192 protein-coding genes, 4 tRNA genes, 3 rRNA genes, 1 riboswitch and 1 other annotated feature (2 of these 201 running past the window's edge) are annotated in these 230,686 nt (G+C 54.0%); of the genes, 85 read left to right on the top strand and 114 right to left on the bottom strand.

Annotated elements, in window-relative coordinates; translation table 11 throughout:
- The 3 genes in view from srlR to P9J57_RS16400 are tightly spaced (at most 46 nt apart) and all read left to right on the top strand, a layout consistent with a single transcriptional unit that may run on beyond the window.
- On the top strand, positions 1-250 hold the 3' end of the coding sequence (gene srlR / locus P9J57_RS16390) for a glucitol operon DNA-binding transcriptional repressor SrlR (RefSeq protein WP_014606536.1). 527 nt of this gene lie to the left of the window's left edge; 250 of the gene's 777 nt are visible here — the last part of the coding sequence; the start codon falls outside the window, past its left edge; it ends in the stop codon at positions 248-250.
- Entirely contained in the window at positions 240-1,199 is a 960-nt protein-coding gene (locus P9J57_RS16395) for a KpsF/GutQ family sugar-phosphate isomerase (RefSeq protein WP_423461164.1), read from the top strand. The genes srlR and P9J57_RS16395 overlap by 11 nt, the downstream gene beginning before the upstream one ends.
- A gap of 46 nt (positions 1,200-1,245) precedes the next feature.
- Entirely contained in the window at positions 1,246-1,914 is a 669-nt protein-coding gene (locus tag P9J57_RS16400) for a transaldolase family protein (protein WP_013024723.1), read from the top strand.
- Between the two features lie 153 nt (positions 1,915-2,067).
- On the opposite strand, the gene P9J57_RS16405 is transcribed toward P9J57_RS16400, so the two are convergent.
- Both P9J57_RS16405 and dnaQ read right to left on the bottom strand, forming a co-directional pair.
- Positions 2,068-2,144 (bottom strand) — tRNA-Asp (locus tag P9J57_RS16405).
- A gap of 134 nt (positions 2,145-2,278) precedes the next feature.
- A complete protein-coding gene (gene dnaQ / locus P9J57_RS16410; protein ID WP_110286391.1) occupies positions 2,279-3,010 on the bottom strand; it encodes a DNA polymerase III subunit epsilon in 732 nt (243 codons plus the stop codon).
- Between the two features lie 53 nt (positions 3,011-3,063).
- Here dnaQ and rnhA point away from each other — a divergent pair, with 53 nt between their 5' ends.
- Positions 3,064-3,531 (top strand): ribonuclease HI, encoded by a 468-nt coding sequence (gene rnhA / locus P9J57_RS16415; protein WP_014592981.1) that lies wholly within the window; start codon positions 3,064-3,066, stop codon positions 3,529-3,531.
- Here rnhA and P9J57_RS16420 read toward each other — a convergent pair.
- Positions 3,516-4,250 (bottom strand): class I SAM-dependent methyltransferase, encoded by a 735-nt coding sequence (locus P9J57_RS16420; RefSeq protein ID WP_013024720.1) that lies wholly within the window; start codon positions 4,248-4,250, stop codon positions 3,516-3,518. The genes rnhA and P9J57_RS16420 overlap by 16 nt on opposite strands.
- 42 nt (positions 4,251-4,292) lie before the next feature.
- Here P9J57_RS16420 and gloB point away from each other — a divergent pair, with 42 nt between their 5' ends.
- Both gloB and mltD read left to right on the top strand, forming a co-directional pair.
- On the top strand, positions 4,293-5,048 hold the full coding sequence (gene gloB / locus P9J57_RS16425; RefSeq protein ID WP_014606541.1) for a hydroxyacylglutathione hydrolase: 756 nt from the start codon (positions 4,293-4,295) through the stop codon (positions 5,046-5,048).
- Between the two features lie 71 nt (positions 5,049-5,119).
- Complete coding sequence (mltD, locus tag P9J57_RS16430) at positions 5,120-6,496, top strand: murein transglycosylase D (protein ID WP_013024718.1); 1,377 nt, start codon at positions 5,120-5,122, stop codon at positions 6,494-6,496.
- 117 nt (positions 6,497-6,613) lie between these two features.
- Here the strand turns inward: mltD and P9J57_RS16435 are convergent, their stop codons facing one another.
- Positions 6,614-7,405, bottom strand: a complete 792-nt coding sequence (locus P9J57_RS16435) for an endonuclease/exonuclease/phosphatase family protein (protein ID WP_014606543.1) — start codon at positions 7,403-7,405, stop codon at positions 6,614-6,616.
- 284 nt (positions 7,406-7,689) lie between these two features.
- On the opposite strand from P9J57_RS16435, the gene yafC reads away from it, so the two are divergent.
- Complete coding sequence (gene yafC / locus P9J57_RS16440) at positions 7,690-8,628, top strand: DNA-binding transcriptional regulator YafC (protein WP_014592977.1); 939 nt, start codon at positions 7,690-7,692, stop codon at positions 8,626-8,628.
- A gap of 114 nt (positions 8,629-8,742) precedes the next feature.
- Here the strand turns inward: yafC and P9J57_RS16445 are convergent.
- The 7 genes from P9J57_RS16445 to gmhB all read right to left on the bottom strand — a co-directional run bounded on the left by P9J57_RS16445 (position 8,743) and on the right by gmhB (position 15,399).
- Positions 8,743-8,819: transfer RNA gene (locus P9J57_RS16445), tRNA-Asp, on the bottom strand.
- A gap of 235 nt (positions 8,820-9,054) precedes the next feature.
- Positions 9,055-9,170 (bottom strand): 5S ribosomal RNA (gene rrf, locus P9J57_RS16450).
- A 229-nt stretch (positions 9,171-9,399) separates the two neighbouring features.
- Positions 9,400-12,305, bottom strand: a 23S ribosomal RNA gene (locus P9J57_RS16455).
- Between the two features lie 205 nt (positions 12,306-12,510).
- Positions 12,511-12,586 (bottom strand) — tRNA-Ala (locus tag P9J57_RS16460).
- A 148-nt stretch (positions 12,587-12,734) separates the two neighbouring features.
- Positions 12,735-12,811: transfer RNA gene (locus P9J57_RS16465), tRNA-Ile, on the bottom strand.
- 74 nt (positions 12,812-12,885) lie between these two features.
- Positions 12,886-14,427: ribosomal RNA gene (locus tag P9J57_RS16470) — 16S ribosomal RNA — on the bottom strand.
- The 16S, 23S and 5S rRNA genes sit together here with 3 tRNA genes alongside, the layout of an rRNA operon.
- A gap of 411 nt (positions 14,428-14,838) precedes the next feature.
- Positions 14,839-15,399, bottom strand: a complete 561-nt coding sequence (gene gmhB / locus P9J57_RS16475) for a D-glycero-beta-D-manno-heptose 1,7-bisphosphate 7-phosphatase (RefSeq protein ID WP_483279298.1) — start codon at positions 15,397-15,399, stop codon at positions 14,839-14,841.
- Positions 15,400-15,587: 188 nt separating this feature from the next.
- On the opposite strand from gmhB, the gene metN reads away from it, so the two are divergent.
- The 6 genes from metN (at position 15,588) to proS (ending at position 21,143) form a co-directional block, all read left to right on the top strand.
- A complete protein-coding gene (gene metN / locus P9J57_RS16480; protein ID WP_020693764.1) occupies positions 15,588-16,619 on the top strand; it encodes a methionine ABC transporter ATP-binding protein MetN in 1,032 nt (343 codons plus the stop codon).
- Positions 16,612-17,265, top strand: coding sequence for a methionine ABC transporter permease MetI (locus P9J57_RS16485; protein ID WP_013024713.1), 654 nt, complete (start codon positions 16,612-16,614; stop codon positions 17,263-17,265). Before metN ends, P9J57_RS16485 begins: the two co-directional genes overlap by 8 nt.
- Before the next feature lie 29 nt (positions 17,266-17,294).
- Positions 17,295-18,110: a MetQ/NlpA family lipoprotein gene (locus P9J57_RS16490; RefSeq protein WP_014592975.1), complete on the top strand. Its 816-nt coding sequence runs from the start codon at positions 17,295-17,297 to the stop codon at positions 18,108-18,110.
- 126 nt (positions 18,111-18,236) lie between these two features.
- Complete coding sequence (gene rcsF / locus P9J57_RS16495) at positions 18,237-18,635, top strand: Rcs stress response system protein RcsF (protein ID WP_015700918.1); 399 nt, start codon at positions 18,237-18,239, stop codon at positions 18,633-18,635.
- On the top strand, positions 18,632-19,336 hold the full coding sequence (gene tsaA, locus P9J57_RS16500; RefSeq protein WP_483279299.1) for a tRNA (N6-threonylcarbamoyladenosine(37)-N6)-methyltransferase TrmO: 705 nt from the start codon (positions 18,632-18,634) through the stop codon (positions 19,334-19,336). The genes rcsF and tsaA overlap by 4 nt, the downstream gene beginning before the upstream one ends.
- Positions 19,337-19,424: 88 nt before the next feature.
- The gene (proS, locus tag P9J57_RS16505) at positions 19,425-21,143 is read left to right on the top strand and encodes a proline--tRNA ligase (RefSeq protein WP_013024709.1); all 1,719 of its coding nucleotides are present in this window, start codon (positions 19,425-19,427) and stop codon (positions 21,141-21,143) included.
- A gap of 116 nt (positions 21,144-21,259) precedes the next feature.
- Here proS and arfB read toward each other — a convergent pair whose 3' ends face one another.
- On the bottom strand, positions 21,260-21,670 hold the full coding sequence (gene arfB / locus P9J57_RS16510; RefSeq protein WP_013024708.1) for an alternative ribosome rescue aminoacyl-tRNA hydrolase ArfB: 411 nt from the start codon (positions 21,668-21,670) through the stop codon (positions 21,260-21,262).
- A gap of 217 nt (positions 21,671-21,887) precedes the next feature.
- On the opposite strand from arfB, the gene P9J57_RS16515 reads away from it, so the two are divergent.
- Both P9J57_RS16515 and rof read left to right on the top strand, forming a co-directional pair.
- On the top strand, positions 21,888-22,088 hold the full coding sequence (locus tag P9J57_RS16515) for a YaeP family protein (RefSeq protein ID WP_014606545.1): 201 nt from the start codon (positions 21,888-21,890) through the stop codon (positions 22,086-22,088).
- A complete protein-coding gene (gene rof / locus P9J57_RS16520) occupies positions 22,075-22,335 on the top strand; it encodes a Rho-binding antiterminator (protein WP_013024706.1) in 261 nt (86 codons plus the stop codon). Before P9J57_RS16515 ends, rof begins: the two co-directional genes overlap by 14 nt.
- A 37-nt stretch (positions 22,336-22,372) precedes the next feature.
- Here the strand turns inward: rof and P9J57_RS16525 are convergent, their stop codons facing one another.
- From P9J57_RS16525 to rpsB, 21 genes are all read right to left on the bottom strand, one after another.
- Positions 22,373-22,681 carry a c-type cytochrome gene (locus P9J57_RS16525; RefSeq protein ID WP_041930708.1) on the bottom strand — a complete coding sequence of 103 codons (309 nt, stop codon included), beginning with the start codon at positions 22,679-22,681 and terminating at the stop codon, positions 22,373-22,375.
- On the bottom strand, positions 22,681-23,988 hold the full coding sequence (gene tilS, locus P9J57_RS16530) for a tRNA lysidine(34) synthetase TilS (protein ID WP_072138577.1): 1,308 nt from the start codon (positions 23,986-23,988) through the stop codon (positions 22,681-22,683). Before tilS ends, P9J57_RS16525 begins: the two co-directional genes overlap by 1 nt.
- A gap of 47 nt (positions 23,989-24,035) precedes the next feature.
- The gene (locus P9J57_RS16535) at positions 24,036-24,425 is read right to left on the bottom strand and encodes a VOC family protein (RefSeq protein ID WP_013024703.1); all 390 of its coding nucleotides are present in this window, start codon (positions 24,423-24,425) and stop codon (positions 24,036-24,038) included.
- Positions 24,426-24,454: 29 nt separating this feature from the next.
- On the bottom strand, positions 24,455-26,602 hold the full coding sequence (locus P9J57_RS16540; RefSeq protein WP_089517580.1) for a lysine decarboxylase LdcC: 2,148 nt from the start codon (positions 26,600-26,602) through the stop codon (positions 24,455-24,457).
- 121 nt (positions 26,603-26,723) lie between these two features.
- Positions 26,724-27,680, bottom strand: a complete 957-nt coding sequence (gene accA / locus P9J57_RS16545; RefSeq protein ID WP_013024701.1) for an acetyl-CoA carboxylase carboxyl transferase subunit alpha — start codon at positions 27,678-27,680, stop codon at positions 26,724-26,726.
- Between the two features lie 12 nt (positions 27,681-27,692).
- Positions 27,693-31,175, bottom strand: a complete 3,483-nt coding sequence (gene dnaE, locus P9J57_RS16550) for a DNA polymerase III subunit alpha (protein ID WP_014592968.1) — start codon at positions 31,173-31,175, stop codon at positions 27,693-27,695.
- Between the two features lie 28 nt (positions 31,176-31,203).
- On the bottom strand, positions 31,204-31,830 hold the full coding sequence (gene rnhB / locus P9J57_RS16555; protein WP_014606548.1) for a ribonuclease HII: 627 nt from the start codon (positions 31,828-31,830) through the stop codon (positions 31,204-31,206).
- Positions 31,823-32,971, bottom strand: coding sequence for a lipid-A-disaccharide synthase (gene lpxB, locus P9J57_RS16560; RefSeq protein WP_013024698.1), 1,149 nt, complete (start codon positions 32,969-32,971; stop codon positions 31,823-31,825). The genes rnhB and lpxB overlap by 8 nt, the downstream gene beginning before the upstream one ends.
- A gap of 3 nt (positions 32,972-32,974) precedes the next feature.
- Positions 32,975-33,763, bottom strand: coding sequence for an acyl-ACP--UDP-N-acetylglucosamine O-acyltransferase (gene lpxA / locus P9J57_RS16565; RefSeq protein ID WP_013024697.1), 789 nt, complete (start codon positions 33,761-33,763; stop codon positions 32,975-32,977).
- A gap of 3 nt (positions 33,764-33,766) precedes the next feature.
- Positions 33,767-34,222, bottom strand: coding sequence for a 3-hydroxyacyl-ACP dehydratase FabZ (gene fabZ, locus P9J57_RS16570; protein WP_006117769.1), 456 nt, complete (start codon positions 34,220-34,222; stop codon positions 33,767-33,769).
- A gap of 152 nt (positions 34,223-34,374) precedes the next feature.
- Positions 34,375-35,400 carry a UDP-3-O-(3-hydroxymyristoyl)glucosamine N-acyltransferase gene (lpxD, locus tag P9J57_RS16575; protein WP_013024695.1) on the bottom strand — a complete coding sequence of 342 codons (1,026 nt, stop codon included), beginning with the start codon at positions 35,398-35,400 and terminating at the stop codon, positions 34,375-34,377.
- Positions 35,401-35,403: 3 nt separating this feature from the next.
- The gene (locus tag P9J57_RS16580) at positions 35,404-35,904 is read right to left on the bottom strand and encodes an OmpH family outer membrane protein (RefSeq protein ID WP_014606549.1); all 501 of its coding nucleotides are present in this window, start codon (positions 35,902-35,904) and stop codon (positions 35,404-35,406) included.
- 96 nt (positions 35,905-36,000) lie between these two features.
- Positions 36,001-38,412, bottom strand: a complete 2,412-nt coding sequence (bamA, locus tag P9J57_RS16585; protein ID WP_014592965.1) for an outer membrane protein assembly factor BamA — start codon at positions 38,410-38,412, stop codon at positions 36,001-36,003.
- A 51-nt stretch (positions 38,413-38,463) separates the two neighbouring features.
- Positions 38,464-39,813: a sigma E protease regulator RseP gene (gene rseP, locus P9J57_RS16590; protein WP_022622239.1), complete on the bottom strand. Its 1,350-nt coding sequence runs from the start codon at positions 39,811-39,813 to the stop codon at positions 38,464-38,466.
- 12 nt (positions 39,814-39,825) lie between these two features.
- Positions 39,826-40,683, bottom strand: coding sequence for a phosphatidate cytidylyltransferase (gene cdsA / locus P9J57_RS16595; RefSeq protein WP_013024691.1), 858 nt, complete (start codon positions 40,681-40,683; stop codon positions 39,826-39,828).
- An 18-nt stretch (positions 40,684-40,701) separates the two neighbouring features.
- Complete coding sequence (ispU, locus tag P9J57_RS16600) at positions 40,702-41,454, bottom strand: (2E,6E)-farnesyl-diphosphate-specific ditrans,polycis-undecaprenyl-diphosphate synthase (protein WP_013024690.1); 753 nt, start codon at positions 41,452-41,454, stop codon at positions 40,702-40,704.
- A gap of 177 nt (positions 41,455-41,631) precedes the next feature.
- The gene (gene ispC, locus P9J57_RS16605; RefSeq protein ID WP_024472048.1) at positions 41,632-42,828 is read right to left on the bottom strand and encodes a 1-deoxy-D-xylulose-5-phosphate reductoisomerase; all 1,197 of its coding nucleotides are present in this window, start codon (positions 42,826-42,828) and stop codon (positions 41,632-41,634) included.
- A 110-nt stretch (positions 42,829-42,938) separates the two neighbouring features.
- Positions 42,939-43,496, bottom strand: coding sequence for a ribosome recycling factor (gene frr / locus P9J57_RS16610; protein WP_013024688.1), 558 nt, complete (start codon positions 43,494-43,496; stop codon positions 42,939-42,941).
- Between the two features lie 143 nt (positions 43,497-43,639).
- On the bottom strand, positions 43,640-44,365 hold the full coding sequence (gene pyrH, locus P9J57_RS16615; RefSeq protein ID WP_006117760.1) for a UMP kinase: 726 nt from the start codon (positions 44,363-44,365) through the stop codon (positions 43,640-43,642).
- A gap of 154 nt (positions 44,366-44,519) precedes the next feature.
- Positions 44,520-45,371 carry a translation elongation factor Ts gene (gene tsf, locus P9J57_RS16620; RefSeq protein WP_013024686.1) on the bottom strand — a complete coding sequence of 284 codons (852 nt, stop codon included), beginning with the start codon at positions 45,369-45,371 and terminating at the stop codon, positions 44,520-44,522.
- Between the two features lie 183 nt (positions 45,372-45,554).
- Complete coding sequence (gene rpsB, locus P9J57_RS16625) at positions 45,555-46,280, bottom strand: 30S ribosomal protein S2 (protein ID WP_014592960.1); 726 nt, start codon at positions 46,278-46,280, stop codon at positions 45,555-45,557.
- Positions 46,281-46,598: 318 nt separating this feature from the next.
- On the opposite strand from rpsB, the gene map reads away from it, so the two are divergent.
- From map to P9J57_RS16645, 4 genes are all read left to right on the top strand, one after another.
- On the top strand, positions 46,599-47,393 hold the full coding sequence (gene map, locus P9J57_RS16630; RefSeq protein ID WP_013024684.1) for a type I methionyl aminopeptidase: 795 nt from the start codon (positions 46,599-46,601) through the stop codon (positions 47,391-47,393).
- 64 nt (positions 47,394-47,457) lie between these two features.
- The gene (gene glnD / locus P9J57_RS16635) at positions 47,458-50,106 is read left to right on the top strand and encodes a bifunctional uridylyltransferase/uridylyl-removing protein GlnD (RefSeq protein ID WP_013024683.1); all 2,649 of its coding nucleotides are present in this window, start codon (positions 47,458-47,460) and stop codon (positions 50,104-50,106) included.
- An 80-nt stretch (positions 50,107-50,186) separates the two neighbouring features.
- Positions 50,187-51,011, top strand: coding sequence for a 2,3,4,5-tetrahydropyridine-2,6-dicarboxylate N-succinyltransferase (dapD, locus tag P9J57_RS16640; protein ID WP_013024682.1), 825 nt, complete (start codon positions 50,187-50,189; stop codon positions 51,009-51,011).
- A gap of 216 nt (positions 51,012-51,227) precedes the next feature.
- On the top strand, positions 51,228-51,620 hold the full coding sequence (locus tag P9J57_RS16645) for a DUF3461 family protein (protein WP_006117754.1): 393 nt from the start codon (positions 51,228-51,230) through the stop codon (positions 51,618-51,620).
- 83 nt (positions 51,621-51,703) lie between these two features.
- On the opposite strand, the gene P9J57_RS16650 is transcribed toward P9J57_RS16645, so the two are convergent.
- From P9J57_RS16650 to dgt, 4 genes are all read right to left on the bottom strand, one after another.
- The gene (locus P9J57_RS16650) at positions 51,704-52,915 is read right to left on the bottom strand and encodes an alginate lyase family protein (RefSeq protein ID WP_014592956.1); all 1,212 of its coding nucleotides are present in this window, start codon (positions 52,913-52,915) and stop codon (positions 51,704-51,706) included.
- Positions 52,916-52,947: 32 nt separating this feature from the next.
- A complete protein-coding gene (locus P9J57_RS16655) occupies positions 52,948-54,105 on the bottom strand; it encodes a CdaR family transcriptional regulator (protein WP_014606551.1) in 1,158 nt (385 codons plus the stop codon).
- Between the two features lie 176 nt (positions 54,106-54,281).
- On the bottom strand, positions 54,282-55,736 hold the full coding sequence (gene degP, locus P9J57_RS16660) for a serine endoprotease DegP (protein ID WP_483279300.1): 1,455 nt from the start codon (positions 55,734-55,736) through the stop codon (positions 54,282-54,284).
- 133 nt (positions 55,737-55,869) lie between these two features.
- Complete coding sequence (dgt, locus tag P9J57_RS16665) at positions 55,870-57,360, bottom strand: dGTPase (protein WP_019106443.1); 1,491 nt, start codon at positions 57,358-57,360, stop codon at positions 55,870-55,872.
- A 92-nt stretch (positions 57,361-57,452) separates the two neighbouring features.
- Between dgt and mtnN the strand changes: the two genes are divergently transcribed.
- From mtnN to P9J57_RS16680, 3 genes are all read left to right on the top strand, one after another.
- Entirely contained in the window at positions 57,453-58,151 is a 699-nt protein-coding gene (gene mtnN, locus P9J57_RS16670) for a 5'-methylthioadenosine/S-adenosylhomocysteine nucleosidase (protein WP_483279301.1), read from the top strand.
- Positions 58,144-58,938: a vitamin B12 ABC transporter substrate-binding protein BtuF gene (gene btuF, locus P9J57_RS16675; protein WP_483279302.1), complete on the top strand. Its 795-nt coding sequence runs from the start codon at positions 58,144-58,146 to the stop codon at positions 58,936-58,938. Before mtnN ends, btuF begins: the two co-directional genes overlap by 8 nt.
- 141 nt (positions 58,939-59,079) lie before the next feature.
- Positions 59,080-59,331: a hypothetical protein gene (locus P9J57_RS16680; protein WP_041930705.1), complete on the top strand. Its 252-nt coding sequence runs from the start codon at positions 59,080-59,082 to the stop codon at positions 59,329-59,331.
- Between the two features lie 30 nt (positions 59,332-59,361).
- Here the strand turns inward: P9J57_RS16680 and erpA are convergent, their stop codons facing one another.
- On the bottom strand, positions 59,362-59,709 hold the full coding sequence (gene erpA / locus P9J57_RS16685) for an iron-sulfur cluster insertion protein ErpA (RefSeq protein ID WP_013024674.1): 348 nt from the start codon (positions 59,707-59,709) through the stop codon (positions 59,362-59,364).
- A 189-nt stretch (positions 59,710-59,898) separates the two neighbouring features.
- On the opposite strand from erpA, the gene hemL reads away from it, so the two are divergent.
- Positions 59,899-61,179: a glutamate-1-semialdehyde 2,1-aminomutase gene (gene hemL / locus P9J57_RS16690; RefSeq protein WP_014592952.1), complete on the top strand. Its 1,281-nt coding sequence runs from the start codon at positions 59,899-59,901 to the stop codon at positions 61,177-61,179.
- A gap of 32 nt (positions 61,180-61,211) precedes the next feature.
- On the opposite strand, the gene fhuB is transcribed toward hemL, so the two are convergent.
- The 6 genes from fhuB to hrpB all read right to left on the bottom strand — a co-directional run bounded on the left by fhuB (position 61,212) and on the right by hrpB (position 72,426).
- Positions 61,212-63,191 carry a Fe(3+)-hydroxamate ABC transporter permease FhuB gene (gene fhuB / locus P9J57_RS16695; protein ID WP_483279303.1) on the bottom strand — a complete coding sequence of 660 codons (1,980 nt, stop codon included), beginning with the start codon at positions 63,189-63,191 and terminating at the stop codon, positions 61,212-61,214.
- Positions 63,191-64,069, bottom strand: coding sequence for a Fe(3+)-hydroxamate ABC transporter substrate-binding protein FhuD (gene fhuD, locus P9J57_RS16700; protein ID WP_029571028.1), 879 nt, complete (start codon positions 64,067-64,069; stop codon positions 63,191-63,193). Before fhuD ends, fhuB begins: the two co-directional genes overlap by 1 nt.
- A 10-nt stretch (positions 64,070-64,079) precedes the next feature.
- Positions 64,080-64,874: a Fe3+-hydroxamate ABC transporter ATP-binding protein FhuC gene (gene fhuC, locus P9J57_RS16705; protein ID WP_014606558.1), complete on the bottom strand. Its 795-nt coding sequence runs from the start codon at positions 64,872-64,874 to the stop codon at positions 64,080-64,082.
- Positions 64,875-64,913: 39 nt separating this feature from the next.
- On the bottom strand, positions 64,914-67,121 hold the full coding sequence (gene fhuA, locus P9J57_RS16710; protein ID WP_483279304.1) for a ferrichrome porin FhuA: 2,208 nt from the start codon (positions 67,119-67,121) through the stop codon (positions 64,914-64,916).
- Between the two features lie 197 nt (positions 67,122-67,318).
- The gene (gene mrcB / locus P9J57_RS16715) at positions 67,319-69,847 is read right to left on the bottom strand and encodes a bifunctional glycosyl transferase/transpeptidase (protein WP_426144121.1); all 2,529 of its coding nucleotides are present in this window, start codon (positions 69,845-69,847) and stop codon (positions 67,319-67,321) included.
- A gap of 83 nt (positions 69,848-69,930) precedes the next feature.
- Positions 69,931-72,426 (bottom strand): ATP-dependent helicase HrpB, encoded by a 2,496-nt coding sequence (hrpB, locus tag P9J57_RS16720; protein WP_028714827.1) that lies wholly within the window; start codon positions 72,424-72,426, stop codon positions 69,931-69,933.
- Between the two features lie 36 nt (positions 72,427-72,462).
- Between hrpB and thpR the strand changes: the two genes are divergently transcribed.
- The 9 genes from thpR to panD all read left to right on the top strand — a co-directional run bounded on the left by thpR (position 72,463) and on the right by panD (position 79,523).
- Complete coding sequence (thpR, locus tag P9J57_RS16725) at positions 72,463-72,990, top strand: RNA 2',3'-cyclic phosphodiesterase (protein ID WP_028714826.1); 528 nt, start codon at positions 72,463-72,465, stop codon at positions 72,988-72,990.
- A gap of 11 nt (positions 72,991-73,001) precedes the next feature.
- Positions 73,002-73,706, top strand: coding sequence for a DNA/RNA nuclease SfsA (sfsA, locus tag P9J57_RS16730; protein WP_014592945.1), 705 nt, complete (start codon positions 73,002-73,004; stop codon positions 73,704-73,706).
- Positions 73,707-73,955: 249 nt separating this feature from the next.
- Complete coding sequence (gene dksA / locus P9J57_RS16735; RefSeq protein WP_006117731.1) at positions 73,956-74,411, top strand: RNA polymerase-binding protein DksA; 456 nt, start codon at positions 73,956-73,958, stop codon at positions 74,409-74,411.
- 70 nt (positions 74,412-74,481) lie between these two features.
- A complete protein-coding gene (gluQRS, locus tag P9J57_RS16740; RefSeq protein WP_022622248.1) occupies positions 74,482-75,363 on the top strand; it encodes a tRNA glutamyl-Q(34) synthetase GluQRS in 882 nt (293 codons plus the stop codon).
- 86 nt (positions 75,364-75,449) lie between these two features.
- Positions 75,450-76,868, top strand: coding sequence for a polynucleotide adenylyltransferase PcnB (gene pcnB, locus P9J57_RS16745; RefSeq protein WP_206099803.1), 1,419 nt, complete (start codon positions 75,450-75,452; stop codon positions 76,866-76,868).
- Positions 76,865-77,350, top strand: coding sequence for a 2-amino-4-hydroxy-6-hydroxymethyldihydropteridine diphosphokinase (folK, locus tag P9J57_RS16750; protein ID WP_013024661.1), 486 nt, complete (start codon positions 76,865-76,867; stop codon positions 77,348-77,350). Before pcnB ends, folK begins: the two co-directional genes overlap by 4 nt.
- A gap of 83 nt (positions 77,351-77,433) precedes the next feature.
- Positions 77,434-78,228 (top strand): 3-methyl-2-oxobutanoate hydroxymethyltransferase, encoded by a 795-nt coding sequence (panB, locus tag P9J57_RS16755; protein WP_019106435.1) that lies wholly within the window; start codon positions 77,434-77,436, stop codon positions 78,226-78,228.
- A gap of 15 nt (positions 78,229-78,243) precedes the next feature.
- Positions 78,244-79,098: a pantoate--beta-alanine ligase gene (panC, locus tag P9J57_RS16760; RefSeq protein ID WP_013024659.1), complete on the top strand. Its 855-nt coding sequence runs from the start codon at positions 78,244-78,246 to the stop codon at positions 79,096-79,098.
- Between the two features lie 44 nt (positions 79,099-79,142).
- The gene (gene panD, locus P9J57_RS16765) at positions 79,143-79,523 is read left to right on the top strand and encodes an aspartate 1-decarboxylase (protein WP_013024658.1); all 381 of its coding nucleotides are present in this window, start codon (positions 79,143-79,145) and stop codon (positions 79,521-79,523) included.
- A gap of 55 nt (positions 79,524-79,578) precedes the next feature.
- Here panD and P9J57_RS16770 read toward each other — a convergent pair whose 3' ends face one another.
- Together P9J57_RS16770 and P9J57_RS16775 are read right to left on the bottom strand one after the other, a co-directional pair.
- Positions 79,579-80,349 carry an ABC transporter permease gene (locus tag P9J57_RS16770; RefSeq protein WP_013024657.1) on the bottom strand — a complete coding sequence of 257 codons (771 nt, stop codon included), beginning with the start codon at positions 80,347-80,349 and terminating at the stop codon, positions 79,579-79,581.
- Positions 80,346-81,272, bottom strand: a complete 927-nt coding sequence (locus P9J57_RS16775; protein WP_483279305.1) for an ABC transporter ATP-binding protein — start codon at positions 81,270-81,272, stop codon at positions 80,346-80,348. Before P9J57_RS16775 ends, P9J57_RS16770 begins: the two co-directional genes overlap by 4 nt.
- 106 nt (positions 81,273-81,378) lie before the next feature.
- Here P9J57_RS16775 and can point away from each other — a divergent pair, with 106 nt between their 5' ends.
- The gene (gene can / locus P9J57_RS16780; RefSeq protein WP_014606563.1) at positions 81,379-82,044 is read left to right on the top strand and encodes a carbonate dehydratase; all 666 of its coding nucleotides are present in this window, start codon (positions 81,379-81,381) and stop codon (positions 82,042-82,044) included.
- A 69-nt stretch (positions 82,045-82,113) separates the two neighbouring features.
- Here can and hpt read toward each other — a convergent pair whose 3' ends face one another.
- Positions 82,114-82,650: a hypoxanthine phosphoribosyltransferase gene (gene hpt / locus P9J57_RS16785; RefSeq protein ID WP_013024654.1), complete on the bottom strand. Its 537-nt coding sequence runs from the start codon at positions 82,648-82,650 to the stop codon at positions 82,114-82,116.
- Between the two features lie 234 nt (positions 82,651-82,884).
- On the opposite strand from hpt, the gene P9J57_RS16790 reads away from it, so the two are divergent.
- Positions 82,885-84,168: a cystathionine gamma-synthase family protein gene (locus P9J57_RS16790; protein ID WP_483279306.1), complete on the top strand. Its 1,284-nt coding sequence runs from the start codon at positions 82,885-82,887 to the stop codon at positions 84,166-84,168.
- On the opposite strand, the gene cueO is transcribed toward P9J57_RS16790, so the two are convergent.
- Entirely contained in the window at positions 84,169-85,770 is a 1,602-nt protein-coding gene (gene cueO / locus P9J57_RS16795; RefSeq protein WP_014606564.1) for a multicopper oxidase CueO, read from the bottom strand.
- 158 nt (positions 85,771-85,928) lie between these two features.
- Between cueO and P9J57_RS16800 the strand changes: the two genes are divergently transcribed.
- The 5 genes from P9J57_RS16800 to P9J57_RS16820 all read left to right on the top strand — a co-directional run bounded on the left by P9J57_RS16800 (position 85,929) and on the right by P9J57_RS16820 (position 90,759).
- On the top strand, positions 85,929-86,276 hold the full coding sequence (locus P9J57_RS16800; RefSeq protein ID WP_014606565.1) for a YacC family pilotin-like protein: 348 nt from the start codon (positions 85,929-85,931) through the stop codon (positions 86,274-86,276).
- 108 nt (positions 86,277-86,384) lie between these two features.
- Complete coding sequence (speE, locus tag P9J57_RS16805) at positions 86,385-87,248, top strand: polyamine aminopropyltransferase (protein ID WP_014606566.1); 864 nt, start codon at positions 86,385-86,387, stop codon at positions 87,246-87,248.
- Positions 87,249-87,276: 28 nt separating this feature from the next.
- A complete protein-coding gene (gene speD / locus P9J57_RS16810) occupies positions 87,277-88,086 on the top strand; it encodes an adenosylmethionine decarboxylase (RefSeq protein WP_013024649.1) in 810 nt (269 codons plus the stop codon).
- 731 nt (positions 88,087-88,817) lie between these two features.
- Positions 88,818-89,585: an alpha/beta fold hydrolase gene (locus tag P9J57_RS16815; RefSeq protein ID WP_227008665.1), complete on the top strand. Its 768-nt coding sequence runs from the start codon at positions 88,818-88,820 to the stop codon at positions 89,583-89,585.
- Between the two features lies 1 nt (position 89,586).
- A complete protein-coding gene (locus P9J57_RS16820; protein WP_089517587.1) occupies positions 89,587-90,759 on the top strand; it encodes a nucleotide disphospho-sugar-binding domain-containing protein in 1,173 nt (390 codons plus the stop codon).
- A gap of 52 nt (positions 90,760-90,811) precedes the next feature.
- Here the strand turns inward: P9J57_RS16820 and P9J57_RS16825 are convergent, their stop codons facing one another.
- From P9J57_RS16825 to P9J57_RS16850, 6 genes are all read right to left on the bottom strand, one after another.
- On the bottom strand, positions 90,812-92,359 hold the full coding sequence (locus tag P9J57_RS16825; protein ID WP_013024646.1) for a methyl-accepting chemotaxis protein: 1,548 nt from the start codon (positions 92,357-92,359) through the stop codon (positions 90,812-90,814).
- 609 nt (positions 92,360-92,968) lie between these two features.
- Positions 92,969-94,237: a D-threonate kinase gene (gene dtnK, locus P9J57_RS16830; RefSeq protein ID WP_026021065.1), complete on the bottom strand. Its 1,269-nt coding sequence runs from the start codon at positions 94,235-94,237 to the stop codon at positions 92,969-92,971.
- On the bottom strand, positions 94,237-95,193 hold the full coding sequence (locus P9J57_RS16835) for a 2-keto-3-deoxygluconate permease (RefSeq protein ID WP_015700944.1): 957 nt from the start codon (positions 95,191-95,193) through the stop codon (positions 94,237-94,239). The genes dtnK and P9J57_RS16835 overlap by 1 nt, the downstream gene beginning before the upstream one ends.
- A gap of 151 nt (positions 95,194-95,344) precedes the next feature.
- Positions 95,345-95,707, bottom strand: coding sequence for a protein YacL (gene yacL, locus P9J57_RS16840; protein ID WP_013024643.1), 363 nt, complete (start codon positions 95,705-95,707; stop codon positions 95,345-95,347).
- A 157-nt stretch (positions 95,708-95,864) separates the two neighbouring features.
- Entirely contained in the window at positions 95,865-98,462 is a 2,598-nt protein-coding gene (gene acnB, locus P9J57_RS16845) for a bifunctional aconitate hydratase 2/2-methylisocitrate dehydratase (RefSeq protein WP_085980279.1), read from the bottom strand.
- A 245-nt stretch (positions 98,463-98,707) separates the two neighbouring features.
- Entirely contained in the window at positions 98,708-99,706 is a 999-nt protein-coding gene (locus P9J57_RS16850) for an aldo/keto reductase (RefSeq protein ID WP_013024641.1), read from the bottom strand.
- 97 nt (positions 99,707-99,803) lie between these two features.
- Between P9J57_RS16850 and P9J57_RS16855 the strand changes: the two genes are divergently transcribed.
- Positions 99,804-100,724 carry a LysR family transcriptional regulator gene (locus P9J57_RS16855; RefSeq protein ID WP_013024640.1) on the top strand — a complete coding sequence of 307 codons (921 nt, stop codon included), beginning with the start codon at positions 99,804-99,806 and terminating at the stop codon, positions 100,722-100,724.
- 620 nt (positions 100,725-101,344) lie between these two features.
- Here P9J57_RS16855 and lpdA read toward each other — a convergent pair.
- The 4 genes from lpdA to pdhR all read right to left on the bottom strand — a co-directional run bounded on the left by lpdA (position 101,345) and on the right by pdhR (position 108,505).
- On the bottom strand, positions 101,345-102,769 hold the full coding sequence (lpdA, locus tag P9J57_RS16860; RefSeq protein ID WP_014606575.1) for a dihydrolipoyl dehydrogenase: 1,425 nt from the start codon (positions 102,767-102,769) through the stop codon (positions 101,345-101,347).
- Between the two features lie 283 nt (positions 102,770-103,052).
- Entirely contained in the window at positions 103,053-104,957 is a 1,905-nt protein-coding gene (gene aceF, locus P9J57_RS16865; RefSeq protein WP_014606576.1) for a pyruvate dehydrogenase complex dihydrolipoyllysine-residue acetyltransferase, read from the bottom strand.
- A gap of 14 nt (positions 104,958-104,971) precedes the next feature.
- Complete coding sequence (gene aceE / locus P9J57_RS16870; RefSeq protein ID WP_014592928.1) at positions 104,972-107,638, bottom strand: pyruvate dehydrogenase (acetyl-transferring), homodimeric type; 2,667 nt, start codon at positions 107,636-107,638, stop codon at positions 104,972-104,974.
- 102 nt (positions 107,639-107,740) lie between these two features.
- A complete protein-coding gene (pdhR, locus tag P9J57_RS16875; RefSeq protein WP_013024636.1) occupies positions 107,741-108,505 on the bottom strand; it encodes a pyruvate dehydrogenase complex transcriptional repressor PdhR in 765 nt (254 codons plus the stop codon).
- 511 nt (positions 108,506-109,016) lie between these two features.
- Between pdhR and aroP the strand changes: the two genes are divergently transcribed.
- The 3 genes from aroP (at position 109,017) to P9J57_RS16890 (ending at position 112,908) form a co-directional block, all read left to right on the top strand.
- On the top strand, positions 109,017-110,372 hold the full coding sequence (gene aroP / locus P9J57_RS16880) for an aromatic amino acid transporter AroP (RefSeq protein ID WP_014592927.1): 1,356 nt from the start codon (positions 109,017-109,019) through the stop codon (positions 110,370-110,372).
- A 176-nt stretch (positions 110,373-110,548) separates the two neighbouring features.
- Positions 110,549-111,952, top strand: coding sequence for a glycoside-pentoside-hexuronide (GPH):cation symporter (locus tag P9J57_RS16885; protein WP_014606577.1), 1,404 nt, complete (start codon positions 110,549-110,551; stop codon positions 111,950-111,952).
- Positions 111,949-112,908: a glycoside hydrolase family 43 protein gene (locus P9J57_RS16890; RefSeq protein ID WP_014606578.1), complete on the top strand. Its 960-nt coding sequence runs from the start codon at positions 111,949-111,951 to the stop codon at positions 112,906-112,908. Before P9J57_RS16885 ends, P9J57_RS16890 begins: the two co-directional genes overlap by 4 nt.
- Here P9J57_RS16890 and ampE read toward each other — a convergent pair.
- Positions 112,890-113,744 (bottom strand): beta-lactamase regulator AmpE, encoded by an 855-nt coding sequence (gene ampE / locus P9J57_RS16895; RefSeq protein ID WP_013024632.1) that lies wholly within the window; start codon positions 113,742-113,744, stop codon positions 112,890-112,892. The genes P9J57_RS16890 and ampE overlap by 19 nt on opposite strands.
- Positions 113,745-113,760: 16 nt before the next feature.
- Positions 113,761-114,312 (bottom strand): 1,6-anhydro-N-acetylmuramyl-L-alanine amidase AmpD, encoded by a 552-nt coding sequence (gene ampD / locus P9J57_RS16900; protein WP_014592923.1) that lies wholly within the window; start codon positions 114,310-114,312, stop codon positions 113,761-113,763.
- Between the two features lie 197 nt (positions 114,313-114,509).
- Between ampD and nadC the strand changes: the two genes are divergently transcribed.
- From nadC to hofC, 4 genes are all read left to right on the top strand, one after another.
- Positions 114,510-115,406 (top strand): carboxylating nicotinate-nucleotide diphosphorylase, encoded by an 897-nt coding sequence (nadC, locus tag P9J57_RS16905; protein ID WP_022622253.1) that lies wholly within the window; start codon positions 114,510-114,512, stop codon positions 115,404-115,406.
- Positions 115,407-115,582: 176 nt separating this feature from the next.
- Positions 115,583-116,038 carry a prepilin peptidase-dependent pilin gene (gene ppdD, locus P9J57_RS16910; RefSeq protein WP_013024629.1) on the top strand — a complete coding sequence of 152 codons (456 nt, stop codon included), beginning with the start codon at positions 115,583-115,585 and terminating at the stop codon, positions 116,036-116,038.
- The gene (gspE, locus tag P9J57_RS16915; protein WP_026021064.1) at positions 116,025-117,410 is read left to right on the top strand and encodes a type II secretion system protein GspE; all 1,386 of its coding nucleotides are present in this window, start codon (positions 116,025-116,027) and stop codon (positions 117,408-117,410) included. The genes ppdD and gspE overlap by 14 nt, the downstream gene beginning before the upstream one ends.
- Positions 117,403-118,602, top strand: coding sequence for a protein transport protein HofC (gene hofC, locus P9J57_RS16920; RefSeq protein WP_019106425.1), 1,200 nt, complete (start codon positions 117,403-117,405; stop codon positions 118,600-118,602). Before gspE ends, hofC begins: the two co-directional genes overlap by 8 nt.
- 40 nt (positions 118,603-118,642) lie before the next feature.
- Here the strand turns inward: hofC and P9J57_RS16925 are convergent, their stop codons facing one another.
- Positions 118,643-119,683, bottom strand: coding sequence for a GMP reductase (locus tag P9J57_RS16925; protein WP_013024626.1), 1,041 nt, complete (start codon positions 119,681-119,683; stop codon positions 118,643-118,645).
- Between the two features lie 225 nt (positions 119,684-119,908).
- On the opposite strand from P9J57_RS16925, the gene coaE reads away from it, so the two are divergent.
- The 3 genes from coaE to yacG are packed head-to-tail and all read left to right on the top strand — an operon-like array spanning position 119,909 to position 121,479.
- Entirely contained in the window at positions 119,909-120,526 is a 618-nt protein-coding gene (coaE, locus tag P9J57_RS16930; protein WP_014606583.1) for a dephospho-CoA kinase, read from the top strand.
- A gap of 3 nt (positions 120,527-120,529) precedes the next feature.
- On the top strand, positions 120,530-121,273 hold the full coding sequence (gene zapD, locus P9J57_RS16935; RefSeq protein WP_013024624.1) for a cell division protein ZapD: 744 nt from the start codon (positions 120,530-120,532) through the stop codon (positions 121,271-121,273).
- A gap of 8 nt (positions 121,274-121,281) precedes the next feature.
- Positions 121,282-121,479 (top strand): DNA gyrase inhibitor YacG, encoded by a 198-nt coding sequence (yacG, locus tag P9J57_RS16940; protein ID WP_014606584.1) that lies wholly within the window; start codon positions 121,282-121,284, stop codon positions 121,477-121,479.
- Positions 121,480-121,510: 31 nt separating this feature from the next.
- Here the strand turns inward: yacG and mutT are convergent, their stop codons facing one another.
- The 22 genes from mutT to ilvI all read right to left on the bottom strand — a co-directional run bounded on the left by mutT (position 121,511) and on the right by ilvI (position 147,331).
- Positions 121,511-121,906 carry an 8-oxo-dGTP diphosphatase MutT gene (mutT, locus tag P9J57_RS16945; RefSeq protein ID WP_013024622.1) on the bottom strand — a complete coding sequence of 132 codons (396 nt, stop codon included), beginning with the start codon at positions 121,904-121,906 and terminating at the stop codon, positions 121,511-121,513.
- A gap of 137 nt (positions 121,907-122,043) precedes the next feature.
- Positions 122,044-124,749 carry a preprotein translocase subunit SecA gene (gene secA, locus P9J57_RS16950; protein ID WP_028714819.1) on the bottom strand — a complete coding sequence of 902 codons (2,706 nt, stop codon included), beginning with the start codon at positions 124,747-124,749 and terminating at the stop codon, positions 122,044-122,046.
- A gap of 71 nt (positions 124,750-124,820) precedes the next feature.
- On the bottom strand, positions 124,821-125,327 hold the full coding sequence (gene secM, locus P9J57_RS16955) for a secA translation cis-regulator SecM (RefSeq protein ID WP_014606586.1): 507 nt from the start codon (positions 125,325-125,327) through the stop codon (positions 124,821-124,823).
- 290 nt (positions 125,328-125,617) lie between these two features.
- Positions 125,618-126,535 carry a UDP-3-O-acyl-N-acetylglucosamine deacetylase gene (gene lpxC / locus P9J57_RS16960; RefSeq protein WP_013024619.1) on the bottom strand — a complete coding sequence of 306 codons (918 nt, stop codon included), beginning with the start codon at positions 126,533-126,535 and terminating at the stop codon, positions 125,618-125,620.
- Positions 126,536-126,636: 101 nt separating this feature from the next.
- Positions 126,637-127,791, bottom strand: a complete 1,155-nt coding sequence (gene ftsZ, locus P9J57_RS16965) for a cell division protein FtsZ (RefSeq protein ID WP_013024618.1) — start codon at positions 127,789-127,791, stop codon at positions 126,637-126,639.
- Between the two features lie 71 nt (positions 127,792-127,862).
- The gene (gene ftsA, locus P9J57_RS16970; protein ID WP_006117681.1) at positions 127,863-129,119 is read right to left on the bottom strand and encodes a cell division protein FtsA; all 1,257 of its coding nucleotides are present in this window, start codon (positions 129,117-129,119) and stop codon (positions 127,863-127,865) included.
- Positions 129,116-129,955, bottom strand: coding sequence for a cell division protein FtsQ (gene ftsQ / locus P9J57_RS16975; RefSeq protein WP_013024616.1), 840 nt, complete (start codon positions 129,953-129,955; stop codon positions 129,116-129,118). The genes ftsA and ftsQ overlap by 4 nt, the downstream gene beginning before the upstream one ends.
- A 1-nt stretch (position 129,956) precedes the next feature.
- Positions 129,957-130,874: a D-alanine--D-alanine ligase gene (locus tag P9J57_RS16980; RefSeq protein WP_013024615.1), complete on the bottom strand. Its 918-nt coding sequence runs from the start codon at positions 130,872-130,874 to the stop codon at positions 129,957-129,959.
- A complete protein-coding gene (murC, locus tag P9J57_RS16985) occupies positions 130,867-132,342 on the bottom strand; it encodes a UDP-N-acetylmuramate--L-alanine ligase (RefSeq protein ID WP_013024614.1) in 1,476 nt (491 codons plus the stop codon). Before murC ends, P9J57_RS16980 begins: the two co-directional genes overlap by 8 nt.
- Positions 132,343-132,416: 74 nt before the next feature.
- Complete coding sequence (gene murG / locus P9J57_RS16990) at positions 132,417-133,475, bottom strand: undecaprenyldiphospho-muramoylpentapeptide beta-N-acetylglucosaminyltransferase (protein ID WP_013024613.1); 1,059 nt, start codon at positions 133,473-133,475, stop codon at positions 132,417-132,419.
- Positions 133,472-134,686 (bottom strand): cell division protein FtsW, encoded by a 1,215-nt coding sequence (ftsW, locus tag P9J57_RS16995; RefSeq protein ID WP_013024612.1) that lies wholly within the window; start codon positions 134,684-134,686, stop codon positions 133,472-133,474. Before ftsW ends, murG begins: the two co-directional genes overlap by 4 nt.
- Positions 134,686-136,002 (bottom strand): UDP-N-acetylmuramoyl-L-alanine--D-glutamate ligase, encoded by a 1,317-nt coding sequence (gene murD / locus P9J57_RS17000; RefSeq protein ID WP_029571008.1) that lies wholly within the window; start codon positions 136,000-136,002, stop codon positions 134,686-134,688. Before murD ends, ftsW begins: the two co-directional genes overlap by 1 nt.
- Before the next feature lie 2 nt (positions 136,003-136,004).
- Positions 136,005-137,087, bottom strand: a complete 1,083-nt coding sequence (mraY, locus tag P9J57_RS17005) for a phospho-N-acetylmuramoyl-pentapeptide-transferase (RefSeq protein ID WP_013024610.1) — start codon at positions 137,085-137,087, stop codon at positions 136,005-136,007.
- Complete coding sequence (gene murF, locus P9J57_RS17010) at positions 137,081-138,439, bottom strand: UDP-N-acetylmuramoyl-tripeptide--D-alanyl-D-alanine ligase (RefSeq protein ID WP_058705565.1); 1,359 nt, start codon at positions 138,437-138,439, stop codon at positions 137,081-137,083. Before murF ends, mraY begins: the two co-directional genes overlap by 7 nt.
- Complete coding sequence (murE, locus tag P9J57_RS17015; protein ID WP_019106421.1) at positions 138,436-139,923, bottom strand: UDP-N-acetylmuramoyl-L-alanyl-D-glutamate--2,6-diaminopimelate ligase; 1,488 nt, start codon at positions 139,921-139,923, stop codon at positions 138,436-138,438. The genes murF and murE overlap by 4 nt, the downstream gene beginning before the upstream one ends.
- Entirely contained in the window at positions 139,910-141,676 is a 1,767-nt protein-coding gene (locus tag P9J57_RS17020) for a peptidoglycan glycosyltransferase FtsI (protein ID WP_013024607.1), read from the bottom strand. Before P9J57_RS17020 ends, murE begins: the two co-directional genes overlap by 14 nt.
- 16 nt (positions 141,677-141,692) lie before the next feature.
- Positions 141,693-142,013: a cell division protein FtsL gene (ftsL, locus tag P9J57_RS17025; RefSeq protein ID WP_013024606.1), complete on the bottom strand. Its 321-nt coding sequence runs from the start codon at positions 142,011-142,013 to the stop codon at positions 141,693-141,695.
- Complete coding sequence (rsmH, locus tag P9J57_RS17030) at positions 142,010-142,951, bottom strand: 16S rRNA (cytosine(1402)-N(4))-methyltransferase RsmH (protein ID WP_014606590.1); 942 nt, start codon at positions 142,949-142,951, stop codon at positions 142,010-142,012. Before rsmH ends, ftsL begins: the two co-directional genes overlap by 4 nt.
- 2 nt (positions 142,952-142,953) lie before the next feature.
- Positions 142,954-143,412 (bottom strand): division/cell wall cluster transcriptional repressor MraZ, encoded by a 459-nt coding sequence (gene mraZ / locus P9J57_RS17035; protein ID WP_014592911.1) that lies wholly within the window; start codon positions 143,410-143,412, stop codon positions 142,954-142,956.
- A 493-nt stretch (positions 143,413-143,905) separates the two neighbouring features.
- Positions 143,906-144,916 carry a catabolite repressor/activator gene (gene cra, locus P9J57_RS17040; RefSeq protein WP_013024603.1) on the bottom strand — a complete coding sequence of 337 codons (1,011 nt, stop codon included), beginning with the start codon at positions 144,914-144,916 and terminating at the stop codon, positions 143,906-143,908.
- Positions 144,917-145,112: 196 nt separating this feature from the next.
- Entirely contained in the window at positions 145,113-145,604 is a 492-nt protein-coding gene (gene ilvN, locus P9J57_RS17045; RefSeq protein ID WP_014592909.1) for an acetolactate synthase small subunit, read from the bottom strand.
- Positions 145,605-145,606: 2 nt separating this feature from the next.
- Positions 145,607-147,331: an acetolactate synthase 3 large subunit gene (gene ilvI / locus P9J57_RS17050; RefSeq protein ID WP_014606592.1), complete on the bottom strand. Its 1,725-nt coding sequence runs from the start codon at positions 147,329-147,331 to the stop codon at positions 145,607-145,609.
- A gap of 734 nt (positions 147,332-148,065) precedes the next feature.
- Here ilvI and leuL point away from each other — a divergent pair.
- The 9 genes from leuL to aroD all read left to right on the top strand — a co-directional run bounded on the left by leuL (position 148,066) and on the right by aroD (position 158,218).
- Complete coding sequence (gene leuL / locus P9J57_RS17055; RefSeq protein ID WP_109707008.1) at positions 148,066-148,149, top strand: leu operon leader peptide; 84 nt, start codon at positions 148,066-148,068, stop codon at positions 148,147-148,149.
- Positions 148,150-148,237: 88 nt separating this feature from the next.
- Positions 148,238-149,800 carry a 2-isopropylmalate synthase gene (gene leuA / locus P9J57_RS17060; RefSeq protein WP_014606593.1) on the top strand — a complete coding sequence of 521 codons (1,563 nt, stop codon included), beginning with the start codon at positions 148,238-148,240 and terminating at the stop codon, positions 149,798-149,800.
- A gap of 2 nt (positions 149,801-149,802) precedes the next feature.
- Positions 149,803-150,894 carry a 3-isopropylmalate dehydrogenase gene (gene leuB, locus P9J57_RS17065; protein WP_022622256.1) on the top strand — a complete coding sequence of 364 codons (1,092 nt, stop codon included), beginning with the start codon at positions 149,803-149,805 and terminating at the stop codon, positions 150,892-150,894.
- Positions 150,895-150,898: 4 nt separating this feature from the next.
- The gene (gene leuC / locus P9J57_RS17070; protein ID WP_014606594.1) at positions 150,899-152,296 is read left to right on the top strand and encodes a 3-isopropylmalate dehydratase large subunit; all 1,398 of its coding nucleotides are present in this window, start codon (positions 150,899-150,901) and stop codon (positions 152,294-152,296) included.
- A 10-nt stretch (positions 152,297-152,306) separates the two neighbouring features.
- Entirely contained in the window at positions 152,307-152,912 is a 606-nt protein-coding gene (leuD, locus tag P9J57_RS17075; protein ID WP_013024597.1) for a 3-isopropylmalate dehydratase small subunit, read from the top strand.
- A gap of 395 nt (positions 152,913-153,307) precedes the next feature.
- Positions 153,308-155,341, top strand: coding sequence for an oxidoreductase (locus tag P9J57_RS17080; protein WP_483279307.1), 2,034 nt, complete (start codon positions 153,308-153,310; stop codon positions 155,339-155,341).
- Between the two features lie 10 nt (positions 155,342-155,351).
- Positions 155,352-156,215, top strand: a complete 864-nt coding sequence (locus P9J57_RS17085; protein ID WP_014606596.1) for a shikimate dehydrogenase — start codon at positions 155,352-155,354, stop codon at positions 156,213-156,215.
- Positions 156,216-156,226: 11 nt separating this feature from the next.
- On the top strand, positions 156,227-157,441 hold the full coding sequence (locus P9J57_RS17090) for an MFS transporter (RefSeq protein ID WP_022622257.1): 1,215 nt from the start codon (positions 156,227-156,229) through the stop codon (positions 157,439-157,441).
- 21 nt (positions 157,442-157,462) lie between these two features.
- A complete protein-coding gene (gene aroD / locus P9J57_RS17095; protein WP_028714816.1) occupies positions 157,463-158,218 on the top strand; it encodes a type I 3-dehydroquinate dehydratase in 756 nt (251 codons plus the stop codon).
- Here aroD and P9J57_RS17100 read toward each other — a convergent pair.
- On the bottom strand, positions 158,181-159,149 hold the full coding sequence (locus P9J57_RS17100; protein ID WP_014606599.1) for a LysR family transcriptional regulator: 969 nt from the start codon (positions 159,147-159,149) through the stop codon (positions 158,181-158,183). The two genes, aroD and P9J57_RS17100, sit on opposite strands and share 38 nt — an antisense overlap.
- 192 nt (positions 159,150-159,341) lie before the next feature.
- Here P9J57_RS17100 and P9J57_RS17105 point away from each other — a divergent pair, with 192 nt between their 5' ends.
- A complete protein-coding gene (locus P9J57_RS17105; RefSeq protein WP_105083198.1) occupies positions 159,342-160,649 on the top strand; it encodes an MFS transporter in 1,308 nt (435 codons plus the stop codon).
- A gap of 43 nt (positions 160,650-160,692) precedes the next feature.
- Here the strand turns inward: P9J57_RS17105 and P9J57_RS17110 are convergent, their stop codons facing one another.
- Positions 160,693-161,871 carry an MFS transporter gene (locus P9J57_RS17110; RefSeq protein ID WP_013024590.1) on the bottom strand — a complete coding sequence of 393 codons (1,179 nt, stop codon included), beginning with the start codon at positions 161,869-161,871 and terminating at the stop codon, positions 160,693-160,695.
- A 255-nt stretch (positions 161,872-162,126) separates the two neighbouring features.
- Here P9J57_RS17110 and sgrR point away from each other — a divergent pair, with 255 nt between their 5' ends.
- The 4 genes from sgrR (at position 162,127) to thiQ (ending at position 167,229) form a co-directional block, all read left to right on the top strand.
- Complete coding sequence (sgrR, locus tag P9J57_RS17115; RefSeq protein ID WP_483279308.1) at positions 162,127-163,788, top strand: HTH-type transcriptional regulator SgrR; 1,662 nt, start codon at positions 162,127-162,129, stop codon at positions 163,786-163,788.
- A 35-nt stretch (positions 163,789-163,823) separates the two neighbouring features.
- A riboswitch (TPP riboswitch) is annotated at positions 163,824-163,928 on the top strand.
- A 43-nt stretch (positions 163,929-163,971) separates the two neighbouring features.
- Positions 163,972-164,958, top strand: a complete 987-nt coding sequence (thiB, locus tag P9J57_RS17120) for a thiamine ABC transporter substrate binding subunit (protein ID WP_483279309.1) — start codon at positions 163,972-163,974, stop codon at positions 164,956-164,958.
- Entirely contained in the window at positions 164,934-166,544 is a 1,611-nt protein-coding gene (gene thiP / locus P9J57_RS17125) for a thiamine/thiamine pyrophosphate ABC transporter permease ThiP (protein ID WP_019106412.1), read from the top strand. Before thiB ends, thiP begins: the two co-directional genes overlap by 25 nt.
- Positions 166,528-167,229 carry a thiamine ABC transporter ATP-binding protein ThiQ gene (gene thiQ / locus P9J57_RS17130; protein ID WP_013024586.1) on the top strand — a complete coding sequence of 234 codons (702 nt, stop codon included), beginning with the start codon at positions 166,528-166,530 and terminating at the stop codon, positions 167,227-167,229. Before thiP ends, thiQ begins: the two co-directional genes overlap by 17 nt.
- Here thiQ and P9J57_RS17135 read toward each other — a convergent pair.
- Positions 167,226-167,990 (bottom strand): DedA family protein, encoded by a 765-nt coding sequence (locus tag P9J57_RS17135; protein ID WP_013024585.1) that lies wholly within the window; start codon positions 167,988-167,990, stop codon positions 167,226-167,228. The two genes, thiQ and P9J57_RS17135, sit on opposite strands and share 4 nt — an antisense overlap.
- A gap of 167 nt (positions 167,991-168,157) precedes the next feature.
- Here P9J57_RS17135 and polB point away from each other — a divergent pair, with 167 nt between their 5' ends.
- From polB to rluA, 3 genes are all read left to right on the top strand, one after another.
- On the top strand, positions 168,158-170,518 hold the full coding sequence (polB, locus tag P9J57_RS17140) for a DNA polymerase II (protein WP_028714812.1): 2,361 nt from the start codon (positions 168,158-168,160) through the stop codon (positions 170,516-170,518).
- Positions 170,519-170,673: 155 nt separating this feature from the next.
- Positions 170,674-173,580, top strand: coding sequence for an RNA polymerase-associated protein RapA (gene rapA / locus P9J57_RS17145; protein WP_028714811.1), 2,907 nt, complete (start codon positions 170,674-170,676; stop codon positions 173,578-173,580).
- A gap of 37 nt (positions 173,581-173,617) precedes the next feature.
- Positions 173,618-174,271, top strand: coding sequence for a bifunctional tRNA pseudouridine(32) synthase/23S rRNA pseudouridine(746) synthase RluA (rluA, locus tag P9J57_RS17150; RefSeq protein WP_028714810.1), 654 nt, complete (start codon positions 173,618-173,620; stop codon positions 174,269-174,271).
- Between the two features lie 57 nt (positions 174,272-174,328).
- Here the strand turns inward: rluA and djlA are convergent, their stop codons facing one another.
- Positions 174,329-175,144, bottom strand: a complete 816-nt coding sequence (gene djlA / locus P9J57_RS17155; protein WP_013024581.1) for a co-chaperone DjlA — start codon at positions 175,142-175,144, stop codon at positions 174,329-174,331.
- A gap of 182 nt (positions 175,145-175,326) precedes the next feature.
- Between djlA and lptD the strand changes: the two genes are divergently transcribed.
- From lptD to apaH, 6 genes are read left to right on the top strand one after another with little or no spacing between them, the layout of a single operon-like run.
- On the top strand, positions 175,327-177,708 hold the full coding sequence (lptD, locus tag P9J57_RS17160) for an LPS assembly protein LptD (protein ID WP_050442516.1): 2,382 nt from the start codon (positions 175,327-175,329) through the stop codon (positions 177,706-177,708).
- A 54-nt stretch (positions 177,709-177,762) separates the two neighbouring features.
- Complete coding sequence (gene surA / locus P9J57_RS17165; protein ID WP_013024579.1) at positions 177,763-179,058, top strand: peptidylprolyl isomerase SurA; 1,296 nt, start codon at positions 177,763-177,765, stop codon at positions 179,056-179,058.
- Complete coding sequence (gene pdxA / locus P9J57_RS17170) at positions 179,048-180,040, top strand: 4-hydroxythreonine-4-phosphate dehydrogenase PdxA (protein ID WP_013024578.1); 993 nt, start codon at positions 179,048-179,050, stop codon at positions 180,038-180,040. Before surA ends, pdxA begins: the two co-directional genes overlap by 11 nt.
- Positions 180,033-180,854, top strand: coding sequence for a 16S rRNA (adenine(1518)-N(6)/adenine(1519)-N(6))-dimethyltransferase RsmA (rsmA, locus tag P9J57_RS17175; RefSeq protein ID WP_013024577.1), 822 nt, complete (start codon positions 180,033-180,035; stop codon positions 180,852-180,854). The genes pdxA and rsmA overlap by 8 nt, the downstream gene beginning before the upstream one ends.
- A gap of 3 nt (positions 180,855-180,857) precedes the next feature.
- Positions 180,858-181,235, top strand: coding sequence for a Co2+/Mg2+ efflux protein ApaG (gene apaG, locus P9J57_RS17180; RefSeq protein ID WP_013024576.1), 378 nt, complete (start codon positions 180,858-180,860; stop codon positions 181,233-181,235).
- Between the two features lie 54 nt (positions 181,236-181,289).
- Positions 181,290-182,147: a bis(5'-nucleosyl)-tetraphosphatase (symmetrical) ApaH gene (gene apaH, locus P9J57_RS17185; protein ID WP_013024575.1), complete on the top strand. Its 858-nt coding sequence runs from the start codon at positions 181,290-181,292 to the stop codon at positions 182,145-182,147.
- 56 nt (positions 182,148-182,203) lie between these two features.
- On the opposite strand, the gene folA is transcribed toward apaH, so the two are convergent.
- The 3 genes from folA to P9J57_RS17200 form a co-directional block, all read right to left on the bottom strand.
- Positions 182,204-182,686, bottom strand: a complete 483-nt coding sequence (gene folA, locus P9J57_RS17190) for a type 3 dihydrofolate reductase (protein WP_024472273.1) — start codon at positions 182,684-182,686, stop codon at positions 182,204-182,206.
- A 232-nt stretch (positions 182,687-182,918) separates the two neighbouring features.
- Complete coding sequence (locus tag P9J57_RS17195; RefSeq protein WP_014592892.1) at positions 182,919-184,058, bottom strand: porin; 1,140 nt, start codon at positions 184,056-184,058, stop codon at positions 182,919-182,921.
- A 262-nt stretch (positions 184,059-184,320) separates the two neighbouring features.
- Complete coding sequence (locus tag P9J57_RS17200; protein WP_013024572.1) at positions 184,321-185,208, bottom strand: LysR family transcriptional regulator; 888 nt, start codon at positions 185,206-185,208, stop codon at positions 184,321-184,323.
- A 95-nt stretch (positions 185,209-185,303) separates the two neighbouring features.
- Between P9J57_RS17200 and P9J57_RS17205 the strand changes: the two genes are divergently transcribed.
- Entirely contained in the window at positions 185,304-186,362 is a 1,059-nt protein-coding gene (locus tag P9J57_RS17205; RefSeq protein ID WP_013024571.1) for an SDR family oxidoreductase, read from the top strand.
- Positions 186,363-186,543: 181 nt separating this feature from the next.
- Here P9J57_RS17205 and P9J57_RS17210 read toward each other — a convergent pair whose 3' ends face one another.
- From P9J57_RS17210 to ribF, 9 genes are all read right to left on the bottom strand, one after another.
- On the bottom strand, positions 186,544-187,443 hold the full coding sequence (locus tag P9J57_RS17210) for a GNAT family protein (RefSeq protein WP_029570998.1): 900 nt from the start codon (positions 187,441-187,443) through the stop codon (positions 186,544-186,546).
- A gap of 679 nt (positions 187,444-188,122) precedes the next feature.
- Entirely contained in the window at positions 188,123-191,353 is a 3,231-nt protein-coding gene (gene carB, locus P9J57_RS17215; RefSeq protein WP_014592889.1) for a carbamoyl-phosphate synthase large subunit, read from the bottom strand.
- Between the two features lie 13 nt (positions 191,354-191,366).
- Positions 191,367-192,515 (bottom strand): glutamine-hydrolyzing carbamoyl-phosphate synthase small subunit, encoded by a 1,149-nt coding sequence (gene carA, locus P9J57_RS17220; RefSeq protein WP_014606611.1) that lies wholly within the window; start codon positions 192,513-192,515, stop codon positions 191,367-191,369.
- 469 nt (positions 192,516-192,984) lie between these two features.
- Positions 192,985-193,800, bottom strand: coding sequence for a 4-hydroxy-tetrahydrodipicolinate reductase (gene dapB / locus P9J57_RS17225; protein ID WP_014592887.1), 816 nt, complete (start codon positions 193,798-193,800; stop codon positions 192,985-192,987).
- A 210-nt stretch (positions 193,801-194,010) separates the two neighbouring features.
- A complete protein-coding gene (gene ispH, locus P9J57_RS17230) occupies positions 194,011-194,961 on the bottom strand; it encodes a 4-hydroxy-3-methylbut-2-enyl diphosphate reductase (protein WP_014592886.1) in 951 nt (316 codons plus the stop codon).
- Positions 194,942-195,412: an FKBP-type peptidyl-prolyl cis-trans isomerase gene (gene fkpB, locus P9J57_RS17235; protein ID WP_014592885.1), complete on the bottom strand. Its 471-nt coding sequence runs from the start codon at positions 195,410-195,412 to the stop codon at positions 194,942-194,944. Before fkpB ends, ispH begins: the two co-directional genes overlap by 20 nt.
- Before the next feature lie 3 nt (positions 195,413-195,415).
- On the bottom strand, positions 195,416-195,919 hold the full coding sequence (gene lspA, locus P9J57_RS17240) for a signal peptidase II (protein ID WP_014606613.1): 504 nt from the start codon (positions 195,917-195,919) through the stop codon (positions 195,416-195,418).
- The gene (gene ileS, locus P9J57_RS17245) at positions 195,919-198,738 is read right to left on the bottom strand and encodes an isoleucine--tRNA ligase (protein WP_013024563.1); all 2,820 of its coding nucleotides are present in this window, start codon (positions 198,736-198,738) and stop codon (positions 195,919-195,921) included. Before ileS ends, lspA begins: the two co-directional genes overlap by 1 nt.
- 29 nt (positions 198,739-198,767) lie before the next feature.
- Complete coding sequence (ribF, locus tag P9J57_RS17250) at positions 198,768-199,694, bottom strand: bifunctional riboflavin kinase/FAD synthetase (RefSeq protein WP_013024562.1); 927 nt, start codon at positions 199,692-199,694, stop codon at positions 198,768-198,770.
- A gap of 317 nt (positions 199,695-200,011) precedes the next feature.
- Between ribF and rpsT the strand changes: the two genes are divergently transcribed.
- Positions 200,012-200,275 (top strand): 30S ribosomal protein S20, encoded by a 264-nt coding sequence (gene rpsT / locus P9J57_RS17255; RefSeq protein ID WP_006117633.1) that lies wholly within the window; start codon positions 200,012-200,014, stop codon positions 200,273-200,275.
- A gap of 498 nt (positions 200,276-200,773) precedes the next feature.
- Here rpsT and nhaA read toward each other — a convergent pair whose 3' ends face one another.
- From nhaA to dnaK, 3 genes are all read right to left on the bottom strand, one after another.
- Complete coding sequence (gene nhaA, locus P9J57_RS17260; protein WP_105077117.1) at positions 200,774-201,952, bottom strand: Na+/H+ antiporter NhaA; 1,179 nt, start codon at positions 201,950-201,952, stop codon at positions 200,774-200,776.
- A gap of 255 nt (positions 201,953-202,207) precedes the next feature.
- Positions 202,208-203,353 (bottom strand): molecular chaperone DnaJ, encoded by a 1,146-nt coding sequence (gene dnaJ / locus P9J57_RS17265; RefSeq protein ID WP_013024559.1) that lies wholly within the window; start codon positions 203,351-203,353, stop codon positions 202,208-202,210.
- Positions 203,354-203,455: 102 nt separating this feature from the next.
- Complete coding sequence (gene dnaK / locus P9J57_RS17270; protein ID WP_013024558.1) at positions 203,456-205,366, bottom strand: molecular chaperone DnaK; 1,911 nt, start codon at positions 205,364-205,366, stop codon at positions 203,456-203,458.
- Positions 205,367-205,662: 296 nt separating this feature from the next.
- Here dnaK and P9J57_RS17275 point away from each other — a divergent pair, with 296 nt between their 5' ends.
- A complete protein-coding gene (locus P9J57_RS17275) occupies positions 205,663-206,223 on the top strand; it encodes an acetate uptake transporter (protein WP_014592880.1) in 561 nt (186 codons plus the stop codon).
- 45 nt (positions 206,224-206,268) lie between these two features.
- Here P9J57_RS17275 and P9J57_RS17280 read toward each other — a convergent pair whose 3' ends face one another.
- The 3 genes from P9J57_RS17280 to tal form a co-directional block, all read right to left on the bottom strand.
- Positions 206,269-207,576, bottom strand: coding sequence for an MFS transporter (locus P9J57_RS17280; RefSeq protein WP_013024556.1), 1,308 nt, complete (start codon positions 207,574-207,576; stop codon positions 206,269-206,271).
- A 104-nt stretch (positions 207,577-207,680) separates the two neighbouring features.
- On the bottom strand, positions 207,681-208,268 hold the full coding sequence (gene mog / locus P9J57_RS17285; RefSeq protein WP_013024555.1) for a molybdopterin adenylyltransferase: 588 nt from the start codon (positions 208,266-208,268) through the stop codon (positions 207,681-207,683).
- Positions 208,269-208,385: 117 nt separating this feature from the next.
- Positions 208,386-209,339, bottom strand: coding sequence for a transaldolase (gene tal, locus P9J57_RS17290; protein WP_013024554.1), 954 nt, complete (start codon positions 209,337-209,339; stop codon positions 208,386-208,388).
- Between the two features lie 207 nt (positions 209,340-209,546).
- On the opposite strand from tal, the gene yaaA reads away from it, so the two are divergent.
- A complete protein-coding gene (yaaA, locus tag P9J57_RS17295) occupies positions 209,547-210,320 on the top strand; it encodes a peroxide stress protein YaaA (RefSeq protein ID WP_014592877.1) in 774 nt (257 codons plus the stop codon).
- Between the two features lie 71 nt (positions 210,321-210,391).
- On the opposite strand, the gene thrC is transcribed toward yaaA, so the two are convergent.
- From thrC to P9J57_RS17320, 5 genes are all read right to left on the bottom strand, one after another.
- Complete coding sequence (thrC, locus tag P9J57_RS17300) at positions 210,392-211,675, bottom strand: threonine synthase (RefSeq protein ID WP_013024552.1); 1,284 nt, start codon at positions 211,673-211,675, stop codon at positions 210,392-210,394.
- A 3-nt stretch (positions 211,676-211,678) separates the two neighbouring features.
- Positions 211,679-212,608 (bottom strand): homoserine kinase, encoded by a 930-nt coding sequence (gene thrB, locus P9J57_RS17305; RefSeq protein ID WP_024472265.1) that lies wholly within the window; start codon positions 212,606-212,608, stop codon positions 211,679-211,681.
- Positions 212,609-212,610: 2 nt separating this feature from the next.
- Positions 212,611-215,073: a bifunctional aspartate kinase/homoserine dehydrogenase I gene (gene thrA / locus P9J57_RS17310; protein ID WP_013024550.1), complete on the bottom strand. Its 2,463-nt coding sequence runs from the start codon at positions 215,071-215,073 to the stop codon at positions 212,611-212,613.
- 25 nt (positions 215,074-215,098) lie between these two features.
- Positions 215,099-215,223, bottom strand: a sequence feature (Thr leader region).
- Positions 215,156-215,230: a thr operon leader peptide gene (gene thrL / locus P9J57_RS17315; RefSeq protein WP_109707012.1), complete on the bottom strand. Its 75-nt coding sequence runs from the start codon at positions 215,228-215,230 to the stop codon at positions 215,156-215,158. It overlaps the preceding feature by 68 nt.
- Positions 215,231-215,424: 194 nt before the next feature.
- Positions 215,425-216,123 carry a tRNA/rRNA methyltransferase gene (locus P9J57_RS17320; RefSeq protein ID WP_014606619.1) on the bottom strand — a complete coding sequence of 233 codons (699 nt, stop codon included), beginning with the start codon at positions 216,121-216,123 and terminating at the stop codon, positions 215,425-215,427.
- Between the two features lie 604 nt (positions 216,124-216,727).
- On the opposite strand from P9J57_RS17320, the gene arcA reads away from it, so the two are divergent.
- Complete coding sequence (gene arcA, locus P9J57_RS17325; RefSeq protein ID WP_013024548.1) at positions 216,728-217,444, top strand: two-component system response regulator ArcA; 717 nt, start codon at positions 216,728-216,730, stop codon at positions 217,442-217,444.
- A gap of 43 nt (positions 217,445-217,487) precedes the next feature.
- Here the strand turns inward: arcA and creA are convergent, their stop codons facing one another.
- On the bottom strand, positions 217,488-217,961 hold the full coding sequence (gene creA / locus P9J57_RS17330) for a protein CreA (RefSeq protein WP_019106396.1): 474 nt from the start codon (positions 217,959-217,961) through the stop codon (positions 217,488-217,490).
- 195 nt (positions 217,962-218,156) lie between these two features.
- Here creA and robA point away from each other — a divergent pair, with 195 nt between their 5' ends.
- On the top strand, positions 218,157-219,023 hold the full coding sequence (robA, locus tag P9J57_RS17335; protein ID WP_013024546.1) for an MDR efflux pump AcrAB transcriptional activator RobA: 867 nt from the start codon (positions 218,157-218,159) through the stop codon (positions 219,021-219,023).
- A gap of 38 nt (positions 219,024-219,061) precedes the next feature.
- Here robA and gpmB read toward each other — a convergent pair whose 3' ends face one another.
- Entirely contained in the window at positions 219,062-219,709 is a 648-nt protein-coding gene (gene gpmB, locus P9J57_RS17340) for a 2,3-diphosphoglycerate-dependent phosphoglycerate mutase GpmB (RefSeq protein ID WP_014606621.1), read from the bottom strand.
- 60 nt (positions 219,710-219,769) lie between these two features.
- Here gpmB and yjjX point away from each other — a divergent pair, with 60 nt between their 5' ends.
- Positions 219,770-220,288 (top strand): inosine/xanthosine triphosphatase, encoded by a 519-nt coding sequence (gene yjjX, locus P9J57_RS17345; RefSeq protein WP_013024544.1) that lies wholly within the window; start codon positions 219,770-219,772, stop codon positions 220,286-220,288.
- Here the strand turns inward: yjjX and trpR are convergent, their stop codons facing one another.
- Complete coding sequence (gene trpR / locus P9J57_RS17350) at positions 220,289-220,609, bottom strand: trp operon repressor (RefSeq protein ID WP_013024543.1); 321 nt, start codon at positions 220,607-220,609, stop codon at positions 220,289-220,291. It abuts the gene before it with no gap.
- Positions 220,610-220,653: 44 nt separating this feature from the next.
- Entirely contained in the window at positions 220,654-222,573 is a 1,920-nt protein-coding gene (gene sltY / locus P9J57_RS17355) for a murein transglycosylase (protein ID WP_028714803.1), read from the bottom strand.
- Positions 222,574-222,843: 270 nt separating this feature from the next.
- On the opposite strand from sltY, the gene atzF reads away from it, so the two are divergent.
- The 5 genes from atzF to urtB form a co-directional block, all read left to right on the top strand.
- Positions 222,844-224,637: an allophanate hydrolase gene (gene atzF, locus P9J57_RS17360; RefSeq protein WP_457196455.1), complete on the top strand. Its 1,794-nt coding sequence runs from the start codon at positions 222,844-222,846 to the stop codon at positions 224,635-224,637.
- A gap of 6 nt (positions 224,638-224,643) precedes the next feature.
- Positions 224,644-228,261, top strand: a complete 3,618-nt coding sequence (gene uca, locus P9J57_RS17365) for an urea carboxylase (RefSeq protein ID WP_483279310.1) — start codon at positions 224,644-224,646, stop codon at positions 228,259-228,261.
- Between the two features lie 9 nt (positions 228,262-228,270).
- Positions 228,271-228,972, top strand: coding sequence for a GntR family transcriptional regulator (locus tag P9J57_RS17370; protein ID WP_483279311.1), 702 nt, complete (start codon positions 228,271-228,273; stop codon positions 228,970-228,972).
- 30 nt (positions 228,973-229,002) lie between these two features.
- Complete coding sequence (gene urtA, locus P9J57_RS17375; RefSeq protein ID WP_483279312.1) at positions 229,003-230,271, top strand: urea ABC transporter substrate-binding protein; 1,269 nt, start codon at positions 229,003-229,005, stop codon at positions 230,269-230,271.
- Positions 230,272-230,348: 77 nt separating this feature from the next.
- On the top strand, positions 230,349-230,686 hold the 5' portion of the coding sequence (urtB, locus tag P9J57_RS17380; RefSeq protein ID WP_013024538.1) for an urea ABC transporter permease subunit UrtB. 1,228 nt of this gene lie beyond the right edge of the window; the window shows 338 of its 1,566 coding nt (coding positions 1-338); it begins with the start codon at positions 230,349-230,351; its stop codon lies off the right edge, out of view.

The following is a 230,686-nucleotide window of genomic DNA, read 5'->3' on the forward strand; positions in this document are numbered from 1 at the left end:
TGATTTGGATATGGGGATCACCACCTTTAACGAAGTTCATGCCGTCAGCACGTCGATGTGCGCGGCGGCTGACAGGATTATTGTTCTTGCTGATTCATCCAAGTTTGGTCGTAAAAGCCCAAATGTTGTGTGTAGTCTGGATAAGGTGGATACCATTATCACGGATGCCGGTATTACGCCTCATTACCTTCAGCGACTCGTGGACAAAAAAATCAACGTCATTGTCGCAGGAGGGGAGGATGAAGAATAAAGAGGTGCTGCTCGAGTATGCCAGAGAGGCCCTGTCGCTTGAAATTGCCGAGGCTCAGAATCTGTTTAACAGCTTAGATGACGCGTTTATCAATGCGTGTGAATTAATTCTGCAATGTCAGGGCAAAACGATTGTTTCTGGCATCGGTAAATCTGGCCATATTGGAAAAAAAATCGCCGCTTCGCTGGCCAGTACCGGCACTCCCGCTTTTTTTGTGCATCCTGCTGAGGCCTTGCATGGCGATCTGGGCATGATCACTTCGCAGGACGTGTTTATTTTTATCTCGAATTCCGGCAGCGCGGCTGAATTACAGATTATTGTTCCTGCCCTTAAGGCGCTCAACGTTCCCATTATTGCGATCACTAATGTCGCCCACTCCTTTCTGGCCCAGCAGGCCAACCACGTACTGCATCTTGCTGTTAATCGGGAAGCCTGCCCGATGGGGCTTGCGCCCACGTCGAGCGCCGTGAATACCCTGTTATTGGGTGACGCTTTGGCAATGGCGCTGATGCGTTCACGTAATTTTAATGAGGAGCAATTTGCCCGCTCCCATCCCGGAGGCAGCCTGGGCGCTGGCCTGCTTAATTCGGTTGCGCAATGTATGCGAAAAGGCGAACGCATTCCTCGCGTAAATAAAAACGCCTCCGTGTTAGATGCCATGGAAGAACTGACCCGTACCGGTATGGGGATTGTGATTGCCTGTGATGACGACAACGATATCGAGGGTATTTTTACTGACGGCGATCTGCGCCGCGCGCTGTTAGCTGGTAAAAAGCTGGACGATCGGCTTGATCCTCTCCTGACGCGCCCCGGCTACAAACTGGCCGAACACCTTAGCGTTGCGGCCGCTACGCATAAATTATATGACCGACGCATTAGCGCGGCGCCAGTCGTCAATCAACAGGGTCACTTAGTTGGAGCCATCAATCTCTATGATTTGCATAAATAACATTTATTTAGCCCGTTTTTAATCTATCAGCCACCTGGGAGGGAATATGGAATTGTATATCGATAGTGCAGATACGTTAGCTATTCACGATCTGGTCAACGTTTTACCCGTTAATGGCGTGACCACCAACCCTTCGCTCGTCGCCAAATCTGGCGTCGAACTGACGAAGTTAATCAGCGAGCTACGCACGATTTTAGGGAACGAGAAGCTTATCTTTGCTCAGGTTCTGGCAAAGGATACACCAACGATTATTCGCGAGGCGCAGTACCTCCATGAGCTGTGCGCCAATATGGTCGTGAAAATCCCCGTCGACCGGGCCGGACTCGCCGCGATTACCCAGTTGAAACAACGTAACATTCCTACTTTAGGCACGGCGATTTACTCTACCTCACAGGCGATGTTGGCGGCCTTTGCTGGCGCTGATTATATTGCGCCCTATTTCAACCGTATGGAAAATAATAATATCAATGCAAAGCAGGCCGTTTCAGATATGCAGCAATTTATTCAACTGCATAAGATGGAGTGCAAGATATTAGCAGCCAGCTTTAAAAACACGACGCAGGTAGCGGACTGCCTGCTCTCTGGCGCGGCGGCTGTCACCTTACCTGTCGATGTGATGTGCGAAATGTTTAACTCCCCTCTGGCAAAACATGCCATTGATGATTTCAGTCATGACTGGAATCGGGCGTTCAACCGTTTGCAGTTAATGATTTAGTGGTGCGAAGGTGTTAATCGTGCTGGCGTGAGACAACGTTTTTCTTTGGCAGCATTAATACTTTGGTTGCCTGAATGAAAGGAAATTGTTTCGGAGTTTTCGACGCTAGAAAAGCAAAAACGCCATGCTGATAACCAGCATGGCGTCGAAATTTGGCGGAACGGACGGGGCTCGAACCCGCGACCCCCTGCGTGACAGGCAGGTATTCTAACCAACTGAACTACCGCTCCGCGCTTTGTTCCCCGTCGGGAACGAGGCGCATATTAATCACAACATGAGTACGCGTCAACGCTTTTCCCCGTGCAACATTCTGTTTGCTGCTATTTTCGCCCCAATGTTGATTTTACACACAAATCTTTGCGACTCAGGCGCGCCACAGACAGCTGCCGCCCTTCTTCATAATGAGATCTAACCGGGACTCATGCTGGTTAACTTCCTCATCGCTGGCGGTAACCACACGCAATCCCGAGTTGGGGCGAGCAATACGCTGAATACCTTCGCTCTGCTGCTGACGTGCTCGTTCCTCTTCCGATGAGAATGACAGCGAAGTTTGCCCGCCGGTCATCGTTAAGAAAACTTCGGCCAGTATCTCGGCATCCAGCAGTGCGCCGTGCAACGTACGCTTGCTGTTATCTATTTCGTAACGTGAGCACAGCGCATCAAGGCTGTTGCGCTTGCCGGGAAACATGCGGCGCGCCATTGCCAGGCTGTCGGTAATCTTGCAGAAGGTTTCGGTTTTCTCAATACCGCGCTGCAGTTTACCGAATTCGTAATCCATAAAGCCGATATCAAACGACGCGTTATGAATCACCAACTCCGCACCGCGGATGTAATCGAGAAACTCATCGGCAATATCGCTGAAGGTCGGCTTATCCAGCAGGAATTCATCGGCGATACCGTGAACGCCAAACGCTTCAGGATCCACCAGCCTGTCGGGCTTGAGATACATATGGAAGTTATTGCCCGTCAGGCGGCGGTTAATGACTTCGACGGCACCAATCTCAATGATGCGGTGACCTTCATAATGTACCCCGATCATATTCATACCGGTGGTTTCAGTATCGAGAACAATTTGACGGTTATTTGCAGTGCTCATAGGCCTCGTTTTATGTCAGACTTGGCGTTTTGTCAGAAGGAAGTCTACCAGAGATGCGTAAACAGGTAGAGATTTTCACCGATGGATCTTGTCTCGGCAACCCGGGCCCCGGTGGTTATGGCGCAATTTTGCGTTACGGGCAGCATGAAAAAACCTTCAGTGCGGGTTATCGCCTGACGACCAATAATCGCATGGAGTTAATGGCGGCCATCGTGTCACTGGAAGCCCTGACGCAACCCTGCGATGTGGTGTTAAGTACCGACAGTCAGTATGTGCGCCAGGGTATTACACAATGGATACACAACTGGAAAAAGCGTGGCTGGAAAACGGCTGAGAAGAAGCCGGTTAAGAACGTCGATTTGTGGCAACGGCTGGATATCGCGCTCAGCACACACCAGATTCAGTGGGAATGGGTTAAAGGTCATGCCGGCCATCCCGAAAACGAACGTTGTGATGAACTGGCGCGCAGCGCAGCGAACAACCCGGCCTTTGATGATATTGGCTATCAGCCAGAATCCTGATCTTTGACGTGTCGGAACTGGCGCGTCGCGTTGACCGTCTGGGGCAATTGTCTTTTGCTCAGGCTCATCCGCGCCTTGGTGGGCGTAAGGGGAAAACTTCGTTTACGCGCCACAACAATGTTCAGGCAACCTAACGCGGGAAGATGGGCGCTGATCATTTTCCCCCCCTGCCGATGCCAGGGCAGCACCTGGAAACGCGTGCGGTAAACCACTTCGTAATTCAGTAAGCCCAGCCAGTCCAGTAATCGCATCTGACTAAACATCCGGCTGCTCCAGGGCGCTTTACGCTGGATGCCCGGCACCATCTTACTGATGCCCAGCAGACTGAACGGATTAAAGCCACTGATGATCATCCAGCCGTCATCGATCAGAACGCGATCAACCTCGCGCAATATCCGGTGCGGATCCTGACTCCAGGATAACGTGTGGGCCAGTAAACAGGCATCAACAGACTTCGATTCAAACGGCAGCTGTGCCGGATTTGCCAGCACCTGTAGCTGTTCCCCTTCAGTGCCTACACTGACCTGATGTGAGATAGCACAATTTTCTGTATTGATTTCTGCGCTGAGGTTGCCAAGCTTAAGCATATGAAAGCCGTACAGCTTTCCCAGGTAAGGCTGAAGCTGCTGTGTAAGCGCATCGCGGAAATAGACGCCCCAGGGCATATCGTGCCATGAGCGTGGCGCGTTCAGGATTTGGCGTGTTTTAGCGGGCTTCATGCTTTACCATTTTCCTTTTTATACGGCCAGCGAGAGGTATCTATGAATCTTACCAGTATTCCTGCATTACAAGATAACTACATCTGGACGTTAACAGATGACAACGGAAAATGCCTGATTGTCGATCCCGGTGAAGCTCAGCCGGTACTGGAGAAGATCAAAGCTAACGGCTGGCAGCCTGAAGCGATTTTGTTAACCCATCATCATAATGACCACACAGGCGGTGTTAAAACCCTATGCGAACATTTTCCTGACATTGCCGTTTATGGTCCGCAAGAAACAGCGGACAAAGGTGCAACCATTCGGGTCAGCGAAGGGGATAAATTCAACGTTCTGGGTCTGTCTTTCGAGGTTATCGCTACGCCAGGACACACTTTAGGACATATCTCATATTACAGTTCGCCTTATCTTTTCTGCGGTGACACTCTGTTTTCGGGCGGCTGCGGTAGATTATTTGAAGGTACGCCAGAGCAAATGTTTGAATCTTTTCAGAAGCTTAACCAACTCCCAGAGGATACCCTGGTGTGCTGTGCACATGAATACACTTTATCCAATCTGAAGTTTGCTGCTGCAATTTTACCCCACGATCCGCAAATAACGGCTGAATACCATAAAATTAAGGACTTACGGGCCGAAAATCGCATTACTTTACCTACAAAACTGGCTCACGAGCGTGTGATAAATTTATTTCTCAGAACGCAAGATCCTGATTTACAACATGCTTTGAGCGTTGATTCAGAGGTAGAGCCTGTATGGAAGACATTTGCCGTTCTACGCGAGAAGAAAGACCGTTTTTGATTTTTCAGGTTGTGTTGTGAAGGACCGTCACGTATAGTTGCTCGTCTTTTAAGCGAACTATTGACACACACATGAAGGCTAAAGCGATATTACTCGCCTCGGTCTTGCTGGTAGGATGTCAGGCATCACGGAATGACGCCAATATCCCCGAACAGCATGCACAGAGTCTGTCTTCAGCTGGTCAAAGTGAAAATGGAAAGTACGGTGATCGACTTTTATCGCCGCGATGGCAGGAAGATGGAACTGGCCTCGCAGAAGATAGTGATCTCTGGAGTTTCATTAGTGACGAGTTGAAGATGGGGATTCCGGAAAACCCCCGGATCCGCGAACAGAAATTAAAGTTTTTAAAAAATAAGAGCTATCTCCACGATGTAACATTACGGGCAGAGCCGTACATGTACTGGATAGTCGAGCAGATTAAGAAACGTAAGATGCCGATGGAACTAGTACTGCTACCCATAGTGGAGAGCGCTTTTGATCCTCACGCAACGTCATCTGCAAATGCCGCTGGCATCTGGCAGATTGTTGGCAGTACGGGTCGAAACTATGGTTTAAAACAAAACCGTTACTACGATGGTCGTCGCGATGTTGTCGCTTCAACCAAAGTAGCGCTGGATATGATGCAGCGTCTAAATACCATGTTCGGTGGTGACTGGCTTCTGACAGTTGCGGCCTACAACAGTGGCGAAGGACGTGTGCTCAAAGCGATCAAGCAGAACAAGGCACGCGGTAAGCCTACCGACTTCTGGCATCTTTCGCTTCCACGTGAAACGACGGTTTATGTTCCAAAAATGTTGGCCTTGAGCGAGTTGCTTAAGAACAACAAGCGTTACGGCATCAAACTGCCGACACCTAACGAAAACCGCGCACTGGCACGTGTTGAAGTGGGTCAGCAGATAAAACTGACGCAAGCCGCTGAAATGGCCGGTATGTCGCTCACTAAGTTGAAGAGCTTCAATACCGGGTATAAAGGCGGTGCGACAGCACCTAACGGGCCACACTACATTATGGTGCCGAAAGCTAACGTCGCACAGTTGCGGGATTCACTGGCTTCCGGTGATATCTCTGCAGTGCAGCCCACCCAACTGGCGAAGGCCAGTAATGATGGTGGCTACAAAGTGCGAAGCGGCGATACCCTGTCGGGCATTGCCAATAAGTTAGGCGTCAGCGTTGCAACACTGAAGCAGCAAAATAACCTGCGCAGTGCCAGCATTCGTCCGGGTCAGATACTGACTGTCGGATCGAGCGGCACGAGCCTGGCGGATAATGGCAACAGCATCACCTATCGTGTTCGTAAGGGTGATTCTCTTGACAGTATCGCCCGTCGTCACGGCGTGAATATTAAAGACGTGATGCGCTGGAACAGTGTTGTGAGTAATGCAAAAGATATTCAGCCTGGCGATGAGCTAACGTTGTTTGTTAAGAATAACGCAACGCCAGATACCTGATACGTTGAAAAGGCTGACAAATGTCAGCCTTTTTTCTTATTCGATTCTTCTGCACTTTGCATGATCTCCCGGCGTTTCGCCCTCTCCTCCTGACAGAACGCCTCTCCGCGATTCTCCTCACCGACTGGCGTTAAATTCGACCAGTAAGGGATTATGATCGGATGCGCGCGTCACCAGCACTGACGCCTCACTAACGTGCATATCGCGATAGAAGACGAAATCTAACGGCCGGCCAAAGGCTTTACGTCGATGATCCGCGGTGAACATCACTTCTTCCAGCTGCATCTGATGAGCAAACCGGTAAAGCGCGTTAATCCGTTGACGACTCCACGCATTGAAATCGCCAGCCATGATAACCGGACCACGGTGGTGAACGATCTGTTCGCCAATAGGCCCAAGTTGTTTACTGTAGACATCCACGCCCAGACTAAAGTTTACGGCATGAATGTTGACTACCATAAGCGTTTCACCCGTGGGTAACGGATAGGCCGTGACTAAAGCCGATTTAGAGAGCCTCAGAAGCGGCTCTCGCTCGCGCAAAGGGCAACAGTAGACTGGGTGAGCGGAAGCCAGTGTCATCACGCCAGAGGGATGCTGAGGCAACACGAATGCCGGAACCTGATCGGCCGCCAGATAGTTGCTGGTCGCAAACCGGATAAGCTCTGGCGTGGTTTGCGCTTCCTGGAGCAGAACCAGATGCGCATCTTTACCAAAGCCTTCCAATACGGACATCCAGTCGGCACGCTGCTGTTTAAAGATATTCCATACCAGCACTTTAAGATTGGGGTGAGCGGGGAGCGGCGCGCCGGGAGGCAGCGCCTGGCCGAGATGAAACATTGCACCCGGGGGAAAGATCCTCTCCGCTGGCTGTCCGGCTACATATCTCATCGCGTAGGTTTTTTTGCGCACTTTCCCGCCTGGCTAATCGTTCAAAAAGTCGTATGACTTATCTGTTATAGGGATTTTAGTACGCGGTTTCAATGGATGCTGCCGATTGTTCCAAACCCACTCTGTTTATTTTAATCATAACGGGCTGTATTGATACGCTGTCTTGTGGGCCGGTCTGCTCAAGCGCGGCATAATTTATCATCTGTCTTATCAGGAAAAAGCCTTTCGCGCCAAGGGGCCAGGTCAGTGCTGTGCTTTAATAACAGTTCTATCGGCCTACAGGCTATTTGGCGTGAAGAGACACCATGAAGGCATCGTCTGAAGAACTGAAAGTATTTGTGAGCGTGGTTGAAAGTGGAAGCTTCAGCCGGGCTGCCGAGACGTTAGAGATGGCCAACTCTGCCGTAAGCCGCACGATTAAGAAGCTGGAAACTAAGCTGGGGCTGGCCTTACTTACGCGAACGACCCGCAATCTTGCATTAACGCAGGAAGGGGAACGTTATTTTCAGCAGGTCCAACATTTTCTTCAGGTGATGACCGCGGCGGAAAACGAGTTGATGGAAAGCCGTGATGTGCCCAAAGGGCTGTTGCGGATAGACGCAGCTACGCCAGTCATATTGCATCTCATCATGCCGATGATAAAGTCCTTTCGGGAACGCTATCCGGACATCGCGCTTTCGCTGATTTCTTCTGAAAACTTTATCAACCTGATTGAGCGAAAAGTCGATGTGGCAATTCGGGCAGGCAGCCTGACGGATTCTGGCCTCAGAGCGCGACTGCTTTTTATTAGCTATCGCCGTCTCATTGCCTCTCCCGACTATTTGAAAAAACACGGTATACCTTTGCGGGCGGCCGATCTGGATAATCATCAGTGTCTTGGTTTTATTGATGCACCGCGCCTTAATCGTTGGCCTGTGGCCTGTGAAGGCGGCGAACTTTATGGCATTCGTTCTGAGCTCGATTCAAATAGCGGAGAGACCATCAAGCAGCTTTGCCTGGAAGGGAATGGTATCGCCTGTCTGTCAGATTACATGGTGCATAAAGAAATTGAAGAAGGCAGCCTGGTGGAGATCATGGCCGATCAGCGTTTGCCGGTTGAGATGCCCTTTAACGCCGTGTATTACAGCGATCTCGGCGTAACCCAGCGCGTGCGTGCCTTTATTGATTTTCTCAGTGAGTGGGTGGTCAGACAGCCCTGGCATGTGCAAAACGATTTGCAGCAACACCTCTCTATAAAGCCCTGAAGGGCTGTGCTCGCTACAGCCTGTGAGACGTTGCCGTGTGGAGGAGTAATGGCAATTATTTTGGCTCAGAAATGGAAAAAGCCCTGACCGTTAAGTCAGGGCTTTCCAATTAAGTGGCGGAACGGACGGGGCTCGAACCCGCGACCCCCTGCGTGACAGGCAGGTATTCTAACCAACTGAACTACCGCTCCACCGATTCTGTACTGACGTCAGAAAAACGTTCTGATATCAGGTATATCGCCCTTCCGCGTCACCGGTAAGGTCACGACCAGCGTGCTGGTCTTAATTTGATGCCTGGCAGTTTATGAATCACGCTGTGATTCACCCTTCGGGCCGCTGCTTCGCAGCGTTCAAAAGCGTTCGCTTTTGTCCTACTCTACTGAGTAGTGAACTGCCCGAGGTTACGTGCAGGTCCTTCAATTTGATGCCTGGCAGTTCCCTACTCTCGCATGGGGAGACCCCACACTACCATCGGCGCTACGGCGTTTCACTTCTGAGTTCGGCATGGGGTCAGGTGGGACCACCGCGCTAAGGCCGCCAGGCAAATTCTTTGTGCTCCGTCCTGCGTCTTTCACGCTGCTGCCGCGTTGGCTTCCCTCGCGCCGCTCAGTCACATACCTCAGTATGCTCCTTCACCCCGTCTCGGTTGCCGCCTTGCACTCAGCGCAAAATCCTTCGGACTCGCGTCCGCAGAACAGAACTAAATTCTTTATCCGGTAAACAATGCTGAAAATTCAAGTCGTCTCTCAACCAAAACGCCTCTGGCGTTGTAAGGTTAAGCCTCACGGGTCATTAGTACCGGTAAGCTCAACGCATCGCTGCGCTTACACACCCGGCCTATCAACGTCGTCGTCTTCAACGTCCCTTCAGGAGCCTTAAAGGCTCAGGGAGAACTCATCTCGGGGCAAGTTTCGTGCTTAGATGCTTTCAGCACTTATCTTTTCCGCACTTAGCTACCGGGCAGTGCCACTGGCGTGACAACCCGGACACCAGCGGTGCGTTCACTCCGGTCCTCTCGTACTAGGAGCAACCCCCCTCAATTCTCCAGCGCCCACGGCAGATAGGGACCGAACTGTCTCACGACGTTCTAAACCCAGCTCGCGTACCACTTTAAACGGCGAACAGCCGTACCCTTGGGACCTACTTCAGCCCCAGGATGTGATGAGCCGACATCGAGGTGCCAAACACCGCCGTCGATATGAACTCTTGGGCGGTATCAGCCTGTTATCCCCGGAGTACCTTTTATCCGTTGAGCGATGGCCCTTCCATTCAGAACCACCGGATCACTATGACCTGCTTTCGCACCTGCTCGAGCCGTCACTCTCGCAGTCAAGCTGGCTTATGCCATTGCACTAACCTCCTGATGTCCGACCAGGATTAGCCAACCTTCGTGCTCCTCCGTTACGCTTTGGGAGGAGACCGCCCCAGTCAAACTACCCACCAGACACTGTCCGCAGCCCGGATTACGGGCCTACGTTAGAACACCAAACATTAAAGGGTGGTATTTCAAGGCCGGCTCCACGCAGACTGGCGTCCACGCTTCAAAGCCTCCCACCTATCCTACACATCAAGGCTCAGTGTTCAGTGTCAAGCTGTAGTAAAGGTTCACGGGGTCTTTCCGTCTTGCCGCGGGTACACTGCATCTTCACAGCGATTTCAATTTCACTGAGTCTCGGGTGGAGACAGCCTGGCCATCATTACGCCATTCGTGCAGGTCGGAACTTACCCGACAAGGAATTTCGCTACCTTAGGACCGTTATAGTTACGGCCGCCGTTTACCGGGGCTTCGATCAAGAGCTTCTCCTTGCGGATAACCCCATCAATTAACCTTCCGGCACCGGGCAGGCGTCACACCGTATACGTCCACTTTCGTGTTTGCACAGTGCTGTGTTTTTAATAAACAGTTGCAGCCAGCTGGTATCTTCGACTGGCTTCGGCTCCGGGAGCAAGTCCCTTCACCTACGCGCCAGCGTGCCTTCTCCCGAAGTTACGGCACCATTTTGCCTAGTTCCTTCACCCGAGTTCTCTCAAGCGCCTTGGTATTCTCTACCTGACCACCTGTGTCGGTTTGGGGTACGATTTTGTGTTACCTGATGCTTAGAGGCTTTTCCTGGAAGCAGGGCATTTATCACTTCAGCACCGTAGTGCCTCGTCGTCACGCCTCAGTGTAAAGTGAACCGGATTTGCCTGGAACACACACCTACACGCTTAAACCGGGACAACCGTCGCCCGGCCGATATAGCCTTCTCCGTCCCCCCTTCGCAGTAACACCAAGTACAGGAATATTAACCTGTTTCCCATCGACTACGCCTTTCGGCCTCGCCTTAGGGGTCGACTCACCCTGCTCCGATTAACGTTGAACAGGAACCCTTGGTCTTCCGGCGACAAGGTTTTTCACCTTGTTTATCGTTACTTATGTCAGCATTCGCACTTCTGATACCTCCAGCATGCCTCACAGCACACCTTCGACGGCTTACAGAACGCTCCCCTACCCAACAACGCATAAGCGTCGCTGCCGCAGCTTCGGTGCATGGTTTAGCCCCGTTACATCTTCCGCGCAGGCCGACTCGACCAGTGAGCTATTACGCTTTCTTTAAATGATGGCTGCTTCTAAGCCAACATCCTGGCTGTCTGGGCCTTCCCACATCGTTTCCCACTTAACCATGACTTTGGGACCTTAGCTGGCGGTCTGGGTTGTTTCCCTCTTCACGACGGACGTTAGCACCCGCCGTGTGTCTCCCGTGATAACATTCTCCGGTATTCGCAGTTTGCATCGGGTTGGTAAGCCGGGATGGCCCCCTAGCCGAAACAGTGCTCTACCCCCGGAGATGAGTTCACGAGGCGCTACCTAAATAGCTTTCGGGGAGAACCAGCTATCTCCCGGTTTGATTGGCCTTTCACCCCCAGCCACAGGTCATCCGCTAATTTTTCAACATTAGTCGGTTCGGTCCTCCAGTTAGTGTTACCCAACCTTCAACCTGCCCATGGCTAGATCACCGGGTTTCGGGTCTATACCCTGCAACTTAACGCCCAGTTAAGACTCGGTTTCCCTGCGGCTCCCCTATACGGTTAACCTTGCTACAGAATATAAGTCGCTGACCCATTATACAAAAGGTACGCAGTCACCCCATAAAGAGGCTCCCACTGCTTGTACGTACACGGTTTCAGGTTCTGTTTCACTCCCCTCGCCGGGGTTCTTTTCGCCTTTCCCTCACGGTACTGGTTCACTATCGGTCAGTCAGGAGTATTTAGCCTTGGAGGATGGTCCCCCCATATTCAGACAGGATACCACGTGTCCCGCCTTACTCATCGAACTCACAGCCTGTGCACCTTTGTGTACGGGAGTATCACCCTGTACCCTGCGACTTTCCAGACGCTTCCACTGATGCACAAGCTGATGATGGTTCTGGGCTCCTCCCCGTTCGCTCGCCGCTACTGGGGGAATCTCGGTTGATTTCTTTTCCTCGGGGTACTTAGATGTTTCAGTTCCCCCGGTTCGCCTCATGCAGCTATGTATTCACTGCATGATAGTGTGACGAGTCACACTGGGTTTCCCCATTCGGGTATCGCCGGTTGTAGCGGTTCATATCACCTTACCGGCGCTTATCGCAGATTAGCACGCCCTTCATCGCCTCTGACTGCCAGGGCATCCACCGTGTACGCTTAGTCGCTTAACCTCACAACCCACAGGCGTTTTACGCTGCGTGTCGTGAGCTTTTGAGAGACTCGAACGCGTTGTGCTGTGTTCCTTATTACGGAGGAACACGACAATGCGTCGTTTCAAATTTTCAGCTTGTTCCGGATTGTTAAAGAGCAGAATACTTCGCAGCACACCGTTGCCGGTACGCTCTGAAGTATTTTCAGAAAAAACAGTAGTGAGTATGGTGGAGCTAAGCGGGATCGAACCGCTGACCTCCTGCGTGCAAGGCAGGCGCTCTCCCAGCTGAGCTATAGCCCCATACAGTTACTGCAGAGACCACTACTACCACTCAACCGAGTAAACATTCTTCATCAAGAAGGATGCCATTTCGTCTCAGGCAAGGCATGCGGAAGGGACGTTTACGTCTGTAAACGACCGCGCGCATAACGCAGCATGAGAAGAAATTTGGTAGGCCTGAGTGGACTTGAACCACCGACCTCACCCTTATCAGGGGTGCGCTCTAACCACCTGAGCTACAAGCCTGTAGAGGTTTTTTTCTGCTCGTGACTTTCTATCAGACAATCTGTGTGAGCACTTCGCGGGAAGGTATCTTCAGGTAAGGAGGTGATCCAACCGCAGGTTCCCCTACGGTTACCTTGTTACGACTTCACCCCAGTCATGAATCACAAAGTGGTAAGCGCCCTCCCGAAGGTTAAGCTACCTACTTCTTTTGCAACCCACTCCCATGGTGTGACGGGCGGTGTGTACAAGGCCCGGGAACGTATTCACCGTGGCATTCTGATCCACGATTACTAGCGATTCCGACTTCACGGAGTCGAGTTGCAGACTCCGATCCGGACTACGACGCACTTTATGAGGTCCGCTTGCTCTCGCGAGGTCGCTTCTCTTTGTATGCGCCATTGTAGCACGTGTGTAGCCCTACTCGTAAGGGCCATGATGACTTGACGTCATCCCCACCTTCCTCCGGTTTATCACCGGCAGTCTCCTTTGAGTTCCCGACCGAATCGCTGGCAACAAAGGATAAGGGTTGCGCTCGTTGCGGGACTTAACCCAACATTTCACAACACGAGCTGACGACAGCCATGCAGCACCTGTCTCACGGTTCCCGAAGGCACTAAGGCATCTCTGCCAAATTCCGTGGATGTCAAGAGTAGGTAAGGTTCTTCGCGTTGCATCGAATTAAACCACATGCTCCACCGCTTGTGCGGGCCCCCGTCAATTCATTTGAGTTTTAACCTTGCGGCCGTACTCCCCAGGCGGTCGACTTAACGCGTTAGCTCCGGAAGCCACTCCTCAAGGGAACAACCTCCAAGTCGACATCGTTTACGGCGTGGACTACCAGGGTATCTAATCCTGTTTGCTCCCCACGCTTTCGCACCTGAGCGTCAGTCTTCGTCCAGGGGGCCGCCTTCGCCACCGGTATTCCTCCAGATCTCTACGCATTTCACCGCTACACCTGGAATTCTACCCCCCTCTACGAGACTCAAGCCTGCCAGTTTCAAATGCAGTTCCCAGGTTAAGCCCGGGGATTTCACATCTGACTTAACAGACCGCCTGCGTGCGCTTTACGCCCAGTAATTCCGATTAACGCTTGCACCCTCCGTATTACCGCGGCTGCTGGCACGGAGTTAGCCGGTGCTTCTTCTGCGGGTAACGTCAATCAATGCGGTTATTAACCACATCGCCTTCCTCCCCGCTGAAAGTACTTTACAACCCGAAGGCCTTCTTCATACACGCGGCATGGCTGCATCAGGCTTGCGCCCATTGTGCAATATTCCCCACTGCTGCCTCCCGTAGGAGTCTGGACCGTGTCTCAGTTCCAGTGTGGCTGGTCATCCTCTCAGACCAGCTAGGGATCGTCGCCTAGGTGGGCCGTTACCCCGCCTACTAGCTAATCCCATCTGGGTTCATCCGATAGTGAGAGGCCCGAAGGTCCCCCTCTTTGGTCTTGCGACGTTATGCGGTATTAGCCACCGTTTCCAGTGGTTATCCCCCTCTATCGGGCAGATCCCCAGACATTACTCACCCGTCCGCCACTCGTCACCCGAGGAGCAAGCTCCTCTGTGCTACCGTCCGACTTGCATGTGTTAGGCCTGCCGCCAGCGTTCAATCTGAGCCATGATCAAACTCTTCAATTTAAAGTTTGATTTGCTTAAACAAGTTAAGCGGTGCTCATCTGTAAAACGTCATAATGAATTTCATTATGTGTTCACTCGTGAGGCTTTGATATTTTTTACGTCCGGAGACGCTGATATCAATCCTGCGAGTGCCCACACAGATTGTCTGATAAATTGTTAAAGAGCAGTGCGAACAGCGAGTTAACCGCCTGTCGCGAGGTGGCGTATATTACGCTTTCCTCCTTCAGAGTCAACCTCTTTTTCAGAAGTTTTTCTCCGGCGGAAACTCCTGGGAGCCTCCTGCTGAACACCGCGTTACGTAAGCCGTTGTGCCGTGTCAGTGGAGGCGCATTATAGGGAAGCTTTCACAGAGCGCAAGTGCAAATTTGAACTTTTTTGCTGTTCGTCTGAAATTTGCACAAAGGGGCTGTTTTACGCGCTTTTAATACGGGCAGGTAACTCGGCAAGACTCTTTATTACCCAGTCAGCCAGCGCTTCACCTTCAACCGTGACCGGCTTACCGCTACGCACGAGGACTTTCTTACCTACGCCGGCGGCCTCGGCGGCCTGCATATCTTCCAGTTTGTCACCCACCATATATGAGGCCGCCATATCGATGTGCAACTCTTGTTGCGCGGACAGTAACATTCCGGGCTGAGGCTTACGGCAGTCACACTGCTGGCGATATTCTTCAACCGTCGCGTCGGGAAGGTGCGGGCAGAAATAGATCCCATCAAGGTCGATATCCCGATCGGCCAGCGACCAGTCCATCCACTCGGTAAGCCGCATAAACTGATCTTCGCTAAACATACCGCGAGCAATACCAGACTGGTTAGTCACGACAACCAACGCAAAGCCCATCTTCTTTAATTGTTGCAATGCTTCAATGACGCCATCAATAAACTGGAAATTATCGATTCCGTGGACGTAGCCGTGATCAACATTGAGGGTGCCATCGCGATCGAGAAAAATGGCCGGGACTTTATTCGTCACGTAAAAACTCCTGCTATAAAAATTGCCGATCAGTATCGCACGATTGCGATTAAAGGGAGAATGTCTGATTGAATCACTTCCATTGATTTAGACGTCTGGATGCCTTACCATCCATCCAGCTTATGCATGCTTTCAGTGATGAGAGCACACCAGACCACGGACAATGCAAGACGATAATAAATAACGTAATGATTAAATTAGAAAATATTACCAAAGTGTTCCAGCAAGGTTCGCGATCGATACAGGCATTATCAAATGTCAGCCTGCACGTACCTGCCGGGCAAATCTATGGCGTCATCGGTGCATCCGGTGCCGGTAAAAGCACGCTCATTCGTTGCGTGAATCTGCTTGAACGCCCGACTTCCGGCCGCGTGCTGGTTGACGGTGCAGACTTAACGGCGCTGGGCGAACGGCAACTGACTCAAGCACGCCGTCAGATCGGCATGATTTTCCAGCACTTTAACCTGATGAACTCACGCACGGTTGCGGGCAACGTTGCGCTGCCGTTAGAGCTGGGTCAGCTCTCTCGTGAGGAAATTAAAAAGCGTGTGACCGAGCTGCTGGATCTGGTTGGCCTGGCTGATAAACACGACGCCTGGCCAGCCAATCTTTCCGGTGGTCAGAAACAGCGCGTCGCTATCGCGCGTGCGCTGGCAAGCAATCCCAAAGTCCTTCTGTGTGATGAAGCCACCAGCGCGCTCGATCCGGCAACAACCCGTTCGATTCTTGAATTGCTCAAAGATATTAACCGTCGTCTTGGCCTGACCATTCTGCTGATTACGCATGAGATGGATGTCGTAAAACGCATCTGCGATCAGGTCGCAGTGATAAGCCAGGGCGAGTTAATTGAAAAGGACAGCGTGAGCGAAGTCTTCTCGCATCCTAAAACGCCGCTGGCACAACAGTTTATCCAGTCAACGCTGCACCTGGATATTCCGGACGATTATCAACAGCGCCTGTCACCTGAAGCAGGCCCAGAGAGCATGCCCTTACTGCGTATGGAATTCACCGGGCAGTCTGTCGATGCACCTTTACTGTCTGAAGCCGCGCGTCGTTTCAATATCAACAACAACATTATTAGTGCGCAGATGGATTATGCCGGCGGTGTGAAGTTCGGCATCATGCTGGCGGAAATTCACGGCAGCGAAAGCGATACACAGGCCGCGATTCAGTGGCTGCAGGAACATCACGTAAAAGTAGAGGTACTAGGTTATGTCTGAAGCGATGATTGCGTTGCTGGGGCGCGGCGTGTGGGAAACGTTGATGATGACCTTTGTCTCTGGCTTTTTCGGTTTCGTACTGGGATTACCGGTAGGCGTCCTGCTCTATGTGACCCGTCCGGGTCAGATTCTGGAAAACAAAGGTTTGTATCGGGTGCTGTCGGCGCTGGTCAACATCTTCCGCTCTATTCCCTTTATTATCCTGCTGGTCTGGATGATTCCGTTTACCCGCATCATTGTTGGCACCTCTATTGGCTTGCAAGCCGCCATTGTGCCACTGACCGTGGGTGCGGCGCCCTTTATTGCCCGTATGGTTGAGAACGCCCTGCTGGAACTGCCAACCGGACTGATCGAAGCGTCACGCGCCATGGGTGCCACACCGATGCAAATCGTGCGAAAAGTGCTGCTGCCCGAAGCCCTGCCCGGCCTTGTCAATGCGGCCACCATCACGTTGATTACGCTGGTCGGCTACTCTGCAATGGGCGGAGCCGTGGGCGCGGGCGGTCTGGGACAGATTGGCTACCAATACGGTTATATCGGATATAACGCGACAGTGATGAATACGGTATTAGTGTTATTAGTCGTTTTGGTGTATCTCATACAATTCTGTGGCGACCGCATCGTGCGTGCTGTGTCCCATAAATAAGCAAGCAATATCACTATTAAGGAAAGGATATGTCTTTCAAATTTAAAAAAATTGCCGCTGTGGGTGCATTAATTGGCGCGATTGCGCTGGCAGGATGCGATCAAAAAGCCAAAGATCCAAACCACATTAAAGTGGGCGTGATTGTCGGCGCAGAACAGCAGGTTGCGGAAGCGGCGGCTAAAGTCGCTAAAGACAAGTATGGCCTGGATGTTGAGCTGGTCACCTTTAACGACTACGTGCTGCCTAACGAAGCACTGAGCAAAGGTGATATTGATGTGAATGCCTTCCAGCATAAACCGTATCTGGATCAACAAATCAAAGATCGTGGTTACAAGCTGGTATCCGTTGGTAACTCTTTCGTTTATCCGATTGCGGGCTACTCGAAAAAGATCAAATCACTCGACCAACTGCAGGACGGCGCGCAGGTTGCCATTCCTAATGACCCAACTAACCTTGGTCGTTCGCTGCTGCTGCTGCAGAAAGTGGGCCTGATTAAGCTGAAAGACGGTGTGGGCCTGCTGCCAACCTCACTGGATATCGTTGAGAATCCAAAACACCTGAAGATTGTTGAGCTGGAAGCGCCACAGCTGCCACGTTCGCTGGACGATCAGCAAATCGCACTGGCGGTCATCAACACGACTTACGCCAGCCAGATCGGCCTGACACCGGCGAAAGATGGCATCTTTGTTGAAGATAAAGACTCACCGTACGTGAACCTGATTGTTGCGCGTGAGGACAATAAAGACGCAGAAAACGTGAAAAAATTCGTGCAGGCTTATCAGTCTGACGAGGTCGCGGATGCGGCGAATAAAGTCTTTAACGGTGGTGCGGTTAAAGGCTGGTAATTTAGCCTTACATCTCTCCTCAGGGCGGCTTATAGCCGCCCTTTCTGATATTGCGCTTTGCTGACTTGTTATTTATCCGTGTCCTTGTTTCAATAACGCCACTTTTTGAAACTTGAGGATGTTGCCATGCGTTTTTTACCGCTCTGCTTGTTAGCATTGATGCTGACAGGGTGTGTTCGAGAGTACCACCCAATAAGCAGCGCACCTTCTCATCCGCAGCAATCCAGCGAACCGACACGTAAGCCAACGTATCGTCCCGCGCCTGTTAAGGTTTACACCGATGCGGCCGATCTGGTGAGCAAACCCTTCCGCGATTTAGGCGAAGTGTCCGCTGAAGATTGCCAGGTGAGCAATCAGAACTCCCCCCCAAATATCGCTACCGCACGTAAACGTATGCAGATTAAAGCGTCACAGATGAAAGCCAATGCTGTGCTGCTGCATAAATGTGAAATCGTCAGCAGCACGCCGGGCTGCTACCGTCAGGCTGTTTGTCAGGGATCGGCGTTGAAAGTCACCAGTCAATGAGTGAATTCGCCTTTGCGCAAATCGGCGTGATCCGTTCTCCCTGGAAAGAGAAGTTCGCCGTGCCGCGTCAGCCTGGGCTGGTACAGGACGGCGGCGGCGAACTGCATCTTTTGCCGCCTTATAACCAGGCGGATGCCGTGCGCGGCCTGGAAGACTTCAGCCACCTCTGGATTCTGTTTGTTTTTCATCAGACCATGGAAGGGGGCTGGCGCCCTACCGTACGGCCTCCACGGCTGGGCGGTAACGCGCGCATGGGCGTTTTTGCCACCCGCTCCACCTTTCGCCCCAATCCCGTCGGCATGTCGCTGGTTGAGCTCAAAGGCATTCGCTGCGAGAAGCAGCAGGTCATTCTGCAACTGGACAGCCTGGATTTAGTGGACGGTACGCCGGTTGTCGATATTAAACCTTACCTGCCTTTTGCCGAGGCCCTGCCCGAAGCGCGCGCCGGTTTCGCGCAGGCCGCGCCGGAAAGCACTATGCCGGTCCGGTTTTCAGCGCTTGCCCAACAGCAGTTGCAACAGCACGCCCGCTATCCGCATCTGGCACGCTTTATCAGCGACGTTCTCGCTCAGGATCCGCGGCCCGCTTACCGTAAAGGTGAAATCCAGGACAGGGAATATGCCGCCTGGCTAATGGAGTTTAACGTGCGCTGGCGCATTGATGACGCAGGGACGGAAGTCGTGGCTATCGATCCGCGTTAAAACCCGCTTTTTAGCCAGTGATCTCACTGGTACACTAGCCGCCAGCAAATTTTGTCTGTGAATTTCCGATCAACTGGAATCGTAATCAATGCGTACTACTCAATATCTGCTCTCTACTCAGAAAGAGACACCTTCTGACGCGGAAGTGATCAGCCACCAGCTGATGCTGCGTGCCGGGATGATCCGTAAACTGGCTTCAGGCTTATATACCTGGCTGCCAACCGGACTGCGCGTATTAAAAAAGGTCGAAAACATCGTCCGTGAAGAAATGAACAATGCCGGTGCCATTGAGATTTCAATGCCTGTGGTGCAACCCGCCGATCTGTGGCAGGAGAGCGGTCGCTGGGAACAGTACGGTCCAGAGCTATTGCGTGTTGCCGATCGCCATGAGCGCCCGTTTGTGCTCGGTCCGACGCACGAAGAAGTGATCACCGATCTGATTCGTAATGAGCTGAGCTCCTACAAACAGCTGCCGCTGAATCTGTATCAAATCCAGACTAAATTCCGTGATGAAGTGCGCCCGCGCTTTGGCGTAATGCGTTCGCGTGAATTCATTATGAAGGATGCTTACTCCTTCCATACTTCTCAGGAATCGCTGCAGGAAACCTATGACGCGATGTATCGCGCCTACAGCCAGATTTTCAATCGTATGGGGCTGGATTTCCGTGCAGTGCAGGCTGATACCGGCTCAATTGGTGGTAGCGCATCTCACGAATTCCAGGTGCTGGCGCAGAGCGGTGAGGATGACGTGATTTTCTCAACGGCGTCTGACTTCGCCGCCAACATTGAATTTGCTGAAGCCGTCGCGCCCGCGGGCGATCGTCCTGCGCCTGCAGAAGAGATGCGTGAGGTGGATACGCCGAATACCAAAACCATCGCAGAACTGGTGAGCCAGTTCCAGCAGCCGATTGAGAAAACCGTGAAAACCCTGATGGTGAAGGGCGCAGAAGAAAGCGGTCACGCGTTGGTGGCGTTGCTGGTTCGCGGCGATCACGAACTGAACGAAATCAAGGCAGAGAAATCGCCTCTGGTTGCTTCTCCGCTGACCTTTGCCACCGAAGAAGAGATCCGCGCAGCGGTTGGTGCGGGTCCTGGTTCGCTCGGCCCAGTGGGGCTGAATATGCCAGTTATCGCAGACCGTACCGTGGCGAAGATGAGCGATTTTAGTGCCGGTGCCAACATTGAGGGTAAACACTATTTCGGCATCAACTGGGAACGCGATCTGCCAATGGCGCAGGTAGCCGATCTGCGTAACGTCGTGGAAGGTGACCTGAGCCCGGATGGCAAAGGTACGTTGCAGATTAAACGTGGTATCGAAGTCGGCCACATTTTCCAGCTGGGCACCAAATACTCTGAAGCGATGAAAGCCTCCGTACAGGGCGAAGACGGTCGTAACCAGATCATGACCATGGGCTGCTACGGCATCGGCATCACCCGCGTGGTTGCGGCGGCCATCGAGCAGAACCATGACGACCGCGGCATCATCTGGCCTGCTGCGCTGGCGCCGTTCGAAGTGGCGATTCTGCCGATGAACATGCAGAAATCGTTCCGCGTGAAAGAGTTAGCGGAAGAGCTTTACAACACGCTGCGCGCCAAAGGCGTAGAGGTGATTCTGGACGATCGTAAAGAGCGTCCGGGCGTGATGTTTGCGGATATGGAGCTGATTGGCGTACCGCACACCATCGTGATTGGCGATCGCAATCTTGATAATCAGGAGATTGAGTATAAAGCCCGTCGTGCCGGTGAGAAGCAGATGATCAAGCAGGATGAAATTGTCGAATTTCTGCTTAACGCGCTTAACAAGTAACCGCACTATAACGCCCCTTAAGGGGCGTTTTTTTTGCTGAATAACGCGCGGCTATCAGGCTTGTTCCCGCATTCTGTTCCTGTCTGACTTGTCATAACGCCCCATGTACATGCCCCTTATTGCACCTTACCGCGCAGCGCTTTGGTATTGCTGCGCCGTGACTTGCCTTCCAGCCTGCGCTCTTTCGAGGCGCGCGTAGGTCGTGTTGAGCGCCGGACTTTCTCTACCGTAGTAAGTTCGCGGATCAGGTTGACCAGCCGCTGCAGTGCCGCCTCCCTGTTCATCTCCTGACTTCGGTACTCCTGCGCCTTGATGATCACGGTTCCGTCACCGGTAATTAAGTGGTGGCTGGCATTTAGCAGTCGCTCTTTATAGAACGGTGGCAAGGACGAGGCGGCAATGTCGAAACGTAGATGAATGGCGGTGCTGGTTTTATTCACATGCTGACCGCCAGAACCCTGCGCCCGAATAGCCGTCAGTTCAATTTCACTGTCCGGCAGCTCAACGTTGCGTGACAGCATAATCATCTGTCACCTGCCTGCGTGCAGTACGCGTTTTTTTGTATCGGGCTATCCATTCACTGAACCTTTCGTGCTTTATCCTGAGTCGTCTTAGACGGCGTAGCCAGCTACTTTAGCAGTGATTTGCGCGCGGTTCCTGTTTTTGCCTGGCTGATTTTCTGGAAATGCCTGTGATATAGTCGCTAATCAACCAGAGTGTTTCTGCTCTGCTGAGGAGGTGCCTGTGCAAAAATATTGTGAGTTAGTTCGCCAAAAATATGCCGAAATCGGCAGCGGAGATCTGGGATATGTACCCGATGCCATTGGCTGCGCCTTAAAAGCGCTGGATGATATTGCCGCGAATGTTGCGCTAAACGCTTCTCTCAGGGAACAGGCGGCCTATGCCGCCGCAAACTTATTGGTGAGCGACTATGTTGATGAATGAAGCTTATAAACCCATCAATTGCGATGACTACGATAATCTGGAACTCGCCTGCCAAAAAAACTGGATGCTGTCGCTGGAGTTAAAAGACGGTGAACAGCTTAAGGCCAAAGCCAAAGATATTCTTTCACGTAAAAACGTTGAATATCTGGCGATTGACCTTTCCGGTGAAACGCGCGAGTTACGCCTCGATCACATTGCCAGCTTCAGCCATCCTGAACTCGGCACCGTTGTTGTCAGCGAAGAGTAATTCACTTCCCGTCGGGCGGGATGCACTCCCGCCCACCTCATTCAGGTTTCAACGAACTGTAATAGGCGGCTAAATTCGCCATATCCTCATCATTTAAGCCTGCCACAAATGCCTTCATGACTTCAGCCTGTCCCCCGCTTCGTTCCCCTTTCTTATAGGCCTGTAATGCCTGGTTAAGATAGGCCGCATTTTGGCCAGCCAGATTGGGATAGAGAGGCGTGGTTGCTTTACCCTGTGCCCCGTGGCAGGCCATACAGGCGGCCGCGCGTTGCTCACCCGCTTTCACATCGCCTGCGGCGTGGACCGGTAAAACAGTTATCAGCAGCAAGGCTGCTATGCGTTGCATTATTCCGGCTCTCCCGTCGTTTTCTGCCAGTTGACTTGCCAGCCAGCGGCATCCTCGCTGGCACCTTCGCGGGTAACAAACAGCCCGGGCGCGCAAATCAACGTCTGATTAAAATAAATTAATGGAATGCGCGCGCGTTGCCAGGGCGGGATATTCAGCCTCTGCCAGATTTTTTTTATGTCTCGTCCGCCTGGGCGATTCACGATATGCACATAGCCTGTTGCGTGAAACCGCACGAATACCTGCTCCTGCGGTTGTGGGCAGCGAAGCGTACTCGTGCTTTTTTCGGCCGTCAGTACGCCCAGGTTTTGTGGCAAATGCAGAGGTTGTTCGACGTCATTCCAGGCGATTTCACAGTCAGCTAAAGAGGCGCTGAGCGGCAAGTGGTAAAGCTGCTGCCGGTAGCGACGGATCTCGTGGTTGCCCAGCTTCAGGCGCGGCTGCGCATCTTCACGGCACAACATGATCTCCTGACGGATTCGGCGTAATGCTTCGCGCGACGGCATTTTCTCGCCCTGAGCGGCCAGCCAGCGGCGCAGCAGGGCGTTGCCTTTTACCTCACTCATGGTCAGCAAAGGTGTGAAGCACAGGCTACCGTCGGGTTGAATAAGCTCGCTAAGCGGCTCAGCCAGTAACTCATCCAGCAGTTGCTCCTGCTCGCCACACAAGGCGGCACTGCGCGCCGACGCCTCGGCAAAATGCGGCCAGCGGCGCAGAACCGTCGGCAACAGCTGCTGACGCAGAAAGTTTCGGTCATAGCGCTGATCCTGATTGCTTTCATCTTCAACCCAGACCAGTTGATGCGCCTCGGCATACTGCTCCAGGCTCAGGCGGGAATGGTTTAACAAGGGTCTGAGTAAGGCATGTCCGGCAAACGTCGTCGCCGCCGGCATGGCCGCCAGGCCTGCCGGTCCACTGCCGCGCTTCAGCGCCAGGAGCAGCGTTTCACACTGATCGTCCAGATGTTGCGCGGTTAGCAGCTTTTCATCCGCGCACAGCGCCTGCCCAAGAGCCTGATAGCGTACCTGCCGCGCTGCCGCTTCAATGCCTTGTCCCTGATCCGTTACCTGCACACGCAGGACTTCACAAGGAATCTGCCACCGTTCGCACAGGCACAGGCAGTGCGCTGCCCAGCTATCGGCATTCGGGCTGAGGCCATGATGCACATGCAGCGCACGCAGCCGTGACCGCGGGCGCGCTTGCTGCCAGGCCCGCAGTTGATGAAGTAGAACGGTAGAATCCAGACCACCGCTGAACGCCACGACCAGCGCGTCATTTTCCTTTAACAGTGCGTCAAAATCAGACATGTTCTCAATCCATACCGCGGCCAGTGGAGTCGCCCAAAGCCGCCATTTTACGCCTGATAGAGTTCCAGCGGCAAACCATCCGGATCGGCAAAGAACGTGCAGGGCTTTCCGGTGAGCTCATCGATGCGGATCGCTTCACATATCACGCCCTGCGTTGCCAGATAGCGCATCGCCGCTTCAACGTCCGGCACGCTGAAGGCCAGATGACGCAGGCCACAGGCTTCCGGTTGACTGACGCGTGCGGGCGGTTTGGGAAACGAAAACAGCTCAATCGTATACTGACCGTTCAGTGCCAGATCCCCTTTCCACGAATCACGCGCTTCACGATAGTGTTCGCTTTGCAGTTCAAACCCCAGAATGTCGCAGTAAAACGCTTTGCTGCGCGAATAGTCTGATGCAATGATCGCGATATGATGGATGTGCGTTAGCTGTAGCATCGTTGCTTCCTGTTAAACATGACGTCCTGTTAGCCGGCCTGTTTCAGCACACGTACCCGATATTCCCCCTCTTCGGTGAGGATCGCGCCGTGAATATCCGTCTCAAAGCCAGGATAGTGGCGTCCAATGCTACACAGCATTAACAGGAAGTCGAGTACGGCGCGGCTTTGTTCTGTGATCATTTCACCTGGCATCACCAGAGGAACGCCCGGAGGATAAGGCAGGATCATGTTGGCAGAGATGCGGCCCACCAGCTCATTGATGTTCACGGTTTCAATATTGCCCTTCACCTGTTGCTGAAAAGCCTGGTGCGGCGTCATTTTCATCTCGGGCAACACGTCAAACGCCTTCAACATGAGCCGCGGTAAATCATGTTGCTGGATAAGACAGTGGATCCCCTGCGCCAGCGTCTGAATACGCATGTTGCGATAAAAATCAGGATCCTCCGCATAGAGATCCGGCAACATATTTTTGACCCGGAGATTGAGATCGTAGGCGCGCTTAAATTCCGTTAACCCTCGCAGCACGCTCATCGCTTTGGTTTTATCAATGCCGATACTAAACAGGAATAACAGATTGTAAGGGCCGGTTTTTTCAACCACGATGCCGCGCTCATCCAGGAACTTCGCCACCAGCGCCGCCGGAATGCCCTCTTCCGCCATCACGCCCAGCTCGCTCATGCCGGGTGTCAGGATCGTTACCTTGATCGGATCAAGATACATGTGGTCGCGATCGGCCTGGGTGAATCCGTGCCAGTCCTCTTCCCCCGGCTGTATCGGCCAGCACTGGGCTTCATCAACGTGTTCAGGCTGCCAGATATCAAAAAACCAGCTGTCGCACTCTTCTCGCAACCGCTGTATTTCACGACGGAAATGCAGGGCGCGTTCCACTGACCGGTTAATGAGCCTTTTGCCCGGATTTCCCCGCAGCATCGCCGCCGCTGTCTCAATGGATGAGACGATGGCATAGTTCGGTGAGGTGGTAGTGTGCATCATGTAGGCTTCATTAAACGTCTGCTCGTCATAGTCGCCTTTAATATGAATCAGCGAAGCCTGGGAAAAAGCCGCCAGCAGTTTATGGGTGGACTGCGTTTCATAGAAGACTTTACCCGGCACCCGCTCACCGCTCATGCCGCTTTTCCCCTCATAGATGGGATGAAAGTTGGTATAGGGAACCCAGGCAGAATCAAAGTGGATCGACGGCACCTCAAGGGTTTGCTTGATGTACTGAGTGTTGTAGAGCAAACCGTCGTAGGTCGAATTGGTGATCACCGCATGTACCGGCCAACTGGCGCGCGGCGTGACCGCCACTTTTTGCTCGATGCTGGCACGGGTGAACTCTTTTTGCGGAATACCGCCCAAAATACCCAATGCGTTGCGTGTTGGCTTGAGCCAGATGGGGATCAAATCGCTCATCATCAACAGATGCGTGAGCGACTTATGGCAGTTGCGGTCCACCAGAATCGTGCTGCCTGCCGGGGCAGCATACATTCCGACGATTTTATTCGAGGTCGAGGTGCCGTTGGTCACCATGTAGCTCTGTTCCGCACCAAAAGTGCGGGCGATATACTCTTCGGCTTCCAGATGCGGCCCTGTGTGGTCCAGCAGCGATCCCAGTTCCGTTACCGAAATCGAGATATCCGACTTCAGCGTATTGGCACCAAAAAAGTCATAGAACAAGCAGCCGACCGGGCTTTTCTGGAAGGCCGTACCGGCCATATGGCCAGGGGTACAGAAGGTGTATTTCCCCTCTTTCACATAGGTAAACAACGCTTTGGTCAACGGCGGCGTGATGTTGTCGAGGTAGTCATCTGTGTACTGTCGGATGTGAAGAGCAATATCGTCGGCGGCATTCAGCGCATATTCAAAGAAATGCAGCGGCATACGCATTTCATTAATACTGATATCCATCTGGGAATGGGTATTGATAAAGGCATACAGCGGCAGGTATTCATTAAGCTGATTGATTTCACCACACAGCTCCGGGCTGTTGTGTTCATCCCAGTCAAAAATGACGCCGCTGATACGGGGATTGTGTTCAATGAGTTTTAGCAGATCGTCATTGTTTTTCGGCCGGATGAGTTGAAAACCTTGCTGACTCAGCGCGACTTCCAGTTCGCGCAAGGGTTCATCTTTGTAAAACACGCCATGCGCGCCCATGATCGCCAGAATATTCAATGCACATCTCCCTGATTGTTGAGGCATTAAGTAAGCATAGCGAATGATGCCACTCAACTGCAGTCAGATTAATGGCATAAAAAAAGCGGACCGAAGTCCGCTTTATCGTCATGAAGCACAATCAGGCGTAGCCGTAGCTCATCAGACGTTGATAACGGCGATCGAGCAGTTCTTCGGTGCTGAGCCCTTCCAGATCGGCCAGATCGGCCAGCAGTTGCTGTTTCAGCGACTGCGCCATTTCGACAGGATGACGATGCGCCCCGCCCAGTGGCTCAGGGATAACCGAGTCAATCAGCTTCAGCTCTTTCAGACGCGGCGCGGTAATACCCATCGCTTCGGCTGCCAGAGGCGCTTTATCGGCGCTTTTCCACAGAATAGAGGCACAGCCTTCCGGAGAGATAACAGAGTAAGTGCTGTACTGCAGCATGTTAACTTTATCACCCACACCAATGGCCAGCGCACCACCGGAACCGCCTTCACCGATGACCGTACAGATCACAGGCACCTTCAGACCGGACATTTCCCGCAGATTACGGGCAATAGCCTCAGACTGACCACGCTCTTCCGCACCAACGCCAGGATAAGCGCCAGGCGTGTCGATAAAGGTCAGGATTGGCATCTTGAAACGCTCAGCCATTTCCATCAGGCGCAGCGCTTTGCGATAGCCTTCTGGTGCTGGCATGCCAAAATTACGGCGAATCTTCTCTTTGGTTTCACGTCCTTTCTGGTGACCAATGATCATGACCGGGCGACCATCAAGGCGCGCAATCCCACCCACAATGGCTTTGTCATCCGCATAAGCACGGTCACCCGCCAGCTCATCGAAATCGTCAAAGGCATTGCGCACGTAATCAAAGGTATAAGGACGTAGCGGATGGCGTGCCAGTTGTGCAATTTGCCATGCGCCCAAATCGGCGAAGATTTTACGGGTCAGCTCAACGCTTTTCTCGCGCAGTCGCTTCACTTCTTCGTCGAGATTGACGTGTTTATCGTCCTGACGACCAATCGAGGTTAGCGAATCAATCTTCGCTTCCAGTTCTGCAATTGGCTGTTCAAAATCCAGGTAATTAAGACTCATAATGTTCCTGTTTTAGTCAAACTCCAGTTCCACCTGCTCCGATCCAATTAACGACCGCAAATCGTTGAGTAAACGATCGCTGGGCGAAATTCGCCACGCTGCACCAAAGCGTAGCTTCGCTCGCGCGTCGGCTCTCTGATAGTAGAGATGCACTGGAATTGTCCCTGAACGATGAGGTTCCAGGGACTGACGGAGTCGGTTTAATAGCTGGTCATCAATTTGCCTGTCCGTCAGCGAGATAGCAAGTCCACGGGCGTATTTTTCGCGCGCTTCGTCGATGTCCATGACTTCCCGGGCGGTCATTTTAAGCCCACCACTGAAGTCATCAAAGCTGACCTGTCCGCTGACGATCAGGATACGGTCTTTCTCCAGCAGTTGCTGGTATTTATCTAACGCATCGGTAAATAACATGACTTCGAGACGGCCGGAACGATCGTCAAGTGTACAAATACCAATTCGGTTGCCGCGTTTGGTCACCATTACACGCGCAGCAATCACCAGACCTGCCGCAACGGTAATCTTACCACGATCGGTAGGATGCATATCTTTCAAACGCATCCCGCCAACGTAACGCTCAATTTCTTTTAAATACTGATTAATAGGATGGCCGGTAAGATACAACCCAAGGGTTTCGCGTTCACCATCCAACTGCACCTGTTCCGGCCAGGGCGTCACGCTGGCATAGGACTGTTCTACCTGTTCAGGCTCGTCGGCCAGTACGCCAAACATGTCCGCCTGGCCGATCGCTTCGGCTTTCGCATGCTGATCCGCCGCCTTCAGCGCATCGTTAAGGGCGCTCATTAAGGCAGCGCGGTGTGGGCCGAGACGATCAAAGGCACCTGACATGATCAGTTTTTCCATGACCCGACGGTTGATCTTTTTGGTATCGGTGCGCGCGCAGAGATCGAACAGCTCCCGGAAATAACCGCCCTCGTTACGCGCATCGATGATCGCTTCGATCGGCCCTTCACCGACGCCTTTAATGGCGCCGATGCCGTAAACGATCTCGCCCTCATCATTGACGTGGAACTGATACAGGCCCGAGTTAATATCCGGCGGCAGGACCTTTAGCCCCATGCGCCAGCACTCATCCACCAGGCCAACCACTTTTTCCGTGTTATCCATATCCGCCGTCATGACCGCAGCCATAAATTCGGCCGGATAATGCGCTTTCAGCCACAGCGTTTGATAGGACACCAGCGCATAAGCCGCAGAGTGCGATTTGTTAAAACCGTATCCGGCAAATTTCTCTACCAGATCGAAGATTTTCATCGACAGTTCGCCGTCGATGCCCATGCTTTCAGCGCCGTCTTTAAAAACGGAGCGCTGCTTGGCCATCTCTTCGGGTTTCTTTTTACCCATGGCGCGACGCAGCATATCCGCCCCGCCGAGCGTATAGCCAGACAGGACCTGGGCGATCTGCATTACCTGTTCCTGATACAGGATAATGCCGTAGGTCGGCTCGAGAACCGGCTTCAGGCTTTCATGCTGCCACTGGATATCAGGATAGGAGATGGCTTCCCGACCGTGCTTACGGTCGATAAAGTTATCCACCATGCCCGACTGCAACGGGCCAGGGCGGAACAGCGCCACAAGGGCGATCATGTCTTCAAAGCAGTCAGGTTTCAGACGCTTGATCAGATCTTTCATGCCGCGCGATTCAAGCTGGAAAACCGCCGTGGTTTCCGCGCGCTGCAGCATATCAAAGCTTTTCTTGTCTTCAAGCGGAATGGTGGCGATATCGATCGGCGGCAACCCCTGCTTTTCACGGCGCGGGTTAATCATCTTCAGTGCCCAGTCGATAATGGTCAGCGTACGCAGCCCCAGGAAGTCAAACTTCACCAGGCCGGCATATTCCACATCATTTTTATCAAACTGCGTCACCGGATACTGGCCGTTTTCGTCACAGTACAGTGGCGCAAAATCGGTAATTTTGGTGGGCGCGATCACTACTCCACCCGCGTGCTTACCAGCGTTTCGCGTAACACCTTCCAGCTTGCGCGCCATATCGATTAGCGCTTTGACTTCCTCATCGGCCTCATAAATTTCCGGCAGTTGCGGTTCTGCAGCAAAGGCTTTTTCCAGCGTCATGCCCGGATCGGGCGGCACCAGCTTTGAAATACGATCGACAAAACCATAGGGATGGCCCAGAACGCGTCCCACGTCACGAATGACCGCCTTAGCCGCCATCGTACCGAAAGTAATAATCTGAGACACCGCTTCGCGGCCGTACATGTCGGCCACGTGTTCAATCACCTGGTCACGTTTCTCCATGCAGAAATCGACGTCGAAGTCGGGCATGGAAACACGTTCTGGGTTCAGGAAACGTTCGAACAGCAGGTCGAACTCGAGCGGATCAAGGTCAGTGATCTTGAGCGCATAGGCGACTAAGGATCCCGCACCAGAACCACGGCCCGGCCCAACCGGCACGCCGTTATCTTTCGACCACTGGATAAACTCCATCACGATCAGGAAGTAGCCAGGGAACCCCATCTGGTTAATAACGTTGAGTTCCACTTCCAGACGTTCATCGTATTCCGGCCGCTTTTCGGCCCGTACGGCTTCGTCCGGAAACAGCATCGCGAGGCGCTCTTCCAGCCCCTCGCGGGATTTCATCACCAAAAAGTCTTCGGTGGTCATATCCCCTGTCGGGAACTGGGGCAGAAAGTACTCACCCAGCCGGACCGTGACGTTACAACGCTTAGCAATCTCTACGCTGTTTTCCAGCGCTTCCGGGATGTCCGCGAACAGCTCGCACATCTCCTCTTCGCTGCGCATGTATTGCTGAGGACTGTAATGGCGAGGACGTTTCGGATCGTCGAGCGTGTAACCATCATGAATGGCAACGCGGATCTCGTGGGCGTCGAAATCTTCTTCATTGATGAAGCAGACTTCATTCGTGGCAACAACGGGGATCCCTTCTGCAATCGCCAGCTCAACCGCCGCATGCAGATAGCTCTCCTCATCAGGACGACCGGTACGGACCAGCTCCAGGAAGTAGCGATCGGCAAAATGCTGTTGATAGAAAGCCAGGCAGTCAGACACCAGCGCGCTGTTACCTCGTAGCAGGCTGCGGCCAACATCCCCTCGACGGCCCCCGGACAGCAGAATCAGTCCTTCCTGCAGTTCGGCCAGCCAGTCGCGATCGATAATCGGGCCAGCAATACCGTAACCCCGTTGGTAAGCACGGGAAATCAGCAGTGTCAGATTCTGATAGCCGGTATTATTTGCCGCCAGCACGGTAATCTGGGTCAGTTCATCGCCCATCAACTCGCTGGCAACGTTAAAATCTGCCCCGATAATCGGTTTAACCCCTGCCCCGTGCGCACCGCCGTAAAATTTCACCAGCCCGCAAAGGTTGGTGAAGTCGGTAATCGCGATGGCTGGCATACCCAGCGCAGCCGCTTTCTTGATCAACGGGCCGGTTTTCGCCAGGCCGTCGACCATGGAATAGTCGCTGTGTACGCGCAGATGTATAAAACGGGGTTCGGCCATATCAGTTTCCGGTTAAAACAGGTTCGGATTAGCGCAGCGTGGTCAGGCTGCTCGCCAGTACATCGGCATCAATCAGCGCATTACGCACCGGCGCAAAGCTGCGGCGGTGATGAGGGGTTGCACCGTACTGCGTCAATTTTTCCATGTGTAACGCCGTAGGATAACCTTTATGCTGCGCAAAACCATACTGCGGAAACAACAAATCCAGCTCTGCCATTTCACGATCGCGCGTGACCTTGGCGATGATGGAGGCGGCACTGATTTCGGCGACCAGGCTGTCGCCCTTCACCACCGCCAGAGAAGGCATCGGCAACGCCGGACAGCGATTGCCGTCAATCAGCACAAAGTCTGGCGTGATGGACAGGCCAGCGACCGCGCGCTGCATCGCCAGCATCGTGGCGTGCAGGATATTAAGATTGTCGATCTCGTCCGGTTCTGCGCGCCCCAGGCTCCAGGCGAGCGCTTTCTCTTTGATTTGATCAAACAGCGCGAGACGGCGTTTTTCTGACAGTTTTTTGGAGTCTGCCAGGCCGGGAACAGGATTCGCGGGATCGAGGATCACGGCGGCGGTCACAACGGCCCCGACTAATGGCCCGCGCCCGACTTCGTCCACCCCGGCAATACAACCGGCGGCAGGATAGATAAAATCAGCCATTGGCAAGCTCCAGCACCGCATCTGCGGCTTGTTCGTCAGCGTTCCAGCGGATCTGCTGGTGCAGTTCATAAAAGGTGTTCAGCAGCGTTTCACGTTCACGACTGGCATGCAGCAACGGATCCAGCGCCGCGGCCAGCGCCTCAGGCTGACATTCATCCTGCAACAGCTCTTTGACCAGTTCGCGCCCGGCCAGCAGATTCGGCAAAGAGACGTAATCCGTTTTGACCAGTCGTTTAGCCAGCCAGAAGGTAAACGGCTTCATGCGGTAGCCAACCACCATCGGGCATTTTGCCAGCATGCACTCCAGCGCCGCCGTTCCCGAAGCCAGTAGCGCAGCATCACTTGCCACCATGGCTTCCCTGCCCTGACCATCCAGCAGGTGCATCGGCAGCTCAGGCGCGACCTCCGCTTTAATTTTTTCAAACTGTTCGCGGCGCTTAGCGTTAACCAGGGGCACGACAATTTCCAGCGCCGGATAGTGCGTACGCAGACGCTGTGCGGTTTTAAGGAAATCCGCACTCAGCATTTCGACTTCGGCACCCCGGCTGCCGGGAAGCAGTGCCAGACAGAGCGCGTGCTCGTCTATGCCAAGATGGCGGCGAGCGGCGGCCTTATCGGGCTGTAACGGCATGGCATCCGCCATGGTATGACCAATAAAGCGACAGGGAACGTTGAAACGGTCGTAGAAGGCTTTTTCAAACGGCAGAAACGCCAATACCAGATCGGTATTGCGGCCGATTTTAAAGACGCGCTTTTGTCGCCAGGCCCAGACAGAGGGGCTGACGTAATGAATGGTGCGAATGCCTGCGCGTTTGAGATGGCCTTCCAGCGTGATGTTGAAATCCGGCGCATCAATACCGACAAAGACGTCAGGCTGAAGCGCGGTAAAGCGCTGCGTAAGATCGCGACGAATACTTAATAAACGCCGTAACCGCCCCAGCACCTCCACAATGCCCATCACCGCCAGCTCTTCCATCTCGTACCAGGCTTCGCAACCTTCGGCCTGCATTAGCGGACCCGCGACGCCAACAAAACGGGCATCAGGATGACGCGCTTTTAATGCCCGAATCAGGCCTGCGCCAAGGATATCGCCAGAGGTTTCTCCGGCGACCAGGGCAATCGTAAGGGGACGCGCTGACATGAATTAGCGAATTAATCCACGAGTTGAACGAGCAAAGAAATCAAAGAAAGGCTGCACTTCGCTGTGCTGCTGAGCAATCGCCTCGATTTCCGGTTTGACTTCATCCAGCGTTCTGCCGCTGCGATAAAGTAACTTGTAGGCGTTGCGGATAGCGTGCAGTGCTTCTTTGCTGAAGCCACGGCGCTTCAGGCCTTCAATGTTGATACCGAATGGCGTGGCATGGTTGCCTTGCGCAATGACATAGGGCGGCACATCCTGAGCCACGCCTGAACAACCACCAACCATCACATGTGCGCCAATGGTGCACCACTGGTGCACGGCCGTCATGCCGCCAATAATGGCGAAATCGTCGACAGTGACATGGCCGCCTAGTGTCGCATTGTTGGCCATAATGCAGCGGTTGCCAATGACACAGTCATGCGCGATATGGACGTTAACCATCAACAGATTGTCACTGCCGACAACCGTGACATTTGTGCCCTGAGTCGTGCCACGATGAATGGTCACGCTTTCACGAATACGGTTACGATCGCCAATGTCAACACGGGTGGGTTCACCCGCGTATTTCAGATCCTGATTCACTTCACCGATAGAAGCAAACTGATAGATCTGGTTGTCTTTACCGATACGCGTATGGCCGTTTACCACCACGTGTGACTTAAGGACGGTTCCCTCACCAATCTCGACATTCGCCCCGACAAAACAGAAAGGACCAATATGAACGCCGGGGCCGATAACAGCCCCGTCTTCGATGACTGAACTGGGATGGATGTTGGCGGTTGGATCAATCACGAGTTATGCCTCCCGGCTACGGGCACACATCATGGTCGCTTCACAGACGATTTTACCGTCGACAGTCGCTACGCCATTGAAGCGAGTCAGACCACGGCGGGTTTTCTCGAAGGTCACTTCCATAATCATTTGATCGCCCGGTACGACCGGACGCTTGAAACGGGCATTATCAATGCCAGCAAAATAATAAAGCTCGCCTGGCTCCAGTTTACCCACGCTTTTAAATGCCAGAATGCCGGTGGCCTGTGCCATCGCTTCCAGAATCAGAACGCCGGGAAAAATCGGTTTACCAGGGAAATGCCCCTGGAAAAACGGCTCGTTAAAGGAGACATTCTTTACGGCGCGCAGATATTTGTTTTCTTCAAAATCCAGCACGCGATCTACCAGCAGAAACGGATAACGGTGCGGCAGCAGCTCTAAAATCTCTTCAATTTGCAGAGTATGAGTTTCAGTAGTCAAAATACTCTTCCTGTCCTAAAAATCTGATGACATCAATAACACGGCCTGCACCGATCATCATGATCGTTGGCAGGCCGCAAATAGGTTCCGTGGCGCCTGGCTTCCCTGCTTAACACTGTTATTATGAAAGCCGGTCTGTCATGGGATGGCGTCTAGTCGTCTTTGCCGACTTTCCGCTCGATTGCTTTTAAGCGTTTGCTTAGTTCATCGATATTCATCACCAACGCTGCAGTTTTGCGCCAGGTTTTGTTGGGCTGTAATGGAATGCCTGAGGAGTATACACCAGGTTCTGTTATCGGACGCATAACCATGCCCATGCCGGTTACGGTTACTTTGTCACAGATTTCCATATGGCCATTAATGACGCTGGCACCGCCAATCATACAATAACGACCAATTTTCAAACTACCCGCCATGATCACACCGCCAGCAACCGCAGTATTGTCGCCAATAACCACGTTGTGAGCAATCTGACATTGGTTATCTATGATAACACCATTGCCGATCAGAGTGTTATCCAGCGCACCACGATCGATGGTGGTACAGGCACCGATTTCGACCCGATCGCCAATGATGACCGAACCCAACTGCGGGATTTTCACCCAGTTGCCACGATCGTTAGCATAACCGAACCCATCTGAACCTATCACTGTGCCGGACTGAATCAGACAATCCTGACCAATCTGCACCTCATGGTAAACCGAGACGTTAGCCCATAAACGCGAGCCGTTGCCGATACGGGTTTTTTTGCCCACAAAACAGCCTGGGCCGATGACCACGTTGTCACCGAGTACCACGTCGGACTCAATAACGGCATTGGCGCCGATGGACACATTCTCACCCAGTCTGGCGCTGGAATCGATCACGGCGCTCGGCGCAATGTGCTGCGCAGGCTGCGGCGTCGTATCCAGTAACTGCGCCATTCGCGCATAGGTAAGATAGGGGTTTTTAACAACCAGCGCGGCGGTTTTACACCACTCCAGATCCGCTTCCGTCAGCACCACGGCTGAAGCCTGGATCAGGGCGAGCTGCTCGCGGTAACGGCTGTTGGCAAGAAACGTGATTTGACCAGTGGTGGCGGATTGCATAGAAGCAATGCCGGAGATGACGATATCGCCATCTCCGTGCAATTCTGCATCCAACTGCTGGGCTAAATCAGCCAGTCGAATTGATGACATCGATTATTTAACCTGCTTCGCAACTTCATCGGTGATGTCTTTAACATCAGAACCCGAATACAGCACAGCCTGAGAATTCAGCACCAGGTCATAGCCGCCGCTCTTGGCAACCGACTGAACAGCAGTCTGGATTTTTTCCAGCAGCTTGTTACGCTCCTGAACCTGGCGGGTCTGGTTGTCTTTCTCAAACGCGTCGGCTTTTGCCTGGAAAGCATTACGCTCAGAGTCAATCTGCTTCTCTTTCTTGCTGCGCTCGCTCGCCTTCATGGTTGGCGCATTACGCTGCAGATCCTGCATTTCCTGCTGGATTTTGTCGTGCTGAGAACGGAGTTCTGCCGCGCGTCCCTGGAATTCACTCTCGAGCTGCTTGGTGATAGTCGCGCGCTGAGGTGATTTCTGGAAAACCTGGCTCAGATCCACAGTTGCGACTTTATCCGCCGCCTGTGCGCCAGCAGAAGCAGCCAATGCAACACCCAGAGTAACTGCACATAACAACTTTTTCACTATAAACTCCTTACCCTCAACATGTATGTTTGCAGCGTGGAGCATAGCAATGCCCCACGTGTGCAAGCTAATTTTTTAACATCCCTGTACAGAACATTACCAGGTTTTACCAATGTTAAACTGGAACTGCTCTGACTTATCTCCCTCAACTTTCTTAACCGGCTGGGCATAGGAGAAGACTAACGGCCCCAGCGGTGACATCCACTGTAAAGACACACCGGTCGAAACGCGAATGTTGTTCGGATCGCTGTAGTCAGGAATACCGGCCGCGCGCGTCTCCGCCGTGTTCTGCCATTTAGTATCCCAGACCGTACCCGCATCCACAAACAGCGAAGTGCGGACGGAATTCGAATATTTCTCACTCAGGAACGGTGTTGGCGTGATCAGCTCAAGGCTGGCAATCGCCATCGCGTTACCCCCGATTGCATCGCTCGACTTACAGATACCGTTCGGATCGCTCAGGTTACAGTATGACGAACCATTGTTCAGGTAAGCGGCTTTCGGACCGATGGTATTGGACTGGAACCCGCGCACGGTACTCGAACCGCCGGCGTAGAAGTTCTCATAGAACGGCATCTCTTTACCGCTAATGCCGTCACCGTAGCCCACACGACCGCGACCTAACACAACCCAGGTATGATCTTTATTGATCGGAACATACTGCTGGCTGTCCAGGGTCATTTTGTAGAACTGGTTATCTGAACCTGGAATCGTGACTTTGCCGTTCAGGTTAGTACGGTTACCTGAGGTGGCAAAGAAACCACGATCGAGCGTGTTATAGGTCCAGCCATAGTTAAAGGTGAAGTCGTCAGCAGAGAAGTCGCCGTTGCTGTTCAACTGCTGTGGCTTACCGACCGAGTCAAGATAACGCCACATCGCAACCTGTGGACGCATGTCAGACAGGTCGTTATGGACATAGCCCAGACCGACGCGCAGCGAGTTGTTCTCGTTGATTGGGAAGCCCAATGTACCGTCTGTACCGTAACTTCTGTTGGTATAGCCGGAGAGATCGGCGTTGCTGGCCTTAAAGTTGTTGTAGAACACCCGGCCGCCCAGACTCACACCGTCAACGGTAAAGTAGGGATCGGTCAGGGAGAATTCTGCATAGGTCTGGTAATCGTTTTTAGTGCCGCTAATCCCCACGGTATTACCGGTGCCGAGCCAGTTATCCTGGGTAACACCGACCTGGAAACTCACGCCACTTTCTGTACCGTAGCCGACGCCAAAGTTAAAGGTACCGGTATTGCGTTCTTTAACTTTATAGACCACGTCAACCTGGTCAGGTGAGCCGGGAACGCGCTGCGTATCCACGTCAACGGTTTCAAAATAGCCCGTACGATTCAGACGCTCTTTGCCCTGATCGACCAGGTCGCTGCCCAGCCAGGCGCCTTCCATCTGACGCATTTCACGACGCAGTACGGCATCTTTTGATGTATCGTTTCCTTCGAAGCGCACTTTACGCACGTAGTAGCGGTTACCCGCATCGACGTTGATGTGCAGCTTAACGGTTTTATCCGCATCGTTAATTTCAGGCTGTGTCACAACACGTGGATAGGCATAGCCGTAGCGACCCAGCAGTTTCTTAATGTCATCTTCCATCGACGTGACTTTCGTGCCGTTATACAGCTCGCCCGCCGGAATTTTGGTCAGATGTTCGATTTCGGCCGAATGACCCGCCATGCTGCCGTTAACGATTACGCCAGCAATCTTGTACTGATCGCCTTCGGTAATGTTCACGGTGATGTAGATGCCTTTCTTATCCGGCGTCAGGCTGACCTGGGTCGAATCAATGTTGAAACGCGCATAACCCCGATCCAGATAGAAGCTGCGCAGGGTTTCAAGGTCGCCCGCCAGTTTCTGCTTCTGGTATTTACGGTCGCCCACCACGTTCCACCACGGCACTTCGTCACGCAACTGGAAGCGGGAAATGAGCTCGTCGGAGCTAAAAGCTTTGTTACCGACGATATTGATCTGCTGAATTTTGGCAGAAACACCTTCGGTAAACACCAGTTTCAAATCGACGCGGTTACGCGGCAGCGGTGTGACTACGGCTTTAACGCTGGCGGTGTATTTGCCCACGCTGTAGTAGAAGTCTTCCAGGCCCTTCTCAATCGAAGAGATGGTGGTGCGGTCCAGCGCTTCGCCGACGCGCACGCCTGAGGCTTCGAGGTTTTGTTTGAGCTGATCGTCTTTAACCGCTTTGTTACCGCTGAAGGTAATGCTGGCGATGGTGGGACGTTCTTTGACCTGAACAATCAGCGTATTACCATCTCGCAGGACCTGAACATCCTCAAAGTTGCCAGTTGCGAACAGGGAGCGAATGGTATTTCTGACGTCATCGTCATTCACCGTATCGCCAACCCGAACTGGCATGCTCAGCAGAGCCGCGCCGACGGCGACTCGCTGCAGCCCTTCGAAATGAATGTCCTTCACCACGAAATCGTCTGCACCGTAAACGGTGGCGCTGCTAAACAGCAGCGACGCTATGAGCAACTTTTTCATCGCCATCGTTATTATGCGTTTTCCTAACACATCCCACGTAAGCTCGCGTTCCAGCGGTTACAAACGTGAGAAATCATTGAAAAGTGCAAGCCCCATTAACATCACCAGCAGTATTGAACCGATGCGGTAACTAAAGTCTTGAACTCGCTCGGACACCGGTCCCCCTTTGATCTTTTCAATCGCAAGGAAGAGCAAGTGCCCACCATCTAAAACCGGTAGCGGGAACAGGTTGATGATCCCTAAGTTGACGCTAATCAACGCCAGGAACATCAGGTAGTAAATCATTCCATACTCGGCTGACAAACCTGCACCTTGCGCAATCGAAATCGGGCCGCTCAGGTTGTTCAGCTTCACATCGCCGGTTATTAACTTGCCCAACATAGAGACGGTCAGCTTCATTAACTGCCAGGTTTTTACACTGGCTTCACCAATGGCTGAAAACGCACCATATTGTCTTACCGTTTTATACTCGTCTGGCAGCGGTACGACTCGGGGAATCACCCCCGCAAACCCTTGTGCTTTGTTCCCAGGTTTCGCTTCGGGCGTCAGGGTTAACTGCACCGCCTCACCGTTGCGATCGACCTCAAGAGCAATACTTTTTCCTGGGTTATCCCGAACCTGGGTAGCAAAAGGCTGCCACTGCGATAATAACTGACCATCGACTTTAACGATCCTGTCGCCAGCTTGCAAACCGGCTGCACTGGCAGGCGAATTCTTTTGCACTTCAGCCAGGGTCGTTTCAATCTGCGGGCCCCGGGGACGAATTCCCAGCGCGACGACAGGGTCCTGCTTATCAGGTTCGAACTGCCAGTTGCGCAAATCGACCTGTTTTTGCTGCGTCCCCTGTTCGCCAAAACGACCCACTGTTAACGTTGTGCTGGCATCACCGATTTTACCGATCAATGCCATGCGCACAGCTTCCCAGTCAGGCGTTTCGATACCGTCAACGGCCTTAAGTTCCGTCCCGGGTGTAATTTGCGCTTCTGCGGCGACCGAACCGTTCAGAATTTCACCAACTACCGGTTTAATACCCGGCACGCCGTGGATGAACACGACCCAGTAGGCAAAGATAGCAAACAGGAAATTGGCAATCGGGCCGGCAGCAATAATAGACGCGCGCTGCCAAATCGCTTTATTGTTAAACGCCTGGTGCCGAAGCTCGGCGGGAACGCTTTCTACCCGCTCGTCCAGCATTTTGACATAACCGCCAAGGGGAATGAGCGCAATCACAAATTCGGTGCCGTGACGATCGCGGCGTTGCCATAACGCCTTGCCAAAGCCGATAGAAAAGCGCTCTACTCTCACACCGCAACGCCGCGCCACCCAAAAATGGCCAAACTCATGCACGGTGATTAACACGCCCAGTGCAATGATAAATGCGGCAAAACTCCAGATTACGCTTAACATCGTCGCTTGCCCTTAAAGTGTCTGAAACACCAACAGCAATAAACAGGCAAATACCGGCACTGCTGCTGTCAGGCTGTCGATGCGGTCAAGAATACCGCCATGTCCGGGAATCAGGCTCCCGCTGTCTTTGATACCGGCCTCGCGTTTAAACATGCTTTCCGTCAGATCGCCCAGTACCGAAGCAAGGGTGGAAATCACGGCGCAGATCACCAGCGTGCCGGTGGGAACGGAAAGCGGCGCAAAACTGGCGAACAGGACGGCAATCAGCGCAGAAGAGATCAGTCCGCCCAGAAAACCTTCCCATGTTTTACCGGGCGACACTTTTGGCGCCAGCTTATGTTTGCCAAACAGTTTGCCGAACATGTAGGCACCGGAATCGGCGCCCCATACCAGAAACATAACAAACAGCAGCCACCAGGCACCGGCAAAGTGATCGGCTTCGTAATGATACTGGCGGAGCGCCATCATGCCCCAGAAGAAAGGAATGACCGTTAACGCACCAAACAGCAGACGCAAGGGTCGGGAAGTCCGCCATAACGCAGCAGAGGCAGGATAGAACAGAACCAGTAACAGCGCAGCAATCCACCAGGCCAGTGAGGCCCACAGCCAGCCCGCCACCTGCGGCAGGTGCGCGTTATGTTCGTAGGGAGGAAGCGTAAACAGCATCAGCGTCAGAGCCAGACCGCATATCAGCGCGAGCCAGATCCGTTGCTGACGCGATGCCATACCAGACAGCTGCCCCCATTCCCAGGCGGCCAGCATGCAGATAATAATCGTAATAATTGCAAAGCCAACAGGCGGTAACCAGAACAATGCAGCGATCACCAGCGGGATGAGAATCAGCGCGGTGATCAGACGAGACTTCAGCAAAGGTTACCCCCAGATTGCTCAGGCGCCGCCTGGTGCAGCGCCGCCAAAGCGTCGCTCCCGCAGAGAGAATGCATTCAGTGCACCTTCAAAAACGTGTTCATCAAAATCCGGCCAGAGCACATCAGTAAAATAGAATTCCGCATAGGCAATTTGCCACAACAGGAAGTTGCTAATCCGATGCTCTCCCCCGGTCCTTATCACTAAATCCACTGGCGCCAACTGGTTCATGCACAGTTGCGACGTCAGGCTCTCTTCGGTTATCTGATCAGGGCGTAACAAGCCTTCCTGAACCTGTTCAGCCAACTTTTTAACGCCTTCGATAATATCCCATCGCCCGCCGTAGTTCGCAGCAATGTTTAGCGTGAGTCGATCGTTATTCTCCGTCAGCGCTTCTGCCCGACGGACACGTTCCTGAATGCGGGGGCTGAAGCGGCTGATATCGCCAATGATGCGTAAGCGAACATTATGCTTGTGCAGGCTTTTCACTTCACTGTCCAGCGCCCAGACAAACAGCTCCATCAAGGCAGTGACTTCCTGCGCAGGACGGCTCCAGTTTTCGCTACTAAAGGCGTAAAGCGTTAACGCTTCAAGATTATTACTGACGGCAAAGCTAACGGCGCGACGTACTGATTTCACGCCCGCTTTGTGACCGGAGATACGCAGTTTTCCCTGGTTCTTAGCCCAACGGCCATTGCCATCCATAATGATAGCAACGTGGCGTGGACCGGTTCCCTGTTGGTCATCGGTGTTGTTGTGATTTTCAGACGACATAACGCGTAATCAATTCCTTTCATCAGAAATGCTGTGGTTTCTGAATACATTGCGCCCGGTACAAATCCCGGCACTGTCTGCCAGGCCACACCGAATTTGGTGACAGACCGTTAAACGCGAGCCAGCGACTATAACATTTTCACCTGAAGCGAACAAATAGCCTCAACGCAATCGTTGTTATGCCGTGAAGCGTGGCAACATTTCGGTCGCAGCGGCGCGTGCCATACGATCGATTTCGATGACAGCGTCCACTGAATCCGGTTCCTGGCCGTGCTGCGATGACAGCACTGCGCTGTTTAACGCTGCGATATCGGTAAAACGAATTCGCTGATTCAGGAACGCCGCCACGGCGATCTCATTGGCAGCATTAAGCGTGGTGGTGGCCGCCTGCCCGGCCTCGCAGGCATCAATTGCCAGTTTAAGACAGGGGTAACGGCCAAAATCAGGTTCTGAGAACGTCAGCGCCGACATGCGGGTAAAGTCCAGCGGTGTGACCCCAGCGTGAATACGCGCTGGCCAGGCCATACTGTGGGCGATAGGGGTTCGCATGTCAGGTGAACCTAACTGTGCCAGCACGCTGCCATCGCAGTAACGCACCATGGAGTGGATCACCGATTGGGGGTGCAAAATCACTTCCATCTGCGCGGCACTGGCGTTGAACAGCCAACGAGCTTCAATGTATTCAAGACCTTTATTCATCATGGTGGCCGAATCAACCGAGATTTTACGCCCCATTGACCAGTTCGGATGTGCACAAGCCTGATCTGGCGACATATTGCGCAGATCCGCTAAATTTGTGTCACGAAAAGGGCCACCCGATCCCGTAAGAATAATCGACTCAATGCCGTTATTCTGCAGGTCAGCGTAACCTAACTGATGCTGGATGGTAGCGGGCAAACTCTGAAAAATCGCATTGTGCTCGCTGTCTACCGGCAACAGCTGCGCCTTATGCTGGCGCACCGCCTCCATAAATAAACGGCCGCACGTCACCAGGGATTCTTTATTCGCCAGCAGGACGGTTTTACCCGCGCGAATCGCTGCCAACGTGGGCAGTAAACCTGAGGCGCCCACAATCGCCGCCATCACCTGGTCAACCTCATCCAGCGCGGCCAGTTCACAGGCTGCCTGAACGCCGGAGAGCACTTCAGTCTTCACCTTCAATGCTCTCAGTCGCTCACGTAGCGCAACAGCGGCTTCTTCGTCTGCCATCGCCGCATAGCGGGGTTGGAACTGTACGCACTGCTCAGCCATCAGGGCCACGTTTTTACCGGCAACCAGCGCGGTGATCTGATAGCGCGTAGGATTGGCACTGACGACTGCCAGCGTGCTGGTGCCTATCGAACCGGTTGAACCGAGCAGAGTTAATCGCTTCATAATGCTGTCCATGTAGAGGTGAAAGCGTGGGGCACAATGTAAAACGCCGCCAGAGGTGACATTCTGTCAGAATGCCTCTCTGTACGGCGTTTTGGTCGGCGATGATGGAATCAGAAGTCCATCAACTCCGCTTCTTTTTCGGCCAGTGCCGCATCAACTTTCTTGATGTGCGCATCGGTCATTTTCTGGATTTCATCCTGCGAACGACGTTCGTCGTCTTCGCTGATTTCTTTATCTTTCAGCAACGCTTTGATTTTATCGTTGGCGTCGCGACGAACGTTACGTACAGACACACGTCCCTGCTCGGCTTCACCGCGTACGATTTTAATCAGATCTTTACGACGCTCTTCCGTCAGCGCAGGGAGCGGAACACGAATGTCCGAACCCGCTGAGTTTGGATTGAGGCCAAGATCGGACGCCATAATCGCTTTTTCAACGGCCGGGCCGAGAGAGCGATCAAACACGTTGATTTTCAGCGTGCGGGAGTCTTCAACGGTAACGGAAGCCAGCTGACGCAGTGGCGTCGGCGTACCGTAATATTCAACGATAATGCCGTCGAGCAGAGAAGGTGAAGCACGGCCTGTGCGTACCTTGCTGATAGTGGTTTTGAATGCCTCGACGCATTTGTCCATGCGCGTATCAGCATCTTTTTTAATGTCGTTAATCACGTTAAAACCCTTGGATTCGGTTTGACCTGGCCAGTTCCGGCATCACCGGAAGCGGGATCGATAATCATCGATAATCCTGACTGGTGCACGGCTAAACATTACCGCACTGACAGAATATACCTTATTTTATCTCGCCTCGGGTATTAATGCGTAATCAGGGTACCTTCTTTTTCACCCATCACTACGCGACGCAATGCGCCAGGTTTGTTCATATTGAAAACGCGGATTGGCAGTTTGTGATCGCGCGCCAGCGTAAACGCGGCGAGATCCATCACTTTAAGCTCTTGATCCAGCACTTCCGCATAAGTCAGTTTTTCATACAGCGTTGCATCAGGGTGCTTCACCGGGTCGGCCGAGTAAACACCGTCAACTTTCGTGGCTTTCAGCACCACATCCGCTTCGATTTCAATACCACGCAGACAGGCGGCTGAATCCGTCGTGAAGAAAGGATTGCCCGTACCCGCAGAAAAGATAACCACACGGTTATTACGTAACAGGCTGATGGCTTCTGCCCAGCTGTAGTTATCGCAAACGCCGTTGAGGGGAATCGCGGACATCAGACGGGCATTGACGTACGCGCGGTGCAGTGCATCACGCATCGCCAGGCCGTTCATTACCGTAGCAAGCATCCCCATGTGGTCACCCACAACGCGGTTCATGCCCGCCTGCGCCAGGCCGGCTCCGCGGAACAGGTTACCGCCGCCAATCACAACGCCCACCTGGATACCCAGCTCGACCAGTTCTTTGACTTCCTGAGCCATGCGGTCAAGCACGCTCGCGTCGATACCAAAACCCTCTGCACCTTGAAGTGCTTCGCCACTGAGTTTTAGCAGGATACGTTGATAAACAGGTTTTGCGTTGGTCGCCATGGTCAATTCGTCCTGGAAGATATGATGAATAAGAAGTAATTCCGATCAATCATCCGCTTAGAGCAAAAGAATTACTATTGGGATGAAACTGAAAACGTATCTTTTGCCTGTGGCAGACAAAAAAGAACCGCCATCTGGCGGTTCTTTCAGATCATTAAGACTGTTTGGACATTGCTGCAACTTCAGCAGCAAAATCAGTCTCAACTTTTTCGATGCCTTCGCCCACTTCAAAGCGGATGAAGTTGATCACGTCAGCGCCCTGCTCTTTCAGCGCCTGGCCAACGGTTTTGCTTGGATCGATAACGAATGCCTGACCGGTCAGAGAGACTTCACCGGTGAATTTCTTCATACGGCCTTCAACCATCTTCTCTGCGATCTCTTTTGGCTTACCAGACTGCATCGCGATGTCCAGCTGAACCTGGTATTCTTTATCAACCACTTCCGCAGAAACGTCTTCTGGCTTAACAAACTCAGGTTTGCTTGCCGCAACGTGCATTGCGATCTGTTTGATCAGATCTTCGTTAGCGCCTTTGGCAGAAACCAGAACGCCGATACGTGCGCCGTGCAGGTAGCTGCCCAGTTCTTCGCCTTCCAGAAGAGCAACGCGACGAATGTTGATGTTCTCGCCGATTTTAGCAACCAGGGCAACACGTTCTTCTTCGAACTGTGCTTTCAGCACTTCAACGTCGGTGATGCGGTCAGCCGCAGCAGCGTCAAGAACTTTATCAGCAAACGCCTGGAAACCACCGTCTTTTGCTACGAAGTCAGTCTGGCAGTTCACTTCCAGAATCACACCGTAGTTACCAACGATTTTGGTTTTGATTACGCCATCAGCAGCAACGTTACCCGCTTTTTTCGCTGCTTTAATTGCGCCAGACTTACGCATGTTTTCAATCGCCAGCTCGATGTCGCCGCTCGCTTCAGTCAGCGCTTTTTTGCAGTCCATCATGCCTGCGCCAGTACGCTCACGCAGTTCTTTTACCAATGCAGCGGTAATTTCAGCCATTCCAGAATCCTCGGTTCGTACCTGAGCACAAGTGCATCAGAAGGTACTTATTTGCGGAAAATTTACTCTGTCCCGCCGTCCTGAACAGGGGCGTAACAGACTTGGATAAAATAAAGGGGCCATGTTTGGCCCCTTACAGATCACATCTGAATGCTAAGGGCTCTTATGCAGAGCAAACCTTAATTAAGCGTTTTCTAAAGACGCTTCTTCAGCCTGCTCAGCCAGATCCTGAGAGCGGCCTTCGCGAACGGTGGTCGCAACGGCAGTCAGGTACAGGTTGATAGCACGGATCGCATCGTCGTTACCTGGGATAACGTAATCAACGCCATCTGGATCAGAGTTAGTATCAACGATAGCAAATACTGGGATACCCAGGTTGTTTGCTTCTTTGATTGCGATGTGTTCGTGGTCAGCATCGACAACAAACAGTGCATCCGGCAAACCGCCCATGTCTTTGATACCGCCCAGGCTGTTTTCCAGCTTGGCCAGTTCACGAGCGCGCATCAGCGCTTCTTTCTTGGTCAGTTTGTCGAAAGTGCCGTCCTGAGACTGCGTCTCAAGCTCTTTCAGACGTTTGATAGACTGACGAACGGTTTTCCAGTTGGTCAGCATGCCACCCAACCAGCGGTGGTTTACGAAGAACTGGTCGCAGCTCAGTGCAGACTCTTTGATCGCTTCGGCAGCAGCGCGCTTAGTACCAACAAACAGAATCTTACCTTTACGGGAAGAGATTTTGGTCAACTCAGCCAGAGCGTCGTTGAACATTGGTACAGTTTTCTCAAGGTTGATGATGTGAACTTTGTTACGCGCACCGAAAATGAATGGCTTCATTTTTGGGCACCAGTAACGGGTCTGGTGACCGAAGTGAACACCAGCCTTGAGCATATCGCGCATGGAAACAGTTGCCATGATTACTACCTCTAGTTTAATTGGGGTTGGGCCTCCATGTATCCCATACAACCGACCTCTTTCAAGGCACCCCGGCGTATGTGTCGATACATGTGTGTTTTATTACACATAGTGAGATTATTGCGTTTCCCGCTGACCTTAACGGCCATACAGAGAATCGTCGGCGCGCTTTATACCACAATCACGCTTTGGACGCCAATAAATGTTCGCTTACGGCCTGTGGTGCGTTCTCTGTTTGGCAGCCCTTTTGGCTTGCTGTTAACATGAGAGCACAGCATTCATTATCGCTGAAAATTTCAGCAGCAGCGGAATAATTTAATGGCAATCTCAATTAAAACCCCCGAAGAAATCGAAAAAATGCGCGTCGCTGGCCGCCTCGCCGCCGAAGTGTTAGAAATGATCGAACCCCATGTGCAGCCTGGCGTAACCACGGGTGAACTGGATCGTCTCTGCCACGAACACATTACTCAGCATCAGCAGGCGATTTCTGCCTGCCTGGGTTACCACGGTTTTCCGAAATCCGTCTGCATCTCGGTAAATGAGGTGGTCTGTCACGGTATTCCGAGCGACGATCGTCCGTTGAAAGATGGCGACATCGTTAACATCGACGTGACCGTGATTAAAGACGAGTACCACGGCGATACCTCGAAAATGTTTATCGTCGGCAAGCCGACGATCCAGGGTGAGCGCCTGTGCCGCGTGACTCAGGAAAGCCTTTATTTATCACTGCGTCTGGTGAAGCCGGGTATTCGCCTGCGCGAGCTGGGCCGCGCTATCCAGAAATATGTTGAAGCGAATGACTTCTCAGTGGTGCGTGAATACTGCGGTCATGGCATCGGCAAGGGCTTTCATGAAGAGCCACAGGTTCTGCACTACGATGCAGACGACAGCGGTGTCGTCCTGCAGGCCGGCATGACCTTTACCGTGGAACCGATGGTGAACGCCGGTGATTATCGCATTCGTACCATGAAAGACGGCTGGACGGTGAAAACCAAAGATCGCAGCTTGTCGGCGCAGTACGAGCATACTATTGTGGTGACGGATAACGGCTGTGAGATTTTAACCCTGCGTAAAGACGACACCCTTCCCGCGGTGTTAGTTAACCAGGCGTAATTCCTCCCCTGATAAAAGGCCGGCGCTCTGCCGGTTTTTTTATGGTTACTGATGAGAACGCTGCATGAGCCTGTCGCAAGAAGTGAAAAACGGTCTGAATGATTCGCCTGGCGAGTGGCAGGACGATCAGCTATCACGTGAAATACTCAAGCAGCGCCTGGAGTGCTTTCAACAGCACCTGGCGGCGGCCTTTGATAGCGGTGAGGCGGCAGAGAATCTGATTCATGCCCGAACCCTGTTTATCGATCGCCTTCTGCGTCGCCTGTGGCGTTACTTTGGCTTCGACAGCATGAAATCCATCGCTCTGGTTGCTGTCGGGGGTTATGGTCGGGGTGAGCTTCACCCGCTTTCCGATATTGACATATTGATTCTCAGCCGCCAGCCGCTTAACGAAGAGGCCGCCCAAAGCGCCAGCGCGCTGCTGACGCTGATGTGGGATCTCAAACTGGAAGTGGGCCACAGCGTGCGTAGCCTTGAAGAATGCCTGCTGGAAGGCCTATCCGACCTGACGGTGGCGACCAACCTGATTGAAGCGCGGATGCTGGCCGGTGATGTCGCGCTGTTCCTCGAACTGCAGAAAAATGTCTTTAGCGATGGCTTCTGGCCGTCGTCCCGCTTTTTTGCCGCCAAAATTGAAGAGCAACAAGAGCGTCATACGCGCTATCACGGTACCAGCTACAACCTGGAACCGGATATTAAAAGCAGCCCGGGCGGTTTACGTGATATTCATACGTTACAGTGGGTTGCGCGACGGCACTTCGGCGCGACAACGCTCGACGAGATGGTGGGCTTTGGCTTTCTGACCGACGCCGAACGCGCCGAACTGAATGAATGCCAGGCCTTTCTCTGGCGGATTCGGTTTGCGCTGCATCTGTTGCTGCCGCGTTATGACAACCGGCTACTGTTCGATCGCCAGCTTAGCGTTGCCCAGCGCCTTCAGTATCAGGGCGAAGGCAACGAGCCGGTTGAACGCATGATGAAGGATTTTTATCGCGTCACGCGTCGTATCGGCGAACTGAACCAGATGCTGCTGCAGTTGTTCGATGAAGCCATTCTGGCCCTCTCTACCAATGAAAAACCCTGCGCTATTGATGATGACTTTCAGCTACGGGGTAACCTGATCGATCTGCGCGATGAAACGCTGTTTGATCGGGAGCCTCAGGCGATAATGCGCATGTTTTACGTCATGGTACGCAATGACAATATCAAAGGGATCTATTCGACCACGCTGCGCCGCCTGCGCCACACACGTCGCCACCTTAAGCAGCCGCTCTGTCAGTTGCCTGAAGCACGCCGTCTGTTTATGTCGATCCTGCGTCATCCCGGTGCGGTCAGTCGTGCATTAGTCCCGATGCATCGCCATAGCGTACTCTGGGCCTATACGCCGCTCTGGGGTCAGATCGTTGGGCAGATGCAGTTTGACCTGTTCCACGCCTATACCGTGGATGAGCACACCATTCGGGTTCTTCAGAAGCTGGAAAGTTTTGCCAACGAAGCGACGCGTCCACAACATCCTTTATGCGTTGAACTCTGGCCGCGCCTGCCTCAGCAAGAGTTACTGCTGATGGCGGCGCTGCTGCATGACATAGCGAAAGGACGTAACGGCGATCACTCTGTTCTTGGCGCGCAGGATGCGCTGGAGTTCGCCGAGATGCACGGCCTTAACTCGCGTGAAACGCAGCTTGTCGCATGGCTGGTACGGCATCATCTGTTAATGTCCGTGACCGCGCAGCGTCGTGATATTCAGGACCCCACGGTGATTCAGCAGTTCGCCGAGGTCATGCAGAACGAAAACCGACTGCGTTATCTGGTGTGCCTGACGGTGGCTGATATCTGCGCCACCAATGAGAGCCTGTGGAACAGCTGGAAGCAAAGTCTGCTGCGAGAGTTGTTCTTCGCCACCGAAAAACAGCTGCGTCGCGGCATGGAAAACAGTCCGGATCTGCGGGAACGCGTACGTCATCACCGCCTGCAGGCGCTGGCGCTGCTGCGTATGGACAACATCAATGAAGAGCGGTTACATCACATCTGGAATCGCTGTCGCGCCGACTATTTTCTGCGCCATACGCCCAACCAGATTGCCTGGCATGCCCGCCACTTACTGGGACACGATCTTAATCAACCGCTGGTGCTGGTCAGCCCGCAGGCAACGCGCGGCGGGACCGAAATTTTTATCTGGAGTCCCGATCGCCCGCACCTGTTCGCCGCCGTGGCAGGAGAGCTGGATCGTCGCAACCTCAGCGTGCATGATGCGCAAATTTTTACCAGCCGCGATGGCATGGCGATGGATACCTTTATTGTACTGGAGCCGGATGGCAGTCCCCTGTCGCCCGATCGTCATGCGATGATCATTCAGGCGCTGGAGCAGGCGATAACCCAGAGAGAGTGGGTGCCACCGCGCACCCGCCGTCAGGCCGCCAGGCTTAAGCACTTTAGCGTGGATACCGAAGTGAATTTCCTGCCAACTCACACCGATCGCCGCAGTTATCTGGAGCTGGTAGCCCTGGATCAGCCCGGTTTACTGGCGCGCGTGGGGGAAGTGTTTGCCGATCTCGGCGTCTCTCTGCATGGTGCGCGCATCAGCACCATTGGCGAGCGCGTGGAAGATTTGTTTATTTTAGCCAATAGCGAACGCAAGGCACTGGATGAGGAAATGCGTCAGACGTTGCAACAACGGTTGACAGAAGCCCTTAATCCAAACGATAAAGTGTGACCCGCTTCAATTTGTGAACATCAACTTTTTACCCGTGCCGGTCACTGGCTGGCACCACAAATGACAGATCAGGAAAAAATATGCAACAGTTACAGAGTGTTATTGAATCTGCCTTCGAACGTCGCGCTGACATCACCCCGACCAGTGTGGATACTGAAACCCGCGAGGCGATTAATCAGGTTATCGCCAAACTGGACAGTGGTGAACTGCGCGTTTCTGAAAAAATCGACGGCGAATGGGTAACGCATCAGTGGCTGAAAAAAGCCGTTCTGCTCTCTTTCCGCATTAATGACAATCAGGTGATGGAAGGGGCTGAAACCCGTTTTTACGACAAAGTGCCAATGAAGTTTGCCGACTGGGACGATGCGCGCTTCAAAGAAGCCGGCTTCCGCGTGGTGCCGCCCGCTGCCGTTCGCAAAGGGGCTTTTATTGCGCGCAACACGGTTCTGATGCCTTCCTACGTGAACATCGGCGCCTTTGTGGACGAAGGCACAATGGTTGATACCTGGGCAACCGTCGGTTCCTGTGCACAGATTGGTAAAAACGTACATTTATCCGGTGGTGTAGGAATCGGTGGCGTGCTCGAGCCGCTGCAGGCCAACCCCACCATCATTGAAGATAACTGCTTTATTGGCGCACGTTCTGAAATCGTTGAAGGCGTGATCGTTGAAGAAGGCTCCGTGATTTCAATGGGTGTTTATATCGGTCAGAGCACCAAAATTTATGACCGCGAAACCGGCGAAATCCACTACGGTCGCGTGCCTGCCGGCTCGGTCGTGGTATCCGGTAACCTGCCGTCTAAAGATGGCCGCTACAGCCTTTACTGCGCAGTCATTGTGAAAAAAGTTGATGCGAAAACGCTGGCGAAAACCGGCATCAATGAACTGCTGCGTACGATCGACTAATCTGTCGGACGGGCTGTACAGCAGCCCGTCATCTTTTGTTTACAGCTGTTACGGGTAATGTTGTTTTTCTACACGAACCAACAGGTGCGTTTACTTTTCATCCAGGTCATAATTCGCGCCAGTTAAATCCTGTTGCGCACTGATTCATGTTATTTATGTCTATAGTCATTAAGTCATGAACAATTCTGCGCGCCTATCATTTGGTGGAAAATAATTATGTATGACAATATTAAGAGCTTAGGCATTAGTAACCCTGACGATATCGATCGCTACAGCCTGCGTCAGGAAGCGAATAACGATATTTTGAAAATTTATTTCCGCAAAGATAAAGGTGAATTTTTCGCCAAAAGCGTGAAATTTAAATATCCTCGCCAGCGCAAGACCGTCGTTGCTGATAACGCGTCACAAGGCTATCGCGAAGTGCAGGAAATCAGCCCGAACCTGCGTTATGTGATCGATGAACTGGACCAGATCTGCCAGCGCGATCAGGTGGAAGTCGATCTGAAACGTAAAATCCTTGATGATCTGCGTCATCTTGAAGGCGTCGTTTCCCATAAAATCGCCGAAATTGAATCCGATCTGGAAAAACTGACCCGCAGCGGCCGTTAATTATTTCAGATTTACATCAGGCCAGCCGCATTAAGTGTGATTCACTTGACGCGTCTGGCCTTTTTTATTGGCAATCTGCGCGGCTATCGCCTGAGTAACACCACATCACGTAGCACCTCTGCTGAGCCGGTACGCCATTCAGGACGATCAATCCAGGATTGGTAACGTTCTGACTTAAGTGTGACGTCAGCCAACAGCAGTAAGGGGATTAACCGCTCGCTTTGGCGTTCGCGGGTTTTCCACGGCCAGCGGCGTGATGGATCGCTAAAGGGCGCCATATAATCCAGCGCCGCCAGTAGCGAGCCACCCTGCTTGTTTTGATAGTGCCAGAGATCGTCCAGCCCACGCTGAGAAGCTAACGCCGCGATAGCGGTTAGCGCCTGCAAATTAAAGACGCTGTAATGAAAGGAGCGGGTTCGCGCCAGCTCAAGTGGCTGAGTCCCCTCTTTCTGTATTTGCCCATCAATTTTTCGTTTGGCCAGCGCCGACATATCAGCGATCACCGTGTTTTTGCCCAGGTAAGCGGCAATACCGGCAACCTGTACGCTGTACCAGCTGCCATGATTATTTGGGGCATCCCGCTCCTGTTGCGCCAGCTGGCTGGTCTGCAGCCAGCTAAGATAGTCACTGAACCAGCGATGTAACGCCGCCTCGTCGCTGTCGCGCCAGCCGGGTGACTGGCGCAACAGCACCAGCGCATCAACAATGCGGGTCGCAAAATAGCGCCCATCCAGTACGCCATCATGACGGCCAGGCGTCCTGCCTGGAATCCCCTGGGCATAATTCAGGTTTGGATTCATACGGCTGGCAGGATCGATAAACCAGTGGCGGATCATCGATTGTGCTTTGCTGGCATAGCGTGCATCGCCAGAAAAGAACCAGGCCAGCGAGAGTGTCTGTACATCTGCGCTAAAGCGCGCCAGCCGCACGCCGTCGGTTTGGTTATTTTTCGTGTCGGGATTAATCTCACCATCCCGACGAATCCAGGGCAACCCCGTTTTCTGCTTTCCGTCCGGCCACCAGTAGGCGCTCAGGCTCAGATAGTCATGCCGCGATCCGCTGGGCGGCATCAGCCCCTTATCCATCACGCTGGGATCGGGCTGGCTGAGCGCCTTTTCTGCCTGATGTTGCAGCTGACGCCAGGCCTGTTCCGTCAGTGTGCTCGCCTGATGATTCTGCAAAGCCTGCCGGGTATTCATCAGGGCATCAGTAGAGAGAAAAATCAGGCTGTCAGGCCGTGCCTGGCAGGTAAACGTAACGATTAGCAGGCAAAGTATGGCGGGCAATATACGCATCGGGCGTCCTCATGGTTTCATAAGCAGCGTCATCAGCCCTGCTCATCCAGCTGTAACGCAATATACAGCAGTAATCGATCGTCAAAATGACCAAGATTCAGGCCGGTTAACTCAGCAATCCGATTCAGTCGATACTCCAGCGTATTACGATGAATAAACAGCGCGCGTGATGTTGCGCCGGGCTGGACGTTATTGCTGAACCATGCGCTTAAGGTCCGGCGCAGCAAACCGTTGCTGTCCATGCTTTTCAGTTTTTCCAGCGGACGTGCCAGCTCGTTCGCCTGCCAGCCACCGCGTAAACTGTCCAGTAATACCGGCAGCATCAGATCCTGATAAAAATAGCTGCGGACGTCTGGCATGCGCTGCTTTCCAACGGCCATGGTGGTGCGCGCAGTGCGGTAAGAGCGGGCGATGCTGCCCGGACCGGTAAAGAAGTTGCCCAGCGCAATACGCATGCGCAGATGACCGCTTTCGTTCATTCGCTGCATCAGTTGCTCAACCCGCTTGCGATGATCGTGACGGTCGTAACGTCCGTGTGTGTTTAATGCCGGTTTCAGTACGACCATTTCAGTTAGCGACACAATGGCTATCAGGTTATCCCGAACGGGGGTGGTGAGTAAGGTTTGCAGCTGCTGTAATTCAGACATGGCGCTGTCCACGCCTAACTGCCCGCTGTCGACTTCGATCACCGCCACCACGCGGGGCTGATTAAGATCGATACCCAGGCGCTGTGCCCACTCTGTCAGCTGTGGCGTCAGCGCATCACTTCTTATCAGGTTGAGCACCAGCTCTTCACGCAGTCGGCTGTCCTGAGCCAGCATATGTAATAGCCGGGCCTGCTCCAGCATCATCTCTGCCGCCATACAGACTAATTCGCCATAGTGACGCAGTGCGCCCGGCTCGCCTGTCAGGCCAATGACGCCCACGATCGCCCCGTCAATACGTAGCGGAAGATTGATGCCTGGCCGCACGCCGTGCAGATGTTTTGCCACAGCATCGTCGATATCCACGATGCGCCCCTGAGACAACACCAACAGCGCGCCCTCATGCAACTCCCCGATGCGCTCCCTGTCACCACTGCCAATGATTCGCCCACGCGCATCCATCACGTTGACATTGCCATCAATGATTTTCATGGTGCGCGCAACAATTTCCTGCGCCAGCCGCGCGTCGAGATGACAGGTAGCCATCCTTATCTCCTGAGTCATATGAGAGGAAGGACAGAATAGCCGTGTGACACGCGGAGAACATTATGCATTCGCCCATAGCCGCGCCGGCTTTGGCAGAAATGCGGCAGGCATCACATTTGTGATCTGTGCCATAAAAAAGGCGGACCGAAGTCCGCCTGATAAGCATCAAGCAGTGATTACTGCATCAGCAGGTAGAGCGATGTGTCGCCACGTTGCACATTCAGCGCCAGTACCGGTGGTTTGGTATCGAGGATCTTGCGTAGTTCCCCTAAGTTGGTTACCGGCTGCTGGTTGACGCCAAGAATCAGGTCGCCTTTTTTCAGACCCACTCTTGCCGCCGCACTGCCCGCTTTCACGCTATCGACCCGCACGCCTTTCTCTTTGCCTGCGTTATTACTCAGATCTGCACCTTCAATGCCGGTGTAAATCGTAGCGGACTGCACTTTGTCCTGGGTGCTCTGCTGCAGCTGCACGGAGACATCCAGCGGTTTACCATCACGCAGCAGGCCCAGCTTCAGCGTCGTGCCTACCGGTAAAGAGCCGACTTCAGCGCGCAGCGAGGCAAAGCTGGTGAGCGGCTTGCCGTTCATAGAAACGATCACGTCACCCGCTTTAATACCGCCTTTCGCTGCCGCGGAATTGGGCACGACCTGACTAACAAAGGCGCCGCGCTGCGCATCGACCTTCATCGCTTTAGCCAGTTCAGAGTTGAGCTCTGTTCCCATGATACCCAGCTCACCGCGTTTCACCTGACCATACTCCACCATCTGTGCGGTCAGGTTTTTCACCATGTTGCTGGGGATGGCAAAACCAATACCAATGTTGCCGCCGTCTGGGGCCAGAATCGCGGTGTTAATACCAATCAGCTCACCGTTGAGGTTCACCAGCGCGCCACCCGAGTTACCGCGGTTAATCGCGGCATCGGTCTGGATAAAGTTTTCATAGTTCTCAACGTTCAGACCACTGCGTCCCAACGCCGACACGATGCCCGAGGTTACGGTTTCGCCCAGACCATAGGGGTTACCGATTGCTACGGTATAATCGCCAACGCGCAAATTATCAGAGTCAGCCATTTTAATGGCGGTCAGATTTTTCGCGCCTTCCAGCTGAATCAGCGCTATATCCGAGCTGGGATCTTTGCCGATGACTTTGGCGTCGTAGCTACGACCATCGCTCAGTTTGACCTGAATTTTCGTCGCATCGTTGACCACGTGGTTGTTGGTTACCACATAGCCTTTTTCTGCGTTAATGATCACGCCAGAACCCAGCGCTCTGAATTTTTGCTGCTGCGTATCCGGGCCTACAGGCGCACCGCCGCCGCTCCCGCCCGCGCCCTGGCACAGCGGCGAGCCCATGAACGGAGAACCGTCCTGACAGAAAGGCGAATTATCGCCAAAAAATTGCTGGAACTGCTGCGGCATACGCGGCGTTTTGACCGTTGTACTGCCTTCCACGCTGATGCTCACAACGGAAGGCATCACCTTCTCCAGCATGGGGGCAAGGCTTGGCAACGGCTGGCTTGGGGAAGATGAAACGGAAGAGGATGTCTCCGCAGCGAAAGCACTCACAGGGGTCAGTGCCATGCCAAGACTAAGCGCCAGAGCGCTTAACATTAACGAGGTTTTTTTCATTTTGGTATCTCACAATGATGGATATACTGACCATTGCTGTGGTCGAATGTTGAGATAAATGTTTTAGCGCGAAGTTCCTCGAAAAGTTTTAGGCAAAGGTAAAAATTTATTCGCGCTCTTTACAATTCTCTGCTTATTCCACCGCCATCAAACGACGGTACTCATCCCAGGCATAGAGATCGGTCATGCCGCTAATGTAATCCTGAATCAGACGAAAGCGATAATAACGTTCCCATAACAAACGCTCATATTTGTGTTCAACAACCAGCGTGCGCATTTTATGCAGATAGGCTTTTCTGTGCTTTCCGGAAAGTTTATGGAAAAGACGTGTCTCAATCGGATGGTTGCGCAAAAAATCTTCATTTATCAGTGTAGTAAAGTCTTCATAATTCAACATCATTAACGGTTGGTATATTTCAAGCAACCCCTTTATGACGCGATAACCCTGCAGCTCCAGCTGTTCAACTTCGGAATGATTAAACACCTGCTGTCGTGCTACAGTTTTAAATATTTGTAATAAACGCCCCTCTTCGCCGCCGTCTTCTAATAATGCATGGTTGAAGTTTCCATCAAAAATAGCGGGCAGATTGTCGATAAAACGTTTAACGGCATAGGTGACCAGAACGTTCTGAACATTAACCCGGAGGGACATGAAAAATTGATCGCTTCGGCTGCGGCGTTTTTTACTTCCTGCTTCGCGCCAGGCCTCACCTACGGTACGGCTGAACGCATCATTGTTATTTATTGGCCCCCAGGCTTTGCTGAGGAATTCATACAAACTGTCGACATTGAAAATGGCTTTTTCGACGGCGTCATCCAAATCGGCAATACAATATGAAATGTCATCCGCCGCTTCCATGATATAGGTCAGCGGGAAGCGATGATGCTCCGTCAGATGCGTCGCGGCACGGAGATCGCTGATATATTCCCGCTCAGACAAATAAAAGCCTGGCTTTTTCATTAATACGCTAAATTCGGCCGGTTTCTCACCCTGCCACCATGCCGGCGCGGTATATTTAAGAATACAGGCCACCTGAGAGTAGCTCAGGTTGAGCTGCAGCAAGGTGTGCACCATACGGATCGCCTGGGCATTGCCTTCAAAATGGCATAAATCCTGACGAATCATAGCGTTCATTTGATCGAAGGACTGGCGCTGCTCTTCGCTTTCGACGCCAGCCACCAGCGGATCGACCAGTTCGGCAGCCAGATTATCTTCAAACCAGTCGTTAATGGCAGCTTCGCCAAAATGCCCGAACGGAGGATTCCCGACGTCATGCAACAGACACGCCATTTCGACCAGACTTTCAAAGGCCCCTTCCATGTCGTCCAGTCCATATTTTGCCAGCCCACCCTGCATTTTTAAGGTTTGCAGAATCTCTTTGCTGATATATCGACCGGTTTGCTGCACTTCAAGCGAATGCGTCAGGCGTGAACGGACGGCGGCGTTGCGCTCAAGCGGAAAGACCTGGGTTTTTTGTTGCAGTCGGCGAATGGCCGCCGAATTAATGATGCGTCCACGATCGCTTTCAAAATGGCGGGTAATAAAATATTCACCTTGCGGATCTTTACGGTTGCTATAAGGGCGAGTGAAGCTGATCTTCTTCCTGAAATTGATCGCCGCCATACCTGTCCCCTTATTTTTTCGTGAAATGATCCCGTCAGTGCCATGATAGACTATGCCCGATTTTTACATTCATTACATTAGCGAGACGCAAAATGAAAGCAGGCATCATTGGCGCAATGGAGCAGGAAGTGACCCTGCTGCGTGACAAAATTGAAAATCGTCAGACTCTGTCTCTGGCGGGCTGTGAAATTTACACTGGCACACTCAATGGTGTTGACGTTGCCTTGCTGAAATCAGGCATTGGTAAAACCTCGGCAGCCCTTGGCACCACGCTGTTGCTGCAGCTGTGTAAACCCGATCTCGTTATTAATACCGGTTCCGCAGGCGGTTTAGCCCCGACGTTAGCCGTAGGTGACATCGTGGTGTCGGAAGAAGTGCGCTATCACGATGCCGATGTGACCGCGTTTGGCTATGAGCCGGGCCAGATGGCAGGTTGTCCGGCTGCCTTTACGGCTGACAGCGCCCTGATTGCCGAGGCGGAAGCCTGCATTAAGCAGCTCAACCTGAACGCGGTTCGCGGCCTGGTGGTGAGCGGCGATGCGTTTATCAACGGGGCTGAGCCCCTGGCGCGCATCCGGGCGACCTTCCCACAGGCTATTGCGGTTGAAATGGAAGCGACCGCCATCGGCCATGTCTGTCATCAGTTCCAGGTGCCTTTTGTGGTCGTCAGAGCGATTTCCGACGTGGCCGATAAGGAATCACACCTGAGTTTTGACGAGTTTCTGAGCGTCGCGGCCAAGCAGTCGTCACTGATGGTTGAAAATTTGCTGGTCCGTCTGGCACGTGGCTAAACGGCTGTTGTTGTGCTGGCTGCTGCTGTTGAGCAGCAGCCTGTATGCTGCCCCACCCCGCGTCATCACCCTTGCTCCCCATTTGACTGAGCTCGCCTTTGCCGCAGGTATTACCCCGATTGCGGTCAGCGCCTGGTCCAGCTATCCGCCTGAAGCAAAAAACATTGAACAGGTCGCTAACTGGCAGGGCATCAATCTTGAACGTATTTTGCAGCTTAAACCCGATGTGGTGTTGGCGTGGCGCGGCGGCAATCCGCAGCGTCAGGTAGACCAGCTGCAGCAATTGGGTATTAAGGTTGAATGGGTCAATGCCGCAACGCTGGATGGCATGATTGATGCACTGGCAGGATTAGCAAAGTGGAGTCCAGCTCCGCAACGTGCCGCACAAACCGCCGGGGAGCTGCGCCAGCAGGAAGCGGCTTTGCGGGAGCGCTACCACACACAACATCCCGTTCCCGTCTTTCTGCAGTTTGGCTTTTCGCCCATGTTTACCGCGGCTAAGGCGACGCTGCAAAACGATATCATCAGGCTGTGTGGCGGGCAGAATATCTTTGCCGACAGTGCGGTGAGCTGGCCCCAGGTGAGCCGGGAACAGGTGCTGATGCGCCATCCGCAGGTCATCGTCACAACAGGTGATGCACAGCAGGCAAGTCACACGGCGCAGTTCTGGCGACCGCAGCTTAACGTCAGCGTGATTGCCATTAACGACGACTGGCTCAGCCGTCCGGGACCGCGCATCCTGTTAGCCGCCGACCAACTGTGTAAAGGCCTGCACCCGGTTAAATAATGCTGTCGGTTCTGCATGCGTTACACCGTCAACTAAAGAAATCACCCTGACTGCCGTTAATTTTAAGTATGAGACACGTGCCACGTATGCCCGATGTCCGTTTTAGCGCTTAGCGCATTCGACTACACCAGGAATTTAAATATGACCAAAGCACCGCTTCTGGCCATAGGGCTTCTGATCGCGCAGCAGGCCTACGCGGGATCGACGACCGGCTCTATTAACGTCAGACTCGTCATCTATTCACGTTGTGAAATTAACCGTTCAATGGGTCAGTCTGTGCCGCAGGTTGAGTGCGGTCGTCAGATAAACGCACAGCCGCGCGTGACACAAACGGTGTTAAAGCGACAGGGAAGCAGCGGGACGAACGATCGTCTGGTGACGGTTGAATGGTAGCCGAGGCCGCCCGCTGAGGCGGCCCGATAATCAGATACTGAATGACGACCCGCAGCCGCAGGTGGTTTTGGCGTTAGGGTTGGTGACGATAAAGCGCGATCCTTCCAGCCCTTCCGTGTAATCCACAGAACCGCCCACCAGATACTGCAGGCTCATGGGATCAACCACCAGCGAGACGCCCTGCTTTTCAATGGTCATGTCGCCGTCGTTCATTTGATCGTCGAATGTAAAACCATACTGAAAGCCGCTGCAACCACCACCAGTGATATACACACGCAGCTTCAGTGCCGGGTTCTCTTCGTCAGCAATCAGATTCTTAACTTTTTTGGCTGCTGCGTCGGTAAACTGCAACGGCAGTGCTACTACTTCATCACTCATGAGTTACTCCGTAAACGTCCGGGTCAGAAAACGACCTCAATATTGCTATTATCTGCCAGCGAACCGGCGCAATCAAGCTTTCAGCTTCGCACTCTGTGCCGGATTCACTTTGATGATTATAGCGGCCTTTCGTCAGCAGCCCCTCTTCCGTAGAATAGCCCGATATTTTATGAACTGCTGGAGCCGAAAATGAGTAAGTCTGAAGAACTGTTCGCCGAAGCACAACGCCTGATCCCCGGCGGTGTGAACTCGCCGGTACGGGCGTTTACCGGTGTGGGTGGCGTTCCGCTGTTCATTGAGCATGCTGACGGTGCATATCTTTATGACGCCGACGGTAAAAAGTACATCGACTATGTTGGGTCATGGGGCCCGATGGTGCTGGGACATAACAATGATGGCATTCGTCAGGCCGTGATTGAGGCTGCCCAGCGCGGCCTGAGCTTCGGGGCACCAACCGAGATGGAAGTCACCATGGCGCAGCTGGTTTGTAAACTGGTTCCCAGCATGGAAATGGTGCGCATGGTGAACTCCGGCACCGAAGCCACCATGAGCGCGATTCGTCTGGCGCGCGGTTTTACCGGTCGCGACAAAATCATCAAGTTTGAAGGGTGCTACCACGGTCATGCCGACCATCTGCTGGTGAAAGCCGGTTCCGGTGCGCTGACGCTGGGGCAGCCTAACTCACCGGGCGTGCCCGCCGATTTTGCCAAGCATACGCTGACCTGTACATATAACGATCTGGATTCGGTGCGCGCGGCGTTTGAACAGTATCCGCAGGCTATCGCCGCCATTATTGTCGAGCCCGTGGCCGGAAACATGAACTGTATTCCGCCCCAACCCGAATTCTTACCCGGCCTGCGCGCGCTCTGTGATGAGTTTGGCGCACTGCTGATTATCGATGAAGTGATGACGGGTTTCCGCGTTGCCCTGGGCGGTGCGCAAGAGTACTACAACGTCAAACCGGATCTCACCTGCCTCGGCAAAATCATCGGTGGCGGTATGCCGGTGGGTGCTTTTGGCGGCCGTCGCGAAGTCATGGAGGCACTGGCACCGACCGGACCGGTTTATCAGGCGGGTACGCTGTCCGGTAACCCTGTCGCTATGGCTGCCGGCTATGCCTGCTTAACCCAGATTGCCCAGCCGGGCATGCATGACAAACTCAATCGTCTGACCTCACAGTTAGCGCAGGGACTGCTCGACGCGGCAAAACAGGAAAATATTCCGGTGGTGGTGAATCAGGTTGGCGGAATGTTTGGCCTGTTCTTTACCGATGCCGACAGCGTCACCTGCTATAAAGATGTGACGCAGTGCGATGTTGAACGCTTCAAGCGCTTTTTCCACCTGATGCTTGAAGAAGGCGTTTACTTTGCGCCGTCCGCCTTTGAAGCCGGCTTTATGTCGCTGGCGCACAGCGCAGAGGACATTCAGCACACTGTCGATGCCGCCCGTCGCTGCTTCGCTAAGCTGTAAAAAATGCAGACCGGCAAACGCCGGTCTTTTTTTTAACGAGCGCGCCGCAATAACCAAATAAAATAGGGTGCCCCTAAAAATGTGGCCATCAATCCCGCCGGAATTTGGTTTGGGAACGCCACCATTCGCCCACACCAGTCAGCTATCATCATTAAACCTGCGCCAAGCACACCCGACAGTAACAGCTGCGGCAACGCGCGACGGAACCCCAGCATGCGCGCCATGTGTGGTGCCATCAGCCCCACGAAGCTCAATGGCCCAATCGTCAGCGTGGCACTGGCCGTTAAGGCCGCGGCCAGCAGCAGCAGCGCCAGCCGCGAGGCGGTGAGCGCCATGCCGGCCGAGCGCGCCGTGGCGCTTCCCAAAGGCAGCAGCGTGAGCCAGCGGCTGGCCAGCGGCGCTAACGACACCAGCACGACTGCACAGCCTGCACTTTGCAGCGCCTGGGTGGCGCTGACGTTATAGGTCGAGCCGGAGATCCAGGTCAGTAAACCCGACATCCGGGGATCGCCACTGGCCATCAACAACATCAGAATGGTGACAAAAGCGCTGTTTAACGCCATCCCGGCCAACAGCATGCGTTCGGGTGAAAACCCGCCACGGCTGGCAACCAGCATAATGATCGCCAGGGTTACCGCTGCGCCCAGCGCACCGGCAGGCAACAGAAACGCCAGCGCATTACCGGGTACCAGGAATAACATCACGACCACACCACAGGCCGCGCCGGAACTGATGCCCAAGACTTCCGGGCTGGCCATCGGGTTACCAGTCAGTCGCTGGATCAGGCTACCGGCTACGCCCAGCATTAAGCCTACCGCCAGGGCCGCCAGCACACGCGGTGCGCGCCACGGAAGCAGCTGCTGTAGCATGTCACCCTGGGTCCAGATCCAGCCTTGAGCGTCCCGTCCAAACGCCAGACAGAGCCAGGCCAGCATGCCTAGCACCACCAGACCGGTCAGGCTCCAGCGCAGAAAATGATGACGTTCAACCGGCACGCTGTCGCCCTGATCCAGTGCGGGGGGAACGGACCCCGTCCGCAGGCGCGGGAGCAGCCAGAGCAGAATCGGCACGCCCAGTAACGCCGTCACCGTGCCGGTGGAAACCTCGCGCCAGTGCGTCGTAAGCCTCAGGACGCAGGCATCCGCCAGCCACAGCAGCAATGCGCCAATCAGCGGAGCCAGCAGCATGCGGCTCAGCAAGCGGCGTCCACCGAGCAGCCTTGCCAGCAGCGGCGCAAACAGGCCGATAAAACCAATGATGCCGGCGACGCTCACCAGCTGTGCGCTCAGCAGTATTGCCAGCGCCAGAATCGCTAACCGGGTGACGGACAGGGCCAGCCCGAGGTTTTTTGCCACGCCATCGTCCAACCCCATGAGCGTCAGCGGCCGCAGAAGCGCCAGTGACAGTATCAGCGCCAGCACCAGGCGCGGCCAGAGCTGGGTAACGCTGTCCCAGCTCATCTGGTTCAGTGTGCCCGTGCTCCACAAGAACATATTTTGCAACTGGTCGTGATTGAAGATGGCGAAGATCTGATTAACCGCCCCGCTGTAGAGACTCAGGACCAGCCCTGCCAGAATCAGGGTAACGGGCGATAAGCGTTTACTCCAGGCCACGCTAAAGACCAGCGCCCCCACCAGCAACGCACCACCTGAGGCGGCAAGCTGCTGGGTGAGTGCTCCGCCCGGCAGGTGCCACAATGTGGCGACGGTGATCCCCAACTGTGCGCCGGATGAAACCCCTAGCGTTCCCGGTTCCGCCAGCGGGTTTCGCAGTACCTGTTGAAACAGCAAGCCCGCTAATCCCAGACCGGCACCCACCAACAGCGCCAGCGCCCAGCGCGGCAGCAAACTGTAGTGAAACACCATCTGCTGGACATTAGCGGTATCCGGTGACCACAAGGCCTGAGTCCACTGCCCCGGAGGCAGGGCCTGCTGAAGGTTTATCGCGGTGAGCGCCAGTGCGAGCAGAAACAGGACGCTCAGCACGGTGACAGGAAAATAACGATGCCGCATCAGACCTTCTCCAGCGCATGTTCCAGCACGCGTATAAAATGCAGGGCCGACAATGTTGCCCCGTAGTACCAGACCGCCGGTACGCGTTGAAAATGACCGCCATGGACAAAAGGCATTGCCTGCCACAGCGGGCTGCGCGACAGCTGCTGCATAACGGCCGCATTGTCGTGGTCGAAGCAGATGGCTTCGACATCGTGAAACGCCGCCAGCCTTTCCAGGCCAATCACTGAACTTCCCCAGAAATTGGTTTCTCCCTGCCAGGCATTCTTCAGGCCAAGCCGTTCCATGACTTCAAGGAATAAGCTGTTCTTACCGAAGGTGATGGCATGGCGGCTGTCAAGCAGTGACATCAGCAAGATAGCGCGTCCGGCATAGGGAGCCAGACGCTGACGGGCTGCGGCGATTTCCGCATCCACGTATTGCAGATGCGCTTCAGCCTGAGCCTCTCGCCCCAGCCTGGCTCCGAGCGCGCGCAGCGAGACACGCGCGCGCGACAAGGGTTTACCGTCGCCGCCGTGCAGGTCAAACCCCATAATGGGCGCAATACGCTGGAGTTTCTCTTTAGGCGGTCCATAGCCGTTTGAACAGAGAATCAGGGAGGGATGCATCTGGGTCATCAGTTCAAGGTTAGGCTCGGTACGCAGCCCAACATCCACCACGCCGGCAGGCAAGGCTGGCTGCCCGACCCAGATATTATAATTATGCACATCGGCGACCCCAAAGGGCTTAACGCCTAACGCCAGCAGCAGTTCGGTGGGTAACCACTCCAGCGCGATGATGCGAGCGGGATCGGGCTGCGCCGCCTGGAGTGAAAAGGGGCTCATCAGTGGCGATAACGCCATCGCCATCATCAGGCGACGGCGGAATAAATCGGGCATTATCCTGTCCTTAACACACAAAGCTCACCGGCGCGCCGCCGCCAGGATGGGGAAAGATCCCCATTGGAATACCATAGATATCCTGCAAAACGTCCGCCTGCATGATGTGCTCCGGGCCGCCTTGCGCGATAAGCCCGCCGCCACGTAATGCCACCAGATGGTCGCAGTAACGGGCCGCCATGTTGATGTCATGCAATACGGTAATGACGGTTAAGCCATGCTCCCGGCTCAGCGTCTGAATCAGGGCCAGCACGTCCACCTGGTGGGCAATGTCCAGTGCGGAAGTGGGTTCATCCAGCAGCAGACAGCGGCTGTTTTGCGCCACCATCATCGCCAGCCAGGCCCGTTGCCGTTCCCCACCCGATAAGCTGTCTACCAGACGAGAGGCAAAAGGCGTTAATCCGACGAGCGAAATCGCCTGCTCAACGCGTGCCCGGTCCTCCTGACTGAAACGTCCCAGCGCCCCATGCCAGGGATAACGCCCGATGGCCACCAGCTCACGCACCGTCATGCCTTCGGCAGCCGGTAACTGCTGCGGTAAATAGGCGACCTCACGGGCAAACACTTTGCTTTTTAAGCTCTCTACAGGCCGACCGTTAAGGAGCACCCGGCCTTCGCTGGCCGCGTGATGCCGTCCCAACATTTTTAACAGCGTGGATTTGCCTGAACCGTTATGACCTATCAGTGCGGTCACTTTGCCTGGTGTAAAAGAGAGAGACAGCGGCTGGAGAAGCGTGCGACCGGGTACACGAAAGCTGGCATTCTCCAATTGGAAGGTCGTTTGTTGATGCTGCGGAAGCTGCATGGTAATCCCTGTAAACGGGCGCCGGAGCGCCCTCATCTATCAGAACCGGAACGTGGCGGTACCTGTAATCTGCCGTTCAGCGCCCCAGTAGCACGCATACTCACGGTAACAACTGGCAACGTAGTCGCGGTTAAACAGGTTGTTAACGTTAACGCCTACCGTTGAGCCAGGCAAACCAAAACGTCCTAAATCATATTTCAGTGCAGCATCGACAGTGGTATAACCCGCCACGCTAAAGTTCTGGTTGACATCAGGACCTGTGCTATACAGCCCCTGACTTTCGCCCACGTAACGGACGCCCGCTCCGACCGTGACGCCTGACAGCGCGGTTTCGTGGAAGGTATAGTCACTCCACAGTGACGCCATGTGTTTGGGCACCTGTACCGGGGTTTTGCCCTGGAGCTGGGTATCTTCCGTATACTCGGCATCGGTATAGGTATAAGAGGCCGTCAGGTTTACGTTGGCGTTTAGCGCCGCTTTGGCTTCCAGTTCCACACCGCGAGAACGGATTTCGCCACTCTGGATGCTGGCAAACGGATGCAATGGGTTGGGATCTGCCGTCAGATTTTTGGTCTTAGTCAGTTCATATACCGCGGCTGTCATGACGATTGGCCGATCTTTCGGTACATATTTCACACCGGCTTCATACTGCTTAGCCCGAGAAGGATCGAACGCGTTCCCCTCATACGTCGAGCCCGCATTAGGAAGGAAGGCTTCGCTGTAGCTGAAGTAAGGTGCGATACCGTTATCGAATACGTAGTTCAGACCGCCGCGCCAGGTAAAGGCCTGATCGTTTTGACGATCGAGATTACCGTTATAGCGGTTGTATACTGACGTCATGGCGTAATCATATCGGCCACCTAACGTCAGAACCCAGCGATCCCACTCCATCTGATCCTGCGCATACAAACCTGTCTGGCGCTGTTTATTTAAGTGCTTGTAGGGTTCAGCATAGGGCGAAGTCGTATCATTGCCATATTGCGGGTTAAACGGATTTAACGCTGTTGCCGTACCGAACTGTGCGTCAATATCATTACGGGTACGCTGGAAATCAACGCCAAGCAATAAGGTATGAGCGAGTTCACCGGTGGCAAATTTAGCCTGTACCTGATTGTCCACAGCAAACTGGTTCAGCTTCTCTTTGGAAAGTGCTGAATTGCGCGTAATCAGCTGCGTGTCCGGATTATAACCAAAGCCGTAAATACTGCGGTAATCCGTGGTTAACTCGTCATAGCGCAGATTCTGACGCACCGTCCAGGTATCATCAAAACGGTGCTCGAAGCTGTAGCCCAGCATTTTGGTGTTGCGTGAGATGCGGTTGCTCTTCTCGCCCTCATCAAAGTTGGTCGGCAGTTTGTACTGGCTGCCATCAGGCCGGGTGATCGGCACAACGGTCCCTTCACGCGGCAGCCAGCCGTAGTAGCCGGTGTCCGGCTCGTTCTGGAAATAGGTCAGCAGATCTAAACGGGTATTTTCATCCGGACGCCAGCTGAATGAAGGGGCGATAGTGTAACGCTTTTGTTTATTGTTCGCCTGTTGGGCATCCTGGCTGCTGGCCTGGCCTGTCAGGCGATAGCTGTATACGCCCGCATCGTCTATGGCACCGCCAAAGTCGAAACCGGTGGAGTAAAGATTATGGTTGCCAATCTGGAACTGGACTTCGCGCAGCGTTTCCTGAGTGGGACGCTTGCTGACTAAAGCGACAACACCGCCGGGATTGCTTTTACCGTACAGCACGGAAACCGGACCGCGCAGCAGTTCAGCCCGCTCCAGAAAATAGGGATCGATAGCGAATTCAGAGTAGTTGTCACCCTGCAGCTTAAGCCCATCAAGATACTGATTGGTGTTGGTTTCGCTAAAGCCGCGAATCGACAGCGCGTCAATGACCGAAGAGCTGCCGCGGTTGCCGGTGAGTACGCCTGGCGTATAGTTAAACGCCTGCTTGACGCTGCTGACGTTGCGCATCTCCATCTCTTCACGCGTGACCACGGAAACCGACTGCGGGTTCTTTTCAATCGGCGTATCCGTTTTGGTACCGGTAGCGCTGCGTTTCGCAGCAACGGTGGCCGCCGGTCCCCACGGATTTTCCTGCCCGACAGCGGCACCACCGTTGGCCGAAACCACCACCGTTTGTTCGGCGAAGGCCAGCGAACTTGCGCCGCCGGAAAGCAGCGCAATCATCAGTGCCAGAGGGCGACGGGTAAATAACCTTTGTGGGAAACCAAAAGTGGTGGTGCGCGCAGTCATGAAGGTGTCTCTCAAATGGGGATGAATAAGCGAATCGAAACGATAATGATTATTATAACGTTTCGATAATATGCGAGATCCAACATTTTCTGCAAGAGGAATTCCCTTCAGTGGCGCTGTTTGTCGCTCGATTCCTTCATCATCAGCAGGCACAAAAAAAGGCACCGGAGTGCCTTTTTTTAACCGCTTTTAGCCGGTTATTTACCAAACATATCTTTTATCCAGCCCGCAACGCCATTACTGTCTTTCTGTTCCTGTTGTTGCTGCTGTTGCAATTGTTGCTGCTGTTGCTGTTGTTGTTGCTGCTGCATTTGCTGCTGCTGAACCTGCTGCTGCTGCTGTTGACACAGCGCGTTGGGATCCAGCGCCCAAACCGGTAGCGAACGCCAGGTGCTGCTGCCCGAGCCACAAACAAAGTTGCCTGCCGAATCTATATTCATCATCGTAACATCTTCAGGCGGCGTCAGCTGCAACGGCATGGGTGCCTGGTTATCAAGATAGCGACGATAGATCTGCATGGCGCCGCTGGCACCGTACAGTTTGGTGGGCTGGTTGTTATCACGCCCTACCCAGGTTATCGCTACTTCTTTACCGTCGATGCCCGCAAACCAGCTGTCGATCAGGTCGTTTGTGGTGCCTGTTTTACCTGCCAGATGCGCATTCGGGAAACGCGCGCCCAGGGCGCGCGCTGTACCGTGATCGGCAACCTGCTGCATCGTGTAGAGCGTTAAATAGGCCGCCTGCGCCGGTTCAACCCGCTGGGCCTGTGGGAAGCTCTGGTACAGTACGGTTCCGTCTTCCGCAATGACGGAGCGCACTGCAGACAGATCGGCACGATTCCCTCCGCTGGCAATCGACTGGAACGCCTGGGCAACTTCAACCGGCGTCAGGTTGAGTGCGCCCAGCAGCATAGCCGGCACCGGGTTGAGCTGATCTTTTGGCACGCCCAGTTTGGTCCAGGTATCCACCACTGCATTGAGCCCCAGCGTCATGCCCAGGTTCACCGTTGGCACGTTCATAGAGTTGGTTAACGCGTCCACCAGCATAACTTTGCCACTGAAGCGGCGGTCGTCATTCATGGGTTTCCAGACGCTGCCGTTGGGCTGTTTCAGCGCAATAGGTTCGTCGGCGATCCATGTATTCAGCCGGTACGTATTCGGCTGGCTCAGTGCGGTAAGATACGTCGCGGGTTTCGCCAGAGAACCAATTGAACGGCGAGCCTGTAACGCACGGTTATAGCCTGCAAACTGCGGATCGGCGCCGCCGACCATCGCGCGAACTTCACCCGTGAAGCGGTCAACGACCACCATTGCGGTTTCCAGATCTTTCAAACCGCGCTGCTTTTTCAGGGTGGGAATACCGTCGATCACCGCTTTTTCAGCGGCATCCTGTGAGACCGGATCTAACGTGGTGAAAATTTTCACACCCGACAGATCTTTGACCTTGTCGCCCAGCTTCGCCTGCAGCTCATTGCGTACCATTTGCATAAAGGCAGGCTGAGGCGTGATCACACCGCCTTTCGGTTGCACGCCTAACGGACGGGCTGACAGCATGTCATACAGTTCCTGGTCGATGACTTTCTGCTGCTGCAGTAAGCGCAGAACCAGATTGCGTCGTTCCAGCGCCAGCTTCGGGTTACGCCATGGATTATAGAGCGAAGCGCCTTTTACCATGCCAACCAGCATTGCCTGCTGATCGAGGCTCAGTTCATCTACCGGTCGGCCAAAGTAGTAAAGGCTGGCCAGGGGGAAACCACGAATCTGATCGTTACCTGCCTGGCCGAGGTACACCTCGTTAAGGTAAAGCTCCAGAATGCGATCTTTACTGTAACGGGCGTCCATGATCACGGCCATATAGGCTTCACGCGCTTTACGCCACAGTGAACGCTCGTTGGTCAGGAACAGGTTTTTTACCAGCTGCTGAGTCAGCGTGCTGCCGCCCTGCACCGCTTTACCTGCCGTAATATTCGCGACGAAGGCACGACCGATAGAATAGGGGCTGATACCGTCATGCTCGTAAAAATGGCGATCTTCGGTGGCAATCAGCGTATCAACCAGCAGATCCGGGAAACCCGCACGGGGCACAAACAGGCGTTGTTCACCGTTGGGTGACTGCAGCATGGTAATCAGACGTGGATCAAGACGGAAGAAACCAAAATCACGTCCGGTTTCAACGTTTTTAATCTCGCTGAGTTCATCTTTGCTAAAGGTCATACGGGCATGGATCTGCCCCTCTTTGCTGTCCGGAAAATCAAACGGACGGCGCAACAGTTCAATGGTGTTGCCCTTGACCGAGAACTCACCCGGGCGCGTAATACGTGAAACTTCACGGTATTGCGTGCCTTCAAGCAGCGCGATCATTTCACTTTTGTTGTAGGCCATGCCAGGTTCAAGGCTGACCATACGACCATATACGGCGGCGGGCAGCTGCCAGACTTTCCCGTCTATACGGCTGCGAATTTCCGAGTCGAGGTATACGCCCCACGCGGCCATTACCACCACAAATACCAGGAACAGCTTAATTAACCATCCCAGCCAACGGCGTTTGCCGCGCGGCGGTTTTCCACCTTTACCTTTACGTGGCACCGGCGCTTCCTCCTCGTAGTCATCATCAAAATCGTCCTGAGCATCGTCATCGATGTCTCTGCGCCGCCCACGGCGGGCGCTGCTGCGCGGTGGCAGCGGTTTTCCTTTGCGCCCAATAGGTTCGCGATCGTTCCCAGACATGCGTTTTATTCTCCAGGCATAGCTTACGGCTGCGCCGCTACTCTAACTGCTTTCTTCACTGTCGCATGGCAGAACCCTCTGAATTAACCTGAGGTTCCGCCCTGTGACGTATTCTTTTTTGTCCGCCTTGTCGGCAAGGCAGAGGCAGGATCGTCAGGCCAGGGATGTTTGGGATAACGCCCTTTCATCTCTTTTTGCACGTCCGCATAGGCACCCCGCCAGAAGGCCGCAAGATCGCGGGTGATCTGTAAAGGGCGCTGGGCGGGCGATAACAGCTCCAGTACCAGTGGAACCCGCCCTTCTGCCACGGTCGGATTGCTGGCTTCGCCAAACATTTCCTGGATGCGTACCGCCAGTGCAGGCGGTTTATCCGCATCATAGCGGATGGGCAGCCGACTTCCGGTGGGCACAGTGTAATGAGTTGGCAGCACAGTATCCAGCCGCTGACGTTGTGACCATGTGAGCAAATGTAAGAGCGCGCTGACAAGGTTCACGGACTGTAAACTCTTCAGGTCGCGCACTCCGCTCATCTCAGGCAGAAGCCAGTGTTCGAGCGACTCAAGCAGGCTGGCGTCATCAACCTGAGGCCATGGCTCCTCGGGTAACCATTGGGCCGCACACTGAATGCGCAGGCGCAACTGCCCGGACGCCGGCGTCCAGCCCAACACCGAGAGTCCTTTTTTACTGATCCACCGTAGCATGGCCGCCTGCAGTACTTCTGCATCGGGCCGGGCAAGCGGTTGGGTTTTCAGGACCAGTTCGCCAATCTGCTCACGCCGCAACGTGCGCAGTGTGCCTTTCTCCTCATCCCATTCCACCTCGGTACGCTGTTCAACGAGCAGCGGACACTGTTGCGTCAAGGTATCAATATCGACGGGCATGGCCAGCAGGATGCGCGCGTCCGGCGCGCTGCTGCCTTGTAACAATGTGGGCGCGATTAACCATTCGTAACGCGTCAGTGCCTGTTGTTCGTCCAGCATCGCGCCCAGTCCGTTAGCGAGCTGATACCGGCCGCTGTTATCACGACGTCGTGCCAGGCGGTCGCTGAATCCAGCAGTCAGCAGCGCGGCAAACCGGTCTTCGTCCACCCGGCCACCCAGGACGCCGATGCGTTTTTGCCAGTGCTGTGCGCGGCGTTGCCACTGAGGCGATGGACGATAAAGCGCGTCACGTAAATCGACGCTGGCGCTGCGAGGAGGATCTTCCAGAATGGCCACCAGCAAGGCCGCGCTGGCAACGGCATCAGCGTCGCCGCCTGCCGCACATAACATCGCGCTAAGACGGGCGTCGCTGCCCAACTGCGCCATTCGTCGTCCCTGGGCATTAAGATGGCCCTGATCGTCCAGCGCCCCCAGCCGCAACAGCTGCTGCCGGGCCGCACGCAAATGCTTTTCCGGCGGCAGATCGATCCACTGTAGCTGATCGATACGGGTACATCCCCACTGCAGCAGCTCCAGCCACAGCGAGGTGAGATCGCTGTGCAAAATTTCCGCTTCGCTCTGCGCAGGCGCGCGTGAGGCCTGTTCCTGCGCTACCAGATGCAGGCAAATACCGGGCATGACACGTCCGGCTCGTCCGGCGCGCTGCGTCATGGAGGCCTGACTGACGCGCTGGGTCTGCAGCCGCGTCACACCGCTGCGGGCATCAAACAGCGCGCTTCGTTCCTGCGCGCTGTCCACCACCAGGCGAATGCCTTCAATTGTCAGGCTGGTTTCGGCGATGTTGGTCGCCAGCACCACTTTGCGGCGTCCGCTGGCGGCAGGCAGGATGGCCCGTTGCTGGGCCGCAAGGGGAAGTGCGCCATACAGCGGAGTCAGATCCACATCAGCGTCAACGCGCGCTTCCAGCTCTCGCTTTACCCGCTCGATTTCCGCAACGCCAGGCAGAAACAACAGCAGTGAGCCCGTTTCCTCTCGCAGCAACTGCGCGACTTCGCGCGCCACCGCCTCTTCAAACCGCAGAGTCTGGCTCAGCGCCGTGTAGCGGCGTTCAACCGGGTAGCTCCGCCCTTCCGAGGTAATGAGAGGGGCATTCGGTAACAAGGCTGCCAGCCTGGCGTTATCGAGCGTCGCCGACATCAGCAGGATTTTCAAATCTTCACGCAACCCCTGCTGCACGTCCAGCAGCAGCGCCAGCGCCAGATCGGCCTGGAGGCTGCGCTCATGAAACTCATCCAGGATAACCAATGATACGCCGTCCAGCATGGGATCCTGCTGCAGCATTCGGGTCAGAATGCCTTCGGTCACCACTTCAAGCCGGGTCATCGGCCCTGCGCAGCTTTCGCCACGCATACGGTAGCCTACGGTCGCGCCGGGTTGTTCACCCAACTGTTCTGCCAGCCGTTGCGCCACATTACGTGCGGCAAGGCGACGCGGCTCCAGCATAATGATGCGTCCCGCTATCGCCTGATGCTGTAAAAGCTGAAGCGGCAACCAGGTGGATTTACCTGCGCCAGTGGGCGCGGCCAGCAGGATGTTTGAGGCGTCGTTAAGCGCGCTCAGAAGGTCAGGCAACACCGCGCTGACGGGTAGATCACTCACCGCAAACTCCACGAATGGCTGTGTTAAGATGGCGCGCATTGTAGCACTCATCCGTGAGGATTGCCGGAGACCGCCATGGCGTCACAACGCTTATTTTTTGCTATTACCCCGCCAGAGGCGCTGCAACAGCAACTGGTGCACTGGCGGGCACACACGTTTAGTGAGGATGCTGGCCGCCCGATTGCAGCCGCCAACCTCCACCTGACGCTGGCTTTTCTGGGGGATGTCTCCCCTGAAACCTCAACCCAGTTGCAGACGCTGGCGTCGCGTATCCGCCAGCCCGCGTTTGACGTCGCATTAGACGATGCGGGCCACTGGCCTCGTCCCGGCGTGGTGTGGCTGGGTTGCCAGCGTCCGTCGCGCGGCTTGTTACAGTTAGCAAGCCTGCTGCGCGCCCAGGCCGCGCGACACGGCTGCGGGCAACCGGCCCAGCCCTTTCATCCCCACGTGACGCTGCTGCGTGCGGCGACGCAGCCCGTCGCCCTGCCCCCTCGCGGCTTTCACTGGCAATTTTCAGCCAGCGAATTTTCCCTTTTCGCCTCCGAGTACGTGCAAGGCCGGACCCGCTACCGCACGCTGGCCAGTTGGCCCTTACTGCCTTAATCAGGAGCCTTATGCTTTTTTCCCCCGTTCTCAAATCTGCGCGACTGGTTACCCGCTATAAGCGTTTTCTGGCCGATGTCGTGACGCCTGAAGGCGAGACGCTGACAATACATTGCGCCAATACCGGCGCAATGACCGGCTGTGCAACCCCGGGCGACACCGTTTGGTATTCAACCTCTGACAGCCTGACGCGCAAATATCCGCATAGCTGGGAGATGACCGAGACGCAGCAGGGCCACTGGATCTGCGTGAATACCCTGCGCGCTAACCAACTGGTACGTGAGGCGCTAAGCAAAAACCAGATTTTACCACTGGCGGGCTACGAGGAATGTCAGGCCGAAGTCAAATATGGCACTGAAAAAAGCCGAATTGATTTCCTGCTCAAGGCACAGGATCGACCTGAGTGCTATATTGAGGTGAAATCCGTGACGCTTTTACAGGAAGGTAAAGGCTATTTTCCGGATGCGGTGACGATTCGAGGACAGAAACACCTGCGCGAGCTGAGTCAGGCTGTGGCAGAGGGTCATCGGGCCGTTTTGTTGTTTGCCGTTCTGCACTCGGGGATTGAGGACGTTTCCCCGGCGCGTCACATTGATGCCGCTTACGCAGAGCAACTGGTACAGGCGCAGCTGAGTGGCGTGGAGATTTTGGCTTATCGGGCAGAACTGTCATCCGCGGGGATGTTATTAACGACGCCGGTTGACGTAACATTGTAATATCACTGGCATCCTTCTGTGATATGACTACCTTCTGTCAGGGGTCAACTACGCTGTTCCTCACAGGCTTGTCAAGATGCGATCAGGAATAATTGCCAACCTTGACTGCTTCTGTTATTTATAGCGGCCTGTTTTTTCCCCGTTGGGGGATCGATGTACCCAGGAGAGGGTCATAAACACGGTCAGCGTGAATGCGCTTACCGATGGCTATCGAAGGGTATAGTGCGTGTTATCCAGGAGAGAAACAACATGCAAGAAGGGCAAAACCGTAAAACATCGTCCCTGAGTATTCTCGCCATCGCTGGGGTGGAGCCTTATCAGGAGAAGCCGGGCGAAGAGTATATGAATGACGCGCAACTGGACCATTTTCGCAAGATTCTGGAAGCCTGGCGCAATCAATTGCGGGACGAAGTCGATCGCACCGTTACACATATGCAGGATGAAGCTGCTAACTTCCCTGACCCGGTTGACCGTGCCGCTCAGGAAGAAGAGTTCAGCCTGGAACTGCGTAACCGCGACCGCGAGCGTAAGTTAATTAAAAAGATCGAGAAAACGCTGAAGAAAGTCGAAGATGATGACTTTGGCTATTGCGATTCCTGTGGCGTAGAGATCGGTATCCGCCGTCTTGAAGCGCGTCCTACCGCCGATCTGTGTATCGACTGTAAGACACTGGCAGAAATTCGTGAGAAGCAAATGGCGGGTTAATGTTGCCGTCTGACTGCAGCCACACGGCGGAAGAAGTCCCACTTTTTCCGCCGTGTGATTCATAACGCCTATGTCATACTCATCCTGCGTTGGGCGCTTCGCGCCATCTCCCTCTGGCGAACTCCATTTCGGCTCCCTGATTGCTGCGTTAGGCAGTTACCTGAGCGCACGTTCACAGCACGGCCGCTGGCTGGTTCGTATTGAAGATATCGATCCGCCGCGCGAAGTCGCCGGTGCCGCAACGCGTATTCTGCAACAGCTGGAGCATTACGGCCTGTTCTGGGATGGCGAGGTGATGTGGCAATCCCAGAGACACAACGCTTATCGCGATGCACTGCACTGGTTAAGAGCGCACCGTCAAAGTTATTTCTGCACCTGTACCCGAAGCCGCATTCAGCAAGCCGGTGGCTTTTATGATGGTCACTGTCGGGATCGTCAACGCGGTCCCGAAGGTGCGGCCCTGCGCCTGCGCCAGCATGCGCCTGTTTATGGTTTTCAGGATCGGCTCAGAGGCGAGATCATTGCCGATCGGCGGCTGGCTGAGGAAGATTTTATCATTCATCGTCGTGATGGGCTGTTTGCTTACAATCTGGCTGTCGTCGTGGACGATCATCATCAGGGCATCACGGAAATTGTGCGCGGTGCAGACTTAATTGAGCCTACGGTACGGCAGATTGCCCTTTACCAGCAATTTGGCTGGACGCTGCCGGACTATTTGCATTTGCCGCTGGCAACGACGGCCGATGGTCACAAACTTTCTAAGCAAAATCATGCGCCCGCGTTACCGGAAGGGGATACGCGGCCGAGCCTGGTGCAGGCTTTACGCTTTCTGGGGCAGCCTGTCGCCGAAGGCTGGATGGACAAAACGCAGGAGAAACTGCTGTCTGACGCCGTGAAGCAGTGGAATATCGCTTTGATACCTCACGATAACGCCCTGATAACGGATGCATAGACAACAGCATTCTCAAATGATTCACAACAGGCTATGATTAGCCGCTGATTTTACCTACACCCTAATTGTCACTGTCGAGGTGTCCCATTTTTACCCGAGTCGCTAATTTTTGCCGGAAAGTCCTGAAGCGTGATGACGAGGAAGCACCAGCAGAGGTTGAACCTGAGAGTCATATGACCATCATTCCTCGTGAAAGCCACACCATCTCACGTAAAGACATCAGCGAAAATGCCCTCAAGGTGCTGTATCGTCTGAATAAAGCCGGTTATGAAGCCTATCTTGTTGGCGGCGGCGTGCGCGATTTGCTGCTGGGACAGAAGCCTAAAGACTTCGACGTGACCACAAACGCCACGCCGGAGCAGATGCGTAAACTGTTCCGCAACTGCCGTCTGGTTGGCCGCCGCTTCCGTCTGGCGCACGTGATGTTTGGGCCGGAAGTGATCGAAGTGGCGACATTCCGCGGTCATCATCAGATTGAAGAGACCAGCGACGATCATAACAATTCTCAGCGTGCCCAGAGCGGTATGCTGCTGCGCGACAATATTTTCGGCAGCATCGAAGATGATGCTCAGCGTCGCGATCTGACGATCAACAGCCTCTATTACAGCGTGGCCGATTTTTCGGTGCGGGATTATGTCGGTGGTCTGAACGATCTGCAGCAAGGCATTATTCGCTTGATTGGCGATCCCGAAACCCGTTATCGCGAAGATCCTGTGCGCATGCTGCGCGTTGCGCGTTTCGCTGCCAAATTAAATATGCGTATTGCGCCTGAAACGGCTGAGCCGATTCCCCGTCTGGCGTCGTTACTTCGTGACGTGCCCGCCGCGCGTCTGTTTGAAGAGTCGCTAAAACTGCTGCAGGCCGGCTATGGTTACAGTACCTGGCTTAAGCTGTGTGAATACCAGTTATTTCAGCCGCTGTTCCCTACGCTGGCCCGTAACTTTACCGAGAACGGCGACAGCCACATGGAGCGCATGCTGGCCCAGGTGCTGAAGAACACGGATAACCGTATTCAAAATGATATGCGGGTTAATCCGGCCTTCCTGTTCGCCGCGATGTTCTGGTATCCACAGCTCGAAGCGGCTGAACGCATTGCGCAGGAAAGTGGCCTGACCTATTACGATGCCTTTGCCCTGGCCATGAACGATACGCTGGACGAAGCCTGCCGTGCGTTAGCCATTCCCAAGCGCATCACATCGTTGATTCGCGACATCTGGCAGCTGCAGCTACGCATGTCTCGTCGCCACGGTAAGCGGGCCTGGAAGCTGATGGAGCATCCTAAGTTCCGTGCTGCTTACGACCTGCTCTCGCTGCGAGCGGAGGTAGAAAACAATCCGGAACTGCTGCGCCTGAGTAAGTGGTGGGGAGAGTTCCAGGTTGCCGCGCCGCCACAGCAGAAAACGATGCTGAATACCCTGGGAGACGATCCGGCCCCGCGCAGCCGCACGCGCCGCCCTCGTCGCCGTTCAACGGCTCCGCGTCGTGATAACAACAACGCCTCATGACCCGGGTTTATCTGGCATTAGGCAGTAACCTTGCCGATCCGCTGCATCAGATTGATGCAGCGCTCTCAGCCCTGGACGCTCTCCCTGAGACTCAACGCGTAGCTACCTCCCCCTTTTACCGCACGCCGCCCTATGGCCCACCCGACCAGCCGGACTACCTTAATGCAGCGGTAGCGCTTGAAACCACGCTCACTGCCGAGGCGCTCCTGGATCAAACCCAGCGAATTGAACGGGAACATGGCCGCGTTCGCAAAGCCGAGCGCTGGGGCCCGCGCACGCTGGATATTGATATCATGCTGTTTGGTACAGCCAGCCTCAACAGCGATCGGCTGATCGTGCCGCATTACGACCTGCTTAATCGCGCATTTATGCTGGTACCGCTGCTGGCGATTGCGCCCAATCTGCACCTGCCTGATGGCCGCCCGCTTCAGCCGCTTCTGGCCAGACTTGACTGCTCCAGCATCCGTCCCTGGCACAGCTGATCATCTATTCACTCGTCACAGATTCCGCTCAGCAACGCGATACAGTAAAATGCGTCCATCTGAATTTCTGAGTTGAGAGCGCCATGAAACCCACCACCATTTCTCATTTGCGTCAGTGGAAAGAAAGCGGCAAAAAATTCGCGACCCTGACCGCCTACGAGTTTAGTTTCGCCCGGCTGTTTGCCGATGAGGGCATTCAGGTGCTACTGGTAGGCGACTCGCTGGGAATGACCGTACAGGGCCATGATTCGACGTTGCCTGTAACGGTAAGCGATATCGCCTACCATACCGCAGCGGTGCGTCGGGGTGCGCCTCAGTCGCTCTTACTGGCTGATCTGCCCTTCATGAGTTATGCCACGCCAGAGCAAACCTTTAATAACGCAGCGCAGCTCATGCGAGCCGGGGCCAATATGGTGAAGCTGGAAGGCGGCGCATGGCTGGCAGAGAGCGTACGCATGCTGACGGAGCGCGCCGTGCCGGTATGTGGCCATCTGGGATTAACGCCGCAGTCTGTGAATATTTTTGGCGGTTATAAAGTACAGGGGCGCGATGAAGCAGGCGCGGAGCAGCTTCTGGCTGATGCGCTGGCTATCGAAGCGGCGGGGGCTCAGCTGCTGGTGCTGGAATGTGTCCCTGTTGCGCTGGCGCAGCGCGTGACCCAGGCGCTGGCGATTCCGGTGATTGGTATCGGCGCAGGTAACGTTACCGACGGTCAGATACTGGTCATGCATGACGCCCTGGGGATCACCGGCGGGCACGTGCCCAAATTTGCGAAAAACTTTCTGGCTGAGACCGGCGACATCCGGGCGGCCATCCGCCGCTATATTGCTGAAGTTGAAGCAGGAAGCTATCCCGCTGTTGAACACAGTTTCCAGTAATTCAGGAGAATTGCCGTGCTGATCATCGACACTCTGCCTATGTTGCGACGTGACGTTCGTCGCTGGCGCGAGCAAGGTAAACGTATCGCGCTGGTGCCGACAATGGGCAACCTGCACGAAGGGCATTTAACGCTGGTCGACGAGGCGCGTGAACGGGGTGATATCGTTATCGTGTCCATTTTCGTCAACCCCATGCAGTTTGATCGTCCTGACGATTTGGCTCGCTATCCGCGTACGCTCCAGGAGGATTGCGAGAAGCTCAACCGTCACGGCGTCGATGTCGTGTTTGCTCCCTCACCTGCCGAGGTTTATCCCCAGGGGCTGGCCAATCAGACGTTCGTAGAGGTCCCGGTGTTGTCATCGCTGCTGGAAGGCGCGAGCCGTCCCGGCCATTTTCGCGGCGTCGCGACCATCGTCAGCAAGTTGTTTAATCTGGTTCAGCCCGATATTGCCTGCTTCGGCGAGAAAGATTTTCAGCAGTTAGCCATCATTCGTAAAATGGTGGCGGATATGGGGTTCGACATTGAGATTGTCGGTGTGCCCACCGTCCGTGCCAAAGATGGCCTGGCGCTCAGCTCACGCAACGGCTATCTCACTGACGATGAACGCAAGCTGGCCCCCGGTTTGAGTCAGGTAATGAATGAAATGGCCGCTCGACTGGCTAATGGCGAGCGGCAGATTGACGATATTATTGATGCCGCGAATCTGTCGCTGCAGGAAAAAGGATTGCGGCCGGATGGCCTGGCAATCTGCGATGCAGAAACGCTAGCCCCTCTGACGGTGGACAGTCAGCGTGCCGTGGTTTTAATGGCGGCCTGGCTGGGGAACGCACGGCTGATCGATAATCAACAGGTCGACCTCACGCAGTAAAGGCTGCAGGTCGTATTTTTGGCTGTATAACAAGGTTTCTGACTATGATTCGCACGGTTTTACAAGGCAAATTGCATCGCGTGAAGGTGACGCAGGCAGACCTCAACTATGAAGGCTCCTGCGCCATCGATCAGGATTTCCTTGATGCTTCTGGCATCCTGCAATACGAAGCCATCGATATTTACAACGTGACCAACGGTCAGCGTTTCTCTACCTATGCTATCGCCGCCGAACGAGGTTCAAAAATCATTTCGGTCAACGGCGCAGCGGCGCGCTGTGCCTGTGAAGGCGATATCCTGATTATCTGCTCCTATGTGCAGGTTGAAGATGCAGAAGCCCGTCAGTGGAAGCCCAACGTGGCCTACTTTGAAGGGGATAATCAGATGAAGCGCCTGGCGAAAGCCTTGCCGGTACAGTTGGCGTAAGCCCGGCCCACATAAAAAAGCAGCGATATCGCTGCTTTTTTTGTCCGTCATGGCATCAGGTACGCAATCCGCGCCCGCGCTGAATCAGGAAGTAGACCGCGATATAGAACACCACGATAAAGGCAATCAGTACCGATAAGGTCAGCGCCAGCGGAACATCGTGGATGCCGAGGAAACCAAAGCGGAAGCCGCTTATCATGTACACCACCGGGTTCAGCTTTGAAATGGCTTGCCACACGGGCGGTAACAGCGTCAGCGAATAAAACACGCCGCCCAGGTAAGTTAATGGCGTCAGTACAAAGGTCGGTATCAGGCTGATATCGTCAAAGGTACGGGCAAACACCGCGTTAATCAGGCCGGCCAGCGAAAACAGCACGGCAGTGAGCAGCAGCGTGACGGCAACCATCATCCATGAATGAACATGGAAAGGGACAAAAAACAGCGACACCGCCGTAACCAGCACACCGACACAAACGCCGCGTGCCACACCGCCACCGACATAGCCCGCAATGATGATGTGCGTCGGCACCGGTGCCACCAGCAGCTCTTCGATATTGCGCTGAAACTTGGCGCTAAAAAACGAGGAAGCCACGTTGGCATAGGCGTTGGTGATCACCGACATCATAATCAGGCCAGGCACAATAAACTGCATGTAGCTGAACCCATTCATATCGCCGATACGCGCACCAATAAGGTTGCCGAAGATAATAAAATACAGCGTCATGGTGATAACGGGTGGCACCAGCGTCTGAATCCAGATACGGGCGAAGCGGTTCACCTCCCTGGCCCAGATGCTCTTTAACGCCACCCAGTACAAATGTGTCATGCTTTAGCTCCTGTTTTTCCTTGCGTCAGGCCGACGAACAGCTCTTCCAGACGATTCGCTTTGTTGCGCATACTCAGTACCTGCACGCCCTGAGCGCTGAGCTGGCTAAATACACTGTTCATCCCCTGCTCACGTAGGACTTCGACCTCCAGCGTCGATGTATCGACCAGGCGATACTGGAAACCTTCCAGCGACGGCAGCGGACTGCGCGCGGCCAGATCCAGGATAAAGGTTTCCGATTTCAGCTTTGACAGCAGAGATTTCATTGAGGTGTTTTCTACCAGCTCGCCATTTTGAATAATGCCGATGTTGCGGCACAGCATTTCTGCCTCTTCAAGATAGTGAGTGGTCAGAATGATAGTGGTGCCCTGCGCGTTCAGATCTTTCAAAAACACCCACATCGAGCGGCGCAGTTCAATATCGACCCCGGCGGTAGGTTCATCCAGAATCAGCAGCTTGGGCGCATGCATCAGGGCGCGGGCGATCATCAAACGACGTTTCATGCCACCGGACAACATCCGCGCGCGCTCGTTGCGTTTTTCCCACAGGTCGAGTTGCTTCAGGTGCTTTTCCGCACGTTGCAGGGCTTCACGACGCTCAACGCCATAGTAACCGGCCTGATTCACTACGATCTGCATGACCGTTTCAAACGGGTTAAAGTTAAACTCCTGTGGGACAAGGCCCAACTGGCGTTTGGCGTTCACTACGTCTTTTTCCAGATCGTAGCCAAAAACCCTGACGCTGCCCTCAGACTTATTCACCAGCGAACTGATAATGCCGATAGTGGTCGATTTACCAGCGCCGTTAGGCCCTAAAAGCGCATAAAAATCACCGGCTTCGACGTTCAGATCGATGCCCTTGAGCGCCTGTACGCCGCCGGGATAGGTCTTGGTCAGCCGGGAAAGTTCCAGTGCATAGGTCATTCTGAATACATACCCTGTTGTATGGCATTGTAATGCCGTTTGAATTTAGGAAGCCTTCGCCTATAGTACGCGCACGCAAATGCGCAGTAACAGGTTGCTTAACGCCATGACAGATATTGATACCCTGATCAGTAATAACCGCGAATGGTCCACATTACTGGTCAAAGAAGATCCCGGCTTTTTTGAGCGACTGGCTCAGGCGCAAAAACCGCGTTTCCTCTGGATTGGCTGTTCAGACAGCCGCGTGCCCGCCGAACGCCTTACCGGCCTTGAGCCCGGCGAACTGTTTGTTCATCGCAACGTCGCCAACCTGGTCATTCATACCGACCTCAACTGCCTTTCTGTGGTGCAGTACGCGGTAGAGGTGTTAGAAGTTGAACATATCATCGTGTGCGGCCACTATGGCTGCGGTGGTGTTCAGGCCGCTATGGATAACCCGGAGCTGGGTCTCATAGATAACTGGCTGCTGCACATTCGCGATCTCTGGTACAAGCATAGCGTGTTACTGGGGGAACTCCCGCCGGATAAACGCCTGGATAAACTTTGCGAAATCAACGTTGTTGAGCAGGTTTATAATCTTGGGCATTCCACGATTCTGCAATCCGCCTGGAAACGTGGACGCAAAGTGTCGCTCCATGGCTGGGTTTACGGTATCCAGGATGGCTGCCTGCGCAATCTTGATGTGACGGCAAGCAGCCGGGAGAACCTTGAACAACGCTATCGTCACGGCATGGCTAATCTGTTAGTTAAGGGCGATTTTCAGCGCCAGTAACGCTGTTGCGCGACAAGCCTACACGAAACGACGGGCTCAGGCCTTGGAAGAATGTGCGGTCAACGGCATTCAGTCTTCGAGCGGCACCACTTTGCCGATGTAAGGCAGGTGGCGATAATGTTGCGCATAATCAATACCAAAGCCCACCACAAACTCATCGGGAATAGAAAAGCCGACGTATTCAACGTTGACGTTGACTTCCCGACGTTCAGGCTTATCCAGCAGCGTACAAATCGCCAGGGATTTTGGCTCACGCAAGCGCAGGATTTCACGCACTTTCGAAAGCGTGTTACCGGAGTCGATAATGTCTTCGACAATTAAAACATCTTTGCCGCGAATATCTTCATCCAGGTCTTTCAGGATTTTCACATCCCGGGTCGTGGACATACCGCTGCCGTAACTGGATGCGGTCATAAAATCCACTTCGTGCGGGACATCAATGACGCGGCATAAATCAGCCATAAACATAAATGAGCCACGAAGTAGCCCCACCAGCACCATATCACTGCCGCTGTCGCGGTAATGGTCGGTGATTTCTTTGCCCAGTTCAGCGATGCGCGCGGCGATTGCCTGTTCAGGGATCATTACGTCAACAGTATGTTTCATTGCCTTTTGCCCGGTAGCTCACAAAGCCACGCAGTCTATCATAGTAGAAAGGCGTACTGATGCCGCGCGGAAAAAGCAAACGTTTACGTGTAGTAAAAATCTTCACCTGTCGTCTGGCAGTTGCACACTCAGCATTACCTTAGAACAACACAGCATTTAACAGCATTAATTGCTGCATGATAGGATTTTATCAACATATCGTTATGCAGTTAACGACCTTATTGGGAGATCTCAATGACTTCACCCTCAAGTAAGAAAACGCACGTTGGCGATCGTCAACTGCATCCTGAAACCCAGATGCTGAATTATGGCTACGATCCTCGCCTGTCGGAAGGTGCCGTGAAGCCGCCCGTGTTTCTTACCTCTACCTTTGTTTTTGACAGCGCAGAAGAAGGCCGCGATTTTTTCGACTATGTTTCAGGCCGTCGTCAGCCTCCGGAAGGCAAAAGCGGCGGACTGTTTTATTCCCGCTTTAATCATCCCAACAGCGAGATCGTAGAAGATCGCCTGGCCATTTACGAACAGGCGGAAAGCTGTGCCCTGTTTGCTTCCGGTATGGCGGCTATCTCGACAACGCTGTTAACCTTTGCACGACCGGGAGAAGTCATTCTGCATTCGCAGCCGCTGTATGGCGGCACGGAAACGTTGCTGAGTAAGACACTGCACAATCTGGACATTCAGGCGGTCGGCTTCAGCGACGGACACGATGAAGCAAAAGTGCGTGATGCGGCTCATCGTGCGATGGCGCAGGGGCGCGTCGCGATGATTCTGGTGGAAACCCCGGCGAATCCCACCAACAGCCTGGTGAATATTGCGCTGATGGGGCGCATCGCCGACGAGATCGATCGGCATCAGGGTTCGCGTCCGGTCATCGCCTGTGATAACACCTTGCTGGGCCCGATTTTTCAACAGCCGCTGACGCTGGGGGCGGACTTATCGCTGTATTCTCTGACGAAATATGTCGGCGGGCACTCTGACCTGATCGCTGGCGCGGTGATGGGTAAGAAAACGCTGATGACGCAAATTCGCGCCCTCCGCAGCGCTATCGGTACGCAACTGGATCCGCACTCAAGCTGGATGATTGGCCGTTCACTGGAAACGCTGTCGCTGCGCATGGAAAAAGCCTTTCGCAATGCCGAAGCCGTTGCCGCCTTTCTGCAGCCGCATCCTAAGGTAGCAGCGTTGCACTGGTTGCCCTATCTGGATGCAGAAAGCCCCGCGGGCAAAACGTATCGCGAGCAGTGCAGCGGCGCCGGCTCGACCTTCTCTTTTGATATCGTGGGCGGACAACCTGCCGCGTTTCGCTTTCTCAATGCGCTTGCGTTGTTTAAGCAGGCCGTTAGCCTGGGCGGCACCGAGTCACTTGCCAGCCATCCCGGCACAACCACGCATTCTGGCGTGCCGGATGCAGTCCGTGAGCGCATCGGTATTACCGACGCGACGATACGCTTATCGATCGGCATCGAACATGCCGGAGATCTGGTAGAAGACATCCGACTGGCCCTTGAACAAGCCTGATCAGGTCACGGTGAAGCCCAGCATCATCCCGGTATCTTCATGCTCCAGCAAATGGCAGTGGGCCATATAAGCATGATCGGCGGCGGCGGCGTGATTGAAACGCACCAGTACTTCACTGCGCCAGCCGTCGACATTCACCATGTCTTTCCATCCCTGACGATGGGCGGCGGGCGGTTTGCCGTTTTCTGAAAGAATACGGAACTGCGTACCGTGAATATGAAAAGGATGCAGCATGCTGTCGCCTTCGCCGGAAATGGTCCATTTTTCCACGGCGCCCTGTTTCACATTGAAGGCGGGACGCGTCATATCAAATGCCAGACCGTTAATTTTATTGCCGTTATGGAAATCATACGCGGCAGTGGACATTGCGCCATGGTCCATATTTTGGTGATCCATCGTCTCTGCGCCGCTGTCATGATTCATCTCGCTCGCGTCGTTGCCCATTGGCATAGCGTGCTGCCCTCCTTTGCCCATGGCTTTCTCACCGTAACGCGCCATTAACGCCTGCATACCTTGCTGATCCAACTGGGGATCCATACTGAGCTGCAGCCAGCGCGTTGTCAGGCCTTCTGTTTTTGGCACAGCTGGCAGCGTGGCGAGCTGGTCGGGTAAAGTTGCACTGGCCATGATCCGCAGCGGCAAGATATTCACCAGCGGCAGGGGGCGATCGAAAGGTGCCAGCGTCATGCCCATTTGCGTGACCGGCAGCGTGACGATATCAAAGGCGTTGCCGTCAGAGGTATCGACCATGATCTCAAAACGCTCACCAGGGAGCAGCGGAAGTGAATCCACTTTCACCGGCTCCGACAGCAGCCCACCGTCACTGGCGATAACATACAGGGGACGTTTGTCGCTGGCCGCGATATGCAGCGAACGGGCATTGCAGCCGTTAAGCAGGCGCAGACGTAGCCAGCCACGCGGCACGGCGTGCTGCGGATACTGCACGCCATTCGTCAGCATCATGTCGCCAAACCAACCCACCGCCGCGCGCATCACGTCAAGTTGATAATCGATATGCTCGCCAGACTGACTCAGCTGCTTATCCTGAAAGATAAGCGGTACATCGTCGGTGCCCCACTGGCTGGGCAGCCGGAGCGTACCTGACGGCTGATCCTCCAGCAAAATTAACCCCGCCAGGCCCTGAGCGACCTGATGGCCGGTTTTGCCGTGTAGATGCGGATGGTACCAGCAGGTTGCCGCAGGCTGATCCGGGGTAAAGGTCACCTGACGCATCGCACCCGGTGCAATGACGCCCTGTGGGCCGCCGTCTACCTCACCGGGAATGTCCAGCCCGTGCCAGTGAAGCGTCGTCGCTTCTTTAAGCCGGTTATGAATGTTGATGGTGGCTGTCGTACCGCGCTTCAGGCGAATGGCCGGGCCCAGCAGGCTGCCATTGTAGCCCCAGGTGGGTACGGCTTTCCCCTGCCACTGCGTCGTGCCCTCCATCGCCGTCAGGCTGTACAGGCCATTCGCATCCGCCTCCAGCAACGCGGGGATAAGAAGCGGCGGTCGGGTGGCGGCCATGAGCGAGCGGCTCCAGAGCGGCAGCGCACCCGCCGCGCCCAGTGCCGCGCTGAGTTTCAAAAAGTGGCGACGTTGCATAATCAGCATCCTTGTAACGAAATTACCTGAAGCCTAAACCCTGCCCTTATGGCAAGGTCAAGCATAGCCGGACAGAATGCCCCGAAAAGCGTAAATTGATCGAAAATCTTTACATAACTGTGCTAACGTCTTAAGACAATTATCTGATGAGAATAACTATGAAGAAAAGCATCAAGATCCTGCTGCTGGCGGGACTCTTCGGCTTCTCCTCCACCAGCTTTGCCCTGAGCGAATCCGAAGCAGAAGATCTTGCCGATCTCACTGCCGTATTCGTTTATTTAAAAAATGATTGTGGCTACCAGGATTTGCCCGATGCGCAGATTCGTAAGGCGTTGGTGTTTTTTGCTCAGCAGAACCGCTGGGACTTAAGCAATTACAACAACTACAACATGAAAGCCCTCGGCGAAGCCAGCTATCGTGATTTAAGCGGCATCGCCATTGCTAATGACCAAAAATGTAAGTCGTTGGCCCGGGATTCTCTCAGCCTGCTTGCTTATGTAAAGTAGCGCGCCAGCCCGCTCTCCCACCAGACATTTGCCCGTGCAAGGACTATCATAGTTAGCTATGATGTCCCGCCGATTTTCGGGGTGATGTCACGAAAGGAGAGCTTCATCATGGCCCAAAATGAGATGTGGTATGAAACACTTCATGCCGGCTTTGGCCAGTATTTTACCGTCGATAAACAGCTTTATCGGGATAAAACGGCCCACCAGGATTTAATCATCTTTGAAAACGCGGCCATGGGTCGCGTCATGGCGCTGGATGGCGTGGTGCAAACAACCGAACGTGATGAGTTTATCTATCACGAGATGATGACGCACGTGCCGTTGCTGGCTCACGGCTCGGCAAAAAGCGTGCTGATCATCGGCGGCGGCGACGGTGCCATGTTGCGCGAAGTGTCCCGCCACGCTGATATCCAAAAAATCACAATGGTCGAGATTGATGCTGGCGTGGTCACCTTTTGCCGTCAGTATTTGCCCAATCACAGTGCCGGCGCTTACGACGATCCGCGTCTCAATCTGGTTATCGATGACGGCGTGAATTTCGTCAATCACACCACTGAAAAGTTTGACGTTATTATCTCAGACTGTACCGATCCCATCGGTCCGGGCGAAAGCCTGTTTACCTCTGAATTCTATGCAGGCTGTAAAAAAGCCCTGAATGAGAACGGTATTTTCGTTGCACAAAACGGCGTCTGCTTCCTGCAGCAGGACGAGGCAGTGAACAGCCATCGTAAACTCAGCCACTACTTCCAGGATGTCAGCTTTTATCAGGCGGCTATCCCGACCTACTATGGCGGGATCATGACGTTTGCCTGGGCAAGCGACAATCCTGCTTTGCGCCAGCCCGACGCGGCCCTGTTACAGGCGCGTTTCGAAGCCTCTGGCTTGCGCTGCCGTTACTATACACCGGCGATTCATACTGGCAGCTTTGCCCTGCCACAATATCTGTTGAATGCACTGGAAGACCCGCGCTGACTGGGCATTTATAAGGGGGTGAATAAAATTGCAAAAGCTAAAACTACATGGCTTCAATAACCTGACCAAAAGCCTGAGTTTTTGTATCTACGATATTTGCTATGCAAATACTGAAGCTGAACGTGATGGGTATATTGCTTATATCGATGAGCAATATAATGCCAATCGCCTGACAGAAATTCTGACCGAAACCTGTTCCATCATTGGCGCAAATGTCCTGAATATTGCCCGTCAGGATTATGAGCCACAGGGTGCCAGCGTGACCATTCTGGTCAGTGAGGAACCCATCGATCCCAAAGATATTGATACGTCAGAACATCCGGGTCCGCTGCCCAACTCCGTCGTTGCGCACCTTGATAAGAGTCATATCTGTGTACATACCTATCCAGAGAGCCACCCAGAAGGCGGCCTTTGCACCTTCCGTGCCGACATCGAAGTATCGACCTGTGGCGTGATCTCCCCTCTTAAGGCGCTTAATTATCTGATTCATCAGTTGGAGTCAGACATCGTCACGGTGGATTATCGCGTGCGCGGCTTCACGCGTGACGTGAACGGCGTGAAACATTTTATCGACCATGAAATCAATTCTATTCAGAACTTTATGTCTGAAGACATGAAGGGCATGTACGACATGGTGGATGTTAACGTTTACCAGGAAAACATCTTTCACACCAAGATGTTATTAAAAGAGTTCGATTTAAAACACTATCTTTTCAATACCCGCCCTGAAGATCTGACGCCTCAGGAGCATAAACGTATTACCGACCTGCTGTGGAAGGAAATGCGTGAGATTTACTACGGCAGAAATATTCCGTCAGTGGGATTAAAAACGTACTAGTCACCCTACCGCTGCCCTGCCCCCTGCGTTGGGGGCCATTTTCTCCTTCGTCATCATCCATGCCTCTTCCGGTTTCAACCAGAACAGGACTTATTATGCGCTGCAAACCAGGATGGCCGCCGTCCGGTTAATTTGCCTCTTCTGGTGGCTTTATCGCCTGGTTGCCGCGAGCACTTTTCTTGTAATACGCGCAGAACCCCGCGTCTCACTTTCTCCTGCTCAGCGCTGTCATCGCTGCCCTCCTCCGGCCGTTCTTGTCTCTTTTCCGCTACAACACAGGTATTAATTCAAATATTCAGTACTAAACACTAAAAAACCAATCCAGATCCGCCCAAATCATTAATTTAGTTAACATGAATTTCTGTAATGAAAATGATGTGACCTAACAAACTGCATCGCTTTACGCCATGCTAACCAATGCTTTTTCCATGAGGAAGATCACATTGTATCGCAAGAAAACATAAGCTTAATTTTTGATTAAAAGTAAGCCATTTAAGGTTAGTCATCTAAAACCTCGTTAAAAACCTTAACTATCATAGGCATAAAATTAATCCCATTAAAAAAACCAATAAAACATAAAAATAACTTAATGATCACATCACCCTGTGATATACATTAAAAAAATTTACTTTTCGCGGGTAATCGTTGGTAAGGAGAGTGATATGAGTCACGCATACTCTGTTATAAACATAAACAAACTTAACGTTTATGTGGAATTAGTGAAATGCAGCGTGCCCACACGTAACAGGACCATCCTGATAAATGGCGCGCTGGCGACCTCGTCTTCCTTTCGGAACTGGAAGCGGTTTCTGGCGGATAAATCAGATGTGATTACGTTCGATCTGCCTTTTTCCGGCAAATCGAAACCCTACAATGAGCAGGACTGTAATATCGTTACGCTGGATGATGAAGTGGCGATCATTCGGGAAATTATTTCAATCTATAAGCCTAACATTATTGCCTCTGCTTCGTGGGGCGGCGCATCGACGCTGAAGCTGTTAAATAACGGCGAAGATGGCCTGGAACACGCCATTATTGCGTCTTACTCTTTCGAATTTAACGATCGAATGCGCACCTACGTTAAACAGGCAAATCTGTACTCAAAAGAGAAAAAATTTGTCGATCTTGCGCATTTGATGAACGAAGAAGTCGGCGCCTATTTGCCGAACAAAATGAAATTCTGCAATTTCAGACACCTCACCACGCTGGATGAAATTGAGTACCGCCAGGGGCGCTTCCACCTTGAGCAAATCGCTAATATTCGCAATCATGACTACAAAAGTATTATCGATAATTCGGCATGTCAGTTTCACTTTATCAATGGCGATCTGGATATTCATACGCCGCAGAAAAACATTGAAGAGATTTGCGGCGAGTCGGACAAAACCTGCTTTTATCAGATCAGAGATGCGGGACACTTTTTAGATCTGGAAGGAAAAGTTAGCCGGGAGCGTACGGCTGCCGCCTTTAACACCATTTTTAACCAGATTGGTGTCTGAAATGAAAGTGATCATTGGCGCACTCGGCTCAGCTGGCGATGTCTTTCCCTGTATTGAAATTGGATCGCTTCTGAAAGAAAAAAATCACGATGTTTATTTGCTCGCTAACGATTACTTCAGGTCAGAAGCCGTTTCTCGCGGACTTTCCTTTGTTGCGGTGGGCGATAAAGAAACGTACGTCAACGCGGTACAGGACCGTTCGCTGTGGGAAAAAAAGCACTCTCTGAAACGTATCTCACACTATATGGCGGAACAGCAGGAAGCCATGTTCAATGCCATGAGCGCCCTTGTGGATGATGACTGCATTATCATTCATTCTTTATGGTGCTTCGCTGCAAAAGCGGTAAGTGACAAATACCAGATTAAGAAATATGCAATCAGCCTGACCAATTCAAATTTAAAATTGCAGCCCGGGCGCGTGATTAACGCGCTGGAAAAAGGCCTGAGAGTGAATCTGAACTGGAAACTGGCCTTATTTCAACGCGCACTGGTGTCACCCGCACTTCAGGATACGCTGGACAAATTACGCCGCGACAATCACCTGCCCGCCTGTCGAAATATTTATGCTGACTGGGTGAGCGGTGGACAGCGTTCGATCGTGTTATATGAACCCTGGTTCTATCAGAAAAAAGCGCGTAACGGGTTTTACGCTGGTTTTATGCTTAATAAAAGCCGTGCATCAACGGATGACGAACAGATTACCGCCTTTATTGACTCCCGGACGGTGGTGTTTTTTACCAGTTGGGCACTGGCTGAGAAAAAGTCCGTTAGCCAGATATTGCAGGACTTAAAAGCTGAGGGGTTAAAATGCGTACTTGTTACGCCAACAGCAACCGCCTTGTCGGTGAACGATGACGTGATGACCGTACCTCAACTGAATATTGCCCTTGTCGAAACGTGCTTATTTGCCATTCATCATGGCGGTATTGGCACCACCGCGCAGTTACTCAAGAATGGCGTTCCCCAACTGATCTATCCCCGCGCGTTCGATCAGTTTGAAAACGCCCGTGCACTTGAGCGGCTGGCCTGTGGGCTGAAAGGAAAAGGGATAAAGGAAATCCGGAAAATGGCAGCGCTTTCACGTCATAAGAAACATAATTGCGATTACTACGCGGCGCAATTTGATAAAGCGGGCAATAATGGTCACGAACTGGAAAACTTTCTGACCCGTTAAGCCATCCGGCACAGCCAGCCAGGCATGATTTACCCTGGCTGGCCGATGGGCATCAGATCTGAAACGCGGCCGTTAATACTCTCAGGCTCCTTGCCTGTTCCGTTAACGACTGAGATGCAGAAGCGGACTGTTCGACCAACGCCGCGTTGCTCTGCGTTACGCTGTCCATTTGGGTCACAGCCACGCTGACCTGCGAAACGCCCTGCATTTGTTCTACCGATGCCAGAGCCAGCCCATCCATATATTGTGCCAGCGAGGCGACCTCGCTCGCGGCTTTAAGAATACTGTGTGCCGTATTATCTGCCGCTTTTACGCCTTTCTCGACGCCACTGACGGCTTCTTCAATCAGGGTGCCGATTTCTCGTGACGACGAGGCGCTGCGTTGAGCCAGCGTCCGGACTTCGCTCGCCACCACGGCAAAACCGCGACCATGTTCACCTGCTCTTGCTGCTTCAACGGCGGCATTCAGCGCCAGAATGTTCGTCTGAAACGCGATGCTCTGAATGACCGCCGTAATCTCTTTGACCTTGGCCGCACTCACCGAAATGCTGTGCATGGTCTGACTCATTTCATTGACGGCTTTTTCACTGGCGCGGGTCAGCGATTCCGTCTCGCGAGCCGAAGAGGCGGTGGATTCTGCGACGGAAGTGTTGTTGCGCACGGTAGCGGTAATCTGCTCCATACTGGCTGCCGTCTGCTGCAACGCGGCAGCCTGCTCCTCCGTGCGGGAAGAGAGCTCTGTATTTCCCTGTGCGATTTCGCTGGCTGCCAGTTCAACCGACGCAGCGGAGTCTTTGATCTGAGAAACCAGTGTCCGCAGATGATTTTGCATATTGGCCAGCGCCGCAAGCAGCTTGCCGGTCTCATCCTTTCGATCCACGGTAATCACGGAGGTCAGGTCGCCCCGGGCGATGGTATCAGCCGTATTCACCGCCAGCGTCAGAGGACGGGAAATGCTACGGGAAATAAGCAGTCCCAGCACCAATGAGATGGCTGTCGAAAGCACCAGCCCGCCTGTTAACGTCATTCTGGTCTTTGTACGCTCAGTGATTAACTCGTCTGCACGGGCCTGCAGCAACGATTTTTCAGTGGCAATCATTGACTCAATGACAGAGCGCATCGCATCCATTTGAACTTTCCCTTCACCCGAGGCAAAGAGCTCAAAAAAGCGCTGCTGATCCAGCGAGCCCTGATTCAGGCGTTCGCGCGCATCGATCACCTTTTGGGCATAGGTTTCCAGCCAGGCCTTTTGTCTGTTTTCCAAATCAACTAAACGTTTCTGCTGTTCCGGATTATCCTGGGTCAGCTGATGCGTACTCTCTATATATCGACTGAATGCCTGTTTTCCTTCATTAAACGGGACCAGCATCTGCGGTTTGCCGTTGAGCGCAAAACCACGCACGCCCGTCTCCATATTAAGCAGGTTTTCGGTGGCCTTGTTTAATCCTTCAACAACCTGATAAGTATGAATATTAAGCTGGCTGGCTTGTGTTACCCGGCCAAACCCGGCATAAAACATGCCACAAACGACAATCATGACCAGCGTAATCGCGCCAAATGCAATATAGAGTCGTGTTCTGATAGATGTGTTGCTGAGCATAATTTCTCCGCGAGTGGAAAAAAATAAATAAATTCCATTAATTAACTGAGACTAATGGCAAAAACATTAATAATCAGGCATGTAAATTTAATGAAAAGCCTGTTAACGCACCCAAAAATGAGTGACGCCAATATAAACGCATTAATGTCCAGTTGATTATTAACGCAGTTGCTGAAATTTCCACTGCGTTACCTTTTTAATTTTAAGCCACTTCAAAAAATCGCAGAGATGCTTATCTATCACTATGCAGCTTCAGCGGAGCGTGAATTAACCCACCGAAATAAAAAAGATTAAAATCAAAGACTTTTAAAAGAGATGAGAATGAAAATGCTTACAACATTGCGTTGAAGGAATAAAGTGCAACGTTAATTTGACTTAGCGCCATCGCATTATTAACCAATTAAATGTTATCACTCATGTCAAAACCGCCTGTCATCTCCTCATCTTTTTGGTGAAAGGTTATATTTTAATAAAACAGAACATCGCGCGCGGCGTTAAATATTGCCCTGTGCCCCGTGCTCTTAATACAAATCAGCCCTACCTTGTGCTCTCTGAAATCGATTTTAACCTGCACATCGACTGCAACGTCGCCGATGTACAGGCCCGGGCTTAGGGTTGGAGATACAACTCTTCTATGTAGTGCAGGGCTTCGCATAGCGTACTGTCTGTGCCAAATCCCCCCGCCTTGGTAATAACCGGCAGGTCATCAATTTCACTGTTCACGAAGGTGCCGCAGGGGATACAGGGAGCGACTTCGCTCTGAATACGATAACCTTCAGCGCCCAATGCGTTAGCCACCGCAATAGCGATGTCCCCACCGGTGAGAAACAGGCCGCCGGTACGAGCACGATCGAGAATCGCCAACGTGATTTCTCCCAGCCGCTGACTCAGCTTTTCACCTAAGGCTTCTCGACTCAGTTCGTAGTGCGCGGTCAGAGCATCAATCTGATTACGATCGTCAACGCTGCTGCTGGTCTGAAGAACACAGTGCCTGTTCTGCATCAGAATCTCGCACGCCTGGGCCACGATATGCTCGCACTCATCTTTAGGCCCCAGAAGGGTTTGTACCGCTATTCTGACAACGTCAACGCGTCCTGAGCGCTGCGCCTGCTCAACCTGACGTCGGGTCATTTCACTCATTGAGCCTGCCACCACCAATACGGGCAGAGTTTGATGCATAGTCATGTAACTTTCAGCCGGAAGTGCATTCGCCAGCCCCGCCGCACCGACCAATAAAGGGGGCCGGGTCATGGCCAGGGCGGCCTGGGCAATTAGCGTCAGATCGTTATCATTTTCGGCATCCATGACCACGATGCCCCCTCCCTGCCGGGCCAGACTTTCAAGCCGGGCACGTAGCTCACCGCCTCTTACCACGTCCAGCGACATTTCACTCACCGGCAGACGAGTCTGTAAGCCGATAAGCGTACTGATTCGCGACGAAATAATCGGGGTGCGAGGATCGCTGGCAAACTCTGTCTCCAGCAACGGACGCTGGTGCACCAGGCACTCACCCTGGCGCGTGATGCGGCCTGCCGAAGGTATGGCCGCGGCAACGATCGCCAGCGTGGCACCACTTGCCGCCATAGCCGCGGCAATCTCTGCCCCGGGGTTCCCCCGCAAGGTCGAGTCGATTTTTTTATAAATCAGTACGTTATTTTGCGTCGTGCCCAGCCAGGCAGAAAGCGCCTGAGTAACGGCAATGCTCGCCTGCTCTGCGCTAAGCGCCCGGCTATCCGTGTTGATGACGAGTACGTCAGTCCGCCGCGAGGGTTTCTGCTGTGGCGTCAGCATCACTTCGGTGCGTGCGCCCTTTTTGGCCAACTGGACACCGGTATCGTTTGCGCCCGTAAAATCGTCGGCGATGACAAGCATTTTCATCATAACTTCTCCGTGGATGACAGCGATCGCTGCTGATTACTCTTTGCCACCCATGAGGTCAGCATGGGCGTTAAAATTGCGGTAACAATGACCGACGTCGCGACCAGCGGCGTGGCCGACGCAACGACGTCCGCCAGGGCGGGATCGGCGTGAGCAATAGCAACAGGCGTGGCGACAGCATTGCCCGCCGTGCTGGATGCCGCCGCGCCGGCAATTCCGCTGCCACCTAACAAGCGATCGACTTTTATATTAAAGAAGCCGCCGACGAGCGTGGTTAAGCCCCCCAGAACAATGCCAGCCAGCCCGCCTTTGAGCAGCATGGCAAAATCAATGCTGGCGCCCAACGCAAAGGCAAAGAAGGGAATCAGTATCGGGCCGCCCTGAGACAAAAAATCGCGCATTTTTGGATCGAGATTACCGAGCAACATGCCCAGCAGCATGGGGACGATCACCACCACCACCGACATGACAGGAATATTTGCCATCCCTGCCGCGCCCAGGGCAATCATGGTGAGTACCGGACCATCGTTAAGGGAGATCACGGGGGTCGCGCCGACTTCATTGTCCTGGCCAAACTCCCCCGCGAGCGCAGCATAAAGGCCGCCATTCGTATTGCTCATGGCCGAAATGACGGCGACCGACGTCAGTCCCCACAGCCCCTCCGCGCCAAAAAAGGTATCCACAGCAAAGCCCACGGCCACAGCAACAAGAAACTTGCTTGCCGTGACGCCACCGCCTATCAACAAGGCTTTGGGTGCCGCTTTGATATATATCCCTGCGCCCATACAAAACAAAAATGCCCCAATCAGAGCAGGTGCACCTTCTTTAAAAAGCGCGGTGGTAAAGCCGCCCACCTGTAAGGCTTCGGGCGCGAGCGTATTCACGATGGCCCCTAAAACCAGCGGGACAACCATCATACCGCCCGGGATTTTTTCAACTGTTGCTTTAATATCCATATTATCACCATTATGATTAATTATAATCACCATGATGATATTAAATCATTAAGAGGAAAATTGCGGCATGAATCGCAGAATAGCGCGCGGTTAGTTGAGCATAATCAATCAATACGGAGGGGAACCACAGGGCCTGCAATACTCACCGGTATTATCTGTTTTGCATGAAGCGCCGCCAGGCAGCAATGACCGCCAGAAAATCCTCCATACCGCAGAAGCACAAGCTTTCTTCGTCGTAATAATTCATGCCCTCTTCCATTTCATCGCCTTCAAAATTCAGCGTATTCGCGCGGACAATCACCTCTTCGTCATCCATCCACAGCGTGTATTCCCGCCCGATACGTTGCCACTGACGTTCACTTCCTTTTAATTTATGGGCTTCCGCTTCTACCTCATCCAGCACGCTGGCATCGTGCTCGACCTCTTCATTAAACCAGTGGCCCAGTGCTTCATGTCCCATCGACATACGAACTTTCACTTTGCCCGTGATGTCACGTAGAAATTCATACTCCATGATCTTATCTCTTTATCAGTCACTCGCGCTGTTATACCGCTATTTTCATTACCATGCACCTGCTTAGCGCACACATCCGGCTTCCTTCAGGACACTTTTCAGGCATAAAAAAGAGGAACGCCAGAGCGTCCCTCTTAAATGGACCAACGGTCAGCAATCAGACGGCGGTCTGGAAAATCACGCCATCCGCTTTTTCAGTGTACTGGCTCAACTGGTCAAAGTTGAGATAGCGATAGGTATCGCTAGCCGTTTTATCCACCTGCGCCATAAACTGCTGATACTCATCTGGCGTTGGCAGCTTACCTAACAGTGATGAGACCGCCGCCAGCTCCGCAGAAGCCAGGTAGACGTTAGCCCCTGTACCTAAACGGTTCGGGAAGTTACGGGTTGAGGTCGAAACGACCGTTGCGCCATCGGCGACACGTGCCTGGTTACCCATGCACAGTGAACAACCCGGGATCTCGATACGCGCACCGCTCTTACCGAACACGCTGTAGTAGCCTTCTTCCGTCAGCTGTGCCGCATCCATTTTGGTCGGTGGTGCGACCCACAAACGGGTTGGCAGCTGGCCTTTGTGGCTGTCCAGCAACTTACCTGCCGCGCGGAAGTGACCGATGTTGGTCATGCACGAACCGATAAAGACTTCATCAATCTTCTCGCCCTGCACATCTGACAGCAGACGCGCATCGTCGGGATCGTTTGGCGCGCACAGAATCGGCTCTTTGATCTCCGCCAGATCGATGTCAATCACCGCAGCATATTCTGCATCGGCGTCGGCTTCGAGCAGCTGTGGATCCGCCAGCCATTTCTCCATGCCTTCGATACGGCGCTCAAGCGTACGACGATCGCCGTAGCCTTCTGAGATCATCCATTTCAGCAGGACAATGTTAGATGTCAGATACTCTTTGATCGGCGCCTGATCCAGCTTGATGGTACAGCCTGCAGCAGAACGCTCAGCAGACGCATCGGTCAGTTCGAACGCCTGCTCCACTTTCAGATCGGGCAGACCTTCAATTTCAAGGATGCGACCGGAGAAGATGTTCTTCTTGCCTTTCTTCTCAACGGTTAACAGGCCCTGCTTAATCGCATACAGCGGAATGGCGTGAACCAGATCGCGCAGCGTAATGCCGGGCTGCATTTTACCTTTAAAACGTACCAGTACCGATTCCGGCATATCCAGTGGCATAACGCCGGTCGCTGCCGCAAAGGCAACCAGACCCGAACCTGCCGGGAAGGAAATACCGATTGGGAAGCGGGTGTGGGAATCGCCACCGGTGCCGACGGTATCCGGCAGCAGCATACGGTTCAGCCAGGAGTGAATTACCCCATCTCCAGGACGCAGGGAAACGCCGCCACGGTTCATGATGAAGTCTGGCAGCGTGTGGTGCGTGTTCACATCGACTGGCTTAGGATAAGCCGCCGTGTGACAGAACGACTGCATCACCAGATCGGCAGAGAAGCCCAGACATGCCAGGTCTTTCAGCTCGTCGCGGGTCATAGGACCGGTGGTATCCTGCGAGCCCACCGAGGTCATTTTCGGTTCGCAATAGGCACCCGGACGGACGCCGTCCACGCCACAGGCGCGGCCAACCATTTTCTGCGCCAGTGAGTAGCCACGTGAGCTTTCCGCCACGTCTTTCGCGATACGGAACACGGTGCTGACAGGCAGCCCCAGGGATTCACGCGCTTTGCTGGTCAGGCCACGACCGATGATCAGTGGAATACGGCCACCGGCACGCACTTCATCAATCAGCACGTCGGTTTTCAGTTCAAAACTGGCCAGCAGATCGCCGGTTTCGTGATTGCGCACTTCGCCTTTAAACGGATAGATATCAATGACATCACCCATATTCAGGTCGTTCACATCCACTTCGATCGGCAGCGCGCCGGCATCTTCCATGGTGTTGAAGAAGATAGGCGCAATCTTGCCGCCCAGAACAACACCACCGCCTTTTTTATTCGGCACGTTAGGGATGTCATCGCCCATAAACCACAGCACCGAGTTGGTGGCCGATTTACGGGATGAACCTGTGCCCACAACGTCGCCCACATAGGCCAGCGGGAAACCTTTGGCCTGCAGTGCTTCGATCTGTTTGATCGGACCGATGTTGCCTGACTCATCCGGCTCAATGCCTTCACGGGCATTTTTCAGCATCGCCAGGGCATGCAGTGGGATATCCGGACGTGACCAGGCATCCGGTGCCGGAGACAGGTCATCGGTGTTGGTTTCACCCGTGACTTTGAAAACCGTAACGGTAATTTTTTCAGCCAGCTCAGGACGTGACAGATACCATTCGGCATCCGCCCACGACTGCATCACCTGCTTCGCGTGTGGATTGCCTGCTTTGGCTTTTTCTTCTACGTCGTAAAAGCTGTCAAACATCAGCAACGTGTGGGAAAGCGCTTTTGCCGCAATCGGTGCGAGTTTCGCATCATCTAATGCTTCAATCAGAGGATGGATGTTGTAGCCGCCCTGCATGGTACCGAGCAGTTCAACAGCTTTTTCAGGAGATACCAGAGGAGAGGTTGTTTCGCCTTTGGCGACAGCAGCCAGGAAACCTGCTTTAACATACGCCGCTTCATCGACGCCGGGTGGTACGCGGTTGACCAACAAATCGGTCAAAAATTCTTCTTCACCCGCAGGTGGATTTTTTAGCAGTTCAACCAGCGCGGCCATTTGGGAAGCATCTAATGGCTTAGGTACGATCCCTTGGGCAGCACGCTCGGCAACGTGCTTACGGTATTCTTCTAGCACGACGTTCTCCTCGCTCTCATTGTATGGGTTTCCGGTGCACCCTGATGACAACGCATTCCATGAGTAGGGTAAGGTGCCCGGTTCCGCGTGGGGCAGCATAGCAGGATTTAACCGCCTTGTTAATCTGTTTACAAAAAAGCAACATTAGGGTTTTCTGTAGCAGAATGCGCTAACTAATCCGGTGTAAACGGAAAAAAAGCAGGGCGTAAAGCCCCGCCTGCTAACACAGTCATACCCGATTACGTTTAGCGGTCGATCATACCGTATTCTGCATTGGCGTAGCGCTCACCGCGAATGTTTTCCGGGGCAAACACAGTATCCAGCATGTCGATGTCGACCTTTTTCAGGGCAACTGACGCGGCGGCACAGTTTTCTTCCAGATGGTGGACTTTGCTTGCTCCCGGAATAGGCACGATATCCTCACCCTTCGCTAAAACCCACGCCAGTGCCAGTTGAGCCGCAGAAATACCATAACCCCGCGCCATCTCCATCAGTTGATCCACTAACTTTTGGTTATGTTGCTGTGACTGCTGCTGGAAACGCGGCAAGCCACGGCGGAAATCATGCGGATCAAGGTCGGTCACCGCTGCCAGCTTACCGGTCAGAAAACCGCGGCCCAGAGGGCTGTATGGCACGAAACCGACGTTAAGTTCGCGGCAGGTAGCAAGAATGCCCTGCTCGGGATCGCGAGTCCAAAGTGAGTACTCGCTTTGTAAGGCCGAAATCGGATGTACGGCACAGGCACGGCGCAGCGTGGCGGCAGATACTTCCGACAGGCCGAGGTAGCGCACTTTTCCCTCATTAATTAAATCTGCCATCGTGCCCACCACGTCTTCGATCGGCACCGCGGGATCGAAACGATGTTGATAAAGCAGGTCAATATGATCGGTGCCGAGACGCGTCAAAGATCCTTCTACTGCCTCGCGAATATGCTGTGGCTGACTGTTCACACCGGTCATGTTCTCCCAGCCCTGACCGGCACCGCTAATGCTAAAACCAAATTTCGTCGCAACGGTCACGCTATCACGGCGGCCTTTAAGGGCTTTTGCAATCAGCGCTTCGTTTGTGAAGGGTCCGTAGATCTCAGCGGTATCCAGAAAATTAATGCCCAGTTCAAATGCGCGGGAGAGCGTATTTAATGCCTGTGACTCATCCGTGTTGCCATAGGCGAAGGTCATGCCCATGCAGCCCAGCCCGAGTGCCGATACCTGTAAACCCTGATTACCTAATTGACGTTGTTGCATGACATCTTCCTCATTATTGCGGTGTTATTGTTATAATCCTCATCAATCGCAACAACAATTGTGCTTAATTTTCTAATTCAGTGAGAAAAACTCATCAATGACGCTATCCCGGGCAACGCTTCAGGAACTGGAAATGTTTTGTGCGATTGCGCACCATCGTAGCTTTCGCAAAGCCGCGCAGGCGCGTAACGTCACGCCCTCGGCACTCAGCCATGCAATGCGCCATTTCGAGCAGCGGCTCGGCGTGAGGCTGCTTAACCGCACCACTCGCAACGTTTCCCTGACCGAAGCGGGCGCGCATTTTCTCCAGCGTATTCAACCCGCGCTGGTCGAACTCTCTCAGGCCGTGGATGAACTTAATGACTGGCGGGCGCGTCCACACGGCAAGCTGAAACTCAATATGCCGCGTTCTGCTGAAACACTGTTCTTTGAAAGCTTGATTCTGCCGTTTATCCAGCGCTATCCGGAAATCACGCTGGAAATTGACAGTAATGATGCGCTGGTCGATATTCTGGAAGCGGGTTTTGATGCAGGCATTCGCTATGGCGATGTGCTGGCACAGGATATGATTGCCCTGCCCTTTGGCCCGGCAATGCGCACTCTGGTTGTCGCAAGCCCGGCCTTAATCGAACGTCATGGCGCACCGCAAACGCCGGATGAACTGCTTGCATTTCCCTGCATCGAACGCCGCTTCCCCAGTGGCCGACGCTATCGCTGGGAATTCTGGCACGCGGGGCAAAGGCAGGAGGTCGCGGTCAGTGGCCCGCTGGTGCTGGATAACAACGAGCGGATTTTGCAGGCCGCCCTTTCAGGGGCAGGGATCGCCTTCTTACAGGAAGCCGTGGTCAGCGCCCATCTGCAGCGCGGCGCACTCGTTGAACTGCTCAGTGGCTTTACCCAACATGCAGATGGCTTCTGGCTGTATTATCCTGGCAGGCGTTATGTCTCTGCGCCGTTGCGGCATTTTATTGACTGGCTACGCCTTAATAATAACGAAGCAGGCAATCATAAAAATTGAATAACAACGCGATCTCGCGTTAAAAAAATTAAAAAGGCGCCAAAAAGTAAATATAAAACCTTTTTAATCAGGACGTATTAACCTCTGACGATCTTATTAATGGTTCACTAAATAATCCAATAAAATATAAAGAGACTCTGAAATAATACATGCGCAGACTGCGGTTGGGCTCATGAATCATTCTGCCTGACGTGAGAATCTGAGGTGGAAAGAGGCAGGAACCGCTCACAATAATTTTAACGCGTGCGAGCGGGGAAACCCTGATACCTCAACACTGCAAGCCCTAACCCCTCTCACGATAAAAATCAAGAGAGGTGCCACCATCAAGTCGAAATACGGTTCGCTTGTTATCAGCGGGTCAATGCTCTTAGGATTACGTTTATCAAATTGACGTTCATTATGTGAACTTCGCCTCAGAATAATGAGTACTGAACTTTCGGCTGTCTTGAATAACGAAACCAGACAGTAAAAAATGCGTTAATGGCGGGATTGACTACGCCATTTTTGCCCGTGTAAAGGTGTTAGCACAGGCGCCCTTTCTTTTATTCCTTTCATTATCCGATTGAATCTAAGCCATAAAAAAACGGCCCCATAAGGGGCCGCTATTTCAGTTCTGAAAATTATTTCTTTTTCGCTTTCGCGTTAGGCAGATCGGTGATGCTGCCTTCAAAGATTTCAGCGGCCAGGCCTACTGACTCATGCAGGGTCGGGTGCGCATGGATGGTCAATGCGATGTCTTCTGCATCACAGCCCATTTCAATGGCCAGACCAATTTCGCCCAGCAGCTCACCGCCGTTAGTACCGACGATGGCGCCACCGATAACGCGATGGGTTTCTTTGTCGAAAATCAGTTTGGTGATACCGTCTGCGCAGTCAGAAGCAATAGCACGGCCGGATGCTGCCCACGGGAATGTGGCAGTTTCATAGCTGATGCCTTTCTCTTTCGCTTCTTTCTCGGTCAGACCAACCCAGGCAACTTCTGGTTCAGTATAGGCAATGGACGGAATCACTTTCGGATCGAAGTAGTGCTTCAGACCTGAAATGACTTCTGCCGCAACGTGGCCTTCATGCACGCCTTTATGCGCCAGCATCGGCTGCCCGACGATATCGCCGATAGCGTAGATGTGCGGCACGTTGGTGCGCATTTGTTTGTCAACGCGGATAAAGCCACGGTCGTCAACCTCAACGCCGGCTTTATCTGCATCCATGCCCTTACCGTTTGGCACGCGACCAATTGCCACCAGAACCGCATCATAACGCTGGGCTTCGCCTGGCGCTTTTTTACCTTCCATTGAAACATAGATACCGTCGTCTTTTGCTTCAACGGCGGTCACCTTAGTTTCCAGCATCAGGTTGAATTTCTTGCTGATACGTTTGGTGAAGACTTTCACCACGTCTTTATCGGCAGCCGGGATAACCTGGTCGAACATTTCAACCACGTCGATCTCTGAACCCAGCGCATGGTAAACCGTCGCCATTTCCAGACCGATAATACCGCCGCCCATGACCAGCAGACGTTTAGGCACTTCTTTCAGTTCCAGCGCATCGGTTGAATCCCACACGCGAGGATCTTCATGAGGAATGAACGGCAGCTCGATTGGGCGTGAGCCCGCAGCGATAATGGCGTTGTCGAAGTTAATGGTGGTTGCACCACCTTCACCTTCAACCACCAGCGTATTCGCACCGGTAAATTTGCCCAGGCCGTTAACAACCTTGACTTTACGACCTTTTGCCATGCCTGACAGACCGCCAGTCAGCTGGTTAATCACCTTCTCTTTCCAGCTGCGGATTTTGTTGATATCCGTTTGCGGCTGACCAAACACAATGCCGTGTTCTTCCAGCGCTTTCGCTTCTTCAATCACTTTGGCAACGTGCAGTAGCGCTTTAGACGGGATACAGCCTACGTTAAGACAGACACCGCCGAGGGTGCTGTAGCGCTCAACCAGTACGGTTTCCAGACCTAAGTCAGCGCAACGAAAAGCTGCAGAGTAACCTGCAGGACCTGCCCCAAGTACCACGACCTGAGTTTTAATCTCTGTACTCATCATGACCTCTTATTGGATTTCCGGCGGGTCAGACGCTGAGCCTATCCCATTAGGCTAGTTAACTGGCCATATTGCGTATGTTGCTACCACCCTACCGTTGACGGGTTTGCGTGGCAGGTACGCAAGCTGACTGCGCCAATTATGCCTAATGGAATAGGCTCATGATGTCCTTATTCCACCGGGACATGTTCACCGCAAGAGTTTACAGAATTGTTAATAAACTGCCAACCGCGGTGCCCTGAATGTTACAAAAAGGCCGGCATTTGCCGGCCTTTTGCGCTTTTTACATAACCAGACGACGAATGTCTGACAGCATATTGCCAATAATGGTAATGAAACGTGCGCCATCTGCACCGTCGATAACGCGGTGATCGAAGGACAGAGAGATTGGCATCATCAGACGTGGTGCAAACTCTTTACCGTTCCACACTGGCTCCATCGCTGACTTTGACACACCAAGGATGGCCACTTCTGGCGCGTTAACAATCGGCGCAAAGTGGGTGGTGCCCAGGCCGCCAAGGCTGGAGATGGTGAAACAGCCGCCCTGCATGTCGCCTGCGGTTAGTTTGCCATCGCGCGCCTTTTTAGAGATCGCCATCAGTTCACGAGACAGTTCTGTGATGCCCTTCTTGTTCACGTCTTTAAAGACCGGAACCACCAGGCCATTTGGCGTATCCACCGCCACACCGATGTTGATGTACTTTTTCAACGTCAGCTTCTGCGCATCTTCAGACAGTGAGCTGTTAAAGCGTGGCATCTGCTCAAGCGCCGCCGCCACCGCTTTCATGATGAAGACCACTGGCGTGTATTTCACGTCCAGCTTACGCTTCTCCGCTTCGGCGTTCTGCTGCTTACGGAAAGCTTCAAGCTCGGTAATATCGGTTTTGTCGAAGTGCGTAACATGTGGGATCATGACCCAGTTACGGCTCAGGTTCGCACCCGAGATTTTCTGGATACGGCCCAGCTCCACTTCTTCAACTTCACCAAACTTACTGAAGTCAACCTTCGGCCATGGCAGCATGCCCGGCAGGCCGCCACCGCTGGCGGCGGCTGGCGCGGCTTCTGCGCGTTTCACGGCATCTTTAACGTAAGCCTGAACGTCTTCTTTCAGAATACGGCCTTTACGACCTGTGCCTTTAACTTTGGCCAGGTTAACGCCAAATTCACGCGCCAGACGACGAATGACCGGGGTAGCGTGAACGTAAGCGTCGTTCTCTGCGAACTCACCTTTGCTCTCTGTTTTAGCGGCGGCAGGTGCTGCTGCGGCTTTCGCTTCAGATTTGGCAGCAGGCGCCGGTGCGGCTTCCTGTTTCGCAGCCGCAGGGGCAGCCGGAGCAGCACCTTCAACTTCGAAGACCATAATCAGTGAGCCGGTGCTGACTTTATCGCCCGTCGCGACTTTCAGCTCTTTGACGATACCCGCAAACGGTGCTGGCACTTCCATAGAGGCTTTGTCGCCTTCAACAACGATCAGTGACTGCTCGGCTTCCACCTTGTCGCCAACCTTAACGAGGATCTCGGTGACTTCAACTTCGTCTCCCCCGATATCCGGAACGTTAACGTCTTTTGCGCCCGCAGCCGCGGCAGGTGCCGATGCCGCTTCTTCTTTCACTTCTGGCTTCGCATCAGAGGCCGGTGCCGCACCTTCTGCTTCAAAGACCATGATGGCTGAACCGGTGCTGACTTTGTCGCCGGTCGCAATGGTGATCTCTTTGACCACACCCGCGAACGGAGCCGGAACTTCCATTGACGCTTTGTCACCTTCGACGACAATAAGTGACTGCTCGGCTTCGACTTTATCGCCAACCTTAACCAGAATCTCAGTGACTTCAACTTCGTCACCGCCGATATCCGGCACAGCAACTTCTTTGCTGGCAGTGGCCGCAGCAGCGGCTGGCGCAGGCGCCGCGTCCGCTTTCTTCTCTTCGGCGGCGGCAGGGGCTGCTTCCGCAGCGCCTTCAGCATCAAACATCATGATCAGCGAACCGGTTTCCACTTTGTCACCGGTTGCGATTTTGATCTCTTTCACCACGCCAGCCTGCGGCGAGGGAACTTCCATAGAGGCTTTATCGCCTTCCACGGTGATCAGCGACTGCTCGGCTTCCACCTTGTCGCCAACCTTGACCAGAATTTCGGTGACTTCAACTTCGTCTGACCCGATATCTGGTACCTTGATTTCAATAGCCATTACTCTGTTACCTCTTAAGCCAGACGCGGGTTAACTTTATCGGCATCGATCTTGAACTTCACGATCGCATCCGCCACGACTTTCTTATCGATTTCGCCACGTTTAGCCAGTTCACCCAGCGCGGCAACCACAACGTAAGATGCATCCACTTCAAAGTGGTGACGCAGATTTTCACGACTGTCAGAGCGGCCAAAGCCATCCGTACCCAGCACGCGGTAATCGCTTGAAGGCACATAGCTGCGAACCTGCTCAGCGAACAGCTTCATGTAGTCGGTGGAGGCCACGGCTGGCGCTTCGTTCATCACCTGAGCGATGTAAGGCACGCGTGGGGCTTCCGTTGGATGCAGCATGTTCCAGCGCTCACAGTCCTGACCATCGCGGGCCAGCTCGGTGAACGAGGTGACGCTGTAAACGTCTGAACCAATGCCGTAATCGGTCGCCAGAATCTGGGCAGCTTCACGCACGTGACGCAGGATAGAGCCTGAACCCAAGAGCTGAACTTTACCTTTGCTACCCTCAACGGTTTCCAGCTTGTAGATACCTTTACGGATACCTTCCTCGGCACCTTTCGGCATCGCTGGCATGTGGTAGTTTTCGTTCAGCGTGGTGATGTAGTAATAAATATTTTCCTGCGCTTCGCCGTACATACGAACCAGACCGTCATGCATGATGACTGCCACTTCGTAGGCATACGACGGATCGTAGGAGATACAGTTAGGGATCGTCAGTGACTGAATATGGCTGTGGCCATCTTCATGCTGCAAACCTTCGCCGTTCAGGGTGGTACGGCCTGATGTACCGCCGACCAGGAAGCCCCGCGCCTGTTGGTCGCCCGCCAGCCACATCAGATCGCCAATACGCTGGAATCCGAACATCGAATAATAGATGTAGAACGGAATCATCGGCAGGTTGTTGGTGCTGTAAGAGGTTGCCGCCGCCAGCCAGGATGATCCTGCGCCCAGCTCGTTAATCCCTTCCTGCAGAATCTGACCTTTCTCGTCTTCTTTATAGTAAGCCACCTGCTCACGGTCCTGCGGTGTGTACTGCTGACCGTTCGGGCTGTAGATACCAATCTGACGGAACAGGCCTTCCATACCGAAAGTACGGGCTTCATCCGCAAGGATAGGCACCAGGCGATCTTTGATCGATTTGTTCTTCAGCATCACATTCAGTGCACGCACGAACGCGATGGTGGTCGAGATTTCTTTGTTCTGCTCTTCCAGCAGCGCACTGAACTCTTCCAGCGCTGGCATTTCCAGCTTTTCAGTGAACTTCGGCTGACGTGATGGCAGGTAACCGCCTAACTTCTCACGCTGGCCGTGCAGATAGTTGTACTCTTCAGAGCCTTTATCGAAGGTGATGTAAGGCAGAGATTCGATCTTGTCGTCTTCGACCGGCACGTTGAAGCGATCGCGGATGTAGCGAACGCCATCCATGTTCATCTTCTTCACCTGGTGCGCGATGTTCTTACCTTCGGCGGTGTCGCCCATACCATAACCTTTAATGGTATGGGCCAGGATCAGAACCGGCTTGCCTTTGGTATCCTGCGCTTTTTTCAGTGCCGCATAGATCTTCTTCGGATCGTGACCACCACGGTTCAGTGCCCAGATTTCATCATCTGACCAGTCTTTCACCAGGGCAGCGGTTTCCGGATATTTGCCGAAGAAGTGCTCACGCACATAGGCACCATCACGTGACTTAAACGTCTGGTAGTCGCCGTCAACGGTTTCGTTCATCAGCTGGATCAGTTTACCGCTGGTGTCATTACGCAGCAGTTCATCCCAACGACCGCCCCAGATAACCTTGATCACTTCCCAGCCAGCACCGGCAAAAATGCCTTCCAGCTCGTTGATGATCTTACCGTTACCGGTGACCGGTCCATCCAGACGCTGCAGGTTACAGTTGATGATGAAAACCAGATTATCCAGTTTTTCACGGGTGGCGATGGTGATCGCACCTTTGGATTCTGGCTCATCCATCTCGCCGTCGCCCAGGAAAGCGTAAACGGTCTGACCGGAGGTATCTTTCAGACCACGGTGTTCCAGATATTTCAGGAATTTAGCCTGGTAGATGGCATTGAGTGGGCCCAGACCCATGGAGACGGTCGGGAACTGCCAGAATTCCGGCATCAGTTTTGGATGCGGATAAGAGGACAGGCCTTTGCCATCCACTTCCTGACGGAAGTTATTCATCTGCTCTTCAGTCAGACGACCTTCCAGGAAAGCACGGGCATAGATACCCGGAGAAATGTGGCCCTGGAAGTACACCAGATCGCCGCCGTCTTTTTCACTGCGCGCGCGGAAGAAGTGGTTAAAACACACTTCATAGATGGTGGCAGAAGACTGGAAGGAGGACATGTGGCCGCCAAGTTCCAGATCTTTCTTCGATGCGCGCAGCACCGACATGATGGCGTTCCAGCGAATGGCGGAACGGATACGACGTTCAAGTGAGGTGTTGCCCGGATAATCCGGTTCATCTTCAACGGCAATAGAGTTGATGTAGTTACTGATTGCGGCAGCACCGCCAGCAACTTTCACACCGCCTTTGCGGGCTGCACTCAGCACCTGATCAATCAGATACTGTGCACGTTCAACACCTTCTTCACGGATGACCGATTCGATCGCCTGTAGCCAGTCACGAGTTTCAATCGGATCCACGTCATTGTGTAAACGTTCTGACATGGGGGTATTCCTTATCTGTGTCTAATACGTTGAAAAATCGGGAGCCTGTTAACGTCAGGGAGACAGGCTCGTCGCACATGTTCGCACGATCTTTGCCGCACGTTATTCCTTACGTTGCTGTAAACGACGCAGGGAGCGTTCTCGACGGCTCTGCTCCCGACTTCTGTCCAGCAAGATTTCCTCAATGAACGCCAGGTGACGGTGTGAAGCCTCGCGTGCTTGTTCCGGCTCACGAGCCACAATCGCCTCGAAAATTCTGGCGCGGTGACCGCTCACTTTCGCCAGCATTTCCCGGCGCGAGTAGAGCAATTCAAAATTCTGTCGAACGTTCTGTTCCAGCATAGGTCCCATTGATCGTAGCAAATGCAAAAGCACGACATTATGGGCTGCTTCTGTGACAGCGATCTGATACTTCATTACTGCGTCTGCTTCAGCGTCGAGATCGCCGCTGTCCTGCGCCTGCTGAATATGAAGATGGCAGTCGCGAATCCGCTGTAAATCCTCTTCTGTACCGCGCAGCGCGGCATAGTAAGCGGCGATGCCTTCTAACGCGTGGCGCGTTTCCAACAGGTCAAACTGCGATTCCGGATGCTCGGCAAGAAGCCCAACGAGAGGATCGCTCACGCTCTGCCAGAGATGTTTCTGTACAAATGTTCCGCCGCCCTGACGGCGTAGTAACAATCCTTTCGCTTCTAAACGCTGGATTGCCTCACGGAGAGACGGACGTGAAACATCGAATTGTTTGGCGAGTTCGCGCTCGGGGAGCAACTTCTCTCCCGGCTGCAGCGTCCCTTCCATAATCAGGGATTCAAGTTGCTGCTCAATGGCATCGGAGAGTTTGGGTTGACGAATCTTAATGTAAGCCATCTTCCCTTCTTAGTGTGCCTGTCTGATAAAGTAAATTGGTAATACCAATTCAAAAAAGGAGCCCGTAAAGTAACAAAGTATTCACCTTGTGTCTATACGGCATCGGTGACATTAAGGTGACGTAAGGCTGTGCTTTTGCATTAACTGTTGAGTTGAAAAGTGGAAAACAGGGTGTTAACTCAATGTTAAATTTTTTCGGGTTTACCTAAAATTACACAAAGCTCCCAGTTAAACCGATTTAGCTCGCTGCGCTTTCCTTTCGCTGCGTTCAGGTTCTTTTTTTACCCACCTCGTCAACATCCCCCTTTTCCGCTGCTTCTTTTTCAGCCAACTCGTAACAGGTAAAGCGAAAGCAGGTGCAAAGCCATGCGCTTATCACTATTCTGGTCGGCAGGTTACAGCTGGCGGCATTACGCAAGTCAGATTCCCTAAAAATATCAGTCTTACGTGTATTTAATTCTTTACAGTCAGAGCATCCTGCGGCGAAGAATAACAACATCATGAGGTGTGTATGGAACAACAGCACGGCGAATCGCTGAAGCGCGGTTTAAAAAACCGCCATATTCAGTTGATTGCCCTGGGTGGTGCAGTGGGAACCGGCCTGTTTCTGGGCAGTGCGTCGGTTATCAAATCCGCTGGCCCGGCCGTTATTTTAGGCTATGCCATTGCCGGATTTATCGCTTTTTTAATCATGCGCCAACTCGGCGAAATGGTCGTAGAGGAGCCGGTCGCCGGCAGCTTCAGCCATTTCGCTTACAAATACTGGGGCAACTTCGCCGGTTTTGCCTCCGGCTGGAACTACTGGGTCCTGTATGTGCTGGTGGCGATGGCCGAGCTGAGCGCGGTGGGCAAGTATATCCAGTTCTGGTGGCCTGATTTTCCTACCTGGGCCTCAGCCGCCATCTTCTTTGTGCTGATCAACGCCGTTAACCTGACCAATGTAAAAGTGTTTGGTGAGATGGAGTTCTGGTTCGCCATTATTAAGGTGATTGCGGTTATTGCCATGATCCTGTTCGGCGGCTGGCTGCTGTTTAGCGGTACCGGCGGTCCACAGGCCACCGTGCGCAACCTGTGGGAGCAAGGCGGCTTTATGCCCAACGGCCTGGGCGGACTGGTGATGGTCATGGCCATTATTATGTTTTCGTTCGGCGGATTGGAGCTGGTAGGGATTACGGCTGCCGAAGCGGACAATCCTGAAACCACGATTCCTAAAGCCACTAATCAGGTGCTGTGGCGTATTCTGATCTTTTATATCGGTTCGCTGGCGGTACTGCTTTCTTTAATGCCGTGGACGCGCGTAACCGCAGAAACCAGCCCGTTTGTGTTTATTTTCCACGAGCTGGGCGATGCGATGGTGGCTAACGCGCTGAACGTCGTCATTCTGACTGCGGCGCTGTCGGTCTATAACAGCTGCGTTTACTGTAACAGCCGTATGCTGTTTGGTCTGGCGCAGCAGGGCAATGCACCTAAAGCGCTGCTGAACGTGGACCGTCGCGGTGTGCCCGTGATGAGTATTCTGGTGTCGGCCGTTGCCACGGCATTGTGTGTACTGCTCAACTTTCTTATGCCGGCTGAAGCGTTTGGCCTGTTGATGTCGCTGGTCGTTTCTGCCCTGGTCATCAACTGGGCGATGATTAGCCTGGCGCACCTGAAATTCCGTAAAAAGAAAAATCAGCAAGGCGTAACCACCCGATTCAAGGCCGTTCTCTACCCGCTGGGTAACTGGATTTGCCTGGTGTTCCTGGCCGGCATTCTGGTTCTGATGGCCATGACGCCGGGGATGGCCATCTCCGTCTGGTTGATTCCTGTCTGGCTGATCGTTCTTGCTATTGGCTATTTCGTCAAAAATAAGACGCAAAAAGCCTGATCCCCCTGCCCACCCGCCGCCATTTTTCAGCGGGTGGGCCGTCACCAGACCCGACGCGGTTCACACTTCTTCTCGCATGGCTGTTTTGTCCATCATCGCAACGATTTATTGCCGCTCATCCTGCTGATTAAACATTAATACTTCTTTTCTGTTTAATTGTTCTGCAGGAAACATTAATGACAGGTAAAACCCTCTCGTTCAGAGAAAAGCTGGGTTACGGCATGGGTGATGCCGGCTGCAACATGATTGGCGGTGCCGTCATGTTATTTCTCAGCTATTTCTATACCGACGTATTTGGCTTAGCCCCGGCGCTGGTCGGTGTGCTGTTACTCTCCGTCCGGATTCTGGATGCCATTACCGATCCGATAATGGGCGCGATTGCCGACAGAACCCAAAGCCGCTGGGGGCGCTTTCGCCCCTGGCTGCTGTGGGTATCGGTGCCCTACGTTATATTCAGTGTGCTGATGTTTACCACGCCTGACTGGAGCTATCACAGCAAAGTTATCTGGGCGTTTGTGACCTATTTTTTCATGTCCCTGACCTACACCGCGATCAATATCCCCTACTGCTCGCTGGGTGGCGTGATCACTAACGATCCTGGCGAGCGTGTATCCTGTCAGTCGTACCGTTTTGTGATGGTGGGGATTGCCACGCTGATTCTCTCGCTGTCTTTACTGCCCATGGCAGAGTGGTTTGGCGGCGACAATAAAGCGCGCGGCTACCAAATGGCGATGGGCGTACTGGCCCTGGTCGGCCTGGCGATGTTCCTGTTCTGTTTCGCAAACGTCCGTGAACGTATTCATCCTGCCGTGCCGACAAATGATGACCTGAAACACGATTTGCGCGATGTCTGGAAGAATGACCAATGGGTGCGCATTCTGCTGCTCACGCTCTGCAACGTGTGTCCGGGGTTTATTCGTATGGCGGCGACCATGTATTACGTGACCTGGGTAATGGGCCAAACGCCGCACTTTGCGACGCTGTTTATCAGCCTTGGCGTGGTGGGCATGATGCTGGGCAGTACGCTGGCCAAAGTGCTGACCGATCGCTGGTGCAAGCTGAAAGTCTTTTTCTGGACCAATATTGTCCTGGCCCTGTTCTCCTGCGGCTTCTACGGGCTTGATCCTCATGCCACCGTAGCAATCGTTATCGCTTACTTCCTGCTGAATATCCTGCATCAAATTCCTTCCCCCCTGCACTGGTCCCTGATGGCAGACGTGGATGACTACGGTGAATGGAAAACTGGCAAGCGCATCACGGGTATCAGCTTTTCAGGCAACCTGTTCTTTCTCAAGGTCGGGTTAGCGGTAGCAGGGGCGATGGTGGGGTTCCTGCTCTCCGCTTACGGTTACGATGCGGGAGCTAAGCAGCAATCCGCCCAGGCGATTAACGGCATCGTGCTGCTGTTTACCGTTATTCCTGGCATCGGCTATTTGATTACCGCGGGCGTAGTACGACTGATGAAAGTGGATCGTACCTTAATGCAAACCATCCAACGCGATCTTGCCCTGCGTCGCATCGCGGCACAGTCGGGCAGCAACCAGCCGCTGAGCGAGATCCAGACAGGAGCACTGAAATGAGTGAACACTGGCCGAACCCCTTTATCGAACGGCGTGCCGATCCTTTTATCCTGCGCCACAGAGAGCACTACTACTTTATTGCCTCTGTGCCGGAATACGATCGTCTGGAAATCCGACGCGCCAGTACGCTAATGGACTTACGCCACGCGGAGCCGGTGGTGATCTGGCACAAGCCCGATATCGGTCCCTTCAGCGAGCTGATTTGGGCGCCGGAGCTGCATCACATTGACGGTCAATGGGTCATCTATTTTGCCGCAGCGCCCTCGCGTGACATCAAAGACGGGCTGTTTCAGCACCGCATGTATGCGCTGGTTTGCGAGGGTGAGGATCCGCTCAGCGGCCGCTGGCAGCCTGTACGCCAGGTTTTGAGCCATATCGACAGCTTCTCGCTGGACGCCACTCACTTCGTTCATCAGGGTAAAAACTGGTATTTATGGGCGCAGAAAGATCCCGGCATTCCGGGCAATTCCAACCTCTATCTTGCGGAGCTGCGCAACCCATGGACGCTTAAAGGTAAACCGGTCATGCTGAGCCGTCCGGAATATGAATGGGAGTGCGCAGGCTTTAGTGTTAATGAAGGGGCGGCGGCGATAGTGCATGGCGACCGGCTTTTTATTACCTATTCCGCCAGCGCAACGGATGAGAATTATTGTATGGGCCTGCTGTCGATTCCGCGTGATGCCGATCCGCTTAATGCACTGGCCTGGCAGAAGTCAGCGCGGCCGGTATTCTCAACCAGTTGGGAGAACCGCCAGTACGGCCCTGGGCACAGCTGTTTTACCCAGGATGAAGCGGGGCGGGATCTGCTGGTCTACCATGCGCGCAACTATACGGAAATTGAAGGGGATCCACTGTGGGATGGCAACCGCCACACGCGCCTGAAATATTTTTACTGGCGTGAAGATGGCACACCGGATTTTGGCGTGCCACCTGCGGATCACACCAGCGTCCCGTAAATGGTCAAGAGCGCCACGACCACCACTAATACCAGTGAAATGCGTTTTGCCAGCGCCACCGCAACACGTGGCGTAGCAACCTTATCGGTATGAGGATCGCGGGCCAGTGAAAACTGCGCCAGCGTCGTCAGCACATGGTATTGAGAGCGATGCCTGTCGGTTAAGGATGCAAACCAGGCAGGCAACGCTTTTTCACCATGCCCCAGCAGCGCATAGGCAACGCCCGCCAAGCGGACCGGGATCCAGTCAACCAGATGCAAAAGCGTGTCTACGCCTGATTGCGCGCGCGCCATTGGCGTACCGTGTTTTGCCAACCAGCTTTGCCAGGCCCGTAAAAAGGCGTAGCCGACCAGTAAAACTGGCCCCCATGCGCCGCCCACCACAAACCAGAACATTGGCGCCAGATAGAAACGAAAATTAATCCAGATAAGGGCGTTTTGTAACTCGCGTAAAAATTCGCGTTCGCTGCATTCAACCGGCACGCCGTGGATCAAGGTCAGTTCTGCCGCCATCGCCTGATGCGCGGCCGCCTCATCCCGACTCGCCGCCTGCAGATAGGCATGATAATGCTGACGCACCACACCGGCACCGATGCACAGTAATCCCACCACAATCCAGAACACAAGCTGCGGGATCCCAAACAGAATCCCTTTCAGGCTCCACACCACCAGCGCGGTCAATGCCATCACGACCAACAACATCAACAGAGTGCGCATGAGGGAAACCTGCCGACGGCGACGAAAAACAGGTTCAAGCCGATGATCCAGTTGCCAGTGCTCTCCCAGCTTAAACAGCCGCTCCCAACCTAAAACCAGTAACAAGGTAAATAACGTCATAGTTACTCCAGATAAATCACGATTTTTGTTGCGGTAACCGCTGCAGATAATATTGCCAGTTAAACGCCGGTCCGGGATCGGTTTTACGTCCCGGTGCAATGTCGCTGTGTCCGGTAATGCGTGCAGGCGTTATCGGATAGTGCTGTAACAAAATTTGCGTGACCTGATGCAGCGCGTGGTATTGCGCTTCGGTATAGGGCTCAACGTCCGTTCCTTCCAGCTCGATACCGATGGAAAAGTCGTTGCAGTTTTCCCGCCCTTCAAACTGCGATATGCCTGCATGCCAGGCGCGTTGATCAAAAGGAACATATTGCACAATCTCGCCATCACGACGAATTAAGCAGTGGGCTGCAACGCGCAAATGCGCGATATCAGCAAAGTAGGGATGCGCGTCTGAGGGCAGTGTGCCCGTGAACAGTTTATCGATCCACGGCCCGCCATATTCGCCAGGCGGCAGGCTGATATTATGAATGACCAGAAGAGAGGGCGCCTCGTTGTGCGGCCGTTCATTACAGTGGGGTGACGGTACCTGGCGCACACCGGTCAGCCATCCATGTTCTAATTTCATACTGATTTCTCATCGCGAAGTCGAATTGAGAATAGCATGAATTCTAAGGCATTATTGCGCCAAAATGCGCCGCGCTCTCCTCACTCTCGCCCGTTTGTTAAGTATACTAAACAAAAATCCCCTCGGGGCTGGCACCGCTTTGTTATCCAGGATATGGTAATCCCACTGTTATCTGTCTTTTGCTGGAGCTGAACGCTATGTCTGTGCGTCGCTATGATCCTGACAGTCGCCGGAGTGCGCTGCTTGAACGTATTGAAAATGATATTCCTGAAACGGTCGCACGCGCATTACAGGAAGATCTTGGCGGTGAGGTAGACAGCGAACGGGATATTACCGCCCAACTGTTGCCCGCCGAAAGTCGCGCCCACGCCCGGGTGATTACCCGCGAAGCCGGTGTTTTTTGTGGTAAACGCTGGGTAGAGGAAGTCTTCAACCAGTTGGGTGCCTATACCGCGCTGACATGGCACGTGGAAGATGGCCAAACGCTTACGCCGGATCAACTGCTGTTTGAAATCGAGGGCCCTGCCCGCCTGTTGCTCACCGCCGAACGCACCGCCCTGAACTTTGTGCAAACGCTGTCTGGCGTTGCCACCGAAGTCAGTCGCTATGTTGCGCTGCTGGAAGGCACACAGACTCAGCTTCTGGATACACGCAAAACCCTACCAGGGCTGCGCACAGCTTTGAAATATGCGGTGCTGTGCGGTGGCGGCAGCAATCACCGTCTGGGTCTGTCAGATGCCTTTTTGATTAAAGAAAATCATATCATTGCCAGTGGTTCGATTCGCCAGGCCGTGGAAAAAGCCTCCTGGCTCTATCCGGATGTACCGGTCGAAGTCGAAGTTGAGTCGTTAAAGGAGCTACAGGACGCGCTTACGGCGTCGGCCGACATCGTTATGCTGGACAACTTCACGCTGGATGAGATGCGCGAGGCGGTGAAGATAACCGAGGGCCGTGCGCTGCTGGAAGTCTCAGGCAACGTGACCGAAACGACGATCCAGGAGATTGCTCAGACCGGTGTGGACTATGTTTCCGTCGGCGCACTGACTAAACATGTCCATGCCCTTGATCTTTCTATGCGCTTTGACGCTAAATAACAGCTTGTGCCGTGCCGCTGGCACGGCCTGTTTTGTGCTATTTCTTCCAGCGTAACCGCTGTATTGCTGTAACCCGCTGTATTTACTGCCTGCCCTTTTCCAATCTTTCCTTTTGCTGCTGTTAACGCCATCACAGGCTTTTTAAACTGCGACCTTCTTATTCAGGAGGTAATGCAATGATCTCTCAACGTGGATTCACGCTGGTCGAGTTAATGATTGTGGTCGGCATCGTGGCAATACTCAGCGCTATTGGGTTGCCCGCCTACCAAAATTATCTGCAACGCGCCGCGCTGACCGACATGCTGCAAACGATGGTGCCGTTTAAAACGGCGGTTGAGCTTTGCGCCATTGAACGCGGCGGCCCGGACGCCTGCCAGGCCGGGCTGCGAGGGATTCCGCAAGGCACAACATCACGGTATGTTTCAGCGGTCACCGTCGTGAACGGCACGATCACCCTGACCGGACAGGAAAGCCTTAACGGGCTAAGCGTTGAAATGCTGCCCGTGTGGGACAGCAATGAAGGCAGCATTCAGTGGCAGCGCACCTGTACCAGCGCTAATACCACGCTACGTGATAATTGTCAGGAGCAGTTCCGCTTTGCCGATCGGGGAGGTGCCTATGCCCACGTCTGATGATGCGATTGCGCTCATCTGCCAGCGCTTTCGGGCGATTGTCCTTGAGCACAGTGCGACACACTTGCGCCTTGCCGTTCCTGAAAGCGTCCCGGCGGGCCTGATGGAGGCATTACAGTTTGCCAGCCAGTGTCAGGCAGAGGTGGAGTGCTGGCCTCGTGCCCGGATAGAACAGTTTGAATCGATGCGTAAACCTTTGGTGGCCAATGAAAAAGCTCCCGGCGAATCGACCATTGATACGGCCAGTCAGCTTTTGCGCCAGGCAACTCTGCGTCGTGCATCGGATATTCATATCGAACCTTATCAGAGCACTCTGCGTATTCGCCTGCGGATTGACGGGGTCCTGCATCCTCTCCCCCTGCAGTTTGATACACAACCGGCTGCGCTGCTGGCACGACTGAAAATTCTGGCCGGTCTGGATATTGCCGAACGGCGCCTGCCTCAGGACGGACAGTTTAGTTGTGACATTGACGGAAAATCGGCCTCTTTTCGGCTCTCTACCCTGCCCGTTCAGGGCGGCGAAAAAGCCGTCGTTCGCCTGCTTCAGAGTGAGGGCGCGGCCTTGTCGCTGGACAAGCTGGGATTACCCACCGCGCAGTTACGCCTTCTGACCGCCGCGCTCAGGCAGCCACAAGGGCTGATTTTGGTAACGGGCCCTACCGGGAGTGGCAAAACCTTCACGCTTTACAGTGGCCTGAGCGCGATCAACCAGCCTGATAAGAATGTCTGCAGCGTGGAAGATCCTGTTGAAATCCCTCTCCCCGGTATCAACCAGACCCAGATTAATCCAAAGTATGGCCTTGATTTTAATCGCGTGTTACGCGCCCTGTTACGTCAGGATCCGGACGTGATGATGGTCGGTGAAATACGTGACGGCGAGACGGCGGAGATTGCCGTTAAGGCAGCTCAGACCGGTCATCTGGTTCTCTCTACCCTGCACACCAACTCGACAGCGGAAACCCTGACGCGCTTGCGTCAAATGGGCATTCCCGGTTATCTGCTGGGTTCCGCACTTCGTCTGATCGTTGCCCAGCGGCTGGTCAGGCGTTTGTGCCCTCACTGCCGTAAGCCAGCACAGGCTGTTGCCCACTTTCCCGCCTCACTTTGGCCCGGAACGTTACAAACCTGGCGGGCGCCGGGCTGCGATCACTGCTTCTCCGGTTATTTTGGTCGGCTGGCCTTGTTTGAATTACTGCCCATAACGGCTAAGTTACAAAACGCCATTGCCGCCGAAATGCCACTTGAGGGCTTGCTGAGTCTGGCAAAACAGCAGGGCATGCGCACCCTGCTGGCGTCGGGTCTTGAAGCCGTCAGCCGTGGGGATACCTCCCTGGAAGAAATGCAGCGCGTTGTCGGACTGGATAATGACTAGCCTTTATGTGTATCGCTGGCATGCGGTAGACGGCAGCGGAAGGTTGCAAACGGGCCACCATCTTGCGCCTGACGGCGAGACGTTGTTTTCTGACCTGGCACAGCGTCATTTACTGCCCGTCAGCTGGACGCGGGGAAAGGTGATGCGGCGAAGAGACTGGAAGTGGCAGCACAAAATTGACTTGATTCGCCAGCTCGCCACGCTGCTTAAGGCAGGCCTTCCTCTTTCACAAAGCCTGAGCCTGCTTGCCGAAGGACATTCGCAGACGCCCTGGCGAGCCTTGATGCTGGCTCTACAACATCAGATATTAGCGGGCGAACCTTTTTCCAGCGCCTTACGACAGTGGCCGCAAATATTTCCCCCGCTTTACCCGGCGCTCATGGAGGTGGGTGAGCTGACGGGCCAGCTGGATGTCTGCTGCGAGCAGCTGGCACTGCAGCAAACGCGCCAGCAACATTTGCGGAGCAAGGTGATCAAGGCGCTGCGCTATCCGCTGTTTATTCTGGCCGTCGCACTGACCGTTACCTGCGGCATGCTGCTGTTCGTCTTGCCGGAGTTTGTTTCCGTGTATGCTTCCTTCAATGCTCCCTTGCCTGCGTTCACTGCGGCCGTGATCGGGCTCTCTGAGCGATTACAGGCATGGGGATTCCCGCTAAGTGGATTGATTATTCTGCTGGTCGCAGGGTGGCAACAGTGGCGGCGGCGTTCTGAAAACTGGCAGCGGCGCGAACAGCGCGTTTTGATGCACATTCCGATCGTTGGCGGGCTATGGCAGGGCAATCAGCTGACACAAATCTACAGCGTTCTCCAGTTGACGCAGCAGGCTGGACTCACGCTGCTACAGGGACTGGAGGCAGCGAAAGTCACCCTGTCCTCGCGACTGTGGCAGGACGCCATCAGGCTGCTACAGAACCACATTGCGCAGGGTAATCCCCTGTATCTGGCGCTGAGCAATCATCCCTTATTTAGTCCGCTCTGCAGCCAGTTGATTCGCGTGGGGGAAGAGGCTGGCGCACTGGATGTGATGCTGGCGCGCCTGGCTGAATGGCATGAAGGGCAAACGCTGATGCGGGCTGATAACCTTGCCGCCTCGCTGGAGCCTGTCATGATGGTGGTGATTGGCGGCATCGTTGGCACGCTGGTGATTGCCATGTATTTGCCGGTGTTTGGGCTGGGAGAAGCGATGCAGTAAAGGCGCTGTATAGCCCTTACTGCATACGCAGCAGGCAACCTTAACGATTAAAGGTTCGGTTTTCCTGCTCGGCGACCCGAATAAAGGTGGTGCGCTTGGTTAACTCTTTCAGACGCTCAGCGCCAACATAGGTGCAGGCAGAACGAAGACCACCAAGGATATCGCGGAGGGTTTCCTCTACCGGCCCGCGTAACGGAAGCTTCACCGTTTTGCCTTCGGCCGCGCGGTATTCTGCGACGCTACCGGCATGACGCTTCATGGCCGATTCTGAACTCATGCCGTAGAACAGCATGAAACGCTCACCGTTTTCTTCTGTTATACGACCTTCGCACTCATCATGCGCCGCCAGCATGCCGCCCAACATGACGAAGTCTGCGCCACCACCAAAGGCTTTTGCGATATCGCCGGGTACGCTGCAGCCACCGTCGCTGACGATCTGACCGCTCAGACCGTGCGCTGCATCGGCACATTCAATAACCGCAGAAAGCTGGGGATAGCCGACACCAGTTTTGACTCGCGTGGTGCAAACTGAGCCAGGCCCAATGCCCACTTTGACAATATCCGCCCCAGACAGGATGAGCTCTTCCACCATCTCACCGGTTACCACGTTACCCGCGCAGATTGTCTTGCCGGGAAACGTTTCACGGGCACGCTTCAGGAAATCAACAAAGTGTTCAGAGTAGCCGTTGGCGACGTCGATGCAGATAAATTGTAGCGCATCGGAGATCGCCATGATCGCAATCAGTTTATTGAGATCGGCATCCGAGGTACCGGTTGAAACCATGACATAGTTCAGTACTGAACCCGGCACGCGCTGAACAAAGGCCCGCCACTCTTCCACGCTGTAATGCTTATGGACGGCCGTTAAAAGATGAAAACCTGCCAGCGCCTCAGCCATCATAAAGGTGCCAACGGTATCCATATTGGCGGCGATAACCGGGACGCCGCTCCAGCTCAGACCGGAATGCTTAAAGGTGAATCGGCGATCCAGCTCAACCTGTGAGCGACTTTTCAGCGTGGAGCGCTTGGGGCGAATCAGTACGTCTTTAAATCCCAGTTTCAAATCTTCTTCAATGCGCATACATCGTGTCCTGGTAAGAGGTTATACACTGCCGTACATGACGCCATCAGGGTTTTCCCTGTCTCATGATACGCGCCATTCCAGCCGCAACAAGACTGCGAATTTCACTTTATTTACGCTACAATCCATTACATTCAGATGCGGATTTTTAGTGTGATCCGGCACGCATTTTTTCCTGTAACGACGCGTTGACCTGCGTGATACTGACCGACTAAGAGAGTTCGAGTGAGAAATCCCCCCTACACCGTGGCGCTGACTGGCGGAATTGGCAGCGGTAAAAGTACGATTGCCGGGTATTTTGCTGCGTCCGGTGTCGATATCATTGATGCGGATGTCATTGCACGCGAAGTCGTTGAACCCGGCACGCCAGCGCTTCAGGCCATTATCGAACGCTATGGCGATGCGATATTGACCGAACAGGGAACCTTGCAACGTTCACGGCTTAGAGAAATCATCTTTGCGACGCCCGATGAGAAAAACTGGTTAAACGCGCTGCTTCACCCGCTTATTAATGCCCGGACGCAACAGCTTAAAGCTCAGGCGGCCTCACCTTATGTTTTGTGGGTCGTGCCCTTGCTGGTCGAAAACCGGCTGCAGCGCCAGGCCGATCGCGTGCTGGTGGTCGATACCGACGAAGAGACGCAGCTCAGACGAACGCTGCAGCGCGATAATGTTTCTCTTGAGCAGGCTAAACGTATTCTTGCAGCACAGGCCACTCGCCAACAGCGCCTTGACTGTGCTGACGATATTATTGATAACAGTGGCGCACCTGAAAAGGCGCTACCCCAGGTTGCCAAGCTTCATCAGCTTTATCTAAAGCTTGCGGCAACGAGACAGGATTAACTCATGAGTACAGTCGTTCTGTTTGAACATCCACTGAATGAAAAAATGCGTACCTGGCTGCGCGTGGAATTTTTGATCGACCAGCTGCATGACATTATGCCGCTGGAAAACACCGCCACGGCACTGACTTTTTTCCGCCTGGTTGGCGAATTACTGGATATCTTCGAGCGCGGCGACATGCGCACCGAGTTGCTGAAAGAACTTGAACGCCAGCAAACGAAACTGCGCGCCTGGGCGGATGTCCCCGGTGTCGATATGTCCGTGGTCGATGCATTGCGTGACAAACTCAAAGCGCAGTCTGTTTTGCTTAACAGCGCCCCACGAATGGGCCAGCAGCTGCGGGAAGATCGTCTGATTGCCCTGGTGCGCCAGCGACTCAGCATTCCCGGCGGATGCTGTAGCTTTGATTTACCCGGCCTGCACATCTGGCTGCACCTGCCCCAGGCGACGCGCGACGCGCAGGTGACGCGCTGGATGGAAACGCTTATCCCGCTGCACAGTACGCTGGCGATGTTGCTGGATTTGATTCGCCAGTCAGGCACCTACCGTTTACAAACCAGTTTGAATGGGTTTTACCAGGATAATGCTGAAGGCGCTGATTTACTGCGGCTGCAGCTGGAAATGGAGGATGCGCTGTATCCTCAGGTTTCAGGCCATAAAAGCCGTTTTGCGATTCGTTTTATGCCATTGGACAGTGAGCGCGGCGAAGTGCCTGCGCGCCTGAATTTCCAACTGGCCTGTTGTTAGAGGTGAACATGCAGGAAGAGATAATGACGGTGGAATGTCCACAGTGCGGTAAAACGGTGATCTGGGATGAACTCAGTCCGTGGCGGCCATTTTGCAGTAAACGCTGTCAGTTGATCGATCTGGGCGAATGGGCGGCGGAAGAGAAGCGCATTCCCAGCAGTGATGATTTAAACGACAGCGACAACTGGAGTGAGGAAGAGCGCTGAGTGAGACGTGGGGCTTTGTTGCCCCACTCTGTTAAAGTTCGCCCGCCACCAGACGTGCGATCAGCTCATGATTCGCCGCAGGAAACTCATCGGCGATCAGCGCCTGTTGATCGACCCAACGCTGTGGTTGCCCTTCTTTGCCCCAGGGTTCTCCTTTCCAGCCTTCCACCAGAAAAAAGTGCAGCGTCACGCGCAGGTCATCGTAAGTGTGATCTTTCGTGCCAATTGCCCGCGCCTGCGTCACTTCAATCCCGGTTTCTTCGGCCAGTTCGCGCACCAGCCCTTCCTCTGCGCTCTCACCGGCTTCAATTTTGCCGCCGGGAAATTCCCATTTATTGGCCATATAGGAAGAGGCCGCACGCTGGGCAAGGAAAATTTGTTTACTGGCATTACGAATGATGCCGACTGCAACCTGCAGGTGCTTCATGAAAATATCCCGAAGAGTGGGTGAATGAGGGCTGATTCTAAAACATGTTAAGCAGGTTGTTAACCGCTCAGGGGGCCGAATGGTCAGCGGAAAAGTAAAAAAAAAGGAGCCAGTGGCTCCTTTTCGTTAACCGCTTATCAGGCCAGACGACCGTGACACTGTTTGTATTTTTTACCTGAACCGCACGGACAAGGATCGTTACGCCCCACTTTGCGCTCACCACCCTGCTGCGCAAGAGATTCCGCCGCCAGAATTTCTTCGCTGGCGTGGCTCAGATGCTGCTGTTGCGCCAGACGCTCGGCCTCTTCACGACGCTGTTGCTCCATCGCTTCAACCTCTTCCGGCATGCGCACCTGGACTTTGCTCAGCGTGCTGATCACTTCGTACTTCAGCGTTTCCAGCATCGCGGCAAACATAGCAAAAGATTCACGCTTATATTCCTGCTTAGGATCTTTTTGCGCATAGCCACGCAGGTGGATGCCCTGACGCAGATAATCCATTGCGGCCAGGTGCTCTTTCCACAGCGAATCCAGCGTTTGCAGCATGACGCCTTTTTCAAAGTTGCGCATCATTTCTGCGCCGACAATCTCTTCTTTTGCCGCATAACTTTCGGCCGCGTGCGTCATGATACGTTCACGCAGTGTCTCTTCATGCAGATCCGGTTCTTTGTCCAGCCATTCGCTAATCGGCAGATCCAGATCGAAGTCGTTACGCAGGCGCTCTTCAAGGCCCGGTACATCCCACATTTCTTCCAGCGACTGAGGTGGAATGTAGCTGTCGATAATGGATTTATAGACGTCTTCGCGAATGCTGTTGATAGTGTCTGATACATCGGACACATCCAGCAGTTCATTACGCTGGCTGTAGATAGCACGACGCTGATCGTTGGCCACGTCGTCATATTCCAGCAGCTGCTTACGAATATCGAAGTTACGGCTTTCCACTTTACGCTGTGCGTTGGCAATGGCTTTGGTCACCCACGGATGCTCAATGGCCTCGCCCGGTTTCATGCCCAGCTTGCGCATCATGTTTGAAACACGATCCGAAGCAAAGATACGCATCAGCGCATCTTCCATTGACAGGTAGAAGCGTGAAGAACCGGCGTCACCCTGACGGCCTGCACGACCGCGCAGCTGGTTATCGATACGGCGAGATTCATGGCGCTCAGTACCCACGATATGCAGACCGCCAGAGGCCAGCACCGCATCATGACGAATCTGCCAGGCGGCTTTAATCTCGTTGATTTGCGCATCGGTTGGGTTTTCAAGCTCGGCAACGTCCGCATGCCAGCTACCGCCCAGCATGATATCGGTACCACGGCCCGCCATGTTTGTCGCGATGGTAACCGCGCCTGGTTGACCAGCCTGCGCCACGATATCCGCTTCGCGGGCGTGAAACTTAGCATTCAGTACGTTGTGTTTAATGCCTGCACGTGTCAGCTCGTTCGATACCACTTCTGATTTTTCGATGGAGATCGTACCCACCAGAACCGGCTGCCCGTTAGCCGTACGCTCACGAATATCTTCGATGATGGCGTCAATCTTCTCTTTCTCGGTCATATAAACCAGATCGGCAAGATCTTTACGCACCATCGGACGGTTGGTCGGGACAACAATCGTGTCGAGTTTGTAGATGGAACTGAACTCAAACGCTTCTGTATCAGCCGTACCGGTCATCCCTGCCAGCTTGTCGTAGAGGCGGAAGTAATTCTGGAAGGTGATTGACGCCAGCGTCTGGTTTTCGTTTTGAATTTCAACGCCTTCTTTGGCTTCAACGGCCTGATGCAGACCATCTGACCAACGACGGCCCTGCATCGTACGACCCGTGTGCTCATCAACAATGACAACTTCACCCTCTTTGACGATGTAATCAACGTCACGCGTGAACAGCGCATGGGCGCGAAGCGCAGCGGTAACGTGGTGCATCAGCATGATATTGGTCGGTGAATAAAGCGACTCACCTTCTACCATGATGCCCTGGCTCACCAGCAGTTCTTCAACTTTGACCAGGCCGCGCTCGCTCATATGTGCCTGGCGCGCTTTCTCATCAACCCAGTAGTCACCTTCGCCCTGGAAATTGTCTGAGTCTTCTTTTTCCTGACGAATCAGATGAGGAATGATTTTATTCACTTTGGTGTACAGGTCTGAACTGTCTTCTGCCGGACCCGAGATGATTAATGGCGTACGGGCTTCATCAATCAGGATGGAGTCAACCTCATCCACCAGTGCATAGTGCAGCTTACGCTGTACGCGCTCGTCAGGGCTGAACGCCATGTTGTCACGCAGGTAGTCGAAACCGTATTCGTTGTTGGTACCGTAAGTAATGTCTGCGGCATAAGCTTCACGTTTGGCGACGGAAGGCAGGCCTGACATGTTGATCCCGACGCTCAGGCCAAGGAACTCAAACAGGGGGCGGTTATTTTCCGCATCACGCTGGGCCAGATAATCGTTGACGGTAACGACGTGTACGCCTTTTCCGGTTAACGCGTTCAAATAGGCTGGCAGGGTTGCCGTCAGGGTTTTACCTTCACCGGTGCGCATCTCTGCAATACAGCGGTTATTCAGCACCATCCCGCCAATCAGCTGCACGTCGAAGTGGCGCATGCCAAACACACGCTTACTGGCTTCACGTACCGTCGCAAAAGCTTCAGGAATCAGGCTTTCGAGTGATTCCCCTTTTTTCAGGCGCTCACGGAACAGCTCAGTTTTGGCTTTCAGTTCTTCATCAGAGAGCGCTTCGAATTCCGGCTCCATCTTGTTGATGATATCAACGTTTTTGCGCATACGGCGCAAAGTACGATCGTTGCTGCTACCAAAAACTTTGGTCAACATTTTGATTAACATAATAAATATATTCTCAATTCAGCCGGGTCACCCGGACTGCGAAATCTAAAATGGGATTTAAAGCACAAAGATTAGCAGAACAATGGCGCGGGTCCGGCACGGATACCGTGCACTTTGCCGTGTCCGTCAGCCTGTGAGGATACCGGAGCAGCAGGAAGAGGTTGCGGGGACAAACCAACAGGGATGCCGGACTGTGCCGCCTGAGACGTTAATAACGCATGAAGGGAATCAATCAACGCCAGCTTTTGTGCGGCCAGCGGATGCACCTGCTCTTCCGCCTGCGCCTGTGGCGTTAACGTGAAAGAGAGATGGCGGATAACCGTGCGAATGGCATGCTGGTGCCAGTAGTCAACCGTAAAACTGGGGCGTCGCGAGGCTTCCTGAAGACGGATCAAATGATCAAAACGGACCGCATTGCCAATGAACAGGCTACTGGCTGAGGCTTCGGATGCCGTATTGAGCTCAGTGGTTTGCGCACACGCCGGCAAGCCAAGACTGGCCGCCACCATTCCCAGGAGGAAATGAGGCCAGAAATAGCGTCTACCTATTTGTCGCCAGCGTAGAAAAATTCCGATCACAATTGTTCCATTGCGCATAACATTTTAATTATTCACTGCTGTTTTCAGCAGCATGCAGCCTGTAAAAGCGCCAGAGATAGTAACACTAATGTGGCGCGGCGACACCTGAGTTTAGTGCGACAGTGGGAGAAATCGCGCGCGATTGTGCAGCAATTCAGCAATTGGTCGTTCTGAGCGGAGAATGCTGTCGCAGCAAGCGGAAATGAATGGCGAGGCAATAAAAAACGGCTGGTGCAACTGACCGGAGAGAGTGTCAGCGCAACCAGCCGTTTTTACGTTCTGAGCCGATATCAGGCCAGAACCAGATTAGGTGCTTTAAACGCCAGTGGCAATTCAGCTTCGTCTTCGAAGGTCGCCCATTCCCAGGCTTCCTGCTTCGCCAAAACGGCCTGCAGCAGTTTGTTGTTCAGAGCATGACCCGATTTGTACGCGGTAAACGCGCCAATAACGTTATGGCCACACATAAACAGATCGCCGATGGCATCTAACATTTTGTGACGCACAAACTCGTCTTCAAAACGCAGGCCTTCTTCATTAAGCACGCGGAAATCATCAAGGCCAATCGCACAATCTAAACTACCGCCCAGGCACAGGCCTTTAGACTGCAGATATTCGATTTCACGCATGAAGCCAAAAGTACGTGCACGGCTGATCTGACGAACAAACGCTTCGGCAGAGAATTTCATCTGGTAACGCTGAGAGCTGGAATCGATAGCCGGGTGATTGAAATCAATGGTGAAATCAAGCGAGAAACCGTTGTAAGGTTTGATCTCAGCCCATTTGTCACCGTCTTCAACACGCACGGTCTGCTTAACACGCACAAATTTCTTTGCGCTGTTCAACTGCTCGATGCCTGCATCCATCAGCAGATAGATGAAAGGCGCTGCACTGCCGTCCATAATTGGGATTTCTGGCGCATCAACTTCGACAATAATGTTGTCAATGCCCAGACCTGCCAGTGCGGCATTTAAGTGTTCAACTGTCGAAATACGCACGCCTTCATCGTTCACCAGGCAGGTGCTCAGCATGGTGTCGCGCACGTATTTTGCATCAGCCGGAAAATCAACCGGTGGATTCAAGTCAGTGCGACGATAGATGACCCCGGTATTAGCCGGCGCAGGGCGCAGGGTCAGGCTGACTTTCTTGCCGGTATGTAAACCGACACCTGTCGCCTGAACAATACGTTTTAATGTCCTTTGTTTGATCATCGTTATTATCTCGCAATATCGCTTTCCGACCGCCAGTATACGTTACCAGCGGGCGAACACTTTAGCACAAAGAGCGGGAAATCCCAATTATAAGGTTATTCCTAGTCGGCCTGCTTGCGCAAAAACGCCGGAATATCAAGGTAATCGGGCTCTTTGTTTGACTGTGCACTCTGATCGTTTACCACTTTCGCAGCAGGTTTTTGCTCCTGCGGCAGCGGGGACATACCATGCTGCTGGTAACGATGATCCATGACAGGCTGGCTGGCAGGTTTGTTCGTTACCAGCGTGATCTCTGGACGCTTATCCATGCCGATACCGGTTGCCACCACGGTGACGCGCAGTTCGTCATTCATCTCTGGATCCAGAGAGGTACCAATTACAACGGTCGCGTTGTCTGAAGCGAAGGCGCGGATAGTGTTACCCACGGTTTCGAACTCATCCAGACGCAGGTCGAAGCCCGCAGTAATGTTGACCAGCACGCCGCGCGCACCAGAGAGGTCGATATCTTCCAGCAGTGGACTGGAGATCGCCATCTCAGCGGCTTCTTCTGCACGGTCTTCACCACAAGCCACGCCTGAACCCATCATCGCGTAACCCATTTCTGACATCACGGTACGTACGTCAGCAAAGTCCACGTTCATCAAGCCAGGACGGGTAATCAGCTCGGCGATCCCCTGTACGGCGCCTTTCAGCACGTCGTTAGCCGCACCAAACGCGTCGAGCAGGGAAATACCACGTCCGAGAACTTTTAACAGCTTGTCGTTTGGGATAGTGATCAGTGAATCCACGTGCTTGGACAGCTCAGCGATCCCCTGCTCAGCAAAGGCCATGCGCTTTTTGCCTTCAAAATTGAAGGGCTTGGTCACGACCGCAACGGTCAAAATACCTAGATCTTTGGCCACTTCAGCCACAACAGGCGCAGCGCCGGTACCGGTACCGCCACCCATACCTGCTGCGATGAACACCATGTCTGCCCCTTCCAGCGCAGAACGCAGTGCTTCGCGATCTTCCTCTGCAGAGTTACGGCCGACTTCCGGGTTCGCACCCGCTCCCAGTCCTTTGGTAATGTTATTACCAATCTGGATGGTCTGGCCGACTGCTGTTTTACGCAACGCCTGCGCGTCGGTATTCACAGCGAAGAATTCCACACCTTCGATACGCTCGCGTACCATGTGCTCTACGGCGTTGCCACCGCCACCGCCGACGCCGATGACTTTAATCACCGCGTCATTGGTTAATTCCATAGGTTCAAACATGATTTCTCTCCGTTATGTGCCTGTCGCCTGGAGATCACTAAAGAAAACAGCATGATCCCCTTTTACAAAAATTAAAACTCTTTTTTTAACCAACTATTAATACGTTTAAACCAGTTACCCACGGAAACGCGCTTTTCAGCCTCTGCGTCACCGTTCATATGTGACTCTTTACCGTAGTGCAACAGCCCGACCGCCGTGGAATAGTAAGACTCCTGGGCGTAGTCCGTCAGGCCAGTAATGTTCAGCGGCTGTCCAATGCGCACCTGCGTATGGAATACGCGCTGTGCGCAGGCTGCCAGACCTTCAATCTGCGCCGCGCCGCCGGTTAACACAATCCCGGCTGCCAGATGGTGCTTTACGCCCTGCTGGCGAAGCTGTTCCTGTAACTGCAAAATCTCGTCATTGACCAGATTTAAAAGCTCGGTATAACGTGGCTCAATCACCTCTGCCAGCGTCTGACGTTGCAGGCTTCGTGGCGGACGTCCGCCTACGCTCGGCACTTCAACGTTTTCATCTTTACCTACAATCGATCCTAGCGCACAGCCGTGACGCACTTTAATGGCTTCCGCATCGGTGGGCGGCGTACCAAATGCGTAGGCGATATCGCTGGTTACCACATTCCCCGCATAGGGGATCACCTTAGTATGACGCAATGCACCGCCAGTATAGACGGCGATATCCATTGTGCCGCCACCAATATCCACGACACAAACACCCAGCTCACGTTCGTCTTCGGTCAGGACCGCAAAGCTGGACGCCAGACCGGCAAAAATCAGTTGGTCAACTTTGAGGCCACAACGTTCAACGGCTTTAACAATATTTTTTGCCATGTCGTTGTGACAGGTGATCAAATGCACCTTTGCCTGCATGCGCACACCAGACAGGCCGACCGGATTTTTGATGCCTTCCTGGTAGTCGATAGCATATTCCTGCGGAATAACGTGCAGGATACGATGCTCATCACGAACGCGCACTGACTTCGCAGTATGCACCACGTTCTCGACATCATCCTGAGTCACTTCCTCTTCGGAAATCGGAACCATCCCGATTTCGTTCTGACAGCTGATATGTTTGCCCGATAATGCAAGGTAAACAGAGGAGATCTGGCAATCCGCCATCAACTCAGCCTGATCGATGGCGCGCTGAACGCATTTCACCACCGACTCAAGATCGTTTACGCCGCCTTTATCCATACCGCGGGACGGACAACTGCCGACCCCAATAATATTGACCATACCATCGGGCAGAATTTCCCCAACCAGGGCGGCGACCTTCGCAGTGCCGATTTCGAGTCCAACTACCAGTTTTCTGTCCGTTGCCTTGATCATTGTTGTTTAGCCTGTGCCTGGTTTTGTTGCTGATTACTGTCCTGTGGATCCATCACTATCGGTGTCCAGCCAACAGAAGCGCCAGAGTCATAGCGTAAATCAACCGAGTTGATGCGCTTGTGTTCATTCTGACCTTGCTGCAGCAGCACCGGATAGAGCTCAATAAAACGATTCAGACGCTTCATGGTATCGGTCCGCCCCAGCTCAATGCGGACATCATCGCTGGTCACTAACTGCCATGAACGTCGCGCCGTCATCGACGCCACCTTCAGGGTAAACTTCCTGGCCTTCAGCACGTCATCCATACTGTGATAACCCGCCAGCACCTCTTTTTCACTGCCTTCTGGACCGTATAACATCGGCAGCGTTTCTTTACCCATGTGGTTAGCCGGGACGCTGAATGACACACCGTCGCTGTCCACCATGTGTGAGTCATTCCAGCGCGCTACCGGTGTAAACTCCACCAAATGAATTTTCAGTTCGTCTGGCCACTGCTTACGCACACTAACCTGTTTAATCCATGGCAACCGTTCTATCTGCTGCTGGATCACGTTCACGTCCTGCGACATAAACGTGCCCGGTGAACCCAGTGACAAAATCGCCTGACGAATATCGTCATGGGTTGTGTAGTGCAGTTGCCCTGTGACCACCAGCTTCGACAGGGGTAAACGGGAGGCATCGTTCATCCACTTCAGAACGACCAGGCCACCCGCAATCATTACGCCCATCACCATCAGCAGAAACACGATGCCGAAGAGCCGGGCACCGTTACTGCGACCGGTGCGTGCCCGCTCCTGCGCTTCACGATTACGTACATTCATCGCCGCCTGTGACATATCAGTCGGCCAACTCCAGAATACGTACGACCAGTTGAGAAAATGTCAGCCCGGCCTGCTTTGCCGCCATCGGCACTAAGCTGTGGCTGGTCATGCCCGGTGAGGTGTTCGCTTCCAGCAGTTGGAAGTGTCCTTGATCGTCAGTCATGACATCAACGCGTCCCCAGCCGCTGCATCCGAGTGCACGCCAGGCTGACCACACCAGCTGTTGTAATTCCGCCTCGCGCTCGGCACTCAGCCCGGCTGGACAGAAGTACTGAGTATCGTCAGAAATGTATTTCGCTTCATAGTCATAGAACTCGCTGGCGGTCTTTATTTTTATCGCGGGCAGAATCTGGTCACCCAGAATGCCAACGGTATATTCCTCACCGCTCAGAAAAGCTTCGACCAGCACATTGTCGTCGTGGCGAAACGCCTCTTCCAGCGCAGCTGACAGATCGCTTAACTGGTTTACACGGCTGATGCCGACGCTGGATCCCTCGCTGCTCGGTTTCACGAACAGGGGTAATCCCAATGCGCTAATCGCCGCCTCGGTCGCCGCATCCAGACCGCTCTGCATCTGTTCACGCGTAATCCAGACAAATTTACCCGCCGGCAGTCCCCTGCCCTGCCACAGCAGTTTGGTGCGCAACTTGTCCATGGTGACGGCGGAAGCCATCACACCGCTGCCGGTGTAAGGCAACTGCAGGAATTCCAGCACCGCCTGAAGCGTGCCGTCCTCGCCGCCGCGACCATGCAGGGCGATAAACACCTTTTCAAAACCTTGCGCGGTTAACTCCAGCACTGAGACGTCGCGGGTATCAATACCCTGTGCATCGATACCGGCTTCACGCAGGCCCGCCAGCACGGCACCGCCGGACATCAGGGACACGTCGCGCTCGGCTGACGTGCCGCCCATTAAAACGGCAACTTTAGTCATGACGGCCCTCCACTTTACGTGCTGGCTGCAATTTGCATTCAGCCAGCTTCCGCGCCACTTTACCGACGTTTCCTGCCCCCTGAACCAGAATCAGATCGTTGCCTGACAGCAAAGGCGCCAGCATTTCAACGAGCGCATCATGTTCCGGCACCAGAATAGGATCGACCTTGCCGCGATGACGAATGGCGCGGCACAGTGCACGGCTGTCTGCGCCTGGGATGGGCGTTTCGCCTGCGGCGTAGACATCCAGCATCAGCAAAACGTCAACCTGAGACAGCACGTTGGCAAAATCATCAAACAGGTCACGCGTGCGGGTATAACGGTGCGGCTGAAACACCATCGCCAGTTTTTTATCCGGCCAGCCCGCTCGCGCGGCTTTAATGGTGGCGTCAACTTCCGTGGGATGATGACCATAATCGTCCACCAGCATGGCGGTGCCAGGCTGCCCATTAACCGGCTCCGTAGGAAACTCACCCAGCTGGTCGAAACGACGACCGGTACCCTGGAAGCTTTCCAGCGCAGCCAGAATCGCGCTGTCTTCAATCCCTTCTTCGCTGGCCACCGCCACGGCGGCGGCGGCGTTTAAAGCATTGTGTCGACCCGGCGCATTCAGAGTGATCTGTAACGGCGCTTTGTCCTGACGAATCAGGCTGAAATGAACCTGCGCGCCGCGTTGTTCAAACGCCTCGATGCGAAAGTCGGCGTCGTCGCTGAAACCATAAGTAGTAATCTGGCGGCCGACACGCGGCAGCAGATCGCGAATCACGGCATCATCAACACACATCACCGCACGACCGTAAAACGGCAAATTGTGCAGGAAATTAATGAACGTCTGCTTCAGGTTTTCAAAATCGCCCTGATAGGTGTCCATATGATCCGCTTCGATATTGGTGACAACGGCGACCATTGGCTGTAAGTGCAGGAATGACGCATCGCTCTCGTCCGCTTCGGCGATCAGGTAGCGGCTACTGCCCAGACGTGCATGCGTGCCTGCGGCTTTTACCAGCCCCCCATTCACAAAGGTGGGGTCCAGACCGCCTTCCGCGTAAATGCTCGAGACCATCGCCGTCGTGGTGGTTTTGCCGTGCGTGCCGGCAATCGCAATACCGTGGCGAAAACGCATCAGCTCTGCCAGCATCTCTGCGCGGCGGATGACCGGGATTCGCTGTTCGCGTGCAGCCACCAGCTCAGGGTTGTCCTGCGCCACCGCACTGGAGACCACGACAACGCTGGCATCCGTTACGTTTTCCGGGCGATGGTTAAAGTAAATGGTCGCGCCCAGATTGATCAGATTCTGTGTCACCGGATTTGGCGCCAGATCAGAACCGCTGATATGGTAACCTTCATTCGCTAACACTTCGGCAATACCGCCCATGCCAGCACCACCGATGCCGACAAAGTGAATGTGCCGGACGCGACGCATCTCGGGCACGATAGAACGCAGTTTCGCCAGTTGTTGTGTATTCATTACGCTTTATTACCTACCTACTCATTCAGTTTGTGCTCAATATGAGCACGGGTCAGCCAGGCTGACCTGATGCGTTAATGTGCGGCGCGAGCCACTTCCTGCGCGACCCGTTCAGTCGCATCGGGTACCGCCACCTCGTGGGCTTTTTCAGCCATCGCGAGTAATGTTGGTCGATCCCAGTGACGCAACGTTTCCGCTACCGCCTCCGCTGTAAACTGCGGCTGCTCAAAAATTTTGGCTGCACCTGCGCCCTCAAGCGGCAAGGCATTCCAGTACTGCTGACGATCTTTATGCTGAAACGGCACGAAGATCGCCGGTAATCCTGCCGCGGCGATCTCACTCACCGTCAGTGCACCTGAGCGACAAATCACGACGTCTGCCCAGGCGTAGGCCGCTGCCATATCATCAATAAACTCGGTCACCTTGTGATGGTCCTGACCCACTTGCTGATAAGCATGTTGAACGTCCTGCAACGCGCCTTTTCCGGTCTGATGCCAGACGGTAATCTGCTCACCCAGTAGAGCCGCAATCTGGGGCACGGTCTGGTTAAGGATACGTGCGCCCTGGCTGCCACCCACCACCAGAATACGGATAGCGCCGCTGCGCCCGGCCAGACGCTGAGCCGGTGAGGGCAGTGCCAGCACGTCTGTACGTACCGGGTTTCCTACCACCTCTGCGTGAGGAAAGGCGCCGGGAAACGCCTGCATAACCTTGGTGGCGATTTTTGCCAGCCACTTGTTTGTCAGCCCGGCGATCCCGTTTTGCTCATGCAGCACCACAGGGACACCGCAGCTCCATGCAGCCAGGCCACCCGGCCCCGAAACATAGCCACCCATGCCCAGCACAACGTCAGGCTTCCAGGCTTTAATAATCTTGCGAGCCTGACGCCAGGCGTTGAAAATACGCACCGGTGCCAACAGCAGGGCTTTGATGCCCTTGCCGCGTAATCCGCTGATACGAATGAAGTCGATGTCGATACCGTGCTTCGGTACCAGATCGGCTTCCATACGATCTGCAGTGCCTAACCAGCGAACTTCCCAGCCCTGCGCTTTCAGATGATGGGCAACAGCCAGCCCCGGGAAAACGTGTCCACCGGTGCCACCTGCCATTACCATCAATCGTTTACCACTCATCGACCACCTCGGGTAAACGCCTGCGCTTTAGCCAGACGCGTTTCATAATCAATACGTAACAAAAATACGATGGCCGTCGACATAATGATCAAACTCGAGCCACCGTAACTAATCAGCGGCAACGTCAGACCTTTGGTCGGTAACATACCAGCCGCAGCGCCCACGTTGACCAGTGCCTGAAAGCTGAACCACACGCCAATTGAACAGGCTAAAAAGCCGGAAAAACGTTGATCAAGTTCAAGCGCGCGCCGGCCAATCGACATCGCACGAAAAGCCACGAAGAATACCATTAACAGCGCTAAAACCACACCGATGTAACCCAGTTCTTCTCCGATAATGGAGAAAATAAAGTCGGTATGGGCTTCGGGCAAATACTCCAGTTTCTGAACCGAATTCCCCAGCCCCTGCCCCCAGAATTCACCGCGGCCAAACGCCATTAGAGACTGCGTCAGCTGGTAGCCGCTGCCGAACGGATCTTCCCACGGATTCCAGAACGAGGTGACACGACGCATACGGTATGGCTCGGCGATGATCAGCAGCACCACAGCAAAGATGCCGGAGCCGATAATGGCCAGGAACTGCCACAGTTTGGCCCCCGCCAGAAACAGCATCGCCAGCGTAGTGACAAACAGCACGACCACCGTCCCCAGATCGGGCTGGGCCAGCAGCAGTACGGCCAGCACCACCATCACGCCCATTGGCTTACAAAAGCCCCAGAAGTTATTTCGCACTTCTTCTACCTTGCGCACCAGGTAACTGGCGAGATAGCAGAAGAGCGTGAGTTTAGATAACTCGGCGGGCTGAATACGCAGCGGCCCCAAGGCAATCCAGCGTGACGCACCGTTTACCGAGCTGCCCACCACCAACACAATCAGCAGCATGGCGACGGAAACCATCAGCATTATGTTGCTGTAGCGCTGCCAGAAATCCATCGGAACGCGCAGCGTGACCAGCGCCATGCCGAATGCCAGCGCAATATAGAACGCATCACGCTTGGCAAAGTAGAACGGATCGTCATTCAGACGCTGACCTACCGGCATTGATGCCGACGTCACCATCACAAAACCAATCGCGGCTAATCCCAGGGTTAACCACAGTAGCGTACGATCGTAGAGCACCAGTGAGGTATCGTCGCTCTCACGTGACCCCATCACCCAGTTGCTCAGGCGACCTGACAGATAATTCACTATGCCTGCACCAGGAATCCGCATCAGCTTAACTCCCTTGCCAGCTGCGCGAAGACGTCACCGCGCTGTTCAAAATTGCGAAACTGATCGAGGCTGGCACAGGCGGGGGAAAGCAGTACCATATCGTCCGGCTGGACCTGTCTGGCGATCTGCTCCATGGCCTGCTGCAGCGTATCGGTACGCACCGCCACGTCAGGCCGCAGCGCGGCGAGCGCATCGCCATCGCGACCAAAGCAGTACAGCCGGATACGATCGCCTTGCAGATAAGTGGCCAGCGGCGAGAAATCAGCCGATTTCCCATCGCCCCCGAGCAGCAGCCAGAGCGTGCCGTTAACCTGTAAGCCTTTCAGTGCCGCTTCCGTGCTGCCAACGTTGGTCGCTTTTGAATCATTGATCCAGCGCACCCCGCGACTCTGATGAACCAGTTGAAAGCGGTGTGGCAGTCCAGAGTACGCTGCCAGCGCAGACAGGCTGGTTGAGCGGGGCAGCCCTACCGCATCTGCCAGCGCTAAAGCCGCCAGCGCATTGGTGTAATTGTGTTGGCCTACCAGCGTCATTTCGTCGGTATTCAGGACCTTCTCGCCTTTGGCGCGCAGCCAGATGCTGCCCTGCTGCTTATTAAGGTGATAATCGCCAATATCGATGCCAAAACTCACGCAGCGCGCGTCAGCGCCGCGTACCGGCATCGTCATGCCATCATCCGCGTTCACGACACAGACCTGCGCGTTTTCGTAAATCCGCAGTTTTGCTGCCCGATACTGCTGCATACCTAACGGATAGCGATCCATATGATCTTCAGTCACGTTAAGGATGGTGGCCGCTGCGGCTTTCAGGCTGTGAGTGGTCTCCAACTGAAAGCTGGACAGTTCAAGGACATAGAGCTGCGCAGGCGCTTTCAGCAGGCTGAGGGCGGGTAAGCCAATGTTGCCGCCGACACCGACCTGCCAGCCTGCGGCCTTCGCCATTTCGCCGACTAAGGTGGTGACCGTACTTTTTCCGTTCGAACCGGTAATTGCCACGATGGGTGCCTGTGCTTCACGGCAAAACAGCTCAATATCGCCCACGATTTCGATGCCCGCATCCGCGGCTTCGCACAGCGCCGGATGTGCCAGCGCAATACCGGGGCTGGCAACAATCAGGTCGGCAGCCAACAGCCAGTCGCTGTTGATCCCGCCCACATAGCGCTCCACCTGCTCAGGCAGCTTGTCCAGCCCGGGCGGTGACATACGGGTATCCATCACGCGTGGCGTTACGCCCTGCGCTACAAAGAAATCAACACAGGACAGTCCGGTCAGGCCCAGTCCGATGATGACAACTTTTCTCCCGCGATAGTCAGCCATGATTAACGTACCTTCAGCGTCGCCAGGCCAATCAGCACCAGCATGAGCGAAATAATCCAGAAGCGCACAATCACGCGCGGCTCCGGCCAGCCTTTAAGTTCATAGTGGTGGTGAATCGGCGCCATACGGAAAATGCGTTGCCCGCGGAGCTTGAACGATCCCACTTGCAGGATCACCGACAGGGTTTCAACAACAAACACGCCGCCCATGATCACGAGTAAAAATTCCTGACGCAGCAGCACGGCGATGGTGCCCAGTGCGCCGCCCAGCGCCAGCGATCCGACATCCCCCATAAACACCTGGGCCGGATAGGTGTTGAACCAGAGGAACCCTAAGCCCGCCCCCACGATAGCGGTACAGACGATCACCAGTTCGCCAGCGTGGCGCAGATAAGGAATATGCAGATATTCTGCGAATTTCACGTTACCCGTTGCCCAGGCAACCAGCGCAAAGCCCGCCGCAACAAAGACGGTCGGCATGATCGCCAGGCCGTCCAGACCATCGGTGAGGTTAACGGCATTGCCGGTGCCGACGATGACGAAGTAAGCCAGTACGATGTAAAACAAGCCCAGCTGTGGCATAACATCTTTAAAGAAAGGCACCACCAGCTCGGTCGCCGGGGTATCTTTTCCGGCCAGGTAAAGCGCAAAAGCGACGCCCAGAGAGATCACCGACATCCAGAAATATTTCCAGCGCGCAATCAGCCCTTTCGTGTCTTTACGGACCACTTTGCGGTAATCGTCGACAAAGCCGATCACGCCAAAGCCCACCAGCACCACCAGTACGCACCAGACGTACGGGTTGGAAGGGTAAGCCCACATCAATACTGACAGGGTTATCGACGTCAAAATCATGATGCCGCCCATGGTCGGCGTACCGCGCTTGCTAAAGTGCGACTCCGGACCATCGTTACGCACAACCTGGCCGATTTGCAGTTTTTGCAGCCACGCAATCAGCCGTGGGCCCATCCACAGTGAAATAAACAGTGCGGTCAGCAGGCTGACAATGGCGCGAAACGTCAGATACGAAAAGACGTTGAAGCCGGAATAAAATGCGACCAGATGCTCGGCCAGCCAAACTAACATGTTCCTTTCTCCTGTAAACTCTGTACTACCTGCTCCATGGCGGCACTACGCGAGCCCTTAATCAATACGGTCATTTCCTGGTGTTCGGACAGCAGCTGGCGTAAACGTTCAGTCAGCGCAGTTTTATCGCTGAAATGTTCGCCAACGCCACTGCTTTCACTCAGGAAGTGGCTGAACTGACCGGTGCTGAGCACCCGATCCAGCCCTGCGGCTTTGGCCGCCAGCCCGACTTCACGATGAAACTTTTCGCTTTCATCACCTAATTCAGCCATATCGCCCACGACCATCACACGGTAGCCCGGCATCTCAGACAGTACCTGCGCCGCCGCAACCATCGATCCGACGTTGGCGTTATAGCTGTCATCCAGAATGAGTTGATGCTCAGAGAGGCGAACAGGGAATAAGCGGCCGGGAACGGACTGAAGACTTTTCAGGCCCGCCTGAACTGCGCTAAGCGGCGCATCGACCGACAGGGCGAGCGCAGCAGCGGCCAGTGCATTGGCGATATTGTGCCGCCCGGGCAACGGCAGAATGATGTCGGCTTCTCCACGGGGCGTGTGCATCACAAAATGGGTCCCATCCTGACGAATGCGGATATCATGCGCACCGAAGTCACAGTCTGCGGCCTGAGGCGAGAAACGCCAGACCGTTTTACCGTGCAGGTTCTCCTGCCAGCGCGGCCAGTCATTGCTGTCAGCATTTAAAATGGCCGTTCCCCTGGCAGGCAGGCCGTAAAAAATTTCACCCTTCGCTTTTGCTACACCTTCCAGCGATCCGAAGCCTTCGAGGTGCGCGGCGGCCAGATTATTGACCAGTGCCGCTTCCGGACGAACCAGGTCAGTGGTGTAAGCGATTTCGCCCTGATGATTGGCGCCAAGCTCAATGACGGCATACTGATGTTCTGGCGTGAGACGCAGCAAGGTCATGGGCACGCCAAAATCGTTATTCAGGTTACCGGCGGTATGCAGCGTTTCGCCGCACTGACGCAAAATGGACGCGGTCATCTCTTTCACTGACGTTTTGCCGGATGAGCCGGTCAGCGCAACAACGCGGGCAGTGGCCTGCTGGCGCACCCATGCTGCCAGCTTACCAAAGGCGATACGCGTATCTTTTACAACCACCTGAGGCACTGAGACAGGTAAATGCTTACTCACCAGCAAGGCTTTGGCACCCTTGGCGATGGCATCTTCTGCAAAGTCGTGGGCATCAAAACGCTCGCCCACGATGGCCACAAACAGGCTGCCTGCGGTGACCTTACGGGTATCCGTCGTGACGTCATTTAAAACCAGGTCATCGCCGTGCAGGGTGCCGCTGGCGATCTCTGCCAATGTGCTCAATGAAACCGGAATCATGCTACGCCTCCTAGCAGTGTGGCGACCGTGGCACGATCGGAGTAATCCAGGCGTTGATTGCCAATAATTTGGTAGTCTTCGTGACCTTTTCCAGCCACCAGTACGATATCATCGGGCTGGGCCTGCATAATGGTGCTGGTCACGGCCTGCGCCCGACCGGCGACCACACGGGCACGGCCAGGGTCAAGCAGCCCACTCAGAATATCCTGTACGATGGCCTGCGGATCTTCGCTTCGTGGGTTATCATCTGTCACCACCACGATGTCGGCAAATTGCTCAGCGATCGCTCCCATTAGTGGGCGCTTACCTTTATCACGATCGCCGCCACATCCAAACAGGCACCATAGTTTGCCTTTGCAATGCAGCCGCGCCGCTTCGAGCGCTTTCTCTAATGCATCTGGCGTATGGGCATAATCCACTACCACGGTGGGTTTACCGGTGGCGCTAAAGACCTCCATGCGTCCGTTCACCGGCTGCAGTCTTGCCGCTGCGCGCAGCAGATCGTCCAGGGCGTAGCCCAGCGCCAGCAGCGTCGCCAGCGCCAGCAGTAAATTGCTGACGTTGAAGGCGCCCATCAGGCGACTGTTCATTTCGCCCTCGCCCCAGCTGGAGTCAAAACGAATGTGCGCACCATTGTCGTGATAATTCACGTCAGTCGCACGAAGCCAGCGGCCATGACAGCCGGGCTGCAGATTATTTTCCATCGTGACGGCCACAGCGTCTGGCAGGTTTGCCAGCCAGCGGCGACCGACCTCATCGTCAGCATTGATAATGGCCACACCGACCTGATGTTCGGAAAACAGCAGCCATTTAGCGGACTCGTACTGCTGCATGTCACCGTGATAATCAAGATGGTCGCGACTGAGATTCGTAAAGACGGCAGCGGCAAACGGCAGCGCTGCGACCCGATGCTGTACCAGCCCGTGCGAGGAAATTTCCATTGCCGTCAGCGATGCGCCCTTCCTGACCAGTTCGTCCAGGTTATGTTGCACATCCACCGCTGAACCGGTGGTGTTTTCGGCCGGGACCAGTTGCCCGACCAGACCATTGCCGACTGTCCCCATCACCGCGCTGGTTTCACCCAGCAGGCTGGCCCACTGCGCCAGCAGCTGTGTGGTCGTGGTTTTGCCGTTCGTACCGGTCACGCCAATCAGTTTCTGCTTTTCGCCCGGCTGCTGGTAAAAACGGCCTGCCAGGGCAGAAAGACGCTGATGCAGCTGCGCCAGATAAATCACCGGTACGCCGTGCATCTCCCGAATTTCACCGTCGCTTGCTTCCCCTTCCGCTTCCGCGATAACGGCCGCCACGCCCTGCGCAATTGCCTGAGGAATAAACCGGCGTCCGTCAACCTGATGGCCTGCAATTGCAACAAACAGATCACCTGCAGCCGCTAAGCGACTGTCCAGAGTCATGTCACGCAACGGGCGCGCGGGTGCGTCAGGCACCCACGGTCCGAGTAAGTCGCGCAGGTTACGATCTGTCACTTGATTCCTCACTTCTGTTTGTCACCAACTCGTTTTTGTCATTGGTCGGCAGGGCATCCGGTTCGATGTTCATGGTGCGCAGCACGCCGCCCATGATGGCACCGAACACCGGTGCAGAAACCGCACCACCATAATATTTACCGGCCTGGGGATCGTTAATGACCACCACCAGCGCAAAACGAGGGCGACTGGCAGGCGCAACGCCTGCGGTATACGCAATGTATTTATTCACGTAACGACCATCCGGGCCGACCTTTTTCGCCGTACCGGTTTTGATCGCCACGCGATAGCCTTTAATGGCGGCTTTTACCCCGCCGCCGCCCGGTAGCGCCACGCTTTCCATCATGTGGACCACGGTTTTCACGAGGGCCTCAGGAAACACGCGCTCTCCGCCTACCGGCGGATCAACTTTCGTTATCGACAGCGGACGGGCAATGCCAAAGCTGCCAATGGTTGCATAGACTCGCGCTAACTGTAACGGGGTTACCATTAGCCCGTAGCCGAAAGAGAAGGTGGCCCTCTCTATGTCAGACCACCGTTGTTTTTTAGGGTATAAGCCACTACTTTCCCCGACCAGCCCCAAATTGGTCGGTTTGCCCAGCCCAAAGCGCGCGTAAGTTTCTACCAGTGCTGAGGAGGGCATCGCTAACGCCAGTCGTGAAACACCAACGTTACTCGATTTCTGTAAAACACCTGTCAAAGTCAGTTCGTTATAACGCGCGACATCTTTGATTTCATGGCCGTTGACGCGGTAGGGAACGGTATTCAGCACGCTGTTCTCTTTCACCACGCCACGTTGCAGCGCCGTCATCACTACCATCGGCTTCACCGTTGAACCGGGTTCAAAAATGTCGGTGATGGCGCGGTTACGCATCAGGTCTTTGGCCGTGTCGCTCAGATTATTCGGGTTGTATGCCGGACTGTTGGCCATCGCCAGCACTTCACCGGTGTTAACGTCCACCAGCACCGCCGTGCCTGATTCCGCTTTGTTAAACGCCACCGCGTTATTAAGTTCGCGGTAGACCAGCGCCTGCAGGCGTTCGTCGATGCTCAGCGTCAGGTTATGCGCGGCACGGCTGTCTACAGAGGAGATATCTTCGATAACACGGCCATAGCGATCTTTACGTACGGTTCGCTCGCCCGGCTCGCCGGTCAGCCATTTATCGAAGCTCTTTTCGATGCCTTCAATGCCTTCGCCATCAATATTGGTAAAGCCGATGAGGTGTGAGGTGACCTGCCCCGCCGGATAGTAGCGACGGGACTCTTCGCGCAGGTGAATGCCCGGCAGCTTGAGTTTTTTAACATATTCCCCAATGGCGGGATTAACCTGGCGCGCCAGATAAATAAAGCGCCCTTTGGGATTGGCATTTACGCGCGCGGCCAGCTGATCGATCGGGATGGAAAGCGCATCTGACAACGCTTTCCAGCGGCTGTCGAGCGTGACGCCACCAGCGTCGTGCAGCTCTTTAGGATCGGCCCAGATCGCATTAACCGGCACGCTGACCGCCAGCGGACGGCCACCGCGATCGCTGATCATCCCGCGCGCGGTCGGCACCGCCTGAACGCGTAAGGAGCGTAAATCGCCCTCTTTAACCAGCTTGTCTGGATTGATCACCTGCAGCCACGCAACCCGGGACAGCAGCCCACCTAACGCCAGCAAAATGCAACCGCATAACAACGCAAAACGCCAGCTTACAAAGCTGGCTTTATCTTCTGGTTTTTTTAACTTCAGCGTTCTTTTTACGCCGTTCATTAGCAGTAACAGATCCTTATTTTTGCACCACGATGTTTTCCTGCGAAGGATCAACGTGCTGCATCTGCAGCTTTTCGGTGGCGATCCGCTCAACGCGGCTGTGATCGCCAAGGGCGTTCTCTTCCAGAATCAAATTGCGCCATTCAATGTCCAGCGCATCGCGCTCCAGCACCAGCTGCTCTCGCTGGGCAGTTAACAGGCGCGTTTTATGCGTAGTGGTGACCACCAACACGGCAGAAACCAGTACAGCAATCAGCAACAGCAGCGGAATTTTGCCTTTGCGCAAAATATCCCCGGCGATAACGCCGGGTAGGCTGTGCCTTTCGTTGCCGATCATGCGTCGGTTCTCTCCGCGATGCGTAAAACGGAACTACGCGCACGGGGGTTCTCTTTCACCTCGGCGTCACCCGGTACCATCTTGCCCAGTAACGTTAACTGACGACCGCCCAGCGCATTGAGCTGCTGTTCGGTCATTGGCAGTCCGCGCGGCACCTGCGGCCCCCGGCTTTGATCGCGCATAAAGCGTTTTACTAAACGGTCTTCCAGAGAATGGAAGCTAATAACGGACAAACGCCCTTGTGGAGCCAGAACCTCGACCGCGCCTTTCAGGGCGGTATCGATCTCTTCCAGTTCGCTGTTAATCCAGATCCGAATCGCCTGGAAGCTGCGGGTGGCCGGATGTTTAAACTTGTCTTTAATCGGCGTGGCCGCGGCGATCACCTCTGCCAGCTCTTTCGTGCGCGTCATTGGCTGTTCACGGTTGCGCTCGACGATGGCGCGGGCGATGCGTTTTGCAAAACGCTCTTCCCCATACGTTTTCAGCACAAATGCGATATCGGCTTCTTCCGCCTGCATTAACCATTCGGCGGCAGAGTGGCCCCGCGTTGGATCCATTCGCATATCCAGCGGTCCGTCGCGCATAAAAGAAAAGCCACGTTCAGCATCATCCAACTGCGGGGACGAAACCCCCAGATCCAGCAAGATGCCGTCGATGCGCCCAACCAGTTCACGCTCTGCCACGTAGTCCGCCAGGGCGGAAAAAGGGCCGTGAACAATGGAAAAGCGCGGATCCTTTATCTCAGCCGCCGCGGCGATAGCTTGCGGGTCACGGTCAATGGCGATGAGCTTTCCGCTGGCGCCAAGCTGCGCCAAAATTAAGCGTGAGTGACCGCCACGACCAAAAGTGCCGTCGATGTAGATTCCGTCTTCCTTGATGTTGAGGCCATTAACCGCCTCATCCAACAGCACGGTGGTGTGTTTGTAATTTTCCTGCATAGCTATAGCGATAAATCCTGCAACCGCTCAGATAAAGGCGCCTGAGCTGACTGTTCTGCGTCAATATCTTCCCTGACTTGTTGATACCAGGTCTGTTCATCCCACAGTTCAAACTTGTTGAACTGCCCAACCAGCATCACTTCTTTGCTTAAATTTGCATGCTGACGAAGCGTATTCGCCACCAGTAAGCGGCCCGCATTGTCCATCTGACATTCACTGGCATGCCCCAACAGCAAGCGCTGCACGCGGCGCTCCAGAGGATTCATGCTGGAAAGACTCGCCAGCTTCTTCTCAATGATTTCCCAGGCGGGCAAGGTGTAGAGCAACAGGCATGGCTGGTGGAGGTCGATGGTACACACCATCTGCCCCTGTGATTCCTCGTTCAGCAAATTGCGATAGCGGGTTGGTACCGCCAGGCGTCCTTTGCTGTCGAGATTGACTAACGTTGCTCCACGGAACATGCCAGTCTCACCCCTCAATTACCCAATAACACCACTTTATCCCACTTTTTACCACAAAACGAGTTTAAGGATCGTAGGAAATCATTGTCAAGCCGGAGCGGCAGGTGAATATGATTATTTACCGAGGCGGGAATTAACGCTGGGAAGGTTTCAAAACGCCAAAAGATGATTAATCAAAATTAAACTAATGAATAACTGAATAAAAAAACCTGCCCCGAAACAGCATGGCTAAAATTAGCGCGCTTATTCCGGCCGAACGGCGGCGCGTCGTTTTGAGACAGGGGACGCATTTTAGGGGATTTCTTAAAGGATGCACAGCGGCACGCGCGCGGACGGGGGTTTTAAACAGCGGCTAAGTTGTAAGTAAACAAGAATGGTCTGTTAAGTTAATTTGTTAGCATAGATGATTAGCGCTGACGCTTTTTTACTTTGTAAGGAAAGAGTTTAAAAACAGCAGGTAATAGTCAGGGGCAGACGCATTGCTGCCCTGATTTTATTTAGAAATTCTGCTTAATTGTCCCCGCCGTAATAAATTACGACGAATTCGGGTTAAACCGGGTTTGGGTTTTCTGGGTTCATCTAAAGAAGCCAACACTAATTCCAGCACCCGTTCGGCGACATCACGATGACGTTGACCCACAGACAGGACCGGACATTCAAGAAAGTCCAGCAGCTCATGATCGCCGAAGGTGGCAATCGCCAGGTCGGCCGGTAAGCGGCCGTTACGTTTCAGCGTAACATCCATAACGCCCTGCAGCAGGCCAAAAGAAGTGGTGAAAAGCGCATCTGGCATTGGATGATTTTCCAGATAGGTTTCGAACAGGGCTGCGGAGGCAGTGCGTTCAAAACTGTTACAGTAAATGTAATCTATCGGGCGCTCATCCTCTTTCCAGGCATCTCTGAAGCCCAGCTCGCGCAGAAAACTGACCGACAATTCAGGTAACGCGCCCATAAACAGCACATTACTGATTTTAAGCTGACGCAATTCAGCAGCCAGCGCAAAGGCATCATCCTGATCGGCACCCACCACGCTGGTAAAGTGTTCGCGATCCAGCGCCCGGTCCAGCGCAATAATCGGCAGCGGGTGATTAATCCAGCGCTGATAAAAAGGGTGCTCGGGCGGAAGCGACGTTGAAACGATAATCGCATCAACCTGGCGTTGCAGCAGATGTTCAATACAGCGCATCTCGTTATCGGGCTGATCTTCAGAACAGGCGATCAACAGCTGGTAGCCGCGCTGGCGGGCCTGGCGTTCAAGGTAGTTAGCAATACGCGTGTAACTGGTATTTTCCAGATCGGGGATGACCAGCCCAATCGAGCGCGTGCGACCGGCGCGCAGACCTGCCGCTACCGCATTGGGATGGTAATTGTGCTCGCGCACCACCGCCATGACTTTCTCAACGGTTTTGTCGCTGACACGATACTGCCGTGCTTTCCCATTAATAACGTAACTGGCCGTGGTGCGCGATACACCCGCCAGACGCGCAATTTCATCCAGTTTCACTGTAACCCCACCATTAAACAGGCTTAAGCTGATCGTTAATCCGCAGATAAGCTATGGACATCCTTTCTAGCACATCTAACAGCAGAAAAGTGCGCGTAGCAACCGCTTTTCCGATGGTTGGCTGTCTTACGCATTAAAAAGAAAAAACCCGGCATTTCGCCGGGTTGCAAATTTCGCTGAGGCTACCAGTGCGTCATTAACGCATAATGCGCTCACCACGAGACACGCCCACAATACCCGAGCGGGCCACTTCAACAATTTCCGCCACTTCCCGGACGGTGTTCAAAAAGGCATCCAGCTTGTCGCTAGTCCCTGCCAGCTGAACCGTGTAAAGCGAAGGCGTAACGTCAATGATCTGTCCACGGAAAATTTCGGCGCTGCGCTTTACCTCTTCACGGCCATAGCCCGTTGCCTGAATTTTCACCAGCATAATTTCACGTTCAACGTAAGCGCCCTGCCCCAACTCCGTGACGCGCAGTACATCGACCAGCTTGTGCAGTTGCTTCTCGATCTGCTCCAGCACTTTCTGGTCGCCCACGGTCTGAATCGTCATGCGTGACAACGTAGGATCGTCAGTGGGCGCAACGGTGAGACTCTCAATGTTATAGCCGCGTTGTGAAAACAGGCCCACTACGCGAGACAATGCGCCGGATTCGTTTTCCAGCAAAACCGATAAAATGCGACGCATAATTATGTCCTCTCCGTTTTGCTCAACCACATTTCGTCCATACTGCCACCGCGAATCTGCATCGGGTAAACATGCTCGCTGCCGTCAACGTTGACGTCAACAAAGACCAGCCGTCCTGTCGCCAGGGTTTCCAGCGCCATGGCCAGCTTCTCTTCCAGCTCAGCGGGATGATTAATGGCAATACCCACGTGGCCATAGGCTTCTGCCAGACGAACAAAATCAGGCAGCGATTCCATATAGGATTGAGAGTGGCGGCCAGAATAGATCATATCCTGCCACTGCTTCACCATGCCCAGGAAACGGTTATTCAGGTTCAGCACCAACACCGGCAAATCGTACTGCAGTGCGGTAGAGAGCTCCTGGATGTTCATCTGAATACTGCCATCGCCCGTAACGCAGATGACGGTTTCGTCAGGCAGGGCCATTTTCACCCCCAGTGCGGCAGGCAGGCCAAAGCCCATGGTGCCGAGACCACCGGAGTTGATCCAGCGACGGGGTTTATCGAAGGTGTAATAGAGGGCGGCGAACATCTGATGCTGACCCACATCCGAGGTCACATAGGCCTCCCCGTTGGTGAGACGACAAATGGTTTCGATAACCGCCTGCGGTTTGATTTTGTCGCTGGTGCGATCGTATTCGAGGCATTGACGACCACGCCAGGTTTCAATCGACTGCCACCAGTCGCGCAGACTGTCCAGTTGCTGCTTCGCTTCGCTTTGGTCAAGCAGTTCGAGCATTTGCTGTAACGTCTGTTTGGCATCCCCAACGATCGGAATATCGGCCGCTACCGTTTTTGAAATGGAAGTGGGATCGATATCGATGTGCATCACGGTAGCGTTCGGGCAATACTTCGCCAGATTGTTCGTGGTGCGGTCATCAAAACGGACGCCCACCCCGAAGATCAAATCGGCATTGTGCATGGTCATATTTGCTTCGTAGGTACCATGCATGCCGAGCATGCCTACGCACTGACGATGACTGCCGGGAAACGCGCCCAGCCCCATCAATGACGTGGTAACCGGAATATTCAGGCGCTCGGCCAGCTGCAGCAGTTCGGCTTCGCACGAAGAGGTAATCGCGCCGCCTCCGGCGTAGATCACCGGCTTATGCGCTGCCAGCAACGTGTTTAACGCACGCTTGATCTGGCCCTTATGCCCCTGAATCGTCGGATTATAGGAGCGCATGCTCACTTCCTGCGGATAATGATAAGGCAGCTTATTGGCAGGGTTGAGAATATCTTTTGGCAGATCGATAACTACCGGTCCAGGACGCCCCGTGGATGCCAGCCAGAAGGCTTTTTTCAGTACCGTCGGGATCTCTTCGGTATTTTTCACCAGGAAACTGTGTTTCACCACCGGACGGGAAATACCCACCATGTCACATTCCTGGAAGGCGTCGTAGCCGATCAGGGATGAAGGCACCTGACCTGACAGAATAACCAACGGAATAGAATCCATATAGGCCGTCGCAATACCGGTGATCGCATTGGTTGCGCCCGGACCCGACGTTACCAGCACCACGCCCACTTCGCCGGTTGCGCGAGCCAGGCCATCGGCCATATGCACGGCGCCCTGCTCGTGACGAACCAGAACGTGATCAATACCGCCGACGGTCTGCAGCGCATCGTAAATGTCGAGCACTGCGCCACCCGGATAACCGAATACCTGCTTAACACCCTGATCGATTAACGACCGGACGACCATTTCGGCTCCTGACAACATCTCCATTTTCTGCCTCCCGGCTTGAGGAACTGAATCTACTGACGACTGCTTTCCCGCTAGCCACATGCATCCTGCCCTGCTATTCGCCAATTAAGATCAAAACCTTATGTTTTTGCAAAGACAGCAGAATTCATTTCTGCTGTCCCGATACAGAGAATTCTGCTGGGTTATTTTTTCTAAGAGTAGGTCGATTACCATAACCGCAGAAAAACGGGCTGGCAAACGCCAAACGCCTTTTATTAAAGGGCGCAGGATACAAAGGCTCTGCTCGCCAACTTTGGCTTACGATTATTAAACTAAATACGTCTGTTAATAGCAGAGGAAAATGCTGGGATTGATATTTTTTCCAGCCGTATCTAAGAAATAAAAAAAACATATGATGCAGGCCTTCAGGCAGCCGTGTTTTGGTCGGGCACTTTTATGGCGTAAGTCTCTTATAAACGCGTCATGCACATTCGATTATGCTGCCTTTAAACAAAACCGCCTGGGTAAAATGATGCCACGACAGTAAATTATCATTATATTTCATTGCATTACTCCATCACCGTAGCCCTTCAGGCCCGGATCGTCGGCACTAAACGCCGCGCGTGCAAAGGGTCTCGTTTAATACTCTGCGCAGGCGTTAAATGTCAGAACATTTTTCTTTACTGTGACAAAAAAATAACCCTTCGCTTATGGTTGACATCGATTGGCGATTCCAGTACCAATAGAGGCAGCAAAAAATTCACGAGGTTTGAAACATGTCACGTTCTTTCCGTCTATCAGGTCTACTACTAAACGCAACTTATCTGCGCGGTAGACTTGTGGGCGAAATCAAACACTGATTCGAACCTTCTAAAAGTTAAAAACCCGCGCCTGTCGCGGGTTTTTTTATGCTCGTTGCAAGGCAAGAAACGCAAAAGGATGAACACGATGAGCCAGCAAGTTATTATTTTCGATACCACTCTGCGTGATGGTGAACAGGCATTACAAGCCAGCCTGAGTGTGAAAGAAAAACTGCAAATTGCGTTAGCGCTGGAACGTATGGGCGTTGATGTTATGGAAGTCGGTTTCCCTGTGTCCTCACCGGGTGATTTTGAATCCGTGCAAACCATTGCACGCACGATTAAAAACAGCCGGGTTTGCGGCCTGGCACGCTGTGTTGAACAAGATATTGATGCCGCCTACGAGTCTTTACGCGTCGCCGAGGCCTTCCGTATCCATACTTTTATTGCCACCTCACCCATGCACATTGCCACCAAGCTGCGCAGCACCCTGCCTGAAGTGATTGAACGTGCGGTGCGCATGGTGAAACGCGCCCGTAACTACACGGACGATGTGGAGTTTTCCTGCGAAGACGGTGGCCGTACACCGATTGACGACCTGTGCCGCATGGTCGAAGCCGCAATTAATGCCGGTGCCACCACCATTAACATTCCGGATACCGTTGGCTACACCTTGCCAAACGAGTACGCCAACATTATCAGCCAGTTAATTCACCGCGTGCCAAACATTGATAAAGCCATCCTGTCTGTTCATACCCATGATGATTTAGGTATGGCGACCGGCAACGCGATTGCTGCCGTGCAGGCTGGCGCGCGTCAGGTGGAGGGTACGCTGAACGGGTTAGGTGAGCGCGCCGGTAACTGCGCACTGGAAGAAGTGATCATGGCGATTAAAACCCGTCAGCAGATCATGAATGTTCACACCAACATTCACCATCAGGAAATTTATCGTACCAGCCAGATGATTAGTCAGATCTGCAATATGCCAATCCCGGCTAATAAAGCGGTGGTCGGTTCTAACGCCTTTGCCCACTCTTCGGGCATTCATCAGGACGGCGTCATTAAAAACCGTGAAAACTATGAAATCCTGACTCCAGAATCCATTGGCCTGCACAAAATTCAGCTTAATCTGACATCCCGTTCCGGCCGCGCAGCGGTAAAACATCGTATGGAAGAGATGGGCTACACAGAAAGCGAATACAATCTGGACTCCCTGTATGACGCTTTCCTGAAACTGGCGGACAAGAAAGGTCAGGTGTTTGATTACGACCTGGAAGCGCTGGCTTTCATTAATAAACAAAACGAAGAGCCTGAATTTTTCCAACTGAATGATTTCAATGTGCAGTCAGGCTCCAGTATCACGGCCACCGCGTCGGTGAATCTGGGCTGCGGCGAACAAACGAAATCAGAAGCGGCGACCGGTAACGGTCCGGTTGATGCGGTTTATCAGGCCATTAACCGAATTACCCAGTTCAACGCAGAGCTGGTTAATTACAAGCTGACGGCAAAAGGCCACGGCGAGAATGCGCTGGGTCAGGTTGATATCGTGGTGGGCTACAACAATCGTAAGTTCCACGGCGTCGGTCTGGCGACGGATATCGTCGAGTCTTCTGCCAAAGCGATGGTGAACGCATTAAACAACATCTGGCGAGCCAAACAGGTCGAGAAAGAGTTACAGCGCAAGTCTAAAGATCAGAAGGAAACGGTGTAATCATGTCAAACTCTTCACATATCGCAGTACTGGCGGGCGACGGAATCGGCCCGGAAGTGATGGCCCAGGCTATCAAAGTATTGGATGCGATTCGTCAGCGTTTTAACCTGCGTATTACCACCAGTGAGTACGACGTCGGTGGTATCGCCATTGACCGTCACGGCGAACCCTTGCCACCGGCTACCGTTGCAGGCTGCGAACAGGCCAACGCAATCCTGTTTGGATCGGTAGGTGGCCCTAAGTGGGAGCACCTGCCCCCGGCCTCTCAACCCGAGCGCGGGGCGCTGTTGCCGCTGCGTAAACACTTTAAGCTGTTCAGCAACCTGCGTCCTGCGGCGCTCTACAGCGGCCTGGAAGCTTTTTGTCCCTTGCGCAGCGATATCGCAGCACGCGGTTTCGATATCCTGTGCGTACGTGAACTGACCGGCGGCATTTATTTTGGTCAGCCGAAAGGACGCGAAGGCAGCGGCCCGCACGAGCGCGCTTTTGATACCGAAGTCTATCATCGTTTTGAAATCGAACGCATTGCGCGTCAGGCTTTCGAGTCCGCCCGCAAGCGCCGTAATAAAGTCACCTCTGTCGATAAAGCTAACGTGCTGCAAACATCCGTTATGTGGCGGGAAATCGTGAACGAGATCGCGAAAGATTATCCCGATGTTCAGCTGAGCCACATGTACATCGACAACGCCACCATGCAGTTGATCAAAGATCCTTCTCAGTTCGACGTGCTGCTGTGCTCTAACCTGTTTGGCGACATTTTGTCAGACGAGTGCGCGATGATCACCGGCTCAATGGGCATGTTGCCGTCCGCCAGCCTGAGCGAAGACGGTTTTGGCCTGTATGAACCGGCTGGCGGCTCGGCGCCGGATATCGCCGGGCAAAATATTGCTAATCCCATTGCCCAAATCCTGTCACTGTCGCTGCTGCTGCGCTACAGCCTGAATGCCGATGACGCCGCCGCCGCTATTGAGCGCGCCATCAGCCGGGCGTTAGCGGAAGGCTATCGCACCAAAGACCTGGCCGGTGACGGCTCTGCGATCAGCACAGATGAGATGGGCAGCATCATTGCCCGCTTTATCGCCGAGGAAAAATAATAAAATGAAAACCTTATACCAGAAGTTATTTGATGCACATGTCGTTCACGAAGCGCCGAATGAAACACCGTTGCTCTATATCGATCGTCATCTGATTCATGAGGTGACTTCGCCACAGGCCTTTGATGGCTTGCGTGCCCACGGTCGTAAAGTTCGTCAGCCTTCAAAGACGTTTGCCACCATGGATCACAACGTGTCCACCCAGACCAAAGATATTAATGCTTCGGGTGAAATGGCGCGTATTCAGATGCAGGAACTGATGAAAAACTGTGCCGAATTCGGCGTGCAGTTGTATGACCTGAATCACCCGTTCCAGGGCATCGTGCATGTGATTGGGCCAGAGCAAGGCATGACGCTGCCCGGCATGACCATTGTCTGCGGCGATTCCCACACGGCGACGCACGGTGCCTTTGGTTCACTGGCCTTTGGTATTGGTACGTCAGAGGTTGAGCATGTTTTTGCCACGCAAACCCTGAAACAGGGCCGTGCCAAAACCATGAAGATTGAAGTGACAGGTACGGTTGCGCCGGGCATTACGGCGAAAGATATCGTACTGGCGATTATTGGTAAAACCGGCAGCGCAGGCGGTACCGGCCACGTTGTTGAATTCTGTGGCTCGGCGATTGAAGCGCTGAGCATGGAAGGCCGCATGACGCTGTGCAACATGGCTATCGAGATGGGCGCAAAAGCCGGTCTGGTCGCCCCGGATGAGACCACCTTCGCTTACCTGAAAGGTCGCCAGTTTTCACCTCAAGGTGAAAAATGGGAGCAGGCCGTTGAGTACTGGGGCACGCTGAAGTCCGACCCAGGCGCTAAGTTTGACCGCGTGGTGACGCTGCATGCGGAAGAGATTGCACCGCAGGTGACCTGGGGAACCAACCCCGGCCAGGTGATCGCGGTGGATGCGCAGATTCCCGATCCGGCTTCGTTTGCCGATCCGGTCGAGCGCGCCTCTGCGGAGAAAGCGCTGGCTTACATGAATCTGCAACCCGGCATCAAACTGACCGATGTCAGCATTGATAAAGTCTTTATTGGCTCCTGCACAAACTCACGCATTGAAGATCTGCGTGCCGCCGCCGCGATTGCCAAAGGGCGTAAGGTCGCGCCTGGCGTTCAGGCACTGGTGGTGCCGGGTTCAGGCCCGGTTAAAGCACAGGCCGAAGCGGAAGGGCTGGATAAGATCTTTATTGAAGCAGGATTTGAGTGGCGCTTGCCCGGCTGCTCAATGTGTCTGGCCATGAACAACGACCGTCTGAACCCCGGCGAGCGCTGTGCCTCAACCAGTAACCGTAACTTCGAAGGCCGCCAGGGCCGTGGCGGACGGACGCATTTGGTTAGCCCGGCAATGGCCGCCGCTGCCGCCGTTAATGGCCATTTCGCCGACATTCGCAGCCTGACATAAGGACACCATCATGGCAGAAAAATTTACCCAACATACTGGTTTGGTGGTTCCACTGGACGCCGCTAACGTCGATACCGATGCCATCATTCCAAAGCAGTTTTTGCAGAAAGTCACCCGCGTAGGCTTTGGCGCCCACCTGTTCAATGACTGGCGTTTCCTGGACGATCACGGCCTGGAACCCAATCCGGACTTCGTTCTCAACTTTCCGGAGTATAAAGGTGCTTCTATCCTGCTGACGCGGGAAAACTTTGGTTGTGGTTCGTCACGTGAGCATGCGCCCTGGGCACTGACCGATTACGGCTTTAAAGTGGTGATTGCGCCCAGCTTTGCCGATATTTTCTATGGCAACAGCTTCAACAACCAGTTGCTGCCGGTTACGCTGAGCGATGAGCAGGTGGAGGAGCTGTTTACGCTGGTGAATGCGCATCCGGGTATCCGCTTCGAAGTGGATCTGGAAGCGCAGGTCGTGAAAGCGGGCAACAACACCTACAGCTTTAAGATTGATGACTTTCGTCGTCACTGCATGCTGAACGGGCTGGACAGTATCGGCCTGACGCTGCAGCACGAAAGCGCGATCTCGGCTTACGAAAGTAACCAGCCTGCCTTTATGCGTTAACGCGTAAATAATGTAACCAGCCCGTTCGGCTCTGCCGTTCGGGCTTTTTTTCATCTGGCAAAAACTGCGCTAAAACAATTAATCGCGATTTATTTTATTGCAGAACTCCTGTTATTTATTCAGCAACAACGTTGATATTTTGACTCGCATCATTTCCCTCTCAACTTTCCCTTCTCTTTTTTCACAAGACGTAAATGGCTTGCTGATTTAATTAATATCATTTTCATTTTTATGTTATTTGATCGTTAACTCCATAGAGCTCACCTATAGCTTGTAGAAAAAAAAGCATTATTTCCGCTCATTCCCCCTCGCTATCATCGCCACAGATAAAGATTAACGCAAAACACATCGAGGTCGTCTCAGCCTGGCTGTCGGATCTTTTGTGGAGACTCTGTATGCACGCTTATCCTCACCTGTTTACCCCGCTCACAATCAACGGAATGACATTAAAAAACCGTGTCATCATGCCGCCAATGGGCACCAACCTGGCCAGTCTGAATGGCGAAGTGTCTCAGGAACAGCTTGATTACTATTCGCTTCGCGCCAGGGGCGGCACTGGGCTCATTACGATTGAGAATATTTGTGTGGATTTTCCCTTCGCGTCGAACGGCACCACACAACTGCGCATTGATAATGATCAGTATATTCCTGGCTTATACAAACTTACCGAGACGTTGCATAAACATGGAACCTGTGTCGCCATCCAGTTAAACCACGCCGGTGCATCAGCCTATGCCTATCGCCTAAATGGGGAAATGCCCATTTCCGCCTCCGCGGTCCCGTCCAAAAAGAATGGTAATATTCCCCGTCCGATGACGCATGAGGAAATATATCGGGCGGTTGACAAATTTGGCGACGCAGCAGAACGCGTCAGACGCGCCAATTTTGACTGCGTAGAGATTCATGCCGGTCACTCTTATTTAATCAGTCAGTTTTTATCTCCACTGTTTAATCAGCGTACTGATGAATTTGGTGGCAATATCGAGAATCGGTCGCGCTTTTTAACCCTGATTGTCGACAAAGTTCGGGCCTGCGTGGGACCGATGTTTCCCATCAGCCTGCGTATCAGCGCGGATGATTTCTTACAAGGCGGAAACACGCTGGAAGATTCGCTACACATTCTTGAACGTTGTCAGGAAAAGGTCGACATCATCAATGTGTCAGCGGCGCAGAATGACAACCTGTATTTACAGATAGACCAAATGTCTCAAGAGGATGGCTGGAAACGCTATCTGTCACGTGCCGTTCGCACCAGATTTAATAAGCCCACCGTTGTCGCAGGCAATATCCGCACCCCGCAACTTGCTGAAGACATTCTTGCTCAGGGTGACGCGGACCTGATCGCCATTGGTCGTGGGTTGATTGCTGAACCGGATTGGGTACAAAAGGTACAGAGTGGGCATGAGGAGACGATGCGTAAGTGTATCTCATGCAATATTGGATGCGCCGACCATCGCATCGCCCGCTCTCTTCCCCTTCGCTGCTCAATTAACCCCGATATCATCCATGGCGACGCTTATAAGCAGCGCCAGGTCAAGCGACCGACGCGTGTCGTCGTGATCGGGGCTGGCACGGCAGGCATCGAAGCCGCCTGCACCGCCGCAGAGGTAGGGTGCAAGACCTGGCTGTTCGAAGCCAAAAACCATATCGGTGGGCTGGCTGTCGAGATCGCACGATTACCCGAAAAAAAACGTATTGCCGATTTTCCGCAATTCCTGCGCAACCGTATGGCCCGGCTGGAGAATTTACAACTGCATCTGGGACAACAGGTTCAGCCCGAGCAGCTTGAGGTTCTGCGTCCCGACTTAATTGTTAATGCCACGGGCTCTGTCCCCCTGCTGCCGCCCATTGCGGGATTACATGAGACGATCGACCGCCCCGGCAGCGTCGTGTTCACGATTACGGGCATGATTCAACACCTGGATACATTCAGCGCGCTGCAAGGCAAACGTATCGCCGCGGTCGGCGGCGGTGCCGTTGGACTCGATGTCATCGAGTATTTTGCCACCCGGGGCGCTGAAGCAGTACTGATTGAAATGCAGAATTCACCAGGACGCGACCTCGACATCATCACAAAGAGTGCCATGTTAGCGCTGCTTGAACAGCACCAGGTAGAACAACACATGGACACGCAGCTCATTGAGGTCAAACCCGATCGCTTCCGCGTTAAAAACGCCCACCACACCTTCGACATCGCTTTCGACTACGGCTTTATCTGTCTGGGGATGTGCCCCAACCGCAGCGGTTTCGAGGCCGTTGAGCGCTGGGCCACCGCCAGACATATCAAAATAATGAACATCGGCGACAGCCTGAAAGCCCGGCGAATTATTGATGGTGTACGCGAAGGACGCAACGTACTGGATGCCCTGGAAGAGACTGGCGCACTGGGCAGCCACGAAGCGACAAGCATTCCACTTTTAACTTACTGAGGACACTATCATGGCAGAACGTATTACCGGGCATACCGAGCTGATTGGACTGATCGCCACCCCCATTCGCCACAGCATGTCGCCAACCATGCACAACGAAGCCTTCGCGCACCTTGGGCTGGACTATGTTTATCTGGCTTTTGAGGTCGGCACTGCGGAACTGGAGAAGGTGGTGCAGGGTTTTCGTGCGCTGAAGCTGCGCGGATGCAATGTTTCCATGCCCAATAAGACGGAGGTTTGCCGCTATCTGGATACGTTGTCTCCCGCAGCACAGCTTGTGGGCGCGGTGAATACCGTCGTCAATGATAACGGCGTGCTGACCGGGCACATCACGGATGGGACAGGTTATATGCGCGCCCTCGCTGAAGAGGGCATCGATATTCTGGGCAAAAAGATGACGATTCTGGGCGCGGGCGGTGCGGCAACGGCCATTTGCGTTCAAGCCGCCCTGGATGGCGTTAAGGCGATCTCGGTCTTTAACCAACGCGATAAATTCTTTGCAAATGCCCAGGAAACCGTTGCGAAGATTCGCGCCCATACTGACTGTGAGATTCACCTTTTTGACCTCGACGACCACGATCGTTTGCGTGCTGAAATTAACGACAGCGTTATTCTGACCAATGCGACCGGCGTCGGCATGAAACCCTTTGAAGGACAGATGCTGCTTCCCGACGAGAGCTTCCTGCGTCCTGAGCTTATTGTCTCCGATGTGGTCTATATCCCACGTAAAACACATTTGCTTGAGACGGCCGAGAAAAAAGGCTGCCGTATTATTAACGGTCTCGGCATGATGCTGTGGCAAGGCGCAAGCGCGTTCGAAATCTGGACGGGAAAACCGATGCCGGTTGATCACATCAAAAACATCCTTTTTTGAGGATGGCTGAGATGAAAAACAAGTATATTCCCACCGCCGCCGGGCTGTATCTCAATTACCTCATTCATGGCATGGGGGTGCTGGTCATCACTCTCAACATGGCTAACCTGCAGGCGCAATGGAACACCGATGCGGCGGGCGTATCGATTGTGATTTCCTCACTGGGCATTGGCAAACTGATTACCATCGTTACCGGTTTTCTGTCGGATCGTTTTGGCCGAAAGCCTTTTGTCTATTTTGGCATCATCAGTTACGTGGCCTTTTTCATCGGTATCCTGTTTACCCGGGATATTTACACGGCCTATTTCTTTGGCGTGCTGGCAGGAATGGCTAACAGTTTCCTTGATTCTGCTACCTATCCGGCGCTGATGGAGGCCTTTCCGGACTCCGCCAGCCGCGCTAACGTGCTGATAAAAGCGTTTGTCTCCGCCGGACAATTTTTATTGCCGTTTATCATTAGCCTGCTTATCTGGGCGGATTTGTGGTTTGGTTGGTCATTCGTGCTGGCAGCAGCCTTAATGACGATGAGCGGAATCTACCTGATCAAAATGCCGTTTCCCGATCACCGGGTACAGAAAGTCTCGGAAACATCAGCCAGCGTGACCGCGCCACCGCGTAGTCGTCTGTATCAGCTGGATATGGTTGTGTTCACCTTTTACGGCTATATCAGCATGGCGACGTTTTATCTGGTGAGCCAATGGCTGGCACAGTATGGGCAGTTTGTCGCGGGCATGCCCTACACCGCATCGGTGAAGTTACTCAGTATCTACACGGCAGGATCGCTGACCTGCGTATTCGTCACTGCGGTTATGGTGAAAAAAGTGTTGAGCTCAGCCATCGCGATGGTCATTTACACCTTCCTGTCGGCCCTCTCACTGCTGATCGTCTGCCTCTATCCAACGCCACTGATTGTTACCGGTTTTGCGTTCGTATTTGGTTTTGCGGCCGCGGGCGGCGTTATGCAACTAGGTGCAACGATTATGGCGATGAGTTTTCCACAAGCGAAAGGCTTTGCGACAGGCGTGTTTTATACCGCCGGCAGTCTGGCCAGCTTTACCATCCCTTTATTTACAGCGCATCTTTCACGAACCAGTATCGCCAGCATCATGTGGTTTGATCTGATTATTGCGGTGACAGGTTTTATCCTTGCGCTTTATATCGCTTCCCGCCAATTTCAACGTCATTGTGCGGAAACACGCCGTCAGTCCGCTACAGCGGCTAGTTGAACAGTTAAAACAGGAATGACTATGACTCAAACGGTTAGGGTTAAAAAAATCGTCTTTCAGGCAGGGCAAACGCGGCTTTGTGTGCCCTTGACAGGCCGCACTCGCGAGGAGCTTCAGGCCAGAGCACAGTTACTGACTTCCGCACAGGCAGACATTATCGAATGGCGCGTCGACCACTTCATCGAGGGTAAAGACGAGAAGCAAGTCTTGCTGGCGCTGGCCGACATTCGTCAGCAACTTGGGGAAACGCCGCTGCTCTTTACCTTCCGCAGTAAAAAAGAAGGTGGCGAAATGGACATCAGTGATGACCAATACTTCGCGCTCAACCGCGCGGCCGCCTTAAGCGGGCTGGCTGATGTGATTGATATTGAGTTGTTTAACGATGAGTCACGCATCCGTTCGCTGGTAAGCGAGGCGCATAACGCAGGTGTTAAGGTCATTATGAGTAATCATGACTTTCACCAAACGCCCGCGAAGGAAGAGATCATTTACCGGTTACGTCGCATGCAGGATTTAGGTGCAGACCTGCCCAAGATTGCCGTAATGCCTCAAACACCTCAGGATGTGCTGACGCTGCTGTCTGCGACCCTGTTAATGAAAGAGCACTACGCAACGCGGCCGCTTATCACGATGTCGATGGGAAAAATGGGCGGAGTCAGTCGGGTCACCGGACGCCTGTTCGGTTCCGCAATGACGTTTGGCACCCTGGGCCAGTCCTCGGCACCAGGGCAAATCGCCGTTACACAACTGCGGGAGATGATGGAGACGCTTTCCTAGCGGCGGACATGCCCAAAGCCGCGCTTTGGGCATGTTTCCTGGCGACATCACTGTGCGTAATAATAAAGTTTTTTAGCCTCAGCGCCGCCGGTGAAAGCATTTTTGTTTTAATTGTCGCCAGACAAATATAACGCGGTGGAAGCGAATTTTTGATCGTCAGGATATGGAGATTGTAGTGCGTGAGCGCCGCAATTCTTGGCATGATGGCAATACCATAGCCGATACTGACCAACCCAGCCATTGCTAAATCCTCTTCCACATAACAGGCAATATCCGGTGACAGCGTTTGCTGGTGAAAGATGTCGTCAATAAACGGACGTAGCCCACTACTTTCTGAAAAATAGACATAGGGATAATGGATGGTTTCCGCTAAATCAACGTCGCTTTCGTGAAGACGCGCTAACGGATGATCTTTCGCTGTCACTACCACTAATTCTTGTTCAATAACCGGGATAAATTCAATATCAGGATCGTCGCCAATCCGCGAACAGATGACCATATCAACCTTATCCGCTTTGAGTGACTGCAACAACGCAACTGACGTCCCCTGTTTAAAAGAGAATGTCACATCATTATGACGAAAGTGTTGGGAGTAATTGTTGATAATTTGCGGAATAACATATTCCCCCATTGTATAGATAAACCCAATTCGGATATTTTCCCGGCACAGAAGGTGATTGTTTTTTAGCCTCTCCCTGCCATTTTCCAGTGCCGACAGTGCTGTCTCAACATAGGGTAAAAAACATTTCCCACTTTCACTAATCCTTACATTTCTGCCCTGACGGAAAAAGAGTGAAACGCCTAACTCCTTTTCTAACTCAGCGATAGCATGGCTAAGCGAGGGCTGGGTGATAAAAAGACTGGATGCCGCTTCCGTGTAATGCTCCGTTTCTGACAGGCGTTTAAAATAATAAAGTTGCTTGAGGTTCATGGCATTTGCCTTTGAATGAAAAGTAAATCTGCTATCGCTACTTTATCACCGTTAAAAGGACTAATTATGTACTCAGGTCAAAATTAATGACGCTTAAAAAATGCTATAAAGAAACAAAAAAATTAGCAATATCAGACTATTTTTCAATGTAAAAAAAACATCAAAAAATAGTTTAAACTTCAGGGATACATCATGGAAAAGTTATACAATGAGGAACACGCTGGCAGGCGCACGCCGAAAAATAAACCCACGAAAGTCAGAATAATCATTCTGCTATTAATATCCGCTGGCACAATGATTAACTATCTTGATCGGACAATTTTAGGCATCGTTGCGCCAAAAATCACCCGCGAACTTGAAATCGATCCCGCTATGATGGGCGTGGCTTTTTCTGCCTTCGCCTGGACGTATACGCTGGCACAAATCCCCGGAGGGATGTTTTTAGATCGCTTTGGTAACAAACTGACCTACGCCCTTTCCGTGCTGTTGTGGTCGATTTTCACTCTACTGCAAACATTTACTCTTGGGCTCAAGTCTTTGATCTTACTGAGACTGGGGCTGGGATTGAGCGAAGCACCCTGTTTTCCGGTTAACAGTCGCGTAGTGGCAAAATGGTTCCCGCGTCATGAACGTGCCCGCGCCACCGCAACCTATACTGTCGGGGAATATATTGGTCTGGCGGCTTTCTCGCCCTTACTCTATCTCATTCTGGAGTATCACGGCTGGCGCAGCCTTTTTTTTATTACCGGCGGAGCCGGTATTCTGTTCACGTTTATTTGGTGGCGACTTTACCATGAGCCTGAAGCATCCCAAAAAGCCAATCAGGAAGAAATTGATTACATTATCAATAATGAACCCATTGAAACATTAAAAAACGCGCCCTTTAATTGGCCCGATGCCAAACGTTTACTCTGCTGCCGGCAAATTATTGGTGCCAGTCTCGGACAATTCGCTGGAAATACGACCCTGGTGTTTTTTCTGACATGGTTTCCCACCTATTTAGCGAAAGAACGGCAACTGGAATGGCTTCAGGTGGGCTTTTTCTCTGTATGGCCATTTATGGCTGCCGCTGTAGGCGTTATTTTTGGCGGGTGGCTCTCAGATAAACTGTTGAATGCAACAGGATCTATTAATCTGAGCCGAAAACTTCCGGTTATTAGCGGCCTGGTGCTTTCCGGCACGATTATTGCGGCTAACTGGATGAGTTCAGACAGCGCCGTTATCATCGTTATGTCCATTGCCTTTTTTGGACAAGGCATGGTCGGTCTGGGCTGGACAATAATCGCAGATATTGCCCCGGCTTCTATGGCAGGACTCACTGGTGGTATATTTAACTTTTGCGCCAATATGGCTTCGATTTTAGCGCCCCTGATTATCGGCATTATCATTTCAATGACAAGCAGCTTTTTTTATGCGCTCGTGTATATCGGTATCACTGCGGTGATTGGCTTAGTCGCCTATATCTTTATCATTGGCGATATTAAGCGGATTGTGCTCTAAAGCACCGTTCCCCCGGCACTGTTATGCCGGGGGAACGTGCTTATTAAACGTCTTTAACGTTGCGTATCATTCCCAGCGTCAGTAAAGCAATCGCGGCAATCACCCAGTAAACGCTGCCGTGACCAAAATGTTCAACCAGTATGCCCTGAAATAACCCCGCCAAAATAATGCCGGTCGAAATGCTGTTGGTAAACAGGGTTGTGGCTGCGCCCGCCCGCCCCGGCATCAGATCCTGAAACCACAACATTCCAATGCCCGCAACAACGCCGATAAACAGGGCGTTGAACACCTGCAGGACCAGCAGCGCCAGGTGGCTGTGAAACAGAATCAGGCCGCTGTAAAACACAACGGCGGAGGCCACCGCGCCCACCATCATCTTTCGCTTACCCCAACGTTTGGCATAGAAACCGGCCAGGATCATGACCGGGATTTCCAACCCGGCGGCCGTGCCCATTAAGAGACCGGCAAGCTTTTCGGGCAGGCCCAGATCGTTGCTGATCCACAGCGGCATATCGATAATGTACATGGTGTTACAGGTCCACATCAGCGTTGATGCGGCAAACAAAATGCGCACGTCACGAATCCGCCAGCCGCTCAGGGGGATCCCGCCCGACTGCATCAGGGAAGCCGCGCGCGGCACCGAGGGCACGGTAAACCAGATCAGCAGGAAACAGAGAAAAAACAAGCCGGCCGCCACGCTGAACAGCGTAACGAAACCAAAATTCAGCGCCAGCGCAAACGACAGCGGTGGCCCAATCACCCACGCCAGCGACACCTGAGCGCGCATAATGGAACTGAACATCACCACTTCGCGCGAGGAACTGTCGGCATATTCTCGCGCCAGCGCAAAGAGCTGCGGCATGGCGACGTTCGCCAGCGACGATAACAGCACGCCCAGCGTTATCAGCGTCAGGTAATGGCGGGTAAACGCGAACAGTATGGCGTTTGCCAGGGCAAGGATACAGCACACTAAGATGATATTCCGCCGATCGCCAACGCTGTCGGAGCGCTTTGCGATCATCATGCTGACCACAATGCCGGCGATGGCATTGATGGTAAAAAACAGCCCGACCCACAGCGGTGGCACCTGTACTTCTCGCGATAAAAACAGGCTCAGCGTCGGCGCCTGCAGCGCACCGGCCACGCCGAGGATAAAGGCTGTCACCATAAAAGCCAAAAAGACCGGATTGAAACGGCGCGAGAACGATAACAAAGATTTCATGCCTTATCCCTGACAGAACAACGGGAGAAACGGGAACAATGGAACCCCGACCCAAACCTACAACGTAAAAAAAACCAGCAGAATAACCCTGCTGGCGAAATCGTAACACACTACTCAGAAGGGACAGACATCGCTGCCAGTCCATGTCAGAGCGCCATTCATTACTGAATGCCTCCCGCTCTTCCAATACAGGAAAGATTGCCTCTAAAATGGGGTAAGAAAAACAGAGCACCTTTATCAGGGAGTTCCTCTTTTATGTCGTCATCACGTCTGAAGCAGCAGTTCATTCGTCTGTGGCAAAATTGCCAGGGACAACCACAGGAAACAACCCTGGGCGAACTGGCTGATTTGCTGCACTGTTCGCGTCGCCATATGCGAAACCTGCTCAACAGAATGCAAGCGGCTGGCTGGCTCACCTGGCAGGCCGAAGCCGGACGGGGCAAACGTTCCCTGATGACCTTCTGCTACACCGGGCTGGCGCTCCAGCAGCAGCGTGCCGAAGATCTTCTGGAGCAGGATCGTATCGATCAGTTAGTCCAGCTGGTGGGGGATAAAGATCAGGTCAGACAGATGATCAGCGCCCACCTGGGGCGGAGCTTCCGCCAGGGCAAACATATTTTGCGCGTCCTCTATTATCGCCCTCTGCTGAATCTGTTACCCGGTCCGCCCCTGCGCCGTTCGGAAACCCATATTGCCCGCCAGATCTTTAGCGGCCTGACGCGCATAAATGAGGAAAAGGGGGAAATCGAGGCCGATATCGCCCATCACTGGCAGCAAACATCCGATCTCCACTGGCGCTTTTATTTACGTCCTGCCATTCGTTTTCATCATGGCCGGGAGCTGGACATGGCCGATGTGATCGCAAGCCTGGAACGCCTGCGTCAGTATCCCCTGTTTTCTCATATCCAACGGCTCGACTCACCGGCCCCCTGGACCCTGGATATCTATCTGGATCAGCCCGACAGCTGGCTGCCCTGGCTGCTGGGCAGCGTCAGCGCCATGATTCTGCCACGGGAATGGCCTGAAATTCGCGATTTTGCCCGTCAACCTTTGGGAACAGGTCCTTATCGGGTCGTCCGTAATCAGCACAGCCAGTTGAAGATAGAAGCGTTTGACGACTACTTTGGCTATCGCGCGCTGATCGATGATGTGTCGGTGTGGGTACTGCCAGAGATCAGTGACGAGCTGGTTTATGCAGGGGTTCGCCTGCAGGGCGAAAAAGCCGATGAGAAACAGGAAGAGAGCCGGCTTGAAGAAGGTTGCTACTATTTACTGTTCGATCAGCGTTCAGAAAAAATGGCCGATCGAGACATTCGACGCTGGCTCAGCGACCTGCTTAACCCGATTGCACTCCTCAATAATGCGGGCAGGGGTTATCAGCGCTACTGGTTCCCGGCTTACGGCCTGCTACCCCGCTGGCACCATCGCCGCGATCTGACCCCAGTGGACAAACCGGCGGGCCTCACGAGCCTGACGTTAACCTGGTATAACCAGCATATTGAGCATGTCAGTATTACGGATGCCTTACGTCCGTTGCTGGCAGAACAGGGCGTTACGTTGAACACCCGGGAAGTCAGTTACGAAAGCTGGCATCAGGGCGAAGGCGAGAGTGATATCTGGCTGGGCAGCGTCAATTTTACCCTGCCCCTCGAATATTCCCTGTTTGCCCTGTTATACGAAACGCCGTTGATGCAGCACTGTATGCCTGTTAACTGGCAGCAGGATGCCACGCGCTGGCGTGAAAAAACGCTCTCCCTCGCTGAATGGGGTAAATATCTGGTGGAAAATAGCTGGCTTCATCCGCTGTTTCATCACTGGCTGCTGCTGGAGGGCCAGCGCAGTATGCGCGGCGTGCGGATGAATACATTGGGCTGGTTTGATTTTAAATCCGCCTGGTTTGCCCCGCCTACGCTGTGAGCCTTTCCCCTTGCGCATTTAATGACTAGAATGTGGCGTTCTCAACGGGGTGCCCCTTTCCACAGTGTCAGGGCGCTGAGAAATACCCGTCGAACCTGAATCGGTTAATACCGACGTAGGGATTTGAGAGGTTGTTTTGCTCAGATCCTTTGCGACTCAACCCTGCCGCCCTAGGAGCGCAAAGTGTTAAGAAACGTCCTGCCCGTGCTGCTGTTACTCTCTGCCCCGGTCTTTGCGGCCAAACCTGTCCTGACGGTTTACACCTACGACGCCTTTTCCGCTGACTGGGGGCCGGGTCCGGCCGTCAAAAAAGCCTTTGAAGCCCAGTGCGGTTGCGAGCTGAAATTTGTCGCGCTGGAAGACGGTGTTTCGCTGCTGAACCGTGTACGTATGGAAGGCAAGAACACAAAGGCCGATGTGGTACTAGGCCTGGATAACAACCTTCTGCAGGCCGCGCAGCAAACCGGCCTGTTTGCCAAAAGCGACGTGGATACCCGTGAGCTGCAGGTGCCCGGCGGCTGGAAGGACACCACCTTTGTGCCGTTCGATTACGGTTATTTCGCATTCGTGTACAACAAAAACACGCTAAAAAATCCCCCCACAAGCCTGAAAGAACTGGTCGAAAGCCCAGAGAAATGGCGCGTGATTTATGAAGATCCTCGCACCAGCACGCCAGGCCTTGGCCTGCTGCTGTGGATGCAAAAGGTTTACGGGGACAACGCGCCTGAGGCCTGGCAAAAGCTGGCGAAGAAAACCGTCACGGTCACCAAAGGCTGGAGTGAAGCCTACGGCCTGTTTCTTAAAGGCGAGAGCGATCTGGTGCTGAGCTATACCACGTCACCGGCTTATCACATCATTGAAGAGAAAAAAGATAACTATGCTGCGGCATCCTTCGCCGAAGGCAACTATCTGCAGGTTGAGGTGGCCGCCCGACTGGCGAACAGCAAGCAGCCCAAACTGGCAGAACAGTTTATGCAATTCATGGTTACGCCAGCCTTTCAGAACACCATCCCTACCGGGAACTGGATGTATCCGGTGATCAAAACTGACCTCCCCGCCGGGTTTGCCTCGCTCAGCGTGCCGAAGACAACATTGCAGTTTTCACCGGAAGAGGTTGCCAGCCACCGTTCGCAATGGGTTAGCCAATGGCAACGCGCCGTCAGCCGTTAATCCCTTTCTGGCTGATTCCGGGTTCGCTCGCCACGCTGCTGCTCTGCAGCGTGGCGCTGCTGGCCTTCACAGCACTGTGGATGGCGGCGCCAGCGACCAACTGGCGGTCTGTCCTGCAGGATACGTATCTGCATCATGTTATTGGCTTTTCGTTTAAGCAGGCGCTGCTTTCCGCCCTGCTCTCCTTGCTGCCGGCCATTCCATTGTCCCGAGCCCTTTATCGGCGGCGCTTTCCCGGACGTCAGGTGTTGCTGCGCCTGTGCGCCATGACGCTGGTTCTGCCCGTGCTGGTGGCCGTATTCGGCCTGCTCACCGTCTATGGTCGGGTGGGCTGGCTGGCACAGCTTTGCGCCTGGCTTGGCGTGGACTATCACTTCTCGCCTTACGGGCTTCAGGGAATTTTACTGGCCCATGTGTTTTTCAACCTGCCGCTGGCCACGCGCCTGATGCTGCAGGCGCTGGAAAGCATTCCTGCCGAACAGCGTCAGCTTGCTGCCCAACTGAACATACGTGGCTGGCATCATTTCCGGCTGCTTGAATGGCCCTGGCTGCGCCGCCAGCTCCTGCCCACCGGGGCATTAATCTTTATGCTCTGTTTTGCCAGTTTTGCCACCGTGCTATCGCTGGGTGGCGGGCCGCAGGCGACCACCATCGAACTGGCCATCTTCCAGGCGCTAAGCTATGACTACGATCCGGGCCGCGCGGCGCTCCTGGCGCTGATTCAGCTCAGCTGCTGCCTGGTGCTGGTGCTCCTCAGCCAGCGCTTCAGCAACGCCATTCCGGCGGGTAGTCCGCAACTGAACGGCTGGCGCGATCCTCAGGATTCCACGCTGGCCCGCGTCAGCGACGCCGCCATCATCTTTTTCGCCCTGCTGCTGCTACTCCCACCGCTGCTGGCGGTGATCGTAAATGGTCTGGATGGCGGGCTTCGGGGCGCGTTACAGCAACCGGCGTTATGGCAGGCAACGTTGACCTCGTTACGTATCGCGCTCGGCGCCGGCGTGCTGTGTCTGGTCCTGACCACCATGCTGTTGTGGAGCAGCCGGGAGCTGCGCCTGCGGCAGCATACACTCGCCGCACAGATCATGGACACCAGCGGCATGCTGATTTTGGCAATGCCCGGTATCGTGCTGGCAACCGGCTTTTTCCTGCTACTGAACGCCACGACCGGCTTGCCGGACTCCGCGGATGGCGTGGTGATCTTTGCCAATGCGTTAATCGCGATTCCCTACGCGTTGAAAGTGCTGGAAAACCCGATGCGGGATATCGCTGAACGTTACGCCCACCTTTGCGGGGCACTGGGCATCAGCGGCTGGAACCGCCTGTGGCTGATTGAACTCCGGGCGTTGAAACGTCCGCTGGCGCAGGCGCTGGCGTTTGCCTGCGTGCTGTCGATTGGTGATTTTGGCGTCGTGGCGCTGTTTGGTAATGGCGATTTCCGCACGCTGCCGTTCTACCTTTATCAGCAGATAGGCGCCTATCGCGGTGCCGATGGTGCCGTTACTGCACTGTTATTGCTGCTACTCTGCCTGTCTCTGTTCACCTTGATGGAAAAATTACCGGGCCGCCATGCTGACACTGAATAATCTGACTTACCTGTATCAGCATTTGCCGATGCGTTTTTCCCTTCACGCCGGGCGCGGCGAACGACTGGCGATTCTCGGCCCAAGCGGGGCAGGTAAAAGTACGTTATTAAACCTGATTGCCGGTTTTCTGCCCGTCAGCCAGGGCAGCCTGACGATTAACGGTGTTGACCATACGAATAGCGTGCCCGCCCAGCGCCCGGTATCAATGCTGTTTCAGGAAAATAACCTGTTTCCGCACCTGAGCGTAGAACAGAACCTGGGGCTGGGCTTACATCCCGGTCTGAAGCTGACCTCAGATCAGCGCCAGCAGGTGACGACCATTGCGCAGCAGGTCGGACTCAGTGAGATGCTGTCACGCCTGCCGGGCCAGCTCTCGGGAGGACAACGCCAGCGCGTTGCCCTGGCACGCTGTTTACTGCGCGATCGCCCGGTGCTGCTGCTGGATGAACCTTTTTCGGCGCTCGATCCAGCCCTGCGCGGCGAGATGCTTAATCTGGTGCGCACCGTCTGCGAAACCCGTGCGATTACGTTGCTGATGGTGTCGCACAGTCTTGAAGACGCACAGCAGATAGCGCCACGTAGCGTGGTGGTGGTGGATGGACGCGTTTACTGGCAGGGATCGACGGACGCACTGTTGTCAGGGAACATACGGGAAGCCGATGTGCTCGGCATCCCGCGCCGTTAACCGATAAAGACCTGCCACAACAGGTGGCGGAAAATCGGCATCATCGGATGAAACTGGATGCCGACGAACGCCGCAACGGCCACCACAAAACTTAGCGGCGCCAGCCAGCGCAGACGTTCGGGTGGCAAATACGCCGTCGCCCAGTCGCGCGTTTTTCCACTGCGCCACCAGCGCCAGCACAGCCAGCATCCCAGCCATACCAGGATAGCAACGCCTAATAACAGCCAGATGAAATGGCCGCCCTGGGCTTCTTTCGGAACATCAATCGCGACGCCTGCCAGAATACCCGGCAATAAATAGAGCGGTGGCCATAAAATACAGCCGATCAGATTGGGGGGCAGAAATTTGCGTACCGGCAATTCCAGCATGCCCGCCACCAGCGGGATCAGCGGTCGGGTTGGCCCGACAAAGCGCCCGACCAGAATGGTAAACATGCTGTGCTGATACAGCGCGTGTTCGGTCTTATCCAGCAGCCCTTTGTACTTTTGCAGGTATTTCCAGCGATGGAGCGGCCCCTGAAACTTCCAGCCAATGCCATAGGAAACCCAGTCGCCCAGCAGGCAGCCAATGAAGCCCGCGGCCCAGGCGGGATATAAGCCGATCTGTCCACTGCCCACCAGCGCACCCAGGCTCGCCATCATGACGGTGCCAGGGAGTAACAGCCCCACGAACGCCAATGACTCCAGAAACGTCACCAGCGCGACGGCAAACAGCGCCCACTCCAGCGACTGTGTAATCAGGTGTTCAACCCAGGCTTCCATATCAATCCTCAGAAAAAGCAGAAGGCTGGATTGTCCAGAGCAGACATCACAGCGTCAAGGCAAGAATTGTAGGCCAATATTGACAAAACGCACCGGCAGACACTGTATAAATATCCATGTTATACTGGTCAATGAGATGTCCGACTCGCTATCTGCCTGGAGAATACGTGAATAAGCCCCGCGCAGGGTTTCTGCTCAGCCGTCACTGGCGCGACACGCCGCAAGGCACCGAAATTACGCTGTGGCTGGCCACCGACGAGGGTGCTCAGCGCGTTGTGCTGCCTTTACAGGAATCCGTGACGTTTATTCCCTGTGAATATCAGGCGCAGGTCGACACGCTGTTGCAGGGCGAGCGCCAGCTGCGGATGCAGCCTCTGCAATTAAAAGATTTTCGCCGCCGTCCAGTATTTGGCCTGTACTGCCGGCAGCATCGCCAGTTGCAGTGGGTTGAAAAGAAACTGCGCGAAAGCGGTATCCCCCTGTATGAATCCGACATTCGTCCACCCGAACGCTACCTAATGGAACGGTTTATTACCGCGCCCGTGTGGTTTGATGGTGACATTCAGGGCGACACATGGGTTAACGCCCGTCTGAAACCCCATCCCGATTACCGGCCCCCGCTGAAGTGGGTCTCGCTGGATATTGAAACGACCCAGCATGGCGAGCTTTACTGCATTGGTCTGGAAGGCTGCGGACAGCGCCAGGTTTTCATGCTGGGACCGCCTAACGGCGACGCCAGCGAACTGGATTTCGAACTTATCTATCTTGAGAGCCGCCCGCAGTTGCTGGAGGCGCTGAATCGCTGGTTTGCCGATAACGATCCGGATGTGATTATCGGCTGGAACGTGGTGCAGTTTGACCTGCGCGTGCTGCAGAAACACGCCGATCGCTACGGCATTCCGTTACGCCTTGGCCGCCAGCAGGCCGCGCTGGAGTGGCGCGAGCATGGGTTTAAACCCGGCGTGTTTTTTGCCCAGGCGACAGGTCGCCTGATTATTGACGGCATCGATGCCCTGAAATCCGCCTTCTGGGATTTTCCCTCTTTTAGTCTGGAATCTGTTTCGCAACAGCTGCTCGGTGAAGGCAAAGCCATTGATAACCCATGGCAGCGCATGGAAGAGATCAACTGGCGTTTTGCCAACGATAAACCGGCGCTGGCGCGCTACAACCTGAAGGACTGCGAGCTGGTCACGCGCATCTTTCATAAAACCGAGATCATGCCGTTTTTACTGGAGCGCGCTGCCGTTAACGGGCTGGCAGTCGATCGCCACGGCGGCTCCGTCGCGGCATTCGGTCATCTGTACATCCCCCGCATGCACCGGGCCGGTTTTGTCGCCCCGAATCTGGGCGATGTGGCGCCGGAAGCCAGCCCCGGCGGCTACGTGATGGATTCCCGGCCCGGCCTGTATGATTCCGTGTTAGTGCTGGATTATAAAAGCCTGTATCCCTCGATTATCCGCACCTTTCTGATCGATCCCGTCGGGCTCATCGAAGGTCTGGCGCACCCAACGGATGCGGACTCGGTGCCCGGTTTTCGCGAGGCGCGCTTCTCACGTGAGACGCATTGCCTGCCCGCCATCGTAGAGCAGATTTGGCAGGGGCGCGAAACCGCAAAAACACAGGGCAATAAACCCCTGTCGCAGGCCCTGAAAATCATCATGAATGCGTTTTACGGCGTGCTCGGCACCAGCGCCTGCCGCTTTTTTGACCCTCGCCTGGCCTCGTCTATCACGCTGCGCGGTCATGCCATCATGCAGCAAACCCGTGAACTCATTGAAGCCGAAGGGTACGATGTGATTTATGGCGACACCGATTCGACCTTTGTCTGGCTGAAATCCGCCCGGGATGAAGACGAGGCAGAGGCAATTGGCCGGGCACTGGCCGGGAAGGTCAACGGTTGGTGGCGTGAACATCTGCAGCAGCAATACGGCCTGACCAGCGCCCTGGAGCTGGAGTATGAAAATCACTTTTGCCGATTCCTGATGCCGACGATTCGCGGTGCTGAACAGGGCAGTAAAAAACGCTATGCGGGCTTAATTCGGGCAGGCGAAAGTGAGCGTATGGTGTTCAAAGGACTGGAATCGGTACGTACCGACTGGACGCCGCTGGCGCAGCAGTTTCAGCAGGAGCTTTACAGCCGCATATTTCATCGCCAGCCGTGGGAAGACTATGTTCGTAACACGGTAGCCCAGCTGTTGGCAGGTGAGCTGGACGACAGGCTGATTTATAAAAAGCGCCTGCGCCGCCCACTGAACGAGTATGAACGCAATGTGCCGCCCCATGTCCGCGCCGCCCGTCTGGCTGATGAGCAGAATCGTAAGCTGGGCCGGCCGTTGCAATATCAGACCGGGGGCCGCATTCGTTATGTGATTGCCACCGGCGGCCCCGAGCCGGTAGAGGCCCGAACCACGCCGCTGGACTACGATCACTACGTGACTAAACAGCTGCAGCCCGTAGCCGAAGGCATTCTGCCTTTTGTCGATGGCGACTTTGCTACACTCATTACCGGGCAGTTAGGCCTTTTTTGACAGGTGACGAATGCCCTGCCATCCAGTACCATAACGCCCTTCCTCAAAACTCACTGCTCTGACATGACGCACCAGGCCCTTTTGCCTGGATGAAATGCTATTGCCTGAGAATGGGGAACACCTTCAAAAACGTTAAAAATTCGAGCAAAAATTATATGGTTTTTACATTAGGTCAGCGTTGGATTAGTGATACAGAAAGTGAACTGGGATTAGGCACCGTGGTGGCGATTGATACGCGCATGATCACCCTGCTGTTCCCGGCCACAGGGGAAAATCGCCTCTACGCTCGCAGCGACTCGCCGGTCACCCGCGTGATTTTTAATCCGGGTGATACCGTTACCAGCCACGAAGGCTGGCAGATGCAGGTCGATGAAGTACGCAATGACAATGACCTGATAACCTATATCGGCACGCGCCTTGATACCGAAGAAACCCACGTCATGCTGCGTGAAGTGATGCTCGACAGCAAACTGGTGTTCAGCAAACCTCAGGACAGGCTGTTTGCAGGCCAGCTCGACCGTATGGATCGCTTCGCCCTGCGTTTTCGCGCACGTAAATATCAAAGTGAGCAGTATCGCCTGCCCGTCAGCGGCCTGCGCGGCATGCGTACCAATCTGATCCCCCACCAGCTGCATATCGCCCACGACGTAGGCCGCCGCCATGCGCCGCGCGTCCTGCTCGCGGATGAGGTCGGCCTGGGGAAAACCATCGAAGCCGGCATGATCATCCAGCAGCAGTTGTTGGCAGGCCGTGCTGAACGCGTACTTATCGTCGTGCCAGAAACCCTGCAACATCAGTGGCTGGTAGAAATGCTGCGCCGCTTCAACCTGCGCTTCGCCCTGTTTGACGACGATCGTTACGCTGAAGCGCAGCACGACAGCGACAATGCCTTTGACACCGAACAGTTGATTATCTGCTCGCTGGACTTTGTGCGTCGCAACAAACAGCGTCTGGATAAGCTGGCGGACGCAGACTGGGATTTAATGGTGGTGGATGAAGCGCACCATTTGGCCTGGTCCGAAGGCGAACCAAGCCGTGAGTATCAGGTGATCGAAAAACTGGCTGAAAAAACGCCGGGCGTCCTGTTACTGACCGCGACGCCAGAACAGCTGGGCATGGAGAGTCATTTTGCGCGCCTGCGCTTGCTTGACCCCGACCGTTTTCATGATTTTGCCGCCTTTGTTGAAGAGCAGCAGCACTTCCGCCCGATTGCCGATGCGGTGACATCGCTGCTGGCCGATCATGCCATCTCACAAAACGAGATGAATATGATCAATGAGCTGGTCGGCGAGCAGGATATTGAACCGCTGCTGCAGGTGGCAAACAGCGATCGTGAAGGCAAACAGGACGCGCGCAGCGAACTCATTTCCATGCTGATGGATCGCCACGGTACCAGCCGCGTGCTGTTCCGTAATACCCGCAACGGGGTGAAAGGCTTCCCGAAACGTGAGTTACACGCCATTCGTCTGCCCCTGCCGGCTCAGTATCAAACGGCCATTAAGGTGTCCGGTATTATGGGCACACGTAAAAGCGCAGAAGCGCGCGCGCGCGATCTGCTCTATCCGGAACAGATTTATCAGGAGTTCGAAGGCGATACCGGCACCTGGTGGAACTTCGATCCGCGCGTTGAATGGCTCATGGGTTACCTGACCAGCAACCGTAAAGAAAAAGTGCTGGTGATCTGTGCTCAGGCCGCTACAGCACTTCAACTGGAGCAGGTGCTGCGTGAACGTGAAGGGATTCGCGCCGCCGTGTTCCATGAAGGGCTGTCGATCATTGAACGCGATCGGGCTGCCGCCTGGTTCGCTTCTGAAGAGAACGGCGCACAAGTTCTGCTGTGTTCCGAAATTGGTTCCGAAGGCCGTAACTTTCAGTTCGCCAGCCGTCTGGTGATGTTCGATCTGCCGTTTAACCCGGATCTGCTGGAACAGCGTATTGGCCGACTGGATCGTATTGGCCAGGCGCACGATATTCAGATTCTGGTCCCCTGGCTGGAGAAAACGGCCCAGGCCGTGCTGCTGCGCTGGTATCACGAAGGGCTGGACGCGTTCGAGCACACCTGCCCGACCGGCAGAGCCATCTACGACAGCGTCAACGCAGAGCTGATTAACTACCTGGCCGCACCGGAAAACAGCGACGGGTTTGATGATTTCATTAGCGAATGCCGTAAGCAGCATGATGCGCTGAAATCCCAACTCGAACAGGGCCGCGACCGCCTGCTGGAGCTAAACTCTAACGGTGGTGAAGCCGCCCAGGCGCTGGCCAATACTATTGCCGAACAGGATAATGATACCGAACTGGTTAACTTTGCTCTTAACCTGTTTGATATCGTCGGCATTAATCAGGAAGACCGCAGTGATAACCTGATCGTGCTGACACCTTCAGATCATATGCTGGTTCCGGACTTTCCTGGCCTGCCGGAAGACGGCTGTACGATCACCTTCAATCGCGATCAGGCCCTGTCGCGTGAAGATACGCAGTTTATTACCTGGGAACATCCGTTAATCCGTAATGGCCTGGATCTGATTCTGTCAGGTGACACCGGCAGTTGTGCGCTGTCGCTGTTAAAGAACAAGGCATTGCCTGTGGGAACACTGCTGGTCGAGATGATCTACGTGGTGGAATCCCAGGCACCGAAACATCTGCAGCTAACCCGCTTCCTGCCCCCTACGCCGGTGCGCCTGCTGCTGGATCGCAACGGGACGAACCTGGCCGGTAAAGTGGAATTCGAAAGCTTCAACCGCCAGTTGAATGCCGTTAACCGCCACACCGGAAGTAAGCTGGTGAATGCCGTACAGCAGGACGTTCACGCGATCCTGACGCTGGCTGAAAAAGAAGTCGTCAGTGAAGCACGTGCCGTTATTGACGCGGCACGGCGCGAGGCGAGCGAAAAGCTGGGGGCCGAGTTATCACGTCTGGAAGCACTGAAAGCCGTTAACCCCAACATCCGTGACGATGAGGTCGATGCGCTGGAAACGAATCGCCAGCAGGTACTGGAGAGTCTGGATGAAGCGAACTGGCGACTGGATGCACTGCGTCTGATTGTGGTTACGCATCAATAAGTTCAGGGCCGCAAGGCCCTCTTTTTTGGAATAGAGTATGGAACCCTACAATCCGCCGCTTGAGCCCTGGCTGCACATTCTGTATCAGGATGCCCATATCATGGTGGTGAATAAGCCCAGCGGCCTGCTTTCGGTACCCGGTCGGCTTGACGAGCACAAAGACAGCGTGATGACGCGGATCCAACGCGATTATCCTGAGGCGGAATCTGTGCATCGGCTGGACATGGCGACCAGCGGCGTGATTGTGGTCGCCCTGACAAAGGCCGCAGAGCGCGAGCTTAAACGCCAGTTTCGTGAACGCGAGCCTGCAAAGACCTATGTGGCCCGGGTTTGGGGCCATCCGGCGCAGGAGAAGGGCATGGTGGATTTACCGCTGATTTGCGACTGGCCTAATCGCCCGAAGCAGAAAGTGTGTTTCGACACCGGCAAGTCGGCGCAAACCGACTATCAGGTTGTGGAATACGGTGAAGATAACAGCGCGCGCGTCGCGCTCAAACCGATTACCGGGCGCTCGCATCAGCTGCGCGTACATATGTTGGCGCTGGGCCATCCGATTCTGGGTGACGGTTTTTACGCACATCCGGAAGCAAAAGCCATGTCAGATCGTCTTCTGCTGCACGCCGAATCGCTGACCATCACGCACCCGGCGTTTGGTAATGCCATGACCTTCAGGCAGCCTGCCGATTTTTAATCTGCCATGATGCTAATGCTTCGCGCGCCCTCGCCATCAGCCGGGCGCGCATCTCACTTATTTAAAGCCTTTTTCTTTGCGAATCAGATCGTAAGCCGACTGAATGTCCTGCGCTTTCTGTTTCGCCATCTCCATCATTTCGGGCGGCAGACCTTTCGCCACCAGCTTATCCGGGTGATGTTCACTCATCAGTTTGCGATAGGCGCGTTTGATGGTGGTGGCATCGTCGGTGGTTTTCACACCCAAAACGTTACAGGCATCGGATAACGTCGGGCCTCGTTGCGCCTGCTGAAAACCGCCCTGCTGTGAATAGCTGCGACCGCCGCCGAACTGCTGTCCCCCCTCCATCATGCGCAGAAACTGGTCGAACTGACTCTGAGAAATCCCCAGTTCTTCACCAATCACATACAGCACCTGACGTTCATTGGGATGCAGCGACCCATCGGCAAACGCGGCCTGGATCTGAATTTCCAGAAACATCCTAATCAGATCAAAACGTCCGAAGCAGGCACTGCGCAATTCACGCAGTTTGGTACGGAGCGGATATTCCCCCTGCTTGCCTTCGCGAAAGGCGCGCTGTGCAGCCATTCGGGCATCGCCATGCAGCTGCATGCGATCCATAAACAGCGATGCAATCTGAATATCCGCTTCGGTTACGCGCCCTTTCGACTTGGTTAAGTGCCCCATGACCTGAAAAGTCGTGCTGAAAAAGAGTGACTGCCGGGTCTGATTATTTGAGAAGTAAGCTTTGCTCTGCGCGCCGCGAACCTTGTCAAATCCATGCCCAATGATCAGACCAATAACAATTCCCCAAAAGCCTGCGCCGGACAGCAATCCAAGCACTAAACCTATTACTTTTCCCCAGTAGCGCATAAACTCCTCAATTCGCCATGCTTACGGCTGAAAATTGCATTATCATACCTGTCATTTATCTCAGCGCCTAACGGCAGCGCGGACAGAAAAGGATTAACACTGGCGCAACGCCAGGCAGTGCGTTAGTCTCTGACCCGATTGTCGGCATGATGCCAGTTTTCATGGAATTCTCGATACCGCGTATGAAAAAACATATACCTACTCTGCTGGCCACCATGATCGGCGCAGCCATTAGCCAGCAAGCCTTCGCCGATGATTTAATGTCGCAGTGTATGTTAGGCGTGCCGAGCTACAATCGCCCCCTGGTTAACGGCGATCCTAATCAGCTGCCCGTTACTATTCACTCGGATTCCCTGAAAGGCAACTATCCTGACGATGCGGTCTTCACAGGCGATGTGGATGTGCAGCAGGGTAACAGCCGCATGCTGGCAGATGAAGTACAGCTTCACCAACGCCAGCCTGAAGGTCAGACCGTCCCCGTGCGTACCGTCGATGCGCTAGGTAATGTGCACTACGATGATAATCAGGTCATCCTGAAAGGTCCGAAAGCCTGGTCAAATCTGAATACCAAAGATACCAACGTCTGGAACGGCGATTATCAGATGGTAGGCCGTCAGGGCCGTGGAACGGGCGATCAAATGAAGCTGCGCGGTGAAAACCGTTACACCATCATGGAAAACGGCACCTTCACTTCCTGTCTGCCCGGCAGCAACAGCTGGAGCGTCGCAGGTTCTGAGATCATTCAGGATCGTCAGGAAGAAGTGGCTGAAATCTGGAATGCGCGCTTTAAACTGGGTTCCGTTCCGGTTTTTTACAGCCCCTATCTGCAATTGCCATTGGGCGATCGTCGCCGCTCCGGTTTTCTGATCCCCAATGCTAAATACGGCAGCAGCAACGGTTTTGAGTTCATTCTGCCCTACTACTGGAACATCGCGCCACAGGCCGATGCGACCATTACGCCGCATTACATGAGTAATCGCGGGCTGCAATTACAGAATGAGTTCCGTTATCTGACACAGGCTGGCGCAGGCCTCGTTGAGTTTGACTATCTGGCCTCAGATAAACAGTATGACAACGACAAAGCTGCACGCGGCATTGCCCAAAATGACAGTTCGGACCGTTGGTTATTTTACTGGCGTCACTCTGGTGTTTACGACCAACACTGGCGTTTTAACGCTGACTACACCAAAGTCAGCGACCCGTTTTATTTCAACGATCTGACCTCGCCTTACTACAGTTCGACAGATGGTTACGCCTCGCAAAAATTCAGCGTGGGCTATGCGGATACCAACTGGGACGCAACGCTGTCGACCAAAGATTTCCAGATTTTTGGCAACACGAGCAACAGCAACGTCTATCGCGCCTTCCCGCAACTGGATCTGAACTGGTACCAGAACGATGTGGGTCCGTTCGACACCCGCATCTATGCGCAGGCCGTCAAGTTTACCAACGTCAACAACGACTATCCTGAAACCACGCGTTTACACGTTGAGCCCACGATTAATCTGCCGTTGTCCAACGGTTGGGCCAGTCTGGATACCGAAGCGAAGTTTCTGGCGACGCACTATCAGCAGAAAGATGTTGATTACTACAATAACGTAGTACTTAATAATTCAAATAATCGCCCTGTAAGTGGCCAGCTTAAAGACTCCGTCAACCGCACCTTGCCCCAGTTCAAGGTCGACGGTCGTATGGTGTTTGACCGCGATATGGACTGGGCGCAGGGCTACACGCAGACGCTGGAACCCCGGGTTCAGTACCTGTATATCCCGTATCGTAACCAGAGTGATATCTACCCTTACGACTCCACCCTGCTGCAAACCGACTATACCGGCCTGTTCCGCGATCGTTCATACAGCGGCCTGGATCGCATCGCATCGGCCAACCAGGTTGCCACCGGTGTCACTACGCGAATTTATGATACCGATTTGGTTGAACGTTTTAACGTTTCTGTAGGTCAAATCTATTCGTTCACGCCTTCTCGTACGGGTGTTAACCAGGTCAATAAAGAAGACGATACCGGTAGTCTTCTGTGGGCGGGTGACAGCTACTGGAAGATAAGTGACCGTTGGGGCGTGCGCGGCGGGCTGCAGTACGATACCCGCCTGAATAACGTGGCACAGGGAAATACCGTGCTGGAATACCGCCGTGATGCTGACCGTATGGTGCAGTTGAGCTACCGTTACAGTAGCCCGGAGTATGTTGCTTCTGCGCTGAACGACAGTTCACTGGTGAATAACCCGATTTATAAAAACGGGATTTCACAGGTCGGTACGACGGCGAGCTGGCCGATTCATGATGCCTGGTCGGTGGTTGGCGCGTATTACTATGATACGCGTAATAATCGTCCTGCATCACAGTTGGTTGGCCTGCAGTACAGCTCTTGTTGCTACGCAATTCGTCTGGGATATGAGCGCAAAATCAACGGTTGGGAAAACAACGACAGTAAGTATGACAACCAAATCTCATTCAACATTGAGTTACGTGGCCTGAGCTCAAATTATGGCCTGGGAACCGGCCAGATGCTGAGTCAGGGTATCATCCCTTATCAGCGTGCATTCTGATGTTGTGATGTTTGACAGGCAATCCCGCAGTGCGGAACCAATAATGGATAAAGTATGAAGAACTGGAGAATGCTGATTCTTGGTGTGGCGCTCAGTGCCAACACCGCGTTCGCAGCACCACAAGTGGTTGATAAAGTTGCAGCTGTAGTGAATAACGGCGTGGTCCTCGAGAGTGACGTGGACAGCATGATGAGCACCGTTAAATCTCAGGCGAAGCAGGCAGGTCAACAGTTGCCTGATGATAAGACGTTGCGCCATCAGATCCTCGAACGTGAGATCATGGACGCGATCATCCTGCAGTTAGGTGATAAAGCCGGTTTACAGATTACCGATCAGCAACTGGATCAGGCTATTCAGAATATCGCCGCGCAAAACCGCATGAGCGTTGATCAGCTGAGAAGCCGCCTGGCTTACGACGGGATGAACTACAACACCTATCGTGCTCAGATCCGTAAAGAGATGCTGATCTCTGAAGTGCGTAATAATGAAGTCCGCCGTCGTGTCACTATCCTGCCGCAGGAAGTCGATACGCTGGCGCAGCAGGTTGGCGCTCAGAATACGCAGGGCACTGAAATGAATATCAGTCATATCCTGCTGCCTCTGCCGGAAAACCCTACGCAGCAGCAGGTTGACGATCAGGAGAAGCTGGCAAAACAGCTGATAACGGAACTGAAAGGTGGCGCAGACTTTGGCAAGCTGGCCGTGACCTACTCCGCCGATTCTCAGGCGCTGAAGGGCGGCAACATGGGCTGGGCAAAAATCGAAGAGCTGCCTACCCTGTTTGCTCAGGCGCTGACCACAGCGAAGAAGGGCGACATTGTTGGCCCTATCCGTTCAGGTGTGGGTTTCCATATCCTGAAGGTGAACGATCTGCGCGGCGAGAGCAAAAACGTCTCTGTTACCGAAGTGCATGCGCGCCACATTCTGCTGAAGCCGTCTCCGATCATGACTGACGATCAGGCTCGCGCTAAGCTGGAACAGATTGCTGCCGACATTCGCAGTGGTAAGACGACCTTTGCCGCGGCCGCCAAACAGTTCTCCGACGATCCGGGTTCGGCTAATCAGGGCGGCGATCTGGGCTGGACCTCACCAGAAGTGTTTGACCCGGCATTCCGCGATGCGCTGCTGCGTCTGAAAAAAGGCGAAACCAGTCAGCCGGTCCACTCCTCTTTTGGCTGGCATCTGATTCAGCTGCTGGATACGCGTCAGGTGGATAAAACCGATGCAGCCCAGAAAGAGCGCGCTTACCGTATGCTGTTTAATCGTAAGTTTGCGGAAGAAGCGCAAACCTGGATGCAGGAACAGCGCGCCGGCGCTTACGTGAAAATCCTGGATAACAATGCGCAGTGATTTTCGTGTGGTGATCACGCCCGGCGAACCCGCCGGGATTGGTCCCGATCTTGCCGTTCAACTGGCTCAGCGAGCCTGGCCTGTTGAACTGGTTGTGTGTGCTTCTCCCCAGCTGTTGCTGCAACGTGCCGCTCAGTTGGGTTTGCCGTTGACGCTGCGCGTTTACGACGCCGCAGGCGAACCCGAACCGCAACAGGCTGGCACGCTCACCGTTCTCCCCGTTGAAATACCGCAGCCGGTCACGCCCGGCACGCTATGCGTCGCCAACAGCCACTATGTGCTGGAAACCCTGGCACGCGCCTGCGACGGATGTTTATCCGGGGAGTTTTCTGCCTTAATTACTGGCCCCGTTCACAAGGGCGTGATTAACGACGCGGGCATTCCGTTTACCGGGCATACTGAATTTTTTGCCGAGCGCGCGGGCGCGCAGCGCGTGGTGATGATGCTGGCCACCGAGCAACTGCGTGTCGCGCTTGCCACTACGCATCTGCCGTTAAAAGATGTTGCTGGTGCCGTCACCCGCGATTGTCTGCATGAAGTCATCACCATTCTGCATCAGGATCTCAAGCATAAGTTTGCCATTGCTCAGCCGCATATTTTTGTCTGCGGACTGAATCCCCATGCCGGAGAAGGCGGTCACATGGGGCGGGAAGAGATAGACACGATCATCCCGGCACTCAATGCGCTGCGCGAGCAAGGCATTCAACTCACCGGTCCGCTGCCTGCGGATACACTGTTCCAGCCCAAATATCTGCAACATGCCGATGCGGTGCTGGCGATGTATCACGATCAGGGGTTACCGGTGCTTAAATTTCAGGGATTTGGTCGGGCGGTTAATATTACCCTCGGCCTGCCGTTTATCCGTACCTCAGTCGACCACGGCACCGCGCTTGAATTAGCCGGGTTGGGTCAGGCTGACGCGGGCAGCTTTATCACGGCGCTTAACCTCGCCATCACTATGATCAAGAGCAGTAATGAATAATCGCGTCCATCAGGGGCACTACGCCCGTAAACGTTTCGGGCAAAACTTCCTGAACGATCAATATATTATCGACAGCATCGTCTCCGCCATCCATCCACAGCGCGATCAGGCAATAGTGGAAATCGGTCCGGGTTTGGGTGCACTTACTGAACCCGTGGGCGAACGCCTGGACAGTTTAACCGTGGTGGAGTTAGATCGCGATCTGGCTGCACGCCTGCAAACTCATCCGTTTTTAGGGCCCAAGCTGACGATTTTCCAGCAGGACGCCATGACGTTTGACTTCGCTGCGCTGGCCAAAGAGAAAGGCCAGCCGCTGCGGGTCTTCGGTAACCTGCCATATAATATTTCGACCCCGCTGATGTTCCATCTGTTCAGCTATACTGGTTCGATTAAAGATATGCACTTCATGCTGCAGAAAGAGGTGGTTAATCGTCTGGTTGCGGGTCCCGGCAGCAAAGCCTATGGTCGTCTGAGCGTAATGGCTCAGTACTATTGTCAGGTGATTCCGGTGCTGGAAGTGCCGCCGCACTCCTTTACCCCGCCCCCGAAGGTGGACTCGGCGGTTGTGCGGTTAGTCCCTTACATGACACCGCCTCATCCGGTCAAAGACGTGCGTATTCTGAGCCGCATTACCACTGAAGCATTCGGTCAACGCCGCAAAACGCTGCGTAACAGCCTGAGCCATATGGTCGTTGCTGGCGCACTGGATGAGCTGGAAATCGACACCAGCCTGCGTGCCGAAAATGTTTCGGTCGCGCAGTATTGCCAGTTAGCAAACTGGCTGGCAGATCATCTGGATCAACCCCAGGAGTAACCCATGAGTGAACCGGCCCGCGTATCGCTGCACGTACAAAGTCTGTATGTCGCCTCACAGTCCTCACCGGAAGATGAGCGCTATGTCTTTGCTTATACCGTCACGATTCGCAACGTAGGCCGGTCCTCAGTGCAACTGCTCCGACGCTACTGGCTCATCACTAACGGCAATGGCCGTGAGACGGAAGTTCAGGGTGAAGGCGTCATAGGCGAACAGCCGCATATTGCACCGGGAAACGAATATCAGTACACCAGCGGTGCTGTTCTTGAAACCCCGATGGGCACCATGCAAGGTCACTATGTGATGGTCGATGAGCAAGGCGATGAATTCCACGTCGAGATCCCGGTATTCCGCCTCGCGATTCAAACCCACATCCATTGATACTGGCGCCCTTCGCCCGCCTGGCGGGCGACTGTCTGAGTTGGATAATCCTCTATGAATACTTACCTGATTGGCGACGTTCACGGTTGTTATGATGAATTACGTGCTCTGCTGAACCAGGTTAATTACGATCCCAGTCAGGATACCTTATGGCTGACGGGTGACCTGGTGGCGCGAGGGCCCGGCTCGCTGGAGGTTCTGCGCTACGTAAAGTCATTGGGTGACAGCGTCCGTCTGGTGCTGGGTAACCACGATCTGCATTTGCTGGCCGTTTATGCCGGAATCAGTCGTAATAAACCCAAAGATCGCCTGACACCGCTGCTGGAAGCGGAAGATGCCGATGACCTGATTAACTGGCTGCGTCGCCAGCCGTTGCTGCAGGTCGATGAAGAGAAAAAGCTGGTGATGGGCCATGCCGGCATTACGCCTCAGTGGGATCTGGATACAGCACAACAGTGCGCACGCGAAGTGGAAGCCGTGCTGTCCAGCGACAGTTACCCACTGTTTCTTGACGCGATGTACGGCGACATGCCGAATAACTGGAATGAATCCCTGACCGGCCTGGCCCGCCTGCGCTTCTCGACCAACGCACTAACCCGTATGCGTTTCTGCTTTCCTAACGGTCAGCTAGACATGATCTGTAAGGATGCGCCGGAATCCGCCCCGCCGCCGTTAAAACCCTGGTTCATGATTGAAGGCCCGGTCGCACGCGATCACACCATTGTTTTCGGTCACTGGGCGTCGCTGGAAGGGAAAGGCACGCCAGAGGGCATTATCGGTCTGGATACCGGCTGCTGCTGGGGCGGGAACCTGACGCTCCTGCACTGGGAAACCCAACGCTACTATGTTCAGCCATCGAACCGTCAGTTGTCCGTACCGGACGATCTTACTCCGCAATCGTCAACCCGCTGACGCGCAGCCATAAAAAAACGCCTTGTCACAACAAGGCGTTATTTACTGCGCGTAAATTAACGGCGGCGTTCGAGGATCTCAAAGCAGTAACTGTGCGAGTTCTGCTCATCGGCATCATGAAACTCACTGAACGTGGAGTGCCACTCATCCGGCTCGTAATCCGGGAACTGCGTATCGCCTTCCACTTCCGCATCAATGTGCGTCAGATAAAGACGGTCGGCGCGCGCCAGCATCTGCTCATAGATGCGGCCGCCGCCAATGACCATGATCTCTTCAGCCTCACCCGCCGCACTAATGGCGTCGTCCAGCGAAGTTACCCAGGTTACGCCTTCGGCACTGCCCGGCTTGCTGCTGACCACAATGTTGAGCCGGCCAGGCAATGGACGACCAATAGATTCAAAGGTCAGTCTGCCCATAATAACTGGCTTTTTCAGTGTGTTGCGCTTAAACCACGCCAGGTCTGCAGGCAGGTCCCACGGCATGGCGTTTTCCATTCCAATAATGCGATCTGCTGCTAATGCCGCGATAAGACTAATCATGTTAAAAGGCTCGCTGAAAAAAACAGGCGCCATGATACGTAAAGGTTAAACCTTCGTCGATAGCAGGAAGGTGCTTATTGCATAAAGCGGCATTGCCACCATGTTTCAGACGTTGTACAGGGTTTTACTCCATAAGAAGGGCAAGTCCACCGCAAAAGTCGCCAGATAATGGCGTCACCTCGCTATAAATCATGATAATAAAAACGGCTCCCTGGGGAGCCGTTGTGTGTCATCAGAAATCGTAGCGGAAACGAACCAGGTTCATATCGCCCTGATTGTCCGTACTGGAAGTGAAGACATGTTCGTAATCCACACGGAAACCGTAGTCCAGGAATAACGTTACGCCCAGGCCATTGTCAATGCGCTGGTAGTTGCGGCCATTCACGTATTCTAAACGGTCGCCCATCACATAAGGCTGAACGGCTTTGACACCATATTGCGCCACCGGGATTTTGTATCCGGCGTAATATTCGATGCCCCAGGCATCGTCCGCAAAATAGTTATTCACGTTGCGCTGTTTGGTCGTCAGGAAGTTTTGATACCAGCCACCGCCTGCTGACAGTGTCCAGTTACCCGGCGTCCAGCTCAGTGCCGTGCCAAAAATGTTTTGGTCGTAATCTTTATTGTTGCCCGTGACCGGATCACGCATGCTGGCGCGGGTGTAGTTCCAGGCCGTGCCCCATGCCAGCGTTGGCGTAATGTTGTAATTCACACCCAGCGAACCGCCGCCCTGACGCTTGTAGCGCAGTCCATTGCCCGGCAAATATTCGTTATCGCTAAACAGGTAAGAGGCATAAAGATCAACTGCACCATAACTGTTTTTGTATTTCAGCTGCTTACGAGAACGGTATGAACCGTCGTAATCACCGTTAATGCCGTTACCCGGTGCCTGGGCCAGCATGTCGTAATCCCAGATATCCGTCTTGGCACCCACAACGTCGTAATAAACGCTGTTCTGCTGACCAAAGGTCAACTGGCCCCAGGTTTTACTTTTCAGGCCGGTATAGAGCTGGCGGCGCGTGGTTTCATGCGCCCCTTCAGCGTAGTGATTATCCCAGTTGAATACGGCCGGAATGTTAACGCCCAGCTCGTAGTAGCTGGTCCAACTGATATCGTCGAACAGGTAGTAATCCGCGCTAAAGCGGAAACGTGAACCACCGTCAAAGCCATTACGCTTATAGGATTTATCATTCACGCCGGTTTGATGGTTAAACTGAGGACGAATACTGCCACCGAATTTAAAATCGAGACGGCTAAGGGGATCGCCTGCTTGTGGGTCTTGTTTGAGAAGAGTGATTTCAGCCTGGCTGGAAAAAGACGCCAGAGCCAGGAGTGCAGCCACTGCACTCAGTGAAAAAGAACGCGCTTTCATTGTTATAACTATCCTGTTTACGCTCTAATAATGAGCGAGCCGGATATTACAGCGGTCAATGTCAGCCTGGTAGTTTTTTGTATTATAGATTTGTGCGAATGAGCAGATTGGGCATGATTGGCTAAAAATTAAATCAAATTTATTTGAGATTGCTGCCGCTTACCCCAGTATGAACGGGTTGATACAGCGCCAGTGGGCCGCATCAGCAGCCTGACTGAGAATGCGTTACATCGCCGGTCTTCCCTCTGGCTGTGAGCCGTATTTAGTTTGCCCCTGGCAGATCGACCAGCACTTTTTCGATTAACGCGACGATGCCTCTAACCCTGGGAGGGATAAAGCGCGCATCCGGGAAAACGGCATACACAAAGCGATCGGGATAGCGATACGCTGGCAACACCCTCATCAGCGAGCCGGATTTCAACGCCTCAGTTGCAAGGGGTAATTGCATACCGCCTACACCGATTCCCGCCTGCAACGCCTGTAATAACCCTTCACTGCTATTGGCCCTGAAGGCTGTCTTTACGGCCAGTTCTACGGTTTCATCGCCCCTGACAAGCCGCAATGGCGCAGACTCGGCAATGCTGCTGAAACGCACGTGCGGTTGGCACATCAATGCATCCAGTGAATTGAGCGGCGGGAAATCCGGTGATGCGAAAAGCGGTGTTTCAATACGCGCGATTTTCCGTGCCGGATACACTTCCGGCGCATCCTGAGTAAGGCGGAACGCCACATCCACGCCTTCTCTGGCCAGGTCGGATATCCTGTCATCAAGCGAGAGCGTCAGATGCAAACCCGGATTCGCTTTTTGCAATCCGAGCAGATGAGGAAGAAACAAACGCCCTAATCCGCCCGGGAGTTGAACGTTTATCTTGCCCTGCCATTGCTGTGCGGCAGGGGATAGCTGGTTCTCGACCGCCTGCATTGCCTCAAGTATGGGCTGCATCTTACGCCGGTAATATTCTCCTTGCGCTGTCAGTACCCTCACCCGCGTCGTCCTGTGCAGCAGCACTACGCCGAGTTCAGCCTCAAGCGCGGCGATCTGCTGGCTGACCGCAGACTGTTTGATATTCAACTGGCGTGCTGCCTCAGAAAAAGACCCCGCCTCAGCCACGCGTAAAAACGTTCGAATGGCATTGAGCTTGTTATTCATTTACGCATTTCTCTTATAAGTGACATCAGCGTTCGGGGATACCGACAAAAAACAATTTATAGCAGGCTGTCTGCAACCAAACTGGAGGACAAAAAATGTCACAGAAGCCTCAATCTAAAGTCGCACTGGTTGCGGGTGCAAGCGGTATTGTCGGCAGCAAACTGGTTAAAACGCTGTTGCAGAATGAATGGCAGGTTATTGGATTGTCTCGCGCAGGAGGCGCTCACCGGGGCACGGTGCCGTTTGTTAACGTCGATCTGCTCAATGAAAAAGACACTGCACGCGCCCTCAAGCCCCTTCGGCACGTTACCCACATTTTCTACAGCGCCTGGCTTAATGCCGCGAGCTGGCGGGAAATGGTTGAACCCAACGTCACCATGTTACGTAACCTGGTCACTCAGGTTGAGAACGTGGCTCCGCTGGAAACGGTGAGCCTGATGCAGGGCTACAAAATTTACGGCGCTCATCTTGGCCCGTTCAAAACCCCCGCCAGAGAAAGCGATGCCGCTATTCCCGGCGCCGAATTCAATACGGCGCAACAGGACTGGCTGTGCCGCTTTCAGCATCATAAAACCTGGCACTGGCATGCACTTCGTCCTGGCGTTGTCGGCAGCGCGTTAACCGGCAATACCATGAATCTTGCGCTGAGTATCGCGATATACGCTTCACTGTGCAAAGCGCAAAATCTGCCCCTGCGCTTTCCAGGGTCGCAGCGCACCTGGCACAGCATTATCGATCACACCGATGATAGCTTATTGTCTGCCGCCACCCTGTGGGCATCAACCGCATCCTCCGCCAGGAATCAGGCATTTAACATCAATAACGGTGATATCTGGCGATGGTGTGAGCTCTGGCCCCTCATTGCAGGCTGGTTTGAACTGGAGACGGCGCCCCCGGTTGCGTTGTCATTTCAGCAGCTTTTCGGCGATTACCGCAGGACATGGCATGCCCTGGCGGAAAAAAAACAGCTGGTTGAGGCTGACATCATGAGGCTGAGTGACGGTCAGTTCGCCGATTTTGTCTTTAGCTGGGATTACGATATGTTTGGTGATGGCAGCAAACTGAGGCGGGCAGGGTTTACCGAATTTTGCGCCACGGATGAGATGTTTATCCGCCTGTTTACTCAGTTCAGGATGGCGAACATTATTCCCTGAGGCATGCAGCGAGCCATTTTCCCCTGCCGCAGCGCTGGCAGGGGAGCATTGATCAATCGCGCTTCGCAGGCAAAAGCCGCCCACGGGAGCGGAAAAACAGGGCCATCAGGCACCTGGTCGAATCACGCTAAACTGGCTTCACGACGCAGAGGTATGTCAACGCGCCGACAGAACGGATCAATCAGATGATGACCCGGCCGTTATTAACCGAATGGCACCAGCGGTTTTTATAGTCTCCGGACATCGAACCGTAGGAGTAATGAAGAGGAAGCTGCTTTTCTGCTGCTTCCTGATACAAGGCTGTCAGGTTCTTCCACATCAGCATTGTCCCCACCGCGCCAGCATTGCTGTCTATCCGGTAGCCAATATTAATAAAATCAACGAACATCCCGGCACTGCTCGAGACAGAAAGCAGGAGCTGCAGTGCAACAGGTTCATTATGCAGGAACATCATATAGCCTTTGAAACAGGGCTGAAACTCCCGGAAAAACGCTTTATTAATGGCCCTCTCCGCGATGGCCTGATTGCGTCTCGCCTGATAGAGAATCTCAAACACCTCAAAAATATGTTCCCCGTCAAGCTGGCTGACATTGAGAAAACTCCCCCCGTCATTGAGAAACTTTCTGAGCTCTCTCTCCCGTGTCGAGACCGTTTTACGGGAAAAGTCGGCGACAGGGCTCTTGGTAAAAGCGGCATGGCTCTTACTAAACAGGCTATAGGAGGTATTGAGGAAGCGATGACGCTGCAAATGATGTAGCGACTTGCACCGGAAAGGTAAAAGCACCTTTTTCGACGCCTCGTTGCAAAACGGCACATAGACAGAGGTTGAGGGAGCCAGTAGCGCGGGAAGCGAACGCTGCCGATGTCTGCCATCGTTGGCAAGCCAGCCCTTTTCAACGCAGACGCTCCCCATCGTTTTCCCTTTCCTTTGATAAGAATAAAAGTCAAAGGACTGCCCACATCGCATTTTAAAGGCAATAAATTCCGGTGCGGACTCGCAGTTATAACCAAAATGATTACAGGCTCTTTGATAATCCTCAAAAGAGCACTGCCCCCATCTGAAAAACTTGGGAATAAACATGTCAGGCGCTAACTCTTAATCAAGCATGTAAACTTCAGAGAAGCGAATGGGTTCTCTGGATATGTAAACCATGAAAAATACAGGGTATTTTAAAGATAAGCGCTGCGGCTGAACAGGTGATTATCGAGCACTGTAAGCAGTAATGCGGGTTTGTTTAAAATCGGTTGAGCAACGATCAAATAGCGAAAATACAGTAGAACGTTAAGAAACAGATCGTAAATAATTAAAAATATTAATGCATATTTAAACATCAAGGCATCAATATTTAAAAAACCTATTTAATTAAAGTCTGTTTACTCAGAAACGTTCATGAGCCTGAAAAGAATATTAAAAAAATACCGGTTTATTCGAAATGTCGCGCTGACCTGAGAATCGCTGCCCAGAAACAGGGTTCATCCCGTTCCGTTGGGAACAGACTGCTTTCTGACCAACCCCAGACTCACCAACCATTCTAAAGGCGATGCCCTTTTTTACAGGCGGCGCTTGCCGCAGGCAGGTACAGCCTCCACGCTGCCCGCTAAGACAGAAACGCACTCAGCGGAGGGTGATCTGTACCCGTGCCTGTAGAACCGCTCAGTTCAGGCCCGATCTCTCAAAAAAAAGCCCCTGCGAGGAGCGTTAAGCCAGCACACTGGCAAATCGTCCCACCGCAGGGGCTATTACCGCCACTCAGCCAGCGCTATTTGTGCGCAAGGATCTGCGCATGCATTTCCTGTACTGAAATCACTTTTTCAGTCGGGTCGGCGTTTAGCGCCATGGCCGTTGCAAAACCCCCGTTTAGCGTAGTGTCGTAATGAACTTTGTATTGCAGCGCACTACGACGAATCAGCTTGGAGTCTTCAATAGCCTGGCGGCCTGCCGTGGTATTCACGATGTAGGCATATTCGCCGTTTTTCAGCCGGTCCTGAATATGTGGACGACCTTCGTGAACCTTGTTAACCAGGCGAGGATTAATGCCCGCTTCCCCCAACACCACGGCGGTGCCATGAGTGGCATCCAGCTCAAAGCCAAACTTCTGCAACTTCGCGGCCAGGTCAACGATACGTTTCTTATCGCCCTCACGGACCGACAGCAGCGCGCGTCCGGTTTTCTTCATGTTGCTTTGCGCACCCAGCATCGCTTTGGCAAAGGCCTCTGCAAAGGTACGGCCCACGCCCATGACTTCACCGGTTGAGCGCATTTCTGGCCCCAGAATGGGGTCAACGCCCTGGAACTTGTTAAACGGCAGCACCACTTCCTTGACAGAGTAGTAAGGCGGAATCACCTCTTCGGTGACGCCCTGCTCTGCCAGCGTTTTGCCTGCCATCACGCGTGCGGCGACTTTCGCCAGCGGTACGCCCGTCGCTTTTGACACAAAAGGAACGGTACGCGCAGCACGTGGGTTAACTTCAATCAGGTAGACTTCATTGTCTTTCACCGCGAACTGCACGTTCATTAAGCCGCGAACGTTCAGCTCAAACGCCAGCTTTTCAACCTGCTGACGCATTACGTTTTGAATATCCTGGCTCAGCGTGTAGGCCGGCAGAGAACAGGCCGAGTCACCTGAGTGAACGCCTGCCTGCTCAATGTGCTCCATGATGCCGCCGATCAGTACACGCTCACCATCACAGATGGCATCCACATCGACTTCTACAGCATCGTCAAGGAAGCGATCCAGCAAGACCGGCGCATCGTTAGAAACCGACACCGCCGTCTGGAAATAACGCTTCAGGTCTATTTCGTCGTAGACGATTTCCATCGCACGTCCGCCCAGCACGTACGAGGGACGGACCACCAGCGGATAACCAATCCCGGCAGCTTTTTCTACCGCCTGCTCCAGGGTGGCAACGGTGGCGTTGGCAGGCTGCTTCAGGTTCAGGCGGTCAACGGCCTGCTGGAAGCGTTCGCGGTCTTCTGCCCGATCAATCGCATCCGGGCTGGTCCCGATGACCGGTACGCCAGCGGCTTCCAGTGCGCGAGCCAGTTTCAGCGGCGTTTGACCACCGTACTGCACAATCACCCCTTTCGGTTTTTCGATGCGGACGATTTCCAGCACGTCTTCAAGCGTTACCGGCTCGAAGTAAAGGCGGTCAGAGGTGTCATAATCCGTGGAGACGGTTTCCGGGTTACAGTTCACCATGATGGTTTCGAAACCGTCTTCGCGCAGTGCCAGTGCCGCATGAACACAACAGTAGTCAAACTCAATGCCCTGGCCGATACGGTTTGGTCCACCACCCAGCACCATGATCTTGTCACGATCCTGGTTAGGATTCGCTTCGCACTCTTCCTCATAGGTAGAGTACATATAGGCTGTATCGGTCGAGAATTCTGCCGCGCAGGTATCCACCCGCTTGTAAACCGGATGCAGATTGTGATGCTGACGTAGCTTACGAATTTCACCTTCTGCCACGCCCACCAGTGAGGCCAGGCGCGCATCGGCAAAACCTTTGCGCTTCAGCGTGCGCAGGAAATCGGCGTTCAGCCCGTTCACGCCTTCGCGCGCTACCTGCTCTTCAAGACGAACCAGCTCTTCAATCTGCACCAGGAACCAGCGGTCAATATTGGTGAGATTGAATACGCCGTCCACCGACATCCCGGCACGGAAGGCATCGGCGATGTACCAGATCCGATCGGAACCGGCATCTTTCAGCTCACGACGGATACGGGTTAAGGCTTCCGCATCGTCAAGGTGGACTTTCGGATCAAAACCATTCGCGCCAACCTCCAGGCCGCGCAGCGCTTTCTGCACCGACTCCTGGAAGGTACGACCAATCGCCATGACTTCGCCCACTGACTTCATCTGCGTGGTCAGACGGTCATTCGCACCAGCAAACTTTTCAAAGTTGAAGCGAGGAATTTTTGTGACGACATAATCGATTGAAGGCTCAAACGAGGCCGGCGTCCGTCCACCGGTAATGTCGTTCATCAGCTCATCGAGCGTAAAGCCAACCGCCAGTTTTGCCGCCACTTTCGCGATCGGGAAGCCGGTTGCTTTGGAGGCCAGCGCCGAGGAACGTGACACGCGCGGGTTCATCTCGATCACGATCAGACGACCATTTTTCGGGTTCACCGCAAACTGTACGTTGGAGCCGCCGGTTTCCACACCAATCTCACGCAGCACCGCCAGCGAGGCGTTACGCATAATCTGGTACTCTTTGTCGGTCAGCGTCTGCGCGGGCGCAACCGTGATGGAGTCGCCCGTGTGGATCCCCATGGCATCAAAGTTTTCAATTGAGCAGACAATGATGCAGTTGTCGTTTTTGTCACGCACCACTTCCATCTCATACTCTTTCCAGCCAATCAGCGATTCGTCAATTAACAGCTCGTTGGTTGGGGAAAGGTCGAGGCCGCGTTCACAGATCTCTTCAAACTCTTCGCGGTTATACGCGATACCGCCGCCGGTGCCGCCCATGGTAAAAGACGGACGGATAATGCAGGGAAAGCCCACATCGGCCGCCACTGCCAGCGCTTCATCCATGGTATGCGCGATACCGGAGCGCGCGGTATCCAGACCGATGCTTTTCATCGCCACGTCAAAACGACGACGGTCTTCTGCTTTATCAATAGCGTCTGCGGTTGCACCAATCATGGTGACGCCGAATTCTTCCAGCACGCCCTGACGCTCCAGCTCCAGCGCACAGTTCAACGCTGTCTGGCCGCCCATGGTGGGCAGCACCGCATCCGGGCGCTCTTTTTCAATGATTTTACGTACCACTTCCCAGTGAATCGGCTCAATGTAGGTTGCATCGGCCATTTCCGGGTCGGTCATAATGGTGGCCGGGTTGGAGTTCACCAGAATGACGCGGTAACCCTCTTCACGCAGGGCTTTACACGCCTGTGCACCGGAATAGTCGAATTCGCAGGCCTGACCGATCACAATCGGACCGGCACCAAGAATCAGGATGGATTTTATGTCTGTACGTTTTGGCATGATTAGCTCCTGATTACTTTGCTTTCGAACGGAATGCGTCAATCAACTCAATAAAGTGGTCAAACAGCGGTGCAGCATCACCCGGTCCCGGGCTGGCTTCCGGATGGCCCTGGAAGCTAAACGCAGGCTTATCGGTGCGGTGGATGCCCTGCACCGTCTTATCGAACAAGGAGATATGCGTCACACGCAGGTTCGCAGGCAGATTCGCCTCATCCACCGCGAAGCCGTGGTTCTGCGCCGTGATCATGACGCGGTTGTTGTCCAAATCTTTAACTGGATGGTTGCCGCCGTGGTGGCCCAGCTTCATTTTGACGGTTTTCGCGCCGCTGGCCAGGGCCAGCAGTTGGTGGCCCAGGCAAATACCAAACACCGGGATATCAGTTTTCAGGAAGGCCTGAATCGCCTCAATGGCATAATCGCAGGGCTCAGGATCGCCAGGGCCGTTAGAGAGGAAGATACCGTCCGGATTCATCGCCAGGACCGTTTCTGCTGGCGTTTTGGCCGGCACCACTGTCAGGCGGCAGCCGCGGTCCACCAGCATACGCAGGATGTTGCGTTTCGCGCCGTAATCATAAGCGACGACGTGGTAAGGCAGTGCTTCTGCCTGTTTCTGTTCTGGCAAATCCCCTTCCAGTGTCCAGCTCCCCTGCTGCCAGGCATAGGTTTCAGCCGTCGTCACTTCCTTTGCCAGATCCATGCCTTTCAGGCCAGGGAAAGCCTGCGCTTTTTGTAAGGCCAGAGCCGCATCCAGATTATCGCCTGCAATAATGCAGCCGTTCTGCGCGCCCTTTTCCCGTAACAGTCGCGTCAGCTTGCGCGTATCAATATCGGCAATCGCCACGATGTTATTGCGCTGCAGATAAGCCGATAAGCTTTCTTCGCTACGGTAGTTGCTGGCAATCAGCGGCAGGTCACGAATGACCAGGCCCTGCGCATGGATTTGACTGGATTCTTCATCGGCGGCGTTAGCACCAACATTGCCGATATGGGGATAAGTGAGAGTAACAATCTGGCGGGAATAGGAGGGATCAGTGAGGATTTCTTGATAACCGGTCATTGACGTATTGAAAACGACTTCCCCCACTGCCGACCCTGTAGCCCCGATGGCCCGACCGTGGAATTGGGTTCCGTCTTCCAGAACCAAGAGCGCTGACTTAATCAAAACATCCTCCAGGGAATAAACAGTCACAATATCTGCATATTAATTCAAAATAGTGATCTGAATCAATGCAAAAACTGCCTGAGTGGTCAATTTTTGGCAAATTGCGCGCATTCTAATGATCGTCCTGATACTTGTCCACCCTGAAGCAACATTTTTAACATCTTTTCAGGCTCAGAGCGAAAATGAAGAGGATAAGCGTTAAAAACAGGGGTAAACACAGCCGAATAAACGTTTGCCGATCGCAGTCGATGTTTATTCCGGGAAAACCACCTGCTAATTTTGACCAAATGGTCAAAATTAGCAGGTTTACTGAGAAGCGAAAGGAAGAAAAACCCGACTTTCATTCATCACAATGAAAAAACAGGTCAAAGTGACTATTTTTTAGATAAAATTAAGGGCAATTAAAAAATTGCCCTTCTCAATCAAGTTATTAGCGATTGAAATCACCACATCACACAGGTAAAAATCATTACAAACTTGATAAATCCAGCACGTCACGCATATCGTAAAGCCCGGTTTTATTCTCACTCACCCAAATGGCAGCCTTTACGGCGCCATTGGCAAAGGTCATGCGACTGGACGCCTTGTGCGTTATCTCTATGCGTTCCCCTTCGTCGGCAAATAACGCGGTATGCTCTCCGACAATGTCTCCTGCCCGCACAGTGGCAAAACCAATGGTATTCGCTTTGCGCTCACCGGTATGGCCCTCACGGCTGTAAACGGCATGTTCATCCAGTTTCCAGTCCATCGCCTCTGCAATCGCCTCGCCCATCGCCAGCGCCGTGCCGGAGGGCGCATCCACCTTGTGGCGATGATGCGCTTCAATAATTTCAATATCCGCATAATCGCCCATCACTTTGGCGGCTTTCTCCAGCAGCTTCAGGACCAGATTAACGCCTACGCTAAAGTTAGCGGCAAACACAATGCCAATATCCGCCGCCGCGTCGCGAATCGCTGCTTTACCGGCGGCGTCAAAGCCTGTCGTACCGATGATCATGGCTTTGCGGTGCTCACGACAGATGGCAAGGTATTCCAGCGTTCCTTCAGGGCGGGTGAAATCAATCACGACGTCAAAATCATCGACGACGGCGCGTAAGTCATCTCTCAGGGTAACGCCAGCGTGGCCGATACCGGCCAGTTCACCTGCGTCGCTGCCGATCAACGAGGATCCCGGTCGGGCTAACGCTGCGCCCAGCTCAACGCCTTCCAGCTGAGCAACCGCCTGAATCAGATTGCGCCCCATGCGCCCCGGCGCGCCCACGATGGCAATGCGGATATTCTTCATATTTATTCATTCCTAAAACAAATCTATGCATGCAAGCGCAATCAGGTTAACCATGAGATAACAACTGCGCCACTCTTTCTCGGGGATAATAAGAATTTTTATGCCAGGTGGGGCGGATTATCAGTAAAAGCAATTTCCGCCGCCGCCGCCCGGTCTGAAAAGCAAAAAGGCCGAACAGAGTCGGCCTTTTCATTGCTTAACGTGTGTGGATTACTGCACGTTGCGGACGTCAACCCGCAACTCTTTGGGCACTTCAAACACAATGTTTTCTTCCCGCCCTTCCAGCACTCTCGCTTCACCACCGCCCAAGGCCTGCAGGCGACTAATCACGTTCTGAACCAGAATATCGGGAGCCGAAGCGCCCGCCGTTACGCCAACACAATCGACAGAAACCACCCACTCAGGCTGAATGTCCGCCGCATCATCAATCAGATACGCCGCTTTGCCCATGCGCTGGGCCAGTTCGGCCAGGCGATTGGAGTTAGAGGAGTTTTTCGATCCGACTACCAGTACCACATCGGCCTGCTCGGCCATCGCCCGTACGGCTTCCTGACGGTTGGTGGTGGCATAACAAATATCATCTTTACGTGGGCCCACGATTTTCGGGAAGCGAGCGCGCAGCGCATCAATCACTTCCGACGTGTCATCCACCGACAGCGTCGTCTGGGTCATAAAGGACAGGCGGTTGTCATCTTTAACGTCCAGCTTCCAGACGTCCTCCGGCGACTCCACCAGGTACATCCCACCTTTAGGGTTATTGTACTGCCCCATGGTGCCTTCCACTTCTGGATGGCCCGCGTGGCCAATCAGTACCGATTCTTCACCCCGACGGCTGGCGCGGGCCACTTCCATATGCACCTTGGTCACCAGCGGGCAGGTGGCATCAAAGACGGTGAGATCACGCCCTTTTGCTTCATTGCGTACCGCCTGCGAGACGCCGTGGGCAGAGAAAATCAGGATAGCGCCATCAGGCACTTCCGCGATCTGCTCAATAAAGATCGCGCCGCGCTGGCGCAGGCTGTCCACCACGTAGCGGTTATGAACCACTTCGTGCCGGACGTACACCGGCGCACCAAACAGCGTTAGTGCGTTTTCAACAATGCTGATGGCGCGATCTACACCTGCACAAAAACCCCGTGGATTAGCCAGCAGAATTTGCATTGTTCGCCTCCAGTACCGGATCGATATCCAGCACTTCAATATCAAACTGAACGCGGTGGCCTGCCAGCGGATGGTTAAAATCCACGGTGATTGAATCACCGGAAATTTCCCGAATCACGCCCGGCATTTCACTACCGCCCATTCCGGTAAACAGCATGATGGCGCCAATCTCAGGCTCTCCCGTGTCAATAAAATCACGGCGGGAAAAGTACTGGATAAGATCGGGGCTGACGCTACCAAACGCGTCTTCTGGTGCCAGCGTGAATTGATGTTTTTCACCCGGCGTCAATCCCAACAGTGCCTGCTCCAGCGCGCCGGACAGGCTACCGTCGCCGAGACGAAACAGCGCAGGTTTACCGTTGGCACGAGTGGATTCCGCCACTGAGCCGTCTTCCAGCTTCATGACGAAATGCAACAATACCGCGCTGTCGCCCTGTACAGACTCAGTCATGGTTTACCCTTTTTTAACCTGCTTGCTGGAAGGATTGAAAAAGCCCTCCAGCACCACCAACGCGGCCCCGATACAGATGCCGCAGTCAGCGATATTAAATGTAGCAAAGTGCCAGTTACCGACGTAGAAATCGATAAAATCTACCACAAAGCCATGATACGAACGGTCAAACAGATTGCCCACTGCGCCGCCAATGATTAAGGCATAGGCGATATTGGCGATCTTCTGACTGGCGCTGTTGCGGTACATCATGACCAGTAACGACACCACGATCGCCAGGGCAATGCCGGCAAAGAACCAGCGCTGCCAGCCGCCTTTATCCGCGAGGAAGCTGAACGCCGCGCCATAGTTATGCGCATAGAACAGGTTAAGGAACGGCATCAGCGGCTGCGTTTCATGCAGCATCATGTTGTTCATGACCCACTGCTTGCTGATGAAATCAACAACGATAACAACCAGCACCAGCCACAGCCAGCGCAATCCGGTGGAGAAAACAGGTCTACTCATCAGGCAAACTTACGCTCTTCGCCGTTGCCGGCTACGTTGGTGTAACAGCGACCGCACACCGCAGCGTGCTCCGGATTCTGACCGACGTCAGTCGTGTAGTGCCAGCAGCGCGGGCATTTCTCGCCTTCTGCCTTATGCAGGCCGATTTTCAGCCCTTTTACCAGTTCGCTCTGCTGCGCTTCAGCCTCTGCCTCTGCGTAATCAGCGACCTGAGCACCGGAGGTCAACAGCACAAAACGCAGTTCGTTACCTAACGCCTGCAGTTTCGTCGCCAGGTCCGCGTCGGCATACAGAGTAACGGACGCTTCCAGCGCGCCACCGATACGTTTGTCGCTACGCGCCTGCTCGATCACCTTGTTCACTTCACCGCGTACTTTCAGCAGTTCTGCCCAGTACGCATCGTTCAGCGCTTCGTTTTCTGGCAGACCAAACAGGCCGGTATACCACTCTTCAGTGAAGACATACTTCGCCCGATCGCCTGGCAGATAGCCCCAGATTTCGTCGGCCGTGAAAGACATGATCGGTGCCATCCAGCGTACCAGCGCTTCAACAATGTGCCACAGCGCTGACTGGCAGCTACGGCGGGCCAGGCTGTCGCCTTTCGCGGTGTACTGACGATCTTTAATGATATCCAGGTAGAAGGAGCCCATCTCGATGGAGCAGAACTGCATCAGGCGCTGAATCACTTCGTGGAAATCGTAGTGCTCGTAAGAGGCGATGATATCCGCCTGCGCCGCCTGCGCACGTCCCACCGCCCAGCGATCGACCACCACCATCTCTTCCGGTTTAACCAGATCGGTGGCCGGGTTAAAGCCGCTCAGGTTGGCTAACAGGAAGCGCGCGGTGTTACGAATACGACGATAGGCATCCGCAGAGCGTTTCAGAATTTCATCGGATACCGCCATCTCACCCGAGTAATCGGTAGAAGCAACCCACAGGCGCAGAATGTCCGCACCCAGCTTGTCCATGACATCCTGGGGTGCAACGGTATTGCCGATGGATTTGGACATCTTGCGGCCCTGACCATCGACGGTAAAGCCGTGCGTCAGTACCTGGCGATAAGGCGCTTTGCCTTTCATCGCGGTCGAGATCATCAGCGACGACATAAACCAGCCACGATGCTGATCGGAACCTTCCAGATACATATCCGGTGTATTGCCACCAAATTCCGGGCGGGCATCCACGACCGAATAGCTGGTGGAACCTGAGTCAAACCAGACGTCCAGCGTGTCCGGCACCTTCACGTAGTGGTCAGCATCGTCGCCCATCAGATCGCGCGGATCGAGATCCCACCATGCCTGGATGCCATCCTGTTCAACGCGCTGCGCCACTTTTTCCATCAGCGCCAGGGTATCCGGATGCAGGGCTTCGGTTTCTTTGTGTACGAACAGCGCCATTGGCACGCCCCAGGTACGCTGGCGGGAAATACACCAGTCAGGCCGGTTGGCAACCATGGACTCAATGCGCGCCTGACCCCAGTCCGGGATCCACTGCACGCCTTTGATCTCCTGCAATGACTGAGCACGCAGGCCTTTCTGATCCATGCTGATAAACCACTGCGGCGTGGCACGGAAGATAATCGGGGTTTTATGGCGCCAGCAGTGTGGGTAGCTGTGCAGCAGTTTTTCAACGTGCAGCAATGCGCCTTTCTCTTTCAGCAGCTCAACGATCATATCATTGGCTTTAAAGACGTTAACGCCGTCGAGTCCCGGATACGTACCCGGCAGGTAGGCACCATCAGGGCCGACCGGGTTAGCCGTTTCCAGACCATATTTCTGACCAATCACGTAGTCATCCGGGCCGTGGCCTGGCGCGGTATGAACAGCCCCCGTACCGGCATCCAGCGTGACGTGCTCACCTAATACGACTTTGGACTGGATCTGCTCAAGCAGAGGATGCTGGAACAGCTGCAATTCCAGGGCCGCGCCCTGACATTCGCCCAGCACGGTCCAGTCGCTGACGCCCGCGCGTTTCATGACGCTCTCAACCAGATCTTTTGCCAGGATCAGGCTACGTCCTGCAATCTGCACCAGCTGATAGGTGAACTCGGGATGCAGTGAAATACCGCGGTTAGCCGGAATGGTCCACGGGGTGGTCGTCCAGATCACCAGCGAAACCGGGCCTTCTGAGGCGGTCACACCAAAGGCTGCGCGCGCCCTGTCCGCATCAACGGCATTGAACATCACATCGATGGAGGGGGAGGTTTTGTCGTAGTATTCCACTTCGGCTTCCGCCAGAGCAGAACGGCAATCCATGCACCAGTGCACCGGCTTGGCGCCTTTGTGCAAGTGGCCATTGCCGATGATTTTACCCAGCGCACGGATGATATTGGCTTCGGTGGTGAAGTCCATGGTGAGGTAAGGACGATCCCAGTCGCCCAGCACGCCCAGGCGAATAAAGTCGGCTTTCTGCCCTTCAACCTGTTCGGCGGCATACTGACGGCAGGCGGCGCGGAATTCGGCGGCGCTGACTTTTTCGCCCGGCTTGCCGATCATCTGCTCAACTTTATGCTCGATAGGCAAACCGTGACAGTCCCAGCCTGGCACATACGGCGAGTCGTAACCTGCCATGCCTTTAGACTTCACAATAATGTCTTTCAGAATCTTGTTAACAGAGTGACCAATATGAATGCTGCCGTTCGCATAAGGAGGGCCATCATGCAGGATAAAGGTTTTTTTCCCTTTCTTGGCTTCGCGGATGATGCCGTACAGGTTGTCATCATACCAACGTTGCAGCATTCCCGGTTCGCGCTTGGCCAGATCGCCACGCATGGGGAACCCCGTTTCCGGCAAATTCAGGGTTGATTTATAGTCACTCATCAGATTCTCGATTCCGTTTTTCGCTCAGGTTACAGACCAAAAAATTGTCGGGCCGTTACCGTATCTTTCGCAATTTGCTCTTTCAACGCATCCAGTGAAGCAAAGCGCTGCTCGTTTCGTATTTTCTGCTTCAACACCACATCAATGTGGCGACCATAGAGATCCATATTGATGTCCAACAGGTGAACTTCAAGCTGTTGGCGCAAACCTTTTACCGTCGGGCGGGTGCCGATATTGGCAACGCCAGGCAGGGGTTGTGGCCCCAGCCCATGGACTTCCACCGCATAAACGCCTTTAACCGGCGACACGCAGCGGCGTAAAGGAAGATTAGCCGTAGGGAACCCCAGCGTACGTCCGAGTGCATCACCGTGCACGACGCGCCCAGAGATACTGAAAGGATGGCCCAGCAGCGACTGCGCCAGCGCTAAGTTGTCCTCGGCCAGTGCCTGACGCACCGCCGTGCTGCTGATGCGCTTACCGCCGTCACAAAAGGTTTCTGTGCTGACCACATCAAAGCCATACTGGGCGCCAGCTTTCTGTAATAGCAGGAAATCCCCCTGGCGACCAGCGCCAAAGCGGAAATCATCCCCGACGGCAAGATAGTTCACGCCCAGCTTGTTCACCAGCAGTTCGCTGATAAAACTCTGCGCCGACAACGCGGCAAAGCGATGGTCAAAACGCACGCACAGCACGGAGTCCACGCCGATCTCTGCCAGATATTTTAGCTTCTCTCGCAAGCGAGTGAGCCTGGCGGGTGCGCTTTCGCCCGCAAACAGTTCAAGCGGCTGGGGTTCAAACACCATCACCATCACTGGCAGGTTACGTTTCCGTCCCTCTTCCAGCAACCGCCCCATCAGCGCCTGATGACCGCGGTGCACACCATCGAAATTACCAATGGTCAAAACGCAGCCGTGATGCTGCGCGTTAAGATTATGAATACCGCGGATAAACTTCATGGCTGACTCAAACCGGTGGAAATCGGCGGATTATACCCTCGAAAGCCGCCAAGGTTAACCCGTGAACACGCCTTTCATGCGTTACAGGCCGTATTTACTGCCTTGCAAAGCCGCTGAGAGAATTTTGTTGCGAAATACTGTATTCAGGGAGCGGAAGCTGGTAGAATCTTGCGCCATCAAATACGTAACCGAGTGTCATACAGGTTATCACTTGTAAACGACGCTTATTTGCACAAATCCATTGACAACAGAAGGTCCAAAAGGCATAGTCCTCGGCCTTTGATTTGTCTCTATCGAACATATTTGGGAGTTGGACCTTGGCTAATATCAAATCAGCTAAGAAACGTGCCGTAACATCTGAGAAACGTCGCAAGCATAACGCAAGCCGTCGCTCTATGATGCGTACCTTCGTTAAGAAAGTATACGCGGCGATCGCTTCAGGCGACAAAGCTGCTGCGCAGAACGCATTTAATGAAATGCAACCAATTGTGGACCGTCAGGCTGCTAAAGGTCTGATCCACAAAAACAAAGCTGCACGTTATAAAGCAAACCTGACTGCACAGATCAACAAACTGGCTTAATCGCCATTTGTTCATCGCTTTGTTGAAAGAACCGGCGCTAAGCCGGTTTTTTTATGCCTGCTGTTTAGCGCCGCCAGGCGACTGTCTCTTCCTGACTTTATCTTCCTGACTTTATCTTCCAGCCCTGCCCTGCCAGACAACCCACCGCCTCTGCACTGCTCTCAACCTGCCGAACAATGCTGCCCCAGGTTCAGGCTCGTAGCGCTCCGGACAGCCTCTCTCACGAGCCCTCCGTCGGGTTATCAGGTCCAGGGTGAACAGAGAAGGTCAATCACGGCGTCCTTGCGAGTTCAGACCGGCCGCAGAGAAACGCGATAACAGCCAGTCAACGCGCAATGTCATCGTGGGTCACAGGCCATATTGAGATGTTGAGATGTTGAGATGTTGAGATGTTGAGATGTTGAGATGTTGAGATGTTGAGATGTTGAGATGTTGAGATGTTGAGACAGGAAACAGCATTGCTGCAACACCGGATGAACGTGTTGCAGCAATGGATTTTTATCGCAGCTTGATTCGCAATAAGGTGTAACCCAGAACGGCGGAAAGCAACGAACCGCTGAGGATACCCAGCTTAGAGAACGTCACTAACTGCTCGTGGGCAGCGTCAAAGGCCAGCGAACTGATAAATATCGACATGGTAAAGCCAATACCGCACAGCACGCCAATCGCCATGATATCGCGAATAGTCGTGCCGCTCGGCAAGGCTGCCAGCCTCAGCTTCACCGCCAGCCAGCAAAACAGCGTAATCCCGAGCGGCTTACCGATTAACAGGCCCAGGATGATGCCCAGCGGCTCTGGCGACAGCACATCGCCAAAGGTGATGCCCGTCAGCGAAATGCCAGCGTTAGCAAAGGCAAACAGCGGCAGAATCAGCCAGTTCACCCATGGCATTAATCCGTGTGCCAGATGTTCCGCAGGCGAATGGCCGTCTTTCTCTTCCAGCGGGACAAAGAAGCCCACGATCACGCCCGCCAGCGTAGCATGGACGCCTGATTTCAGCACGGCCGTCCACAGCACTATGCCGACCAGCATATAGATGGCGATATTCCGCACGTTACAGCGGTTCAGCACCGCCAGCACCACGATAGCGCCTGCCGCCACGCTCAGAGACATCACAGACAGATCGCTGGTGTAAAACAGCGCGATGATCACGATGGCACCCAGGTCATCAATAATCGCCAGCGCCATCAGGAATACCTTCAGGGCGGTCGGCACACGGCTGCCAAGCAGGGCAAGGACTCCGAGCGCAAACGCGATATCCGTCGCGGTGGGGATCGCCCAGCCATTTCGGGCAATCTCATCACCGTGGTTAAACAGCAAAAACACCAGTGCTGGTGCCGCCATTCCGCCTAACGCGGCAATCACCGGAAAGATGGCCCGATCGCGGCTGGCGAGTTCGCCTGAGATCAGCTCGCGCTTCACTTCCAGACCAATCAGCAGGAAGAACAGTGCCATCAGGGCGTCGTTGATCCATAACAGCAGATTTTTACTGATATCCAGTTCGCCGAAGCGAATCTGTACCGGCGTATCCAGCAAAGCCTGGTAGCTCTGGGCGGTGGAAGCGCCATTGGCGAGGATCATAGCGACGACCGCAGCCAGAATGAGCACCATGCCGTTGCTGGCATCGCTCTCAATAAAACTTTTCAGTAAATGCTTAATTCGACGAGGTTTTGACAAAATGCACTCCTCCTGAGCGTAATACAGAATGCTGAGCAGTGTAACGATTCAACGAACCTGATAAAAAGCTTATTTAGTCGCTTTTACATTACGTTAGACTTTTGGCTACAACAGCCCGATAACCCGACGGGAGAACCGGATAGCCGTGAAAGGTGCAGGGCTGGTCTGTGCGAGAAACCGTTTCAGCAGTGCAGGACGCAAAAAAAGCGGAGAGTTTCCTCTCCGCTTTCATCGGGTCTGACGTCAGTAACGCGATTAACGCGTCAGGTCGTCGAAGAATTTCTTCACGCCGTCGAAGAAGCTTTTGGAGCGCGGACTGTTATGCTCGCCGCTGGGCCCACCAAAGCTCTCTTCAAGCTCACGCAGCAACGCTTTCTGCTTGTCATTAAGGCTGACAGGGGTTTCCACCACCACACGACACAGCAGATCGCCTACCGCACCGCCGCGCACCGATTTCACACCGCGCCCGCGCATGCGGAACAGCTTGCCGGTCTGGGTTTCCGCTGGCACTTTCAGCTTCACGCGACCGTCCAGCGTCGGCACTTCAATCTCGCCACCCAGGGCGGCCATCGCGAAGTTAATCGGTACTTCGCAGTAGAGGTTGTTCTCTTCACGCTCGAAGATCGGGTGTTTTTTCACCGACACCTGCACGTACAGATCGCCCGCAGGTGCGCCCTGCTCACCGGCTTCACCTTCGCCGCTCAGACGAATACGGTCGCCCGTATCCACACCGGCAGGAATTTTTACCGACAGGGTTTTCGATTTCTCTACGCGACCGTGCCCGTGACAGGCATTGCACGGATCTTTAATCACCGAGCCGCGACCGTGACAGGTCGGACAAGCCTGCTGTACGGTGAAGAAGCCCTGACGCATCTGTACCTGGCCTGCACCATGACAGGTTGAACAGGTTTGCGGTTTGGTGCCCGCTTTGGCACCGCTGCCGTGGCAAACGTCACACTCTTCCAGCGTCGGTATACGGATCTCTTTGGTCACGCCGCGAACCGCTTCTTCCAGCGTCAGCTCCATGTTGTAGCGCAAATCTGCACCACGGGCTGCGCGCTGACGGCGGCCACCACCAAAGATGTCACCGAAAACGTCGCCAAAGATATCGCTGAAATCTGCACCGCCGCCGCCAAAGCCGCCGCCGCCGTATCCGCCACCGCCCATACCACCTTGTTCAAAGGCAGCATGGCCGTACTGATCGTAGGCCGCACGCTTCTGAGGGTCGGTCAGAATCTCGTAGGCTTCTTTCGCTTCTTTAAATTTGGTTTCAGATTCTTTATCACCGGGATTGCGGTCCGGATGATGTTTCATCGCCAGGCGTTTGTAAGCCTTTTTGATTTCACGCTCGTCTGCAGATTTGGCGACGCCTAAAATCTCGTAGTAATCACTCTTCGCCATTTATTTAGCCCTTAACATGATCGCACGGGCGTGGAGAAAACTCCTACGCCCGTGCTGGTTTCAACGGCTGTCAGGGCAACCGTCGCGCCCGGTCAGGGGCAATTATTTCTTATTGTCTTTCACTTCTTCGAATTCAGCATCAACCACGTCGTCATCTTTCTTCGCTGACGCATCGTGGGCATCCGCTGCACCTGCCTGAGACTGCTGTGCCGCTTCCATCAGCTTGCTGGATACTTCCATCAGCGCCTGCATTTTGGCATCGATCTCTGCTTTATCTTCGCCTTTCAGCGCAGTTTCCAGCGCGCTCAGTGCAGCTTCGATAGGCGCTTTATCATCAGCTGACAGCTTGTCGCCCGCTTCATCCAGCTGCTTACGTGTGCTGTGCGCGATCTGGTCGCCCTGGTTACGGGTCTGCACCAGCTCTTCGAACTTACGGTCAGATTCTGCGTTCGCTTCAGCATCACGAACCATCTTCGCAATCTCGTCCTCGTTCAGGCCGGAAGACGCCTTAATGGTGATCTTCTGCTCTTTACCGCTGTTTTTGTCCTTCGCCGACACGTGCAGGATACCGTCCGCATCGATGTCAAAGGTCACTTCAATCTGCGGCATACCGCGTGGCGCAGCCTGAATGCCGTCCAGGTTAAACTGGCCCAAAGACTTGTTGTCGTTGGCACGCTTGCGTTCACCCTGCAGCACGTGAATCGTTACGGCAGACTGGTTGTCTTCTGCCGTCGAGAACACCTGGCTGTGCTTGGTTGGGATGGTGGTGTTCTTGCTGATCAGCGATGTCATCACGCCACCCATGGTTTCGATACCCAGCGACAGCGGGGTCACGTCCAGCAGCAGAACGTCTTTAACATCACCACCTAACACACCGCCCTGTACCGCAGCACCTACGGCAACCGCTTCGTCCGGGTTCACATCTTTACGTGGCTCTTTACCAAAGAACTCGGTCACTTTCGCCTGAACCAGTGGCATACGTGTCTGACCACCGACCAGGATGACATCGTTGATGTCAGAAACTGACAGTCCGGCGTCCTGCAGTGCCACTTTCAGCGGCTCGATAGAGCGAGCAACCAGATCTTCAACCAGTGATTCCAGTTTAGAACGAGTCACTTTAATGTTCAGGTGCTTAGGACCGGTTGCGTCCGCCGTGATGTACGGCAGGTTAACGTCGGTCTGCTGCGCAGAAGACAGCTCGATCTTCGCTTTCTCTGCCGCTTCTTTCAGGCGCTGCATCGCCAGCGGATCGTTGTGCAGATCGATGCCCTGATCTTTCTTAAATTCCGCGACCAGATAGTTGATCAGACGGCTGTCGAAGTCCTCACCACCCAGGTGGGTATCACCGTTGGTTGCCAGCACTTCAAAGGTTTTCTCGCCATCAACTTCATCGATTTCGATGATAGAGATATCGAATGTACCGCCACCCAGGTCATAAACCGCTATCGTGCGGTTGCCCTGGCCTTTATCCAGACCGTAAGCCAGTGCCGCGGCGGTAGGTTCGTTAATGATACGTTTGACTTCCAGACCTGCGATACGGCCGGCATCTTTGGTCGCCTGACGCTGCGCATCGTTGAAGTAGGCTGGAACAGTGATAACCGCTTCAGTCACTGGCTCACCCAGGAAATCTTCAGCCGTTTTCTTCATCTTTTTCAGGACTTCCGCAGAAATCTGCGGCGGTGCCATTTTCTGGCCTTTCACTTCCAGCCATGCGTCGCCGTTATCGGCACCCACAATTTTGTATGGCATGATTTTGATATCACGCTGCACTTCTTCGTCCTGGAAGCGACGGCCGATCAGGCGCTTAATCGCAAACAGGGTATTCTGCGGGTTGGTGACGGCCTGACGTTTAGCCGGTTGTCCGACCAGAGTTTCCCCATCCTGGGTGTAAGCGATGATCGAAGGCGTGGTGCGATCGCCTTCCGCGTTTTCGAGTACGCGCGCTTTGGTGCCGTCCATGACCGCAACACAAGAGTTGGTTGTACCCAGGTCAATACCAATAATCTTACCCATCTAAACATCTCCCACTTAAATTCGTTGCCAGTTTGGGTTGTGAACCTTTTATGTGGGCAGGTTGTTTACATTCAACCCAACCTCACATGCTTTTTTTACAACGTTCACAACGCTCGATGACAAGTAAATGGGGTCGCTTAGAAGCGCATCAAGGGTTAAATGAAAAAAAATTTTCAGTCCCTGTCAGACCAGGATCAAAGACGGCTATGAATACGCTGACTATTATGCGGCTCGCCGCGCTTATTCTGCATTGAGGCGGGCAGCGCCTTTTACGCTAACAACACCGCTGAGGAACGATGACAACGACAACACTGGCCAATCCTGCCCCCCTGGGGTTGATGGGATTCGGCATGACAACGATTTTACTGAATTTGCACAATACGGGCCTGTTTGCCATGGATGTGACCATTCTGGCGATGGGCATGTTTTATGGTGGGATTGCGCAGGTGCTGGCCGGACTGCTGGCGTTTAAAAAGAATAATACGTTTGGACTGACGGCCTTTACCTCTTACGGCATGTTCTGGCTAAGCTTTGTGGCTATTCAGTTACTGCCTGAAATGGGGCTGGCGAAACCGGCCAATGAGACCTTTTTAGGCGCCTGGCTAGGACTGTGGGGCCTGTTTACCCTGTTTATGTTCTTTGGCACGCTGCGGAGCGCAACGATGCTGCAGTTTGTTTTCGGCTCGCTGGCGTTATTGTTCCTGTTACTGGCGACGGGTCACCTGGCGCATCTTCCCGCGCTGATCCCCTGCGCAGGCTGGGTCGGGTTGGTGTGCGGTGCCAGCGCCTGTTACCTGGCCATAGGTGAAGTGCTAAACGAAACCTTCGGACGGATCGTTCTGCCCATCGGCGCGTAAGCAAATGGTCGAGGCAGCACGCGGAGCCCGGCTCCGCGTGCGTGTTTATGCCTGTTTTATCCCGTCACACAGATTCGGCTCATGGCTGATATCCTGTCTGAGCCAGAGACCGGTCAGCAACCCGACCAGCGCAAGCGTCATGACATACCAGCCGGGTGCCATGGTGGAAACGTTCATCAGCAGCGTCACGCAAATCGGCGTCAGGCCACCAAATACCGCATAAGAAAGATTATAAGAGAACGACAAGCCGGTGAAACGCACCTCAGCAGGGAACGCACGTACCATCACAAAGGGCACAATCCCCACGACGCCCACGCTAAAACCCACCAGCCCATAGAGCTGAAACAGGTAATCAGGATACTGAGGCGCGAGGGAATAGAACATCCCGCTACACAATGCCAGCAGCACGCTACCGAGGCTTAACGTCCGACTGGCACCAAAGCGGTCCACCAACAGCCCGGCAACGATGCACCCGATACATAACATGATAATCGCGATGCTGTTGGCCTTTAAGGTGAGCGCCGGGGCCATACCATGCTGTTTCTGCAGCCAGACCGGCGCCATTAAAATCACCACCACGATGCAGGCAGACAGCATCCAGGTCAGCAGAATCGAAATCACGACCGATTTTTGGTGTTTAAGGATTACGGTTTTCAGCGGCAGCTCCTGCGCCAGCGTTTTACGCTGCTGCATTTCAATGAAAACCGGCGTTTCATGTAGCCAGCGGCGAAGATACATCGCCCCCAGGCCAAACAATCCGCCCAGGAAAAAAGGAATACGCCAGCCGCCATCATGAATGGCCTGCTGGGTCATGGTGGTATTAATTAAGGTTGCCACGACCGACCCTAACAGGATGCCGATAGTGAGTCCGGCGGTCAGCGTGCCGCAGGCGATACCAATACGTTTGTAGGGCACGTGCTCCGCCACAAAAACCCATGCGCCCGGGACTTCCCCACCAATCGCCGCGCCCTGTAGCATGCGCATCAGCAGCATTAACAGGGGGGCCGCCAGGCCAATCGCGTCCCAGCCAGGCAGTGCGCCCATAGCCAACGTGGGCAGCGCCATCAACAAAATACTCAGGCTGAACATTTTTTTGCGTCCCACTTTATCGCCAAAGTGGGCCATGATGATTCCGCCCAGCGGACGCGCCAGATAGCCCGCTGCAAAAATGGCGAACGTCTGGAGCTGGCGGAGCCATTCAGGAATATCGCTGGGGAAGAAAATCTCGCCGATCACGGCAGCGAAAAAGACGAAAATAATGAAGTCGTAAAATTCCAGCGCGCCACCCAGCGCCGCGAGTGCCAGCGTTTTGTAATCCTGGGGTTTCAGGCGCGGTGTCTCAAGTGTGGTCATAAGCGTCCAGAGAAAGTGAAAACAGTTGTAAAGATTCGCTTACTATACCGTCAATTTATCACCACACCAGCTAGCCTGTAGCTTATTCCTGAAAAGCAAAATATTTAGTTATTTATCTCACGTATCGCGCTTTTGGGGCGAAAAGCTGCTACCACATCCGCGTGCGTCTCCACGTAAGGGCCTTCCAGAAGCTGTAAACAATAAGGTACAGCCGCAAAGATGCCCGGAACGTTTATCTTGCCCTGGTCGTCTTTCAGGCCTTCAAGGGTTTCCCTGATGGACTTCGGCTGGCCGGGCAGATTGAGAATGAGCGACTGTTTACGGATTACCCCTACCTGACGCGACAGAATGGCAGTAGGCACAAACTGCAGGCTGATTTGCCGCATCTGCTCACCAAAGCCCGGCATCTCGCGATCGGCAACGGCCAGCGTGGCATCGGGCGTAACATCACGACGGGCCGGGCCTGTCCCACCGGTGGTCAATACCAGGTGGCAAAAACGCTCATCGACCAGCTCGCAAATCGTCTGTTCTATCATGGGCTGCTCATCGGGCACCAGGCGCGTTTCCACTTCAAAAGGCGTGCTGATCGCGCTGTTCAGCCAGGCTTCCAGGGCAGGGATCCCCTGATCCTGATAAATCCCGTTCGCGGCGCGATCGGAAACCGAGATCAATCCGATACGTAATGTGTTCATGATGATATTCGCTGTGATTTACCGCAGTGCGGTGCATGGGGAAGGAGGTACTAAGAAGAATAACAAACGGTGGCGGAAAGGGAAAACCGTGGCGACAGCGCCGCCACGGTAAAACGATTACAGCATTTCTGCCAGCATCTTCTCAAGCTTGCCCTGGTCGATGGCAAAATTACGAATGCCTTCGGCCAGCTTGGTCACAGCCATAGGATCCTGATTGTGCTGCCACAGGAACTCGGATTCTGTCATCTTAGCCGGACGCGCTTTAACTTCACCCTTGTAGCTCAGCTTACGCTCCAGTGTGCCTTCACTCTCCGCCAGCTCTTTCAGCAGCGCAGGCGAAATGGTCAGACGGTCACAACCGGCCAGTTCGATGATCTCACCGACGTTACGGAAGCTGGCGCCCATCACAACGGTTTCGTAACCGTGCTGCTTGTAGTAATCGTAGATTTCAGACACGGACACCACGCCAGGATCTTCGTGTGGCGCGTACTCTTTCTTATCCGTGTTGGCTTTGTACCAGTCGAGGATACGGCCAACAAACGGCGAAATCAGGTAAACACCCGCTTCAGCACAGGCACGCGCCTGAGCGAAGGAGAACAGCAGGGTCAGGTTACAGTTGATACCTTCTTTTTCCAGCTGCTCTGCTGCACGAATGCCCTGCCAGGTGGAGGCCAGTTTGATCAGGATACGATCGTTGCTGATACCGGCATCGTTGTACAATTTAATCAGGCTGCGAGCTTTGGCAATGCTGGCTTCGGTGTCATAAGAAAGGCGAGCATCTACTTCGGTGGAGATACGGCCTGGCACCAGCTTAAGAATTTCCAGACCGATGTTAACGGCCAGCTTGTCGGATACCAGCTGCAGCTGTTGTTCTTTATCGCTGCTCTGCTGACGCGCCCAGGCGATCGCTTCATCAATCAGTTTGCGGTATTCAGGGATTTGAGCAGCATTGAGAATCAGAGAAGGGTTGGTCGTTGCGTCCTGAGGCTGATACAGCTTCATCGCTGCGATATCACCAGTGTCGGCCACTACGGTGGTCAGTTGACGCAGGGAGGTCAGTTTGTCCGTCATGTTTTTTCTCTTAGTTAACTGTCAGGGTGATAAAAGGCTGTTGGGATAATATCACGCGGTAACGGTGGTGCAAGGTCAGGGAATGCCGTTTACGATAGCGCGAACAAATAGGAGTGATTTGCCGATCCTTGCGGCTTTTTTGCTACACTCGCAGGCAACAATTACAGGCTAACCCCTTAAAAAAAGGGACTCATTGAGGAAGCGACGATGTTGATGGTGATTTCTCCTGCCAAGACGCTGGATTATGAAAGCCCCCTGACAACGCAGCGTTTTACCCAGCCCGCGCTGTTAGAAAAGTCACAACAGCTGATTGAAATTGCGCGTAAGCTCTCGCCGGCACAGGTCGCTTCACTGATGAGCATTAGCGACAAGCTGGCACACTTAAACGCTGACCGCTTTAACAGCTGGCAGCCGGATTTCAATCTGAAGAATGCCCGTCAGGCTATTCTGGCGTTTAAAGGTGATGTCTATACCGGTTTACAGGCTGAGACGTTTAGCGAGCAAGATTTCGACTTTGCCCAGCAGCATCTGCGTATGCTGTCCGGACTTTACGGCCTGCTGCGGCCGCTGGATTTAATGCAGCCCTATCGGCTGGAGATGGGCATCAAACTGGCTAACCCGGCCGGTCAGGATCTCTACAGCTTCTGGGGCGATCTGTTAACGGAAAAACTGAACGACGCGTTGGCCAGTCAGGGCGATGACGTGCTGATTAATCTGGCTTCCGATGAGTACTTCAAAGCCATCAAACCCAAGAAACTGCAGGCGCGCCTGATTAAACCGGTCTTTCTGGATGAGAAAAATGGCAAATTCAAAGTGATCAGTTTCTATGCGAAAAAAGCGCGGGGACTGATGAGCCGTTACATCATTCAGAATCGCCTGACGAAGCCAGAGCAGCTTACGCGGTTCGACGTGGATGGCTATGCTTTTGCGGCTGAGGAAAGCCGTGAGAATGAGATGGTGTTTAAACGCGCCGAACAGTAACAACAGCCCGACGCATTAGCCCTGCAAAAGCGATGAGGTGGTCAGCCCACCTCATCCTGACTGACAGAGCATTACTTGAGCAGAAACGCCCGTAGTTGGGCAAAATCTGCGCCCATCTGATGCGACAGCAGGGGCAGATCCGCGCGCTCAGCCAGCTCGGCAGGCAATGCCAGTTTCTGATCCAGAATGCTTTCCACGCTCTCCAGGAACTTAGCCGGATGGGCCGTTCCGAGGAATAAACCAAACTCCCCTTCCTGCAACTGGTCACGCAACAGACGCCAGGCAATTGCCGCATGCGGCTCAGAGACGTAACCCAGCTTCGCCAGCTCGCGCATCGCTTCACGCGTAACATCGTCCGTTACCGCACCGTAAGCCAGATCGCTCAGACGCCAGGTTTTGCGGCGGAACAGCTCTTCCACACGCGGCCAGTTGTTTGGCTGGCTAACGTCCATAGCATTCGACAGCGTCGCCACGGTGGCGTTAGGCTGCCATTCACCCTTGCCCAGGAAACGTGGCACCGTATCGTTGGCGTTGGTCGCGGCGATAAAGCGTTTAATCGGCAGGCCGAGTGATTTCGCCAGCAGGCCGGCCGTTAAATCACCAAAGTTTCCGCTTGGCACGGAGACCACCAGCTGATTACGCTTCTCCTGCGGCAGTTGGGCAACCGCTTCAAAGTAGTAGCAAATCTGCGCCAGCAGGCGGCTGATGTTAATCGAGTTAGCGGAGTTCAGGCCGATCGCCTTTTTCAGCGCCTGATCGTCAAACGCCTGCTTAACCAGCGACTGGCAGGCGTCAAAATCGCCGTCAATCGCAATGGTTTCGATGTTGCCGCCCAGCGTGCAGAACAACTTCTCCTGTAACGGGCTGATTTTCCCCTGCGGATAGAGGATGACAACACGCACATTCTCCATACCGTAAAAGGCGTGAGCCACGGCAGCACCGGTATCGCCGGACGTCGCCGTCAGAATGGTAATTTGCTCATCGGACCCGCTGACGTATGACAGCATCTGCGCCATGAAGCGGCCGCCAAAATCTTTGAACGCCAGCGTCGGGCCGTGGAACAACTCCAGGCAGGCAATGTCGTCGCTGACGGCCTTAACCGGCGCCGGGAAGGTGAACGCGGTTTTCAGGCGTTCAGTCAGGTGCGCTGCCGGGATTTCATCCCCGATATAGGCTGAAAGGATTTTACTGCTGCGGGTAACAAAATCCATTTCCAGCATGGCATCAATGTCGGTCAGTTCAAATTCCGGCAGTTCGAGCGGAAAAAACAGCCCTTGCTGTGAACCCAGACCTTGTTTCACCGCCTGGGCGAAGCTGACCTGCTCGTTATGATCCTTAAGGTTGTAGAGTTTCATGCGTTATCCCAGTTTACGTGCGCCAGCCGTATCAAGACGGCAGATATGGACGAAGCCTTCATCGTTCTGCAGATAGTGCTGGCTCAGCCAGTCGGCCATCTGCTGCGCCGTTTCCATCTGGTTGCAAACGGCAAATAGCGTGGGGCCGGAGCCCGATATTCCACAGGCCAGCGCGCCAATATCCTGCGCGGCCTGGCGAGCCTCGGCAAAGCCCGGTAGCAGCTGAGTACGATAAGGCTCAGCAATGACATCCTGCATAAGTTTAGCCGCCAGCGCGGGTTGGCGCGTATGACAGGCGTGAACAAAGCCTGCCAGCAGACGACCGTGTTTGATGCAGTCCTGCTTTGCATACTGCGCAGGTAAAATCGCCCGCGCTTCCGCCGTCGAGACTTTAATACCCGGATAGGCCATGACCCACAGCCAGTCGTCAAATCCGGGTACGGCCTGACTGATAATGCCGTTTTCTTCCAGCATCAGCTGAATACCGCCAAGGAAGCAGGGCGCGACATTATCGTAATGTACGCTACCGGAGATGCGCCCTTCCAGTTCTCCCATCAGGGTCAGGAGCTGAGTTTCATCAAGCGGGTTACCACAAAATTCATTCATCGCCATCAGGCCAGCCACCACGGAGCAGGCGCTGGAGCCGAGGCCGGAGCCGATCGGCATATTTTTTTCCAGCGTCATCGCTACAGGTACGGTTTTGCCAATCGCTTCACAGAAACGCTGCCAGCACTGATAGACGATGTTCTCTTTGGGATCGCTGGGCAGCTTACTGACAAAACGTCCCGCATTGCTTAGGCTAAAGCTGTCGGCCGCCTCGACCGACACGCAGTCACCCAGCAATGTACCATCCACTGGCGATACCGCCGCGCCCAGCACGTCAAAACCCACGCTGACGTTACCGATTGAGGCCGGCGCATAAATTTTTACCATCATTACACTCCCAACTTCCATGACAGTGTGCGCAGCAGATCGGCAAACACGCCCGCAGCTGTCACATCGTTTCCTGCACCGTATCCGCGCAATACTAACGGAATCGGCTGATAATAGCGGCTGTAAAAGGCCAGCGCGTTTTCGCCATTTTTGACTTTGAAAAGCGGATCGTTACCGTCAACCGCATCGATCTTCACTTTACATGCCCCGCCCTCTTCGATCACGCCAACCAGACGCAGCACTTTGCCTTCAGCACGTGCCTGTTCCACCCTGGCTGCAATCGCCGCATCGGCTTCGGGTAACTGCGCCATAAACTGGTCAACATCGGCGATGGCATTCAGATGCGCGGGCAGCAGGGGTTCGATTTCAATGTCGCTCATTTCGAGCGAATGCCCCGCTTCACGCGCCAGAATCAGCAGCTTGCGCGCGACATCCGTACCTGAGAGATCGTCGCGAGGATCGGGCTCGGTAAAGCCCATCTCGCGTGCCATCCTGGTCGCTTCTGACAGCGATACACCTTCATCCAGCTTGCCAAAAATATAGGATAGCGATCCTGATAAAATTCCAGAGAACCTGATCAACTCATCGCCTGCATTGAGCAGATTTTGCAGGTTCTCAATGACGGGTAAACCCGCGCCGACGTTAGTGTCATACAGGAACTTACGACGCGATCCCGCCGCCGCCACACGCATCTTCTGATAGTATTCCCACGACGAGGTGTTGGCCTTTTTATTCGGCGTGACCACGTGAAAACCTTCCGCCAGAAAATCTGCGTACTGGTCGGCAACCGCCTGGCTCGAGGTACAGTCCACAATCACCGGATTCAGTAAATGATACTCTTTAACCAGGCGAATTAAGCGCCCCAGGTTAAACGGCTCTTTGGCCTGCGCCATTTCGCCTTTCCAGTCGCTGAGATCGATACCGTGCACGTTGGTTAACAGCGCCCGGGAATTCGCAATGCCGCAAACGCGGAGATCGATGTGCTTTTGTTTAAGCCACGTCTGCTGGCGATGCAGCTGATCCAGCAGGGCGCCGCCGACTCCGCCGACGCCCACCACAAAAACCTCAATCACCTGGTCGGTGGCAAACAGCATCTGATGCACGACGCGCACGCCCGTGGTGACGTCATCATTATTGACCACGACCGAAATAGAGCGTTCAGACGATCCCTGAGCGATAGCGATAATGTTGATATTGGCGCGCGCCAGGGCAGAGAAGAATTTCGCTGAAATCCCGCGCAGGGTGCGCATGCCATCCCCTACAACCGAGATCACCGCCAGATTTTCGATAACGTCCAGCGCATCCAGCAATCCATCTTTCAGTTCAAGATAGAATTCGTCTTCCAGCACACGGCGCGCTCGCGCCTGCTCGCTCTGAGGAACACAGAAGCTGATGCTGTATTCAGAAGAAGACTGGGTGATTAACACCACTGAAATCCCGGTGCGTGACATGGTCGCGAACACGCGGGCGGCCATGCCCACCATGCCTTTCATCCCCGGGCCAGACACGTTAAACATCGCCATATTATTCAGGTTGGTGATGCCCTTAACCGGGAATTCATCCTGTTCACCATTGGCGCTGATCAGCGTACCTGGGGCCTGCGGATTGGCCGTGTTTTTGATCAGGCAAGGGATCTGGAACTGGGCGATAGGCGCGATAGTCCGTGGATGCAGGACTTTCGCCCCGAAATAGGAGAGCTCCATCGCCTCCTGGTATGACATGGATTTGAGCAGGCGGGCATCCGGCACCTGACGGGGATCGCAGGTATAAACCCCGTCTACGTCGGTCCAGATTTCGCAGCAATCGGCACGCAGACAAGCCGCCAACACGGCAGCAGAGTAGTCGGAACCGTTTCGGCCCAGCACCACCAGCTCGCCCCGCTCATTACCGGCGGTAAAACCGGCCATCAGGATCATATTTTCAGCCGGAATTTTACTGGCTTCGATGCGGCGGGTTGATTCTGCGATATCCACGGTAGACTCGAGATAGTGGCCGATGGCTAACAGCTTCTCGACCGGATCGATAACGCTGACGCCATAACCTCGTGCCTCAAGCAGCTTTTCCATAATCGCAATCGAGAGCTTCTCACCACGACAGATCATCGCGGCGTTGACGCTGTCAGGGCACTGTCCCAACAGGCTGATCCCGTGCAGCACCTGTTTAAGCTGAGCAAACTCGCTGTCTACGCGGCTTTTAAGCCCGTCATAGTCGAAACCGGGTTGCGCCTCGGCCAGCCCCTGCAGCAGCTCCGCAAAGATGCGCGTCGCGTCACTGATATTCGGCAGCGCATCCTGACCGCTAATGGTTTTTTCGATCATCGCGACCAGATGGTTGGTAATCTTAGCGGGCGCAGAAAGCACGGTGGCAACCTGTCCCTGTTGCGCATTACTTTCCAGAATATCGGCCACGCGCAGAAAACGCTCTGCATTAGCAACCGAGGTCCCACCGAATTTCAGCACTCGCATGATGTCAACTCTCCTGATTTTGAGTCAAAAAAAAACCCGCACTCGTGAGGTGCGGGCTTCTTTTCTGTTTTTCCTGGATGCGTCAGCCCGCCCCTTTACCGATCGTAATGGTAATGGTGGTGGTAATAATTGTGGTGTTCAGGCTGTGATTACGCATTCAGATTTATTTTTTCTGTCTGTCATTGATTGTCCGTCTGCGTCAAGAAGTAAAGCAAAGCGCACATTAAGTCAACGGTTTTATCCGTTGCGCAAATACAGACCACAATGTTTAGCATGCTGTTAAACAAAAAAAGCCTGGTGAATCGTTTGTTATACCGCGTTTCGTTAACATCTGTGACTGTATAGTCACGCTTAACCCGAGGATTTATCTGCCAGCTTTTTTTCCACGTCATGCAACAAACGGTGCAACATCGCACTGTCGCGCTGCTCTAACAGGCCAATACGCTGATTAATCCAGTCGGCCATTTTATTGTCGTCACTCACCTCTAACCGGCTCAGTAACTGTTCAAACCGCTGGCGCAGGGCTTGGAGCTGCTGACCATCGGCCGCTGGGGCGACAGGCGCAGCCACCTGATTGAGCGCCGACAGCTGGTAACAGTAAACCATAACGGCCTGCCCCAGGTTCAGTGAAGGATAATCGTTTGCCATTGGAATGCCGGTGAGCAGGTCAACCTGCTCCAGCTCTTCATTGGTCAGCCCGCTGTCTTCACGGCCAAATACCAATGCCATGCTGTTTACCCACTGACGTTTTTCCCGCAGTTGCGCTTCCACCTGCTGCGGCGTTGCATAATAGCGGAACCTGGCCCGACTTCGCGCGGTCGTGGCGACGGAAAAGTCGATGTCTGCCAGCGCTTCGGCCAGCGTATCAAAGGTTTTTATCCTGTCCAGAATATCACCTGCGCCATGAGCTACGCGGCGGGCGGCCGGATCCTGCCATGCATCACTGGCAACAATACGCATTTCATTAAAGCCCATGGTTTTCATGGCACGCGCCGCCGCGCCAATATTTTCTGCCCGGGCAGGTGAGACGAGGATAAGAGGAAAAAGCATGATCATTCCATCAGTAAATGTGCACGCTGCTAGTGTAACACGCACCTGCTTTATTGAGGGATATAGGTGGTCATGTTAAGACTCTGACATACATGTTAAAACACGTTAAAAAAGGCCGGAGCGCGCCTTTTTATCATAAAGTGCACATTATCAAAACCTTCAAAATAAAAGCCTTTCATTTCAGTCCACTGTAATAGTAAGTTTCTAACATCATATTTAGTGATAAGCCGGGCTGGCGGGGACAAAAATGAGACGTAATGTCAGCCAGCACGCTATTTTTTGAGATGTTTTTCACAGAAATGTTAACGTGCTACAATTGCATTTGATATAAGTCAACGAAGCGTTGTTTTTATGCTTACCAGTTGTTGTTATTGCTGTTAGGTTGCTGTTAATACAGTTAGTATGTGTTTCAAATTATTATTCCGCAGGGCATGGAATTTTTACCCCGGCAGGCTGGCGAATACGGTTGTTGACCTTGATAAAAGCTTATCAAAATTTACTTTTGTACAACGGTTCAGCAAAGCTTGCCGTTCTCCGCACTGGAGAGCACCTAACCGCTGTACGCCCTGTTTTCAATTTAGTTGGCAAAATTAGGTAGCTAAACATGCAGACCCCGCACATTCTCATCGTTGAAGACGAACTGGTCACGCGCAATACCCTCAAAAGCATTTTTGAGGCGGAAGGTTATGTCGTGTACGAAGCGACCGATGGTGCAGAGATGCACCAGGTGTTGACCGATAATGATGTCAATCTGGTTATTATGGACATCAATCTGCCGGGTAAAAACGGCCTGTTACTGGCACGTGAACTGCGTGAGCAAGCCAATGTCGCATTGATGTTCCTGACCGGACGCGATAACGAAGTCGATAAAATTCTTGGGCTGGAAATTGGTGCAGACGACTACATTACTAAGCCGTTTAACCCTCGCGAATTAACTATTCGTGCACGTAACCTGCTGTTGCGCACCATGAATTTGCCTTTACCCAATGAAGAGCGTCGCCAGGTTGAAAGCTATAAGTTCAACGGCTGGGAGCTGGACATCAACAGCCGCTCACTCATCAATCCCAACGGTGAGCAGTACAAACTGCCGCGCAGTGAGTTCCGTGCCATGCTGCACTTCTGCGAAAACCCCGGCAAGATTCAGACGCGTGCTGATTTGCTGAAGAAAATGACCGGACGCGATCTCAAGCCACACGACCGTACTGTTGACGTGACAATCCGTCGTATCCGTAAACATTTTGAATCCACGCCAGATACCCCTGAAATCATCGCCACCATTCACGGCGAAGGTTATCGTTTCTGTGGTGACCTGCAGGATTAAGCTGGCAATCATTTAACGCCCTTACGGGCGTTTAATGATTGCCTTAGTGCCACGGCATAATCGGTACGGCGCTTAGCGCATTTTTAGGTGAACCATCCACCACTTTATCTGAGTAAGCCAGATAAATTAATGCGTTACGCTTGCTGTCAAAGAAACGCACGACCTGCAGTTTCTTGAAGATCAGCGATGTGCGCTGACGAAACACTACGTCACCCTGTGCTTTGCCTTTGGCAATTTTCTCGCTCAGTTCTACCGGCCCGATTTGCTGACACGAAATGGCCGCGTCTGATGTATCTTCCGCTAATCCCAGCCCGCCCTTGATACCGCCTGTTTTCGCCCGGCTGATGTAGCAGGTGACATTTTTTACGTCGGGATCGTCGAATGCCTCAACCACAATTTTGTGGTCGGGTCCAAACATCTTAAACACAGTGTCGACGGAGCCAATCTCTTCAGCCAGAAGCGGACTGGAAAACAGCAAACCCGCGAAGGTGACGAGCAGGAGACGAGGTATTGTCATTGAGTTACCATTGCAAATGTAATAGATGAGCATGTAATGTACTGTCAATCGATACAATAACCAACGTAAAAAGGGTATAAATTCCCGCGTAGATAGCACAACCATCCCAGTCAAAACCAAACATGTCTTTAAAGCAATAAGTGCTATTATTCGTCGACTTCATTTAGCTGCGCCACCAGAGTATGAGGATGTTTTATGGACCAAGCCGGTATCATTCGCGATTTGCTTGCCTGGCTGGAGAGCCATTTGGATCAACCACTTTCACTGGATAACGTTTCCACTAAAGCCGGTTATTCTAAATGGCATCTACAACGGATGTTTAAAGACGTTACCGGACACGCCATTGGCGCCTATATCCGGGCACGACGTCTTTCCAAAGCCGCGGTGGCACTTCGCCTGACCAGCCGCCCGATTCTCGATATTGCTTTGCAATATCGGTTTGATTCACAGCAGACCTTTACACGAGCCTTTAAAAAGCAGTTTAATCAAACACCTGCATGGTATCGCCGCTCGTCTGACTGGAATTCATTTGGTATTCGCCCACCCATTCGGTTAGGAAACGATCAGCAGCCGGAATCGCAGTTCGTCACCCTGCCGGAGACCGTTCTGGTGGGACAGACACAGAGCTACACCTGTACCCTGGAACAAATTTCCAGCTACCGCGATGAAATGCGTGTCCATTTCTGGAAACAGTTTCTGTTGGAAACGGATACGGTTCCGCCCGTGCTCTACGGTCTGCACCAGGTCCGTGCCAGTCATGAAAAAGACGATGAGCAGGAGATTCTGTACACCACAGCCGTGCCAACCGACAGCGCGACCAATATGCATTCGGGCCAGAAGGTCATTCTTGAAGCCGGGGATTACGTTCAGTTCAACTACAGCGGTCCGCGCGTTGAACTTCAGGAGTTTATTCTGTTGTTATACGGTACCTGCATGCCGACGCTGGGCCTGACGCGCCGCATGGGGCAGGACATCGAACGCTTTATTACCCACGGCGGTAAAAAGCGCAGCGAACCGCCTACAGAGATTCGTTGTGAATATCTGATCCCGATTCGCCGTTAATGCCTGGTGTGATGCCGTCGTAATGACGGCATCACCGATTAACGCTGAAGCTCGTCCATCGCGGGTTCGTCGAGGTGGGCAATATCACCCGCCGTTTCCACGACCCAACCCTGTGCCAGCCATGCGCTCTGCTGATGATCAACGCGGGAAATCGAACAATTGCGCAGGCGCAGGCGACGTTCGGCATAGGCCGGTAGCCCCAGAATGGTGCTGACCAGCACGCCCAGCGCCATGCCGTGGCTGACCAGTAGCGGGCGGCTCCCTGCCGGCAGCGCCAGGCAGGCATTAAGTGCCTCCTGCATACGCTGCGCCAGTTCCGTCATGGATTCGCCCTGAGGAATGCGGCCGCCCTCGCTGCCGTTAACCAGCGAAGCACGCCAGCCCTCTTCTTCCGGGCTCAGTTCATCAAGCAATCGTTTTTCCAGTATGCCCATGTTCAGCTCCCGCAGTCGCGGGTCGAAAGTGATATCACAACCACAGGCATCGGCAATGATTTCAGCGGTACGCCGGGTGCGCCCTAAATCGCTGGAAATAATATGCGTGATACCGGCGCTTTTGATGCGTTCACCGACCTGACGGGCTTGTTGCTCACCTTTTTCCGTCAGCGGACTGTCGGAGTGCCCTTGAATGCGACGTTCTGCATTCCATACCGTTTCACCGTGACGAACAAGATAGACCTGTAGCATGCTTAGTTTCCGTTATACTGCGACCAAAATCGCCTTAATTACCTGAGGGTTCAATTAATTATGTACCATGTTGTCGCAGCTACCATCAATCCAGCGAAGATTCGTGCGATTGCTCAGGCATTCAACGACGTTTTCGGCGAGGGATCCTGCCATATCGAAGGGGTCGAGGTCGAGAGCGGCGTTGCGGCACAGCCTTTAACCAACCTCGAAACGCGAACTGGCGCACGCCAGCGCGTGATGAATGCCCGTCAGGTTCGTCCGGAAGCCGACTTCTGGGTGGCGATTGAAGCCGGAATTGAAGAAGAGTGCGCTTTTGCCTGGATGGTGGTGGAAAACCAGAAACAGCGGGGAGAGTCACGTTCGGCCAGTTTTACCCTGCCGCCGGTGGTGATGGCCGGTCTACGTGAAGGACGCGAACTGGGTGAGGAGATGGCGCGCCTCACCGGCATCGACAATATTAAGCACAAAGGCGGCGCAATCGGCACCCTGACCCAGGGCCTGCTCAGCCGCTCCAGCGTTTACCACCAGGCTCTGATACTGGCGCTCTGCCCGCTAACCCATCCGTTCTATCAGCAGTAATCAGCGACGCGTCAGGTGTGCTTCCAGCCACTGCTTCAGTGCCGGAGGCGCCTCTTTCAGGCTGTTTGATCCGCGGGTAATCGTGGCAATCCCCACGCCCAGTTCGTTTTTCAGTTCACGCTGGCTGATGTCGCCATTCAGCAGCGATTCAATGATACGCAAGCGTGTACCAAAGGACTCTCGTTCATCTGGCGTCGTCATCAGCTGTAACAGCGGCAGCGCCTGGTTATCCGCAAAAGCCTGTTGCATCAGCTCAACAAAACGCAGCCAGTGCGCGTCCGTAGCCGGGTCAGTCGTGGATGGCACAGAGGGTTGATTCATGAGAGGCTTCCGTACTCGCTAAAGAGTACGGAAGCTTAACACAGCTAGTAGCGGCGATTCCACTCAGCATCGGACAGGATCTTGTCCGGCTGACCCAGGAAGTAGCGGTAGTACGCATCATAGGCCAGCACATTCTTCACGTAACCCCGGGTTTCCGAAAACGGAATGGTTTCGATAAAGGCGACGGCGTTGAGATTGCCTGCGGTACTGCCTTGCCAGGTCCGTACGCGTCCCGGGCCGGCATTGTAAGCCGCTGAGGCGAATATCCGGTTCTTATCAAACTGCTGATAAACATACTCCAGATATTGCGTCCCGATCTGAATGTTGGTCTGCGGATCGAACAGCTGAGACGCGTTCACATAGCCCGGGATGCTAAACATCTTCACGGTGTGTGTCGCGGTCGCCGGCATAATCTGCATCAGTCCGCTGGCACCCACCGGGGAACGGGCTTTCGGGTTCCATGCACTTTCCTGACGGGAAATCGCCATCGCATAACTCTGCGGAATGGATTTACCCTGGGTGTTCTGCTTATACAGATCCTGCCATGCCAGCGGGAAACGCTCTTTCAGGCTGTCCCACATTTTCGCGGTGATCGTGGCCTGTACGCTCAGATCCCACCAGTCCTGTTCGCTTGCGTAGCGCGCCAGCATCTGCTGCTGGACATGGGTTTTGCTGCCGATCAGGTTGGCCCACTCGCTGCGTGCCAGATTGTCCATGCCCCAGTACATCAGCTCACGCACGCGTGCGAGTTCTGGCCCCTGGGTGGTTGCCGCGTCAGGTTTGGGTGCCGCATCGACCTGAAGAGGATAGTCCACCCCTAAACGTTGTGCGGCAACCATAGGATAAAAACCGCGCTCTTTCATCAGCTTACGCAGAATGTCATCGGCTTCTTCTTTGCGATCTTTTGAATAAAGCAAATCGGCCTGCCAGTACTGCCACTCGTCTTTCTCTTTCGCTTCAACCGGCAGACGCGCAATCCAGGTGTTCAGGCCACGACGATCGTTTTCACTCAGCGCCAGGCGCACCCGCCGTTCTACTAACGCGGTCGATTCGCTGTTCATCACCACCGCATCGCGCCAGCGCGCCTGCTCGGAGGTCAGATCGCTGCCCATCATCCGCCAGACGACAATCTCTTTCAGCGCCTGCTCATCTTCTGGCCCCATTTTTTGCGCGCGCACCAGCTCAGGGATCAGGCTACGGGCTGTTTCCATATCGGCACGGGCAACGCGGGTAAAGGCAAAAATCGTGGCCTGGCGCGTGAAGTCGGTTGCGCCCACGCTGTTGGCAAAGGTCGTGACGGACTGAGGATCTTTCTGCAACGCCAGTAATGCATCCGACATCGTCTTGTAATCGGCAGGCAGCGTTTTGGCCAGATAGCTGACCAGACTGTCATTGCCCGCTTTCATTGCCAGGCGGATACGTTCAAGAATAGTGATGGGAGAAAGCTGACCGCTGGCCTGCCACACGGAGAAGAGCTTATCACAGTCATTCGGCAGGGCCGTGCCGCGCAGCCAAATGGCTTTGGCACCGTCAAATGCCGCCTGCTGCTTTCCGGTTGACCATTTGGCATAGTACCAGTTACAACGTGCCTGCACCGGCGTGGGCTCGTCGGGGCTGAAGTTAAGCACGCCTTGCCAGTCCTGACGATGCGCCAGTACGTTAACAAAACGCGTTTTCAGCGAGCGCGCTGGCGGTAAAGTCGGATACTTTTGAATAAAATTTTGTACTGCCAGGCTGGTTTCCTGGTCCAGGTCCTGCGCCAGCAGACGGTATTCTAAATAAGGATAAAGCGGATAATCCTGTAGCGTCGGTAACAGCTGTTCAACTGTTGCCATCTGATTACTGTCCCAGGCCTGCTTAATTTGTTGATATCGTTGCCGTTGTTGATCAAGCGAATCAGCCCATGCGCTGCCGGCCGTGCTGACCAGGCAGATCCCTATCATCCAGTTACGCCACTTCTCCACGTAAATCTCCTCTGTTGCTGGGCGCTGGCTCTGTGCCAGACGTTATTCATGCTAACCAGGGGAAGCCACTCTTGCCATGTTCTTCACAAAATTTACCTTCGCACCGCTTTAACGCACCCTGATGTCACACTGCCTGCGCGACAACTGTGCGTTTTATCATCACATCTTCTTATGGATGTTCGAATTATCTCATTGATTCATGGCATTAAAATTCTGGCACGTCCTTTGCTCTGTTGAATCCCATCTTGTATACCTGTTGGAATTCACTGCATGGCTTCGACATTCGGTTTGACCCTTAATGACTGGCAGCAACGCGTTCGGCAACACCCGGAGCAGGTTCACACGCTGCTGGCTGAACACCTTTCTGAGCTGGATCCAGACGATAATGCGTGGATCTGTCTTGCCACTCCCGCCCAGTTAATAGCGCAAACTGAGCCGCTCCTGGCGCGTTACCAGCAGGATCCGGATGCCCTGCCACTGTTCGGTGTTCCCTTTGCCGTGAAAGATAACATTGACGTGGCTGGCTGGCCGACAACGGCAGCCTGCCCTGCATTCCGTTATATCGCCGCCGAGGATGCCTTTGTGGTGGCACAGCTTAAAGCGGCGGGCGCGGTGGTGATGGGGAAAACTAACCTCGACCAGTTTGCTACCGGACTGGTCGGTACACGTTCACCTTACGGCGCGGTATGTAACACCTTCGACCCGGACTTTGTAAGCGGCGGCTCCAGTTCGGGATCGGCCTCGGTACTGGCTCGAGGGCTGGTGGCGTTCTCTTTGGGTACCGATACCGCCGGTTCTGGCCGGGTGCCCGCCGGTTTCAACAATATTGTCGGTCTGAAACCGACCAAGGGCTGGCTGTCTGCGCGCGGTGTCGTTCCTGCCTGCCGCCTGAACGACACGATTTCCGTCTTTGCGCTGACGGTGGACGATGCGTTTCGCGTCGCCAGCCTGGCGGGAGGATACGATGCTCAGGATGCCTATTCGCGCGTTCATCCTCGTACGGCGCCCGCGGGCATGAAATCTCGTCCTGATTTCGCAATTCCTGCCGCCCCCGTGTTTTTTGATGATGCAGCTGCCGAAGCGGCCTGGGACGCCGCGCTGACCGCACTGCAGGACAGCGGCGCCACGCTGCATCCGATTGATTTCACCCCCTTCACGCAGCTCGCCGAACAGCTCTACTACGGCCCGTGGGTGGCAGAGCGTACCGCTGCCGTAGGCGAGATGCTCAACCACCCGGAGAAGATGGATCCGGTGGTGCACAGCATTATCTCGACGGGTCTGAAATACAGTGCCGTCGAGGCCTTCGAGGCCGAATACCTGCGTGCCCGGCTGGCGCGCCAGATTCAGCAGGCTCTGGCACCGTTTGATGCGCTGGTCGTGCCCACGTCCCCCACGATCTATACCCTGGATGAGATGCAGCAGGAGCCGGTGATTTACAACTCACATTTTGGTACTTACACCAACTTTACCAATCTGGCCGATCTTGCCGCACTGGCGCTGCCTGCCCCTTTCAGAAACGACGATCTGCCCGCGGGCATTACGCTCATCGCCCCCGCCTGGCATGACCGCGCGCTGGCGCAGTTTGGCCTGCGCTGGCAGCAGGCTATGGCCCTGCCGCGCGGCGCCACTGGCAAGGCCCAACCCCCTGAACCTGCGCCGCTTCCCCCTTCGGACGACCACGTTCGTCTTGCGGTCGTGGGCGCGCACCTGACCGGCATGCCACTTAACTTTCAGCTCACGCAACGCCAGGCCGTCCGGGTAGAAGAGACCCAGACGGCCAGCCAGTATCGCCTGTTTGCCCTGCTGGATGGCCCGGTCAAAAAGCCGGGACTGATGCGGGCGGAACAGGGCGCCGCCATCGCCGTCGAGCTCTGGGATATCCCCCTGGCGCGCTTTGGCGAATTCGTGGCCGAAATCCCACAACCCCTAGGCATTGGCAGCCTCACGCTTGCCGATGGTCGCGTGGTGAAAGGGTTTATTTGTGAAGGTTCCGCGCTGACGCACGCGCTGGAGATTACCGAATTCGGCGGCTGGCGTAACTGGCTCGCTTCTCTGGAGAGTTAATCAATCATGTTCAGCACCGTTCTGATTGCCAATCGTGGCGAAATTGCCTGCCGCGCTATCCGTACCCTGAAACGTTTGGGCATTACCAGCGTCGCGGTCTTTTCCAATGCCGACCGTAACGCGCAACATGTCAAAGATGCCGATATCGCTATTTGTCTGGGCGGTGACAAAGCCAGCGACAGCTATCTGCGCATTGATAAAATTCTGGCGGCCGCGCAGGAAAGCGGCGCCCAGGCTGTCTGGCCGGGCTACGGTTTTCTCTCTGAAAGCCTGCCGTTTGCCGCCGCCTGTGAGGAGGCCGGCATCGTATTTGTTGGACCGACAGCGCAGCAAATTGGTGAGTTCGGTTTAAAGCACCGTGCCCGTGAACTGGCAGCGCACGCCGGTGTTCCCATGACGCCAGGCACGCCGCTGCTCGACTCGCTGGATGACGCCCTGGCCGCCGCGAGCCATATTGGTTATCCGGTGATGTTAAAAAGCACGGCCGGGGGCGGCGGCATCGGCCTGACGCGCTGCGCGGATGCCGAGGCGCTCCGGCATGCCTGGGAGAGCGTGCGCCGGCTTGGCGAACAGTTCTTCAGCGACGCAGGCGTATTTCTTGAACGCTGCATCGATCATGCCCGCCATGTTGAGGTACAGATCTTTGGCGACGGCAAAGGCACCGTGGTCGCTCTGGGCGAGCGCGACTGCTCTCTGCAACGCCGCAACCAGAAAGTGGTAGAAGAAACGCCCGCTCCCTGTTTGCCCGCTGCAACCCGCGATGCGCTGCTCGCCTCGGCAGTCCGGTTGGGCGAGGTGGTCAATTACCGCAGCGCGGGCACCGTCGAATACATTTACGATGCGCAGCAGGACGCCTTCTATTTCCTGGAGGTCAATACCCGCCTGCAGGTTGAACATCCGGTCACCGAATGCGTCACGGGTCTTGACCTGGTCGAGTGCATGTTGCGCGTGGCTGCCGATGAAGCGATCGACTGGCCGCGCCTGCAGCAGGCACCTCAGGGCGCCTCGATCGAAGTCCGGCTCTACGCTGAAGATCCGCTTAAACATTTTCAGCCTTGTCCCGGTGTCTTAACCCATGTGCACTTTCCCGAGGATGTGCGCGTCGATAGTGGAATCAGCACCGGTAGCGACGTATCGAGCTACTACGATCCCATGATCGCCAAGCTGATCGTTCATGCTGAAACCCGGGACGCCGCGCTGGCCAAACTGCAACGCGCGCTGAATGCCACTCAACTGCACGGCATCGCCACCAATCTTGATTACCTGCGGCAGGTCATCGCCACCGACGCCTTCCAGAGTGGCGACGTCTGGACTGGTTTTCTGGATGATTTCACGCCGTCGGCCGCGGTAGTGGAAGTTCTGCAGCCCGGCACCTTTAGCTCCGTGCAGGACGTTCCGGGCCGCCTTGGCTACTGGGATATCGGCGTACCGCCCTCCGGCCCCATGGACGACTATGCTTTCCGGCTGGCTAACCGTATCGTCGGCAATCATGAGGCCGCAGCAGGACTGGAATTTACCTTACAGGGCCCGACGCTGCGTTTTCATTGTGCGACGACAATTGCCCTGACCGGCGCTGACTGCGCCGCCATGCTGGATGGTGAACCCGTTGCAAACTGGCAGCCTGTCACGGTCAATGCGGGACAAACGCTCACGCTGGGCCGCGCGCTGCAAGGCTGTCGCTGTTACCTGGCCATCCGTAATGGTTTTGACGTACCGGAATACCTCGGCAGCCGCTCCACTTTCTCGCTTGGTCAGTTTGGCGGGCACGCGGGGCGGACGCTGCGGGTTGCAGATATGCTGCCGGTTTCCCAGCCGCTGCTGGCCGCCTGTACCACACCGGCCCCGATCAGCGCGCCCCAGGCGCTCAGCCCGGCGCTGATACCGACCTACACGAACGAATGGCACATTGGCGTGCTGTACGGACCGCACGGCGCACCTGACTTCTTCACCCAGGCCGCCATCGACGACTTTTTTGCCAGCGACTGGCAGGTACACTACAACTCAAACCGCCTTGGCGTACGCCTGGTCGGGCCAAAACCGAGCTGGGCTCGTGCTAACGGCGGTGAGGCTGGTCTGCATCCTTCCAACGTACATGACTGCGAGTATGCTATCGGCGCAGTCAACTTTACCGGTGATTTCCCGGTGATCCTCACCCACGACGGCCCCAGCCTTGGCGGCTTTGTCTGCCCGGTAACGATAGCCAAAGCCGAGCTGTGGAAAGTCGGTCAGGTCAAACCTGGTGACAGCATCCGTTTTCACCCCATCAGCGTAGAGGAAGCGACCGCGCGGGAACAGGCTCAGAAGCAGGTGATTGCCACGCTGCGGCCGCACTCTGCGCCCACGTTTGCCGTCCCCTCGCTGGCTGAAAACCGCTTTGGTTCCTGCACCCTGCTCGCCGCTGTCGCCGCTACGGAAACCTCCCCCAGGGCGGTCTATCGCCAGGCCGGTGATAAATACATCCTCATCGAATATGGCGACAACGTCCTCGATCTGGCATTGCGTCTGCGTGTGCATTTATTAATGGAGGCGCTGCGTGCTCAGCCTGTTACCGGGATCGAAGAGCTCTCTCCCGGCGTGCGCTCGCTGCAAATTCGCTACGACAGCCTGGTCCTGAGTCAGTCGCAGTTAATGAACGTGCTGCTGGAACGGGAAGCGATGCTCGGCAATGTCAGTCACCTGAAAGTTCCGTCACGCATCGTCTGGCTACCGATGGCCTTTGAAGACAGCGCGACGCTCGGTGCGGTGGAACGCTATAAAGAAACCGTGCGTGCCAGCGCGCCCTGGCTGCCAAATAATGTCGATTTTATTCAGCGCATTAACGGATTAACCAGCCGCGACCAGGTCCGCGACACGATCTTTGAGGCCAGCTATCTGATTTTAGGGCTGGGGGATGTGTACCTTGGCGCGCCCTGCGCCGTGCCTGTCGATCCCCGTCACCGCCTGCTGAGTTCCAAATACAGCCCGGCCCGTACCTTTACGGCAGAAGGCACCGTCGGCATCGGCGGGATGTATATGTGCATTTACGGCATGGACTCGCCCGGCGGCTATCAGCTGGTGGGCCGTACCTTACCTATCTGGAACAAGTTCCTCAAAAATGCGCAGTTTACTGCTGGCGAACCCTGGCTGCTGCGCTTCTTCGATCAGGTGCGCTTTTATCCCGTAACGGAAGAGGCGCTGACGCAGTTACGTGACGATTTCCGCGAAGGTCGCGCCACGCTGCGTATTGACGAAACTGAATTTGATTTTGCCGCTCACCAACAATTCCTGGCAGATAACGCTCAGGACATCACGGCGTTTCGCCAGCGTCAGGCAGCGGCTTTCGAGCAGGAAGTTACGCGCTGGTCGCAGGAGGAACAGGAGATCGCCTCTCCTCCAGATATCACGCCTCATACCTCCGCTGAAGATGACAGCGCGCACGCGGTGCAGGCAGATATGAACGGCAATATCTGGAAAGTGCTGGTACAGCCCGGGGATGACGTCAGCGCGGGTCAGACGCTGGTGATTGTTGAGGCAATGAAAATGGAGCTGGCGATTGCAGCCCCCTGCGCCGGTCGGGTGAAACGCATCGCCTGTCAGGCAGGGCGCGCCGTCAGCCCTGGCGATACGCTGCTGTGGCTGGAATAAGGAGGGCCGATGACAACCCGTTTACCCCGTAATAAAGCGCGTCCGGAAGCCCTGGCGGAACGTGTTTACCAGACGCTGAAAAACGACATTTTTGAGTTTCGCCTGATGCCCGGTGACCGCTTCAGCGAGAGTGAAATTGCTGAACGTATGGCGGTCAGCCGCACGCCTGTCCGGCAGGCGCTTTTCTGGCTGGAGCGTGAAGGCTATGTCGATGTGTGGTTTCGCAGCGGATGGCAGGTCAAAACCTTCGATTTTGCCTATTTCGAAGAGCTGTACGATCTGCGCACGGTACTGGAGTGCGAAGCCGTGAAGCGTCTGTGCGGTCTGCCATCGGCGCAGTGCGCCGCCCGGCTGCGCGAGCTTTATCAGTTCTGGTGTGAGGCCGCCCGGCTGGACGACGGCAAGAAAGTGTCGCAGCACGATGAGGCCTTTCATATGACGCTGGTCGCCGCCGCGGGCAACAGTGAAATCGCGCGTATTCACGCTGAACTGACCGAGAAGATCCGCATTATCCGTCGTCTCGATTTTACCCGCGAAGACAGGATCGCGGCGACGTATCGCGAGCACGCGCAAATTTTACAGGCCATTTTTTTGCAGCAGACCGGCAAAGCCCAGCAGATGCTGAGCGAACACATTGCCGCCAGTAAGGCTGAGGTCAGGAAGATCACGATCCATATGTTACAGCAGGCCAGGCTCCAACCCATCGAATAACGCATCCATCTAACCAGGGGTTTAACATTGATGAAAAGACGTTCATTGCTCAAGGCTTTTGCACTCTCCGCTACCGTTGCAGGTATGGGATTCTCATGGAGCGCCCAGGCGGCTGACACCATCAAAGTGGGTATTATGCACTCGCTTTCCGGCACTATGGCGATTTCCGAAACGCCACTGAAAGATGTCGCCCTGATGACCATTGATGAAATCAATGCGAAAGGTGGCGTGCTGGGTAAAAAGCTCGAACCGGTGGTGGTGGATCCCGCCTCAAACTGGCCGCTCTTTGCCGAAAAGGCGCGCCAGCTGCTGACCCAGGACAAAACTGCGGTGGTGTTTGGCTGCTGGACCTCGGTATCACGAAAATCCGTGCTGCCAGTCTTCGAAGAGCTGAACGGCCTGCTCTTCTACCCGGTACAGTATGAAGGTGAAGAGATGTCACCGAACGTCTTCTACACCGGGGCAGCCCCTAACCAGCAGGCTATTCCGGCAGTGGAATACCTGATGAGCCAGGATGGCGGCGGCGCGAAACGCTTCTTCCTGTTGGGAACAGATTATGTGTATCCCCGCACGACCAACAAAATTTTGCGGGCTTTCCTGCACACCAAAGGCGTACAGGATAAAGACATCGAAGAAGTTTATACCCCGTTCGGCTACAGCGATTACCAGACCATCGTGTCCAATATCAAGAAGTTCGCCGCAGGCGGGAAAACCGCGGTGGTCTCCACCATCAACGGGGATTCCAACGTGCCGTTTTACAAAGAGCTGGCGAATCAGGGCATCAAAGCCACCGACATACCGGTGGTGGCGTTCTCCGTGGGCGAAGAAGAGCTCCGTGGAATTGATACCAAACCGCTGGTCGGCCAGCTCGCCGCCTGGAACTACTTCGAATCGCTGGATAACCCGACCAACGCCAAATTTGTCGCCGATTACCGTGCTTATGCCAAAGCCCATAACCTGCCGAATGCCAGCAGCGTTGTGACGAACGATCCGATGGAGGCGACCTACGTAGGGATCCATATGTGGGCGCAGGCCGTCGAAAAAGCGGGCACCACCGACGTGGATAAGGTGCGCGCCGCCATGGCCGGGCAGACCTTTAAAGCGCCGGATGGCTTTACCCTGACGATGGATCAGACTAACCACCATCTGCATAAACCCGTGATGATTGGCGAAGTGGAAGAAAACGGTCAGTTCAACGTGGTCTGGCAAACCGACAAACCGGTACGCGCCCAACCCTGGAGCCCGTATATCCCCGGTAATGACAAAAAACCCGATCACCTGGTGAAAACGTCTCAGTAAGACAGGTGCCGCCCCTGATCCCTCTGTGGGGCGGCAGTAAGGACTTCCTATGATCGCCTATTTGATGAGGCTCTCCCATGACGCTTCGCCTGTGTTTCTTTAGTTTTTTGCTGCTCCTGCCGCTGTTTGCCAGCGCCGGACCGGCGGCCGACTTCGCCGCGGCGAGCCGCGCTCAGCAGGCGGAATTGCTGCAACAGTGGGCCGCTGCGCCAGATGTCAGCCGGTTGCCGCTGCTTCAGGCGCTGAAAGCCGAAACCGTGGTCACGGATCAGGATCGTCATCCTTTTAGCCAAACCGGTAATGGGCTCCAGCCGCTGGATACGTCATCACAGCCGAAGGGCGCGCTAAAAAAACTGTTTATGAATAACCGGTTGCGCGTGCTGGTCGCCAGTGCGCTCGCCGCACATCAACTGGT

This window comes from Pantoea sp. nfd-35, from assembly GCF_056892255.1.

What these genes read in the sequence shown, in the direction of transcription:
- mltD (WP_013024718.1), top strand. Translation starts at nt 5,120, where the DNA reads ATGAAGGCTAAAGCGATATTACTCGCCTCGGTCTTGCTGGTAGGATGT.
- P9J57_RS16790 (WP_483279306.1), top strand. Translation starts at nt 82,885, where the DNA reads ATGACTTCACCCTCAAGTAAGAAAACGCACGTTGGCGATCGTCAACTG.
- P9J57_RS17080 (WP_483279307.1), top strand. Translation starts at nt 153,308, where the DNA reads ATGCACGCTTATCCTCACCTGTTTACCCCGCTCACAATCAACGGAATG.
- fhuD (WP_029571028.1), bottom strand. Translation starts at nt 64,069, where the DNA reads ATGCCCGATTTATTCCGCCGTCGCCTGATGATGGCGATGGCGTTATCG.
- fhuC (WP_014606558.1), bottom strand. Translation starts at nt 64,874, where the DNA reads ATGCAGCTTCCGCAGCATCAACAAACGACCTTCCAATTGGAGAATGCC.
- ribF (WP_013024562.1), bottom strand. Translation starts at nt 199,694, where the DNA reads ATGAAGTTTATCCGCGGTATTCATAATCTTAACGCGCAGCATCACGGC.
- panB (WP_019106435.1), top strand. Translation starts at nt 77,434, where the DNA reads ATGAAACCCACCACCATTTCTCATTTGCGTCAGTGGAAAGAAAGCGGC.
- rluA (WP_028714810.1), top strand. Translation starts at nt 173,618, where the DNA reads ATGGAACCCTACAATCCGCCGCTTGAGCCCTGGCTGCACATTCTGTAT.
- atzF (WP_457196455.1), top strand. Translation starts at nt 222,844, where the DNA reads ATGGCTTCGACATTCGGTTTGACCCTTAATGACTGGCAGCAACGCGTT.
- ampE (WP_013024632.1), bottom strand. Translation starts at nt 113,744, where the DNA reads ATGACGTTATTTACCTTGTTACTGGTTTTAGGTTGGGAGCGGCTGTTT.
- sgrR (WP_483279308.1), top strand. Translation starts at nt 162,127, where the DNA reads ATGTCGTCATCACGTCTGAAGCAGCAGTTCATTCGTCTGTGGCAAAAT.
- lpxD (WP_013024695.1), bottom strand. Translation starts at nt 35,400, where the DNA reads ATGTCATCAATTCGACTGGCTGATTTAGCCCAGCAGTTGGATGCAGAA.
- lptD (WP_050442516.1), top strand. Translation starts at nt 175,327, where the DNA reads ATGAAAAAACATATACCTACTCTGCTGGCCACCATGATCGGCGCAGCC.
- rcsF (WP_015700918.1), top strand. Translation starts at nt 18,237, where the DNA reads ATGCGTTTTTTACCGCTCTGCTTGTTAGCATTGATGCTGACAGGGTGT.
- P9J57_RS16485 (WP_013024713.1), top strand. Translation starts at nt 16,612, where the DNA reads ATGTCTGAAGCGATGATTGCGTTGCTGGGGCGCGGCGTGTGGGAAACG.
- carB (WP_014592889.1), bottom strand. Translation starts at nt 191,353, where the DNA reads ATGCCAAAACGTACAGACATAAAATCCATCCTGATTCTTGGTGCCGGT.
- dnaJ (WP_013024559.1), bottom strand. Translation starts at nt 203,353, where the DNA reads ATGGCGAAGAGTGATTACTACGAGATTTTAGGCGTCGCCAAATCTGCA.
- mog (WP_013024555.1), bottom strand. Translation starts at nt 208,268, where the DNA reads ATGAACACATTACGTATCGGATTGATCTCGGTTTCCGATCGCGCCGCG.
- creA (WP_019106396.1), bottom strand. Translation starts at nt 217,961, where the DNA reads ATGACAATACCTCGTCTCCTGCTCGTCACCTTCGCGGGTTTGCTGTTT.
- erpA (WP_013024674.1), bottom strand. Translation starts at nt 59,709, where the DNA reads ATGAGTGATGAAGTAGTAGCACTGCCGTTGCAGTTTACCGACGCAGCA.
- ftsA (WP_006117681.1), bottom strand. Translation starts at nt 129,119, where the DNA reads ATGATCAAGGCAACGGACAGAAAACTGGTAGTTGGACTCGAAATCGGC.
- P9J57_RS16680 (WP_041930705.1), top strand. Translation starts at nt 59,080, where the DNA reads ATGACCAAAGCACCGCTTCTGGCCATAGGGCTTCTGATCGCGCAGCAG.
- aroP (WP_014592927.1), top strand. Translation starts at nt 109,017, where the DNA reads ATGGAACAACAGCACGGCGAATCGCTGAAGCGCGGTTTAAAAAACCGC.
- cueO (WP_014606564.1), bottom strand. Translation starts at nt 85,770, where the DNA reads ATGCAACGTCGCCACTTTTTGAAACTCAGCGCGGCACTGGGCGCGGCG.
- dapB (WP_014592887.1), bottom strand. Translation starts at nt 193,800, where the DNA reads ATGAAGAATATCCGCATTGCCATCGTGGGCGCGCCGGGGCGCATGGGG.
- thrA (WP_013024550.1), bottom strand. Translation starts at nt 215,073, where the DNA reads ATGCGAGTGCTGAAATTCGGTGGGACCTCGGTTGCTAATGCAGAGCGT.
- thrB (WP_024472265.1), bottom strand. Translation starts at nt 212,608, where the DNA reads ATGGTAAAAATTTATGCGCCGGCCTCAATCGGTAACGTCAGCGTGGGT.
- dtnK (WP_026021065.1), bottom strand. Translation starts at nt 94,237, where the DNA reads ATGAAAATGCTTGTCATCGCCGACGATTTTACGGGCGCAAACGATACC.
- tilS (WP_072138577.1), bottom strand. Translation starts at nt 23,988, where the DNA reads ATGTCTGATTTTGACGCACTGTTAAAGGAAAATGACGCGCTGGTCGTG.
- hrpB (WP_028714827.1), bottom strand. Translation starts at nt 72,426, where the DNA reads ATGCGCGCCATCTTAACACAGCCATTCGTGGAGTTTGCGGTGAGTGAT.
- urtA (WP_483279312.1), top strand. Translation starts at nt 229,003, where the DNA reads ATGAAAAGACGTTCATTGCTCAAGGCTTTTGCACTCTCCGCTACCGTT.
- ileS (WP_013024563.1), bottom strand. Translation starts at nt 198,738, where the DNA reads ATGAGTGACTATAAATCAACCCTGAATTTGCCGGAAACGGGGTTCCCC.
- rsmH (WP_014606590.1), bottom strand. Translation starts at nt 142,951, where the DNA reads ATGCAGGAAAATTACAAACACACCACCGTGCTGTTGGATGAGGCGGTT.
- gluQRS (WP_022622248.1), top strand. Translation starts at nt 74,482, where the DNA reads ATGTCATACTCATCCTGCGTTGGGCGCTTCGCGCCATCTCCCTCTGGC.
- ftsW (WP_013024612.1), bottom strand. Translation starts at nt 134,686, where the DNA reads ATGCGGATTCCTGGTGCAGGCATAGTGAATTATCTGTCAGGTCGCCTG.
- tsaA (WP_483279299.1), top strand. Translation starts at nt 18,632, where the DNA reads ATGAGTGAATTCGCCTTTGCGCAAATCGGCGTGATCCGTTCTCCCTGG.
- yacL (WP_013024643.1), bottom strand. Translation starts at nt 95,707, where the DNA reads ATGGAGTATGAATTTCTACGTGACATCACGGGCAAAGTGAAAGTTCGT.
- P9J57_RS17275 (WP_014592880.1), top strand. Translation starts at nt 205,663, where the DNA reads ATGACAACGACAACACTGGCCAATCCTGCCCCCCTGGGGTTGATGGGA.
- mrcB (WP_426144121.1), bottom strand. Translation starts at nt 69,847, where the DNA reads ATGTCTGGGAACGATCGCGAACCTATTGGGCGCAAAGGAAAACCGCTG.
- yafC (WP_014592977.1), top strand. Translation starts at nt 7,690, where the DNA reads ATGAAGGCATCGTCTGAAGAACTGAAAGTATTTGTGAGCGTGGTTGAA.
- ampD (WP_014592923.1), bottom strand. Translation starts at nt 114,312, where the DNA reads ATGAAATTAGAACATGGATGGCTGACCGGTGTGCGCCAGGTACCGTCA.
- pdxA (WP_013024578.1), top strand. Translation starts at nt 179,048, where the DNA reads ATGCGCAGTGATTTTCGTGTGGTGATCACGCCCGGCGAACCCGCCGGG.
- P9J57_RS16855 (WP_013024640.1), top strand. Translation starts at nt 99,804, where the DNA reads ATGACGCTATCCCGGGCAACGCTTCAGGAACTGGAAATGTTTTGTGCG.
- trpR (WP_013024543.1), bottom strand. Translation starts at nt 220,609, where the DNA reads ATGAATCAACCCTCTGTGCCATCCACGACTGACCCGGCTACGGACGCG.
- panD (WP_013024658.1), top strand. Translation starts at nt 79,143, where the DNA reads ATGATTCGCACGGTTTTACAAGGCAAATTGCATCGCGTGAAGGTGACG.
- fhuB (WP_483279303.1), bottom strand. Translation starts at nt 63,191, where the DNA reads ATGCGGCATCGTTATTTTCCTGTCACCGTGCTGAGCGTCCTGTTTCTG.
- tal (WP_013024554.1), bottom strand. Translation starts at nt 209,339, where the DNA reads ATGACGGACAAACTGACCTCCCTGCGTCAACTGACCACCGTAGTGGCC.
- P9J57_RS17320 (WP_014606619.1), bottom strand. Translation starts at nt 216,123, where the DNA reads ATGCTTTTTCCTCTTATCCTCGTCTCACCTGCCCGGGCAGAAAATATT.
- P9J57_RS16820 (WP_089517587.1), top strand. Translation starts at nt 89,587, where the DNA reads ATGAAAGTGATCATTGGCGCACTCGGCTCAGCTGGCGATGTCTTTCCC.
- P9J57_RS17195 (WP_014592892.1), bottom strand. Translation starts at nt 184,058, where the DNA reads ATGAAAGCGCGTTCTTTTTCACTGAGTGCAGTGGCTGCACTCCTGGCT.
- P9J57_RS16775 (WP_483279305.1), bottom strand. Translation starts at nt 81,272, where the DNA reads ATGACCTATGCACTGGAACTTTCCCGGCTGACCAAGACCTATCCCGGC.
- aroD (WP_028714816.1), top strand. Translation starts at nt 157,463, where the DNA reads ATGACTCAAACGGTTAGGGTTAAAAAAATCGTCTTTCAGGCAGGGCAA.
- thrC (WP_013024552.1), bottom strand. Translation starts at nt 211,675, where the DNA reads ATGAAACTCTACAACCTTAAGGATCATAACGAGCAGGTCAGCTTCGCC.
- speE (WP_014606566.1), top strand. Translation starts at nt 86,385, where the DNA reads ATGGCCCAAAATGAGATGTGGTATGAAACACTTCATGCCGGCTTTGGC.
- rseP (WP_022622239.1), bottom strand. Translation starts at nt 39,813, where the DNA reads ATGTTAAGCGTAATCTGGAGTTTTGCCGCATTTATCATTGCACTGGGC.
- P9J57_RS16395 (WP_423461164.1), top strand. Translation starts at nt 240, where the DNA reads ATGAAGAATAAAGAGGTGCTGCTCGAGTATGCCAGAGAGGCCCTGTCG.
- uca (WP_483279310.1), top strand. Translation starts at nt 224,644, where the DNA reads ATGTTCAGCACCGTTCTGATTGCCAATCGTGGCGAAATTGCCTGCCGC.
- P9J57_RS16890 (WP_014606578.1), top strand. Translation starts at nt 111,949, where the DNA reads ATGAGTGAACACTGGCCGAACCCCTTTATCGAACGGCGTGCCGATCCT.
- pdhR (WP_013024636.1), bottom strand. Translation starts at nt 108,505, where the DNA reads ATGGCTTACATTAAGATTCGTCAACCCAAACTCTCCGATGCCATTGAG.
- nadC (WP_022622253.1), top strand. Translation starts at nt 114,510, where the DNA reads ATGTCTGTGCGTCGCTATGATCCTGACAGTCGCCGGAGTGCGCTGCTT.
- P9J57_RS17135 (WP_013024585.1), bottom strand. Translation starts at nt 167,990, where the DNA reads ATGGAAGCCTGGGTTGAACACCTGATTACACAGTCGCTGGAGTGGGCG.
- ftsL (WP_013024606.1), bottom strand. Translation starts at nt 142,013, where the DNA reads ATGATCGGCAACGAAAGGCACAGCCTACCCGGCGTTATCGCCGGGGAT.
- fkpB (WP_014592885.1), bottom strand. Translation starts at nt 195,412, where the DNA reads ATGACTGAGTCTGTACAGGGCGACAGCGCGGTATTGTTGCATTTCGTC.
- hofC (WP_019106425.1), top strand. Translation starts at nt 117,403, where the DNA reads ATGACTAGCCTTTATGTGTATCGCTGGCATGCGGTAGACGGCAGCGGA.
- leuD (WP_013024597.1), top strand. Translation starts at nt 152,307, where the DNA reads ATGGCAGAAAAATTTACCCAACATACTGGTTTGGTGGTTCCACTGGAC.
- secA (WP_028714819.1), bottom strand. Translation starts at nt 124,749, where the DNA reads ATGTTAATCAAAATGTTGACCAAAGTTTTTGGTAGCAGCAACGATCGT.
- accA (WP_013024701.1), bottom strand. Translation starts at nt 27,680, where the DNA reads ATGAGTCTTAATTACCTGGATTTTGAACAGCCAATTGCAGAACTGGAA.
- P9J57_RS16800 (WP_014606565.1), top strand. Translation starts at nt 85,929, where the DNA reads ATGAAGAAAAGCATCAAGATCCTGCTGCTGGCGGGACTCTTCGGCTTC.
- P9J57_RS17105 (WP_105083198.1), top strand. Translation starts at nt 159,342, where the DNA reads ATGGAAAAGTTATACAATGAGGAACACGCTGGCAGGCGCACGCCGAAA.
- apaG (WP_013024576.1), top strand. Translation starts at nt 180,858, where the DNA reads ATGAGTGAACCGGCCCGCGTATCGCTGCACGTACAAAGTCTGTATGTC.
- P9J57_RS16420 (WP_013024720.1), bottom strand. Translation starts at nt 4,250, where the DNA reads ATGAAGCCCGCTAAAACACGCCAAATCCTGAACGCGCCACGCTCATGG.
- rnhB (WP_014606548.1), bottom strand. Translation starts at nt 31,830, where the DNA reads ATGGCTGATTTTATCTATCCTGCCGCCGGTTGTATTGCCGGGGTGGAC.
- aceE (WP_014592928.1), bottom strand. Translation starts at nt 107,638, where the DNA reads ATGTCAGAACGTTTACACAATGACGTGGATCCGATTGAAACTCGTGAC.
- P9J57_RS16655 (WP_014606551.1), bottom strand. Translation starts at nt 54,105, where the DNA reads ATGGCTACCTGTCATCTCGACGCGCGGCTGGCGCAGGAAATTGTTGCG.
- P9J57_RS16850 (WP_013024641.1), bottom strand. Translation starts at nt 99,706, where the DNA reads ATGCAACAACGTCAATTAGGTAATCAGGGTTTACAGGTATCGGCACTC.
- thpR (WP_028714826.1), top strand. Translation starts at nt 72,463, where the DNA reads ATGGCGTCACAACGCTTATTTTTTGCTATTACCCCGCCAGAGGCGCTG.
- yacG (WP_014606584.1), top strand. Translation starts at nt 121,282, where the DNA reads ATGCAGGAAGAGATAATGACGGTGGAATGTCCACAGTGCGGTAAAACG.
- lpdA (WP_014606575.1), bottom strand. Translation starts at nt 102,769, where the DNA reads ATGAGTACAGAGATTAAAACTCAGGTCGTGGTACTTGGGGCAGGTCCT.
- dnaE (WP_014592968.1), bottom strand. Translation starts at nt 31,175, where the DNA reads ATGGCCGAACCCCGTTTTATACATCTGCGCGTACACAGCGACTATTCC.
- mtnN (WP_483279301.1), top strand. Translation starts at nt 57,453, where the DNA reads ATGAAAGCAGGCATCATTGGCGCAATGGAGCAGGAAGTGACCCTGCTG.
- P9J57_RS17205 (WP_013024571.1), top strand. Translation starts at nt 185,304, where the DNA reads ATGTCACAGAAGCCTCAATCTAAAGTCGCACTGGTTGCGGGTGCAAGC.
- zapD (WP_013024624.1), top strand. Translation starts at nt 120,530, where the DNA reads ATGAGTACAGTCGTTCTGTTTGAACATCCACTGAATGAAAAAATGCGT.
- tsf (WP_013024686.1), bottom strand. Translation starts at nt 45,371, where the DNA reads ATGGCTGAAATTACCGCTGCATTGGTAAAAGAACTGCGTGAGCGTACT.
- mraY (WP_013024610.1), bottom strand. Translation starts at nt 137,087, where the DNA reads ATGTTAGTTTGGCTGGCCGAGCATCTGGTCGCATTTTATTCCGGCTTC.
- thiQ (WP_013024586.1), top strand. Translation starts at nt 166,528, where the DNA reads ATGCTGACACTGAATAATCTGACTTACCTGTATCAGCATTTGCCGATG.
- P9J57_RS16980 (WP_013024615.1), bottom strand. Translation starts at nt 130,874, where the DNA reads ATGACTAAAGTTGCCGTTTTAATGGGCGGCACGTCAGCCGAGCGCGAC.
- robA (WP_013024546.1), top strand. Translation starts at nt 218,157, where the DNA reads ATGGACCAAGCCGGTATCATTCGCGATTTGCTTGCCTGGCTGGAGAGC.
- pyrH (WP_006117760.1), bottom strand. Translation starts at nt 44,365, where the DNA reads ATGGCGACCAACGCAAAACCTGTTTATCAACGTATCCTGCTAAAACTC.
- dnaQ (WP_110286391.1), bottom strand. Translation starts at nt 3,010, where the DNA reads ATGAGCACTGCAAATAACCGTCAAATTGTTCTCGATACTGAAACCACC.
- P9J57_RS16825 (WP_013024646.1), bottom strand. Translation starts at nt 92,359, where the DNA reads ATGCTCAGCAACACATCTATCAGAACACGACTCTATATTGCATTTGGC.
- leuC (WP_014606594.1), top strand. Translation starts at nt 150,899, where the DNA reads ATGAAAACCTTATACCAGAAGTTATTTGATGCACATGTCGTTCACGAA.
- P9J57_RS16925 (WP_013024626.1), bottom strand. Translation starts at nt 119,683, where the DNA reads ATGCGCATTGAAGAAGATTTGAAACTGGGATTTAAAGACGTACTGATT.
- gspE (WP_026021064.1), top strand. Translation starts at nt 116,025, where the DNA reads ATGCCCACGTCTGATGATGCGATTGCGCTCATCTGCCAGCGCTTTCGG.
- ispU (WP_013024690.1), bottom strand. Translation starts at nt 41,454, where the DNA reads ATGTCGTCTGAAAATCACAACAACACCGATGACCAACAGGGAACCGGT.
- hpt (WP_013024654.1), bottom strand. Translation starts at nt 82,650, where the DNA reads ATGAAACATACTGTTGACGTAATGATCCCTGAACAGGCAATCGCCGCG.
- lspA (WP_014606613.1), bottom strand. Translation starts at nt 195,919, where the DNA reads ATGAGTAGACCTGTTTTCTCCACCGGATTGCGCTGGCTGTGGCTGGTG.
- rof (WP_013024706.1), top strand. Translation starts at nt 22,075, where the DNA reads ATGTTGATGAATGAAGCTTATAAACCCATCAATTGCGATGACTACGAT.
- hemL (WP_014592952.1), top strand. Translation starts at nt 59,899, where the DNA reads ATGAGTAAGTCTGAAGAACTGTTCGCCGAAGCACAACGCCTGATCCCC.
- yaaA (WP_014592877.1), top strand. Translation starts at nt 209,547, where the DNA reads ATGTTGATGGTGATTTCTCCTGCCAAGACGCTGGATTATGAAAGCCCC.
- leuB (WP_022622256.1), top strand. Translation starts at nt 149,803, where the DNA reads ATGTCAAACTCTTCACATATCGCAGTACTGGCGGGCGACGGAATCGGC.
- ilvN (WP_014592909.1), bottom strand. Translation starts at nt 145,604, where the DNA reads ATGCGTCGCATTTTATCGGTTTTGCTGGAAAACGAATCCGGCGCATTG.
- P9J57_RS16525 (WP_041930708.1), bottom strand. Translation starts at nt 22,681, where the DNA reads ATGCAACGCATAGCAGCCTTGCTGCTGATAACTGTTTTACCGGTCCAC.
- can (WP_014606563.1), top strand. Translation starts at nt 81,379, where the DNA reads ATGACAGATATTGATACCCTGATCAGTAATAACCGCGAATGGTCCACA.
- P9J57_RS17090 (WP_022622257.1), top strand. Translation starts at nt 156,227, where the DNA reads ATGAAAAACAAGTATATTCCCACCGCCGCCGGGCTGTATCTCAATTAC.
- P9J57_RS17110 (WP_013024590.1), bottom strand. Translation starts at nt 161,871, where the DNA reads ATGAAATCTTTGTTATCGTTCTCGCGCCGTTTCAATCCGGTCTTTTTG.
- murD (WP_029571008.1), bottom strand. Translation starts at nt 136,002, where the DNA reads ATGGCTGACTATCGCGGGAGAAAAGTTGTCATCATCGGACTGGGCCTG.
- folA (WP_024472273.1), bottom strand. Translation starts at nt 182,686, where the DNA reads ATGATTAGTCTTATCGCGGCATTAGCAGCAGATCGCATTATTGGAATG.
- surA (WP_013024579.1), top strand. Translation starts at nt 177,763, where the DNA reads ATGAAGAACTGGAGAATGCTGATTCTTGGTGTGGCGCTCAGTGCCAAC.
- djlA (WP_013024581.1), bottom strand. Translation starts at nt 175,144, where the DNA reads ATGCGCTACTGGGGAAAAGTAATAGGTTTAGTGCTTGGATTGCTGTCC.
- ftsQ (WP_013024616.1), bottom strand. Translation starts at nt 129,955, where the DNA reads ATGTCACAGGCGGCGATGAATGTACGTAATCGTGAAGCGCAGGAGCGG.
- P9J57_RS17210 (WP_029570998.1), bottom strand. Translation starts at nt 187,443, where the DNA reads ATGTTTATTCCCAAGTTTTTCAGATGGGGGCAGTGCTCTTTTGAGGAT.
- ppdD (WP_013024629.1), top strand. Translation starts at nt 115,583, where the DNA reads ATGATCTCTCAACGTGGATTCACGCTGGTCGAGTTAATGATTGTGGTC.
- murG (WP_013024613.1), bottom strand. Translation starts at nt 133,475, where the DNA reads ATGAGTGGTAAACGATTGATGGTAATGGCAGGTGGCACCGGTGGACAC.
- ispH (WP_014592886.1), bottom strand. Translation starts at nt 194,961, where the DNA reads ATGCAAATTCTGCTGGCTAATCCACGGGGTTTTTGTGCAGGTGTAGAT.
- leuL (WP_109707008.1), top strand. Translation starts at nt 148,066, where the DNA reads ATGTCACGTTCTTTCCGTCTATCAGGTCTACTACTAAACGCAACTTAT.
- proS (WP_013024709.1), top strand. Translation starts at nt 19,425, where the DNA reads ATGCGTACTACTCAATATCTGCTCTCTACTCAGAAAGAGACACCTTCT.
- P9J57_RS17280 (WP_013024556.1), bottom strand. Translation starts at nt 207,576, where the DNA reads ATGACCACACTTGAGACACCGCGCCTGAAACCCCAGGATTACAAAACG.
- ilvI (WP_014606592.1), bottom strand. Translation starts at nt 147,331, where the DNA reads ATGGAGATGTTGTCAGGAGCCGAAATGGTCGTCCGGTCGTTAATCGAT.
- P9J57_RS16490 (WP_014592975.1), top strand. Translation starts at nt 17,295, where the DNA reads ATGTCTTTCAAATTTAAAAAAATTGCCGCTGTGGGTGCATTAATTGGC.
- murF (WP_058705565.1), bottom strand. Translation starts at nt 138,439, where the DNA reads ATGATTCCGGTTTCATTGAGCACATTGGCAGAGATCGCCAGCGGCACC.
- gpmB (WP_014606621.1), bottom strand. Translation starts at nt 219,709, where the DNA reads ATGCTACAGGTCTATCTTGTTCGTCACGGTGAAACGGTATGGAATGCA.
- lpxB (WP_013024698.1), bottom strand. Translation starts at nt 32,971, where the DNA reads ATGTCAGCGCGTCCCCTTACGATTGCCCTGGTCGCCGGAGAAACCTCT.
- P9J57_RS16835 (WP_015700944.1), bottom strand. Translation starts at nt 95,193, where the DNA reads ATGGATATTAAAGCAACAGTTGAAAAAATCCCGGGCGGTATGATGGTT.
- P9J57_RS16770 (WP_013024657.1), bottom strand. Translation starts at nt 80,349, where the DNA reads ATGACACATTTGTACTGGGTGGCGTTAAAGAGCATCTGGGCCAGGGAG.
- dapD (WP_013024682.1), top strand. Translation starts at nt 50,187, where the DNA reads ATGCAACAGTTACAGAGTGTTATTGAATCTGCCTTCGAACGTCGCGCT.
- dgt (WP_019106443.1), bottom strand. Translation starts at nt 57,360, where the DNA reads ATGGCGGCGATCAATTTCAGGAAGAAGATCAGCTTCACTCGCCCTTAT.
- ispC (WP_024472048.1), bottom strand. Translation starts at nt 42,828, where the DNA reads ATGAAGCGATTAACTCTGCTCGGTTCAACCGGTTCGATAGGCACCAGC.
- rnhA (WP_014592981.1), top strand. Translation starts at nt 3,064, where the DNA reads ATGCGTAAACAGGTAGAGATTTTCACCGATGGATCTTGTCTCGGCAAC.
- fhuA (WP_483279304.1), bottom strand. Translation starts at nt 67,121, where the DNA reads ATGACTGCGCGCACCACCACTTTTGGTTTCCCACAAAGGTTATTTACC.
- rsmA (WP_013024577.1), top strand. Translation starts at nt 180,033, where the DNA reads ATGAATAATCGCGTCCATCAGGGGCACTACGCCCGTAAACGTTTCGGG.
- sfsA (WP_014592945.1), top strand. Translation starts at nt 73,002, where the DNA reads ATGCTTTTTTCCCCCGTTCTCAAATCTGCGCGACTGGTTACCCGCTAT.
- dksA (WP_006117731.1), top strand. Translation starts at nt 73,956, where the DNA reads ATGCAAGAAGGGCAAAACCGTAAAACATCGTCCCTGAGTATTCTCGCC.
- ftsZ (WP_013024618.1), bottom strand. Translation starts at nt 127,791, where the DNA reads ATGTTTGAACCTATGGAATTAACCAATGACGCGGTGATTAAAGTCATC.
- thiP (WP_019106412.1), top strand. Translation starts at nt 164,934, where the DNA reads ATGGCAACGCGCCGTCAGCCGTTAATCCCTTTCTGGCTGATTCCGGGT.
- P9J57_RS17085 (WP_014606596.1), top strand. Translation starts at nt 155,352, where the DNA reads ATGGCAGAACGTATTACCGGGCATACCGAGCTGATTGGACTGATCGCC.
- glnD (WP_013024683.1), top strand. Translation starts at nt 47,458, where the DNA reads ATGAGCCTGTCGCAAGAAGTGAAAAACGGTCTGAATGATTCGCCTGGC.
- rpsB (WP_014592960.1), bottom strand. Translation starts at nt 46,280, where the DNA reads ATGGCAACTGTTTCCATGCGCGATATGCTCAAGGCTGGTGTTCACTTC.
- folK (WP_013024661.1), top strand. Translation starts at nt 76,865, where the DNA reads ATGACCCGGGTTTATCTGGCATTAGGCAGTAACCTTGCCGATCCGCTG.
- metN (WP_020693764.1), top strand. Translation starts at nt 15,588, where the DNA reads ATGATTAAATTAGAAAATATTACCAAAGTGTTCCAGCAAGGTTCGCGA.
- bamA (WP_014592965.1), bottom strand. Translation starts at nt 38,412, where the DNA reads ATGGCGATGAAAAAGTTGCTCATAGCGTCGCTGCTGTTTAGCAGCGCC.
- P9J57_RS17370 (WP_483279311.1), top strand. Translation starts at nt 228,271, where the DNA reads ATGACAACCCGTTTACCCCGTAATAAAGCGCGTCCGGAAGCCCTGGCG.
- yjjX (WP_013024544.1), top strand. Translation starts at nt 219,770, where the DNA reads ATGTACCATGTTGTCGCAGCTACCATCAATCCAGCGAAGATTCGTGCG.
- map (WP_013024684.1), top strand. Translation starts at nt 46,599, where the DNA reads ATGGCAATCTCAATTAAAACCCCCGAAGAAATCGAAAAAATGCGCGTC.
- P9J57_RS16535 (WP_013024703.1), bottom strand. Translation starts at nt 24,425, where the DNA reads ATGCTACAGCTAACGCACATCCATCATATCGCGATCATTGCATCAGAC.
- murC (WP_013024614.1), bottom strand. Translation starts at nt 132,342, where the DNA reads ATGAATACACAACAACTGGCGAAACTGCGTTCTATCGTGCCCGAGATG.
- gloB (WP_014606541.1), top strand. Translation starts at nt 4,293, where the DNA reads ATGAATCTTACCAGTATTCCTGCATTACAAGATAACTACATCTGGACG.
- mraZ (WP_014592911.1), bottom strand. Translation starts at nt 143,412, where the DNA reads ATGTTCCGTGGAGCAACGTTAGTCAATCTCGACAGCAAAGGACGCCTG.
- P9J57_RS16400 (WP_013024723.1), top strand. Translation starts at nt 1,246, where the DNA reads ATGGAATTGTATATCGATAGTGCAGATACGTTAGCTATTCACGATCTG.
- lpxC (WP_013024619.1), bottom strand. Translation starts at nt 126,535, where the DNA reads ATGATCAAACAAAGGACATTAAAACGTATTGTTCAGGCGACAGGTGTC.
- P9J57_RS17100 (WP_014606599.1), bottom strand. Translation starts at nt 159,149, where the DNA reads ATGAACCTCAAGCAACTTTATTATTTTAAACGCCTGTCAGAAACGGAG.
- P9J57_RS16645 (WP_006117754.1), top strand. Translation starts at nt 51,228, where the DNA reads ATGTATGACAATATTAAGAGCTTAGGCATTAGTAACCCTGACGATATC.
- arfB (WP_013024708.1), bottom strand. Translation starts at nt 21,670, where the DNA reads ATGATTATGCTGTCACGCAACGTTGAGCTGCCGGACAGTGAAATTGAA.
- P9J57_RS17020 (WP_013024607.1), bottom strand. Translation starts at nt 141,676, where the DNA reads ATGAACGGCGTAAAAAGAACGCTGAAGTTAAAAAAACCAGAAGATAAA.
- P9J57_RS16650 (WP_014592956.1), bottom strand. Translation starts at nt 52,915, where the DNA reads ATGCGTATATTGCCCGCCATACTTTGCCTGCTAATCGTTACGTTTACC.
- apaH (WP_013024575.1), top strand. Translation starts at nt 181,290, where the DNA reads ATGAATACTTACCTGATTGGCGACGTTCACGGTTGTTATGATGAATTA.
- mutT (WP_013024622.1), bottom strand. Translation starts at nt 121,906, where the DNA reads ATGAAGCACCTGCAGGTTGCAGTCGGCATCATTCGTAATGCCAGTAAA.
- rapA (WP_028714811.1), top strand. Translation starts at nt 170,674, where the DNA reads ATGGTTTTTACATTAGGTCAGCGTTGGATTAGTGATACAGAAAGTGAA.
- P9J57_RS17200 (WP_013024572.1), bottom strand. Translation starts at nt 185,208, where the DNA reads ATGAATAACAAGCTCAATGCCATTCGAACGTTTTTACGCGTGGCTGAG.
- dnaK (WP_013024558.1), bottom strand. Translation starts at nt 205,366, where the DNA reads ATGGGTAAGATTATTGGTATTGACCTGGGTACAACCAACTCTTGTGTT.
- aceF (WP_014606576.1), bottom strand. Translation starts at nt 104,957, where the DNA reads ATGGCTATTGAAATCAAGGTACCAGATATCGGGTCAGACGAAGTTGAA.
- arcA (WP_013024548.1), top strand. Translation starts at nt 216,728, where the DNA reads ATGCAGACCCCGCACATTCTCATCGTTGAAGACGAACTGGTCACGCGC.
- P9J57_RS16885 (WP_014606577.1), top strand. Translation starts at nt 110,549, where the DNA reads ATGACAGGTAAAACCCTCTCGTTCAGAGAAAAGCTGGGTTACGGCATG.
- leuA (WP_014606593.1), top strand. Translation starts at nt 148,238, where the DNA reads ATGAGCCAGCAAGTTATTATTTTCGATACCACTCTGCGTGATGGTGAA.
- degP (WP_483279300.1), bottom strand. Translation starts at nt 55,736, where the DNA reads ATGAAAAAAACCTCGTTAATGTTAAGCGCTCTGGCGCTTAGTCTTGGC.